The organism is Streptomyces sp. NPDC098781, assembly GCF_044759995.1.
In the GTDB taxonomy this organism is placed as follows: domain Bacteria; phylum Actinomycetota; class Actinomycetes; order Streptomycetales; family Streptomycetaceae; genus Streptomyces.
This window is the reverse complement of sequence record NZ_JBIWAK010000004.1, coordinates 169981-398848: the sequence shown is the minus strand read 5'-3', so window position 1 is coordinate 398848 and position 228868 is coordinate 169981. Positions and strand designations below refer to the sequence as shown.

Genomic DNA, 228868 nt, shown 5'->3' with positions numbered 1-228868 from the left:
CTGAGCCGTGCCGGTGTGATGTCCGTCGGACGAGACGTGACTCGCGTTACTAACCGGTCACACAGTGCCCCGTGCCCGCTAAGGTCCGCCGAAGAGCAACGTAAACAGGGTGTAAGGCGTTTCAAAGGGGAGTCGCAACAGTGGCACGGAAGCTTGCCGTCATCGGCGCCGGCTTGATGGGTTCCGGGATCGCCCAGGTCTCCGCTCAGGCGGGCTGGGACGTCGTCCTGCGGGATGTCACGGACGAGGCGCTCAAGCGGGGCACCGACGGCATCAAGGCGTCGTACGACAAGTTCGTCAGCAAGGGGAAGCTGGAGGCGCACGACGCCGACGCGGCCCTCGCCCGGATCACCGCGACCACCGACCTGGACGCCGCCGCCGACGCGGACGTCGTCGTCGAGGCCGTCTTCGAGAAGCTGGAGGTCAAGCACGAGATCTTCCGCGCGCTCGACAAGATCGTGCGCCCGGACACCGTGCTCGCCTCCAACACCTCCGCCATCCCGATCACCAAGATCGCGGCGGCCACCGAGCGTCCGGAGCGGGTCGTCGGTGTGCACTTCTTCTCGCCGGTGCCGATGATGCAGCTCGTCGAGCTCGTCCGCGGCTACAAGACGAGCGACGAAACCCTCGCCACCGCGCGGGAGTTCGCCGAGTCCGTCGGCAAGACCTGCATCGTCGTGAACCGGGACGTCGCCGGCTTCGTCACCACCCGGCTGATCTCGGCGCTCGTCGTCGAGGCCACCAAGCTCTACGAGTCGGGCGTCGCCTCCGCCGAGGACATCGACCTCGCCTGCAAGCTGGGCTTCGGTCACGCCATGGGCCCGCTCGCCACGGCCGACCTCACCGGCGTCGACATCCTGCTGCACGCCACCGGCAACATCTACACCGAGTCCCAGGACGAGAAGTTCGCCCCGCCGGAGCTGATGCGCCGGATGGTGGACGCGGGTGACATCGGCCGCAAGAGCGGGCAAGGCTTTTACAGCTACTGAGGTTTCGTAGACCACCGCACAGCCCCTGGACCTGTCACGCGATGGGGTGAATTCGGTATCGGTTCGCTTACAGACGGCAACCTCTGACCGCTCAACGCAGTCAGAGGTTGCATCACCGGCCACATCGAAGACTCATAGCGAAGACAGGCACAGCGAGCACAGACACCGGCACGTACACAGACACCACACCGCGGAGCACGAACGCACGCTTGGGGAGCGCATATGTACATCAGGGGCGACCACGCCGAGCTGGTCGTCGGGGGCCGCCTCGACGTCCGCAGCGCGGCGGACGCCCGTACGGTCCTGCACTCGGCCGTCGACGACGGAGTCGGCGATCTGCTGCTCGACCTGTCCGAGCTTGAGTTCTGGGACGCCACCGGACTCGGGGTGATCATGGGAGCCCATCGGCGGGCCGGCCGCTGCGGCCGGCGTCTGGTGCTGCGCGGCGTGCCGCCGCAGATGCAGCGCCTGCTGGTGGCCACCCGACTGCACCGGATCCTGGCGATCGAGGGCGGCATCGGGGTGGAGTCCCTGCCTCGGGTGTGACACCCGGCACGGGTGGGGCGGGACAGTCGGGCGTTCCGGTTGCGAATCGTACGTCGCGCACAATTCTCACGAGACTGTGATGTCTCGGACGGCGCGGTACCCCGGCCTGTCGTAGATACTGTGCGAAGGTTTAGGGTTCGGCTGCCCGCTGTCCCGACATCCCCGTCGAGCGGGCCCGGACCAGAAGCGACAGCGCGGTGTGCAGCAAGGCCGGGAGGGGCTTCGCACAGGCACACGACGCTTTTGGGGGGCTTGACCTATGGACCCGAACAACCGGGGACCCGAGGAGTACGGCCTTGACGCTGACGGCCAGTCGTCGCGCCAGCGCCCGCCCAGGGATCCTCTGACACCCGATTTCGGACAGCACACACCCGCACTCGCCCGCACGGTGCAGTTGGTCTCGGGCGACTTCCTGCTCACCGTCAATCCCGTCGACGGCAGCGAGATCGAGGTCTGCCCGCCCGCGGAGCGGCCCGGACGGCCCGAGAAGCCGACCCCGGCCGAACGCGCCGAGGCCGACCGCGCCGCCAAGCCGCCGGTCCCGCCCGGACCGAGCCGTCCCGCACAGCCGCTGCTGGCCCGCCAGGACGAGCGCGAACAGCTGGTACGGATGCTCGCCCGCGGCCGTTCCGTACGCCTGGTCGGCCCCCGGGGCGCCGGCCGCACCAGCCTGCTCGACCTCGTGGCCGACGACTGCGGGGACCTCGCGCCCGACGGCGTGGTCCGCCTCACGGGCTTCCACCGCACGCCCGCCGATCTGCTGTACGACCTCTTCCAGGCCGTCTACAGCGCACCCCTGTACCGCCCGGACCCGGACGAACTGCTCTCCTGCGTGCGGGAGATCGGCGCGGTCGTCGTGCTGGACGACATCGAGTTCGGCGGCGCCGCGCTCGACGAGCTGCTCGACGCGACGCCCGAGTGCGCCTTCCTGATCGGTGCCACGCCCGACGTGCCCGCGCCGACCGCCGAGTCCGGCATCGAGGAGGTGACCCTCGGCGGACTCGACCGCGCCGACAGCGTGGAGCTCCTGGAGCGACAGATCGGCCGGGTCCTCACCGAGGACGAGGCGAACTGGGCGGGCGACCTGTGGTTCGAGTCCGAGGGCCTGCCGCTCAGGTTCGTCCAGGCCGGGGCGCTGCTGCGGCAGCGGGACCTGTTGCGGGCCGGGGCGGACGCCGTCGACGAGTACGGCGTCTTCGAGGACGCCCCGCCGGCCGACGTCCCCTTCGACACGACGTACGAGACCGAGGGCGGCGTGCAGACCCCGCTGCCGTCGCTCGGTGAGGCGGCCGGCCCGGCGCCGCTGCTCGCCTCGCGGCTCAGCCCGTCGGCCCGCGCCACCCTCAGGTTCGCCGTCGCCCTGGGCGGCGAGGTGCCGCACCAGGCGCATCTGCCCGCCCTCGTCGGGGACACCCACGCCGACGCCGCGCTGGGCGAGCTGGCCGACTGCGGGCTGGTCTCGCCGGTCGGCTCCCGCTACCGGCTCGCCGCCGGGGTGCAGGCCCAGCTGGAGGCCGCCGGATACGCCGAGGACGCGCAGGAGGGCGCCCTCACCGCCGTACGGCACTACGCCTGGTGGGCCGGGCATCCCTCGGTCACGCCGGAGCGCGTGTCCGCCGAGGCCGACGCCGTGCTCGCCGCCCTGGGCGTGCTGGTGCCCGCCACCACGCCGCCCGCGGAGGGCGAGGAGAGCCCGACCGTGCAGCTGGCCCGCACGGCGGCCCCCGCGTTCGCGGCGGGGCTGCACTGGGGCGCCTGGGAGCGCGCGCTGCGCGCGGGTGCCGAGGCGGCCCGCCTCGCCGGTGACGTATCCGAACAAGCCTATTTCCACCACGAGTTGGGCGTCCTCGCGCTCTGCCTGGACCAGCTCGACCGGGCCCGCGCCGAGTTGGAGACCTCCACCGGGCTGCGCGGCGCCCTCGCCGACAAGCGCGGCACCGTCGCCGGCCGCCGTGCCCTCGCGCTGGTTTCGGACCGCTCCGGCACCACGCCGGGGGTGGCCGCCTTCGCCCCGACGGCGGGGGAGGAGGTGCCGGACGCACGGTACGAGGAGTCGCAGTCGCCGCCGGGTGGTGTGCCGGCCGCGTTCCCGCCGGTCGGGGAGACCACCACGCTCGTCACCCACCGGTCGTCCGCCCCGTCGTCCCCGGGTGCCACGCACAAGGGCCGCGGCGGCGTCCGTAGCTTCGCCCGGCGCAACCTCGTCGCGGCCGGCGCGGGCGCGCTGCTGGTGGCGGTGCTCGGCACAGTGGTGACGCTCGGCGCCACCTCCGACAACGACCCGAACACCCCGGCCGACCAGGTCGGCGTCAACCCGTCCGCCAGTCAGGGCATCGGCGACGACAGCCTCGGCGCCGACAAGGCGGGCAACGACGACAACGCGAGCTCCGGCGACACCGGCTCGGCGACCAGCCGGCCGACGGATCCGGGCCCCGACGGGACGTACGGCACCTCGGACGACCCGACGCCCACGGACGATCCGACGGACCCGTCGGACGACCCGAGCGGTACACAGGGCGGTTCGAGCGGGGGTTCCACCCACTCGCCCACGAAGCCGCCGTCGTCACCCACGAAGCCGCCCACCTCGCCGACGAAGCCGCCGACCGAGGACCCGACGACTCAGGAACCGACGCCGACCGAGGACCCGACCACGGAGGATCCGACGCCGACCGAGGAGCCGACCACTCCGACGCAGAGCCCGTCCACCTCGACCTCGGCGAGCGGCCCGGCCTCCTCCAGCCCGGCGGAGACCACCTCGGCGAGCGCTCCGACGGCCACCGACGCGGACACCCCGAGCACCGGCACGGATGCGGTGATCTGACCCGCCGACCACGACAAGAGGGCCGGGTCCGTCCAGCGGACCCGGCCCTCGTCGTCGTCAGGCCGCGGACGACCGTCGGTCAGAACAACCGCAACTTGTCGTCCTCGATCCCCCGCATCGCGTCATAGTCCAGCACCTGGCAGCCGATCCCCCGGTCCGTCGCGAGGACCCGGGCCTGCGGCTTGATCTCCTGGGCCGCGAAGATGCCGCGCACCGGCGCGAGATGGGGATCGCGGTTCAACAGCTCCAGATACCGCGTGAGTTGCTCGACGCCGTCGATCTCACCGCGCCGCTTGATCTCGACCGCGATCGTCCGGCCCTCGGCGTCGCGGCACAGGATGTCGACCGGCCCGATGGCCGTCATGTACTCGCGGCGGATGAGCGTGTAGCCGTCGCCCAGGGTCTCGATGCGGTCGGCGAGGAGCTCCTGGAGGTGCGCTTCCACGCCGTCCTTGATCAGACCGGGGTCCACGCCCAGTTCGTGCGAGGAGTCGTGGAGGATCTCCTCCATCGTGATGATCAGCTTCTCGCCCGCTTTGTTGGTGACCGTCCAGACGTCCTGCTGCTCGCCGTCCCCCTCCTTCAGTGTGCAGGGCGGCGACATCCAGTTGAGGGGCTTGTAGGCCCGGTCGTCGGCGTGGATCGAGACGCTGCCGTCCGCCTTGACCAGGATCAGACGGGGCGCCGTGGGCAGATGGGCGGTGAGCCGGCCCGCGTAGTCGACGGAGCATCGGGCAATGACGAGACGCATGGTCCGCAACGCTACTCGACGGGCCCTTGTCGACGCGATCCGCCCTGGGGGAGTCCGTAACACCCCGGACTGCCCCTGTTCATTTCTGGCCGATTGTGCGCCTAACGAGGTCCGCCCATGTACGCATTCTCCTGGTGCCGTCACCGTCTGTTGCCTACCGTATTAAACGGGAGGTCGCGAGGCGTGTACACAGCGTGTCCGGCGTCACGAGCTCCCGCATCTGTCCGGCAACCCCCGCTGTTGCGGGGGTGCGAGAGGAGAACCCATGTCGCTCGACGTCTCACCGGCCCTACTCGAACAGGCCGAGCGAGGCGAGGTCGACGAAGCCGCCTTCGTCGACTGCGTCCGGACCTCCCTGCCCTACGCATGGGAGATGATCAGCTCCCTGGTGGCCCAGCTGAAGGTCGACGGCGGTTCGTTCGCCGACAACCAGACGCCCCCGCCGGACGAGCAGGCACGTGGCCAGCTGCTGCGTGCGCTTGCGAGTGACGCGATACGCGGCGCGCTTCAGCGGCACTTCGGGGTGCGACTGGCCTTCCAGAACTGCCACCGGGTGGCGGTGTTCCCGCTTGACTCCTCGGTCGACGAGACGCTGGCTCGCTTCACCTCGGTGCGCAATCAGCTGCTGAACCAGTCCCCGGAGCTCAGGGACTGCTGACGCGGTCAGCCGCTTGCTTGCCGCTCCGTACGCGGGAGGTGCATTCAGTACTGGGGCGGCAAGCCCCCTGGCGGACCGGGCCGTTCCGTACGCACGGGGCGATTCAGCCGAGGTGCGGCAGCACTTCGGCGCCCAGTCGCCGTACGTTCTCCTCGGTCGCCGCCAGGTCGCCCGAGCCCTCGACGAGCAGGGCGAAGCGGGAGATGCCGGTCCGCTCGCTGGTCGCCGCCAGGCGGTCGGCGCACAGCCGCGGCGTGCCCACCGGGTGCAGCCCGCAGAGCAGTTCGGTGTACGCCAGCGGGTCACGCATCGCGCGATGGCGGCCGTCCACCGTCACATGCGCCTCCAGGCCCTGCCGGAGCCAACCCGGCATCGCCTTCGTGAGGGTCTCGACCGCGTCCGTGCGGCGGTCCGCGATCTGGCAGACGCCGGCCGACACATGGGCCGCGCCGAGGATCTCCTCCGCCGGACGCCCGGCCGTGCGCGCGTGCTCCCGCCACAGGGCGACCATCTCGGCCTTCTCCTCGTCGCCCACATGCATCCCGAGCAGCATCGGCAGCCCGCGCTCGGCCGCGAGGCGCACACTGCCGGGGGAGGTGCACGCGACGACGACCTCGGGTCCGGCCACGTCCGTCAGGCACTCCGACGGCCTCGGTACGACGGGGACTTCGCGGAAGCCGAACCGCTCGCCGCCGGCCGCGACCGACGGTTCGCGCAGCCAGCGCAACAGCAGATCGAGTGATTCCGGGAACCCTTCCTCGTACGCCTCGAGGCCCTGGCCGAACACCTCCAGATCGACCCACGGTCCGCCGCGGCCCACACCCAGCGAGAACCGCCCGCCGGAGGTGATGTGCAGCAGCGCGGCCTGCTCGCCGAGGGCCACCGGGTGGGCGGTGGGCAGCACGCTGACCGCGGTGCCGACCCGCAGCCGGCGGGTGCGGCCGAGCAGCAACGCGGCCAGGGTGATCGCGGACGGGCAGGTGCCGTACGGCACGAAGTGGTGCTCGGCCAGCCAGACTGTGTCGAGCCCCGATTCCTCGGCGACCTCGGCGGAGCGGACCGCGCGGTGCAGCGCCTCCCCGTCGCCCTGCCCGGGAAACCGGGCCGCCAACACGAAACTTCCTACGCGCATTGCTCTTTTCCTGCTTCCTTGGCTCCGACGCGGAGCTCCCCCACCGGGCATAACCGTGTGACACGTGCCGAGGACACGGCTTGACGAAGAGATTTGCGGATTGTCGGGAGAATGGATCGCCGACCCGGGGGACTTGTGGGGGTTGGTGCCGTACGCCTACCCCTGTCCGCGCCGCGTAGGCTGGACATGACCCGTGCATCCTGTATAGCCCCGTGAGGTGTTCCGTGTCCCCGCGTCGCAACCGACCGAAGGACTCCGGCTCGTCCGGACCCGCCGCCGAGGACGACCGGTCCGGCCGTTACGGCGGCTGGCAGTCCTCGGAGAGCTGGCAGGGCGAGGACTGGAACGTACGGCATGTGGCGGGCGCGAGCGCTCAGGGCAAGGCGTACCGCTGTCCGGGCTGCGACCAGATGATCCCGGACGGCGTCCCGCACGTCGTCGCCTGGCCGGACCACTCGGGCGTCGACGACCGCCGCCACTGGCACCGGGCGTGCTGGAACGCGAAGGACCGCCGCACCACACGGGTGCAGCGGTCCCGGAACGCGCCGAAGTTCTGAGCGGACCTACACGTCCCGCTTCTCCAGCAGCGCGTAGGCGCCGGCGAACGCGGCGGCCGTCACGCCGAGCATGATCCACAGGGGGTCCCAGCCGGCGGGGCCGGAATCCTGGGTGAGGGACTGGGCGTAGAAGACGCTGAGCTGGTTCGGGATGGAGTACTCGAACAGGGCCTGCTGGAGGTCCTGGAGCGACTCCGAGAACATGAACAGAGCGATGACCAGCGGGGCCAGCACGAGGCCGATCATGACCGTGATCGCGCCGGCCGAGTGCCGGATGATCGAGCCGACGAGCAGCGAGAGCAGACCGAGCAGCGCGATGTAGAACGAGATGCCGACCGTGCCCTTCAGCCACTCGGAGGCGGTGGGCTCGCGGGAGCCCTCCAGCAGGGCCACGTCCATGAGGGCCACGAGGACGGCGGACACCAGCGTCACCACGAACGCGACCACGAAGAACACGATCGCCTTCGCCGTCAGCACCCGTCCCCGGGTCGGGCACGCCGTCATCGTGGTGCGGATCATGCCGGTGCCGTACTCGGATGCCGTGGTCAGCACGCCGAGCGTGATGATGCACATGGTGCCGAGCAGCAGCCCGAAGAAGCCGAACGACAGCGGGCTCTCGCCGGCCAGGGCCTCATCCGAGGAGTTGGCGGCGACCAGCGCGGCGGCCGCGAAGCCGATGCCGACGACGAGCAGCACGAACACGCCGAGCGTCCACATCGTGGAGCGCACCGAGCGGATCTTCGTCCACTCCGAGGCGAGCGCGTGCCCGAGGTGCGTGCGCACCACCGGGATCGGCGAGGTGTAGGTGGGGTACGACGAGCCGGGCGTCGCCTGCCAGTTCGGTGCGGCGGCGTGCGGCATCGGGGGCTGGGGCGTGCTCATCGGGCGTCCTCGGGCTTGGTCGGGGCGGCGGGTGCGGGGGTCGCCGGGGCGGCGGCGGGCGGCGCGGGCGGCTGCGCGGGGCTCTGCGGGGCCGGCGGCGCGGGCGGAACCACGGGAGCCGCCGGAGCCTGGGCCGGGGCGGCCTGAGGCGGCTGCGGGGCCGCCTGGGCGTACGGGTTGGGCGTGCCCGCGCCGGGCGCGACCGGGGCGCCGTACGGGCCCGGCTGTCCCTGCTGGGGCGGCGGCGGGGCGTACCAGCCCGGCTGGCCCTGACCCGGAACGGGCATCGGCGGCTGCGCGCCCGGCGGCAGCTGCTGCATCAGCCCTTCCTTCTGGTCGATCGTCGAGCGGTAGTCGACCGCGCCCTGCGTCATCCGCATGTAGGCCTCCTCCAGCGAGGCCTGGTGCGGCGACAGCTCCCACAGCCGTACGTCGGTGTCGTGCGCGATGTCGCTGATGCGGGGGAGTGCCAGCCCGGTCACCCGCAGCGCGCCGTCCTGCTCGGGCAGCACATGGCCGCCCGCCTCGGTGAGCGCGCCGGCCAGCTTCTCCCGCAGCTGCGGCTCGGTGTCGGGGGTGCGGACCCGGGCGAAGCCGGCCGAGTTCGCCGCGATGAAGTCCTTGACGCTCATGTCGGCGAGCAGCTGACCGCGGCCGATCACGATGAGGTGGTCGGCGGTCAGCGCCATCTCGCTCATCAGGTGGGAGGAGACGAAGACGGTACGGCCCTCGGCGGCCAGCGACTTCATCAGGTTCCGCACCCAGAGGATGCCCTCGGGGTCGAGGCCGTTGACCGGCTCGTCGAACAGCAGCACCTGGGGGTCGCCGAGCAGGGCGGCGGCGATGCCGAGCCGCTGGCCCATACCGAGCGAGAAGCCCTTGGAGCGCCGCCTGGCCACGTCCTGGAGGCCGACCACGCCCAGCACCTCGTCCACCCGGCGGGCCGGGATGCCGGACAGCTGGGCGAGGCTCAGCAGATGGTTGCGGGCCGCGCGGCCGCCGTGCACCGCCTTGGCGTCCAGCAGGGCGCCGACCTGGCGGGGGGCGTTGGGCAGCCTGCGGTACGGGAAGCCGCCGATCGTGACATGACCCGCGGTCGGGTTGTCCAGGCCGAGGATCATCCGCATCGTCGTCGACTTGCCCGAGCCGTTGGGGCCGAGGAAGCCGGTGACGGAACCGGGCCGCACCTGGAAGGACAAGTTGTACACAGCGGTCTTGTCGCCGTACCGCTTGGTCAGGCCGACTGCCTCGATCATGCTCCGCACCCATCGAAAGGTTCAGGACAGCGGGGCACACGCCCCCCGTAAGGGTTAGGAGGATACCGAGGCGCTGACGGTTCCGCCCAAGGCCAGGTAAAACCTTTCAGCGCCGTCACCTCGCTAGGCGTCCCGCTTCTTCAGGGTGAGGTAGCCCCCGGCCAGCGCCGCGATCACCCACAGCACCATGATCCCGAGTCCGCCCCAGGGGCCGTACGGCTTGTCGTCGTCGATCGGGGTGACCACCTGCAAGATCCGGCTGCCGGCCTGGTCCGGCAGATAGCGGCCGATCTTCTCGGTGGCCGAGACGTTGCCGAGGATGTTGGAGACCAGGAAGAAGAAGGGCATCAGGATGCCCAGCGACAGCATCGGCGAGCGCAGCATCGCCGCGACGCCCATCGAGAACATCGCGATGAGGGTCATGTAGAGCCCGCCGCCGAACACCGCCCGCAGCACACCCGGGTCGCCGATGTGCGCCCGGTGCTCGCCGAGCATCGCCTGTCCGAGGAAGAAGGCGATGAAGCTGGTGGCCAGTCCGACCGCGAGGGACAGCCCGGTCGCCACCGCGATCTTGCCGAACAGGAAGGTGCCGCGCTGTGGCACGGCGGCCAGCGAGGTGCGGATCATGCCGGTGCTGTACTCGTTCGAGACCACGAGCACCCCGAACACGATCATCGCGAGCTGCCCGAGGCCCATGCCGGCAAAGCTGATGAAGGTCGGGTCGAAGGACAGCTGGTCCTGCCGGCTCATGTCGTCGAACTCGTTCTTCGACAGGGCCGAGATCAGCATGCCGAGCGCGACCGTGACGACCAGGGCCAGCGACAGCGTCCACACGGTGGACGCGACGGACCGGACCTTGGTCCATTCGGAGCGGATGACCTGGGTGGTGACCGCCATGCTCAGCTCCTCTTCCAGTCCTCGCCCCACTGCCGCTGCTGCGGCGGTGGCGGCGCGTCGGAGTGCGCGTGGTACTCCACCGACTCCGCGGTCAGCTGCATGAACGCTTCCTCCAGGGAGGCCTGCTGCGGACTCAGCTCGTGCAGCACGACCTGGTGGCGTGCCGCCAGCTCCCCGATCTGCTCGGCCTTGCCGCCGTCCACCTCCAGCAGGCCGCTGCCCGTCTGCACGGCGGTGATTCCGGCCTGTTGAAGCACGTCGAGCAGCCGCTCGCGCTGCGGGGTGCGAATCCGGACGAACGACCGTGAGTTGCGCGCGATGAACTCGGGCATCGAGGTGTCGGCGAGCAGCCGCCCCTGTCCGATGACGACGAGATGGTCGGCCGTGAGGGCCATCTCGCTCATCAGGTGGGAGGAGACGAACACCGTCCGGCCCTGCGCGGCAAGGGACTTCATCAGGTTCCGGATCCAGTGGATGCCCTCGGGGTCGAGCCCGTTGACCGGCTCGTCGAACATCAGGATCCGTGGATCGCCGAGCAGCGCGCCCGCGATGCCGAGCCGCTGGCCCATGCCCATCGAGAAGCCCTTGGTCTTCTTCTTGGCGACGGCGGTCAGTCCGACCGTCTCCAGCACCTCCCGCACCCGGGCGCTCGGAATGCCGTTGCTCTGCGCGAGGCACAGCAGATGGTTGTAGGCGCTGCGCCCGCCGTGCCAGGCCTTGGCCTCCAGCAGCGCGCCGATGTAGGTCAGCGGGTCCGTGAGCCGGTCGTAGTGCCGGCCGTCGATACGGACGTCGCCCGCGGTGGGCCGGTCGAGGCCCAGGATCATCCGCATGGTCGTCGACTTGCCGGCGCCGTTCGGGCCGAGGAAGCCCGTCACGATGCCCGGTCTGACGGTGAACGTCAGGTTGTTGACCGCCACCTTCTCGCCGTACCGCTTCGTCAGCCCCTCGAGCTCGATCATGCCGCCCACGCTAAAACGGGACAAAGCCCTCTGCCACCCCAGTGGCAGAGGGCTTTGCCAAAATTCAGCAGACGTGCGCCGGATCGTTACCGGGACTGCTGGGCCGGAACCCCACGGGAGATCGGCTCGTCCTCGGCGGCGGGCGCACCGGTCGCGGCGACCGCGGCACCGGTGAGGGTCGCCAGCATCTCGCGGACGTTCGTCAGCTGAGCGTTGATGCTGTCGCGGCGGTTGGTGAGCGCCGCGAGCTCGCGCTCGGATTCCGAACGGATGCGGTCGGCCTTGGCGTTGGCGTCGGCCACGATGTCCTCGGCCTGGCGCTGGGCCGTCTCCACCGTCTGGCGGGCGCGGCGCTCGGCGTCCGTGCGCAGCTTCTCGGCCTCCAGGCGCAGCTGCTCGGCGCGGTGCTCGATCTCGGCGAGGCGCTTCTCGGCCTTGGCCTGACGGGACGCCAGGTCGCGCTCGGACTGCTCGCGGCGCTTGGCGAGGTTCGTCTCGAAGTCGGCGGCGGCCTGCGCGGCCTTGGCGCGGGTCTCCTCGAAGAGAGCGTCGGCCTCCTCGCGCTTGGACTGCGCGTCCTTCTGCGCCTCGGCACGCAGCTGGGAGGCGTCGCTCTTGGCCTTCTCGACGATCCGGACGCCTTCGTCCTCGGCCTTGGACTTGCGCTCCGCAGCGAACGATTCTGCGTCGTTACGCACCTGCTGGGCCGCCGACTCGGCGAGCTCGCGGTGCTGCTCGGCGGCGCGGCGGGCCTCCTCGCGCAGATCCTTGGCCTCCTCCTCGGCGAGGCGGAGGATCTTCTCGACACGCGCGCCGAGACCGGCGTACGACGGCTCTGCGTCGGTCACCTGGGCCTGGGCGTTCTGCGTCTCGAGGTGAAGCTCCTCGATGCGCTTTTCCAGAGCGGTGATGCGAGTGAGAGCGCTGTCACGGTCGGAGACGAGCTTGGAGATCCGTTCGTCCACCTGAGCGCGGTCGTACCCACGCCGCACAAGCTCGAAGCCGTAGGGGGAAGTGTCGCTCATGGGGTTCCTGTCGAAAGAGACCGGTGAGGTGATAAGTGGAATCCTAGGGGCCGAAGCGGTGTGTCATCGAGCGGATACGTGTTTGATCTGGAGAATGAGACCCCTTTTGAGTGGCTAACCGTCGGACGGCTTGCCAAAAACCGGGTCAAAGGCCCCCAGGAGACACCGGAACCCGCCCGACCCGCTAGCCGTCTGACGACTTGCCACCCGATCGGGGTGCTCCGACCGTCGCACCCGCCTTGACCCCGCCGTCCTTGCCGCCGCCCGGAGCCTCGAAGGACTCCAGCGCCTCCAGGACGTCCTGCACACGCGAGATCTCGGCGTTGATGTCCTCGCGCCGACGCACCAGGACCTCCAGCTCGCGCTTGCCCTCCTCGACCGTGCGCTTGGCCTCGCGGATCGCCTCGGCCTTGAGCTCCTCGGCCTCCTTGATGAGGGTGGAGCGCTTCTGCTCGGCCTCCTTCAGCAGGCCCTCGGCCTTCTTGACGGCGGCGATCCGGACCTTGCCGGCCTCGGAGTTGGCCTCCGACACCAGCTCCTTGGCCTTCGCCTGGGCCTTGGCGAGCTGCTCCTCGGCGGCCTTGATCAGCGCGTCGCAGCGGTCGCCGGTGGACTTCATCGTCTCGGCGGACTCGCGGCGGGCGCGCTCGTGCAGCTCCTCGATCTCGCCGGTGATGCGGTCGCGCAGCTCCTGCGCGCGCTCCCGGATCGCGGTGGCGTCCCGGCGGGCGCCGACCAGCAGCTCGTCCGCGTCCGTACGGGACTTCTCCACCAGCGAGTTGCCCTCGACCGTCGCCTCGGAGACCAGCCGGTCGGCCTCCTTGCGGGCGGCGCCCACCATCGTGTCGGCCTGCGCCTCGGCGTCCGCGGTCGTCTTGTGGGCCTGCGTCTGCGCCTCGGTGAGCAGCTTGTCCGCCTCGGCCGTGGTCTCCGTGATGAGCTTGTCGACCTGCTCGGCGACGTCCTGGCGGCGTTTGCCCGCGTCCTTGCGGGCCTCGTCGAGGGTGCGCTCGGCCTCCTCGCGCGCGGCCGTCACCAGCCGCTCGGCCTCCTGCGCCGCCTCGGCCTTGACGCGCTGGGACTCGCCGCGGACCCGCTCGGCGTGCTGCTGGGCCGACCCGACCGTCTCGGCGGCCTCGGCGCGCAGCCGCTCCGCCTCCGACGAGGCGTCCCCGACCAGCTTCTCCGCCTTGGCGAGCGCCTCGGCGCGCACCCGGTCGGCCTCGGTGATCGTCTCCGACTGGAGCCGCTCCGCCTCGGAACGGGCCTCGGTGATGAGGGTGTCGGCCTGGGTCGCCGCGTCCGAACGGATCCGGTTGGCGTCCTCGCGGGCGTCCCCCCGGGTACGGGACGCCGCCTGCTCGGCCTCGGCGATCTTGTCGGAGGCCTCGGTGCGGATCCGCTGCGCGTGCTCGGTGGCCTCCGACCGCAGCCGGTCCGCCTCGGCGATGGCCTCCCCGACGGTGCGCTCGGCGAGCGACTTGGCGGCGGCCGACTCCTCGTTCGCCTCGCGCCGGACGCGGCCCGCGTCCTCGCTGGCCCGCTCCCGCTCGGAGTAGGCGTCGGCGCGGACCCGGTCCGCCTCCTCCTCGGCCTCCCGGCGGGTACGGTCCGCCGCGTGCTCGGCGGCGCTGCGCAGCCCGGAGATCTCCTCCTGGGCCTGCTCGTGCAGCCCGGTCACCGAGTCGCGGACCTGCTGGGCGTGCTGCTCGGCGGCGGAGACCATCTCGCCCGCCCGCCGGTCCGCCTCCTCGACCAGCCGTACCGCCTCGGCCTGCGCCTCCTCCACGCGGTTGCGCGCGGAGGCCAGTAGTTCCTCGCTCTGCTCGCGGGCCCGCTCGCGCTCCTGGTCGGCCTCCTGGCGGGCGGAGCCGAGGAGTTCCTCGGCCTCGCGGCGGCGCCGGGCGGCCTCCTCCTGGGCGGCGGCCAGCGTCTCGGACGCCTCGGTGGCCAGCCGCTCGGCGGCGGCCTGCGCCTCCGCGCGGACCCGGTCCGCGGTGTCCTGCGCCTCCGACTTCAGCCGCTCGGCCTCGGCCGCGGCCTCCGAGCGGAGGCGTACGGCGATGGCCTCGCCCTCGGCCCGGGACGCGGACGCGTCCGACGCGGCCTCGGTGCGCAGCCGGTCGGCCTCCGCCTCGGCCTGCTGCTGGAGGGTGCGGATCCGCTCGGCGGACTCGGTGCGCAGCCGGTCGGTCTCCTCGGCGGCCTCGCGCCGGATGCGGGCGGCCTCCTCGCGGGCGTCGGTGAGCGCCTGCTCCGCCGCCGCGAGCCGCTGCTCGGCGTCGGTGTGAAGGCGCGTCAGCTCCTCGGCCGCCTCCGCCCGGCGGGCCTCGACGCCGCGCTCGGTCTCCTCGCGCAGCTCGCGGGCCTCGCGCTCGGCGTCGGCCTTGATGCCCTCGGCCTGCTCGACGACCTCGTCGCGGTGCCGTTCGGCCTCCTGACGGGTGCGCTGGAGGGTCTCCTCGGCCTGCCGGCGCAGCGTCGTGGCGCGCTCGATGGCCTCGGTGCGGACCTTCTCGCTGTCCGTGGTGGCCTTCTGACGCAGGTCGTCCGCGTCCTGCCTGGCCTTGCCCAGCAGTTCCTCGGCGGTCTTGGCCGCCTCCTCGATCTGCTGGACGGCCTCCTTGCGGGCCTCCGCGCGGATCTTCTCGCCCTCGGCGACCGCCTCGGAGCGCAGCTGCTCGGCCTCGCCGCGCAGCCTGCGGGCCTCCTCCTGGAGCTCGACCGTCTTGGCGCGGTACTCCTTGGTGTCGTCCTTCGCCGAGCCCTTGAGCTGCTCGGCGATGTCGTGCGCCTCGGAGCGCAGCCGGTCCGCCTCGGCCTCGGCCTCGGTGCGGATCCGCTCGGCCTCCTCGGCCGCGGCCCTGGTGGTCCTCTGCGCGTCCTCCTGCGCCTTGTTCAGGACGTCCTCGGCGGTCTTGGCCGCCTTCGAGAGCTGGGTCGCGCTCTCCTCCGCGGTGATCGTGCGGGCCTTCTCGGCGGCCTCCGCGACGATCTTCTCGGCCTCGGCCCGCGCGTCGGCGACGACCTGCTCGGCGTCCGACTTGGTGGACTCGGCCTCCTTGGTGGCCTCGCTGACCAGCCGGGCGACCTGCTCCTTGGCCGTACGCATGCGCTGCTCGTTGGCCGACTCGGCGTTCGTCAGCGCCTTCTCGGCGGCCGTCGTGGCCTCCGTGACCAGCTTCTCGGCCTCGGACTGCGCCTTGCGCAGGGCCTCCTCGGCCTCCGCCATGCGCTGCTCGGCGGCCCGGCTGAGCTCGGTGGCCTGGCGGCGGGCGGCGTCCGACTCGGTGGCGGTGGAGCTGCGCAGCTGCTCGGCGTGGTCGGTGGCCTCCTGGGCCTGCGTCGAGGCGGCGTTCAGCAGCCGCTCGGCGTCCGTGCGGGCCCGGAGCAGGATCTGCTCGGCCTCGGCACGGGCCTCCTCGGCCGCGCCCGTGAGGCGCTGGCGGGCCTCGGTGGTGAGCCGCTCGGCCTCGGCACGCGCGGCGGCCATGGCCTGGTCGGCCTCGGCACGCGACTCGTCGAGCAGCCGACGGGCCTGCGACTCGCTGCGGGCGCGCAGCTGCTCGGCCCACGCCACGTTCTCGTTGACGTGCGACTCGACGGTCTGGCGGCGCTCGGCGAGCTCCTGGTCCAGCTGCTGGCGGCGGGTGACCGCCTCCTGGTGCAGCTCGGCCTGGAGCCGGGCCGCTTGCTCGGCGTGCTCCTGGAGCATGCGCTGCGTCTGCGCCCGGACCTGGCTGAGCTCGCGCTCGGCGTCCTGGCGCAGCTGGTCCGCCTGCACCTGGGCGTTGCGCAGCAACTGCTCGGCCTGATAGCCGATGTCCCCGCCGTCGAAGGCGGGCCGGGACATGATGGTCCGCCGCGCCTCGTGCAGCTTGGCGCGCAGCACCTCGACCTGGTAGCCGAGGTCCTCGGCGTGCTGGATCGCCTTCTCCCGCTCGGTCTTCAGCCGATCCATCTCGGCCTCGAACCGAGAGAGGTGATCGACGTCAGCCGCCGGCTCTCGCTCCTGGCGTTCGTAGCCCCGCACTGCGCGGTCCCATCCGTCCCCTGGTCGCAAGTCTGGCCAAACGGGTTCCGTCCATACGCCGAACGGAGCCCCCGGGGAATGGTGTCAGATCAACGGCAGAGCCTGGGCTGCTGCCCCGACGCTCGCCCCCCGAAATCCGGACCCCGGCATGCGGCCACCCCGGTTCCGGGAGCGACCGCCCCCAACCCTACCGGCCCATATGTACGAGGGTCAGTGCTCAGGTGACTCAACAGGTGCCGAAGTGACCAGTTCTGTCAGTACTCCGTGGCAATCCTTTGGGTGCAGGAAGGTGATTCGTGACCCCATGGAGCCGCGCCGGGGCTCTTCGTACAGAACGCGTACGCCCTTGTCCTTGATGTCGGCGGCCTCGCCGTCCACATCCGCCGTACCGAAAGCGATGTGATGGACACCCTCGCCGTTCTTGTCGAGCCACTTGGCGACCGTGGAGTCCGGGCGGGTGGGTTCGAGAAGTTGCAGGTAGGAGGCCCCGCCGTCGGAGGTTTCGTTGATCTTGAGCATGGCCTCGCGGACGCCCTGCTCCTCGTTGACCTCGGAGTGGAAGACCTCGAAGCCGTACGTGGCCCGGTAGAACTCGACGGTTCGGTCGAGATCGAAACAGGCGATTCCGATGTGGTCGATTCGCGTCAGCATGTTGTTCAGTGGAGCGCCAGGGCCGTGGTTACGCAACGTGCGCGCGATCACACTGACGGCCCGGTGACGGCACGGAGTGCCACTCAGTACATTCGAAGTAAACCCTCGTTCACTCCTCGGCTGTCCAAGCTGGAAGGGGATCGCACCTCATGTCTTCTGGAAACGGCACGACCTCCGTGATCGTCGCGGGTGCTCGCACCCCGATGGGACGGTTGCTCGGCTCGCTCAAGTCCTTCTCGGGAGCCGACCTCGGTGGCTTCGCGATCAAGGCCGCCCTCGACCGTGCGGGGATCGGTGGCGACCAGGTGCAGTACGTGATCATGGGCCAGGTGCTCCAGGCCGGGGCGGGGCAGATCCCGGCGCGCCAGGCAGCGGTCAAGGCCGGCATCCCCATGAACGTCCCGGCGCTCACCGTCAACAAGGTGTGTCTGTCCGGCCTCGACGCCATCGCCCTCGCGGACCAGCTCATCCGTGCGGGTGAGTTCGACGTGATCGTCGCGGGCGGCCAGGAGTCGATGACGAACGCCCCGCACCTGCTGCCCAAGTCCCGTGAGGGCTTCAAGTACGGCGCGGTGCAGATGCTCGACGCGATGGCGTACGACGGTCTGACCGACCCGTGGGAGTCCATCCCGATGGGCGAGTCCACGGAGAAGCACAACACCCGCCTCGGCATCGTGCGCCCCGACCAGGACGAGATCGCCGCCCTGTCCCACCAGCGCGCGGCCGCCGCCCAGAAGAACGGTCTCTTCGAGGCCGAGATCACCCCCATCGAGATCCCGCAGCGCAAGGGCGACCCGGTCCTGTTCAGCAAGGACGAGGGCATCCGCGGCGACACCACCGCGGAGTCGCTGGGCAAGCTGCGCCCGGCGTTCTCGAAGGACGGCACGATCACGGCGGGTTCGAGCTCCCAGATCTCGGACGGCGCCGCCGCGGTCGTCGTCATGAGCAAGGCCAAGGCGCAGGAGCTCGGCCTGGACTGGATCGCCGAGATCGGCGCCCACGGCAATGTGGCCGGCCCGGACAACAGCCTCCAGTCCCAGCCGTCCAACGCCATCCGGCACGCCCTGAAGAAGGAGGGCCTGGAGGTCTCCGACCTCGACCTGATCGAGATCAACGAGGCCTTCGCCGCGGTGGCGGTGCAGTCAATGAAGGACCTCGGCGTGTCCACGGAAAGGGTGAACGTCAACGGCGGAGCCATCGCCCTGGGTCACCCGATCGGCATGTCGGGCGCCCGCCTCGTCCTGCACCTCGCCCTGGAGCTCAAGCGGCGGGGCGGCGGCGTGGGCGCGGCCGCGCTGTGCGGTGGCGGCGGCCAGGGTGACGCGCTGATCGTGCGGGTACCCAAGGCCTGAGCCTCAGGTATTTCGGTACGTCCTTACTCGGAACGGAGCTGTGATGCAGGACGTCTCCACACTGGTGGCCCAGGCCAGGGAGGGCCGGCCGAGGGCGGTCGCCCGGCTGATCTCGCTGGTGGAGGGGGCGTCCCCGCAGCTGCGGGAGGTCATGGCGGCGCTGGCCCCGCTGTCGGGCAACGCCTACGTCGTCGGCCTCACCGGCTCACCGGGCGTCGGCAAGTCGACGTCCACCTCCGCCCTGGTGACCGCGTACCGCAAGCAGGGCAAGCGGGTCGGCGTCCTGGCCGTCGACCCGTCCTCGCCCTTCTCGGGCGGCGCCCTGCTCGGCGACCGGGTCCGGATGTCGGACCACGCCTCCGACCCGGGCGTCTACATCCGCTCGATGGCGACCCGGGGCCACCTGGGCGGCCTCGCCTGGGCCGCCCCGCAGGCGATCCGCGTCCTGGACGCGGCGGGCTGCGACGTGATCCTGGTCGAGACCGTCGGCGTCGGCCAGTCGGAGGTGGAGATCGCCTCCCAGGCCGACACGTCCGTGGTGCTCCTCGCGCCGGGCATGGGCGACGGCATCCAGGCGGCCAAGGCGGGCATCCTGGAGATCGGCGACGTGTACGTCGTCAACAAGGCCGACCGCGACGGCGCCGACGCCACGGCCCGCGAACTGAACCACATGCTGGGCCTCGGCGAATCCCGCGGCCCCGGCGACTGGCGCCCCCCGATCGTCAAGACGGTCGCGGCCCGCGCCGAGGGCGTCGACGAGGTCGTGGAGGCTCTGGAGAAGCACCGCGCCTGGATGGAGGAGCGCGGCGTCCTGGCCGAACGCCGCCGAGCCCGCGCCGCCCGCGAGGTGGAGACCATCGCCGTCACGGCCCTGCGCGAACGCATCGCCGACCTCCACGGCGACCGCCGCCTCGGGGCACTGGCGGAGAAGATCGTCGCCGGCGAGCTGGACCCGTACCGGGCGGCGGATGAGCTGGTGGCGGGACTGACGAAGGGCTGAGCGGCGCGGCAAGAGCATGGTCAACTCCCGGCCCAGGCTGCTACGTTGATCCACATGTACCTCCTCCTGGCATAGGGCACGCCCCGCGCGCGCACGGTGTACGGCCCCTCGGCCGTGACCGGTGCGGCGCTCAGGCGTCCCCTTTTCCGCCTCGAGTCGAGGAACTCCCGTGTCTGCCACGTCTGTCGTGCGGCCTTCGTACGCCGCCGTTCTCCGGATCCCCCATGCGCGCCGCACCTTCGCCGCCGCCCTGCTCGGCAGGCTGTCGTACGGTGTCGCCCCGCTGTCCGTGATGCTCGCCGTGACCCGGGCCTCCGGGTCTTACGCGGTGGCCGGCGTCGTCATGGCGCTGTTCTCCGGCACCAGTGTCTTTCTGTCGCCCGCTCGGGCGGCCCTCATCGACCGCTACGGGCCGAGCAGGGCGCTCGTGCCGATGGCGGCGGCCCACACCTCGCTGCTGGCGCTGCTCGCGGTGCTCGTCTGGCGGCCGGGTGCCGCCTCGGTGTTCGTCCTCGGTGCCGTGGCAGCCGCCGCGGGCACCTGTACTCCGCCGCTCGGGCCCACCATGCGGGCCGTGTGGGGTCGGCTGGCGCCGGACCGGGCGCTGACACAGCGGGCCTTCAGCCTCGACGCCGTCGCTGAGGAACTGCTCTTCGTCTCGGGGCCGTTGCTGGTGGGCGTGCTCGTCGGGTTGGCTCCGCCGGCGGTCGGGGTGCTCGTCGGTGCGGCGCTGATGGTGGTGGGGACGGCCGGATTCGTGTCGTCGCCCGTGGTGCGCGCGGTGCCGGCCGGCCGCCGCGACAAGGGATCGCCCTCGGTCCGGCGGCGGGTGCTTCCAGGATTGCGGCGGCCGGTGATCGCCGCCGCCGCGGTCGGCCTGGGGCTGGGCGTGTCCGAACTCCTGGTGGTGGCCTTCGCGGAGGGAAACGGCCACGGCGGTGGCGGCGCGGCCTGGGTGCTGGCCGCGCTGTCCGCGGGAAGCGCCGTCGGTGGGCTGCTCAACGGGGCCGTCGCATGGCGCGTGTCCGCCGGGCGACGGCTGGCGGCGCAGGCAGCCGGACTTGGGCTGGCGCTCTGCGCGGCCGGTCTGGCCCAGGGGCTTGCCACCCTCGCCGTGGCGGTCGCGGTCGCGGGTGTCTTCGTGTCCCCGTTGATCACCACCGCGTATCTCATCGCCGACGAGACCGTCGCGCCCGAGGCCCGCGTCCAGGCCGGCGCCTGGGTCAACACGGCCGTCAACGCGGGCGGTACGGCGGGTGCGGCGGCGGCCGGCGTGCTGGTCGGGTGGCTGCCGGCGAATGCCTGCTTCGCGGTGACCGGCGCGGTCCTGCTGCTGACGGCGGTGGCGGTGGCGCGGGGTGCGGGTGGGGCGCGCGAGAGGGGTACGGGAGATCCCGTACCCCTCGTGTGACGGAGTCGCGTCAGTCGTCCTTACCGTCGTCCTGACCGTCCCGGTCCTCGTGGTCCTGGGTGACCTTGCCCGTCTTCAGGTCGACCTTCCACTCGCCCTTCGTGGTCTCCACGCTCCAGGCGGCGGGGCCGTCGTCGTCCAGGTCGATGTCGGTGACGGTGCCCTTCGTCGCGGCTGCCTCGGCGGCCTTGCGGGCGTCGACGTCGGCGCCCTTCAGTGCGGCGAGGTCGGCGCGGGCGTCGTCGTCATCGTCGTCGTCGCGCTGGTCGCCGAGCACCTTGCCGTCGTTCGCGGAGACCCGGACGTCGTGGCCGGTGCCGTCGCCCTTGACGACGCCCACCTCCCAGACGTTCGAGCCGTCGTCGTCCAGGTCGGCGGAGACGGCGGTGCCCGGCGTGTGCTTCAGCGCGGACGCGATGGCGTCGGCGGCGGTGACCTCGGCGGCGCCGGCCTCCGAACGGATCTCGGTGGCGTCGTCGTCCCGGTCGTCGGCGTCGTCCGCGCGGTCCTGCGCGGTGTCGTCCCGGTCGTCGGCGACCTTGACGCTCGACTGCCGCTGCGTGGGCGCGCTGTCGTCGCCACCGGCCGCGTAGGCCGCGACGCTACCGCCCCCGATCAGGGCCGCTGCGGCGACGGTGGCGATGACGATGTTGCGCTTCATCCCGGTTCCTCCAGAGTCGTCTCGGTATCGAGCCGTTTCATCTCGACGCCGACCAATCTGCCGAACCGACGCTGAGAGGAACCTGAAGGACCCTGAAGGGATCTTCAGCTTCACTTTGCGAACCTTTACCCATGAGCGTGTTGATCGTGGAAGACGAGAAGCGGCTGGCCCTGTCGCTCGCCAGGGGGCTGACGGCCGAGGGATACGCCGTGGACGTCGTCCATGACGGGCGGGAGGGACTGCACCGGGCCTCGGAGGGCTCGTACGACCTCGTGATCCTCGACATCATGCTGCCCGGCATGAACGGCTACCGCGTCTGCTCCGCCCTGCGGGCCGCCGGTCACGACGTGCCGATCCTGATGCTCACCGCCAAGGACGGCGAGTACGACGAGGCGGAGGGGCTGGACACCGGCGCCGACGACTACCTCACCAAGCCGTTCTCCTACGTCGTCCTGGTCGCCAGGGTCAAGGCGCTGCTGCGGCGCGGGCGACAGGGCGCCGGAGCCTCGCCGGTGCATGTCCTCGGCGACCTCAAGGTCGACACCGCGGCCCGCCGGGTGTTCCTCGGGGACGACGAAGTGACGTTCACCACCAAGGAGTTCGCCGTCCTGGAGCAGCTCGTGACGCGGGCCGGCGAGGTGGTGTCCAAGGCCGAGATCCTGGAGCACGTCTGGGACTTCGCGTACGAGGGCGACCCCAACATCGTCGAGGTGTACGTCAGCACCCTGCGGCGCAAGCTGCGTGCCGGGCTCATCCGGACGGTGCGCGGCGCCGGGTACCGGCTGGAGGCGGAGCGATGAGAAGGCTGTTCGGCTCGGTCCGGTCCCGGGCCACGCTGGGCGCCACCCTCGTCGTCGCCGTGGCGCTGGTCGCGGCGGGCGCGGCGGTGCTGCTGTCGTTGCGGTCCAACCTGATCGACCAGGCCGGCAACGAGGCGGAGCGCACGGCGCAGAACGTCGTCGCCCAGCTCGCCGCCGGGACGGCCTACGACCAGCTGGACCTGGACGACGACAGCCCCGTCCAGGTCGTCGACGCCGGCGGCACACTGGTCGCGGCCAACGACGACCTGGAGCGGATCAGCGGCACCGCCACCGACGCCGTGCGGCCGAGGCCGGCGACGGGCGGCGAGGACACCGACGACGACACCGGCCAGGAGGAACGGGACGATCCCGGCGAGATCGGCGACGGCACCGAGTTCACCGACGGCTCCGCGACGATCGACGGCGACACCGCCGACTACCGTTTCGCCGCCGTCCCCGTGGAGGCCGGCGACCGGGGGACCCTGACCGTCTACGCCGGGGGTTCGCTGGACGCCGAGCAGAGCGCCGTGGGGACCGCCCTCACCGTCATGCTCATCGGCTTCCCGGTGCTGCTCGCCGTGGTGGCCGGCGTCACCTGGCTGGTCACCCAGCGCGCCCTGCGCCCGGTCGAGGGCATCCGCGGCGAGATGGCCGCGATCACCGCGTCCGAGGACCTCGCGCGCCGGGTGCCGGTGCCGGGCACACACGACGAGGTGGCCCGCCTCGCGCTGACCACGAACGAGACGCTGGCCGCCCTCCAGACCTCGGTGGAACGCCAGCGCCGTTTCGTCGCCGACGCCTCGCACGAGCTGCGCAGCCCGATCGCGTCCCTGCGCACCCAGCTGGAAGTCGGCACCGCGCACCCCGAGCTGCTCGACCTCGACGGCGCGGTGGAGGACACCGTACGACTCCAGGACCTCGCGTCCGACCTGCTGCTGCTCGCCCGGCTGGACGCGGGGGAGCGGCCCGGCGACACCCGGTTCGACCTCGGTGCGCTGGCCCGGAAGCAGGCCGAGGGGCGGGCGAACGTGACGGTCGACGCGCCGGCCGTGCCGGTGACCGGGTCGCGGGGGCAGATCGGGCGGGTGCTCACCAACCTGCTGGACAACGCCCGGCGGCACGCCCGCTCGGCGGTCACCGTGACCGTCCGGGAGGAGGGGGCCTGGGCCGTCGTGGCCGTCGCCGACGACGGGGACGGGGTGGCCGAGGCGGACCGGGAGCGGATCTTCGAGCGGTTCGTACGGCTCGACGAGGCCCGCAGCCGCGACGACGGTGGCGCGGGGCTGGGTCTTGCCATCGCCCGGGACGTGGCCGTCCGGCACGGTGGCACGCTCACCGTGGGCCGGGCACCGGCGGGCGGAGCCCTGTTCGAGCTCCGCCTGCCGCGGGCTCGCTAGGCTGCCGGGTTCGCCGGGCTCACAGACGGCCGCGCTGACCGCGCAGATGCTCCGCGATCGGCTTGAGAGCCTTGTCCAGCTCGGTCAGGGCCTCGGGGGAGAGCAGATCGATGAAGTGTCTGCGCACGGACGCCACATGGTGGGGCGCGACCTTCTGCATCGTCTCCATACCGTGGTCGGTGAGCACCGCGAACAGTCCGCGACGGTCGGACTCGCAGTTCTCACGCCGGACCAGGTTCGCGTTCTCCATCCGGGTGATCTGATGGGAGAGGCGGCTCTTGGACTGGAGGGTGGCGGCCGCGAGGTCGCTCATCCGCATCCTTACGTCCTCCGACTCGGAGAGGTTCACCAGGATCTCGTAGTCGTTCATCGTCAGGCCGAAAGGCTGCAAGTCCTTCTCGAGCTGGTACGTCAACAGCCTGTTGACCTCCAAGTGGGTGCGCCAGGCGCACTGCTCCGCATCGGTCAGCCAGCTTGTGGCCGTCTCGGTCTCCATGAATGAAGTCTACCTAAGAAGTTGAAAGGCGAACTAGTGAGGGATTATGTGACACGCCCGTGTGAATCCTGTGTGCTCACACGTTCGATGTCACACTCCGCAGACTACCGCTCACAGCCCGAAGCGACGCTGGAGGTCTCCCAGCTGTCCGGGAAGGCGCGGTACCCCGGCTTGTTGTGAAGGCCCTGTGTGTGACCCCCCGGAACCAGGCACTCCGGCGTCCGGCGGAACCGCCCCCGTGACCTGCTCGGCCATGAGGGTCTCGGTCGACTGGAGCAGGACGGTACCGGCTCCGACGAACTCGAACTGGTGCTCCTCTCCGGAGGCCCCGCCGAGGCCCGTCAGTGCACGTAGACCGCCCATCACGCCGGTCATGTAGCCATGGTCGTAGTGGTGGCACGGGGAGGGGCAGTCGGCCCAGCCGACGAGTGCCTGCGGGTCCACCCGGATCGGGGGTTCCATGAACACCACCGGACCGTTAGATGCGGCCACGAACTTTCCGGTTCCGATCAGGGTCAGAAAACCCGGCACGATCGACTGCTTGAGGGCAAGACTTGGCTGAAAAGCGAGCAGGTTGCCGGAGCGAATGGTCAGGTTGCCGTTTTCCAGGTCGTACGAGTTCACGTCGAATGCCCGGTCTGCCAGCAGCATCTTGCCCGAGCCCTCCGCGACGACCCAGTCGCTCGCGTGCAGAGGCGAATGGAAGGACGTACGGACAAGTCGGTCGAGTCGCCCGTGCCCGATGCCGTTGAAGTCCATCTGGCCGTAGTAGGCGATCATCTTCCCCTTCTGGAGGAACCACTGGCTCCCCTTGAGCTCCACGCAGAAGGTGTAGGCGTTCACGTTGTCGTCGGAGGGCAGCGTCATGGGGTCGTACACGGCGGGACCCGCGCCCGGGTAGTGGCTCACAGCTTCTCCTCCGACGCCTGGACGTAGACGGCACCGCTGCCGCTGAGCTCCAGCTGGAAGGCCTCGCCGGAGCCGCGGCCCACCATGTCGCGCCAGCCGAGCGCGGTGGACAGCTTGTTGCGTACGTCACCGTGGTGGGCGACGTAGGCCTGGGGGTCGACATGGACGGGGCGCTGCGGGGTGATCGGGATCTCGAAGACGCCGCCGTGGGCCATGACCGCCACGGCCCCGTGCCCCTTGAGGGTGGTCGTGAACAGCCCCTGGCCGCTGATCTGGCCACGGACCATGCCCATGACCCCGCCCTGCGAACCGAGGAACATCGTGCCCTGCTGGAGGGTGCCCTCGAAGGCGAGCAGGCGGTCGGCCTCGACGCACAGGGTGTCGCCGGTGAGGCGGATCACCTGGATGTGGTGGCCGCCGTGCCCGAAGAGCACGGTGCCGCTGCCCTCGACCGTCATCAGCGGGGTGTCCTCGTTCGCCACCCGGCGCCCGATCATCGACATGATCCCGCCCTGGCCGCCGGCCATGTTCGGAGTGAAGGACACCTCGCCCTGGTAGGCCAGCATGGCCCCGCGCTGACTGAACAGCTTGGCGCCGGGCGTGACGGTCGCCTCGACCATCTTGGAGTTGATCTCGCGGAAGGTCATGTCACACGTCCCCCGCGATCGTGTTCCGCTCGCTCGGCTGTACGTACACCAGGCCGTCCCCCTCGAACCGGATCTGGAAGGCCTCGCCGCCGCCCTCGCCCATGAGAGTGCGGAACGTCACACCGGACTGGAAGGACTGCCGCAGGTTCCCCTGGTGCGCCACATACGCCCCCGGGTCGACCGTCAGCGGATACTGCGCGCTGACCCGCAGCACCACGGCCGGCCCGTCCGACATGATCGCCGCCTGGCCGTGCCCCTCGACGGTCGTCGTGAACAGGCCGTTGCCCTGCGAGGCGCCGCGCAGGCCCGTGAAGGACGTGCCGGTCCGCAGCCCCGCGTCGGTCGCGAGCAGATTGCTCGACTCGACGTAGAGCTTGTCGCCCTGGAGGTTCACGAGGTTGATCTCGGAGGCGCGGTCGGCGAACCAGCACGTCCCGTGCCCCTTCACCTCCATCACCGTCATCTGCTCGCCGGTCAGGCGCCGGGTCACCATCCCCCGGATGCCCTCACCGCCGCCGCTCATCTTCTTGAAGGCCATCTGCCCGTCGTACGCGACCATCGAGCCGTTCTTCGCCTTCACGGCGTCTCCGGTCATGTCGACGGCGAGCACCTTGCTGCCCTGAAGTCGGAACATCGCCACGCAGCGAAGGTAGCCGCCGGGGCCTGCCGCCGACAGATCCCGTAGGTGGACTTCACCCCTGACGACACCCTTAGGGCAACCACGCCGACCCCGGGCCCCGACCACCCCCCGGCGTTTGCCACAATGGGCGAGGCGTTTGTGCTTGTGTTCACAAGCTGATCCGGGCCGGCCGCCGTCTCTCCCCCCGAACCCACCGAAGGTGACCCGTGGACATCAAGACCGCCACCGCCCTCCGCCGCCTCCGTCTCGTCTCGGCCCCCGAGGCGGCGTCGTTCCTGATCCTGCTGCTCTGCTCGGTGCTGAGCCGGACCACGGACTTCAACGGGGTGCCCGTGATGGGCATGGTCCACGGCGTGCTCTTCATCCTGTACGTGATCTTCTGGGCGGACGCCTGGAACCGCGCCAAGTGGCCGCTGAAGACCGCCGCGCTCTACTTCGTCCTCTCCGTCCTGCCCACCGGCGGCTTCTTCGCCGAGCGCAAGCTCAAGCGTGAGGCGGAGGACGCGGTCATCGCCTCCCGCGCCCGCAAGGAAGGAATCGTGGGCGCATGATCGTCGCGTTTTCCGTGACGCCGCTCGGCGTGGGCGAGGACGTGGGGGAGTACGTCGCCGACGCCGTCCGCGTGGTCCGCGAATCGGGTCTGCCCCACCGCACCGACGCCATGTTCACCTCGATCGAGGGCGAGTGGGACGAGGTCATGGACGTCGTCCGGCGCGCCGTCGCCGCCGTGGAGGCACGGGCACCGCGGGTGTCGCTGGTGCTCAAGGCGGACATCCGTCCCGGAGTGACGGACGGCCTGACCTCCAAGGTGGAGACGGTGGAGCGGCATCTGGCCGACTAGGGCCTGTCGTTTGGATCATGCCGGCGTCGCGGGGTCTGGCACGCACATCTGCCGCGTTGTCGTCACTCGCCGACGCTCCGCGTCGACTCCCTCCTCCGCCTTGCAGCTGCACGCACCAGACCCCGCTCGGCTCGGCCGACAGGCGCAGTCCCTCTCAGCCGGCCTGATCCAAACGACAGGCCCTAGGCCTACGTGCAAGTCCCCGTGCGGAGCGGGTAGTTCGAAGGCGCCCTCGAATGCGAGGGCGCCTTTCGCGTCCTCGGGCTGTGCTGACGCGAACGCATTCCGGCGTGCCCGGCGGGCAGTTCCCTCAATTGGCCCGCGTGGCTCGCGGAGCCCAGGGCCCTGACCCACGATGAAGGCTCAGGGCCGAAACCCGCGTTCGCGCTGGTGGACAGGGACGGCCGCCGCTTGCTCCCGCGAAGGAAGGGTCCGAAGGATGACCACTTCGCCCTACACGTCGCAGTCGGCGTTCGACGGCTCCAGGATGCGCGTCCTCCTGCTCGTCGACCTACATGAAGGCGCGCAGCAACAGTTCCTGGACGCCTACGAGCAGATGCGCGACCGAGTCGCCTCGGTCCCCGGTCACCTCGGTGACCAGTTGTGCCAGTCCGTGGAGAACCCCTCCCAGTGGGTCATCACGAGCGAATGGGCCACCGCCCCGCCGTACCTCGCCTGGGTGAACAGCGAGGATCATCTGGAGACGGTCCGGCCGTTGCAGAACTGCGTCCGTGAGCTGCGTTCGATGCGGTACGGCATCGTCCGCGAGACCGGCGGCGAGGGCCCCAGGACCGGCGCGCTCCAGTCGGCGGCACGGGTGGGCGACGGCGTGATCCGCCACGCCCTGACCTTCACCGTGAAGCCCGGCTCCGAGTCCAAGGTCGCCGAGATCCTGGCCGGCTACGCCCCGCCCGAGGCCCGCGTCGACGACACCACGCGGCTGCGCCGCACCACCCTGTTCATGCACGGCAACCGGGTCGTGCGCACCGTCGAGGTGGAGGGCGACCTGATGGCGGCCCTGCGCCACGTCTCCCGCCAGCCCGAGGTGCGGGCCGTCGAGGAGGCCATCAACCCGTACCTGGAGCAGGACCGCGACCTCGCCGACCCCGAGTCCGCGCGGACCTTCTTCATCCGTGCCGCCATGCCGCCCGTCCACCACGTGGCGCGCGGCGGCCCGGAGCCGTCGGACATCAGGCGGCACGCCCTCCACTACCCGGCCAAGGAGGGCTGCGGGATGGCACTGGCCCGGTATCTCGCCCGACAGGACGAGGCCGCCGCGGCCGACCCCGCGTCCCCGGTGCACCGCAGCACCGTCTTCCAGCGCGAGGACATCGTCGTCCGCCTCATCGACGTGCAGGGCGATCCGGAGACCGACCCGGTCATGGCGCTCGGCATCCACGGCCCGCGGAAGGCCGGCGTCCTGGCCCGGCTGCTCGACGGAGCCGCGCTCGGCGTCATGGGCCGGCTCGCCGGCGAACGGGACGCCCACCGCCTCCTGGCGCACGCCGGCATGACGCTGATCACCGACCGCAGGGCTGCGCAGTCCTGACGGCGCAGGCACCACCTCACCGACCGACCTGGAGACAGAACCATGGACAAGATGCGCCCGCGCGTCGTGGACGTCAACGAGATCGAGCCCAACCGCAAGCGCGGCGGCGACCTGCGCACCCTGCTCACCCCTGTCACGGTGGGCGCGACCAGCGGCTTCATGGGCCTGGCCATCATGCGGCCCGGCGAACGCATCAGCGAGCACTACCACCCGTACTCCGAGGAGTTCATCTACGTCGTCGAGGGCCGGCTGGAGGTCGACCTGGATGGCGAAACGTTTCCTCTCCGCGCTGACCAGGGCCTCATGATCCCCATCGACATGCGGCACCGCTTCCGCAACGTCGGTGACGAGGAGGCCCGGATGATCTTCCACCTGAGCCCGCTGGCGCCCAAGCCGAGCCTCGGCCACGTCGACACCGAGGCCCCGGAGATCAGCGACGACGTCAAGCCGTACCCGCTGGTCCAGGAGGAGGGCGCGCGACCGGAACGTCCAGGGGTGCTCTCATGACCCGGCGCGTGGCGGTCACCGGCATAGGCGTGGTCGCCCCGGGCGGGATCGGGGTCCCGGCGTTCTGGGACCTGCTGTCCAACGGCCGTACGGCGACCCGCGGCATCACCCTGTTCGACCCCGAGGGCCTGCGCTCCCGGATAGCCGCCGAGTGCGACTTCGAACCCCTCGCGCACGGCCTGGACATCGAGGTCGTCGAACGCGCCGACCGGTACATACAGTTCGCCCTGGTCGCCGCCGAGGAGGCGGTGACCGACAGCGGTGTCGACTTCGCCGCCGAGGACCCCTGGCGGGTCGCCGTGTCCCTGGGCAGCGCGGTGGGCGGCACGACCCGGCTGGAGCAGGACTACGTCCTCGTCAGCGAACGCGGCAGTCGCTGGGACGTCGACCCGCACGCCGCCGAGCCCCAGCTGCACCGGGCGTTCTCGCCCAGCACGCTCGCGGCCGACGTGGCCGAACGCTTCGGCGCCCAGGGCCCGGTGCAGACCGTCTCCACCGGCTGCACCTCCGGCCTCGACGCAGTGGGCTACGCCTTCCACACCATCGAGGAGGGCCGCGCCGACGTCTGTCTCGCCGGGGCCTCGGACTCCCCGATCTCCCCGATCACCATGGCCTGCTTCGACGCCATCAAGGCCACGTCGCCCAACAACGACGACCCGGAGCACGCCTCCCGCCCCTTCGACGCCCGACGGGACGGCTTCGTGATGGGCGAGGGCGCCGCCGTCCTCGTCCTGGAGGAGCTGGAGCACGCCCGCGCGCGCGGCGCGCACATCTACTGCGAGATCAGCGGCTACGCCACCTTCGGCAACGCCTACCACATGACCGGTCTGACCAGTGAGGGCCTGGAGATGGCACGCGCCATCGACGACGCCCTCTCTCACGCGCGCGTGGACCCCACCGAGATCGACTACGTCAACGCGCACGGCTCGGGCACCCGGCAGAACGACCGGCACGAGACCGCCGCCGTCAAGAAGTCGCTGGGCTCGCACGCCTACGACACCCCCATGAGCTCCATCAAATCCATGGTGGGCCACTCGCTCGGGGCGATCGGCGCCATCGAGGTGGTCGCCTGTGTGCTCGCGCTGGCCCGGCAGGTGGTGCCGCCGACGGCGAACTACGAGACCCCGGACCCCGAGTGCGACCTGGACTACGTCCCGCGCACCGCACGCACCCGCCGGCTCGACAACGTGCTCTCCGTGGGCAGCGGCTTCGGCGGGTTCCAGTCCGCGGTGCTCCTGACAGGACCCGGTGGGAGGAGACGACGATGAGTGGTCCACGATCCCGGCAGACCGCCGTCACAGGCATCGGTGTGGTCGCCCCCAACGGCCTGGACGCCGACACCTATTGGAAGAACGTGAGGGAGGGCGCGAGCGTCCTCGACCGGGTCACCCGCGAGGGCTGCGAACACCTGCCGCTCCGCGTCGCGGGCGAGGTCCGCGGCTTCGACCCGTCGGCGCTGATCGAGGAGACCTTCCTCGTCCAGACCGACAAGTTCACCCACTTCGCGCTGGCGGCCGCCGACGCCGCCCTGGCGGACGCGGGGCTGAGCAGGTCCGCCTGGGCCGAGGCGCCGTACTCCGTCGGAGTCGTCACCGCGGCCGGGTCCGGCGGCGGTGAGTTCGGCCAGCGCGAGCTCCAGAAGCTGTGGGGTCAGGGCTCCCGGTTCGTCGGGCCCTACCAGTCCATCGCCTGGTTCTACGCGGCCAGCACCGGCCAGATCTCCATACGCAAGGGCTTCAAGGGCCCCTGCGGGGTGGTGGCCAGCGACGAGGCGGGCGGCCTGGACGCCGTCGCGCACGCCGCCCGCGCCGTGCACCGAGGGACCGACGTGGTCGTGGTCGGCGCGGCCGAGGCACCGCTCGCCCCGTACTCGGGCGTCTGCCAGCTCGGCTACCCCGAACTCAGCACCGAGGCGGACCCGGCCCGCGCCTACCGCCCGTTCACCTCGGCGGCCTGCGGCTTCGTGCCCGCCGAGGGCGGTGCCGTGCTGATCGTGGAGGACCTGGACCGGGCCCGGCGCCGGGACACGGCCATCCGCGCCACGGTCGCCGGACACGCGGCCACCTTCACCGGCGCCTCGCGCTGGGACCGCTCGCGGGAGGGGCTCGCGCAGGCCGTGCGCGGCGCCCTCGACGAGGCCGGATGCGCACCGGAGGAGATCGACGTGGTCTTCGCCGACGCGATGGGCGTCCCCGAGGCGGACCGCGCCGAGGCACTCGCCCTCGCCGACGCCCTCGGCCGGCACGGCACCCGGGTGCCGGTCACCGCGCCGAAGGCCGGCATCGGGCGGTCGTACTGCGGGGCGCCCCTGCTGGACATCGTGGCCGCGGTGCAGGCCATGGAGCACGGGCAGATCCCGCCGACGCCGGGCGTCTTCGACATCTGCCACGACATCGACCTGGTGACCGCCACGGCGCGCCCGGCCGAGCTGCGCACGGCCCTGGTCCTCAGCCGGGGACTCATGGGCTCCAACGCGGCGCTGGTCCTGCGTCGAGGCCCCGCGACCGCCGCCTAGAAAGACAAGGAGAACCTCATGACCACCGAAGTGACCCAACTGACCTTCGAGGAACTGGCCGCGCTGATGAAGAAGGCCGCCGGCGTGACCGTCGACCCGCGGGAGCTCGAAGACCGTGCGGACGCCCCCTTCGCCGAGTTCGGACTGGACTCGCTCGGCCTCCTCGGCATCGTCGGTGAGCTGGAGAACCGGCACAGTCTGGCGCTGCCCACCGACGCGGAGCGCTGCAAGAGCCCCCGCGCCTTCCTCGACCTGGTCAACGGCGCATTCATGACGGGAGCCTGACATGGCCGGACACACCGAGAACGAGATCACCATCGCCGCCCCCGTCGACCTCGTCTGGGACATGACGAACGACCTGGAGCGCTGGCCCCAGCTGTTCAGCGAGTACGCCTCCTGCGACGTGCTCTCCCGCGAGGGCGACACGGTCACCTTCCGGCTGACCATGCACCCCGACGAGAACGGCAAGGTGTGGAGCTGGGTCTCGGAACGGGTCGCCGACCGCGAGAAGCTGATCGTGCGCGCCCGCCGGGTCGAGACCGGCCCCTTCGAGTACATGAACATCGTCTGGGAGTACGAGGAGACCCCGGCCGGCACCCGGATGCACTGGACGCAGGACTTCGCCATGAAGCCCGACGCCCCGGTCGACGACGCGGGGATGACCGACATCATCAACCGCAACTCACCCATCCAGATGGCCCTCATCCGCGACCGTGTGGAGGCGGCATGCACCACGCGCTGATCGTCGCCAGGATGGCCCCGCAGTCCGCCAAGGACATCGCCGGCGTCTTCGCGGACTCGGACCGCGGCGAACTCCCGCACCTCGTCGGGGTGACCCAGCGCTCCCTGTTCCAGTTCGGCGATGTGTACATGCACTTCATCGAGGCCGAGCAGGACCCGGGACCCGCCATCGCCAAGGTGGCCGGGCACCCCGAGTTCGTCGACATCAGCCGGAGGCTGGAGACGTTCGTCAGCCCCTACGACCCGCAGACCTGGCGGAGTCCCAAGGACGCGATGGCCCACTGCTTCTACCGCTGGGAGCGGGACTGACCGCTGGCAGCGGGACTCACCGAAGAAGGCCGCCGCCCGCGCTGACCGAGCGCGGGCGGCGGCCTTCTGGTGCGGGCGAGCGCTACGAACGCGCGAGCCCCGGCATCAGCCGCAGCGCGTTCTCCCGGTTGATGCCCTGGAGTTGCTCCTCGGAGAGGAACGGGTCGCTGTCCAGGGCCGGCGTCACGCTGTCGGCGATGACATGCGCGGGCGTGGGCGGCCAGTCGGTGCCGAAGAGGATGCGGTCGGGGTCCACCGTGGCCAGCAGGGTCGGCGTGGCCGAGGGGGACATGGGGCCGGCCGTGTCGAAGTAGAAGCGGTGCAGATAGTCACGGACCCGGCCGGGCTCGATCGGCGGCTCGATCCGTCCGCCGAAGAGTTCGAGCCGGGTGGCCATGTAGGGGAGGAAGCCCCCGCCGTGCGGCAGGACGAAGCTGAGGTTCGGATAGCGGTCCAGGACGCCGTTCCTGATCAGGTTGACGGCGGCCCGGGTGGTGTCCAGCAGGAAGTCGCACACGAAGGGCGGCATCCCCGGCAGGCCCGGGGCACCGTCCTTGCCGGCCGGTACGTCCATGGGGTGCGTGCTGATCACCGCGGACCGCTCGTTCAGCTCCTGGAGCAGACGGTCGTGCGACTCGTCGCCGAGGAAGATCCCGTCCATGCTCGTGCGGGTGCTCACCCCGACGGCACCGAGCTCGTCGAGGCCGTACCCGATGCTCCACGACGACAGCTCCAGGTCGTCGAGGAAGATCGGGGTGAAGAACGCGAACCGCGCGGGGTCGGACGCCACGACGTCGGCCGCCGCCCGCAGGGCCACGCGCGCGCTCTCCTGACGCTCGGCGCGCTCCCGCAGCCGCCCGAGCATGGCGACGGTCATCACGGAGGTGGCGATGCCGTTCTTGTCCATGACCTCCAGCGCCGCGGCCCGGTCCCAGCGCGTCCACCAGGGCAGCTTCTCGCGGTTGACGACACCTCGTTCCTCGGCCCAGTCCAGCCAGGCCGGGGCGGTGAAGTGGTGATGGACGTCGATGCGTCCGGCAAGGGTCATGTGCGTCCTCGTCGTTCGGGTGGGGGCCGGCGGGGTTTCAGTCGCGGCAGAGCAAGCTCTGCAACACGTTCGTCAGGACACGGTCGGCGTCCGGCATCGCGGCGTCCGCCCGCCAGGCGACGAAACCGTCGGGGCGCACCAGCACGGCACCGTCCTCGGCCGTGCCGTGCAGCTCCGCCCAGTCGGCGTCCTGGTCGGGGGCGAGGTCGTGATCGGGGCCCGTGCCCACGAGGTACGCCTCGACGGGGACGCCCAGGTTGCCGCCGGCCTTCTCCACCGCGGCCCGCCACTTCTGCCCTCCGGACCCGGCCAGCAGCACGAAGGAGCGCTCGTAGAGGTCGAGCGTGGAGATCCGGCTGTCCCCGCGCACGACCCACATGTGCGGCGCCCGGCTGCCCGGCTCGCCGCCGAGCTGGAAGGCGTCGGGGACGATCGGCTGTTCGGGAGCGGCACCCACCACGGCGTTGGAGGCGTACCGGTAGCAGAGGGCCACGGTCATCAGGTCGGCCGGGTCGTTGTTGCGTCCGGCGGCCGGGCTGAATCCGGGGTGCTGTTCGTCGGCCGCCTGCACGCAGGCGCGGGTGCCGGTGGCCAGGGCGACGGGCCGGCGTTCGAGCTCGTAGCTGTCCAGCAGCGACGGACAGGCCCAGCCGCGCAGCACCGCCGCCAGCTTCCAGGCGAGGTTGTGGGCGTCCTGGATCCCGGTGTTGGACCCGAACGCCCCGGTGGGCGGCATCTCGTGGGCCGAGTCGCCGGCCAGGAAGACCCGGCCCTCGTGGTAGCTGTCGGCGACCCGCTTGGAGGCGTGCCAGGGCGCCTTGCCGGTGATCTCGACGTCGATGTCCGCCACGCCGACGGCGGCGCGGATGTGGGCGGTCAGCCGCTGGTCGGTGAAGTCGTCCAACTCCTCACCGCGGTCGGGATACCAGGGAACGTGGATCACCCAGCGCTCCTCGTTGTCCACCGGCAGCAGGGCGCCCTCGCCCCGGGGGTCGGTGACATAGCAGACGACGAATCGTTTCTCTCCGACGTGGTTCTTCAACGCCCTGCTGCGGAACGTGACGCTGACGTTGTGGAACAGCTCGCCCGGCCCCGACTGGCCGATCCCCAGGTGATGGCGGATGGGGCTGCGGGGGCCGTCGGCGGCCACCAGGTACTCGGCGTTCACGCTGTAGGTCTCACCGGTGTCCCGGTTCCTGACCCGGGCCGTCACCCCGTCCGCGTGCTCGGTGAAGGAGAGCATCTCCGTGCTGAAGCGGATGTCGGCACCCTGCTCACGGGCGTAGTCCAGCAGGACCGGTTCGAGGTCGTTCTGGCTGCACAGGCACCAGTCGGAGGAGCTCACCCGGGAGATGTCCATGCCGCCGGAGATGTCCCCGATGATCCAGCGCCGCTGCTCCCCGATCAGGGTGTCCACCTGGAGGATGCCGTCGTTCCCGGACAGCACGCGTGCCGCGTCCCGGATGCGCCCCTCGAGTCCGGCGGTCCGGTAGATCTCCATCGTCCGCACGTTGTTGCCCCGGCCACGCGGGTGCGTCGATGTCGCGGCATGCCGTTCCACGAGCATGTGCTCGATTCCGAGGCGCCCCAGGAAAACCGACGTGGAAAGACCCACCAGGGATCCGCCGACGATGAGGACTGGTACAGATTCGGCTTCGTGTCCGCTCACGTCGTCGATGTTTACCAAGTCGGACTGCCACACACACGTCGTCCGGCGACCCGACCCATATGGCGCAGCGCCGTTTGCGGCGCCCCACGGCCCGGGAAACGGTGGCTCTGATCACGGAAATTCACGCCGACCCGGGGACCAGCCATGACGCAAGCGTTCGCATCCGAGGAATCCGAGGCAATGTCGCCCGAGGAGGCCGCGGCCGCCGCGTCCTCGTGCAGCCGGGAGTTCCGCGCCAACCCGCATCCCGTGTACGCCGCGCTCCGGGAGTCGGCGCCGGTGTGCCCGATGTCGCCGCCCCACGGTGTGCAGACGTACCTGATCACGCGTTATGACGACGCCCGTGCCGCGCTGGCCGACCCCCGTCTCAGCAAGGACATGTACGGCGCCATCGACGCCTACCACCGCATCTTCGGCGACTCGTCGATCGCGCTGGACGACAACATGCTCTTCTCGGACCCGCCGAAGCACACCCGGCTCCGCCGGATCGTCGGCAGCACCTTCACCCCGAAAAGGGTGGAATCCCTGCGGCCGCGCATTCAGCAGATCACCGACGAACTCCTGGACCGGTGCCCGACATCCGGGCCGGTGAATCTCCTCCCGGAGTTCTGCTTCCCGCTGCCGCTCCAGGTGATCTGCGAACTTCTCGGCGTTCCGGAGAACGAGCGCAAACAGGCCCAGGAATGGTCCGCCACCGTCGCCCAGACCGGATTCGGGCCGGAGGCGCGAAAGAAGCTGGAGATCGCCGAGGGCAATCTGCGTGAATACCTCGTGGACCTGTGCGCGCGAAAGCGCACGGAGCCGGACTCGGGTCTGCTCAGCGCCCTCGTGACGGCCAAGGACCAGGAGGGCTCGCTCACCGACGGCGAACTCGTCTCGACGGCCTGGGTGCTGCTGTTCGCGGGCCACAAGTCGACGGCGTACCAGATCGGCAACGCCGTCTACCACCTGCTCAGCCGGCCGGACCAGAAGGCGCTGGCCCTGCGGGACACGGCTTCGATGACCGCGGCCATCGAGGAGGTCTTGCGCTTCGAGAGCTCGGTGGAGAACTCCACCTTCCGCTACGCCAAGGAAGACATCGTGCTCCGGGACACGCTCATCCCCAAGGGCGCGCTCGTGCAGATCTCGATCACCGGCGCCAACCGCGACCCGGAGATGTTCGACGCACCCGCCGAGCTGGACATCCGGCGCCCGAACGTCCAGGCGACGCATCTCTCCTTCGGCTACGGACCGCACTACTGCGTCGGCGCCCCGCTGGCCCGGCTGGAGATGCAGACCGCGCTCAACTCGCTCTTCGGACGCTTCCCCCAGGTGACCCTCGCCGAGCCGCCCGAGGACGCGCGCTGGATGACCGTACCGTTCCCCGCCTTCCGAGGACTGGCCGAGCTTCCCGTCGTCCTCGACCCGTCGTGACCGCCCCCGCCTCCGCCCCGGCGCGGGTACGGGTGGTCCGGCTGCTGCGGGTGCGTGAGGGGATGGAGGCGGAGTTCGTACGGTCGTACGGGGACGTCCGTGCGGGAGCGGCCCGGTTCCCCGGGCACCTCGGCGAACAACTGTGCCGCTCCCTGGACGATCCCGCACAGTGGCTGCTCACCAGCGAATGGGCGGACCTGGAGGCGATCGAGCGCTGGCGCAGCGACTCCGCCCACCGGGTTCTGGTCGGGCCGATGAACGCCTGTCTGCACGACGACCGGTGGACCGGGGTCTTCCACATCAGGGAGGCGGGGCAGGGCGAGTAGCGCGAGCGGACCGATGGGCGAGACGGGGCTGACCAGCATATGACCGGCCGGTAAGGTCGGCTCCGTGCCGAAGCCGCTCAGTCTTCCCTTCGATCCCATCGCGCGCGCCGACGAGCTCTGGAAGCAGCGCTGGGGAAACGTGCCGTCCATGGCGGCCATCACCTCGATCATGCGCGCACACCAGATCCTGCTCGCCGAGGTCGACTCGGTGGTCAAGCCGTACGGCCTGACGTTCGCGCGGTACGAGGCGCTGGTGCTGCTCAACTTCTCCAAGGACGGCGAGCTGCCGATGTCCAAGATCGGCGAGCGGTTGATGGTGCACCCCACCTCGGTGACCAACACCGTCGACCGGCTGGTCAGGTCCGGACTGGTGGCCAAGCGCCCCAACCCCAACGACGGACGCGGCACCCTCGCCTCCATCACCGCCAAGGGCCGCGAGGTCGTCGAGGCGGCCACCCGCGATCTGATGGCCATGGACTTCGGGCTCGGGGTGTACGACGCCGACGAGTGCGGGGAGATCTTCGCGATGCTGCGCCCGCTGCGGGTGGCCGCGCAGGACTTCGAGGAGAGCTGAGCCCCCGGCCGGGGGCGGGGGGCCCGGGGCAAGATCTGCCGGAACGGGTGGTTACGCTCGTACGCATGAAGAAGAGCGTGCTGACGCGCTACCGCGTCATGGCCTACGTGACCGGTGTCCTCCTCGTCCTGCTCACGCTGGGCGTCATCGCCAAGTACCTGCTGAAGATGGACGGCGCCGACAGCTTCACGAGCGTGGTCGGCATCGCGCACGGCTGGCTGTACGTCCTGTACCTGGTCTTCGCCTTCGACCTGGGCTCCAAGGCGAAGTGGCCGGTGAAGCGCCAGCTGTGGGTGCTGCTGGCCGGGACGATCCCGACGGCCGCCTTCTTCGTGGAGCGCAAGATCACGCACGAGCTGGAGGCGCAGGTCGAGCAGGACGCGGCCGCGGTCGCGAAGGCCTGACGGAAGGCCCCTTCCAGGGCTGGACCGGAGCCGCCGCGGAGTACCTTCGCGGCGGTTGTTCCCGTCCTTACCGGCACGGCATTAGTAGGACGTCCAAGTAAATCTTCGCCAGCCGTCGACAATTACTAGGACGTCAAAGTAAATTTGTCGGTATGGACGCTGACGCCATCGAGGAGGGCCGCCGCCGCTGGCAGGCCCGGTACGACGCCGCGCGCAAGCGTGACGGTGACTTCACCACGCTCTCCGGGGACCCCGTGGAGCCGGTGTACGGGCCCCGGCCGGGCGACGGCTACGAGGGCTTCGAGCGGATCGGATGGCCCGGGGAGTACCCCTTCACACGTGGGCTGTATCCGACCGGCTACCGAGGGCGGACGTGGACCATCCGGCAGTTCGCCGGGTTCGGGAACGCCGAGCAGACCAACGAGCGCTACAAGATGATCCTCGGCAACGGCGGAGGCGGTCTCTCCGTCGCCTTCGACATGCCGACCCTGATGGGCCGCGACTCCGACGACCCCCGCTCGCTGGGCGAGGTCGGGCACTGCGGGGTCGCCATCGACTCGGCCGCCGACATGGAGGTCCTGTTCAAGGACATCCCGCTGGGCGATGTGACGACGTCCATGACCATCAGCGGGCCGGCCGTTCCCGTCTTCTGCATGTACCTGGTGGCGGCCGAGCGCCAGGGCGTCGACCCGGGCGTCCTCAACGGCACGCTCCAGACCGACATCTTCAAGGAGTACATCGCCCAGAAGGAGTGGCTCTTCCAGCCCGAGCCGCACCTGCGCCTCATCGGCGACCTCATGGAGTACTGCGCGGCCGGCATCCCCGCCTACAAGCCGCTGTCCGTCTCCGGCTACCACATCCGCGAGGCCGGGGCGACGGCCGCGCAGGAGCTGGCGTACACGCTCGCGGACGGCTTCGGGTACGTCGAGCTGGGCCTCTCGCGCGGCCTCGACGTGGACGTCTTCGCCCCCGGTCTGTCCTTCTTCTTCGACGCGCACCTCGACTTCTTCGAGGAGATCGCCAAGTTCCGCGCCGCCCGCCGGATCTGGGCCCGCTGGATGCGGGACGTCTACGGCGCGAAGACCGACAAGGCGCAGTGGCTGCGCTTCCACACCCAGACCGCCGGGGTCTCGCTGACCGCCCAGCAGCCGTACAACAACGTGGTGCGTACGGCCGTGGAGGCGCTGGCGGCCGTGCTCGGCGGGACGAACTCGCTGCACACCAACGCCCTGGACGAGACCCTCGCGCTGCCCTCCGAGCAGGCCGCGGAGATCGCCCTGCGCACCCAGCAGGTCCTCATGGAGGAGACCGGGGTCGCCAATGTGGCCGATCCGCTGGGCGGTTCGTGGTTCGTCGAGCAGCTGACCGACCGGATCGAGGCCGACGCCGAGAAGATCTTCGAGCAGATCAAGGAGCGCGGGCTGCGCGCGCACCCGGACGGGCAGCACCCGATCGGGCCGATCACCTCCGGGATCCTGCGCGGGATCGAGGACGGCTGGTTCACCGGTGAGATTGCCGAGTCGGCGTTCCGGTACCAGCGGTCCCTGGAGAAGGGCGAGAAGCGGGTCGTCGGCGTCAACGTGCACACCGGCTCCGTCACCGGCGACCTGGAGATCCTCCGGGTCAGCCATGAGGTGGAGCGGGAGCAGGTGCGGGTGCTCGGCGCGCGCAGGACGGGGCGCGACGATGCCGCGGTGCGCTCCGCGCTGGACGCCATGCTGAGCGCCGCCCGCGGCGGCACCAACATGATCGAGCCGATGCTGGACGCCGTACGGGCCGAGGCGACCCTGGGCGAGATCTGCGACGTGCTGCGTGAGGAGTGGGGGGTGTACACGGAGCCGGCGGGCTTCTGAGCCACCTGGGACGGCTGGCCCGGGTCCGGGGCCGGGGCTGGGGAGTTCTTCTGCTCCCCGGGCCCGGCCTTCACATTTCGCGCACGGACCACACCTTAATTCCTTGTCCTGCACCCGACACATATGCATATGGTGATCTCCGCGCCGGGCGGGGCCGACCACCCCGTCATCTGGAGCGCGTCGATCGGCGACCGGGGGAACACCGTCGCCGCGGGGAGGACGGATCACCATGCCGAGACATCGGCTCTTCACGCATGCTCGTTTCAGACCAGGACCCCTCGCGTCCCTGCTCACCTCCGGCGTCGCCGTGGCCCTGCTCGGCGGGCTCGCCGTTCAGCCGGATCTGCTGAGCCGCTACGCCCGGGACGACGCCGCGCCCGTGGCGGACAGCTATGACGGGTTCGACGCCAAGGCCGCCGAGCAGGTCCGGAAAGATCAGTGCCTGCTGGGCGAGATGCTGCGGATGGGCGGACCCGCGACGTCCGCCGTCGCGCAGGACGGGCTCAACCAGCCGTCGGACAAGTTGCACGAGGCGGCGAACCCGGAGTACTGGGAGCAGACACCGCTGGCGGTCGCGTTCGAGAAGGACAGGGACGCCGCCGACAAGGAGGGGACGGCTCTTCACGACCACCTCCGGGACTTCCAGATCAGTGGTCTGCCCACACCCAGTGGCTTCCAGTCGAAGGCCGACTTCGAGTGGCCGCCGGGGACCAGCGCGGACGCCCGTCCGACCTTCTTCCAGCAGACCGGCCTGTCCAACTGGATCGGGGAGCAGTTCTGGAAGAACGAGGGTGACCTCTACAAGGACCCGACTCCGAGAGCCGACGACGCCACGGTCAAGGCGGTCAAGGACCTCGGTACCCCGCTGTACGGCGCCGACCCCGACGCGACGCAGCCCAACTGGAACCAGGCGTACGAGGAACACCGGGCGTGGGACGACCTGGTGAACTGGTCCCCGGAACCGACGGGCGCCGACAACGCCCGCCTCTTCCTGTCCTCCGGAGGCTTCCCCCGTAACGCGCCCGAACCGGGCAGCGTCGAGTACCGCATCGCGGTGGAGGACCTGAAGGCCCGGTTCGCCTCCTGCGCCTGGCGCACGCCCATCGACCCGAACAAGGTCCTCGGCACGGAGGTCGCCACCGCGACCGCCGAGTGGCAGCAGGAGATCGCGGCGCAGGCCACTCAGCGCAACCAGATCCTGACCGCGAACCGCTCCGCCACCAAGGCCCTCGCCGCCGGCTCCAAGGCGCTCAGCGAGATGCTGGGCTACTCCTGGCGGGCCGACCACCTGGTCCGCTGGCAGGACTACTGGTCGGCGGGCGGCCCCGGCTGGATCGGTGACAGCCCGTTCGTCGTGCATGCCAATGGCGCCTCCGACAAGTGCCTCGACGTGGCCGGCGGCAAGAAGGACAACGGCACACCCGTGCAGATCTACACCTGCAACGGCGGCGCGGCGCAGAAGTGGCAGATCAGCGGCGACACCCTGGTCAACCCCAATTCGGGCAAGTGCCTGACCGTCAAGGGCGGCGCGAACACCAACGGGACCGCCGTGGTGATCATGCCCTGCACCAACGGTGTCTCCCAGAAGTGGGAGTACGGCACGCACGGCACCACCCGCCTGTACAACCCGGCGACCAAGAACTGCCTCGACCTGGCGACGTACACCAACAGCCAGGACGGCCGGATGTGGGACTGCACCGGCAAGACCCCGCAGAAGTTCGACATCGTCCCTTCCGGTCACAACGGCACCGACGACCTCGACTACCCGACCAAGGCCCAGTTCGACCGCGTGAAGTCGGACATCGCCAAGGCCCAGGCCGAGTCGAAGAAGCAGCTCGACCTGATCAAGGCCCAGCTCACGGCGGCAAAGACGGCCGCCACGACGACGGACACCGCCACGCAGGCCGCGTACTCCATCGCCGACAAGGCCGGTGCCCCCAGGGGCCGTGGGCTCCTCGTCGGCCAGCAGAAGGCCCAGGTCACCAAGGCGTCGGCAGCCGCGTTGGAGGCGCTGTCCAAGGCCGGTGACACGGCGTACGCCGCCACCCGCGCCTCCGCCAGTGACAGCGAGACCATCGCGGCCCGCGCGCTGACGCAGGCAGCCCAGGCGAAGGCGGCGTTCCGTACGGCCGCCGCGAACGAGGCCCGCGCGCAGGCGAAGGCCGCCGCCGAGGCAGCCGCCCTCCAGGCGAACAACGCCAAGGCCGCCCGTGACCTCGCCAAGACCAAGCTGGCCGAGACGCAGAAGGCGGAGGCGGACGCGAAGGCCGCGGCCGCCACCGCGCACGCCAAGCGGCTCGCGGCGGAGGCGGAGGAGGCCACCGCCAAGAAGGAGAAGGAGACCGCCGCCGCGAAGCAGGCCGAGGCCGCCCAGCACAAGCAGAACGCGCAGGGCTACGCGAAGACGGCGGGCGAGGCCAAGGGCCGCGCCGAGACGGCCGAGTCCACCGCCCGGCAGAAGCGACAGGACGCCGAGGCCGCCCGGGACCGGGCGAAGGGCAAGCGGGACGACGCGTGGGACGCCGAGAGCAAGGCGAACGCGGCGCGCGCCAAGGCCGACGCCAAGGACGCCTACGCCGAGGCCCACGAGTCGGCTTCCGACGCCAAGGAATCCCGGGCCGCCGCCGACGAGGCGGACAAGGCCGCCGACGACGCCGAGTCGGCCGCCGCGTCGGCTCGCTCCGAGGCGAACGCGGCGACCAAGGCCGCGGCCGACGCGGACGCCGCCGCCACGCGCGCGGAGGCCGCCGCCAAGCGGGCCCGGTCCGACGCGGACGACGCCCAGGCCGCCAAGCTGAAGGCGGACGCCGCCGTGAAGACGGCGACGAGCGCCGCCGCGGACGCCATCAAGGCCTCCCAGGCAGCCGCCTCCGCCGCCCGCGCCGCGGTCAAGCTGGCCGACGACGCGGAGAAGGAAGCCGCCAAGGCCAAGGCAGAGGCCGCCGCAGCGAAGGCCGAAGCCGTGAAGGCGGTCGCGGGAGCGGCCGAAGCGGCCGGTCACGCCTACACCACCGCCCAGGCGGCGGAGGACGCCGGCAACGCCGCGCAGCAGGTGGCGGCGCCGGCCAACGACGCGATCCAGCTCGGTTCGCAGTACATCACCACCGACTCGGCCGCGGGCCTGGTCGTCCTGGCGGGCCAGTCGTCGAAGACGATCGCCGAGCAGCAGCAGGCGGTGGCCGAGGCGCACGCCGCCAACGCCAAGAAGAACGCGGCGCAGGCGCAGAGCCTCGCGAACGCGGCGACCGGTGACGCCAAGGCCGCGTACACGCTGGCCGCGGAGGCAGCCGGCTTCGCGGCGGACGCACGTAAGTCGGCGAAGGAGGCACTGGGTTACGCCGCCGAAGCGGCCAAGTACGCGGCGGACGCGCAGGCTTCACTGGCCCGCACCATCGAGTACGACCGTCAGGCCACGGTGGACGCCGACGCCGCGGACAAGGCAGCTGGCCGCGCCGAGGGCTACGCCACTGCCGCCCGGTCCTCCGCCGACCAGGCCGCTCTGGACGCGGAAGCCGCCCGTACGGCCGCCTCCGAGGCCGAGCAGGCGGCGAAGGACGCCCGAGCGGCAGCGACCCGCGCCGACGCCGAGGCCGACGCGGCCGAGGAAGCGGCCAAGGACGCCCAGAAGTACGCGGAGTCGGCCCAGGAGGCGGCCGAGTCGGCCGCGCGCAAGGAGGCCAACCAGGTCGTCCAGGACGGCGCCGGGACCGGTGTCGGCGGGGTCTTCTACATCATCGACAAGATGACCGAGGCGGGGCCGACCAAGCAGCTCAACAAGTGCGCCGACTACGTGCCGGGCGGCTGCACGGTGACGTACGAGCTGCACGTGGACATCACGGTCAGCTACTACTTCTGCGCCAACCCCGAGGTCCCCGCCACCGAGAGCGGCTGCCCGAAGGCGGACACCGTCTTCCTCAAGACGGAGACCCTCCGCGACCAGAAGCGGGAGTGGACCCACCACTTCAGCCTGGGCGAGATCACCCGGATCGGCTGGCAGACCCTCTTCGGCGACACGCTCGGCGCGGTCCTGTACGAGATCGTCCTGGGCGACGCCGTCCGCTGCTACCACGGCGACAAGTCGAGCTGCGCCTGGTTCGCGTCCAACTTCATCCCGGGCAAGGTGTTCACGAAGGTCGCCGACGCGATCCGCGCGCTCGACGCCGCCTTGAAGACCGGGGTCGGAGTCGCCGACGCGTTCAAGGCGCTGAAGGCCCTGGACGTGAGTCCTCAGACGCTGGCCGGCCTCGAACAGAGCGTCAACATAGTCGAGGACGCTCTGACAAGCTGCCGCGTCAACAGCTTCCTGGCGGACACGCCGGTGCTGATGGCGGACGGCACGCGCCGGCCGATCGGCTCGGTCCGCGAGGGGGACATGGTCCTCGCGACGGATCCCGACACCGGTGCCCACGCGGCCCGGCCGGTCACGGACACGTTCCGGCACGGCACACGGCGGCTTGTCGACATATCCTTCGCCGACGGGAATGTCCTGACCAGCACGGCCGGGCACCGGGTGTACCTGGCAGGGCGCGGCTGGACGTTCGTGGCCGACTTGCGGACCGGCGACCGGCTGCGCGGGCCGGACGGCGCGTCCCGCGTCGTCAGCGCATTGCGCGACCGGTCAGGTCTGGCACCGACCACGGTGTACGACCTGACGGTCGACGGGCTGCACACCTTCTACGTGGGCACGGCAGGCGCCCCGGCGAGGGACGTCCTCGTCCACAACTGCATGAACCTGCGCCTGCACGAGAATGACCGCGGCGCCCACACGATTGACGACCACGTCGACACCACTCCGCAGCAGGCGCGCGACAAGGCCCAGCGCGACTGGGAGAAGAACCCGGACACCCACCCCGGTGTGACCGGTGTCTGGAAGGATCTGGATACGGCCCAGGCCGCCGTGGACGACGCGATGAAGAAGTGGCTGACGGGCATGTCCCCGACTCAGAACAAGAAGAACCGGGACCGGCTGGAGAAGTGGATGCGGGAGACGCCGAAGGACTCCGAAAGCGCGAAGGACCTCCTCTCGTTCGAGGTGAAGCTGGACGACTCGGCATCCCTCGGCACCGTCCACCACCGCAACGGTGACAGCTGGCCCTCCGAGAACATCGTGTCCATCACGCTGAAGAGGTCCAAGCACAAGCCGGGCTACATGGTCTATACCGCGTACCCCAAGGGTAAGAAGCCGTGAGGTGACGGTGCGACGACAAGACATCTGGGTCGACTTCGGGCTCAGCGGGCTCACCAAGTGGTTCGCCGGCCCTTGGGCCGGTGAGGCCACGTCGGAGGAGATCGTCGCCGGCGCGGCCGACTGGGGGGACGGGAGGGCCTATGCGGCCACGCTCCTGGAGGACGCCCTGCGTCTGCTGGGGTCGCCGGTGCCCACCCGGGTGATCGAACTCCTGCGGCGGGCAGCGGTCGGCCTCCCGTACAACCCGGACGACGTGCGGCAGGACGGGCGCGCCTGGCTGGGCGACATCGCCCGGATCTGCACCGAACGGATACGCCGCGACGAGCCGTCCTTCACTCCCGTGCCGCCGGGACCTCCGGTGGACGGGCCGCTGAAGGAGGCGGTCCTGGAGGAGATCCGCGCGGCCGCGCCGGCCGTGGAGGCCGCTGTCCTGGCCGGCGGGGCCGAGGTGGTGGCCGCGCTGGAGCAGGTGGTCGTGAAGGTCGATCCCGACCTCGGGTTCCGGCTCTTCCTGCGGGTCCTGAAGGCGTACCTGGTGCCGGTCACGGAGTCGCGGTACCAGCGGTACCACGAGCTCGGTGAGCGCTTCGGCTACCACGAGCTCGTCGTCGACGACGGGACGCTGCAGTCAATTCCGGACACGGACTGACGGACGGGGCGCGCCGCTCGGACGGGCGTCAAGCTGTCGTGGATCCTGTCAGGCCGTTGAGCAGGATCGCGGTGAAGCTCTGCGCCCAGGTGGCGTCGATCGGCTCGGCGCTCACCAGGGTGCGGTGGACCACCGCACCGGCCACCACGTCGAAGATCAGATCCACGGTGCGTGCGGCTTCCTCCGGACCCGTTTCCGGAGGAAGCTCGCCGCGCTTCTGCGCCCGGATGCGGCCCTGAACGACGAGGTGCTTCTGGCGGTCGACGATCGAGGCGCGGATGCGCTCCCTCAGGGCATCGTCCCGGGTCGACTCCGCCACCACCGCCATCAGCCCGTTCCTTGCCTCCGGGCGGGCCAGGATCGCTGCGAACTGCAGTACCACGCCCTCGATGTCGGCAGCGAGACAGCCGCAGTCGGGGAGTTCCAGCTCATCGAAGAGCTCCGCCACCGCGTCCACGACCAGTTCGTTCTTCCCGGGCCAGCGGCGGTACAAGGTCGTCTTCGCAACCCCTGCACGCGTGGCCACGTCTCCCAGGGTGAGCTTGGACCACCCCAGTTCGACCAGCGCCTCCCGCGTCGCCGCCAGGATCGCGGCGTCAGCGGCGGCGCTGCGCGGGCGTCCGGGACGGGTGGCGGCGGTGCGGCTCTGCATCCCCTGACCATATCCGGGCGGTTCCTGTGCGGTCGTGAGGGAGATCACGGGAGGGTGGTGTCGGTGAGGGGCGTCTTGCCATTACGCTACGACTCGTAGCGAAAGCGACGACCACAGGCGTGGGGTGGGGACCCGGCGCCGAACACCATCGAGCGGGACCGGCTTTCAGACCACTTTTCACACGCGCGCGCCGAACGGGGGAGGATAGACGCATGCAGCCACGGAACATGTCCATGAGCGGAGTCGTCGACCTCGCCGCGGTGAAGGCGGCCCAGGAGGCCAAGGCGAAGGCGGAGCAGGCGCGTGCCGAATCCGCGCGACAGGGCGGAACAGGCGCCGTGTCGCCCGCCGACCTCGTCATCGATGTGGATGAGGCGGGCTTCGAGCGGGACGTCCTTCAGCGGTCCGCCGAGGTGCCCGTCGTCATCGACTTCTGGGCCGAGTGGTGCGAGCCCTGCAAGCAGCTCAGCCCGGTGCTGGAGCGGCTCGCCGTCGAGTACAACGGCCGCTTCCTCCTCGCCAAGATCGACGTCGACGCCAACCAGATGCTGATGCAGCAGTTCGGCGTGCAGGGGATCCCGGCCGTGTTCGCCGTGGTCGCCGGACAGGCGCTGCCGCTCTTCCAGGGGGCGGCCGGCGAGGCCCAGATCCGCGAGACGCTGGAGCAGCTCGTCGCGGTGGCCGAGCAGCGGTTCGGCCTGACCGGTCTGACGGTCGACCCGGACGCCGAGCCGGGCGGTGTGCCGGCGGCTCCCACCGTGCCGGCCGGTCCGTACGACGCCCTGCTCGAAGCCGCGGTACAGGCCCTGGACGCGGGCGACTTCGCCGGTGCCGTGCGGGCGTACCAGAACGTGCTCAGCGAGGACCCGGCGAACTCCGAGGCCAAACTGGGTCTCGCCCAGGCCGAGTTGCTCCAGCGGGTGCAGGGTGCCGATCCGCAGCAGGTGCGCAAGGAGGCAGCCGAGAAGCCGGCCGACGCGCAGGCGCAGATCGCCGCCGCCGACCTGGATCTGGTGGGCGGGCATGTGGAGGACGCCTTCGGCCGGCTCATCGACACCGTGCGGCGCACGGCGGGTGACGACCGGGACACCGTACGGCTTCGGCTGCTGGAGCTCTTCGAGGTCGTGGGGGCCGAGGATCCGCGGGTCGCGGCGGCGCGCAGGGCGCTGGCGCGTGCCTTGTTCTGACCGAGTTTGCGAGCGGGGCGGTGGCCCTGTTCTGACCAGTCGTTAAACGCTCGGGGCTGTGTTGCCCGAGTGAAAGATCTGCCGACACAGGACCAATGCGGCCGCGCTTTACCAAATCTTGGTAATCGCGGCCGCAGTTACTGCGGGTAAGTCGCGGGCGTCGTTCTGTCGGCTTCTGTCTGGCGATTCCTGGATTTGTCCGGTCGTCAGGAGCCACCCTCAGTCGCTGTCCGAGACCTACGGGTCGTTGTTCGGTTATCCGGCCGTTACTACCGAGTAACGAAGCCCCTTGTGCGGGCGGCCAGAATGCACCACGATCGGCCACGCTCGGTCCGTTTCCGTACCCCGACAGCCGGTCGGGTCGCGGGAGTTCCTGGGTCCCCACCGAGCAGAGCCGGCGGCAGTGGCGCCGGCTCTTGGACAGGGGGGTCTTCGCCCACCCGGCGAAGCCTGTCCAGCAGGGTTGTGCGTGATGCGTGTCAGGCGCGACCAGTGGTTGTCGCTCGGGGGTGATCGCCGGTGATTCGGGCGCGATTCGCGCCTGCGAGTACGGGCGCTCTCCTTCCCGAGGACGTAGCACTTCTCCCATCCCTGCCCGGTTGAGCCGACAGCGGCAGCCAGGGTCAGGAGATGTACGTCCGAGAAGGAGGAAATATGGAGTCCCAGGTGCGTGGCGGGACCAGATGGAAGCGGTTCGCTGTGGTCATGGTGCCCAGCGTCGCCGCCACGGCTGCGATAGGTGTCGCCCTCGCGCAGGGCGCTCTCGCCGCGTCGTTCAGTGTCTCCGGCCAGTCGTTCAAGGTCACCACCGACAAGCTCGTCGGTAACGGTTTCTCGCAGTACGGCGCTCTTGACGAGGGCTACACGCTCTCCGGCAAGAAGACGGTTCACCCCGTCGCCGTCTCCGGGTTCCAGACCGCGACGATCAACAACCTGTGCCAGTCCGTGGTCACTCCCGACATCCCGATCCTCGGGAGTGTCAGCCTGATCCTGCGGGCAGGCGAGGACCCCAAGAAGCCGGTTGAGGCCAAGAACCTGTACATCGACGTGGCCGACCTCAAGGCCGACGCCACGTTCGAGAACATCGACATCGGTGTGGCCGCCAAGGACGCCAACAAGGGTCCGGGCATGAAGGGTGGCGGCGAGCAGGCCAACCCCTTCGGGTTCGCCCAGCAGGCCGACGTGGCCACGCTGGTCGGCGTGAAGCAGACGGCGTGGGCGACCACCGCCGGAACCTTCAAGCTCAGCGGTCTGAAGATGTCGCTGTCGACGGGTGTCAAGGAGTGCTACTAAGCACTCTCTGACGGGCGGGGGAGCCGATGGCGCCCCCGCCCGTCCACACTCCGCCCGCTTTCTTCACATGTGGTCACACGGCCGCGACACATCACCGCATCAACTTCGCACCACCACCACAGCAAAGCCGTACCAGGGAGCTGTTTTCGATGAGCGCCGAGACTCCTGCCGCGCCCGGCCATGACGAGCACTACCTCCGGGTCTTTCGGCGGAACTTCCGCGCCTGGCGCGGTACGCGGCCGTTCTGGGCCGGCCTGTTCGTCATGCTCGGCGGATTCCCCATCGCCTACTTCCCTTACGCGAACCTTCAGATCGGCCACCTGACGCTGGCGATGCAGACCGCGGGGGGCTCCAGCTCCCTGATCATCGGTGTGCTGCTCGTCGTCCTCGGCTTCACTCTCTGGTTCCAGAAGCATGTCCGCACCTTTGCGGGCATCGCGGCGATCCTGCTGGCACTTGTTTCCATCCCGCTCTCCAACCTCGGCGGCTTCCTCATCGGCTTCCTCTTCGCCCTCGTGGGCGGGGCCATGGCCGTGGCATGGGTGCCCGGCGGGGACGCCGACGCACAGCCGGCGAAGACGGAGACGACGGGCGGGGGGAGCGCACCCGAGGGTGCCGCGGACCCCGACACCACGATCCTGAAGCCCGTGGTGGGCGAGCCGAACGATCTGTCAGGAACGAGCCCGGCGAACGGGGCGAACGGGAGGCACAGTGCCGGCTGACGAGGTGACCCACGGGACTGAGGTGGACAAGTCCCGTGTGAGAACCGGGCCGCGTCACGCGGCGCCCAAGAAGCCGCTGTTCACCAGATTCCAGATGCCGGCCGGCAAGGCGATAGCCCTGGCGGCGATGCCGACCGCCGTCCTCATGGGCATGGGCTTCACGCCCACGCTGGCGCAGGCCGACAGCGACAACGCCACCAAGCCGACGTCCAACAGCCTGACCGCGGACGAGTACAAGGCCTGTGTGGCGGCGCTGACGGACGACGCGTCCCCGTCGCCGAGCGCCGACGAGTCCACGGACGAGGACGAGACGGCGGAGCCCACGCCGTCGGCCTCCGACGGCCAGGATTCCGCGGACGACTCCGACTCCTCGGACACGTCGGGTTCGGACTCCTCGGACTCGTCCGGCTCGGCGGGTGACTCCTCTTCGTCGGATTCAGGTTCCGACGACGCGGCCGAGCCCACCCCGTCGCCCTCGGCGAGCAAGTCGAGCGAGGCCCAGTCCGGCGACTCGGCCACGGCGTCCCCCTCGCCGTCCGAGAGCGGCGGCGGCCTGCTGGAGGGCATCGGCGACGCCATCGAGGGCATCTTCACCGGCGGTTCGACGGCCGAGGAGAGCGCGAGCCCGACGCCGTCGGCGAGCGCGAGCGAGGAGGCGTCCTCCGGCACGTCCGGCTCGTCCGGCTCCTCCGACGCGTCGGGCACGGACACCGCCGAGGCGTCCGACCCCGTGAAGGAGACCACCGACAAGGTCACCGACAAGGTCGAGGACACCGTCGGGGACGTCACCGACAAGGCGTCCGAGGCGGCGGACGACGCCACCGAGGCCGCAGAGGAGGCTGCCGACGAGGCCACCGCCACGCCGAGCCCCTCCGCGAGCTCCACCACGGACCCGGACGACTGCCCGGCCGCCACGGACGAGGAGGGCGGCGTCGACAACACCCTGCCGCTGCCCGACGACCCGTGGTACCTGAACGCCAGCTCGCTGCTGTTGAAGGGCGCCGACTACCAGGGCATCGTCGAGGTGAAGACGGCCAACGGCACCAAGAAGAAGGTGCTGAAGTACGTCATCTCCGACGGCACCGACATCGGCGACCTGCACCAGACGGTGGCGGACAAGCAGTCCGGCAAGACCTACCACGTGCAGGCGGCCGAGGGTTCGACCTCGACCATCCGCAACGGCAAGACCGTGATGTACACGGAGAGCATCTCCGGGAACCTGCTCGGTCTGATCCCGGTCACGTTCGACCCGGAGAACCCGCCGCCGCTGAACATCCCGCTGATCTACTTCACGAAGGTGAAGGTCACCCAGGCCGGCCAGTTCGGCGGCACCCTGCACGTGCCGGGGCTGCACAACTTCGTGACCGACTGACCCGGACGTCCAACCGGACGCCCGCACAAGCCCGTTCGGGAGCCGCACAAGCGTTGAGGGCGCCCCCTTTCACAGGGGGCGCCCTCAACGTCGTACGAGAGCCTTACGAGGCCGTCCGCGGTCAGTCCCGCCCGCGGCCCCCAAGGTGATGCACCCGCACCATGTTGGTCGTCCCCGGCACGCCGGGCGGGGAGCCGGCCGTGATGACCACGATGTCGCCCTCGTTGAACAGGCCGAGCTTGACGATCTCCTGGTCCACCAGGTCGACCATCTCGTCGGTGCTGTTGACGAAGGGCACCACGTGCGGCTCCACGCCCCAGCTCAGCGTCATCTGGTTGCGGGTGGACTCGTCCGTGGTGAACGCGATGATCTGCTGGGCCGCGCGGTAGCGGCTCAGGCGGCGGGCGGTGTCGCCGGACTGGGTGAAGGCGACCAGGCCCTTGCCGCCGAGGAAGTCGGCGATCTCGCAGGCCGCGCGGGCGACCGAACCGCCCTGGGTGCGCGGCTTCTTGCCGGGGACCAGGGGCTGGAGGCCCTTGGAGAGGAGTTCCTGCTCGGCCGCGGTGACGATCTTCGACATCGTCCGCACGGTTTCGATCGGGTACGCGCCCACGCTCGACTCCGCCGACAGCATGACCGCGTCGGCGCCGTCCAGGATCGCGTTGGCCACGTCGGAGGCCTCGGCGCGGGTCGGGCGGGAGTTGGTGATCATCGACTCCATCATCTGGGTCGCCACGATCACCGGCTTGGCGTTGCGACGGCACAGCTCGATGAGCCGCTTCTGCACCATCGGGACCTTCTCCAGCGGGTACTCGACGGCCAGGTCGCCACGGGCGACCATCACGCCGTCGAACGCCATCACGACGTCCTCCATGTTCGCCACCGCCTGCGGCTTCTCCACCTTGGCGATGACCGGGACGCGGCGGCCGACCTCGTCCATGACCTTGTGCACGTCCCGCACGTCGCCCGCGTCCCGCACGAAGGACAGCGCGACCAGGTCGCAGCCCATGCGCAGCGCGAAGCGGAGGTCCTCGACGTCCTTCTCGCTCAGCGCCGGCACGTTCACGGCCGCGCCGGGCAGGTTGATGCCCTTGTGGTCGGAGACGACGCCGCCCTCGATGACGATCGTCGTCACCCGGGGACCCTCGACGCCGGTGACCTTCAGCTCGACGTTGCCGTCGTTGATGAGGATCTGGTCGCCCTTGGCGACGTCGCCCGGCAGGCCCTTGTAGGTCGTGCCGCAGATGTGCTTGTCGCCGGGGACGTCCTCGGTCGTGATGACGAACTCGTCACCGCGCTCCAGCTCGACCGGGCCCTCGGCGAAGGTCTCCAGACGGATCTTCGGGCCCTGGAGGTCGGCGAGCACACCGATGGCCCGGCCGGTCTCCTCGGCGGCGGCGCGCAGGCGCTCGTACCGCCCCTGGTGGTCTTCGTGCGTGCCGTGGCTGAAGTTGAAGCGGGCCACATTCATGCCCGCCTCGATCAGCGCGACAAGCTGTTCGTGGGAGTCGACCGCGGGGCCGAGAGTACAGACGATTTTCGAACGGCGCATGGGGCGATCCTATCGGTTTGTTTCGCTACGGAATATTCCGTCTGGCGGAAGATACAAATGAGCCGCGTATTGCTCAGTCGTGTTACTCAGTCGTTGCTCTTCCTCACCAGTGCGTAGGTCTGCGTCGCGATCTCCAGTTCTTCATCCGTCGGCACCACCGCTACCGCCACCCGCGCGTCCGAGGGCGAGATCAGTCGCGGCTCGTCACCGCGTGCGGCGTTCCGCTCCGGGTCCACCGCGAGGCCCAGTTGTTCCAGGCCCGCCACCGCGGCCTCCCGCACCGGCGCCGCGTTCTCGCCTACGCCGGCCGTGAACGCGATGGCGTCCACCCGGCCGAGCACGGCGTAATAGGCGCCGATGTACTTCTTCAGACGGTGAATGTAGATGTCGAAGGCCAATTGGGCCCGCTCGTCACCTTCATCGATCCGTCGGCGGATCTCCCGCATGTCGTTGTCGCCGCACAGGCCGATCAATCCGCTCCGCTTGTTGAGAAGAGTGTCGATTTCCGCAATGGACATTTCGCCAACACGCGCCAAATGGAAGATGACGGCGGGATCCAGGTCACCCGATCGCGTACCCATCACCAGCCCCTCCAAGGGCGTCAGCCCCATGGAGGTGTCGACGCACTTCCCGGCGCGCACGGCGGACGCCGACGCGCCGTTGCCGAGGTGCAGCACGATGACGTTCACCTCCTCGGGCGTCTTGCCCAGGAGCTTCGCGGTGGCCCGGGAGACGTACGCGTGCGAGGTGCCGTGGAAGCCGTACCGGCGGATCCGGTGCCGGTCCGCGGTCTCGACGTCGATCGCGTAGCGGGCGGCCGACTCCGGCATCGTGGTGTGGAACGCGGTGTCGAAGACGGCGACCTGGGGCAGGTCCGGGCGCAGCGCCTGGGCGGTGCGGATGCCGCTGAGGTTGGCCGGGTTGTGCAGCGGGGCCACCGGGATGAGCCGCTCGATCTCGGCGAGCACGGCGTCGTCGACGACGGTCGGCTCGGTGAAGTGCCTGCCGCCGTGCACCACGCGGTGGCCGACCGCGGCCAGCTCGGGGGAGTCGATCCCGAGGCCGTCCTTGGCGAGCTCCGTGGCCACGGCCTTCAGAGCGGCCTCGTGGTCGGCGATCTGCCCGGTCCACTCACGGCTCTCGCCGTCGCCCGCCAGCGGGGTGTGCTTCAGCCGGGAGACGTCCTCGCCGATGCGCTCGACGAGGCCCGCGGCCAGCCGGCTGTTGTCGCGCATGTCGAGCAGCTGGTACTTCACCGACGAGGAGCCGGAGTTCAGGACGAGGACGCGGGTCGCGGTCACTGGAGGGGAGCCTTCTCGGTGGTCGGGGCGGGGGACTGGGACTGGATCGCGGTGATGGCGACGGTGTTGACGATGTCCGAGACGAGCGCGCCCCGGGACAGGTCGTTCACCGGCTTGCGCAGGCCCTGGAGCACCGGGCCGACCGCGATGGCGCCGGCCGAGCGCTGCACGGCCTTGTAGGTGTTGTTACCCGTATTGAGGTCCGGGAAGATCAGAACCGTTGCCTGTCCGGCCACTTCGGATTCCGGCAGCTTGGTCGCGGCGACCGACGGCTCCACGGCGGCGTCGTACTGGATCGGCCCCTCGATCTTCAGATCGGGCCGCCGCTGCCGCACCAGCTCGGTCGCCTCGCGCACCTTGTCGACGTCGGCGCCGGAACCGGACGTACCCGTGGAGTACGACAGCATCGCGATCCGCGGCTCCACGCCGAACTGCTCGGCGGTGGCGGCCGACTGGATGGCGATGTCGGCCAGCTGCTCGGCGTTCGGGTCCGGGTTCACCGCGCAGTCGCCGTAGACGAGGACCCGGTCGGCGAGGCACATGAAGAACACGGACGAGACGATGTCGGCGTCCGGCTTGGTCTTGATGATCTCGAAGGCGGGCCGGATGGTCGCCGCCGTCGAGTGGACGGCGCCCGAGACCATGCCGTCGGCGAGGCCCTCCTGCACCATCAGCGTGCCGAAGTAGTTCGCGTCGGAGACGACGTCGTAGGCCAACTCGACCGTGACCCCCTTGTGGGCGCGGAACTCGGCGTAGCGCTCGGCGAACCGGTCGCGCAGCTCGCTGGAGGCCGGGTCGATCAGCTGGGTGTCGCCCAGGTCGATGCCGAGGTCGGCGGCCCTCTTGCGGATCTGGTCCACCGGGCCGAGCAGGGTCAGGTCGCACACCCCGCGCCGCAGCAGCACCTCGGCGGCGTGCAGGACGCGCGGCTCGGTGCCCTCGGGCAGCACGATGCGGCGCATGTTCGAGCGGGCCTGCTCCAGCAGCTTGTGCTCGAACATCATCGGGGTGACCCGGTCGGTGCTGGGCGCCGAGACCCGCTTCAGCAGGTCGCCGGTGTCGACATATCGCTCGAACAGGCCGAGCGCGGTCTCCGCCTTGCGCGGGGTGCCCGCGTTCAACTTCCCCTCCAGGGAGAAGAGCTGCTCGGCGGTGGGGAAGCTGTAGCCGGGCACCGACAGCACCGGGGTGCCGGGGGCGAGGCGGGCGGCGAGGGTGAGGACCTCGTCGCCGGGCCGCTCGTCCAGGGTGAGCAGCACACCGGCGATCGGCGGGGTGCCGGCGCTGTGCGCGGCCAGCGAGCCGACGACCAGGTCCGCGCGGTCGCCCGGGGTGACGACCAGACAGCCGGGGGTCAGGGCGGTCAGGAAGTTCGGCAGCATCGCGCCGCCGAATACGAAGCCGAGGGCGTCGCGCGCGAGCCCCGAGTCGTCGCCGAGCAGGACCTTCGCGTCCAGCGACTGGGCGATCTGCCAGACCGTCGGCGCGGACAGGGCGGGCTCGTCCGGGACGACGTAACAGGGCACCGGCAGCCGTGAGTCGAGCCGCTCGGCGATCTCGTCCCGGTCGTCCCGGGCGACCCGGTTGGTGACCATGGCCAGCACGTCACAGCCCAGGTTCTCGTACGCCCGGTAGGCGTTGCGGGTCTCGGCGAGCACCGACTCGGTGGTCTGCCCCCGTCCGCCCACGACGGGTATCACCGACGCGGCGAACTCGTTGGCCAGCCGGGCGTTGAGCGACAGCTCGTCCGGGAGCTGGGTGTCGGCGAAGTCGGTGCCGAGGACGAGGACGACGTCGTAGTCGCGGGCGACGGCGTGGAACCGGTCGACGAGCGTGGACACCAGCTCGTCCGTCCCGCGCTCGGCCTGGAGGGCGGACGCCTCGTGGTAGTCCATGCCGTAGACCGTCGCCGGGTCCTGCGAGAGGCGGTAGCGGGCCCGCAGCAGCTCGAAGAGGCGGTCGGGGGAGTGATGCACCAGCGGCCGGAACACCCCCACCCGGTCGACCTGGCGGGTCAGGAGCTCCATGACCCCCAGTTCGACAACCTGGCGGCCGTCGCCGCGGGTGATGCCCGTCACGTACACGCTGCGCGTCACGCGTCGTCTCCGTTTCGTCTGATCGTTTCGACTGGCGTCCATCGGCGGGTCGCAAAATCGCCCAGTGGGGTGAGCGAAACCCTCTTGACAATACCCTTGGCTGTGGATAAGGCGCCCGTCAGTAGGGGAGCGACATCGCCCTCGGCGACGTGAAACAATCGGACTGGCTCACCGGTATCAACAGCGAGCAGGAGACACAGCACGATGCGTATCGGAGTTCTCACCGCAGGCGGCGACTGCCCCGGCCTGAACGCCGTGATCCGGTCGGTCGTGCACCGAGCCGTCGCCCAGTACGGCGACGAGGTGATCGGCTTCGAGGACGGTTACGCGGGCCTGCTGGACGGCCACTACCGCAGCCTCGACCTGGAGGCGGTCAGCGGCATCCTGGCCCGCGGCGGCACCATCCTGGGCTCGTCCCGGCTGGAGCGCGACCGGCTGCGCGAGGCGTGCGAGAGCGCGGTGGACATCGCCCGCGACTTCGGCATCGACGCGCTGATCCCGATCGGCGGCGAGGGCACGCTGACGGCGGCGCGGATGCTGTCCGACGCCGGTCTGCCGGTGGTCGGCGTCCCGAAGACCATCGACAACGACATCTCCTCCACCGACCGCACGTTCGGCTTCGACACGGCGGTCGGTGTCGCCACCGAGGCCATGGACCGGCTGAAGACCACCGCGGAGTCCCACCAGCGGGTGATGGTGGTCGAGGTCATGGGCCGCCACGCGGGCTGGATCGCGCTGGAGTCCGGCATGGCGGCCGGCGCGCACGGCATCTGCCTCCCGGAGCGCCCGTTCGACCCCGCCGACCTCGTCAAGATGGTCGAGGAGCGCTTCTCGCGCGGCAAGAAGTTCGCCGTGATCTGCGTCGCCGAGGGCGCCCACCCCGCCGACGGCACCATGGACTACGGCAAGGGCGAGATCGACCAGTTCGGGCACGAGCGCTTCCAGGGCATCGGCACCGCACTCGCCTTCGAGCTGGAGCGGCGCCTCGGCAAGGAGGCCAAGCCGGTCATTCTCGGCCACGTCCAGCGCGGCGGCACGCCGACCGCGTACGACCGCGTCCTCGCCACCCGCTTCGGCTGGCACGCGGTGGAGGCCGCGCACCAGGGCGAGTTCGGCAGGATGACCGCGCTGCGCGGCACCGACATCGTGATGGTGCCGCTGGCCGAGGCGGTGACTGAGCTCAAGACGGTGCCGAAGGACCGGATGGACGAGGCGGAGTCGGTGTTCTAGCACCGGGTCCGGTACGGGATCGCCGTACCGACTCACAGACTTCACCCAGCGCCGCTTCAGGTCCGCCCTGGACCTTGGTGTCCATGCACGGACACGGACATCACCACAGACCACGCACCCCCGGCGCGGAGCGCACCCGCCGCTGGTTCATGAACAGGTCGCTGCTGCTCGGCGGTGCCGCCGCGGTGGCGACCATGACCGGCGTGACCGGGTGCTCCGACGGGTCCTCCTCGACGGCGGCCTCGTCGCCGAGCGCCGCGCCCTCCGGAATGCCCGGCGGGGGCGGGGGCATGGGCCCCGGCGCCACCGAGGTCAAGTACGCCGACTTCGTGGGCGTCACCACGGACGGCAAGGTCCAGGACGACCTGTACTCGATCCACTCCACCGGCGTCTCCACCGACGCCACGGTCAGGGCCGCGCAGGCGTTCCTGGACGGCCTCTCCAGCTCCGAGAGGCGCTCCGCACGGTACGACGTCCAGGACGACGAGTGGCTGGCCTGGAGCAATGTCGACGGCTACGCGCGCAAGGGCGTCCGCATGGGCGACCTCACCGAGAAGCAGCGCGACCTCGGCTTCGCCCTGCTCGGCGCGGCCCTGTCCGCCGACGGCCTCACCCAGTCCCGCAACATCATGAAGCTCAACGCCTACCTGGGCGAGTACAACGGCGGCGGCCGGGAGACCCTCACCGAGGGCCACTACTACTTCACCTTCATGGGCACGCCCTCGACCACGAAGCCCTGGGGCTTCCAGTACGAGGGCCACCACCTGGCGATCAACTGCTTCGTGCTGGGCGACCAGGTCGTCATGACCCCGACCTTCATGGGCTCCGAGCCCACCTCGGCGACGTACCAGGGCGAGAAGATCGTCACATTCAGGACGGAGACCGAGGCGGGCCTGGCGATGCTGCGCTCCCTGACCGGGGCACAGCAGGCGAAGGCGATCTCCACCACGGCCCAGAAGTCCGGCGCCGACATGAAGGCCGGCGCGGGCGCCGACAACCTCGAACTCGCCTACGAGGGCCTGAACTGCTCCGAACTCACCGCCGCCCAGCGGCAGAAGCTGCTCGACCTGGTCGGCGTCTACGTCGGCTACATGAACGAGGGGCACGCGAAGGTCAGGCTGGCGGAGGTCGAGAAGCACCTCGACGACACGTACTTCTACTGGATCGGCGAGACGAAGGACAGCTCCGCCTTCTACTACCGGGTGCACAGCCCGGTCGTACTGATCGAGTACGACGCGCAGTCCCCGCTGGCGTACGGCACCAAGTCGAGCGGGGGCGGCATGGGCGGTCCCGGCGGGACGCCGACCCAGCAGCACATCCACACGATCATCCGGACGCCGAACGGCAACGACTACGGCGTGGACCTGCTCGCGCTGCATCTGGCGAACGACCACTGAGCGCTCAGGCGGTGTTCCCCTGGACGGTCTGCCAGAACCGCTCCACGATCCGGTCCAGGAACTCGCGGCCGGCCGCGCTGGAGTCACCGCTGCCGCCGCCCCAGCTCAGCGTGGCGGTCATCTGCCCCTGGTAGCTGCGGTGCAGCTCCTGGAGGGTGGTCTCCAGCAGGCGCCGGTCCAGGGGCGCGATCCTGCCGACCGGGCGGACGTACGCCTGCCAGCGCGTCGTCACCGCGCTGCGCAGCAGATCCGCGAGCCGGGTCTCGCGGCCCGTGACGGTGATGAAGTCGGGGAGGGTCAGGCCGAGTACGTCGGCGAGGGCGGCGGACTGACGGTCGTTGCCGCGCCAGTCGTCGTTCTCCTCCATGCGCAGGTACCCGGGGACGTCGTGTCCGACGGCACGGGCCACGTCCTCGGGTGCCAGTCCGCGGGCGATGCGGTGCTCGCGCAGGGTCCGCGGCTTGCCGAGCAGTTCACCCGGCGAGCACCACAGGACGCCGGCCAGCGCGGTGAGTTCGCCGCTGTCGGGGGCGGTGAGCTCGCGCTCCCAGGCGATGACGAGGTCCTCGGTGACGTAGGGGAGTCCGTACGAGGTGCGCAGGCCGTGGGCGACGTGCTCGGGCCCCATGTTGAGGGCGGCGCGCAGTCTGCGGGCGGCGGGGGCGTTGAACGGGGGAGTGGGCGGGTTGCGGCGCCCGGAGCGGTTGGGCGGCTGGTTCGGCTGAGCTGGGGGTCGGTGCACGCGCCACAACGTAGGGCGGGCGGAGTGCGGTGACTACGGTCTGTTCGGCCAGGATCACGGATTGTAGGAAGCTACGGCTACTGGCGGGTTCGCCGGTGGCCGAAGATCGTCTGTCGAGCTGTGCGGGCTGCCGGTCAGGATGGCGGCGGGGCGTCACGGTGGCGGCCCGGAAGGTGGTGACCGACGGTGAACGGCAAGCTCAGCGGGCATATTCGCGAGCGTCTTCTCGCGCCGAACTTCTGGCATCTGGCGACGATCGGCCCGGACGGGATGCCGCAGGTGTCGCCCATGTGGGCGGACATCGAAGACGAGTACGTCATGGTCAACACGTCCATGGGGCGGGTGAAGGTGGACAACCTGCGGCTCAATCCCAACGTTTCGCTGTCCCACCACGACCCGGAGAACCCCTACGACCGTGCCGAGATCCGGGGCCGGGTCGTCCGGTTCGTGGAGGGCGAGACGGCGGAGCGGGCGATGGACCGGCTCGCGCAGAAGTACATCGGTGAGGAGCGCTATCCGTGGCTGCTGCCCGGAGAGCGTCGGGTGATGCTCTTGATCGAGCCGGTGCGGGTGCGCCGGGTCGTGGGGGTGGAGGCGTTCCGGGCGGGCGTGCTGCCCGACGACGTCACCCCTTGACCGCCCCGCCCAGCGCGAACCCTCCCCCCAGCCGCCGGGCGATCAGCACGTACAGCAGGATCACCGGCGTCGAGTAGACGATCGAGAACGCCGCCAGCTGGCCGTACGCCACCATCCCCCGGTTGCCGAAGAACTCGTTGATGCTGACGGAGGCCGGCATCTGGTCGGGGGTGAGCAGCAGCATGAACGGCACGAAGAAGTTGCCCCACATCATCACGAACGAGAAGACCGTGACGACGGCGACTCCAGGGCCCATCAGCGGCAGCACGATCCGTACCAGCGACTGGAGGGAGGACGCCCCGTCGGTCCAGGCGGCCTCCTCCAGCTCCTTCGGCACCCCGTCCATGAAGTTCTTCATCAGCCAGATGGCGAACGGCAGTTGGGAGGCGGCGAAGAAGAAGATCGTGCCCTGCATGGTGTCGATCAGGTTCACCCGCACGAACAGGGCGTAGACCGGCACCATGATCGCGGTGATCGGCAGGCTCGTCGCGAACAGGACCGTGAGCAGGAACGGGCGGTTGAAGCGCGAGCGGAAGCGGGACAGGGGGTAGGCGGCGAGCGCCGCGCACGCGACCGTCAGAGCCGTTCCGCCGCCGCACAGGAGCAGGCTGTTGAGCAGCGGGGTGAAGGTGATCTCCGGGGTCAGGACCGCGTCGAAGTTGTCCAGGGTCAGGCCGTCCGGGAGCTTCACCTGGAGGTTGGCCCTCGGGTCGAGCGCGGAGAGGACCACCCAGGCGAGCGGCAGCACGAACGCGGCGGCCAGCACCAGTAGGCCGGCGTCGGCGGCCAGCCGGTGCGTGGTCCCGCGTTTCGTCAGGGTCCGGGACATGCGCGTCAGACCTCCGTTCGCAGCAGACGCAGATAGACCACCGAGAACAGCGACCCCACCACCAGGAGCAGCAGGGCGACCGCCGTGCCGTAGCCGATCATGCTCTTCTGGAACGCCTCCTCGTACATGAACAGCGGCAGCGTCTGGCTCTTGCCGCCCGGACCGCCCCTCGTCATCACCCAGATGAGCCCGAAGACGGACAGCGTCTGAAGGGTGATCAGCATCAGATTGGTGCCGATGGAGCGGCGGATCATCGGGAGCGTGATGTGCCACGTGCGGCGCCAGCCGCCGGCGCCGTCGACCTGGGCCGCCTCGGTGACCTCCTTGGGGATCTCGGCCAGCGCCGCCGTGTAGACCAGCATCGAGAAGGCCGTGCCGCGCCACACGTTCGCGAACGACACCGCCAGGATCGGCAGCGTGAACAGCCAGTTCTGGCTGGGCAGATGGAGCCAGTCCAGGATGGCGTTCAGGGTGCCCTCGCGCCGGAAGAAGGCGTACAGCAGAAAGCCGGCGACGACCTCCGGCAGGACCCACGCCGTGATGACGATGCCGCCGGTGAGGGTGCGGACCGGCTTCGAGGCGCGTTGCATGAGCAGGGCCAGGCCCAGGCCCAGGGTGTTCTGGCCGACCAGGGCCGAGACGACGGTGAAGACCAGGGTGAGCCAGACCGCGTTGAGGAATGCCTCGTCACCGAACGCCGTACGGAAGTTGTCGAAGCCGACGAACGACTCCTCGGCCTGGCCGGTGAGCTGGAGGTCGGTGAAGGCGATGTAGGCGCAGTAGGCGATGGGCCCGGCGAGGAAGAGCAGCAGCAGGACGACGGCGGGGGAGACGGGCAGGGCTCGGGTGAGCGTACGCAGCCACGGAGCCGGCCTGCGGCCCGCGGGGCGGGAAGCCGGCGGGCCCGCAGGGGATTTGAGGTTCCCCGGGCCCGCCGCCGCGTGCGGTGCCTCGGCGGTCATGTGCACGCGCCCCGGTCCGCGCTGAAGCCGTCGGTCACTTCTCGATCACCTGGTCGTCCGTCGCGGACTTCAGCTCCTCGTCGTACCCCTTCGCCGCTTCCTCGACCGACATGTCACCCGTCGTCACGCCTTCCATCGCCTCCTGTACGGCCGTCGAGACCTTCGGGTACGCCGGGAAGGCGGGACGGTAGTGCGTGCTCGCGACGAGATCGGTGAAGAACTTGATGCCGGGCTGCGCCTCGACGTAGGCGGGGTCGCTCGCGACGTCCTTGCGCACGGCGATGCCGGAGTTGGCGACGTACCACTTCTGGGCGTTCGCCTTCGTCTGCATCGTCTTGATGAACTCGAAGGCCAGGTCCGGGTTGCCCGCCTTGGCCGGGATGGACCAGGTCCAGCCGCCGGACATGCTCACCTTGCCGGGGGCCTGGCCGTTCTGGGTGGGCATGGCGGCGAGACCGAGTTCGTCGGACCACTCGGGCCATTCGTGGCCGCTGCCGGCCAGCCAGTCCTGCGGGAGCCAGGAGCCGTCGAGGGCGATGGCGAGCTTGCCCTGCGGGAGCCACTCGCCGCGGACACGGGTCATGACGTTGGGGTCGAGGGCGTCGGAGACGTCCGGGCCGAGCTTCTCCTTGTAGACGGTCTCGACGAAGGCGAGGGAGTCCTTGAACCCCTTGCTGCCGGCGACCCACTTCTTCGTGCCCTTGTCGTACAGCGGGTCGCTGGTGCCGTCGTTCGTGCCGTACAGCAGCATCTCGAAGGTCTGCATGGTGGCGGCCTCGCCGACGGGCTTGCCCGTGTAGACGTTCAGGGGGATGACGTCCGGGACCTTGTCCCTGATGGTGCGGGCGGCGTCGAGGACGTCGTTCCAGGTCTTCGGCTGCCAGTCGGCGGGCAGGCCGGCCTTCTCGAAGATGTCCTTGCTGAACCACAGCCCCCGGGTGTCCGTCCCGTCCGGGACGCCGTACGTCTTGCCGTCCTCGCCCTTGGCCGCGGCCTGTGCCGTGTCGATGAACCGGTCCCAGTCCTGCCACTTGGCGAGGTACGGGTCGAGGGGCTTCAAGTACCCGCTGGTGATGTCCGAGTTGATGAGGAAGGTGTCCTCGTAGACCAGGTCCGGGGCGGTCTTGGGGGAGCGGAGCATCTGCTGGAGCTTGGTGTAGTACTCCGAGTCCGGGGCCTTGATCGGGACGAACTCGACCTTCTTGCCGGGGTTCGCCTTCTCGAACTGCTTCTTGATGTCCGCGAGATAGGTGTCCATCACCTTGATGGAGTTGTCCGTGGACTGCTTGAAGGAGACCTTGAGGGTGTCCGGATCACTGCCGGAACCGCCGCCACAGGCGGTGAGCGTGGCTGCGGCGGCGAGGGCGAGGACTGCGGGGAGGACGGCGGTGGGGCGCACGGGCATGACCTCCTGGGGCCTACGGCGTTGTGGCCTGGGGTTGTCTGCCCGGTGAACCTAAGAGGAGTGGTCTAGTCAGGTCAATGCGTGTGCGCCGGATTGAGGCCGGGCGGATCGACGGGCGGATCGCCGGCCGGTGTTCCGGACGATGCCCAGGTGGTGGAGCGTTCGGCCGTTCCTACCGGCCCATACCTGCCCCCGGCACCCACCGATACACCAACTCCGGCCTCCCGACCTGGCCGTAGACCGGTGCGCGCTCGGCCCTGCCCGCCTCCACCAGATGCTCCAGATAACGCCGGGCGGTGATCCGCGAGATCCCCACGGCCTCGGCGACTCCGGCGGCCGTGAGCCCCTCCTCGACGTCCCGCACCGCGCCGGTCACCCGCTCCAGCGTCGGCGCGCTCAGGCCCTTCGGCAGCGCCGCCGGGCCCGGTGCGCGCAGCGCGGCGAGGGCCCGGTCCACCTCGTCCTGTCCGCTCGCCTCACCGACCGCCGCGTGGAACTCGGCGTATCGCACGAGCCGGTCCCGCAGGGTCGCGAAGGTGAACGGCTTCAGCACGTACTGCACGACGCCGAGCGACACGCCCTCGCGTACGACGGCCAGATCCCGGGCCGACGTCACCGCGATCACATCGGCGTGATGTCCCGCCGCCCGCAACGACCGGGCCAGCTGGAGCCCGTGCACATCCGGCAGATGCAGGTCGAGCAGCAAGAGATCCACCGGCGTTCGGTCGAGCGCCCGCCGCGCCTCCGCCCCGGTGTGCGCCTTGCCGACCGCGACGAACCCGGGCACCCGCCCGACGTACATCACATGCGCGTCCGCGGCGACCGGATCGTCCTCCACGACCAGCACCCGAATCTGCTGCCCCTCGCCGGTCGTCATACGTCACCTCTCGAAATGACGGCCCGCTCGGCGGGAGTGGCTGACGCCGGGGACGCGGATCGGGAGGGGGGTACGGATCCGTTCGCCGGCGCGGCTGCGAGAGCGCCGCCGCCCGCGGATCCGGCTTCGCGTGCCGGTGCGGCCCCGCCCTCCGGAACCGCCCCCAACGGCAACCGCACCTCGAAAACCGCTCCACCCCCGTCGGCCTCCGTCACCGACAGCGTCCCGTGGTGGCGGATCGCCGCCTGGCGTACGAGGGCCAGGCCGAGCCCCCGGCCCCCCGGTCCGGCCGGCTTGGTGGTGAAGCCGCGTTGGAAGACCGTCTCGGCGAGGGCGGGGTCCACGCCGGCGCCGGTGTCGGAGACCCGTAGCACCAGCTCACCGCCCTCGGCGTACGCCGTCACCGTCACCCGTGCCCCCACGCTTCCCTGCGCCGCGTCCACGGCGTTGTCGATGAGGTTGCCCAGTATCGTCACCAGGTCCCGGGCGGGCAGCGGGTCCGGCAGCAGGCCGTCGTCCAGCCGGCTGTCCTCCGACACGACCAGCTCCACGCCCCGCTCGTTGGCCTGGGCCGTCTTGCCCAGCAGCAGGGCCGCGAGCACCGGCTCGCTCACCGCCGCGACGACCTGGTCGGTCAGGGCCTGGGCCAGTTCCAGCTCGGCGGTCGCGAACTCGACGGCTTCCTCGGCCCTCCCCAGCTCGATCAGCGAGACCACGGTGTGCAGGCGGTTCGCCGCCTCGTGCGCCTGCGAGCGGAGGGCTTGGGTGAAGCCTCGCTCGGAGTCCAACTCGCCCATCAGGGACTGGAGTTCGGTCACGTCCCGAAGGGTCACCACCGTGCCGCGCCGCTCACCGCCCGACACCGGGGACGTGTTCACCGCCAGTACGCGTTCCGCCGTGAGATGCACCTCGTCGACCCTCGGCTCCGACGCCAGCAGTGCCCCCGTCAGCGGCGCCGGCAGGCCCAGCTCCGCGACCGACCGGCCCACCACGTCCCCGTCCACCCCGAGCAGCTCCCGGCCGCCGTCGTTGATCAGCGCCACCCGGAACTGCCCGTCCAGCATCAGCAGCCCCTCACGCACCGCGTGCAACGCCGCCTGGTGATAGTCGTGCATCCGGCTCAGCTCGGCCGCGTTCATCCCGTGGGTGTGCCGGCGCAGGCGCGCGTTGATGACGTAGGTCCCGATCGCGCCCAGCGTCAGCGCGCCCGCCGCCACCCCGATCAGAGCGGTCAGCTGTTCCTGGACCCGCTTGCTGATCTCCTCCACCCGGATGCCCGCGCTGACCAGCCCCACGATGTGCGCCCGGTCCGTGCCACCGGCGTAGATCGGCACGACCGCCCGGACGGACGGACCGAGCGTGCCGGTGTACGTCTCGGTGAACGGCTCCCCGCGCAGCGCGCGCTCGGTGTGGCCGCGGAAGTGCTGGCCGATCTGCTGCTCGTCGGGGTGCGTCCAGCGGATCCCCTTCGGATTCATGATCGTGACGAAGTCGACCTCGGCGTCACGCTGCACCCGCAGCGCGTACGGCTGGAGCTCGGCCGTGGGGTCGGCGCCGCGGATCGCCTCCGGCACCGACGGCGCGTCGGCGATCGACTGCGCCACCGCCTTGGCCTGCCGCCCGGCGGCGTCCTCGGCCTGGCCGCGGTCGCTGACGTAGGTGAACACCGCGTACCCGGCCACGAGCACCGCGATCAGCACGGCCTGCATCGCGAAGAGCTGGGCGGCCAGGCTGCGGGGTCTCGGGACGGGGATGCGCATGCCGTCAGTCTGCCTCGCCGGCTGATGGTGAACTAAATGAACGGAAGGGTGACCGCCCTCACATGGCGGGAGATAGTCACCGCATCGCTGAATACGATCCCCGCCCCCCGGGGCTCGGCAGCCGATCAGCGAACCCCCCACCCCGGACGTGAGCCGCACGCCGGTGAGTCAACCGACGAAGACGTCAAGGAGGGCAGCCGTGGCCGCCGCCAGTTCCCCCGATACGGCACCTGCCGCACCGGTCGCCAAACGGGACCGCACGCACTACCTCTACATCGCGGTGATCATCGCGGTTGCCCTCGGTATCGCCGTGGGTCTGGCCGCTCCCGACTTCGCGGTCGAGCTGAAGCCCATCGGTACGGGCTTCGTGAACCTGATCAAGATGATGATCTCGCCGATCATCTTCTGCACGATCGTCCTGGGCATCGGCTCGGTGCGCAAGGCCGCGAAGGTCGGTGCGGTCGGCGGTATCGCGCTGGTCTACTTCCTCGCGATGTCCCTGGTCGCCCTCGCCATCGGTCTCGTCGTCGGCAACATCCTGGAGCCGGGCACCGGCCTCGCGCTCACCGACGCCGTCAAGGACGCAGGACACGCCCAGGTCGACGCCGAGGCCAAGGACACCACCGAGTTCCTGCTCGGCGTCATCCCCACCACGATCGTCTCCGCCTTCACCGAGGGCGAGGTCCTCCAGACGCTGCTGATCGCCCTGCTCGCCGGCTTCGCGTTGCAGGCCATGGGCCCGGCCGGACAGCCGATCCTGCGTGGCGTGGAGCACATCCAGCGACTGGTCTTCCGCATCCTCGCCATGGTGATGTGGGCCGCCCCCATCGGTGCCTTCGGCGCCATCGCCGCCGTCACCGGCTCCGCCGGTCTGGACGCGCTGAAGAGCCTCGCCGTGCTGATGCTCGGCTTCTACGTCACCTGCTTCCTGTTCGTCTTCCTCGTGCTCGGCGTGCTGCTGAGGGTCGTCGCCGGCCTCAACGTCCTCACCCTCTTCAAGTACCTGGGCCGTGAGTTCCTGCTGATCCTGTCGACCTCCTCCTCCGAGTCGGCGCTGCCGCGCCTCATCGCGAAGATGGAGCACCTCGGCGTCAGCAAGCCGGTGGTCGGCATCACCGTCCCGACCGGCTACTCCTTCAACCTCGACGGCACCATGATCTACATGACCATGGCGTCCCTGTTCATCGCCGACGCCATGGGTACGCCGATGTCGATCGGCGAGCAGATCCCGCTGCTGCTGTTCCTGCTGGTCGCCTCCAAGGGCGCGGCGGGTGTGACGGGCGCCGGCCTGGCCACGCTCGCGGGCGGCCTCCAGTCGCACAAGCCGGCCCTGGTGGACGGCATCGGCCTCATCGTCGGCATCGACCGCTTCATGAGCGAGGCCCGCGCCCTGACGAACTTCGCGGGCAACGCCGTCGCCACGGTCCTGATCGGCACGTGGACGAAGGAGATCGACCGCGAGCGCGTCGACCAGGTGCTCGCCGGGCAGCTGCCGTTCGACGAGAAGACGCTGCTGGACGACCACGGCGACGCCCCGGCCGAGGTGCCGGAGCAGGGCGGGGAGAAGGAACTCGCCAAGGCGTAGACGTTGCGCGCTCCGGACGCCCGGCCCCGCCTGAACCGGGGCCGGGCGTCCGGCTGTCGTCATTCCGAACGCCGCTTGCCCTGACGTCGGCGTCAAGGCTTACGTTCGTAGGCATGCGAATCGGCGAGCTGGCCGCGCGGGCCGGGACCACGACGCGCACCTTGCGCTACTACGAGTCGCGCGGGCTGCTGCCCGCGCGGCGCAGCGGCAACGGGTACCGGACGTACGACGAGGACGACCTGAAGCTGCTGCGGCAGATCAGGACGTTGCAGGACTTCGGGTTCGACCTGGAGGAGACCCGGCCCTTCGTGGAGTGTCTGCGGGCCGGGCACCCGGAGGGCGACACCTGTCCCGCCTCGCTCGCGGTCTACCGGCGCAAGCTGGACGAGCTCGACGTGCTGATCGGCGAGCTGGAGGCCGTGCGGGCCGAGATCGGCGTACGGCTGGCGACGGCCGGAGGGGAGCCACCGTTGTGCGAACTGGGAGGGCAGAAGCTGTGATCAAGGCGTCGGGCGTGGCCGAGGTGACGGACGCGGACTTCGAGGCGGAGGTGATCGGGGCGGAGCTGCCGGTGCTGGTGGAGTTCACCGCCGACTGGTGCCCGCCGTGCCGGCAGATGGGGCCGGTGCTCAGCGCCCTCGCGGCGGAGGAGGGGGAACGGCTGAAGGTGGTGCAGCTGGACGTGGACAGCAACCCGCTAACCACGAACGCCTACAAGGTGCTGTCGATGCCGACCTTCATGGTCTTCCGGGACGGTGAGCCCGTCAGGTCGATGGTGGGGGCGCGGGCCAAGCGGCGGCTGCTGGCGGAGCTGGCCGACGTGCTCTGAGCCGGCTCCCGATCTCACCGGAATACAGAAAAATCCCTCGAGCAATTGCGCTCGGGGGATTTCTTTGCGTATATTCAATGGTTCGCGACTTCAAGTGGATTGAGCCGCGAAGAAGTTCAGTGAGCACAGTATATCCGGGCGGGAGCGGAATTGTCAAACACCGAATTTCAAGACGATGAATTGCGTCGCGAACAGGAATTCATCGACGGTCTGTACGCGCGCGTGGACGCGCTGCGCGGCGACACCGAGGACTCCGTCACGGACGCGCTCGCCCAAGGCAACACGCCCATGCAGGCACGGCTGGAGCGGGACATCCTCGTCGTCGAGCGCTCGGGGCTGCTCGCCGCGCTGAACGCCGTCGACGGCTCGCTCTGCTTCGGCCGCATCGACCTCGCCTCCGGCGTCACCCACCACATCGGCCGGATCGGGCTGCGCACCGAGGACGCCGAGCGCACCCCGATCCTGATCGACTGGCGCGCCGACGTCGCCCGCCCCTTCTACCTGGCCACCGGCCACACCCCGATGGGCCTCAGGCGCAGGCGGCACATCACCACCAGCGGCCGTGCGGTCACCGCCCTGCACGACGAGATCCTGGACCTCGGCGACCAGGAGCGGACCGGCCACGAGGACCCGACCGGTGACGCCGTGCTGCTCGCCGCGCTGAACTCCGCGCGCACGGGCCGGATGAGCGACATCGTGCAGACCATCCAGGCCGAGCAGGACGAGATCATCCGGGCACCGCACCGCGGGGTGCTGGTGGTGGAAGGCGGTCCGGGCACCGGCAAGACCGCGGTCGCCCTGCACCGAGCCGCCTATCTCCTCTACGAGCACCGCGAACTGCTCGCCCGGCGCGCGGTCCTGATCGTCGGCCCCAACCCCGCCTTCCTCGGCTACATCGGCGAGGTGCTGCCCTCGCTGGGCGAGACGGGCGTGCTGCTCGCCACGGTCGGCGAACTGTTCCCCGGCGTGCGGGCGACGGCCACCGACTCGCGCGCGGCGGCCGCGGTGAAGGGCCGGGCCGACATGGCCGACGTGCTCGCCGAAGTCGTACGCGACTGGCAGGCGCTGCCCGATCCGGTGATCGCGATCCAGCACGACCGCGAGGTACTGATGCTCGACGACGACCTGGTACGGGTCGCCCGTGAGCGCACCCGGGCCGCGAAGCTCCAGCACAACGCGGCCCGCGAACACTTCGAGGGGCACATCCTCAACACGCTCACCGAGCTGTACGCCGAGCGGGTCGGCACCGACCCCTACGACGGCAGCAGCCTCCTCGACCCCAGCGACATCACCCAGATCCGCGACGAGATCGCCGACAACCCCGAAGTGTGGGCGGCCATCGACCAGTTGTGGCCGCGGCTGACCCCGCAGCGCCTGGTCGCCGACTTCCTCGCCGACCCGGTCGGCTACCTCCCCGACGAGGACGCCGCCGCCGTCCGCCGGCCCGTGACCCGGGAGTGGACCGTCGCGGACGTACCGCTGCTGGACGAGGCGGCGGAACTGCTCGGCGAGGACGACCGGCTGGTCCGGGCGCGGGCGGAACGCGAACGGGAGACGCAGGTCGCGTACGCGCAGGGCGTGCTGGACGTGTCGTACGCCTCGCGCACCTACGAGTTCGACGACAAGGAGGACGAGGACAGCGAGATCCTCTCCGCGCACGACATCATCGACGCCGAGCGCTTCGCGGAACGCCAGGAGGAGGACGACCACCGCAGCGCGGCCGAGCGGGCGGCGGCGGACCGCACCTGGGCGTTCGGGCACATCATCGTCGACGAGGCGCAGGAACTGTCGCCGATGGCCTGGCGGCTGCTGATGCGGCGCAGCCCCACCCGCTCGATGACGCTGGTGGGCGACCCGGCCCAGACCGCGGAGGCGGCGGGCGTCGGCTCCTGGCGGCAGATCCTCCAGCCGTACGTCGAGGACCGCTGGGAGCACACTCGCCTCGGAGTCAACTACCGCACACCGGTCGAGATCATGGACCTGGCGGCGGCGGTCGTGCGGGCGGAGCACCCGGACTTCGAACCGCCGAGTTCGGTTCGCTCGACCGGGGTACGGCCCTGGGTGCGCGCCACCGACGACCTGCCGGACGCCGTCGCCAAGGCCGTCGGTGAGCTCACCCCCACCGAGGGCCGGCTCGCGGTGATCGCACCCCGCCATCTGCACCGCAGGCTGGCCGCACGTCTCGACGACGTCACGGCCGACACGGAACCCGACCTCACGAAGAGCGTCGTCCTCCTCGACCCGCGTCAGTCGAAGGGCCTGGAGTTCGACTCGGTTCTGGTGGTGGAGCCGGGCCTGTACGGCACGAGCGACCTGTATGTGGCGCTGACCCGGGCGACACAGCGGCTCGGCGTGCTGCACACGGGCCGACTGCCGCGTGGCCTGGGGTGACGCTCCGAAGCGCCGGACGGGTGACCGGTTCAGCCCGTCCGGCGCTTGAGGCGGCGCCCTCCTAGGCCGGACGCAGCCACACCGTCGCCAGCGGCGGCAGGGTCAGCCGGATGCTCGCAGGGCGGCCGTGCCAGGGCTGGGGCTCGGGCTTGAGGGGGTCGGGGTTGACGACGTCGCCGCCGCCGTACCGCGCCGCGTCGGTGTTCAGCGTCTCGTGCCAGGCCGGGATGTCGTCGGGGACACCGAGGCGGTAGTCGTCGCGCACGACCGGCGACAGATTCGACACCGCCAGCAGCGGCGCCCGCTCCGCGTCGAAGCGCAGGAACGCGAAGACGTTGTCGTCGGCCGCGTCACCCACCACCCACTGGAACCCGGACGGATCGGTGTCCCGCTGCCACAGCGCCGGCGTATGCCGGTAGACCGTGTTCAGGTCGCGGACCAGGTCCCGCACCCCTCGGTGGTCCGGCTCCGCCCCGTACGCCGGGTCCAGCAGCCACCAGTCCGGCCCGTGCGCCTCCGACCACTCGGCGCCCTGCGCGAACTCCTGCCCCATGAAGAGCAGTTGCTTGCCCGGGTGGGCCCACATGAAGGCCAGGTACGCGCGGAGGTTGGCGCGCTGCTGCCACCAGTCGCCCGGCATCTTCGACACCAGCGACCGCTTGCCGTGCACCACCTCGTCGTGGGAGATGGGCAGGACGTAGTTCTCGCTGTACGCGTACACCATCGAGAACGTCATCTCGTTATGGTGGTACTTGCGGTGCACCGGCTCCTTCGCCATGTACTCCAGCGAGTCGTGCATCCAGCCCATGTTCCACTTCAGCCCGAAGCCCAGCCCGCCGAAGCCCCCCGGGCCCGCCACATGCGTCGGGCGGGTCACGCCGTCCCAGGCCGTGGACTCCTCCGCGATCGTCACGACCCCCGGCACCCGGCGGTACACGGTCGCGTTCATCTCCTGGAGGAACGCCACCGCGTCGAGGTTCTCCCGCCCGCCGTGCTCGTTCGGCACCCACTGCCCCGGCTCACGCGAGTAGTCGAGGTAGAGCATCGAGGCGACGGCGTCCACCCGCAGCCCGTCGATGTGGAACTCCTCGCACCAGTACAGCGCGTTGGCGACCAGGAAGTTGCGCACCTCGCGCCGGCCGAAGTCGAACTCCAGCGTGCCCCAGTCGGGATGCGCGGACTTCAGCGGATCCTCGTGCTCGTACAGCGGACGCCCGTCGAACTCGGCCAGCGCCCAGTCGTCCCGCGGGAAGTGCGCCGGCACCCAGTCCATGAGCACGCCGATCCCGGCCTGGTGCAGGGCGTCGACGAGGTACTTGAAGTCGTCCGGCGTGCCGAGCCGGGCCGTGGGCGCGTAGAAGCCGGTGACCTGGTAGCCCCAGGAGCCGCCGAAGGGGTGCTCGGCGGCCGGCATCAGCTCGACATGGGTGAAGCCCAGGTCCTTGACGTACGCGGGGAGCTGCTCGGCCAGTTGGCGGTACGTCAGCCCGGGACGCCACGACGCCAGGTGGACCTCGTACACCGAGAACGGCGCCGCGTGCGTCGGCACCGAGCCGCGCCGCGCCAGCCACTGGGCGTCGCCCCACTCGTGCCGCGAGGCGTACACCACGGACGAGGTGTTGGGCGGGGCCTCGGTCCGGCGGGCCATCGGATCCGCGCGCAGCGTCTTCGTGCCGTCCGGCCGGGTGATCTCGAACTTGTACAGCTCGCCCTCACCGATGCCGGGCACGAACAGCTCCCAGACGCCGGTGCCGCCGAGCGAGCGCATCGGATACCCGGTGCCGTCCCAGAAGTTGAAGGTGCCGGCCAGGGACACACCCCGCGCGTTCGGCGCCCACACCGTGAACCGGGTGCCGGTCACGCCCTGGTGGGTCATCGGCTCGGCGCCGAGCGCCCGCCACAGCTCCTCGTGCCGGCCCTCGCCGATCAGATGCAGATCGAGCTCACCCAGCGCGGGCAGCAGGCGGTAGGCGTCCTCGGTCTCCTGGACCGTGCCCTCGTACTCCACGAGGAGCCGGTAACCCGCCGGCACCTCCCGCAGCGGCAGCAGCCCCGAGAAGAACCCCTCGCCGTCGTCGTGCAGTTCGGCCCGCAGGCTCCCCGCGACCACGGTCACCGACAGGGCGTACGGCCGGAAGGCCCGGAAGGCGACACCGCCGGGGACCGGATGCGCGCCGAGGACGGCGTGCGGGTCGTGGTGGGTGCCGGCCAGCAGCCGGTCGCGGTCGCCGGCGTCCAGGGCCGGGGAGACGGCCACCTCCACCGGCTCCGCCGGCCTCGGCACCGCCTTCTGCGCCGGGATCTTCTTCTGCGCCGCCTTCTGCGCGGGAATCCTCTTGGCGGCCTTCTTGGTCGTGGTGTCCTTCGCCCCTGAATCCTTCGACCCGGTGGCCTTGCCGGCCGCGCTCTTCGAGGCCGTCGCCTTGGCCGCCGCCTTGGACGTTGCCGCCTTGGATGCCGTCGCCTTGGACACGGCGGTCTTCGCGGTGGCCTTCTTCGTCACCGCCTTCTTCGCGACGGTCTTCTCGGCGGCCGCCTTCTTCGCCGGAGCCTTCGTGGCGGCCGTCTTCTTCGCGGCCGTCTTCTTCTGCCCGGCCTTCTTCGCCGTCGCCTTCTTCGCCGTCCCCTTCTGCACGGCCTCCGCGGCCTCCGCGGCCTTGGTCGTCGCCCTCTTGGCGACGCTCGTCTTCTCGGCCGACTGCTCGGCCGTGTTCTCGGGTTCCGAACCGCTGGAGGGAGTGGTGCGGGGGGTCACGGGCGGGGCCTCCTAGGCGCAGGTGGGGTCGGGGGAGTCGAGGGAGAGGGGGTGCCGGCGTCCGCGGCGAGGCGGTGTATCGCGGCCATCGGCACCGGGAGCCAGTCCGGGCGGTGCCGGGCCTCGTAGACGACCTCGTAGATCGCTTTGTCGGTCTCGTACGCGCGCAACAGCACCGGATCGGTCCGTGGATCGGCGCCGCTGACCTGCGCGTACCCGGAGCAGTACGCGGCCCGGCAGGCCTCGGCCCAGCCCGGCAGGGGCAGTTCGGCGGAGTGCGCGGCGTAGTCGAAGGAGCGCAGCATCCCGGCGACGTCCCGCACCGGCGGCTGCGGCATCCGCCGCTCGGCCAGCGGCTTCGACGGCTCGCCCTCGAAGTCGATCAGCCACCACCGGCCGCCGGGAGAGCGCAGGCACTGCCCGAGATGCAGATCGCCGTGGATGCGCTGGGCGGTCCAGGTGCAGCCCTCGGCGGCGAGTTCGGCCAGCGCCTCGAAGGCGGAACGCAGACCCGGCGCGTACGGCCGCAGCGCGGGCACCGCCTGGGCGGCCGAGTCGAGCCGCTCGACCATGCCGTCGACCAGCTGCTGCACCTGTGTGTGGCCCAGGGTCACGGTCGGCAGCGTACGCGCCAGCGCCGTGTGCACCTCGGCGGTCGCGCGCCCCAGTGCCCGCGCCTCGGCGGCGAAGTCCTCGCCCTTGGCCAGCTCGCGCAGCGCCAGCTCCCAGCCGTCCGCCGCGCCCTGCACGAAAGGCTGGAGCACACCGAGGACGTACGACTCGCCGGCCAGCTCGGCGTGGAACCACGCGGTCGGCGCGGGCACCCGGTCGCAGTCCTCCCCGGCCAGGGCGAGCGGCAGCTCCAGGTCGGGGTTGACGCCGGGCACGACCCGGCGCAACAGCTTCAGGATGAACGTATCGCCGTAGATCACCGACGAGTTCGACTGCTCGGAGGTGACCAGGCGCGGGACCAGGGCGGACCGGATCTCCTGGTCGCCGTCCCGTTCGAAGCGCAGCGCGCCGATGCGGGCCCCGGTGCGCAGGGCTTCGAGGAGCAGGTCGGCGGGGCGGGGGTCGTGGAGGGCGTCGTACACCGTGCGTCCGGTGAGCGGGCCCTCGGTCACGTGTCCGATCAGCGCGGGCGCCAGCCGGGGCGGCAGCGCCTCGCGCTCGCCTATGACCAACTGGTAGCAGTCGGCGGGCTGCTCGGGTGCGCCCGGCACCGGCGCGACGGGCTGATGGGCGCGCACCAGCAGGTGGTACAGGCCCAGCTTGCCGCCGGGCGGCAGTAGTTCGGTGGCCGCGACCAGCGTGAATCCGGTGACCGGACGCCCCTTGCCCGCGAACCAGCGCTGCCGTGGCAGCCACTCCCGCAGCAGTGGATCCAGTGACGCAAGGAGGCCGGGCGGGGCGGTGACGGTACGGGTGACGGCTTCCGACATGGCGTCGCGTCCTTTCCCCGGGGGGTCGGGGTGTTACTTCTGCGTGCCCCGGGCGGGGCGGTGGAAACCGCCCCGCCGGGCTGTCAGGCGGCGTCCTTGCGCAGCCGGAACCAGTAGAAGCCGTGGCCCCCGAGCGTCAGCAAGTACGGGAGCTCACCGATGGCCGGGAATCGCACCCCGCCGAACAGCTCGACGGGATGTCGGCCGTTGAACCTGCGCAGATCGAGTTCCGTGGGCTGCGCGAACCGCGAGAAGTTGTTCACGCACAGGACGAGATCGTCCTCGTATTCGCGCAGGAACGCGATCACGGCCGGATTCGACGACTGGAGCTCGGTGTAGGAGCCGAGTCCGAACGCCGGGTTCTGCTTGCGGATCTCGATCATGCGCCGGGTCCAGTGCAGGAGAGAGGACGGCGAGGACATCGACGCCTCGACATTCGTCACCTGGTAGCCGTAGACCGGGTCCATGATGGTCGGCAGATACAGCCGTCCCGGGTCGCTCGAAGAGAATCCCGCGTTCCGGTCCGGGGTCCACTGCATGGGCGTGCGCACCGCGTCGCGGTCGCCGAGCCAGATGTTGTCGCCCATGCCGATCTCGTCGCCGTAGTAGAGGATCGGCGAGCCGGGAAGCGACAGCAGCAGGGCGGTGAACAGCTCGATCTGGTTGCGGTCGTTGTCGAGGAGGGGCGCGAGACGTCGGCGGATGCCGATGTTGGCGCGCATGCGGGGGTCCTTGGCGTATTCCGCCCACATGTAGTCGCGTTCCTCGTCGGTGACCATCTCCAGGGTCAGCTCGTCGTGGTTGCGCAGGAAGATGCCCCACTGGCAGCCCGAGGGAATGGCCGGGGTCTTCGCGAGGATTTCCGAGACCGGGTACCTCGACTCCCTCCGCACCGCCATGAAGATGCGCGGCATGACGGGGAAGTGGAACGCCATATGGCATTCGTCGCCACCGCTGGCGTAGTCACCGAAGTAGTCGACCACGTCCTCCGGCCACTGGTTGGCCTCCGCAAGCAGAACCGTGTCCGGGTAGTGGGCGTCGATCTCCTTCCGCACCCGCTTGAGAAACTCGTGCGTCGCCGGAAGGTTTTCGCAGTTCGTGCCGTCCTCCGCGTACAGATACGGCACCGCGTCCAGCCGGAATCCGTCGATCCCCAGGTCCAGCCAGAACTTCAGCGCCGAGAGGATCTCCTCCTGCACGGTCGGGTTCTCGTAGTTCAGGTCCGGCTGGTGGGAGAAGAAGCGGTGGAAGAAGTACTGCCCCCGGACCGGGTCGTAGGTCCAGTTGGAGGGTTCGGTGTCGACGAAGATGATGCGGGCGTCGGCGTACTGCTTGTCGTCGTCGGCCCAGACGTAGTAGTCGCCGTAGGGGCCGTCGGGGTCCTTTCTGGACTCCTGGAACCACGGGTGCTGGTCGCTGGTGTGGTTCATGACGAAGTCGATGATGACCCGCATGCCGCGCTGGTGGGCGGAGTCGACGAATTCGACGAAGTCGGCGAGGTCTCCGAATTCCGGCAGGACGGAGGTGTAGTCGGAGACGTCGTAGCCGCCGTCGCGCAGCGGGGATTTGAAGAAGGGCGGCAGCCACAGGCAGTCGACGCCGAGCCATTGCAGGTAGTCGAGTTTGGCGGTCAGGCCCTTGAGGTCGCCGACGCCGTCGCCGTTGCTGTCCTGGAAGGAGCGGACCAGGACCTCGTAGAAGACGGCACGCTTGAACCAGTCGGGGTCACGATCCTTGGCAGGGGTGTCCTCGAAGGTGTCCAGCACGGGCTCGTTGACGGTCATGACGCTCAAGACCCTCCGATCTGCGGGGTGGACGGTCGCAGAACACGGCTGTGCCCATCCGGGGGATAACCCCCGGACCCCCAGCCGACGACAAGCACATGCGCGCCGCCAGGCAGAAGGCGCACATAGTTGGCCCTGCCCCAGTGATAGGTCTCGCCGGTGAGCTCGTCGCGCACCGGTACCGACTCGTGCCAGTCCAGGCCGAGTTGCGGCATGTCCAACGAGACCGTGGCCTCCTGGGTGTGGTGAGGGTCGAGGTTGGCGACCACCAGAACCGTGTTCGAGCCCTCCCGCTTCGAGTACGCGATCACCGCTTCCTGGTCCGCGTCGTGGAAGTGGAGGTCGCGGAGCTGCCGCAGGGCCGGATTCTCCCGGCGGATGCTGTTGAGCCGGGTGATCAGCGGGGCGATCGTGTCGGTGGTTTCCCAGTCGCGGGGGCGGATCTGGTACTTCTCCGAGTCGAGGTATTCCTCGCTGCCCTGGCGCAGGGGGGTGTTCTCGCACAGTTCGTAGCCGCTGTAGAGGCCCCAGGTCGGGGAGAGGGTGGCGGCGAGCACGGCGCGGACCTCGAAGGCGGGGCGGCCGCCCTGCTGGAGGTAGGCGTGCAGGATGTCGGGGGTGTTGGCGAAGAAGTTGGGCCGCATGTAGGAGGCGGCCTCGCCGGAGAGTTCGGTGAGGTACTCGGTCAGTTCCTGCTTGGTGTTGCGCCAGGTGAAGTACGTGTAGGACTGCTGGAAGCCGATCTGGGCGAGGGTGTGCATCATGGCCGGGCGGGTGAAGGCCTCGGCCAGGAAGATGACGTCCGGGTCGGTGCGGTTGATGTCGGCGATCACCCGCTGCCAGAAGACGACCGGTTTGGTGTGCGGGTTGTCGACGCGGAAGATCCGCACGCCGTGGGACATCCAGTGCCGCAGGACGCGCAGGGTCTCGGTGATCAGGCCGTCCATGTCGGCGTCGAAGGCGATGGGGTAGATGTCCTGGTACTTCTTCGGCGGGTTCTCGGCGTAGGCGATGGTGCCGTCGGGCCGGTGGTGGAACCACTCGGGGTGTTTGTCGACCCAGGGGTGGTCCGGGGAGCACTGGAGGGCGAAGTCCAGGGCGATCTCCAGGCCCAGCTCGCCCGCCCTGGCGACGAAGCGGTCGAAGTCGTCGAGGGTGCCCAGGTCGGGGTGGACGGCGTCGTGGCCGCCCTCGGGGGAGCCGATGGCCCAGGGCACGCCGACGTCGTCGGGGCCGGCGGAGAGGGTGTTGTTGGGGCCCTTGCGGAAGGTGGTGCCGATCGGGTGGATCGGCGGGAGGTAGACGACGTCGAAGCCCATCGCGGCGATCGCCGGGAGCCGGCGCGCGGCGGTCTCGAAGGTGCCGTGCGGCTGGGCGGCCGTCCCCTCGGAGCGGGGGAAGAACTCGTACCAGGAGCCGTACAGGGCGCGTTCACGCTCCACCAGCAGCGGCAACGGATCCGACGCGGAGACCGGATCGCGCAGCGGATACCGGCCCAATACGGCGTCGACCTTGGGCGTCAGCGCCGCCGCCAACCGCCAGGCGGCCGGGCGGCTTTCGTCCCGCAGCGCCTCCACCGCGGCGGCGATCACCTGCCGCCCCTCGCTCTCGGGTACTCCGGCGGCGGCGCGTTCGTACAGCCGCGCGCCCTCCTCCAGCACCAGGTCGGTGTCCATCCCGGCCGGGATCTTGATCTGGGCGTGGTGCCGCCAGGTGCTGACGGGGTCGCCCCACGCCTCCACCCGGTAGGTCCAGTGACCCGGCGCACCGGCGGTGACGTCGGCGCCCCAGCGGTCGGTGCCGGGGGCGAGTTCACGCATCGGGGTCCAGGGGCCCGGACGGCCGTCCGGGTCGGTCAGTACGACATCGGCGGCCACGGCGTCGTGTCCTTCGCGGAACACGGTCGCCGAGATCTCGAAGGTCTCACCGGTCACCGCCTTCGCGGGCCTGCGCCCGTGCTGGACGATCGGGCGGACGTCGAGAACCGGTATGCGCCCGACACCTCCGGCCGCGTCGGTCGCGGAGGGTCGCTCCGGAGCGGGCGGTCCGTGGTCGGCGGCGGTGGCGCGCGGGGCCGGGGTTGCGTCGGTGCGGGGCGTCGGGGGTGAGGACGACTGGTGGTGCATGGCGGGCATGACCGCTCCTGTCCGCGTCATCTTGGGTGGGCGGATGGCTGTGGGGAGGTTGGTCCTGCGTGGTGCTGGGTCGAACTGCGGCTCCGCCGCGTGGTGTGCGCCCGGGGGCGCACGGGTGGGGTGTACCGGGGAGGAGCCTTCCCACCCTATTCGGGTGGGCAATCCGGCACTTTGTTAACTACTCACGCGTATGTCTACGCACAAGACCGGCCCCGTTCCTCGGGAACGGGGCCGGTGTCCGCAACTGGCCGTGAAGAGGACGCTACGGGCCCGGAACCCGCAAGAGTTTGTCCGGTGAGCCGAGCCCGCGGCCGGAGACCTTTCCGGACCCGGCCTGTGCCACGAGCGCCTTGGACACCTGTGCGGGCGACGCCTTGCGACGGTCGGCCAGATAGAGCGCGGCCACGCCCGCGACGTGCGGTGACGCCATCGACGTACCGGAGTAGGTCGCCTTGCCGGTGTCGCTCGCGTACGACGCCGAGGTGATCCCTACGCCCGGGGCGAACAGGTCCAGCGCCGGGCCGAAGTTGGAGAAGCCGGCCCTCGCGTCCCGCTGGTCGGTGGCGCCGACGGTGATGGCCTCCTTCACCGCCGCGGGGGAGTACAGGCCCGCGGGGAGCCCGTCGTTGCCTGCGGCCACCGTGTAGGTGACTCCGGACGCTATGGAGTTGCGTACGGCGGCGTCCAACTGGGTGTTGCGGTACCCCCCGAGACTGACGTTCGCGACCGCCGGCTTCTTCGCGTGCCGGGTCACCCAGTCGATGCCCGCGATGACGTCTGCGGTGCTGCCGGCGCCGGAGTTGTCGAGCACCCGCACGGCCACGACCTTGGCTTTCTTGGCCACGCCGTACTGCCGGCCCGCGATGGTGGCGGCGACGTGGGTGCCGTGGCCGTTGCCGTCGCTCGCCGTTCTGTCGTCGCCCACGAAGTCCCAGCCGTAGCTCGCCCGGCCGCCGAAGTCCTTGTGCGAGACACGGATGCCGGTGTCGATGACGTACACCGTCACCCCGGCGCCCGCGGACTCGGGCCAGGTGTAGCTCTTGCTCAGTGGAAGATTGGCCTGATCGATGCGGTCCAGGCCCCAGGACGGCGGGTTCTTCTGGGTGTGCTCCAGGGCCACGCGGGTGTCCTGGACGACCGAGGCGACTCTGGGGTCGGCCGCGAGCCGTTTCGCCTGTCTCGCGTCGGCCCGGATGGCGTAGCCGTTGAGAACCGTGCCGTAGGTGTGGCTTATTTTCGCCCCGTACTTCTCGGCCAGGCCTTTTCCGGCCGCCGACGGAGCCTTCGTTCCCCCCTTGAGTGTCACGAGGTAACTGCCGCTGACGGAGCCGGGTTCTCCGGCGCCGAGTATCCGCCCCTCCGGTGCGGCGTGCGCGGGCAAGGTCGTGGCCGAGAGCGCGGCGACGCAGGTCACCGCGGTCAGCCCGGCTGCCCGGCGCAGACGCCGTGTGCGCGTCCGTGCCATGGTGTGAGTTCCCCTCCTCAACTCGGCGCACGGCGGCCGTCGTTCGCCGGGTGCACCCGGCGTGGCCGGTACGCCATCTGTCACCCTCTCGTGACGTGAGAAGTCGCCACAAGAAGGCCTACGGGGGCGGAATCAGCCATATCCGCCATGGGAGATCCGCAAGGGTTGCGGCGTTTTTCGGACGTACGTGCTCCGCTCCTAGCTGCTTGACAGCCAGTCACCGCCAGTGATGACCGAAAAGACGCACTGTGGTTACGAAGCCCCGCATACCGATACCGTCGGGGGCGATGACGGGACCCACACCGGCGTGGGCCCCCTGCCACGCGCTGCCCGAGGTGAACCGTGAAGGCGATCCGTCGATTCACCGTCCGACCTGTCCTCCCCGAACCCCTCCGGCCCCTGAGCGACCTGGCGCGCAACCTGCGCTGGTCGTGGCATACGGAGACCCGTGACCTCTTCCAGTCCGTGGACCCCGAGCGCTGGGCCGCCTCGGGCAACGACCCCGTACGGCTGCTGGGCAGCGTCTCGCCCGGACGGCTCGCGGAGCTGGCCGAGGACCGCCGCTTCCTGCGCCGGCTGACGGCCGTCGCCGGCGACCTCAACGACTACGTCACCGGCGACCGCTGGTACCAGGGCCAGTCGGCCGAGCTCCCGGCCGCCGTCGCCTACTTCTCACCCGAGTTCGGCATCACGGCCGCCCTGCCGCAGTACTCCGGCGGCCTCGGCATCCTGGCCGGCGACCACCTCAAGGCGGCCAGCGACCTCGGCGTACCGCTGATCGGCGTGGGGCTGCTCTACCGCCACGGCTACTTCCGCCAGACCCTGTCCCGGGACGGCTGGCAGCAGGAGCACTACCCGGTCCTGGACCCCAACGAGTTGCCGCTGGCCCTGCTGAAGGAGCCCGATGGCACCCCCGCGCAGGTCTCCCTCGCCCTGCCCAACGGCAAATCGCTGCACGCGCGCGTGTGGCTCGCCCAGGTCGGCCGGGTCCCACTGCTGATGCTGGACTCGGACGTCGAGGAGAACGACCTCGGCGAACGCGGGGTCACCGACCGGCTCTACGGCGGTGGCAGCGAGCACCGGCTGCTCCAGGAGATGCTGCTCGGCATAGGAGGGGTGCGGGCGGTCCGGACGTACTGCCGGCTCACCGGCCACCCGGCCCCCGAGGTCTTCCACACCAACGAGGGCCACGCCGGCTTCCTCGGTCTGGAGCGCATCGCCGAGCTCTGCGAGGAGGTCGGCCTGGACTTCGACGCGGCCCTGGAAGCCGTCCGCGCCGGCACGGTCTTCACCACCCACACACCCGTCCCGGCCGGCATCGACCGCTTCGACCGCGAGCTGGTCGCCCACCACTTCGGTCCCGCCGCGGAACTCCCCGGCATCGACGTCGAACGTGTCCTCCAGCTCGGCATGGAGACCTACCCCGGCGGCGAACCGAACCTCTTCAACATGGCGGTGATGGGCCTGCGCCTCGGCCAGCGCGCCAACGGCGTCTCACTGCTGCACGGGAACGTCAGCCGCGAGATGTTCTCGGGCCTGTGGCCGGGCTTCGACCCCGACGAGGTCCCGATCACCTCGGTGACCAACGGTGTGCACGCCCCGACCTGGGTGGCCCCCGAGGTGTTCCGCCTCGGCGCCCGCCAGATCGGCGCCCAGCGCACCGAGGACGCGATGACCGTCGGCGGCTCGGACCGCTGGGACGCGGTCGGTGAGATCCCGGACCAGGACGTCTGGGAGCTGCGGCGGGCGCTGCGCGAGCAGCTGGTGCTGGAGGTGCGCGAGCGGCTGCGCGCGTCGTGGCGGCAACGCGGCGCCGGGACGGCTGAGCTGGGCTGGATCGACGGGGTCCTGGACCCCGACGTCCTGACGATCGGCTTCGCCCGCCGGGTCCCGTCGTACAAGCGCCTGACGCTGATGCTCCGGGACCGCGACCGCCTGATGGACCTGCTTCTGCACCCGGAGCGGCCCATCCAGATCGTGGTGGCCGGCAAGGCGCACCCGGCGGACGACGGCGGAAAGCGCCTGGTCCAGGAGCTGGTGCGGTTCGCCGACGATCCGCGCGTCCGCCACCGGATCGTCTTCCTGCCCGACTACGGCATGGCGATGGCGCAGAAGCTCTACCCCGGCTGCGACATCTGGCTGAACAACCCGCTCAGGCCGCTGGAGGCGTGCGGCACCTCGGGCATGAAGGCGGCCCTGAACGGCTGCCTCAACCTCTCGGTCCTGGACGGCTGGTGGGACGAGTGGTTCCAGCCCGACTTCGGCTGGGCGATCCCGACCGCCGACGGCACCGGCACGGACCCGGACCGCAGGGACGACATAGAGGCGGCGGCGCTGTACGACCTGCTGGAGCAGCGGGTGGCCCCTCGCTTCTACGAGCGCGGCCAGGCCGGCCTGCCGGACCGCTGGATCGAGATGGTCCGCCAGACCCTGACCCTGCTGGGCCCGAAGGTGCTGGCGGGCAGGATGGTCCGCGAGTACGTGGAGCGCCTCTACACCCCGGCCGCGCACGCCCACCGCGCGATGACGCCGGACGCGGCGCGCGAACTGGCTCTCTGGAAGTCCCGGGTCCGCTCGGCGTGGCACGACGTGAGCGTCGACCACGTGGAGACGTCGGTGGCGACGGCCACGGCGGAGCTGGGCACCACCCTCACCCTGCACGTCCGCGTCGGCCTCGGCGAGCTGGTCCCGGACGACGTGGAGGTCCAGGCCGTGTCGGGCCGCGTCGACCCGGAGGACCGCATCGCGGACGCGTCGACGGTCCCGCTGAAGCCGACGGGAGGCCCGGACACGGAGGGCCGCTGGACGTACGAGGGCCCCCTGTCCCTGGACCGGACGGGTCCGTACGGCTACACGGTCCGGATCCTGCCGGCGCACCGACTGCTCGCGTCGAGCGCGGAGCTGGGGCTGGTGGCGGTGCCTTCGGAGGACTTGGGGGAGGGGGCCGGGCTGTTGATGCGGTAGGGGGAACGCCGCGGGGCTCGGGGTGCTTCAAGGAGGAAGCCGCCGTTCAGTACTCCTCCTTGAACTCCCGCTCGCAGATCTGCCGCAGCACCGTCCCGCACCGCCGCGCGTAGGCGTGCTGCAAGCCCCGCGTGGCCGCCCCGCCCGCTCGGGAGTACCACTTGGCCGCGCGGCTGAAGGCGCGGACCGTGAGCCAGACCGTGCCGTCGCCGGTGCGTTCGACCAGGAAGGCCTCCTCGCCGCACTCGGGGTGCCCGGGGAGGGTGCCGTAGGCCCAGCCGATGCGGCGGTACTCGTCGACCGTCCAGACGATCCGGCAGGGTGCCTTGATGACGCCCGCCAGGGTGACGGTGACGTCCACGTCGGGGGCCGCGCGGTCGGCCGACACTTCGATGCCGACGCCCATCGCGCGGTGCATCTCCCAGGTCATGACCGCCTCGGCGGCCCGGCGGAAGACGTCCTCGCCCTCGCCGATACGGGTGCGTACGTGCATGGGGTGGAAGCCGGGCGGGCAGAAGCCGTTCTCCCGGGTCGCGCCGACGTCGTCGTACGTGAAGGACATGGGTCCCAAGAGTAGGGCGGCACCCGGGGCCGCCTTCGTCCCGGGTGCCGCCCTGGCGCTACGTTCGCGTCAGCTGACGTTGATGGCCGACCACGCGGCCGCCACCGTCTTGTACTCGGTGCTGGTGGAGCCGTACAGGGCGGACGCCGCGCTCAGGGTCGCCGTGCGGGCGGCCTTGTACTTCGTCGTCGACGTCATGTACTCGGTCAGCGCCTTGTACCAGATCGCGGCGGCCTTGGCGCGGCCGATCCCGGTGACCGTCGAGCCGTTGGACGTCGGGGAGTTGTAGCTCACCCCGTTGATCGTCTTCGCTCCGCTGCCCTCCGACAGGAGGTAGAAGAAGTGGTTGGCCGGGCCCGAGGAGTAGTGGACGTCCAGGCCGCCCAGCGAGGACGACCAGCTGTCCTTGGACGCGCCGTCCTTGCTCGGCTTGTCCATGTAGCGCAGCGGGGTGCCGTCGCCGTTGATGTCGATCTCCTCCCCGATGAGGTAGTCACCGACGTCGGAGGAGTTGTTGGCGAAGAACTCCACCGACGTGCCGAAGATGTCGGAGGTGGCCTCGTTCAGGCCGCCGGACTCACCGGTGTAGTTCAGGCCCGCGGTGTTGGAGGTGACGCCGTGGGTCATCTCGTGGCCGGCCACGTCCAGCGAGGTCAGCGGGTTGGTGTTGCCCTCGCCGTCGCCGTACGTCATGCAGAAGCAGCTGTCGTCCCAGAACGCGTTGACGTACGCGTTGCCGTAGTGGACCCGCGAGTAGGCGGCCTTGCCGTCGTTCTTGATGCCGCTGCGGCCGAAGGTCTCCTTGTAGAAGTCCCAGGTCTCCTGCGCGCCGTAGGCCGCGTCGACGGCGGCGGTCTGGTCGGCGGAGGAGCTGGAGGCCGTGCCGGTGCCCCAGGTGTCGTCCGCGTCCGTGAACAGCGTTCCGGTGCCGGAGGTACCGCGGGCCAGGTTGTACGTCTTGTGGCCGCCGCGAGTGGTGTCGTAGAGCTGGTACGTCGAACCCGACTTGGTGGTCCCGAGGGTGACCGTGCCCGAGTACAGGCTCTTGCCGGTGCCGGTCTCGATGCCCTGGTACTCGTACAGCTTCTTGCCGGTGGCGGCGTCGGTGATGACGTGCAACTCGTTCGGGGTGCCGTCGTCCTGGAGGCCGCCGACGACCGTCTCGTAGGCGAGGGTCGGCTTGCCGTTCGCCGCCCAGATCACCTTGCGGGGCGCCTTGTCCGCCTCGGTCTTCTCCGAGCCGGCCGCCTCGGCACGCGAGACCGCCTGGCTCTCGGCCTTGGCCGCGGTGATGGCCGGCTTCAGCGAGGCGACCTTGATGGTGGCCGACGTCGCCTTCGTCACGCCCTTTCTCGCGCCGCTCGCCGACTCGTGGACGACCAGGTCGCCGCCGAGGACCGGCAGGCCCGCGTAGGTGCGCTCGTAGCGGGTGTGGACGCTGCCGTCGGCGTCCTTGACGACGTCCTTGACGACCAGCTTCTCCTGGGCGCCGAGGCCTATCCCGTCGGCGGTCTCGGCGGCCTTCGCCTGCTGGTCCTTGATCAGGGTGGTGCGGGCCGCGGGGGCGAGCGCGACCGGTACGGCGAGCGGGGCGGCCTTGGTGCCGGCGTCCGCGGGGGCCGCGGCGGCCGAACCACCGGTGGTCAGGGCGGTGGTGAGGAGGGCCCCGGCGGCCACGGCGGTGGCGATGGCCAGGGTGGTGCGCTTGCGACGCGCGTAGAGGGGGGTCACACGAGCTCCTTTTGTGGGGGAGGTGCATCGGTGCTGTGCGGCGGGTGAGGGAAGAGTGACATCCCAGGCGCGTACATGTCAGGACTGCGCAAGTGATGTTGGCCAAGATTTGACCGTCGGGTGAACGTTGCGGAAATGTGAACGGGCGCCGTCCCGGCGGGAGTTGAACCCACCGAGACGACGCCCTGTCAGAGACGGACCGTCAACGGGCCTTCAACGGGCCTACGGGAAGGTGAGCTTCCAGCTGTTGATGTAGCCCGTGTCGATGGCCGCGTTGTCCTGGACCCGGAGCGTCCAGACGCCGTTGGCGACCTCGGAGGAGGCGTTCACCGTGTAGGTGGTGTTGAGGTTGTCCGAGCTGCCGCCGGTGCCGTACCCCTTCAGCGTGTACACCGTGCCGTCGGGGGCGAGCAGGTCCACCTTGAGGTCACCGACGTACGTGTGGACGATGTCCACGGCGACCTGGAGGTTGGCCGGCGCGTTGCCGGTCCGTCCGGAGACGGTGATCGGCGAGGTGACCGCCGCGCCCCGGTCCGGGATCGCCACGTCGGCGGTGTTCTCGAAGGAGGTGCCGCCACCGCCGCCGGGACGCGAGCCCACCGCGATGCCGGCCCAGGCGTGCTGTACCGCCGCGTACTCGGCGCTGGTGGTGCCGTACAGCTCACCGGCCGCCGCGAGGGTGCCGGTGCGGGCGCCCGCGTAGTTGGTGTTGGAGGTGAACTTGGTGGTCAGCGCGCGGAACCAGATCTTCTCCGCCTTGTCACGACCGATGCCGGTGACCGGAAGGCCGTCCGAGGTGGGCGAGTCGTACGTGACACCGTTGATGGTCTTGGTGCCGCTGCCCTCGCTCAGCAGGTAGAAGAAGTGGTTCGCCGGGCCCGACGAGTAGTGCACGTCGATCGAGCCGATGCCCGAGTACCAGGCGTCCTTGGACGCGCCGTCCTTGCTCGGCTTGTCCATGTAGCGCAGCGGGGTGCCGTCGCCGTTGATGTCGATCTTCTCGCCGACGAGGTAGTCACCGACGTCGTTGGAGTTGTTCGCGTAGAACTCGACCGTCGCGGCGAAGATGTCGGAGGTGGCCTCGTTCAGACCGCCGGACTCGCCGCTGTAGATGAGGCCCGCGGTGTTGGAGGTGACGCCGTGCGTCATCTCGTGCGCGGCCACGTCGATGGACGTCAGCGGGTGGGTGTTGCCCGACCCGTCGCCGTACGTCATGCAGAAGCAGCTGTCGGACCAGAACGCGTTGACGTAGTTGTTGCCGTAGTGGACCCGGGAGTAGGCGCCGACGCCGTCGCCCCGGATGCCGCTGCGCCCGTGCACGTTCTTGTAGTAGTCCCACGTCAGCGCGGCACCGTAGTGCGCGTCGGCGCCCGCGGTCTCCAGGTTGGACGGGTTGCCGTTGCCCCACACGTCGTCGGGACCGGAGAAGAGCGTGCCGGTGCCCGAGGTGCCGCGGTTGAGGTTGTACGTCTTGTGGCCGCCGCGCGCGCCGTCGGTCAGGTTGTACGTCGACCCGGACTGCGTGGTGCCGAGGGTGACAGAGCCGCTGTACATCGTGTTGCCGGTGCCGTTCTCGATGGCCTGGTACTCGTACAGCTTGGCCCCGGTGGCGGCGTCGGTGATGACGTGCAGCTCGTTCGGGGTGCCGTCGTGCTGGAGGCCGCCGACGACCGTCTCGTAGGCGAGGGTCGGCTTGCCGTTCGCCGCCCAGATCACCTTGCGGGGCGCCTTGTTGACGTCCGGGCTCTTGGCGTCCTCGGCCTTCGCGGCGGCCAGCGCCTGCTTCTGGGCCTTGGCCGCGGGGACGGCGGCGGTCGTGGTCGCCGGCTTGATGGCGGCGCGGGTCGCCTTCACGACGTCCTTGGTGGCGCCGGCCTTCGTGGTCTCGACGACCAGGTCGCCACCGAGGACGGGCAGACCGTCGTAGGTCCGCTCGTAGCGGGTGTGGACCGTGCCGTCGGCGTCCTTGACGACGTCACGGACGACCAGCCGCTCCTTGGCGCCCAGGCCCAGGTCCTTGGCGGTGTCCGCCTTGCCGGCGTCGGCCTCGCGGATCAGCTCGGCGCGCTGGGCCGGGGAGAGCTTGACGGACTCGGCGCCCGGTATGACCTTGCCCGCGGCCGACGGTGCCTTCTCCGGGGCTGCGGTGGCGGCGCCCGACTGGACGGCCGCGGCGATCAGGGCGGAGACGCCGACGAGGGCGACGGCGGCGGCCCGACGGGACGCCGTGTGGGGGGTGCGTCTGTGGGAGGAACTGTCTCTCAACACTGACTCCTTCTGCGCGGCCGCGGATCACGCGGCCAGGGGAGACCGGTCGGCGGGTGGGCCGTCCGGGCAGAGCGAAGTGGTACGCAGAACGACGTGCGCGTGCGGGAACTGGACGTGCGCGTGCGAGAGTTCAGCCGCGGGCACCGCCGTGTGACGGTGCTGTGGGGTTGCTGTGTCGCGGCCGTGGGAAGAGTGGCAGGTGACTGCGGTTTCTGTCAGGACCGCGTCAGGAAGTTGGCCGGAAATCGTTCGTTGTCCGGGAGTTCACGTTCGATAAACGGACCGGACGGCTTAGGAGTCGATCCGGGCCAGATCCCGCAGCCACGCGGCGGCGTTCCCGTCGGACGGCGCGCGCCAGTCGCCGCGCGGCGAGAGCGAACCGCCCGCCGAGACCTTCGGGCCGTTCGGCATCGCCGAGCGCTTGAACTGTGCGAACGCGAAGAAGCGACGGCAGAAGACCTCCAGCCAGTGCCGGATCTCGGCCAGGTCGTACGCCACCTGCTTCGCCTCGGGGAAGCCGGGCGGCCAGGCACCGGCCTGCGCGTCCTGCCAGGCGTGCCACGCCAGGAAGGCGATCTTCGACGGGCGGAATCCGTACCGCAGCACCTGGAACAGCGTGAAGTCGTGCAGCGCGTACGGCCCGATCTTCGACTCGGTCGACTGCATCTCCTCGCCGGGCACCAGCTCCGGACTGATCTCCGTGTCGAGGATCGCGGACAGGGTGCGGCCGGTCTCGTCGTCGAACTGCCCGCTGCCGATGACCCAGCGGATCAGATGCTGGATCAGCGTCTTCGGCACACCGGAGTTGACGTTGTAGTGGCTCATCTGGTCGCCCACGCCGTACGTGGACCAGCCCAGCGCCAGCTCCGACAGATCGCCGGTGCCCAGCACGATGCCGCCGCGCTGGTTGGCCAGGCGGAACAGGTAGTCGGTGCGCAGACCGGCCTGCACGTTCTCGAAGGTGACGTCGTACACCGGCTCGCCGGACGCGAACGGGTGGCCCATCTCCTTCAGCATCAGCCGCGCGGTCGGCGTGATGTCCAGCTCGGCCGCGGTGACGCCGAGCGAGTTCATCAGCTTGTGGGCGTTGTCCTTGGTGTGGTCGCTGGTGGCGAAGCCGGGCAGGGTGAAGGCCAGGATGTCGCTGCGCGGGCGCCCGGCGCGGTCCATCGCCCGGGCGGCGACGATCAGCGCGTGCGTGGAGTCCAGACCGCCGGACACCCCGATGACGACCTTCGGGCCGCCGATCGCGCCCAGCCGCTGCTGGAGGCCCGCGACCTGGATGTTGTACGCCTCGTAGCAGTCCTGGGCCAGCCGGTCGGCGTCGGCGGGCACGAACGGGAAGCGCTCCACCCGGCGCCTGAGCCCCAGGTCGGCCGTCGGCGGGTCGAGCCGGAAGTCGATCCTGCGGAAGTCACCGGTCCGCCCGGCGTGCGCGCGCCGGTTGTCGTCGAACGTGCCCATCCGGTGCCGCTCCTGCCGCAGCAGGTCCAGGTCCACGTCGGCCACCGCGTACTGGTCGTCCAGCGGGAAGCGGTCCGTCTCCGCGAGCAGGGCGCCGTTCTCGTAGATCATGGTCTGCCCGTCCCAGGACAGGTCCGTGGTCGACTCGCCCAGACCGGCCGCCGAGTACACGTACGCCGCCAGGCAGCGCGCGGACGCCGCCCGGCACAGCAGCCGGCGGTCGTCGGCCCGGCCGACCGTGATCGGGCTGCCCGAGAGGTTGGCGAGCACGGTCGCGCCGGCCAGCGCCGCCTCCGCGCTCGGCGGCACCGGCACCCACATGTCCTCGCAGATCTCGGCGTGCAGCACCAGACCGGGGACGTCCCGCGCCTCGAAGAGCAGGTCGATCCCGAACGGGACCTCCTCGCCGCCGATCCGGATCGTCCCGCCGCGCTCGTCCTCGCCGGACGCGATCTGCCGCTGCTCGTAGAACTCGCGGTAGTTCGGCGGGTACGACTTGGGCGCCACGCCGAGGATCCGGCCGCGGTGCACGATCACCGCGCAGTTGTAGATCCGGTGGCGATGCCGCAGCGGGGCGCCGACGACCAGCACCGGAAGCAGCTCGGCGGACCCGGCCACCACTGCGCCGAGCGCCTCCTCCACCTCGTCCAGCACCGCGTCCTGGAGTAGCAGGTCCTCGATCGAGTAGCCGGTCAGGCCCAGCTCGGGGAAGACGGCGACCGCGACGCCCTCCTGCGCGCACGCCCGCGCCTGCCGCAGGACCGCCTCCGCGTTGGCGCGCGGGTCGGCGATGACGGTGTGGCCCGTACAGGCGGCGACCCGTGCGAAGCCGTGCTCGTAGATCGACCAGAAGTTCAACGGGACTTCCCCAGGAGAGCCGGACAGTGCTGGCATCGAGCATAGATCGCCTGATCAGGCCCGCGCCGCTCCGGGCGGGGCGGGCCGCTCCCCGTGCCAGGACCGCCACAGCGCGGCGTACGCCCCGTCCGCCGCGACCAGCTCGTCATGGGTGCCCAGCTCGGTGACGCGGCCGTTCTCCATCACCGCGACCCGGTCCGCGTCGTGCGCGGTGTGCAGGCGGTGCGCGATGGCGATGACCGTACGGCCTTCCAGTACGGCGGCGAGGGCATGCTCGGTGTGCCGGGCCGTCGTCGGGTCGAGCAGGGCCGTCGCCTCGTCGAGGATCAGGGTGTGCGGGTCGGCCAGCACCACGCGAGCGAGGGCCAGCTGCTGGGCCTGCGAGCCGTCCGTACGGCGGCCCCCGTCGCCCAGCGCCGTGTCGAGTCCGTCGGGCAGGCGCCGCACCCAGGTGTCCGCGCCGACCGCGGTGAGCGCGGCCCACAGCTCCTCGTCCGTGGCGGACGGCTCGGCGATACGGAGGTTGTCGCGGACCGTGCCGAGGAAGACATGGTGCTCCTGGGTGACCAGCACGACCTGGCGGCGCAACTGCTCCGGGCCGAGCGCGACGACCGGCACATCGCCGACCGTGACCGAGCCGGCGGTCGGCGCGTCCACGCCCGCGAGCAGTCTGCTCAGGGTCGTCTTGCCGGCGCCGGAGGGGCCGACCACCGCGAGGCGCTCGCCCGGCCGGACGGTCAGGTCGACGCCGCCGAGGACCTCGCCGCCCCGGTCGTAGGAGTAGCGCACGCCGGTCACCTCGATCCGGTCGTCGGCGGGCGCCGGCGCGTCGGTCGCCGTGGCCCGCGGGGAGCGCGCCAGGCCCTCCACACGGGCGAACGAGGCGCCGCTGCTCTGGAGTTGCTCGACCCGCATCAGGATCTCGTCCAGCGGCTCGGACAGCCGTTGCAGATACAGGGCCGCCGCCACGACCGAACCCAGGCTCAGCGCGCCCCGCTCCAGCAGGAAACCGCCGAGCAGCAGGACCGTGGCGACGGGGACGATGTACGACACGTCGACCGCCGGGAAGAAGACACTGCGCAGGAACAGCGTGCGGAAGCGCGTGCGGCGGGAGGTCTCCAGGGCGTCGCGGCTGGCCGCGACCCGCCGCGCCTCCAGACGCAGCGCCTCCACCGTGCGGGCGCCGGTCGCGGTCGCCGCGAGGATCTCCGCGACCTCCGAAGTGGCGGCGCCCTCGGCGAGATAGCTGTCCCGTGCCCGGCGCAGATACCAGCGCAGGGCCCACCAGATGCCGCCGAAGCCGAGCACGGCGCAGATCCCGAGGAGGGGGTCCAGGGCGATCACGGCGCCGAGCAGGAACAGCGCCTGCACGGAGCTGATCAGCAGTTCGGGGCCGGCGTCGCGCAGGGTGGTGCCGACCAGGGCGACATCGGCGGTGCCGCGTGCCGTGAGGTCACCGGCGCCGGCTCGCTCCACGACGTTCGCGGGGAGGGCGAGGGCGCGGTCCACGAACTCCTCGCGGACCCGGGCGAGGGTGCGTTCGCCGAACCGGTGGCCGACGTAGCGGGCCCAGCGGGCCAGCAGCAGCTGCGCTGCCGCCGCGACCAGGATGGCCAGGGCCAGCTTGTCGACCGTCGCGACGCCGTGGCCGGCGCGGACCTCGTCGATGATGCGGCCCACCAGCCAGGGGCTCGCCAGGCCGGCGACCGCCGCGAGGGAGTTCAGGGCGAGGACGGTGGTGAACGCCTTGGCGTCGGCTCGGACGAGGCGGGTGGTGGCTCGGCGTACGTCCTCGGGCGCGGCGACGGGGAGGGTGGCGCGGGGGAGCGCTCGGGGCTTCACGTCTCGTGCCGGGTGCGGGTTCCGGGTGGCTCGTCGCGCGGTTCCCCGCTTCCCCGAGCGGCGCTGTTCGTCCGTCACCTGGCAAGCTCCTCGGCGTCCTCGTCCCGCGCCACCAGGGCCCGGTAGCCCGGCTCTGCGTCCAGCAGCTCCCGGTGGGTGCCCGTGGCCGCCACCTTGCCGTCGACCAGGTAGTGCACGACGTCCGCGCGGTCCAGGACCAGCGGGGACGTCGAAGTCACCACGGTCGTACGGCCCTGCCGTGCGGTGCGCAGGCGTTGCGCGACCCGCGCCTCGGTGTGGGCGTCCAGGGCCGACGTCGGCTCGATGGCCAGCAGGACCTCCGGATCCGCCAGTAACGCGCGCACCAGGCGGACGCGTTGGCGTTGGCCGCCGGAGAGGTTGCGGCCCTGGGCGTCGATCGGGGTGTCCAGGCCGTCGGGCAGGCCACGCACGATGTCCTCGGCGACGGCGGCGTGCAGCGCCCGCGCGATCGCCTGATCGTCCCGGTCCGTGTGCCCGGCGACCAGCTCGCGCAGGGTGCCCGCGAACAGGTCCGCCTCGGGGTCCGCGACCAGGACGCGCTGTCTGATCTGCGGTGACGCGATCTCGGTGAGGGGGACATCGCCCCAGGTCGCCGCCGACGGGACATAGCGGCCGAGGCGGTCCACGACGGCCGCCGCGTCCGCCGGCAGCGCGCCGGCCAGCGCCGTCAGCCGGCCCGGCGACACCCGCACCCCCGACTCGGGGTCGTACAGCGCCGCCGGCTCCGCGGGGGCGTCACGCCGGCCGGTGTCGGTCATGGGCTCCAGCCGCAGGAACCGTACGACCCGACGGGCCGCCACCACACCGCGGGCCACCTGGTAGACCATCTCCACGACGAACGCCACCGGGCGGACCAGAACCGCCACATAGCCGTAGACCGAGACCAACTCGCCCACGGTGATGGACCCCTGGGCGGCCATGCGGGCCGCCAGCCAGGTCACCACGGCCAGGAACAGCGTCGGCAGTCCGAGCCCCAGCGCCTGCACCCAGCTGGTCACCGACCCGACCCGGTACCCCTGCGCGCGCAGCCGCTGGGAGTCGCGGTGGAAGGCGTCGGCCACCAGGTCCTTGCCACCGAGGCCGTTGAGGACGCGCAGTCCGCCCGCGAGGTCGGCGATGCGGGCGGTCAGGACGCCCTGCCGCTCCCGGTACTCCGTCTCGGTGCCCTGGAGCCGGCCGAGCAGCGGGCCGACCAGTACGGCGATCGCCGGCATCCCGAGCAGCACGACCACCGCGATCGGAACGGACACGGACACCAGCAGCACGGCCACCACCAGATAGGCGACGACCGCGCCGAAACCGGGTCCGATGACCGTCAGGGAGTTGCTGATCGTCTGGACGTCGCCCACGCCGATCGTGACGACCTCCCCCGCGCCGACCCGGCGCGGCAGCGCGGCGCCCAGCCGGACCGACTGGCCGACCAGGACCTTGGTCGTGCGGAACATCGCGTCCATCCGGACCCGGGTCATCGTGCGGTGCCGCATGATGCTCAGCCAGGCGTTGAACACATGCACCCCGGCCAGCACACCGGTCCACGCCGCCAGCGCCGCCTGGTCACCGGCTGCCAGCCCCTCGTCCACGGCCCGCGAGAGCAGATACGGCGCCGCCGCCAGCAGCACCATCCACACGGCGGAGATGAGCGCGCCGAGCACGGACCGCCCGGCCTGCTGGGTGACCAGCCACCACAAGTAGCGTGCCCCACCGCGACGATCGGGCTCGCCGGGATCCTCGTACGCGTCGATCATCGTTCCCCGTTCCCCCGTCCGCTGTCCTGCCGAGCCGTGCCGTGTCCCTACGCCAGACTGTCCCGCCAGGCCCGGTGCAGATCCGCGAACCTGCCTGTCCCGGCGATCAGTTCGGCCGGGGTGCCGTCCTCCACGATCCGGCCGTGTTCCATGACCAGGACCCGGTCGGCGATCTCCACGGTGGACAGCCGGTGGGCGATGACGACGGCGGTACGGCCGTGCAGGACCGTCGACATCGCGCGCTGCACGGCCCGCTCGCCCGGGATGTCCAGGGAGCTGGTCGCCTCGTCCAGGATCAGCACGGCCGGGTCGGCGAGCAGCGCCCGCGCGAACGCCACGAGCTGGCGCTGACCGGCCGAGATACGGCCGCCCCGCTTGCGTACGTCGGTGTCGTAGCCGTCGGGCAGGGCGCTGATGAAGTCGTGCGCGCCGATGGCCTTCGCGGCCTGCTCGATGTCCTCGCGGGTGGCGTCGGGCCGCCCGATGGCGATGTTCTCGGCGACGGTGCCGGAGAACAGGAACGCCTCCTGCGTCACCATCACCACCCCGCGCCGCAGCTCGGGCACGGCCAGCTCGCGCAGGTCGACGCCGTCCAGCAGGACCCGGCCGTCGGAGGGGTCGTAGAACCGGGCCAGCAGCTTGGCCAGCGTCGACTTGCCGGCGCCGGTGGAGCCGACGACCGCGACGGTCTGCCCGGCCGGGATCGCGAGGTCGAAGCTGGGCAGCACCTCGCCGCCGGTGCGGTAGCCGAACCGGACCTCGTCGAAGACGACCTCGCGGCCGGGGTGCTCCGAGCGGAGGTCCGGGAGCTGCCGGGGCGCCGACGGCTCGGGCACGGAAGGCGTCTGGGCCAGCAGTCCGGCGATCTTCTCCAGGGAGGCCGCCGCCGACTGGTACGAGTTCAGGAACATGCCGAGCCGGTCGATCGGGTCGTACAGCCTCCGCAGATAGAGCACGGCCGCCGCCAGCACACCGAGGGCCAGCGTGCCGCCCGCGACCCGGTAGGCGCCCCACAGCACGATCCCCGCGACGGCCGTGTTGGCGACGATCCGGGAGCCGACGACGTAACGGGCCATCTCCAGCAGCGCGTCGCCGTTCGTCCGCTCGTGCCGGGTGTTGAGGACCCTGAAGTCGGCGTCGTTGGCGGCCTCGCGGCGGAAGGCACGCACCGGGCGGATGCCGTTCATCGTCTCGACGAACTTGACGATCACGGCCGCGATGGCGGTGGAGCGCAGCCGGTACACCCGGCCGGCCCGCCGCTGGTACAGCCGTACCAGCAGATACAGCGGCGCGAACGAGGCCACGGCGACCGCGCCCAGGCCGAGGTCCAGCCACAGCAGCATCACCGAGATGTAGACGAAGGACAGGATGACGGTGATCAGCTCCTGCAACCCCTCGCTGAGGAGCTCGCGCAGGGACTCCACGTCCGTGGTGGAGCGGGAGATCAGCCGCCCCGAGGTGTAGCGCTCGTGGAAGTCCACGCTCAGGGCCTGGGCATGACGGAAGATACGGCCCCGCAGGTCGAGCAGCACGTCCTGGTTGACGCGGGCGGAGGCCAGGATGAACGCGTACTGGAGCGTGCCGGAGACCAGCGCGCACAGCAGATAGCCGACCGCGACCGCGAACAGCGGCCCCAGGTCGTCCCGCCGGAACGCCGGTACGGCCGAGTCGATGGCGTACGCCACCAGCAGCGGGCCCGCCTGCACCGCCGCCTGCTGGAGCAGCAGCAGAAGCGTGGTGACGGCGACGCGCGCCTTCATCGGGGCGAGCAGGGAACGCAGCAGGGCCGCGGTGGCGCCCGGGGGAGTGGGCAGGACGTCCCGGTCGAACGGGTCGCCCTCGACCGGTCCCCGGTCCGGCTCCTCCCTCTCCGGCTGTTCCTTGCCCGGTGCGGTGGCGGTGGTCGCCGTCATCGCTCGGCCTCCTCGGTCCCGGCCATCAGATGGGCGTACTCGGCATTGCTGCGCAGCAGTTCGTGATGGGTGCCGACGGCGGTGACGCGGCCGTCGGAGAGCAGCGCGACCCGGTCCGCGAGCAGCACCGTGGACGGGCGGTGGGCGACGATGAGGGCGGTGGTCTCCGCGAGGACGTCCCGCAGGGCGGCCTCGACCGCGGCCTCGGTGTGCACGTCGAGGGCGGACAGCGGGTCGTCCAGGACGAGGAACCGGGGTCTGCCCACGACCGCGCGGGCCAGCGCCAGCCGCTGCCGCTGCCCGCCGGACAGACTCAGCCCCTGCTCGCCGACCTGGGTGCCGGTCCCGCGCGGCAGGTCGTGCGCGAACGCGGCCTGCGCGACGGCGAGCGCCCGCTCCATCTCGGGCTTGCCGGCGCCGGCTGCGGCCCCCATGAGAACGTTGTCCGCCACGCTGGCCGAGAAGAGCGTGGGCTCCTCGAAGGCGACGGCGACCAGTTCGCGCAGCGCCTCCCGGGGCATCGCGGTGATGTCCTGGCCGTCGAGGGTGATGCGGCCGGACGTCACCTCGTGGAGGCGGGGGACGAGGGCGGTGAGGGTCGTCTTGCCACTGCCGGTCGCACCGACCAGGGCCATGGACTCGCCGGGGCGGATGTGGAGGTCGATCCGGTCGAGGACCGGTGGTGAGTCGGCGGGGGCGTCCGGGTAGCGGAACCGCACGCCGTGGAACCGGAGTCCGAGGTCCGTACGGTTCTCCTTCGCCGTCGAGATCTCGTGGCCCTCCGGCTGCGCGTCCATCACCTCGAAGTACCGCTCCGTGGCCGTCGCCGCCTCCTGGCTCATCGCCAGCAGGAACCCGATCGAGTCGACCGGCCATCTGAGCGCGAGCGCCGTCGACAGGAACGCCACCAGCGTGCCCGCCGACAGCTCCCCGTCCGCCACCTGCACCGCGCCCAGCACCAGCGCCGCCCCGATCGCCAGCTCCGGCAGCGTCACGATGACACCCCAGATCGTCGCCAGCAGCCGCGCCTTGCGCAGCTCGGTGCCGCGCAGGGTGCCCGACAGCTCCCGGAACGCCAGCGCCTGACTGCGGTGCCGCCCGAACCCCTTGATGATCCGGATCCCGAGCACGCTCTCCTCGACGACCGTCGTCAGATCGCCGACCTGGTCCTGTGCGCGCCGCGCCACCTCGGCGTACCGCTTCTCGAAGATCACACAGGTCACCATCACCGGCACGGCCGGGACCAGGATCACCAGACCCAGCGTCCAGTCCTGGAGCAGCATGATGACCACACCGACCAGGATCGTCACACCGTTGACCAGCAGGAACGTCAGCGGGAAGGCGAGGAACATGCGCAGCAGCATCAGATCGGTGGTGCCGCGCGACAGCAGCTGTCCCGACGCCCACCGGTCGTGGAAGGCCACCGGCAGCCGCTGAAGACGGCGGTACAGATCCGCCCGCATCCCCGCCTCGACGCCGGCCAGCGGCCGTGCCACCAGCCAGCGCCGCAGTCCGAACAGCAGCGCCTCCGCGAGCCCGAGCAGCAGCAGATACAGCGCGCCGAGCCACACCCCGGCCGGATCCCGGTCGGCGACCGGACCGTCGACCATCCACTTCAGGACCAGCGGAATGACCAGCGAGAGACACGAGGCGACGATCGCCACGCACGCGGCGGTGAAGAGCCGCACGCGCACCGGCCGCACGTACGGCCACAGGCGCAGCAGCGTACGTACGGCGGATCGTTCGGACCTGTCCTCTGCGGTTGCACGTGTCGTCACCATCAGCAGCGAGCCTACGGATCGCCACTGACACTGCCCACCGAGTTTTGGCCGGTCCGCGGTCGGTCGCTGGTCCTACTACCTGCGTGTTCGAGGGGTCGTACACCTCTCCCTCCGCCCGCGAACGGGTTCCTTGCCCTGGGCCGATCAGCCGTCCACCCTCAGCAGCAGCACGGCCCGCGCCGGCACCGTGATCGCCGCTCCCGCCCGGTGCCGCACGCCCGGCGCCGCCTCCTGCTCCTCGTGCGAGGTGTCGACGACGACCTCGTAGCGCTCCGCCCAGGGCGGCCCCGGCAGCACGAAGCTCACCGGCCGGTCCCCGGCGTGCAGCACGGCAAGGAAGCTGTCGTCGACTATCGGCGCCCCGCGCTCGTCCCGCCCCGGGATGTCCCGCCCGGACAGATACATCCCCAGCGTGGCGGCGGGCGCGTACCAGTCCCGCTCCGTCATCTCCGAGCCGCGTGCCGTGAACCAGGCCAGGTCCCGCAGCCCGTCGGCCGAGTGCGCGCGCCCGGAGAAGAACGCCCGCCGACGTAGCACGGGATGCCGGTGCCGCAGCTCGATCAGCCGGGCCGTGAGGTCGAACAGCGCCTTCCAACCCGGCTCCTCCAGCAGCCCCCAGTCCAGCCAGCTGATCTCGTTGTCCTGGCAGTAGGCGTTGTTGTTGCCGCGCTGGGTGCGCCCCAGCTCGTCGCCCGCGACCAGCATCGGCACGCCCGTCGACAGCAGCAGCGTCGTCAGCAGGTTCCGCAGCTGCCGGCGCCTGAGCGCCCGTACCTGCTCGTCGTCCGTCGCGCCCTCGGCGCCGCAGTTCCAGGCCCGGTTGTCGTTCGAACCGTCCCGGTTGCCCTCACCGTTGGCCTCGTTGTGCTTGCGCTCGTAGGACACCAGGTCCCGCAGTGTGAAACCGTCGTGCGCGGTCACGAAGTTCACCGACGCGTACGGCCGCCGCCCGCCCCACGCGTACAGGTCGCTCGACCCCGACAGCCGGTACCCCAGGTCCCGTACGTCCGGGAGCGCGCCCCGCCAGAAGTCCCGCACGGCGTTGCGGTAGCGGTCGTTCCACTCCGTCCACAGCGGGGGGAAGGCGCCCACCTGGTAGCCGCCCGACCCCACGTCCCACGGCTCGGCGATCAGCTTCACCCGGCGCAGCACCGGATCCTGCGCGATGACGGCGAGAAACGGCGAGAGCATGTCGACGTCGTGCATGGAGCGGGCCAGCGCGGCGGCCAGGTCGAAGCGGAAGCCGTCGACGCCCATCTCCGTCACCCAGTACCGCAGCGAGTCGGTGATGAGCCGCAGCACATGCGGCTGGACGACGTGCAGGGTGTTGCCGCAGCCGGTGTAGTCCGCGTACCGGCGCGCGTCCGACTGCAAGCGGTAGTACCCCCGGTTGTCGATGCCCTTCAACGACAGCGTCGGGCCCAGCTCGCCCGCCTCCGCCGTGTGGTTGTAGACGACGTCGAGGATGACCTCGATCCCGGCGGCGTGCAGCGCGCGGACCATCCGTTTGAACTCGCCGACCTGCTGACCCGTCGTACCGGAGGCGGCGTACGCGGCGTGCGGGGCGAAGTAGCCGATGGAGTTGTAGCCCCAGTAGTTGCGCAGCCCCTTGCGCAGCAGATGGTCCTCGTGCGCGAACTGGTGCACCGGCAGCAGCTCCACCGCCGTCACGCCCAGCTTCACCAGGTGCTCGATCGCCGCCGGATGCGCCAGACCGGCGTAGGTGCCCCGCAGTTCCTCCGGAATCCCGGGGTGCAGCTTCGTGAACCCCCGTACATGTACCTCGTAGATCACCGAGTCGGCCCACGGCGTCTTCGGCCGCCGGTCGTCCGCCCAGTCGTCGTCATCGTGGACGACGACGCCCTTCGGGACGTACGGCGCCGAGTCCCGCTCGTCGCGCACGGTGTCCGCCACATGCTGCTGAGGCCAGTCGCGGACGTGCCCGTACACCTCCGGCGGCAGGCTGAAGTCGCCGTCCACCGCGCGGGCGTACGGATCCAGCAGCAGCTTCGCCGGGTTCCAGCGGCCGCCGGTCCACGGGTCCCAGCGGCCGTGCACCCGGTAGCCGTAGCGCTGACCGGGCATCACACCCGGCACGAAGCCGTGCCAGATCTCGTGCGTCAGCTCGGTCAGCCTGGCCCGCGTCTCCTTGCCCTGTTCATCGAAGAGACACAGCTCGACGGCCTCCGCCCCGCCGGCCCACAACGCGAAGTTGGTGCCCGCCACCCCGTCCGGACCGACCCGGAAACGGGCGCCGAGCGGCACGGGCGTGCCCGGCCACACGGGCACGGCAGGGGCCTTGGGCCGCACGCCGTTCACGACGGCGGCCGGGCGCCCCTCCCCAACGACGGCCGCACCGGCCACCGCCTCCTGCTCGGCTGCGCTCGACACCTGTGGCCTCCCACGGCTCACGGACCACACGATATGGAAAGAGAGCCCACGGTCGTCCCAGCCGCGGCTCCCCGTCGCGTCGTCCTCCCCAAGGTTCTTCCCACCGCCGGGCTCGCACTCACGTTTCCCCGGACCCACCCCGGTCGTTGGGGTCTTCGTGAGGCACGTACAAGGGCGCGCGCGGCGCGCGAGGGCCGCGTTGGCCGCCGTAGTGACATGGGCAGGTCTGCTGGCCGGAGCGGTCGGCTGCACCACGGACGGCGGCGCCGGCGAGATGCTGGGCAAGGCGCCGGCGCCCGAGGACGTCATCAGGGTCACACCCGACGACGGCTCCAGGGGCGCACGCCCCGACGACGAACTGCTCGTCCGTGTGCCCAGCGGACGCCTGGAGTCGGTGAAGGTCGTCAAGTCCCAGGACGCCCAGGACACCCCGGTGTCCGGGCACATCTCCGAGGACGGCCTGCGCTGGGAGCCCGAGGACCCCGGGCTCGCGCTGGCCGCCAGATACACGATCGACGCGGTGGCCGTCGACGGCCACGGGCGCCGCAGCGCACGGCACACGACCTTCACCACGTACGTCCCCGACAAGCGGTTCATCGGATACGTCGCCCCCGAGAACCGCTCCACCGTCGGCACCGGAATGATCGTCTCCCTGGAGTTCAACCGGGAGATCGACAACCGCGCCGCCGTCGAACGCGCCGTCCAGGTCACGGCCGAGCCGGCCGTGGAGATCCGCCCGCACTGGTTCGGCAGGAGCCGTCTCGACTTCCGCCCCCGCGACTACTGGAAGCCCGGCACCCAGGTCACCGTCGACCTGCGGCTGCGGGACGTCGAGGGCGCCCGCGGTGTGTACGGACTCCAGCACAAGACCTTCTCCTTCACCGTCGGCCGCCACCAGACCTCCCTGGTCGACGCCGTCGAGCACACCATGGAGGTCCGCCGCGACGGCGAACTGCTCGCCACCGTCCCGATCACGGCCGGCGCCCCGAAGATGACCACCTACAACGGCAAGATGGTGGTCACCGAGATGCTCGAACTGACCCGGATGAACGGCGCCACGGTCGGCTTCAAGAAGAAGAACGGCAAGGGCGAGTACGACATCCCGGACGTCCCGCACGCCATGCGGCTGACCGACTCCGGCACCTTCCTGCACGGCAACTACTGGGCGGACGCCGCGATCTTCGGGCAGAGCAACGTCAGCCACGGCTGCGTCGGCCTCCGGGACGTCAAGGGCGGCGGCTCCGACACGCCCGCGGGCTGGTTCTTCGACCGCAGTCTGATCGGGGACGTCGTCGAGGTCGTCCGCAGCAATGACAAAAAGGTCGCTCCCGACAATGGGCTCGGAGGGTGGAATATGGGCTGGAAGGAGTGGAAGGCAGGCAGCGCGGTGAAGTAATCGGTCAGGGGGGTGAGTTGGGCGAGGCGCACCACCGGCGGACCGCCGGCCGATGTTGGAACGGAACGGTGACAATCGCGCGGCGCCGACGTGCCTGGCCATGTGGTTAATATGCGCCGATGCGCGCGGCGGGCGCGCGGGGGCGCGGGTCGGACCAGGCCCGGGGAGGGGAGTACGACTTTGAACGTGCGGCCGATATCGGGGGCGTCGGTTGGCGGACGTGGACGCGGGCGCGTGGGGTTTTCCGCGGTCGCGGGTGCGCTGCTGCTGACGGTCACCGCGTGCGGTGGGGGCGGCGGAGCGGATTCGGGTGCCGGTGACGGGAAGGGCGGGGACGCCGGCACGGCGGAGGCCAAGAAGTCGCAGGCCGTCGTGACCATAGCCCCGGGGGACGGCGCCAAGTCGGTGGACACCAGCGGTGCGCTGAAGGTGACCGCGGCCAAGGGCAAGCTGACCTCGGTCGAGGTCAAGGACGCCAAGGGCGGCGCGATAGCCGGGAAGATAACCGGCGACGGGGGCACGTGGACGCCGTCCACCCACCTCGCCGCCGCCACGAAGTACACGGTGCACGCGGTCGCCAAGGACGCCGCGGGCCTGGAGTCCGCCAAGGAGGCCGACTTCACCACCCTGACGCCGAAGAACACCTTCCTCGGCCGGTTCACCCCCGAGGACGGCTCCGAGGTCGGCGTCGGAATGCCGTTCTCGATCCGCTTCGACCGGGGCATCACCAGCCCCGAGGACGTCGAGAAGGCCATCACCATCAAGACCGAACCGGCCGTCGAGGTCGAGGGCCACTGGTTCGGCAACGACCGCCTCGACTTCCGGCCCGAGAAGTACTGGAAGGAAGGCACGAAGGTCACCGTCGACCTCAACCTCGACGGCGTCGAGGGCCGTGACGGCGTCTACGGCGAGCAGGACAAGAAGATCTCCTTCACCATCGGCCGCGACCAGGTCTCGGTCGTCGACGCCAAGGCCAAGAAGATGAAGGTCATGCAGGACGGCAAGGTCGTGAAGACCATCCCCGTCACCACCGGCGCGCCCGGGTACGCGACCTGGAACGGCCAGATGGTCATGACCGAGAAGTTCGTGCAGACCCGCATGAACGGCGACACGGTCGGCTACGACGGCGAGTACGACATCAAGGACGTGCCGCACGCCATCCGCCTGACCGACTCCGGCACCTTCATCCACGGCAACTACTGGGCGGGCGGCGCCTTCGGCAACACCAACGCCAGCCACGGCTGCGTCGGCCTGCGCGACGTCAAGGGCGCCTGGAGCAAGGACACCCCGGCGGCGTGGTTCTACAACCACTCGATCATCGGCGACGTGGTGGTCGTGAAGAACTCCGCGGACGGCACGGTGGCTCCGGAGAACGGCCTCAACGGCTGGAACATGTCCTGGGAGAAGTGGAAGGCGTAAGCACGCCTTGTTCCGCGCTGCGGCCCCGGTGTACGGCCTCGTGTGAGGTACGGCACCGGGGCCGCCTCCGTTAGTCGCGGTTAACCTGCTCGCATGACCGTGAATCTCGAAGTCGCCGAAGGTGTCGGTACCCTCCGTCTCGACCGCCCGCCCATGAACGCGCTGGATGTCGCCACCCAGGACCGGCTCAAGGAGCTGGCCGAGGAGGCGACCCGGCGTGACGACGTGCGGGCCGTGGTGATCTACGGCGGGGAGAAGGTGTTCGCGGCGGGCGCGGACATCAAGGAGATGCAGGCCATGGACCACACCGCGATGGTCCTGCGGGCCCGTGGCCTTCAGGAGTCGTTCACCGCGGTGGCCCGCATCCCGAAGCCGGTGGTCGCGGCCGTGACGGGCTACGCGCTCGGCGGCGGCTGCGAGTTGGCGCTGTGCGCGGACTACCGGATCGCCGCGGACAACGCCAAGCTGGGCCAGCCGGAGATCCTGCTCGGCCTGATCCCGGGCGCGGGCGGCACCCAGCGTCTGGCCCGTCTCGTCGGCCCGTCCAAGGCGAAGGACCTGATCTTCACCGGCCGGATGGTGAAGGCCGACGAGGCACGGGAGTTGGGCCTGGTGGACCGGGTCGTGGCGGCGGACCAGGTCTACGCCGAGGCGCACGCCTGGGCGGCGAAGCTGGCGCAGGGCCCGGCGATCGCGCTGCGTGCGGCGAAGGAGTCCATCGACACGGGCCTGGAGACGGACATCGAGACCGGCCTGGCGGTGGAACGGGGCTGGTTCGCGGGTCTGTTCGCCACGGAGGACCGGGACCGGGGGATGCGGAGCTTCGTGGAGGAGGGTCCGGGCAAGGCGAAGTTCCTCTGAGCCTCGCGCAATCTCGTCCGGTCTCACCCCTGAAACTCCGCCGAACCACTTGCAATTGACGTCGTGTCTGATCCGGGTCCCTCGAAGGGGCGGTTTATGGCAGCCTTAAGGCAACCTTAAGCGTGTCTTGTCGAGGGAGCCCGTCGATTGCCTCCAGCAGACCCTTCGCCGCAGGTCAGGCGGGTCGTTGAGGGTCCCGAACTGCCCCTGACATATGCCAACCGAGCCCTGCGGAATGAGAGCTTCCGGGGGATGTATTCCTCCGGAACGGCCCCGACGGGCGCCGCGGGCGGCCATGATGGGGGCATGGCGGGGCTGGAGGGTGTCGAACACCCGCGGGGAAACGGCCGTGCGGCTGCGGCGCGCTGGTCGCCGGCGGTCGAGGACGAAGCTGCCTCGAAGGCGCTGGAACTTTTCGGTAATCCCACGGAGGCGGAGGTTCCGCTCCCCTCTCGCCCGGAGTCGGCCGCGACGGCCCGCCGGCTGACCCAGGTCGTGGTGCTACGGCAGTGGGGCCTGACCCCGAAGATGACAGAGGACGCGGTCCTGCTGGTCTCGGAGTTGGTCGGCAACGCCGTCCGCCACACCGGCGCCCGCGTCTTCGGCCTCCGCATGCGCCGCCGCCGCGGCTGGATCCGCATCGAGGTCCGCGACCCGTCCCGCGGCCTGCCCTGTCTGATGCCGGTCCAGGAGATGGACATCAGCGGCCGGGGCCTGTTCCTGGTCGACAAACTCTCCGACCGCTGGGGCGTGGACCTGCTGCCGCGCGGCAAGACGACGTGGTTCGAGATGAGGGTGGCGGACCGCTAGACATCTCAGCCCGTCCGGCGCCCGGTTGACCCGCGGTCAGCGGACACGCCGCCGAACGAGTGAAGATCCCCGACCCGCCGCCGTAGGCCCGCGATCGTGCTGCCCATGATCACAACTCGCCTGCGGCGGCGGGCCGCTGCCGCCGTCCTGTCCCTCTCGGCCGTCTTCGCCACGACGGCCGCCACGGCTCCCGCGACCGCCCCCGCCTCAGCCGCGGCCGCAGCCGTCAAGGCCGCCCCGGCCCCGGCCGCCTGTCCCGTCCGTTTCGACGACCCGATCAAGGCCGCGGCCGACCGCGGTGTCGACGTCGACCGCATCACCCCCGAACCCGCCTGGCGCACCAGTTGCGGCACGCTCTACCGGGCCGACGGCCGCGGCCCGGAGACCGTCTTCCAGGAGGGCTTCAAGCCCAGGGACGTCGAGACCGGCCAGTACGACCTGGAGAAGTACGTCCTGGTCAACCAGCCCTCCCCGTACGTCTCCACGACGTACGACCACGACCTGTACAAGAAGTGGTGGAAGTCCGGCTGGAACTACTACATCGACGCCCCCGGCGGCATCGACGTCAACAAGACCATCGGCGACGCCCACAAATGGGCCGACCAGGTCGAGGTGGCCTTCCCTGGCGGTATCGACCGGAAGTACGTCATCGGCGTCTGCCCGGTGAACAAGACGACCAAGGTCGAGATCATGAGCGGCTGCCAGAGCAACCCGCACTTCGAGGCCTGGCACTGACACCCCGCCGTGCCTACCGGGCGTGCAGCAGCACCTCCGCGCCCACCGGCCGGTAGCCGGCCGCCAGGAACGCCCGCACACTGCGGGCGTTCCCCGGCGCGATCTGCGCCCACAGTGGCTCCGTGACGAGATGCCGGGCGGCCGTCACCAGCAACCGCCCCAGCCCGCGCCGCCGTACCGCCTCGTCCACCTCCACCGACACCTCCAGCCGCCCGGCGACCCCGCGGCCCGTCACCAGGACCCCACCGGGAGCCGCCCACGCGCGCACCTCGTCGCGCCGGGTCCGGGCGTAGCCGATCCGGGGATGGCCGACGTCCTCCATCTCCTTGAGCGGGAGCGGCGGTTCACCCCGCAGCGGGGTTCCGGTCAGCACCGAGTCGACGGTCTCGGTCCGACGTCCCGTCCGCTCCATGAGGGCCGCCAGGAAGCGCGGATTCATCGGCGCGGCCAGCGCGTCGCAGTCCACGCCGCGCAGGGTGTCGTACACCCACGCCGGATCCTCGTCGGTGAAGACGACGGAGTGCGCGGTGAAGGCGAGGACGCCCGCGGTCCGCGGGGACGGCTGGGCAACGACCGTCGTGCGTCCGTCCGGGGGCGGGAAAACGCCGCGCGCCGCCGCGTCGAGAATGTCCCGCAAGGTCTCCGCCACGGCCGCCACCCCTCGCCCTCGCCGCTTGAGTCTCCACCCACTGGAAGGCCCACACTCGCAGACGTGATCGTAGAAGGCAGTTCGTGGACGAGATGTTCCACGGACTGGACACGGCCGACCCGGTGATCCGTGACCGGATGCGGGAGATGGCGGTGGACCTGCCGGACGAGCCGGCGTCCGAACAGGTGGACGCCTGGGTGGAGTTGGCCGAACTGATCCAGGACCCGCGCTTCCGGGCGCGGATGCGCAGGGTGGCCGAGTTCAACGCGGCCGGCCGCGGGGACGGGGTGCCCGCCGGGGCGTCCATGTGGTTCGCCCGCAAGCTGGTGCACCTGGCCGCCGAGGCGCGCGGGCAGGGCATCGCGCCGACGTCGCCCGAGGCCGGGCGGATCCTGCGGGACCTGCTCGGCGACGCCGACCCGGCCGCCGTGCTCGAACGCCTGAAGTCCGGCGTGAACGACGAGGTCGCCCGCTACCGCGAGCTGTTGTGCGCCGTGAAGGGCCGTGGGCCGGAGTCGGCGCACCGCGAGGAGTTCGCCTGGGTGGTCGCCGCACTGGAGGCACGAGTGGCCGGATAATCTGACGTCCGTCAGCAAGGCAATCAAGGCACGACGAAAAGGGGCGGATCGGTGGCGCAGATCGACATCGAGGAAGCACGCAAGCAGTTCGAGCGCATCGATGCGGACGGTGACGGCACCATCACCGCCGCCGAGTTCAAGTCCGCGCTGGCCCAGGGCGGCGACTGGAACGTCACCGAGTCCGTCGCCGAGGCGATCATCAGGAGCCGCGACCTCAACGGCGACAAGCTCCTGTCGTTCGACGAGTTCTGGTCCTACCTGAGCAAGTGACGCCCCCACGAAGGGGCGCCCTCCCCCCGGGGGGAAGGGCGCCCCTTCGTCATGCGCGGCGGCCGCGCGACCGTCAGGCGTTCTCGGCCCACTCCCGCAGCGCGGCCTTGCTGGCGAAGTCCGCCACGTTCTTGTCCAGCGGGTCGTCCGTGTACTGGTGGAAGCGCCACTTGGCCTGGATGCGGGGCTTGCCGGCGGTCACGTAGTCGGCGATCCAGAGGCCGTCCCCGGCGTACGACGTCGTGTCCACGTTCAACCAGTAGTTGCGGTTGCAGTAGAGGACGACCGGGTTGTTGGGCCGCTTCTCCTTCACCTTGCGGATGAACAGGTCCTTCTCCGCGTTGCTCGCATGCGTCCCCTCGCTCGTCGTCTCCCAGTCGACGGCGAGGATGTCGCCCGCCTTCTCGGGGGCCTTGCTCACGAAGTAGTCGGCCTGGGCGGAGAGGTTGCCGGGCCAGAGGAAGTGGTAGAAGCCGACGACCAGGCCGGCGTCTCGGGCGCGTTCGGTCTGGGCGGTGAGCTTGGGGTTGATGTAGGAGCGGCCCTCCGTCGCCTTGATGAAGACGAAGGAGAGGCCGTCGGTGCTGTAGGACGAGGACTGGTACGCGCTGACGTCGATGCCGCGGATCATGGGGGGACTCCCGGAAGTGCCGGTGGGGGGAGAGGAGTTGGACTGGCTGTATGCCCCACCGTGCCACGGCTGACGCGTACCTGACGTGGAATTGTCAACATTCGACGCCGGTCCGGTCGAGGCCGGTCAGCACTCGATGATGTTGACCGCCAGCCCGCCCCGCGCCGTCTCCTTGTACTTGACCGACATGTCCGCGCCCGTGTCCTTCATGGTCTTGATGACCTTGTCCAGGGACACCTTGTGGGAGCCGTCGCCGCGCATGGCCATGCGGGCCGCGGTGACCGCCTTGACCGCGGCCATGCCGTTGCGCTCGATGCAGGGGATCTGGACCAGGCCGCCGACGGGGTCACAGGTGAGACCGAGGTTGTGCTCCATGCCGATCTCAGCGGCGTTCTCGACCTGCTCCGGGGAACCGCCGAGCACCTCGGCCAGGGCACCCGCCGCCATCGAGCAGGCCGAGCCGACCTCGCCCTGGCAGCCGACCTCGGCGCCGGAGATGGACGCGTTCTCCTTGAAGAGCATGCCGATCGCGCCCGCGGCGAGCAGGAAGCGGACCACGCCCTCCTCGTCCGCGCCCGGCACGAAGTTGATGTAGTAGTGCAGCACCGCGGGGATGATGCCGGCCGCGCCGTTGGTGGGGGCCGTCACGACCCTGCCGCCGGCCGCGTTCTCCTCGTTCACGGCCATCGCGTAGAGCGTGATCCACTCCATGGCGAGCGCCTTCGGGTCGCCCTCGGAGCGCAGCTTGCGGGCGGTGTTCGCGGCCCGGCGGCGGACCTTCAGACCGCCCGGCAGGATGCCCTCGCGCGACATGCCCCGGGACACGCACTCCCGCATCACCCGCCAGATCTCCAGCAGGCCCTCGCGGATCTCCTCCTCGGTGCGCCAGGCCCGCTCGTTCTCCAGCATCAGCGCGGAGATCGACAGGCCCGTCTCCTGCGTCAGACGCAGCAGCTCGTCGCCCGTGCGGAACGGGTACTTCAGGACCGTGTCGTCGAGCTTGATGCGGTCCGCGCCGACCGCGTCCTCGTCCACGACGAAGCCGCCGCCCACCGAGTAGTACGTCTTGGACATGAGCTCCGCGCCGGAGGCGTCGTACGCCCACAGCGTCATGCCGTTCGCGTGGTAGGGCAGCGTCTTGCGTCGGTGCAGTACGAGGTGGTTGTCGAAGTCGAAGGGGATCTCGTGCTCGTCGAGGAGCCTGAGGCGGCCCTCCGACTTGATCTTCTCGACCCGGTCGTCCGCCGTCTCCACGTCCACCGAGCGCGGCGAGGCGCCCTCCAGGCCGAGCAGGACGGCCTTCGGGGTGCCGTGGCCGTGGCCGGTCGCGCCGAGCGAGCCGTACAGCTCGGAGCGTATGGACGCCACCGAGGACAGCACGTCCTCGTTGCGCAGGCGGTGCGCGAACATGCGTGCCGCGCGCATCGGGCCGACCGTGTGGGAGCTGGACGGGCCGATGCCGATCGAGAACAGGTCGAAGACCGAGATGGCCACGGGGGACTCCTCAATACGGGGGTGGTGCGAAAGGTTTCCGCGGGGTGTCCCGCCCGCTCACCGACCAGTGTGCGGGACACCCCACAAAAAGGAACTACTTGTTCAGACCGGGGTACAGCGGGTGCTTGTCGGCGAGCGCCTTGACCCGGGCCTTGAGCGCCGTGACGTCGTACGACGGCTTGAGCGTCTCGGCGATGACGTCCGCGACCTCGGCGAAGTCCTCGGCCGTGAAGCCGCGGGTGGCCAGGGCGGGCGTGCCGATGCGCAGACCCGACGTCACCATCGGCGGGCGCGGGTCGTTCGGGACGGCGTTGCGGTTGACCGTGATGCCGACCTCGTGGAGGCGGTCCTCGGCCTGCTGGCCGTCCAGCTCGGACTCGCGCAGGTCGACGAGGATCAGGTGCACGTCCGTGCCACCGGACAGGACGTTCACACCGGCCTCGCGGGCGTCCGGCGCCGTCAGGCGCTCGGCGAGGAGACGCGCGCCGTCCACCGTGCGGCGCTGGCGCTCCTTGAACTCCTCCGAGGCCGCGACCTTGAAGGAGACCGCCTTCGCCGCGATCACGTGCTCCAGGGGGCCGCCCTGGAAGCCCGGGAAGACGGAGGAGTTCAGCTTCTTGGCGAAGTCCTTCTTCGCGAGGATGATGCCGCCGCGCGGGCCGCCCAGCGTCTTGTGGGTGGTGGACGTGACGACGTCCGCGTGCTCCACCGGGTTCGGGTGCAGGCCCGCCGCGACCAGACCGGCGAAGTGGGCCATGTCGACCCACAGGTACGCCTCGACCTCGTCGGCGATCCGGCGGAACTCGGCGAAGTCCAGCTTCCGCGGGTACGCCGACCAGCCGGCGATGATCACCTTGGGCCGGTGCTCCTTGGCGAGCTTCTCGACCTCGGCCATGTCGACCAGGCCGGTCTCGGTGTCCACGTGGTACGGGACGACCTTGAACTGCTTGCCGGAGAAGTTCAGCCGCATCCCGTGCGTGAGGTGGCCGCCGTGCGCCAGGTCCAGGCCGAGGATCGTGTCGCCGGGCTGGGCCAGCGCGAACAGGGCGGCCTGGTTGGCGGAGGCGCCCGAGTGCGGCTGGACGTTGGCGTACTCGGCGCCGAACAGCTCCTTCACCCGGTCGATGGCGATCTGCTCGGCGACGTCGACGTGCTCGCAGCCGCCGTAGTAGCGGCGGCCGGGGTAGCCCTCGGCGTACTTGTTGGTGGCGACCGAGCCCTGCGCCTCCATCACCGCGACCGGCGCGAAGTTCTCGGAGGCGATCATCTCCAGCGTGGACTGCTGGCGCTCCAGCTCGGCGTCGAGCGCGGCGGCGATCGCCGGGTCCAGCTCGTGCAGGGGCGTGTTGAGAAGAGACTTGTCAGACATAAGGGGATGTATCTCCTCAGCCGGCGGTGTGGGTGACGTACTCGTCGGCGGACAGCAGGTCGGCCGGCTCCTCCGTGACCCGGATCTTGAACAGCCAGCCGCCCTCGAAGGGCGCGGAGTTCACCAGCGCCGGGTCGTTCACCACGTCCTCGTTGATCTCGGTGATCTCGCCGGTGACCGGGGAGTACAGGTCGGAGACGGACTTGGTCGACTCCAGCTCACCGCAGGTCTCACCCGCGGTCACCGTCGTGCCGACCTCGGGGAGCTGGGCGTAGACGACGTCGCCGAGCGCGTTGGCCGCGAACTCGGTGATGCCGACCGTCGAGACGCCGTCCTCGGCGGCCGACAGCCACTCGTGCTCCTTGCTGTAGCGCAGCTGCTGGGGGTTGCTCATGGCCTGAATTCTCCTGTACGCGCGGGAGTGGTGATGAATGGGGGACCGATGGAAACGTGCGTGAGCAGCGGAAATGTGCCCAGGGTCACGCGGGCGCCGCTGTCAGTCTCTACTTTCCGGCGCTGTCTTCGCCGCTTCTGCTGCTACTTCTGGCGCTTGTAGAACGGCAGCGCCACGACCTCGTACGGCTCGTGGCTGCCGCGGATGTCCACGCCGACACCGGCCGTGCCGGGCGCCGAGTGCGCGGCGTCGACGTAGGCCATGGCGATGGGCTTGCCCAGGGTGGGGGAGGGCGCGCCGGAGGTGACCTCGCCGATGACCTCGCCGCCGACGACGACCGGGTACCCGGCGCGCGGGACGCGACGCCCCTCGGCGATCAGGCCGACCAGGACCCGCGGCGGGTTCTCGGAGGCACGCTCGGCGGCCTCGGACAGCGCCTCGCGCCCGACGAAGTCGCCCTCCTTCTCGAACTTCACCACCCGGCCGAGCCCGGCGTCGAAGGGGGTGAGGGAGGTCGACAGCTCGTTGCCGTACAGCGGCATGCCCGCCTCCAGCCGGAGCGTGTCCCGGCAGGACAGCCCGCAGGGCACCAGACCGGCGCCCTCGCCCGCCTTGGTCAGCGCCTGCCACAGCTCCACGGCGTGCTCCGGCTTCACGAACAGCTCGAAGCCGTCCTCGCCGGTGTAGCCCGTACGGGCGATCAGCGCGGGGACGCCGGCGACGGTGCCGGGCAGGCCGGCGTAGTACTTCAGGCCGTCGAGGTCGGCGTCGGTCAGCGACTTCAGGATGCCGGGCGACTCGGGGCCCTGGACGGCGAGCAGCGCGTACGCGTCGCGGTCGTCGCGCACCTCGGCGTCGAAGCCGGCGGCGCGCTCGGTGACCGCGTCGAGCACGACCTGGGCGTTGGAGGCATTGGCGACGATCATGTACTCGGTCTCGGCGAGCCGGTAGACGATCAGGTCGTCGAGGATGCCGCCGTCGGCCTGGCAGATCATCGTGTAGCGGGCGCGGCCGACGCCGACGGAGCCGATGTTGCCGACCAGGGCGTGGTTCAGCAGGGCGGCGGCCTGCGGGCCGGTGACGGTGATCTCGCCCATGTGGGAGAGATCGAAGAGCCCGGCCCTGGTCCGCACGGCGTTGTGCTCGTCGCGTTCGGAGCCGTAGCGCAGGGGCATGTCCCAGCCGGCGAAGTCGGTCATCGTCGCGCCGAGCGAGCGATGCAGGGCATCGAGCGCGGTACGACGGGGTGCGGTGCTGCTGCTCATCGGACGGTCGTCTCCCAAGGCAGGACGGGCGAGGTCGTTCCTCCCCATCTGTCATCGGAACCTGAGAGGTTCGCCACGACCGCCACGGGGACGATCACGGCTTGCACCTTGGGTGGAGCCACGCCTGTTCTCGCGAAAAGGGGTGACTCGCTTTTCAGATGTGCCTCGCCCGCGCGGTAACGGGGCCTGAGAGATTCAAGGGAGGGACTTGCTCCTTCGGCGCCCTGGCGATGCACTGCCGGGGACTCTCCCGCGCGGATTCAAACGGCCGGTATGCAGTTGGCGCCGCCATCATTGCATGCCGGGCTCGTCGACGGCAGGGGCGTCTCTGTAACCGGCTTGTGGCAGGAAGCGAACGAAAATACGGGAGATCCTCTATTACCTTCTCTTTACGCTCAGTGGGGATGGGGAATCCTGACCCCGGAGGAGGACGATGACGGTGAACCGCACCACGGCGTACGCGACGAGCTCGGGCCTCGCGCTGCCCAAGCAGCCCGCCGCCCCGGCCGCCGAGGCCCGCGCCACGTGCCCAGCGCCCGTGGTCCGCGATCTGCGCGAGCGCTCCGGTCACAGCCCGCACGCCTTGCTCTTCGGCCCCAGGGACCTCGTCGTCATCACCGGTCTGCCCGGCAGCGGCAAGTCCACGCTGATGAAGCGGACGGTGAAGGGCATCCGTGTCGACTCCCAGGACACCCGGGACCGCTGGGACGCCCGGATGCCGGGCTACCTCCCCTACACCGTCTACCGCCCCCTCGTCCGCCTCGCCCACTACGCCGGTCTGCGCCGTGCCCTGCGCACCGGCGAGGGCGTCGTCGTGCACGACTGCGGTACGCAGGCCTGGGTGCGCGCCTGGCTGGCCCGCGAGGCCCGCCGCCGCGGCGGCACCCTCCACCTGCTCCTGCTGGACGTGGCCCCTCGCACCGCCCTGGAGGGCCAGCGAGAGCGCGGCCGGGGCGTCTCGCGCTACGCCTTCCTGCGTCACCGCCGCGCCGCCGCCCGCCTGCTCCGCTCGGTGACGAAGGGCGATCTGCCGCAGGGGTGCGGCTCGGCCGTGCTGGTGGATCGGGACGCGGTGGATGTGCTGCGGCGGATCGGGTTCGTGGGGTGAGGTGACGGCTCACCCCCGGCCGGGGCGGCGGACGAGCAGCCGCTGCCGGCCGTCGGACGGGGGCTGACCGGCCGTATCTGCCGGATGACCGCCCGTAGAACTGCGCGGGCCGGACACCGGATAGCCTTTTCGCCACAGACGTGGTTCACAGCAGGCGGTCAGACAGATGGACATCCCAGCGGATCTCCCCGCGGACTTCCCGGCACCGGCACACCTCCTTCCGCACGGCGGTTGGCCCGGCAACGAGTTGGAGGAGGTGCTCTCGGCCTCCCTCGGCATGCCCTCGGCGGGCGGGAGGATCGTCGAGGTGCTCGGCCGCAGCTTCGTGTGGGTGCCCCTGCCCAGCGGCGGCGGCCCGCACAGCGGCCCGCTGGACCTGCCCACCGTGGAGATCGACGGCCAGGGATACGTCCCGGTCTTCAGCTCCGAGGAACAGTTCCGCCAGGTCGTCGGCGCGCACATGTCGTACACGGTCGCCCCGGCAGTGGAGTTCGCCCGCGGTCTGCCCCCGCAGGTGGGCATCGCCCTGAACCCGGACGGTGTGGTCGGCCTCCCGCTCCCCCCGGCGGCGGTAGCCGAGCTCTGCCGGGTGAACCGCACCCCGCTGGACGGTCTCACCTCCGGCGGCCGCGTCAAGCTCTACGAGCCCGACTGGCAGGACGACCCGGTCGACTTCCTCGCGGCGGCGTCGGCCGCGTTCGCCGAGACCGGCGTGGTCACCACGGCCCGCCGCTGTCTGGCCGCGATCGAGACGGCCGACCCGGTGATGTTCATAGGCGTGGAACTCGCCCACTGGGAGGGCGACTTGCGCGCCGCCCCCACGGACGCCCTCGCCCGCGCGCTGGGCAGCGCGCCGATCGCCTGGCCGGTCAACCTGGTGCTGCTGGACGTGGCCCAGGACCCGGTGATCGAGTGGATGCGGCAGCGGGTGCGGCCCTTCTACACGCGGGAACCCTGAGAACCCGGGGGGCGCGGGGCACACGGGCCCGCCCCGCGGGTGCGACCGGCCACACCCGCCCCGCGCCCCGCAGCCGACATCAAGTCCCCGGCTCTCCCCGGCTCTCCCTGCGGAGCGCCTAAGCTGGGCACAAAGCCAACTTCCCGAAGAGGCGGTAAGACGTGAGCGCGAGCGGCACCGCTGCGACCGGACAGGTCGAGCACATGCTGCGCCAGGTGACCCCCGGGCGCTACGACGCCTACGAGGCCCTCCTGCGCGCGCTCGCGACCCCGAACACCGGCCAGATCTGGATGCTGCTCTGGCACGGCCAGGCCGGCTCCCCGGACGCCCAGTACGGAAACATGGAGGTCGAGGGCTACGGCTACGCGCCGTGCGTCACCTCCGCCCAGGAGCTGTCGGCCAGCGGCTGGAACCGCAGCTACGAAGTGGTCGACGGCGTGGAGGTGGCCCGCGCCCTCTACCCCGACCACTACGGACTCTGGCTGAACCCGCACGCCCCGGGCGGCGGCGTCGGCATCCCCTGGCTCGACCTGCGCCGCATCGCCACCGGCCTGGACCGCCAGCCCGCCGGACCGCTGCGGCTGACCGAGCCCGGCATCGAGATCCCGCAGTTCTACGCCCTGCTCGCGCAGAACGCCCACCGCACCCCGGCCGTCCGCTCCCTGCGCCGCGCCTGGGTGCAGCCGGCGCTCGGCGCGCCGTATCTCGCGATCGGGCTCGACGTGTACGACACCAGCCCGCCCGCGGTGGACTCGGTGCGCTCGATGATGCTCCAGTCGATCGGCGCGGTCCCGGACGGGCTGCCGGTGTCGACCGTGGCGATGTCCGACGAGGACGACCCGGTCGCGATGTGGATGCGGTCGGGCACCCGTCCGTTCTACGACCGCGAGGCGCACGCCGCTCCCGTGCAGGCACCCGCCGGTGGTTACGGTTACCCTCCGGCACAGGGTCGTTACTGATCATTTGGCGCGCTAACCTACCGTTCAGTCGGCATCCCGACTTCGTAGGTGCACACGGCCGTTGACTGCGGTTTCGTAGGCGCATCTTCGCGCGTAGATGGGATCGGAAGGTCCCGGTCCGCCCTCATACGCCCCAACTGGCTCGCGTCCGCCGATCGTTACCCGCTGTTCGGATAACGGAACCCCCCAGACAGCATCACGGTTGCGCATCCTTTCATCGCCAACTCTGGCAACAAAACGCAGAAGCGTTGAAGACTCCCGCTCCAGGGGAGCTCGCCCCTGTGTACGACGACGAGTACGACGGACTGATCACGCCGCCACAAGCGGCAAGCGCGGGCCGGCTCACGCCGGTTGAGAGGGGTCCCTGCCACATGACGGCACCATTGCACGAGCCGACCGCGGAAGCGGCCCCGAGCGCGGCCGAGGAAGCGGCGGTGGCCACAGGCGCAAAGGCGGTACAGGGGCGTTCCCTTGGCCGGATCGCCTGGGAGCGCCTGAAGCGGGACAAGCTCGCCCTGACGGGCGGCATCGTGGTGCTCGTGCTCATAGCCGTCGCCCTGCTCGCGCCGCTGATCACCAGCCTCGTGGGCCAGGACCCCGAGGCGCACCACGAGGAGCTGATCGACCCGCTGTTCGGTACTCCGACAGGTTCCTTCGGCGGCATCAGCGGCGACCATCTTCTCGGTATCGAGCCGGTGAACGGTCGCGACATCTTCGCCCGCATCGTCTACGGCGCCCGGATCTCACTCCTCGTCGGCTTCCTGTCCGCGCTGGTCGCCGTCGTCATCGGTACCGTCCTGGGCGTGCTGGCCGGGTTCTTCGGCGGCTGGGTCGACGCCGTCATCAGCCGGATCATGGACGGCCTGCTGGCCTTCCCGCAGCTGCTGTTCATCATCGCGCTGGTCTCCGTCATGCCGAACGAGATGCTCGGGCTGAGCGGTACCGGTGTCCGGCTGTTCGTGATGATCCTGGTCATCGGTTTCTTCGGCTGGCCCTATATCGGGCGAGTGGTCCGCGGCCAGACCCTCTCGCTGCGCGAGCGGGAGTACGTCGAGGCGGCCAGATCGCTCGGCGCCGGGCGGCTCTACATCCTGTTCAAGGAACTGCTGCCCAACCTCGTCGCCCCCATCATCGTGTACACGACGATGATGATCCCCACCAACATCCTCACCGAGGCGGCACTCAGCTTCCTGGGCGTGGGCGTCAAGCCGCCCACGGCCTCCTGGGGGCAGATGCTTTCGAGCGCGATCGACTACTACGACTCGGATCCGATGTACATGGTGATCCCGGGCGTGGCGATCTTCATCACCGTTCTTGCCTTCAATCTCTTCGGCGACGGCGTGCGTGACGCGCTCGACCCGAAGGGCTCCCGCTGAACTGCCGTTTCCCAGTGACCCGTGGCACCCACACGGGGTCTCTCTTCAAGACCGGAGGATCCGAGATCGTGACTACCCAACGCACCTCAGGGCGACGCAAGCAGGCCATGGCCGCTGCCGCCGTGGTCGCCGCGCTGCTCACCACGGCGGCGTGCGGCGGCGGCAACGACGACGAGGGGTCTAAGGGCGGGGCGGCCGGTTTCGATGCCGCGAACAACAAGGTCGCCCAAGCCTCGCTCGCCAAGAAGGGCGGCACGCTGAAGTTCGCCGGTGCCCAGGACGCCGACTCGTGGGACACCACGCGCGGCTACTACGGCTTCATGTGGAACTTCTCCCGCTACTACAGCCGTCAGCTCGTCACCAGCAAGACCGAGCCGGGCAAGGCCGGCACCGAGCTGACCCCGGACCTCGCCTCCGGTCTCGCCAAGATCTCGGACGACGGCAAGACGTACACGTACACCCTGCGTGACGGCATAACCTGGGAGGACGGCAAGCCGATCACCTCCAAGGACGTCAAGTACGGCATCGAGCGCGTCTGGGCGCAGGACGTGCTGTCCGGCGGTCCGGTCTACCTGAAGGACGTGCTCGACCCGAAGGGCGAGTACCAGGGCCCGTACAAGGACAAGTCCGCGGACAAGCTGGGTCTGAAGGCCATCGAGACGCCGGACGACAAGACCATCGTCTTCAAGCTGCCGACGGCCAACTCGGACTTCGAGGAGATGCTGGCCCTGACGTCGGCCTCCCCGGTCCGCCAGGACAAGGACACCAAGTCCAAGTACGGCCTGCACCCCTTCTCCTCGGGCCCGTACAAGTTCGAGTCGTACAACCCGGGCAAGGACCTGACGCTGGTCCGGAACACCGAGTGGAAGCAGGCCTCGGACCCGGTCCGCAAGGCGTACCCGGACAAGATCACGATCAAGTTCTTCACGAACGCCAACGACATGGACGCGCGCCTGATCGCGGGCGACTACGACCTGGACATCAACCAGACCGGCATGTCGCCGCAGGGCCGCACCACCGCCCTGAAGCAGCACAAGGACAACCTGGACAACCCGGTCTCCGGCTACATCCGTTACGCGGTCTTCCCGCAGAGCGTGAAGCCCTTCGACAACATCGAGTGCCGCAAGGCCGTCATCTACGGCGCCGATCACGTGTCGCTCCAGAACGCGCGCGGCGGCCCGATCGCCGGTGGTGACATCGGTACCAACATGCTGCCGCCGGCCGTTCCGGGCTCCGAGGGCCAGAAGTACGACCCGTACGAGCTCGCCGGTGCCAACAAGAAGGGCAACGTCGACAAGGCCAAGGAAGCGCTGAAGGCCTGCGGTCAGCCGAACGGCTTCAAGACCACCATCGCCGTCCGCAACAACAAGCCGGCCGAGGTGGCCACCGCCGAGTCCCTCCAGGCGTCGCTGAAGAAGGTCGGCATCACCGCCGACATCGACCAGTACGACGGCTCGCAGACCACCGGCATCATCGGTAGCCCCGAGAACGTGAAGAAGAAGGGCTACGGCATCATCATCATGGGCTGGGGCCCGGACTTCCCGTCCGTCCAGGGCTATGGCATGCCGCTGTGGGACAGCAAGTACATCCTTGAGAGCGGCAACAACAACTTCGCCCTGATCAAGGACAAGACGATCGACGGTCTCTTCGACACCTACGTCACGACGCTGGACGACGCGGGGAAGACCAAGACCGCCACGGAGATCAACCACAAGGTGATGGAGGGCGCGTACTACCTGCCCTTCGTCTTCGAGAAGTTCATCAACTGGCGCGGGAGCAACCTGGCCAACGTCTACACGACGGACGCGTACAGCGGTATGTACGACTTCGTCAACCTCGGCCTGAAGTCCGCGAAGTAAACCCGGCACACCCGCCGTACGGCACGAAAGGCAGGTGAAGGCCGGCGCGGCGTGACCGCGGGCCACCGGAGAACCTCTGGTGGCCCGCGGTCCGCAGCGGGCCGAGATCTGTGCTCGCTTACCTGATCAGGCGGCTGTTCGCCGCCATAGTGATGCTCGTGGTCATCATCATGGTGGTCTTCGGCATCTTCTTCCTCGTCCCCAAGTGGGCGGGTGTCGACATCGCCACCAGCTTCGTGGGCAAGCAGGCCGACCCTGCGGCCGTCGAGGCCGTGCGGCAGAAGCTCGGTCTGAGCGAACCGATCTACGTCCAGGTCTGGGAGTTCTTCAAGGGCATCTTCGTGGGCCGCACCTACTCGGGCGGCGGAGATGTCACGGAGTGCGCCGCGCCCTGCTTCGGCTACTCGTTCCGCAGCGAGCAGGCCATCTGGCCGGTGCTGACGGACCGTTTCCCGGTGACCCTGGGTCTCGCGCTCGGCGCCGCCGTGCTGTGGCTGCTGTTCGGTGTCGCGGCGGGTGTCCTCTCCGCGCTCAAGCGGGGCTCCCTGTGGGACCGCAGCGCGATGGTCGTCGCCCTCGCGGGTGTCTCGCTCCCGATCTACTTCACCGGCCTGCTGAGCCTGGCGATCTTCTCCTACGGCCTCGGCTGGATCAACGCGGAGTACGTGCCGCTCGAGGAGAGCTTCACCGGCTGGCTAGGCGGCATGATCCTGCCCTGGATCACCCTCGCGTTCCTGTACGCGGCGATGTACGCCAGAATCACCCGCGCCACCATGCTGGAGATCCTCGGCGAGGACTACATCCGCACCGCACGGGCCAAGGGCCTGCGCGAAGGCGTCGTCATCCGCAAGCACGCCATGCGCTCGACGATGACGCCCATCATGACCATGCTCGGCATGGACCTCGGCGCCCTCATCGGTGGCGCCATCCTGACCGAGACCACGTTCAGCCTGCCCGGTCTGGGCCAGGCGGTGCTCAACGCGATCAAGAACCAGGACCTGCCCGTCATTCTGGGCGTCACCCTGATCACTTCTGTCGCGGTGCTCATCGCCAACCTCGTGGTGGACGTCCTGTACGCCGTGATCGACCCCCGAGTGAGGCTGGCATGACCGAACTGAGCAAGAGCGGAGCGGCCGTGGGCGAGCCCACGGGCACCTCGCCGGCCCCGACCTCCTTCCTGGAAGTGCGCGATCTGAAGGTGCACTTCCCGACCGACGACGGTCTGGTCAAGTCCGTCGACGGGCTCAGCTTCCAGCTGGAGAAGGGCAAGACTCTCGGCATCGTGGGCGAGTCGGGCTCCGGCAAGTCGGTGACCTCGCTCGGCATCATGGGCCTGCACACGGCTGGCCAGTACGGCAAGCGCAAGGCCCAGATCTCCGGCGAGATCTGGCTGAACGGCACCGAGTTGCTGTCCGCCGACCCGGACCACGTGCGCAAGCTGCGCGGCCGCGAGATGGCGATGATCTTCCAGGACCCGCTGTCCGCGCTGCACCCGTACTACACGATCGGTCACCAGATCGTGGAGGCGTACCGCATCCACCACGACGTCGACAAGAAGACCGCGAAGCGCCGTGCGGTCGAGATGCTCGACCGGGTGGGCATCCCGCAGCCGGACAAGCGGGCCGAGAGCTACCCGCACGAGTTCTCCGGCGGTATGCGCCAGCGCGCCATGATCGCGATGTCGCTGGTGAACAACCCGGAACTGCTCATCGCGGACGAGCCGACCACCGCCCTGGACGTCACCGTCCAGGCGCAGATCCTGGACCTCATCCGGGACCTCCAGAAGGAGTTCGGCTCGGCGGTCATCATCATCACCCACGACCTGGGCGTCGTCGCCGAGTTGGCCGACGACATCCTCGTGATGTACGGCGGCCGCTGTGTCGAGCGCGGACCGGCCGACAAGGTGTTCTACGAGCCCCGTCACCCCTACACCTGGGGTCTGCTCGGCTCGATGCCGCGCCTGGACCGCGAGCAGCAGGACCGTCTCATCCCGGTCAAGGGCTCCCCGCCCTCGCTGATCAACGTCCCGTCGGGTTGTGCCTTCCACCCCCGCTGCCCGTACGCGGACCTCCCGAAGGACAACGTCACCCGCACCGTCCGCCCCGAGTTGACCGAGGCCGGCAGCCGGCACTGGGCCGCCTGCCATCTGACCACGGAGCAGCGGGAGCGTATCTGGACCGAAGAGATTGCGCCGAAGCTGTGAGCGAGGACAAAGCCGTGACCACTCCCGTGCAGAGCGACGGCGCCACCCTGACCAAGGACGCCGCACCCGGCGAGGTCCTGCTCAAGGTGTCCGGGCTCCAGAAGCACTTCCCGATCAAGAAGGGGCTGTTTCAGCGCCAGGTCGGCGCGGTGCACGCCGTCGACGGCATCGACTTCGAGGTCCGGTCCGGTGAAACCCTCGGCGTGGTGGGGGAGTCGGGTTGCGGTAAGTCGACGATGGGCCGGCTGATCACCAGGCTGCTCGAACCCACCGCCGGCACGGTGGAGTTCGAGGGCCGGGACATCACCCACCTCGGCGTCGGCGGGATGCGTCCGCTGCGCCGTGACGTGCAGATGATCTTCCAGGACCCGTACTCCTCGCTCAACCCGCGGCACACCATCGGCACGATCATCGGCGCCCCCTTCCGGCTCCAGGGCGTCACGCCCGAGGGCGGGATCAAGAAGGAGGTCCAGCGGCTGCTGTCGGTGGTGGGCCTCAACCCCGAGCACTACAACCGCTATCCGCACGAGTTCTCCGGCGGTCAGCGCCAGCGCATCGGCATCGCACGCGCGCTCGCCCTCAACCCCAAGCTCGTGGTGGCGGACGAGCCGGTCTCCGCGCTGGACGTGTCCATCCAGGCGCAGGTCGTCAACCTCCTCGACGACCTCCAGGACGAGCTGGGCCTGACGTACGTGATCATCGCCCACGACCTCTCGGTCGTCCGGCACGTCTCGGACCGGATCGCGGTGATGTACCTCGGCAAGATCGTGGAGCTCGCCGACCGCGACCTGCTCTACAAGGCGCCGATGCACCCGTACACCAAGGCGCTGATGTCCGCGGTCCCCATACCGGACCCCAGGCGCAGGAACGCCAAGAGCGAGCGCATCCTGCTCAAGGGCGACGTGCCCTCGCCGATCGCCCCGCCGAGCGGCTGCCGCTTCCACACCCGGTGCTGGAAGGCGACGCAGATCTGCAAGACGACCGAGCCGCCGCTGCTGGAGCTGCGGACCGGCCAGCAGGTCGCCTGCCACCACCCGGAGAACTTCGAGGACCAGGCCCCGCAGGACACGGTGCTGCTCACCGCCGCCAAGGAGGCGGCCGAGCTCGTGGCGGACGAGGTGCTGGCGGAGTCGGCGACGACGTCGGCCGCGGTGGCCGCGGAGATCGTCGGCGAGGGTTCGGTGCCGCAACAGGCTGAGAAGGCGGAGGCGTCCAAGACCGAGGCGTCCAAGACCGAGGCGTCCAAGGCCGAGGCGTCCAAGGCCGAGGCCGAGGGCGACAGCCCGGCCGACGACGAGTAACCCAGCCCGGGCCCCCGCCTTCCTTTGCAAGGCGGGGGCTTTGTGCTGCGCAAGAATGTACGAGTGCTCCAGCAACTGTTCAGCCCGTCCGTCCAGCACACGCTCGACCTGATCGGCATCTTCGTCTTCGCGATCTCCGGCGCCCTGCTGGCCGTCCGCAAGAACTTCGACGTCTTCGGCATCGCCGTCCTCGCCGAGGTCACCGCCCTGGGCGGCGGGCTGTTCCGGGACGTGGTGATCGGTGCCGTACCCCCGGCCGCCTTCACGGACCTGGGCTACTTCCTGACCCCGCTGCTTGCCGCGGGGCTCGTCTTCTTCCTGCATCCGCACGTGGAGCGCATCCAGACCGGCGTGAACGTCTTCGACGCGGCCGGCCTCGGCCTGTTCTGCGTCGCCGGGACCACCAAGGCGTACGACTACGGCCTGAACCTCACCTCATCCGTGGCCCTCGGCCTCGCGACCGCCGTCGGCGGCGGTGTGCTGCGCGACGTGCTCGCCAACGAGGTGCCGTCGCTGCTGCGCTGGGACCGCGATCTGTACGCGGTCCCGGCGATCGTCGGCGCCACGATGACCGTCCTGTGCATCCACTACGACGCGCTGACCCCGCTCACCAGCACGCTCGCGGCCGTCACGGCCTTCGTGCTGCGGCTGCTGGCGATGAGGTTCCACTGGCGAGCTCCGCGTGCCTGGAACCGACGGTCGACGGTGCGAGAGGAGTAGTCCCGGGCGCCGTACGGGTGCCGTGCCCGCTCCCCATCACCTCGGTCAGCCAGCGGAACGCCGGCACGACCTGCGGCTTCCACAGCGCCATGGTGTGGCCGCCGGCGCTGCTCGGGACGAACACCACGTCCACGGTGGTGGGCGCCTTCGCGATCCGCTTGAGCGCCATGGCCGTCTCGTATCCGTCGTTCGGCTGACCGGAGAGGTAGAGCGCGACGCGCGGCGGAACCGGGGAGTTCTTCAGAAGCTCATACGGGTTGTTGGCCGCGCGCAGGGCGGGGGACCCGCCGGCCAGCGACTGCGGTACGGCTGCCGGGTCGTTGTAGCCGGACATGCTGACCGCGGCCCGGTACCGGTCGGGGTGCGCGACCGCCAGCTTCGCCGCGCAGTGCGCGCCCGCCGAGTACCCGGCGACCGCCCAGCCGTCCGGCGCGGCCTGTGCCCGGAAGTTGTCCATGACCATCTTCGGCACGTCGATGCTCAGCCAGCTGTCGGCGTTGACCTTGCCGGCGATGTTCGCGCAGCCGGTGTCCTTGCCGGGCAGCAGCGTGGTGCGCGGCGAGACGATGATGAACGGCTCGATCTGGCCGGCGCGCATCAGCGGGGCCAGCTGCTGGGGCGCGTCCATCGTGCCGTACCAGGCCTTCGACGAGCCCGGGTAGCCCGGCAGCACCTCGACGACCGGGAACCGGTGATTGCGGTACGCGGGCTCGTGGTACTGCGGCGGCAGCCAGACGTTGACCTCGGCGTGCACCCCGGACACCCGGCCCTTGAGGTGGGTGACGAGCACCCCGCCCTCGGCCCGCATGCCGGGGCCCTTGCCCGGCTTGAAGGTCTGCTTGAGCTTGGGCAGCCTCTCCAGCGCGATCCCGCCGGTGCCGCTCGCCCCGAGGTCGGCGGCCTCGTGCACATGGTCGCTGGTGCCGAGCAGGTCGCCCCAGTTGTCGTACAGCTGGTTGGAGTTGTTGACCAGTGCGAAGACCAGGGCGACCGCGGTGCCCTGGGCGAACAGCACCATCAGCACCCGCGCGACGGCCCGCACCGCCCTGGGTCCGCGCACCCGCGACCACAGGGCGAGCGGCAGCACGACGGCGACCAGGCAGAGCGCGACGAGCGTGTAGAGGAACGGGGTCCCGGTGAGACTCATGTCCTGATAGAGGGGGAGATCGGGTCCCGGGTTTCGGGCGAGCAGGGACACTTGACGAGAAGTTGCCCACATCTCGCCGGAATGCCATCGCTTCGTCAGTGAAAAGCTACCGCTTAGTAGTTTGCTGTTGTAGCGTTCAGTCATGCCAGAAGCAGCCTCTGCCCCGACGGCCCCGGTAGCCCCGACGGCCCCGGTAACCCCGAAGGCCCCGCGGGCCACGATCGGCGACAGCGAGTTCGACCGCGACACCGCGGTCATCCGACGCGAGCCCGGCGTCTACGACATCGATCTCTCCGCCGGCTGGACGATCATCAACGCCGTCAACGGCGGCTATCTGCTGGCCGTCCTCGGCCGCGCCCTCGCGGACGCCCTGCCGCACCACGACCCCTTCACGATCTCCGCGCACTACCTGACGGCGTCCCAGCCGGGCCCGGCGATCGTCCGCACCGACGTGGTGCGCACCGGCCGGACGCTCTCGACCGGCCAGGCCTCGCTCCTCCAGTACGACGACGAGGGCCAGGAGGTCGAGCGGATCCGCGTCCTCGCCTCCTACGGCGACCTGGACTCCCTCCCCGACGACGTCCGTACGACGGCCAAGCCGCCGGCGTTCCCGCCCATGGAGCACTGCTTCGGCCCCGAGGACGGCCCGGCCCCGGTCTCCGGCAGCTCGGCCATCACTGACCGGCTGATGCTCAAGCTCGACCCGTCGACCCTGGGCTGGGCGCTCGGGCAGCCCTCGGGCAAGGGCGAGATGCGCGGGTGGTTCGGTCTGGCCGACGGGCGCGACGCCGACCCGCTCTCGCTGCTGCTGGCCGTGGACGCGCTGCCGCCGACCGCGTTCGAGATCGGCATCTCGGGGTGGGTGCCGACGGTGGAGCTGACCGCACATGTGCGGTGCCGCCCGGCGCCGGGGCCGCTACGGGTGTCGGTCACCACCCGCAACCTCGCCGGCGGCTTCCTGGAGGAGGACGCGGAAGTCTGGGACAGCGCGGACCGGTTGGTGGCGCAGTCGAGGCAGCTGGCGCGCGTCAGGCTCGGCTGAGGCGTCCGCCTCTGTCACGGCCCTGTACCAGCCGGTGGCGCACGGCTCCCGGGGAACAGGCAGGTCCACGAGGTGCTTTGAGGCCCGCTTTGCCCGTCGCACAGGTGATCAACAGCGGGGCCTCAAGGAAGCCCTAAGCGGCGTTGGTTGAGTTCCGGCCCAAGGACTTCCTCATCTCCCATGGAGCTGTTTCTCATGAAGCGTGCGCGTCTCCTCCCCGCCGTGGCCCTGCTGGCGCTCTCGCCCCTGGCCCTGGCGGCCTGTGGGTCCGGCGACTCGTCGTCGACCTCGAACAGCGGCAACTCCGGTCAGCAGTCGTCCTCCTGCCGGCAGCCGTCGGGTGCGCCGAGCGGCGCGCCCTCGGGCATGCCGAGCGGGGCGCCTTCGGGGGCGCCCTCGGCGGGGGCGTCCGGGGCGGCCGGCGGTGCGCCCAGTGGTGCCCCCGGTGGGGGGCAGGGCGGCGGCCAGGGCGGCCCCGGCGGGGGACAGGCCGGCGGTTGCGGTGGTCCGGGCGGGGGCCAGGGTGGCGGCACCGCTCCCAGTGGCGCCCCGAGCGGTGCGCCGAGCGGTGCGCCGAGCGCGGCGGCATCCGCGACGAAGAGCTGACACGGACGTCGTACGACGCCCGGCGCCAGGTACGAAAGGGGCGGCACTCCCGATGGCCGGGGGTGCCGCCCCTCATGTCTCGCCGGTGCCCGGTCCGGGTGCCGTCGGCGCTCAGTCCAGCCAGTGCGCGCGGCCGATGCTGATGAGCCGCATCTGCCGGGTGGCGACCTGGGCGACGCGCCCTCGCTCCTCCTCCGGTGCCTCCAGACTGTCCAGGAAGAGCGACGCCGTCATCAGCATCTGGTCGACGTAGAGGTTGGCGAGCATGAGGAGGTCGTCGTCGTTCCAGCCCTCGGAGACGGGGTCCTTGGCGAGTGCGACCTTCACCTCCTCGGCGAACCGGGCCAGTTGGTCCTGGATGGCCTCCCGCACCGACTGCACCCCGCCGTGCCGCTCGCGGGCGATGAAGCGGACGTGGGCCGGGTGCGTCTCGACATGACGGGCGATCAACTCGACCGCGCTCTCTATACGTCGGTCGCTGTCGCCGGCCGAGGAGACGATCGTGCGGATCATCGGGTGCAGGCTGCCGAGTGCCTCCTCCACGAGGGCGACGCCGAGGTCGGCGGTGGAGCGGAAGTGCCGGTAGAAGGCCGTCGGGGCGACGCCGACGGCGCGGGTGACCTCGCGCAGGCCCAGACTGCTCAGGCTCTGCTCCTCCAGCAGTCCCAACGCCGCGTCCAGGAGCGACTGCCGGGTCTTCTGCTTCTGGGCCTGCCGAATGCCGAGGGTGTGACTCATGCCATGCAGTTAACAACTGTTCTCTGGAATTGAAAAGCCGTAGAGCGCGCTAGACTTGAGAGTCAGTGAACAACTGTTACTACAACTGTTCACCCAACTGTAACGAGAGAGATCGAAGCGAGAGATCCCATAGTGCGAGATCTCGAAGGGGGATCCGACCCATGCTGTTCCTCGTCGCCGCGCTCCTGCTGCTGGGCGTGCTGCTGGGCACCGTCGCCCACGCGCCGCTCGCCTTCACGGCCGTCACCGCCGCCGTGATCGCCGTCTGGCTGGGCGTCTTCGCCGCCCGCGAGCGTCACGCCCGCCGCAACTGACACCACCGACCGGTCCGAACCGACCTCTCAGGAGCTGACACCCATGCACCTCACCGCACCGGCCGCGGGTCGCACCGGCACCCGCACCCGCACACGTGCCCGCGACGCCGACGGCATGGCCGTGGCGTCCTTCATCCTCGGCCTGCTCGGCCTGCTGGTCTTCAACGTCTTCCTCGGCCCGACCGCCATCGTGCTCGCGGCGGCGTCCCTCTGGCGCGGCACCCAGCGCAAGGGGCGGGCGTACCTCGGCATGGGGCTGGGGGTCGCCGACCTGGTGGTCCTGCTGGCGTTCATGCAGATGGACAGCACCCTGTCGTGGAGCTTCTAGCGGCGGGCGAGCAGGGCCGCCGCCCCCAGGGGGTGGCGAGCAGGGGCGCATGACCCGGCCGAGGCCGGTAAGGGCTCGCTACCGACCTCGATACGGACTTCCTTGCGGACCTCAATGCGGTCCTCGTTACGGACTTCAATGCGGTCCTCGATACGGAACGAGGTCGGTCACCGGCGCCCTTTAGAATCGTGGCCACCATGGCTTACCTCGACCACGCCGCGACGACCCCCATGCTTCCGGAGGCGGCAGAGGCGCTGACCGCCCAGCTGAGCGTCACCGGCAACGCTTCCTCCCTCCACGCGTCCGGCCGCCGAGCGAGGCGAACCGTCGAGGAGGCCCGCGAGACCCTCGCGGACGCACTCGGCGCCCGCCCCAGCGAGGTGGTCTTCACCGCCGGCGGCACCGAGGCCGACAACCTCGCGGTCAAGGGCCTGTACTGGTCCCGCCGCGACGCCGACCCGGCCCGCACCCGGGTCCTGGCGAGCCCCGTCGAGCACCACGCCGTCCTGGACGCCGTCCACTGGCTCGCCGAGCACGAGGGCGCCGACGTCGAGTACCTTCCCGTCGACTCCCACGGCCGGGTCCACCCGGACACCCTGCGCGCGGCCATCGCCCGCAATCCGCAGGACGTCGCCCTGGCCACCGTGATGTGGGCCAACAACGAGATCGGCACGCTCCTGCCGGTCCGCGAACTCGCCGAGGCGGCAGCGGAGTTCGACGTCCCGCTGCACTCCGACGCGGTCCAGGCCTTCGGTCAGGTCCCCGTCGACTTCGGCTCCTCGGGCCTCGCCGCGATGACCGTGTCCGGCCACAAGATCGGCGGCCCCTACGGCATCGGCGCGCTGATCCTCGGCCGCGATCAGACGCCCGTGCCCGTGCTGCACGGCGGCGGCCAGGAGCGCCATGTGCGCTCCGGCACCCTCGACGTCCCCGCCATCGCGTCCTTCGCCGTCGCCGGCCGGCTCGCCGCCGAACAGCAGGAGTGGTTCGCCCGGGAGATCGGCGCCCTGCGCGACGCCCTCGTCGAAGCGGTCCGTACGGCGGTCCCGGACGCGATCCTCGGCGGCGACCCGGCACCCGAGGGCCGCCTCCCGGCCAACGCCCACTTCACCTTCCCCGGCTGCGAGGGCGACTCCCTGCTCCTGCTGCTGGACGCCCAGGGCATCGAGTGCTCCACCGGCTCCGCCTGCACCGCGGGCGTCGCCCAGCCCAGCCACGTCCTCCTGGCCACCGGCACCGACCCCGACCTGGCCCGCGGCACCCTCCGCTTCTCCCTCGGCCACACCTCCACGGAGGCGGACGTCGAGGCGCTCGCCAAGGCGATCGGACCGGCGGTGGAACGGGCAAGGGCGGCAGGCCTGACGTAGGCGGCTACGCCTTCGCCGTACGCGCCGCCCGCACCAGCTTCATGTACCGGTCCCAGTCCCAGTGCTCCCCGGGATCCGTGTGGTCGGTCCCCGGCACCTCCACGTGCCCGATGATGTGCTCGCGGTCCACGGGGATGTCGTAGCGCGCGCATATGCGGGCCGTGAGCCGTGCCGAGGCCTCGTACATCTCGTCCGTGAGGTCCTCGGGGCGGTCCACGAAACCCTCGTGCTCGATGCCGACACTGCGCTCGTTGTAGTCGCGGTTGCCCGCGTGGTACGCCACGTCCAGCTCGCGGATCATCTGCGTGATGTGGCCGTCCTTGCGGACGATGTAGTGCGCGGCCGCCCCGTGCTCCGGGTCCTGGAAGACCTTCACCGCACTGTCGAAGCTGCCCTGGGTGACATGGATGATCACCATGTCTATGCCGTAGTCGTCGGGCCGGTCGGCCATCCGCCAGTTCGCGTCCGACGCCGCCACCCACCGCGCACCGGCGAAATCGACCTCGCCCTCCTTGCGCGGCTTCTGCACGCCGGGCACCCGCCACCACAGGCGCGCCAGCTCGTCGCGGGCCAGCACGGCCGAGCCCACCGCGGCCGCCGTCCCGCCGATGAGCAACGCACGACGCCCGACCTTCCGGTCGCCGTCCTTCGAAGCCTTCCGCTGTCCCATGTGATCGTCAACGGATACTCGGCAGCCCTGGTTCCCGCGCCCCCGTACCCTGGAAGGGTTATGACTGACACCGCGCAGCCCTCCCGCCCCCTCCGCGTCCTCGCCGCCATGTCCGGCGGGGTCGACTCCGCCGTCGCCGCCGCCCGCGCGGCCGAAGCGGGCCACGACGTCACCGGCGTCCACCTCGCGCTCTCGGCGAACCCTCAATCCTTCCGCACGGGCGCGCGGGGCTGTTGCACCATCGAGGACTCCCGCGACGCCCGCCGCGCCGCCGATGTCATCGGCATCCCGTTCTACGTGTGGGACCTCGCCGACCGCTTCCGCGAGGACGTCGTCGAGGACTTCATCGCCGAGTACGAGGCCGGCCGCACCCCTAACCCCTGTCTGCGCTGCAACGAGAAGATCAAGTTCGCGGCCCTGCTGGACAAGGCGCTGGCCCTCGGCTTCGACGCCGTCTGCACCGGCCACTACGCCAAGGTCGTCCTGCTGGAGGACGGCACGCGCGAGCTGCACCGCGCCTCCGACATGGCCAAGGACCAGTCGTACGTGCTCGGGGTCCTCGACGACCGGCAGCTCGCCCACGCGATGTTCCCGCTGGGCGACACGGTGACCACCAAGGACGAGATCCGCGCGGAGGCCGAGCGCCGGGGCCTCGCGGTCGCCAAGAAGCCGGACTCGCACGACATCTGCTTCATCGCCGACGGCGACACCCAGGGCTTCCTCGCGAACCGCCTCGGCAAGGCGGAGGGCGACATCGTCGACGAGTCGGGCGCCAAGCTCGGCACGCACGAGGGGGCGTACGGCTTCACGATCGGCCAGCGCAAGGGCCTGCGCATCGGCCATCCCGCCGCCGACGGCAAGCCGCGCTACGTCCTGGACATCTCGCCGGTCGACAACACGGTGACGGTCGGCCCCGCGGCGTCCCTGGACGTCGGCGCCCTCAGCGCGGTCAAGCCCCGCTGGTGCGGCGCCGCCCCGACCGGCCCCGGCACCTACACCGCCCAGCTGCGCGCCCACGGCGGCGAGACCGAGGTCACCGCCGAGCTGATCGACGGCTCCCTGGAGGTCACCTTCACCGAGCCGGTCCGCGGCGTCGCCCCCGGCCAGGCCATCGTCCTGTACGACGGCACGCGCGTCGTGGGCTCGGCGACGATCGCGTCCACGGTGCGGGCGACGCCGACGGCCGTCTGAGGTTCCGCGCGCTGCCCTCCGCGGGGCCGCCGCCCTTCGGCGGCCGGCCCCCGGTCACGCCCCGAAGAACTCCACCAGCACCGGCCCCAGGATCTCCGGTTCCACCTTGTGCGTCTGCCCCGGCAGGCTCAGGAACGCCCCCTCGGACACGGTGTCGGCGACCGCGCGTGACGCCTCGTGCATCCACGCGGGGCTCGCGCCGCCCGCGACGGCCAGCACCGGGACCGTGATCGAGGCCAGCCGGTCCCGGGGCACCAGGCCGTCGCCCATCACGGCGTTGTCGTAGGCGAGGCTCGGCGCGATCGTCTCCATGCCGGGCCACATGGGGGACTGGCGGGCGCCCTGGATCATCTGCTCGGCCATCCCCGTCAGGCGCAGGAACAGCGCGACCGCGTCCCCGCGCCGCCCCTCGGCGAGCGCCTCCGTCAGCCGCTCGGTGTACTCCGCGCGCTCCTTCGCGCCGCCCTCGTGGACGGCGAACGGCGTCTCGTACACCGCGACCTGGCGCACCGGCAGCCCGCTCGCCGCCGCTTCGAGCGCGAGCGCGCCGCCCGACGAGGTGCCGAACAGCGCGGCCTGCCCGCCGACCGCCTCGATCAGCGCGGCGAGATCCTCGACCTCGCGCTCCACCGCGTACGGGGCCGTGTCACCGCTCTCACCGCGCCCGCGCCTGTCGTACACGACGACCCTGAACCCCTGCGACAGGGGCACGGCCAGCGGCGCGACCGTGCCCCCCGTGGACATCGCCCCGCTGATCAGGATCACCGCCGGGCCTTCACCGGTGATGTCGTAGGCGATGGAGGTGCCGTCGGCCGAGGTGATGTTCTTGTCCATGTCTGTGGAGATTGCCGCACGGGGCGGAACTAATCACTCACGACACTTCGACTTCGTAGAAGCAGAGGTGGTCCTTGATCTCGGCCACGTCCGGCTTCGGGTCCGGATAGGCCCACACGAGGTCCGCCGCGTCCGGCAGCGACCAGTAGGAGGCGGTTCCCTTGAAGGGGCAGTACGTGTGCGTCTCGGAGGGCTTCAGCAGGTCCAGCCGTACGTCCTCGGGCGGGATGTAGTAGCGCACGGGGCAGCCCGTCTCCCGCAGGAGGAGGGGGCGGTCGCTCTCCGCCAGGACCTGGTCGCCGCGCACCACCCGCACGCGTCGGGTGCCCTGCTCGATCGTGATCGTGTGTCCGTCAGCCATATCGACACAAGCGCTCGCGGGCGCCGGGTTCTTCCCGCGTACGGTGGCCCCATGCGAATCTGCGTCTTCCTCTCCGCCGCCGACCTCGACGACCGTTACACCCGACCCGCGCGCGAGTTCGCGAAACTGCTCGGCAAGGGCGGGCACACGCTCGTGTGGGGCGGCTCCGACGTCGGACTGATGAAGGTGGTCGCCGACGGAGTGCAGGAGGCCGGAGGACGGCTGTGCGGGGTCTCCGTGGACTTCCTGGCGGCCAAGGCCCGGCAGGGCGCGGACGAGATGGTCATCGCCAAGGACCTCGCCGAGCGCAAGAGGCTGCTGCTGGAGAAGGCCGACGCGGTGGTGATCATGGTCGGTGGCACCGGGACCCTCGACGAGGCGACGGAGATCCTGGAGCTGAAGAAGCACGGCCACACGGACAAGCCGGTGGTCCTGCTCAACACCGCGGGCTTCTACGACGGCCTCAAGGAGCAGTTCCGGCGCATGGAGGACGAGGGCTTCCTGCCGCGCGCGCTGACCGACCTGGTGTTCTTCGCGGAGGAGCCGGTCGGGGCGCTGGCGTACCTGGAGGAGAGCCGGGGCGTCGCCTGACGGTGCCTGATGCGAGCATGGCGGGCATGGCTACACATGTGATCACCGGAGCGGGTTCCGGCATCGGCGCGGCCGTCGCCCGCCGTCTGCACGCGCGCGGGGACGAACTCGTCCTCCACGCGCGCGACGCGGGCCGCGCGAAGGAACTGGCGGCGGAGTTCCCCGGCGCGAAGACGCTGGTCGGCGATCTGGCCGACCCGGACAAGCTGTCCTGGGCCTTCTCCCACCAGTCGCTCCCGGACCAGGTGGACTCCCTGCTGCACATCGCCGGCGTCGTGGACCTCGGCCCGGTGGGCGACCTGACCCCGAAGTCCTGGCGCCACCAGCTCAACGTCAACCTCGTCTCGCCGGCCGAGCTGACCCGCCACTTCCTCCCCCAACTCCGCGCCACCCAGGGCCACGTGGTCTTCGTGAACTCCGGCGCCGGCCTGCGGGCGAGCGCCGAGTGGTCCGCGTACGCCGCCTCCAAGCACGGCCTCAAGGCTCTCGCCGACTCCCTGCGCCACGAGGAGCACGGCAACGGCGTCCGGGTGACCTCCGTCTACCCCGGCCGCACCGCCAGCCCCATGCAGGCGAAGGTCCACCAGCAGGAGGGCAAGGCGTACGACGCGTCGCAGTGGATCGACCCCGAGTCGGTGGCCACGACGATCCTGATGGCTCTGGACCTGCCCAGGGACGCGGAGGTGAACGACCTGACGGTGCGGCCGGGCCGCTGACCGGGCTGGATGGGTGCCGACCGGTGCGGAGCGTTGCATAGGCTTCCCGGGTGAGTGAAAACAGCCCGTTCGCCTTCGCCCCCGCCACCGGTATCGGCTCCATGCCGGGCGGCGACGCCCGTGAGGCCGCCAAGACCGTCACCGGGTCCTTCGAGGACTTCCCGTTCCTCGCCGAACTGCCCGCCCGCGGCCCCGGCGCGGACATGATCGGCCGGACCGCCGGGATGCTCGTGGAGCTGTACGCGCGCGTGGAGCCCAGCGGGTGGCGGATCGGGGACCGGCCGGGGCGGGACACCAAGCGGGCCAGGTCCTGGCTGGGGGAGGACCTCGACGCGCTGGAGGAGTTCACCCAGGGGTACGAGGGGCAGCTGAAGGTCCAGGCCGTGGGGCCCTGGACGCTCGCCGGCGCGCTGGAGCTGAGGAACGGCGAGGCCGCCCTCTCCGACGCCGGCGCCTGCCGCGACCTCACCGCCTCGCTCGCCGAAGGGCTTCGGCAGCATCTCGCGGAGGTCCGGCGCCGCGTCCCCGGCGCCCGCATCGTCCTGCAACTCGACGAGCCCTCCCTCGTCGCGGTACTGCGCGGCCAGGTCAGGACGGCCAGCGGATACCGGACCCACCGGGCCGTGGACCGGCAGATCGTCGAGGCCGGCCTCCGCGACGTCGTCGGGGTTCACGGCGACAACCCCGTCGTGGTCCACTCGTGCGCACCGGACGTGCCGTTCGCCCTGCTGCGCCGGACGGGTGCCGCGGCCGTCTCCTTCGACTTCTCACTCCTCACCGAGCGTGACGACGACGCGATCGGCGAGGCGGTGGAAGGCGGCACCCGGCTCTTCGCAGGTGTCGTCCCCGGCACGGACGGCCCATTGTCAGACCCTGCCGGTAGCGTCATGGGTGTCAGGACGTTGTGGCGCAGGCTGGGGCTGTCACCGGCGCTTCTCGCGGAGGCCGTCACGGTCACCCCGTCGTGCGGACTCGCGGGGGCTTCCCCCGAGTACGCACGCCGGGCACTCGCCCACTGCGTCCGGGCGGCGAGATCCCTCGCGGACAACCCAGAGTAACGGGAGGACAACACGGTGGCCGGCGACAAGCAAGCGGAGACGACGGCGGTGCCCGCCGAGGCCCGCGAACAGCACGCGCAGCTGGCGGAGCAGGTCGAGGAGCACCGCTTCCGGTACTACGTGAAGGACGCTCCGGTCGTCAGCGACGCGGACTTCGACAAGTTGCTGAAGACTCTGGAGGCGCTGGAGGAGAAGTACCCGGAGCTGCGCACACCGGACTCGCCGACCCAGAAGGTCTCGGGGTCGTACGAGACGGAGTTCACGGCGGTCGAGCACCGCGAGCGGATGCTGTCGCTCGACAACACCTTCAACGACGACGAGCTCGCCACCTGGTTCGACCGCATCGCGCGCGAACTGGGCGAGCAGACGTACCACTTCCTGTGCGAGCTGAAGGTCGACGGCCTCGCGGTCAACCTCACCTACGAGCGCGGCCGCCTCGTTCGCGCGGCCACCCGCGGCGACGGCCGCACCGGCGAGGACATCACCCCCAACGTCCGCACGATCGCGGAGATCCCGGACCGCCTGCACGGCGACAAGGTCCCCGACCTGGTGGAGATCCGCGGCGAGGTCTACTTCCCGATGGAGAAGTTCCTCGAACTCAACGAGCGCCTCGTCGCGGCGGGCGACAAGCCCTTCGCCAACCCCCGCAACGCCGCCGCGGGTTCGCTGCGCCAGAAGGACCCGCGCGTCACCGCCACCCGCCCGCTGCACATGGTCGTGCACGGCATCGGTGCTTTGGAGGGCTTCTCGGGCATGACCCGTCTCTCCCAGGCCTACGACCTCCTTAAGACCTGGGGCCTGCCCACATCGCCGCACAACCGGGTGGTCGACGACCTCGGCGGTGTGCGGGAGTTCATCGCTCACTACGGCGAGAACCGCCACTCCGTGGAGCACGAGATCGACGGAGTCGTCGTCAAGCTCGACGAGATCCGCCTCCAGGGCCGCCTCGGCTCCACCGCGCGGGCACCGCGCTGGGCGATCGCGTACAAGTACGCGCCGGAAGAGGTCAACACCAAGCTCGTCGACATCAAGGTCGGCGTCGGCCGCACCGGCCGGGTCACACCGTACGCCCAGGTCGAGCCGGTCACCGTCGCGGGCAGCGAGGTCGAGTTCGCGACGCTGCACAACCAGGAGGTCGTCAAGGCCAAGGGCGTGCTGATCGGCGACACCGTGGTCCTCCGCAAGGCCGGGGACGTCATCCCGGAGATCCTGGGCCCGGTCGTCGACCTGCGCGACGGCAGCGAGCGGGAGTTCGTGATGCCGAGCGAGTGCCCCGAGTGCGGTACGGCGCTTCGGCCCATGAAGGAGGGCGACATCGACCTCCGTTGCCCCAATGCCCGCGCCTGCCCGGCGCAGTTGCGCGAGCGGGTGTCCTACCTCGCGGGACGTGAGTGCCTCGACATCGAGCACTTCGGTGGGGTGGCCGCTGCCGCGCTCACCCGTCCGCTGGAGCCGGCCGACCCGCCGCTGGTCGACGAGGGCGACCTGTTCGACCTGACGGTGGAGAAGCTGCTGCCCATCAAGGCCTACGTCCTCGATCCGGACAGCGGCCTGCCCAAGCGGGACCCCAAGACGGGCGAGGAGAAGGTCGTCACGGTCTTCGCCAACCAGAAGGGCGAGCCGAAGAAGAACACCCTCGCGCTGCTGGAGCACATCGAGGCGGCCAAGCAGCGCCCACTCGCCCGGTTCCTCAACGGGCTGTCCATCCGCCATGTCGGGCCGGTGGCGGCGCAGGCCCTCGCGCGCGAGTTCCGTTCGGTCGACCGCATCGATCAGGCCAGTGAGGAGGAGCTCGCGGCGACCGACGGCGTCGGTCCCATCATCGCCGCGGCGCTCAAGGAGTGGTTCGCCGAGGACTGGCACCGCGAGATCGTCCGCAAGTGGAAGGCCGCCGGGGTTCCGTTGGAGGAGCAGTCGACCGGTGAGGACGAGGGCCCGCGCCCGCTGGAGGGGCTCACGGTCGTCGTCACCGGCACACTGGAGCACTTCACGCGCGATGGAGCCAAGGACGCGCTCCAGAGCCGTGGAGCGAAGGTGACCGGTTCCGTTTCGAAGAAGACGTCCTTTGTTGTCGTAGGTGACAGCCCTGGGTCCAAGTACGACAAGGCCATGCAGCTGAAGGTGCCTGTTCTGGACGAGGACGGCTTCAACGTCCTGTTGGAACAGGGGCCCGACGCGGCGGCTGAAGTTGCCCTCTCCGCGGAGGAGTAGCGGTTGAAGGCCACCCGATCGGCGCATACCAGATGCATACGGGTGGCTGGGGCGCATTCGGGCAACCGTCGACGACCGCTGCCCGTGGAAGCCTTCTGCGGCCTACTGTTGAGATGTGCGCCTGCCGTGCCCAGCTGCGGTCGGGGCATCCCTTTGCTCTTGAAGGGCTTCGAAGGGCCGGGGGCAGGGTTTCCGACGCGGTGCCGTTGAAGGTTTTTGTCGGGCATCGGGCCGCGTGGCGTGGGCACCGCCGGGTGTGAGAGGGACGGGAATGGAACCGACCGAGAGCGCCACCCCGCGCTCGCGGCTGCGCCGGATGACCGACGCATGGCGGGGACGGGTGTCGCGGAGCGCGGAGCGTTCGCGCGTGGAAAGAGGCGCGGGGAGCGCCATCGGGCCGCCCACCATGGTGGACGGCCGCGCCGTCCGGCAGTTGGGCCCCGAGCGCACCGCCGGGCTGTCGGACCCCGATCACGACCACCACCTGTCCTGGCCCGCGCTGCCGTCGGCCGTCGTCGCGGCGGCCGGGTTCGTTCTAGGTGCCGGGTTCTACCGGGCGTTCACCGACAACCACGCGCTCTTCCCGTCCGGCACGGTCGGCTGGTCGCTGGCCGTGCTGACCGGCATCATCGTCGGCCACCTGGTCGCGCTCGGCCGCGCCCGCTGGTGGGGCGGCACCGGCTCCGGCGCCGCCCTCACCATCGCCGTACTGATGCTGTACGGCTGGGTGCCCGCCGGGATGGTGAGCCTCACCGTCGTCGTCCTGGTCGGTGTCGCCCGCCGCAACCGGTGGCGGCAGGGTGTGCTGCACGGCGCCGTCGACATCCTCGGGATCGCGGCCGGCGCCCTTGTGCTGGCCGCCTTCGGCCGGGTGCCCACCGTCGAGACCCCCTGGAACCCCGACACCTGGACGCTCTACACCGCCCCCGGCGTGGTGCTCGTCGCGACCGCCTATCTCGCGGTCACCCGGGTCCTGCTGTGGTACCTCCAGTCCCCGCGCGGCGGCCTGCCCACCGTCGAGCGCACCGCGCTGGTGCGTCAGGGCCTGGTCGCGGTCGCGCTGCTCGGCATCGCCCCGCTGGTGTGTGTCGTCGCCATCGCCAAACCCCTGCTGCTGCCGCTGTTCTCGATCCCCCTGGTCGCCCTCGACTCCACGCTGTGGATAGCCAGGGCCCGGGCGGAGGAGCAACTGCGCGACCCGCTGACCGGGCTGCCCAACCGGCAGTGGCTGCTGGAGCGCATCTGGACCGCGCTGGACGACGCCGAACGCATCGGCGCCCGGTCCGCCCTGATGCTGATCGACCTCGACCGGTTCCGGTCGGTCAATGACACGCTGGGTCATCTGGCCGGTGACCGGCTGCTGTTGCAGATAGCGGACAGGCTGCGCCTCGCCCTGCCGCGCGGAGCGGAGGCCGCGCGGCTCGGCGGTGACGAGTTCGCCGTCCTGCTACCCGTCGCCGACTCCACCACGTCCGCGACCCGGGTCGCCCGCAGCCTTGTCACCGCCCTCAGCTCCCCGCTGGACCTGGACGGCCTCACCCTGGTCCTGGAGGCCAGCGCCGGTGTGGCGGTCTTCCCGGACCACGCGCTCGACGCCGAGGGACTGCTGCGGCGCGCGGACGTGGCGATGTACCAGGCGAAGCGGGACCGTACGGGCGTGGAGGTCTACGAGTCGAAGCGCGACTCGAACACCCCCGACCGGCTGGGTCTGCTCGGGGATCTGCGCCGCGCCCTCGACGCGCACGAGGTCGAGCTGCACTACCAGCCGAAGGTCCGCTTCGACGGGCAGGTCGCGGGGCTGGAGGCGCTGGTGCGATGGGTACATCCCGAACGCGGGAAGGTGCCGCCGGACGAGTTCATAGCGATCGCCGAGTCGTCGGGGCTGATGCCGCATCTGACGGAGTACGTGCTGGAGACGGCGCTGGCGCAGGTGGCCCAGTGGCGCGCCCAGGGGCTGTATGTCCCGGTCGCCGTCAACGTCTCGCCGAGGGACGTCCACACACCCGGCTTCGCCGGCTCGGTCGCCGCGCGGCTGGCCCGGCACGGAGTCCCGGCGGGAGCGCTCCAACTGGAGATAACGGAACACGTCCTGCTGGAGGACCCGCAGCGCGCCGCGGACACGCTGGCCGGCCTGACCGGGCACGGCGTGAAGATGTCGCTGGACGACTTCGGCACCGGCTACTCGTCCCTCGTGCACCTCAGGCGGCTGCCGGTGAGCGAGCTGAAGATCGACCGCTCGTTCGTGGCGCGGCTCGCGGTGGACAACGAGGACGCGGAGATCGTGCGCTGCACCGTGGACCTGGCGCATTCGCTGGGGCTGCTCGTGGTCGCCGAGGGCGTCGAGGACGACGAGACGTGGGAACGGCTGCGGGATCTGCGCTGCGACGCGGTGCAGGGGTGGCTGGTGGCCGCGGCGATGCCGCCCGAGGAGACGACGGCGTGGCTGCGGGCTCGCGGGTCCCGGGGCTGGCAGCGCCCCCGCGCGGCCCTGCCGGCCGCGGCGACCGACGAAGTGACCTGACCTGACCTGATCCGACGCGACCTCAGGGCCGGCGGGCGTTTCCCGCGCCGCTCAGTGTTCGGGCCGGCGTGTCGCCTGCCGTCCCGTGTCCGGGCCGGCGCTGTCCGTGCCGTCGGGGCGGTTGGGTGCTCTTGCCCGCCGCCCGGGATGCCGTAGACGCTCTCCCCGCCGTCCCGTGTCCGATCGGCCCTGCTCGTCCAGTGCGCGGCGGGCGCTGGCCCGGGCAGACCAGCGCCCGCCCACCGTCGCCCGCGCGTCCACCGACGGTCGCCGCCGCCCCCGCCGCCCGCGCACCCAGCGCCCCATGCCGCCACCCCCGCCGCCCGGCACCCGCTAGCTCCCCCCCCGACGCGGGGTCGCCCGATCAGGTCGGCCGCAGCGCTGAGTCGGCCGGTCAGGCCCTCCCCGCCGTGACCGGTCAGGCCCTCCCCGCCGTGAAGTGCCCGATCAGCAGCGCCAGTCGCTGTTCGTGTGCCCCTTCCGGCAACCGGCCACTGCGCATAAGCGTCACCAGGCCGTGCAGTCCGGCCCAGAACGTCTCCGTCAGCAGACCCGGGTCCTCGCCCTCCGCAGCGATGGGTTCGACCGCGCTCGCCAGCTCTCCGAAGGCCTCCTTCAGCGGTGCCGGCGCCTCCGGTGTGGCGAACGGGAGCTCCGACGCGTGCGTGAACATCGCGTCGTACAGGGCGGGCCGGCGCCGCCCGAAGGCCGTGTACGTCTCGCCCACCGCGGCCAGGGCCGCGCGCTCGCCCTTCGCCGCCTCACGGGCCGTACGCAACTCGGCGGCCAGGTCCGCGCAGCCCTGCACGGCCACCGCGGCCATGATCGCGCCCTTGCCCTTGAAATGGCTGTAGAGAACGGGCTGGCTGTACTCGATCTCCGCCGCCAGCCGCCGGGTCGTCACCGCGTCCCAGCCTTCCGCTTCCGCGAGTTCCCGCGCGGCCGTGACGATCAGCCGCTCGCGCTCCGCTCGTTCGCGCTCTTTGCGCGTCTGGATCGACATGCCAGAAATTCTAGCAGTGCTAGCGCAACTGTCGACGCTCTGCTAGCTTCGCTCTTGTCCCTAGCAGTGCTAGCGAGGAGTCGAAGTCATGACCGTGACCGCCTACACCCTGGCCGTCGTGCTCAACCTGTTCTGCGTGTTCCTCGGGTACCGGTTCCTGTTCCAGCCCGAGTCCGCCGCCACCGGCTACGGCGTCCCGGCCCGGCCGGACGGTGACGCCGGCGCCTATCTCTCCATCAAGGGCCTGAGGGACGGCACCTTCGGCCTGGCGGGTCTCGCGCTGCTGTTCTTCGCCGGCGCCCGCGCCGAGGCCTGGTTCATGCTCGCCGTGGCGATCGTGCCGCTCTTCGACACACTGATAGTGCTGCGGCACGGCGGAGCGAAGGCGGTGGCCTTCGGGATTCACTTCGCCACGGCGGTCATCGTTCTCATCAGCGCCGTCCTGCTCTTCCTCGTCTGAGGACCTCCGTGGACCTCTGAGGGCTCTTAGGACCTCTGAGGACCTCTGAGGACCTCGACACCGCCGTCATCGATCTCGCACGGGGGGTACCACAGATGTCCCTGTTCGTTCCGAAGTTCGACGAGTCCGTGATCGTCCGCGAGGGCGAGGCGGAGGTCGTCGGCCGCGCGCCGACCACCATGCGGCTGCTGGCCGACAGCAGTCGGACCGGCGGTGCGCTGTCCACCCAGCGCGTCACGCTCGCGAGCGGAGCCGACGGCGCCAAACCGCACTGGCACGACAACTCCGCCGAGATGTTCTTCCTGCTCGACGGCGCCGCCGAGATCCTCTCCGGCGACGACGTCGTCACCGCCGGCCCCGGCGACCTCGTCGTCGTACCGCCCGGCAAACCGCACGCGTTCGCCGCCGTGCCCGGTGCCGACGCCGACCTGCTGATCGTCATCACACCCGGGGTCGAGCGCTTCGAGTACTTCCGCCACCTCCAGCGCATCGCCCTCGGCGAGGCCACCCCGGAGAGCCTGCTGGAGGTGCAGGAGCTGTACGACAACCACTTCATGAGGAGCGAGGCCTGGGACGGCCGGCGGCGCTGACGGGCGCGGGCCGGGGAAACCGTTTCACGGGCACACGCCCCCGACCCATAGGATTGGGCCAAACCACACACACTCACCCCAGAGGATCGCTGCATGCCTGGCATCACGCGCGAGGAGGTCGCCCACCTCGCCCGGCTGGCGCGTCTGGAGCTGAAGCCCGAAGAGCTCGAGCACTTCGCGGGACAGCTGGACGACATCATCGGCGCGGTCGCCCGCGTCAGTGAGGTCGCCGACCAAGACGTACCGCCGACCTCGCACCCGCTCCCGCTGACGAACGTCATGCGGGCGGACGAGGTCCGTCCGTCGCTCACCCCCGAGCAGGCGCTCTCCGGCGCCCCGGCCCAGGAGCAGCAGCGTTTCAAGGTGCCGCAGATCCTGGGGGAGGACTAATCGCCATGACGGACATCATCAAGCTCTCGGCCGCCGAGACGGCCGAGAAGATCGCCTCCGGCGAGCTGACGGCCGTACAGGTCACCGAGGCCCACCTGGCCCGGATCGAGGCCGTCGACGAGAAGGTGCACGCCTTCCTGCACGTCGACCGCGAGGGGGCGCTCGCCCAGGCCCGTGCCGTGGACGAGAAGCGGGCCAAGGGCGAGAAGCTCGGTCCGCTGGCCGGCGTGCCCCTGGCGCTCAAGGACATCTTCACCACCGAGGGCGTTCCGACGACCGTCGGCTCGAAGATCCTGGAAGGGTGGATCCCGCCCTACGACGCCACGCTCACCAAGCGTCTCAAGGCCGCCGACGTCGTCATCCTCGGCAAGACCAACATGGACGAGTTCGCCATGGGGTCCTCCACCGAGAACAGCGCCTACGGCCCGACCGGCAACCCCTGGGACCTCACCAAGATCCCCGGCGGCTCCGGTGGCGGCTCCTCCGCCGCGCTCGCGTCCTTCCAGGCCCCGCTCGCCATCGGCACCGACACCGGCGGCTCCATCCGCCAGCCGGCCTCCGTCACCGGCACGGTCGGGGTGAAGCCGACGTACGGCGCGGTCTCACGGTACGGCATGGTCGCCTTCTCCAGCTCCCTCGACCAGGGCGGGCCCTGTGCCCGTACGGTCCTGGACGCGGCCCTGCTGCACGAGGTCATCGCCGGGCACGACCCGATGGACTCCACCTCCATCGACGCCCCGGTCCCGCCGGTCGTCGAGGCCGCCCGCAACGGCAGTGTCCAGGGCATGCGCGTCGGCGTCGTCAAGCAGTTCCGCGGCGAGGGCTACCAGGCCGGCGTCATCCAGCGCTTCGACGAGTCCGTCGAGCTCCTCAAGGAGCTGGGCGCGGAGATCGTCGAGCTGGACTGCCCGTCCTTCGACCTCGCGCTCTCGGCGTACTACCTGATCGCGCCCTCCGAGTGCTCCTCCAACCTCGCCCGCTTCGACGGCCTGCGCTACGGCCTGCGGACCGGCGACGACGGCACCAACTCCGCCGAGGCGGTCACGTCGATCACCCGTGAGGCGGGCTTCGGCCCCGAGGTGAAGCGCCGCATCATGCTCGGCACGTACGCGCTGAGCTCCGGTTACTACGACGCCTACTACGGCAGCGCCCAGAAGGTCCGCACGCTCATCACGCGGGACTTCGAGAAGGCCTTCGAGCAGGTCGACGTGATCGTCTCCCCGACGACGCCGACCACCGCCTTCGCGATCGGCGAGCGCGCCGACGACCCGATGGCGATGTACCTCGCGGACCTGTGCACCATCCCGACGAACCTCGCCGGCAACGCGGCCATGTCGCTGCCGTGCGGCCTGGCTCCGGAGGACAACCTCCCCGTCGGCCTGCAAATCATCGCCCCGGCGATGCAGGACGACCGTCTGTACAAGGTCGGGGCGGCCGTCGAGGCGGCCTTCGTGGAAAAGTGGGGGCACCCGCTCCTGGAGGAGGCACCGTCGCTGTGAGCAAGTTGTCCAAGGCCAAGGACTTCAAGAAGTCCAAGTCCGGTACGTACCTGTCCATCGCCGGCACCGCGTTCGGCGCCTTCGGTGTCGCCAAGCGCTTCAAGAAGGCCCGCGCCGAGAACGACACGCTGGTCCTGATCGACGCCGCCGTGTCCGCCGCCGCCATCGTCACCGGCCTCGCCATCCTCTACCGCGAGCTGAAGCGGCTGGGCGACGACGACGTCCTGATGGGCTGAGAGGGAAGTTTCACCGTGACCACCACGACCGACCTGGTGTCGTACGAGGACGCGCTGGCGTCGTACGACCCCGTCATGGGCCTTGAGGTCCATGTCGAACTCGGCACCAAGACCAAGATGTTCTGCGGGTGCTCCACCGAGCTGGGCTCCGACCCCAACTCGCAGACCTGCCCGACCTGCCTCGGCATGCCCGGCGCGCTGCCGGTCGTCAACGCGACCGGCGTCGAGTCCGCCATCAAGATCGGTCTCGCGCTGAACTGCGAGATCGCCGAGTGGTGCCGCTTCGCCCGGAAGAACTACTTCTATCCGGACATGCCGAAGAACTTCCAGACCTCCCAGTACGACGAGCCGATCGCCTTCAACGGCTACCTCGACGTGCAACTGGAGGACGGCGAGACCTTCCGCGTGGAGATCGAGCGCGCCCACATGGAGGAGGACACCGGCAAGTCGACGCACGTCGGCGGCGCGACGGGCCGTATCCACGGCGCCTCGCACTCGCTGCTCGACTACAACCGCGCCGGCATCCCGCTCATCGAGATCGTCACCAAGCCGATCGAGGGCGCGGGCGAGCGCGCTCCCGAGGTCGCCAAGGCGTACGTCCGCGAGCTGCGCGAGCTCATCAAGGCGCTCGGCGTGTCGGAAGCCCGCATGGAGATGGGGCAGATGCGCTGCGACGTGAACCTGTCGCTGCGCCCGAACGGCACCGAGAAGTTCGGCACCCGTTCCGAGACGAAGAACGTCAACTCGCTGCGGTCCGTGGAGCGCGCGGCCCGCTACGAGATCCAGCGGCACGCCGCCGTGCTCAGCGGTGGCGGGACGATCATCCAGGAGACGCGGCACTTCCACGAGGACACCGGGTCGACGACCTCGGGCCGCGTGAAGGAAGAGGCCGAGGACTACCGGTACTTCCCCGAGCCGGACCTGGTGCCGGTGGCCCCCTCGCGCGAGTGGGTCGAGGAGATCCGGGCGGGCCTCCCGGAGCTGCCGCTGGTCCGCCGTACCCGGCTCCTGGCGGAGTGGGGCATCTCGGCCGTCGAGATGCAGGCGATCCTCAACGCCGGCGCGCTGGAGCCGATCGTCGCCACGATCGACGCCGGTGCCGACGCCGCCTCCGCCCGCAAGTGGTGGATGGGCGAACTCGCCCGCAGCGCCAACGAGTCCGGCAAGGCGCTCGACGAGCTGGCCATCACGCCGGCGCAGGTGGCCCGCGTCACCGAGCTGGTCTCGAAGGGCGACCTGAACGACAAGCTGGCCCGCCAGGTCATCGAGGGCGTTCTCGCCGGCGAGGGCACCCCGGACGAGGTCGTCGACAAGCGCGGTCTGAAGGTCGTCTCCGACGAGGGCGCCCTCACCACCGCCGTCGAGGAGGCCATCGCCGGCAACCCGGGCATCGCGGACAAGATCCGCGGCGGCAAGGTGGCCGCGGCCGGTGCCCTGGTCGGCGCGGTCATGAAGGCGACCCGGGGTCAGGCCGACGCGGCCCGCGTCAAGGAGCTGATCCTGGAGCAGCTGGGCGTCAGCGAGGGCTGAGCCGAAGCGCGTACGGCCCCGGAGGCAGACCCTCCGGGGCCGTTGTGCTGCTCACGGAGTCAGGTACGGCGTGCCACGAGCCGTACGAACCCCAGCGCGCGCCCCTCGTCCAGCCGCACCATCTCGCCGACCCGGCGGGCCATCGTGCGATGGAACTCGTCCGGGCTCTCCTCGGCGATGACGTCGCACCACAGCAGCCAGTCCCGCCAGCCGTCCGGCTGCCAGTCGGCGGCCTCGACCTCGACGGCGCCGCTGCGGGTCCAGTGGCGCCGCCACCAGTCGGAGGAGTGGAAGCACCAGTAGTCGGGCTCCCAGTGGGGCTTCAGGTGCTCCGGCGGCTCGATGCCGGCCGGCTCCTCGCGCAGCGCGGGTACGACGACGCCGATCCGCCCGCCCGGCTTCAACAGACGGGTGAGCGTGGGCAGATAGAGATCGTCGGTGCCGAAGTACTGGTAGGCGTCGACGCTCACGATCGTGTCGAAGCTGCCCTCGGCGAACGACAGGTCGTGCGCCTCCACGCGCACCGGCAGCACCCGGTCGGCGAAACCGGCCTCGGCGACGCGCCGGGCGTTGTCGTCGGGTTCGATCCACAGGTCGGCGGCGGTGACCTGGGCGTCGTACTCCCTGGCCAGGAAGACGGAGGTCATCGCCCGGCCGCAGCCCAGGTCGAGGACGCGGGCGCAGGGGCGCAGCGTGTCCAGGCCTAGGGCGGGGGCGAGCCACTCCAGCAGCCAGAGGGCGTTCGGGCCCATCTGGTTCTCGACGACCCAGCGCGGGTCGTAGCCGGCGCTGCGCGGGTAGCGGGGGTGGGTCAGCCGCTTGGCTAGGTCCTCATCCGAGGGCCCTGTCGTCGGCGGGATGATGTCTGGCATCGGTGAACGGGCTCCTTGAGTCCGGGGAAGCGGAAAGGGATACGGAGGAGCTCGGTCGGACGCTCAAACAATGCACCTGCCCAGGTCGGCGGCGGTGTGCCGCACTACGGCTGACTTGCGGAAGCTAACAGCCGGCCAGACGCCCCCGCATCCGGATTCTCAGCACGACGCGCTACGCTCGCCCGCCATGAGCGGACGCGGTGATTCCGAGATAGCGGAGGCGGGGGAGGAACGGCCGGCGGAGCCGGAGGGCCTGGCGAAGCCGGATGACCTGTTGGAGCCCGAGGACCAGTTGGAGCCGGACGACGCCGACGACCCGGCACAGGTGGCGCGGCGGGCCCGCTGGACGGCGGCCGTGACCGGGGCGCTGCTCGCCCTCGCCGGGCTGGCCGCGTCGGCGGGACGCGCGACCGGCACGGCCCCGGCCCTCGTCCCGGCCGCCTACGCCGTCGGCGCCGCCGTGTGCGCGCTCGCCGCCTTCCTCGGCTCGCGGGGCCGCACCCGCCGGGCGCTGTGGCTGCTCGTCACCGGCGTCATGGTGATGGCGCTGGGAGATCAGTTCGACTGAGAGGAAAGGCGGATGTGAAGGGCGTCACGCAGGGACGACAGAGTCACCGTTACTGTCCTGTGATCTGCCTCCCACTCCTGTGAATAAACCCACGAACGAGGCAAACGATCTTTTCGGCCTGCGAGAGTTTGCTTCACATCGCTCATGCGTTCTTTGCGGGCTGTTCACTTTCTTGGACGACTGATCCCGGCCAAAGATCCATAAATCCCCTCCGGGAGCACGTTCGTGGCAGCTCTTGCACGCTGGTGTGTCCAACGACGCCTCGTCGCCGTACTGCTCTGGCTGCTCGCCTTCGGCGGGGTCACCGCGGCCGCCGCCGTGACGGGCACCGCGTACTCGAACGACTACCACGTCCCCGGCACCGAATCGGGCCGCGCGACCCAGCTCCTTCAGGACGGCTTCCCCGGCCTCGGCGGCGACAGCGACACCGTTGTCTGGCACACCACGTCCGGCACCGTCCGGGCCGCCGCCGTCGAACAGACCATGACGCGCGCCCTGGACGAGATCGCCGAACTGCCCGGCGTGGCCACGGTCGACAGCCCGTACGGCAAGCAGGGCGCCGACCGGATCAGCGAGGACGGGCACACGGCCTACGCGACCGTCACCTTCGACGACAGCGCCGAGAACCTCGCCGGCGGCGAGGCACAGGCCGTCGTGGACGCGGCCCGGGACGCCGGGAGCGACCAACTCCAGGTGGAGATGGGCGGCAGCGCCGTAGCGCTCACCGAGTCGACCGGCGGGCATCTCGCCGAGGTCGTCGGCGTGGCCGTCGCGGCGCTCGTGCTGTTCCTCGCCTTCGGCTCGCTCGCCGCCTCGCTGCTGCCCATCGCCGCCGCCCTGGTCGGCGTCGGCACCGCGTACGCCGGGATCGCGCTGCTCGGACACACCATGACCGTGGCCGACTTCGCGCCCATGCTCGGCATGCTCATCGGGCTCGGCGTCGGCATCGACTACGCGCTCTTCATCGTCACCAGACACCGGCGCGGCCTGAAACGCGGCCTGCCCGTCACCGAGTCGATCACGAAGGCCGTGGCCACCACCGGACGGGCGGTCGTGTTCGCGGGTGCCACGGTGTGCATCGCCCTGCTGGGCATGCTGATCCTCCGGCTCAGCTTCCTCAACGGAGTCGCGATAGCCGCGTCCTTGACGGTGGTCCTGACGGTCGCCGCCTCCGTGACGCTGCTGCCCGCCCTGCTGTCCTTCATCGGCATGCGCGCCCTCAGCCGCCGCGAGCGACGCCGGCTGGCCGAGCACGGGCCCCAGCCCGAGCTGCCGACCGGTTTCGCGGCCCGCTGGTCGGCGTTCGTGGAGCGCCACCCCAAGGCCCTCGGCGCCCTCGCCCTGGCCGTGATCACGGTCCTCGCCCTGCCCACCCTCGGCCTCCGCCTGGGCACCTCCGACCAGGGCAACGACCCCAAGAGCTCCACCACCCGCCAGGCCTACGACCTCCTCGCCGACGGGTTCGGCCCCGGCGTGAACGGTCCGCTCACCCTGGTCACCGAGGTCGACGGCGGCGACGACAAGCTCGCTCTGGACAACCTCGACGCGCGCCTGCGGGACACCGAGGGCGTCGCGTCGGTGACCCCGGTGACCTACAACACCGGCGGCGACACCGCGTACCTCACCGTCGTACCGGAGTCCTCCCCGCAGTCACGGCAGACCAGCGAACTCGTGGACCGGCTGCGCGACGAGGTGCTGCCGCGCGCCGAGACCGGCACCTCGCTCGATGTGCACGTCGGCGGTATGACCGCCGGATACGACGACTTCGCCGACGTGATCGTCGGCAAGCTGCCGCTGTTCGTCGGTGTCGTCGTGGGCCTGGGCTGTCTGCTGCTCCTGCTCGCCTTCCGGTCCGTCGGCATTCCGCTGAAGGCCGCCGTGATGAACGTGGCCGCGGTCGCCGCCGCCTTCGGCGTGGTCGTCGCGATCTTCCAGTGGGGCTGGGGCAGCGAACTGCTGGGCCTGGGCCGCGCCGGCCCGATAGAGCCGTTCCTGCCGGTCATCATGGTGTCGGTGCTGTTCGGCCTCTCCATGGACTACCAGGTCTTCCTGGTCAGCCGGATGTACGAGGAGTGGCTGGAGACCGGCGACAACCGGCGGGCCGTCCGGGTCGGCCTCGCCGAGACCAGCCGGGTGATCAACTCCGCCGCGGTCATCATGATCTCGGTCTTCCTCGCCTTCGTCCTCAGCGGCGACCGCGTGATCGCCATGTTCGGCATCGCGCTGGCCGCCGCCGTGGCCCTCGACGCCTTCGTGCTGCGCACGCTGTTGGTCCCCGCCCTGATGCACCTGCTCGGCGGCGCCAACTGGTGGCTGCCCCGCTGGCTCGACAAGCGCATGCCCCGGATCAGCATCGAGCCGCCCGAGTGCCGTGCCGCGCATGAGAGGCTCACCGACGTCGTGGCGGAACTGGAGAAGGAGCAGCGGGGCGATGTACGCGATATCCCTGGGTGACGACCGGGCCGAGCTGCGGCCCCTGGAGCCCTGGCACGCCGAGGAGTTCCTCGCCCACCTGGACCGGGGCCGGGAGTTCATCGGGCAGTACATCCCCTTCGGGGCGACGGTCACCGACCCGGCGTCGGCACGGGAGACGCTCCAGCGGTACGCCGACATGCGCGCCGGCGACACGGCGTCGTACCACGGCATCTGGCTGGACGGGAAACTCGTCGGCGGAGTCCTCGCGCTGAACTTCGACGCCGCGAACGGCAACTGCGAGGTCGGGTGCTGGCTGGAGCCCGCCGCGACCGGACGCGGGCTCGTCACCCGGGCCATGCGGGTGCTCATCGACTGGGCGGTCGAGGAGCGCGGCATCCACCGGGTCGAATGGGTCGCCGCCGCCGGAAACACCCCCAGCCTGAACATCGCCCGGCGCCTCGGCATGACCCGCGAGGGCGTACGCCGTCAGGCGCACCCCTATCGTGGGGTGCGGCACGACCTGGAGGTGTGGTCGATCCTCGCCCCGGAGTGGCGTGAAGCACGCGCGTGTGCCGCACACAACGATCATTAAGACACCTCTCAGAGAGCGTCCGTACGGTGCGAGACATGGGAACGAAGACAGTGGACGACACCCTGGCCGAGTCGAAGACCGACGAGGAGAACGTGGACGTCACCAAGACGACCGACACCGAGGCAGAGGCCGAGGCGGAGGCCGTTGACGTGGACGGACCCGACGCCGACGAGGAGGTGGCCGCCGAGGCCACGGAAGACAGCCACTCCGACGTCGGCCAGGGCGCGGGCGCGGTCCTCTCCCTGGCGCTGGGCTTCGTGTCGCTGACCGGCAGCTGGATCGGCACGATCGCCACCGCGCGCGAGAACCTCCTCGGTCAGCTGGAGAACCAGAGCGCGTCCCAGGCGGACGTCGACAAGCTGATCCAGGCGGGCTACGTCGACGGCTGGCACGCCGCCGCCCTGTGGGCCGGTCTGTTCGCGATGGCCGCGCTGATCGTGGGCGTCGTGGTGCTCGTCCGCCCGGCGTTCGGGGCCCCCGGCAAGCCGCAGGCCACCTGGATCAAGTCGGTCGCCTGGGGCGGTGTCGCCGTCGGTGTGGTGGGCCTGCTGCTGGCGGTCCTCAAGTACACCGACGTCCTGCTCAGCGTGCCGTCCGTGGGCTGAACCGCCGCAGGTCACGAGGGGTCTTAGGCGCTCCGTAGCGTACTTACGGAGCGCCTGGGGCCCCTCACGCGCGTCTAAGGCCCCACCCACCGGCAAAGATGCGGAACTCTCCCGATGTGGCGGACCCGCCTGGGAGACGAAGGTGGAGTCATCGCAAAGAGCGATGCGAAACCCGAGTCCCACCAGGAAGAACGAGGCCCTGCCATGCATGATTACGAACTCCACCACGTCCGTTCCGCCGAACTGATCCGCAAGGCCGAGCACGAGCGCCTGGTCCGCGAGGCGGTCCGCGTCCGCCGTGCCGCGCGCCGCGAGGCCGCGAAGCGCACGGCCGAGAGCGCGGCGGAACCGGAGGCGCATACGTCCCGCTTCCGCAGGCATCGGCATGCACGTGCCGCGTGAAGGGGGCGGCGGCCGGGCTTCTCGCGGGCCCGGCCGGCAGCGCCCTCCCGACGTCCGAGGACGCGGCCCGTTCGAAATCCGCTGCCGCACCGGGGACGTCGCGTGACATGCTCACCCTCGTGGAGAGCAGGTCGGTCAGTCCCGTGTTCGTCGGTCGCGCGGTCGAGTTGGAGACACTGAACGACGCCCTCGCCCAGGCCGCCGAGGGCGAACCGCAGGCGTTGGTGATCGGCGGTGAGGCCGGGGTGGGCAAGACCCGCCTCGTCGAGGAGTTCGCGGCCGCCGCGCGCGACAGCGCCGTCGTCGCGCTCGGCGGCTGCGTGGAGATCGGCGCGGACGGGTTGCCGTTCGCGCCGTTCTCCACCGCGCTGAGCGCCCTGCGCCGCGAACTGCCCGACGAACTCGCCGCGGCCGCCACCGGTCAGGAGGAGGAACTGGCCCGGCTGCTGCCCGAGTTGGGCGAGACGGCTCCGCTCCGGGGGGCCGACCGTTCCGACGAGGAGGGCATGGCCCGCCTCTTCGAGCTCACCGCCCGCCTCCTGGAGCGCGTCACGGCCGACCGCACGGTCGTCGTGGTGCTGGAGGACCTGCACTGGTCCGACGCCTCCACCCGCCACCTCCTCGCCTACCTCTTCCGCACCCTGCGCACCGGCCGCCTCGTCGTCCTCGGCACCTACCGCTCCGACGACATCCACCGCCGGCACCCGCTGCGCCCGCTCCTCGCCGAACTGGACCGGCTGCGCACGGTCCGCCGGATCGAACTCGGCCGCTTCACCCGCGCCGAGGTCAGCCGTCAGATCGCCGGGATCCTCGCCCACGAACCCGACCCGGCCCAGGTCGACGCCATCTTCGAACGCTCCGACGGCAACGCCTTCTTCGTCGAGGAACTGGCCGTCGCCGCCCACGAGGGCTGCCGCACCGGCCTCACCGACTCCCTGCGCGATCTGCTGCTGGTCCGGGTCGAGAGCCTGTCCGAGAGCGCCCAGCGGGTCGTGCGGATCGTCGCCGAGGGCGGCTCCGTCGTCGAGTACCGGCTGCTTGCCGCCGTCGCCCGGCTCGCGGAGGACGACCTGATCGAGGCGCTGCGGACCGCCGTCAACGCCAACATCCTCATCGCCGCGCCCGGCGGTGACGGCTACCGCTTCCGGCACTCCCTGGTCCGCGAGGCCGTCGGCGACGACCTGCTGCCCGGTGAGCGCTCCCGCCTCAACCGCCGCTACGCCGAGGCCCTGGAGGCCGATCCGACGCTCGTCCCGGCCGGCGAGCGCGTCACGCGGCTGGCCAGCTACTGGTACCACGCCCACGACCCGGCCAAGGCCCTGCCGGCCGTCCTGGACGCCTCCGTCGCCGCCCGCCGCAGGCACGCCCACGCCGAGCAACTGCGGCTGCTGGAACGCGCGATGGAGCTGTGGGACACCGCCCCCGAGGACATCCGCGCGACCCTGCGCCCCGTCGACTACACCGAGGTCTACCCGCCCTGCGGCTGCGACCCCGAGACCACACCCCTGCGCTACCTCGACCTGATGGCCGAGGCAGCCGTCGCCGGACGGCTCTGCGGGGAACGCGAACGCGCCCTGAAGATCACCAAACAGGCCCTGCATCTGCTGGAGGACGAGGGCGATCCCCTACGCGCCGCCTGGTTCTGGGTCCAGCGCTCCCGGCTGGTCCAGGCCCTGGCCCGCGGCGACGGCTGGAAGCAGCTGGGCACCGCGCAGGAACTGGTGCGCGGACTGCCGCCGTCCGAGGTGCACGCCGAGGTGCTGGCCGCCGCGGCCAACTGGTCGATGCTCCGTGCCCCCGGCCCCGACGCCATGTCCGCCGCCGAGCGGGCCGTCGAGTACGCGCGCATGGTGGGCGCCGAGGACATCGAGCTGAACGCGCGCCTCACCCTCGGCGTGCTCATGGTCGACGCCGGCGACATGGACGCCGGACTGGCCCAGATGTACGAGGTCAAGGCCGAGGTACTGGCCCGTGGCCTCACCGCCGTGGTCGGCCGCAGCCATGTGAACCTCCCCTCCGTCCTCGAAGGCGTCGGCCGTTCCGAGGACTCCGTCGGCATCCTGCGCGAGGGCCTGCGACTCACCCAGCAATGGGGCCTGCGCGACTCGGAGGCCTGGATATGGACGAACCTCGCCGAGTCACTGATCTCCCTGGGCCGCTGGGACGAGGCCGCCCAGGCCGCCCAGAACGCCCAGCGCACGGGACCGTCCGCCAAGCCGCGCGGCGGCGGCTCCAACGCCCTCGCCCACCTGGCGCTGGCCCGCGGCGACATCGCCGACGCCGCCCGGCACCTCGCGGCCGCCCGCGCCCACTACGGCACGCACGACCCCATGCCGCAGAACAACCTCCCGATGTCCTTCCTGGCCCTCGGTATCGCCGCCGCCGAGGGCCGCCTCCTCGACGCCCGCGCGGAGGCCGACCGAGCCCTGAGCGACGGTTTCCCGCCCGGCACCCAGCGCTACGCCTGGCCGCTGCTGCTGGCCGCCTCCGTCGCCGAGTCCGACACCCGCGCACTGCCCGCCGTACAGGAGGGCCGCGGCGCCTTCCTGGAACGGCTCTTCGAAGCCGCTCGCAAGCTCACCACGGGCGCGCCGGTCTGGCTGGCGTACGAGGCGTGGACCCGAGCCGAACTCGACCGGGCCGCGGGCCGGAGCGACCCCGACCCCTGGTCGGACGTGGTCACCGCTTTCGAAGCCCTGGAACGCCCCTACGAACTGGCCCGGGTCCGCCACCGCCTGGCCGAGGCACTGCTCACCCTCGGCGGCGACGACGAGCGCGCCCGTGCCACGGAACTGCTCCGCCTCAGCCGAGCCACCGCCACGCATCTGGGCGCCCGCCCCCTCGTCGACGCCACCACACACCTGGCCCAGCGAGCCCGCCTGAGTCTCACGACGGCGCCGCCCCCGGCCGACCCGGCCGGCTCCCTCGGACTCACCACCCGCGAACGGGACGTCCTGCGCCTGGTCTCCGCCGGCCGCACCAACCGTCAGATCGCCGAGGAGCTCTTCATCTCCCCGAAGACGGCCAGCGTCCATGTCTCGAACATCCTGGGCAAGCTCGGCGTCTCCGGAAGGGGCGAGGCGGCGGCGGTGGCGCACCGGCTGGGTCTGTTCCCCGCCGAAACGCTCACGTCGGGGGCGGGGAGCTGAGGCTTACGCTGTAAGGGACATCGGCTCAGGGAGGTTCCGTGTTCAACGCGTTCGAGGAACTCTTCTCCCCTGGTCGCAAGCACACCACCGACGAACAGAACCGCCTGGAACTGACCCGTGAGGACGTCGGGGACAACGACCCCGGGCGGGGACCGATAGACCTGGCGTCCGGGAAGGTCGTCGTGCGCCCGCCCGAGGCACGGGCCGAGGAGGACGCCGGGGACGAGGGAGGCGGCGGGGACGACGGGGCAAGGGAAAGCGGTAAGGGGTAAGGGGTAAGCGCCGCTCAGGTCACCTGCACCTCCAGAATCCGGTCGTCCCCGTCCTTGGGGTCGCCCCGCCCGTCCGTGTTGCTGGTGACCAGCCACAGCTTGTCGCCGCCCGCCGAGACCACCGTCCGCAGCCGGCCGTACTCGCCCTCCAGGAAGGCCTGCGGGTCCGCCGATGCCTCCGTGCCGTCCAGCGGGATCCGCCACAGGCGCTGGCCCTTCAGACCGGCCATCCAGATGGAGCCCTCGGCGTAGGCGACGCCGCTGGGGGAGGCGTCGTCGGTGCCCCACTGGGCCAGGGGGTTGTGGTATGCGGAGTCGTCCGACTTGCCCTCGACCTCGGGCCATCCGTAGTTGTCGCCCGGCTTGATCGCGTTCAGCTCGTCCCAGGTGTCCTGGCCGAACTCCGCCGCGAACAGGCGCTGTTGGGAGTCCCAGGCGAGACCCTGGACGTTTCGGTGGCCGTACGAGTACACGGCGGAGTCGGGGAACGGGTTGCCCGGGGCCGGCTCGCCCTCCGGTGTCAGGCGGAGGATCTTCCCGCCCAGGGACTCCTTGTTCTGGGACAGGCCCGTGTCACCGCTCTCCCCGGTGCCCGCGTACAGCATCTTGTCCGGGCCGAAGGCGATCCGGCCGCCGTTGTGGATGTAGCCCTTGGGGATGCCCTTGAAGATCGTGTCGGGCGCACCGAGCTGGTCGCCGGCCGGCTTCTGCTCGTCGTACAGCATGCGGACGATGCGGTTGTCCGAGGCCGAGGTGAAGTACGCGTAGATCATGTGGTCGGAGGCGTAGTCGGGGGAGAGTGCCAGGCCCATGAGGCCGCCCTCGCCGGCCGGTGACACTCCCGGCACCTCGCCCAGCTCGGTCTTCTTGCCGGTCTCCGAGTCGACCCGGGTGATCGTGGCCTCGTCGCGGGAGGAGACGAGCAGGTCGCCGTCGGGCAGCGGGGCCAGACCCCACGGGGAGGCCAGGCCCTCGGCGACCGTGCGCACCACCTTGACCGAGCCCTGGGCCGGTGGGGTCTCGGCCGCCTGCCGGGTCGGTGCGGCCGTGGCGCTGCTGCTCGGCGCCTTGTTGTCGCCCTCGGCAGGCGATCCCCCGTCGTCGGAGGAACAGCCGGCCGTCAGCAGGAGCGCGGCCGCGGCCAATACGGCCGACACAGCTCGACGTTGCACGATCAAGGTCCCTTCGATGCGGCGGTCCCGTCGCGGGTTCTACTTGTCATACACCGCTCGCGCCGCACAGGTTCCCGATCCATGAATCCCGAATCCGTGCCGCCCGGCCCCCGGCGAACGTCAGTCCCAGGATCCCCGGGCCCCCGGCAGCTCCGCCACCTCGGCCAGGTCATCCGTGGTCAGCCGCACCCCGGCGGCCCCCGCGTTCTCGGTCACCCAGCGTTCCTGCTTGGTGCCGGGCAGTGCCACCACATGCCGACCCTGCGCCAGCACCCACGCCAGCGCCACCTGGGCCGGGGTGACCCCGTCCCCGTGCCGGGCGGCGACGCGTCGCAGGCCGGCCACTATCGGCTGGTTCGCCGCCATCATCTCCGCCGTGAAGCGGGGATGCCGGGCGCGCACGTCGTCGGGTTCGAAGCCCTGGCCGGGGGTCAGCGTGCCGCTGAGGAAGCCGTTGCCGAGCGGCATCCCCGCCAGGAAGCCGATGCCGCGCGCCTCGCACCAGGGCAGCAGCGCCTCCAGCGCCTCGGGCGACCACACCGACAGCTCGGCCTGCACCGCGCTCACCGGGAAGACCTGCTGCACCCGCTGCAACTGCCGGATCGTCGCGTCGTGCAGGCGGGTGCCGAAACGGCGGCCACCGCGCGCACCCATCGCGCACAGCCCCAACGCCCGTACCTTTCCGGCCCGGACGAGCTCCGCCATCGCGCCCCACGTCTCCTCGACGGGGATCTCGGGGTCGGCGCGGTGCAGTTGGTACAGGTCGATGACGTCGGTCTGTAGGCGGCGCAGCGAGGCGTCGCAGGCGCGCTTCACATAGCCGGGGCGGCCGTTGGCCACGATGTGCTGCTCGCCGACCAGCAGTCCGACCTTGGTCGAGACGAACGCGTCCTGGCGGCGCTCCTTCAACACCCGCCCCACCAGCAGCTCGTTGGTGAACGGGCCGTACATGTCGGCCGTGTCCAGCAGCGTCGAGCCCAGATCCAGCGCCCGGTGCACCGCCCTGACCGACTCCTCGCCCCGCTGCCGGGACGAGCTGTACGCCCAGCTCATCGGCATGCACCCGAGCCCGACGGCTCCCACCGTGAGCGCCGCCGCGCCGATCGTCCTGCGCTCCACCTGGCCGTGACCCTCCCTCTTCCGGCACCCCAACCTAACCTCTGCACTCCAGTTCGCCTGACATAGCCTCCTGACCATGACTGCTGACGTGTGGCTCCCCATCCCGCCGGAAGACATCGAGGGCCTCCCCGAGGGCCTCGACTACCGCTTCTGGAACGGTGCCGAGGACTTCCCCGCGGACCCGGCACAGTGCGCCTTCTACGTCGTCCCGTACATGAAGCCGCCCGGTCTCGGGCAGCGTCCGCTGCCGGAGATGGCCAATGTGGAGGTCGTGCAGACGCTGTCCGCCGGCACCGACCACGTGGAGCCGGGACTGCGGCATCTGCGGTCCGGCGTGCGGCTGTGCAACGCCCGCGGGGTGCACGAGGCGAGCACCGGTGAGCTCACGCTCACCCTGATCCTCGCCTCACTGCGCGGGATCCCCGACTTCGTGCGGGCCCAGGACCGCGGCGAGTGGCTCGGCGGCTTCCGGCCCGCGCTCGCGGACAAGAACGTCCTCATCGTGGGATACGGCTCGATCGGGGCCGCCATCGAGGACCGGCTCGCGCCTTTTGAACTCGCGCGGGTGGCGCGCGTCGCGCGCTCTGAGCGCACCACGGCGCGCGGACCAGTGCATCCGCTCACCGAACTGCCCGCCCTGCTCCCGGAAGCGGACGTGGTCATCCTCTCCACGCCGCTGACGGACGCCACCCGTCACCTGGTCGACTCCGACTTCCTGGCCCGGATGAAGGACGGCGCGCTGCTGGTCAACGTCGCCCGCGGCGGCGTCGTGGACACCAAGGCGCTGCTGGCCGAGCTGGAGACCCGGCGCATCACCGCCGCGCTGGACGTCACCGATCCCGAACCGCTGCCCCGGGAGCACCCCCTGTGGCGCGCGCCGGGCGTGCTGATCAGCCCGCACGTGGGCGGCCCGACGTCCGCGTTCCTGCCGCGCGCCAAGCGGTTGCTGGTGGACCAGTTGACTCGTTACGTGAACCGGGAGCCCTTGCGCAACGTGATCCTTACGACGGGCTCGACGCCCGCGTGACGCCGATCGGCTGAGCATCGCGCGGGTGCCGCGCGTGTCGCGTGCAACCGGCCCATAATCCGTTTCGAGTACCGTCCGCAACCCCTCGGAAGCGGTCCGTACTCGCATATGCGCTGGTCGTCACGGAGCGTAGAGGTGCTATGTCCCTGAGTGACGAGACTGGTGTATCGTCCGGACAGGGGCAGCGCCGCGCACTGTCGGCGCCGGGGATGGACATGTCAGATTTGTGAGGGGGGCGACGGGCGATGCACGGCCTATGGACGAGCGATCCGACGCGACGGGGCTGCCGGCGCCGACCCTGGCGAGCGGCCACGCGCAGACGCGGCCGGCACGGCACCCACGGCTGCCGTCACAACCATCACCACCGCGGACACAGCAACCGCAGGCGGCATGCCCACCCAGCGCGGCGGGACCCTCGGGACCCGCGAGCGGCGCGGACCGGGAGGGACCGGTGAGCTCGCCACCGCCCCCCACGACCACGCTCGACGCAGCGCTGCCGGCGCGGCGTCCGTCGCCGATGAGGCTTCCTCGCCCCTCGTCGAGGGGCAACGGCCCGGGACTCTATCCCCAACTGGTACTGGCCCTGGTGTGCGCGGGATACGCCGTCGGTTCCGCGCTCGGCTGGGGTTCGAGCCAAGTGGCGCTGATCATGGGCGACTTCGGGCTGGCGGCCGCGGCCGGCGCCGCCGCCGTGTCCTGCTTCCGCTACGCCCGTAGCCGCCGTATCCGCTTTCGACCCGCCTGGCTGCTGTTCGCGCTCTCGTCGGCCATGGCGGCCCTCGGCAACCTGGTCTGGGGGTGGTACGAGGTCGTCCTTGAGCTGCCCGTGCCCAGCCCTTCCTACGCCGACGGGTTCTTCCTCTGCTTCGCGCCGCCCGCCATCGTGGGACTCCTGGTGCTGGCCAAGCGCCCGGTGACCAAGGCCGGCTGGGTCTGTCTCGGGCTGGACGCCTGGCTGATCGGCGGCTCCCTGCTGACGCTGGCCTGGAGCCTCGCGCTCGCCCAGGCGGCCAAGATCGACTCCGGCGGCGGGACGAGCGTGGCGCACACCGCGCTCTCGCTGGCGTACCCGCTGCTCGACATCGCCCTGGTCAGCATGGTGCTCGCACTGCACTTCCGGCGCTCCTCGGCCAACCGCACCGCCGTCAACACGGCGATCGGCGCGCTCGCCCTCACCGTGATGTGCGACGCCCTGTTCACCTCGCCGCTGCTGCACAACAGCTATCGCTCCGGCCAGCTGCTCGACGCGGGCTGGTTCGCCGGCTCGCTGCTCCTGGCGTACGCCCCCTGGGCCGCGCCCCGGCACGGGCAGGAGGACGGCGACCGGCACGACCGGGCGGGGCACACGCGCGTGGTGCACGAGCACGTGCCCGGCCAGCGCGGCGCGAGCCACCACCACACACCCGCACAGACAGCCGAGCACACCCGGTACCCGGCCACCCGGCCGATCGCCGGCTCCCTGGCCGCGCTCACCCCGTACCTCGCGGCAGCCGTCTGCACCCTGGGGATCCTCTACAACGTCCTCAACGGCCGCAGCGTCGACCGCGTGGTGCTGATCACCGGCGGCACCGTGGTGCTGGCGCTCGTGGTGCGCCAGGGCATCATGCTGCTCGACAACATCACCCTCACCCAGGAACTGGCCCAGAAGGAGAACCACTTCCGCTCCCTGGTGCAGGGCTCCAGCGACGTCATCATGATCGCCGCGCCCAACGGCATCCTCCGCTACGTCTCCCCGGCCGCCGCCGGGGTCTACGGCCGCTCCGCGGAGGACCTGGTGGGTACGGAACTGGCCAACCTCATCCACCCGGAGGACCTGGGCTGCGTGGTGCACGAGGTGCGCCGCTTCCTCGCCGCCAGCCCACTCGAGGAACCCACTACGCGCATCGAGTGCCGCTTCAGGTCCGGGGAGGACGCGTGGCTCAACGTCGAGTCGACCGTCAACCGGCACCACGGCGGCCTCATCTTCAACAGCCGGGACGTCACCGAAAGAGTGCGCCTCCAGGCACAGCTCCAGCACAACGCCGAGCACGACCCGCTCACCGACCTGCCCAACCGCGCGCTGTTCACCCAGCGCGTCCAGCAGGCCCTCTCCGGCCGCCGCGCCTCCGACCGGGGCGTCGCCCTGCGCAACACGGCCGTCCTCTTCATCGACCTCGACGGCTTCAAGGGCGTCAACGACACGATCGGGCACCAGGCCGGGGACGAACTGCTCGTCCAGGCCGCCCGCAGACTCCAGGAGGCCGTCCGGGGCGGGGACACCGCCTCCCGGCTGGGCGGCGACGAGTTCGCGGCCCTGATCGCCGGGGACAACACCCGTGACCGCACCGCCCGCGAACGGCACATCCTGGAGCTCGCCGACCGCCTCAGGATGACGCTGTCCCAGCCGTACCTCATCGACGGCAACGATGTCCGGGTCAACGCCTCCATCGGCGTCGCCTTCGCCGAAACGGGCCTGGGCGCGGGCGAGTTGCTGCGCAACGCCGACCTCGCCATGTACCGCGCGAAGGCGGGCGGCAAGGGCCGCGTCGAGCTGTACAAGCCGCAGATGCAGCAGGACGTCGTACGCAAGGCGGAGCTGGCCACGCGGCTGCGTGCCGCGCTGCACGACGGTGAGTTCGCGCTGCTGCACCAGCCGGTGGTGTGCCTGGAGGACGGCCGGATCACCTCGGTCGCCGCCCAGGCGCGCTGGCGGTCCTCGCAAGGGGTGCTGTTCACGCCCGCCGAATTCCTGCGGGTCGCCGAGGACAGCGACAAGACCGCCGAGCTGGGCCGCTGGATGCTTCAGGAGGCCGTGGAGCAGGCCGCCGAACGCACCGCGACCGGGCTCGCCGTACCCGTCGCGGTACGGATGAGCGCGCGCCGGCTGCTGGACCGGTCGATGCCGCTCGGCTCGATCGAGGCGCTGCTGACCCGGCACGGACTGCCCTCCGGCTCGCTGATCATCGAGCTGTCCGACCTCGACCCGCGCATCTCGCTGGACGATCTGGAGCGCCGTCTGAGCGGTCTGCACCGACTCGGTGTCCGGATCGCCCTGGACGGTTTCGGCACCGGCTACGCGGCGATCACCGCGCTGCGCAGGCTCCCCGTCGACGTGCTCAAGCTGGACCGTGGTCTGGTCGAGGGAGTCGTCGAGTCCGCGCGGCTGCACAAGATCACCAGCGGGTTGCTGAGGATCGCCGGCGACCTGGGACTCCAGTCCGTGGCCGACGGCGTGGATCTGCCGGAGCAGGTCGTGGCGCTGCGCGCGATGGGGTGTACGCACGGGCAGGGCATGGCGTTCTCCGGACCGCTGGACGAGTACCGGCTGCGCCGGGCGATCGGTTCCGGCCACTATCCGGTTCCGCACGGACCGGCCGAACCGGCGTTCGCCGGCGGGGGAGCGGGGGTGTACACCAACGGTGTGCCCGCCGTTCTCGGTGGCGGCAGCACCCTCCGCTCACATAATGAGACTCCCGTCCCACCCACTTGACAGTGGGTGTGTGCCGGGGGGAGGGTCTGTGCCATGCGCACCCGAATTCTCGTACTTGGAAAGCGCGTCGGCTGAAGCTGGTGACGTCCGGACAGATCCGGAACTCCCAGCGTCCACACCCGGCGCGCTCCCCTCGCTTGCCTTATGGCACGAGGGGTTTTTTGTTGCACAGGCGCCAGTCGTGCAGCACCGTAACTCCGCTCAAATCTCGCAAAAACCCTCAGCATCGAGAAGAGAATGCCGATGACCGAGCAGGCCACCGGGGCCCATAATCCGCAGCCGCGGCCCCGATCCGGAGGACAGCAGTCCGCCCCCGAGCACGTCACGGGTGCGCAGTCCCTGATCCGTTCGCTCGAGGAGGTCGGCGCCGACACCGTATTCGGCATTCCCGGTGGTGCGATCCTCCCGGCGTACGACCCGCTGATGGACTCCACCCGGGTGCGCCACGTCCTGGTCCGGCACGAGCAGGGCGCGGGCCACGCCGCGACCGGCTACGCGCAGGCCACCGGCAAGGTCGGGGTCTGCATGGCGACCTCGGGACCGGGCGCCACCAACCTGGTCACGCCGATCGCCGACGCGCACATGGACTCGGTGCCGATGGTCGCCATCACCGGGCAGGTCGCCTCCAAGGCGATCGGCACCGACGCCTTCCAGGAGGCGGACATCGTCGGCATCACCATGCCGATCACCAAGCACAACTTCCTGGTCACCAAGGCCGAGGACATCCCGCGGGTGATCGCGCAGGCGTTCCACATCGCCTCCACCGGCCGCCCCGGCCCGGTCCTGGTCGACATCGCCAAGGACGCCCTCCAGGCGAAGACGACCTTCTCCTGGCCGCCCACCATGGACCTGCCCGGCTACCGGCCCGTCACCAAGCCGCACGCCAAGCAGATCCGCGAGGCCGCCAAGCTGATCACCGCCGCCAAGCGGCCGGTGCTGTACGTCGGCGGCGGTGTCATCAAGGCCGGCGCCACCGCCGAGCTGAAGGTCCTCGCCGAACTCACCGGAGCGCCCGTCACCACCACCCTGATGGCGCTCGGCGCGTTCCCCGACAGCCACCCGCTGCACGTGGGAATGCCGGGCATGCACGGTGCGGTCACCGCCGTCACCGCGCTTCAGAAGGCCGACCTGATCGTCGCCCTCGGAGCCCGCTTCGACGACCGCGTCACCGGCAAGCTGGACAGCTTCGCCCCGTACGCCAAGATCGTCCACGCCGACATCGACCCGGCCGAGATCGGCAAGAACCGCGACGCCGACGTGCCGATCGTCGGGGACGCCCGCGAGGTCATCGCCGACCTCGTCCAGGCCGTCCAGAAGGAGCACGCCGAGGGCCACCAGGGCGACTACAGCGCCTGGTGGAAGGACCTCAGCCGCTGGCGCGACACCTACCCGCTCGGCTACGACCAGCCCGACGACGGCTCGCTCTCCCCGCAGCAGGTCATCGAGCGGATCGGTCAACTCGCCCCCGAGGGCACGGTCTTCGCGGCCGGCGTCGGCCAGCACCAGATGTGGGCCGCGCACTTCATCGGGTACGAGAAGCCCGCCACCTGGCTGAACTCCGGCGGCGCCGGAACGATGGGCTACGCGGTCCCGGCCGCGATGGGCGCCAAGGCCGGCGTGCCGGACCGGGCGGTCTGGGCGATCGACGGCGACGGCTGCTTCCAGATGACCAACCAGGAGCTCACCACCTGCGCCCTGAACAACATCCCGATCAAGGTCGCCATCATCAACAACGGCGCCCTCGGGATGGTCCGCCAGTGGCAGACCCTGTTCTACAACCAGCGCTACTCCAACACCGTGCTGCACAGCGGCCCCGAGGACATCAACCCGGAGGCCAAGGGCACGCGCGTGCCGGACTTCGTGAAGCTGTCCGAGGCGATGGGGTGCGTGGGCCTGCGCTGCGAGTCCCCCGAGGACCTCGACAAGGTCATCGCGGAGGCCAACGCCATCAACGACCGTCCCGTCGTCGTCGACTTCATCGTCCACGAGGACGCGATGGTGTGGCCGATGGTCGCCGCCGGCACCTCCAACGACGAGATCATGGCCGCCCGGGACGTGCGCCCCGACTTCGGCGACAACGAAGACGACTGAGCGAGAGAGACGTAAAAGACCATGTCCAAGCACACGCTCTCCGTCCTGGTGGAGAACACGCCCGGCATCCTCGCCCGGATCGCCGCCCTGTTCTCCCGCCGCGGCTTCAACATCGACTCGCTCGCGGTGGGCGTCACCGAGCACCCCGACATCTCCCGCATCACCATCGTGGTGAGCGTCGCCGACCTCCCGCTGGAGCAGGTGACGAAGCAGCTCAACAAGCTCGTCAACGTGCTGAAGATCGTGGAGCTGGAGCCGGGTTCGGCCGTTCAGCGCGAACTCGTGCTGGTGAAGGTGCGCGCCGACAACGAGACCCGCTCCCAGATCGTCGAGATCGTCCAGCTGTTCCGCGCCAAGACCGTCGACGTCTCCCCGGAGGCCGTCACCATCGAGGCCACCGGCTCCAGCGACAAGCTGGAGGCGATGCTGAAGATGCTGGAGCCGTTCGGCATCAAGGAGCTCGTCCAGTCCGGCACCATCGCGATCGGCCGCGGCGCGCGGTCGATCACGGACCGCTCGCTGCGCGCGCTCGACCGCTCGGCATAGGGACGCGTTCGGACGGTCGGGTGACTCCGGCCGTCCGGATCCCGCCCGTATGGCGAGACCCTGAAACTTCCCTTCCCCCCACCGTCATACGGTGGGACGCACCATCTGCACTCAAGGAGAGAACCCAAAGTGGCCGAGCTGTTCTACGACGCCGACGCCGACCTGTCCATCATCCAGGGCCGCAAGGTCGCGGTCATCGGTTACGGCAGCCAGGGCCACGCCCACGCGCTGTCGCTCCGTGACTCGGGTGTCGACGTGCGTGTCGGTCTGCACGAGGGCTCCAAGTCCAAGGCGAAGGCCGAGGAGCAGGGCCTGCGCGTGGTGACCCCGTCGGAGGCCGCCGCCGAGGCCGACGTCATCATGATCCTCGTCCCGGACCCGATCCAGGCCCAGGTCTACGAGGAGCACATCGCGCCGAACCTGAACGACGGCGACGCCCTGTTCTTCGGCCACGGCTTCAACATCCGCTTCGGCTTCATCAAGCCCCCGGCCGGCGTGGACGTCTGCATGGTCGCCCCGAAGGGCCCGGGCCACCTGGTCCGCCGCCAGTACGAGGAGGGCCGCGGCGTTCCGTGTATCGCCGCCGTCGAGCAGGACGCCTCCGGCGACGCCTTCGCGCTCGCCCTGTCGTACGCCAAGGGCATCGGCGGCACCCGCGCCGGCGTCATCAAGACGACGTTCACCGAGGAGACCGAGACCGACCTGTTCGGTGAGCAGGCCGTCCTCTGCGGTGGCACCGCCGCCCTGGTCAAGGCCGGTTTCGAGACGCTGACCGAGGCCGGCTACCAGCCGGAGATCGCGTACTTCGAGTGCCTCCACGAGCTGAAGCTGATCGTGGACCTCATGTACGAGGGCGGCCTGGAGAAGATGCGCTGGTCGATCTCCGAGACCGCCGAGTGGGGCGACTACGTCACCGGCCCGCGGATCATCACCGACGCCACCAAGGCCGAGATGAAGCAGGTCCTCGCCGAGATCCAGGACGGCACCTTCGCCCAGGCCTGGATGGACGAGTACCACGGCGGTCTGAAGAAGTACAACGAGTACAAGCAGCAGGACTCCGAGCACCTGCTGGAGACCACCGGCAAGGAGCTGCGCAAGCTCATGAGCTGGGTGAACGAGGAGGCGTAAGCCTCAGGCCACGGGGCCGGAGCAGCTCGCTCCGGCCCCGTTGTCCATCCCGTCGCATCACGGACGGGTGATCCTTCCGCAGAGGCACAGAACGGCCCCTGCCACGGCACTACACTGCCGTACTACATACGCGTCAGGCCCACAGCGTCGTGCGTCTTCCACGCGGACCACCCCTCCACCGCCTGCGGCCGTCGGGACGGCCGTCCGCAATGGACATGTGAGGACTCACGTGAGCTCGAAACCCGTCGTACTCATCGCTGAAGAGCTTTCGCCGGCGACCGTGGACGCGCTCGGTCCGGACTTCGAGATCCGGAACTGCAACGGCGCCGACCGGGCGGAGCTGCTGCCCGCCATCGCCGACGTGGACGCGATCCTGATCCGTTCCGCGACCAAGGTCGATGCCGAGGCCGTCGCCGCCGCGAAGAAGCTCAAGGTCGTCGCACGAGCCGGCGTCGGCCTGGACAACGTCGACGTCTCCGCCGCCACCAAGGCCGGCGTGATGGTCGTCAACGCCCCCACCTCGAACATCGTGACCGCCGCCGAGCTCGCCTGCGGTCTGCTGCTCGCCACCGCCCGCAACATCCCGCAGGCCAACGCCGCGCTGAAGAACGGCGAGTGGAAGCGCAGCAAGTACACCGGTGTCGAGCTCGCCGAGAAGACCCTCGGTGTCGTGGGGCTGGGCCGCATCGGCGCCCTCGTCGCGCAGCGTATGTCCGCCTTCGGCATGAAGGTCGTCGCCTACGACCCCTACGTGCAGCCCGCGCGAGCCGCGCAGATGGGCGTGAAGGTGCTGTCGCTGGACGAGCTGCTCGAGGTCTCCGACTTCATCACCGTCCACCTGCCGAAGACCCCCGAGACCCTCGGTCTCATCGGCGACGAGGCGCTGCGCAAGGTCAAGCCGAGCGTGCGCATCGTCAACGCCGCCCGCGGTGGGATCGTCGACGAGGAGGCGCTGTACTCGGCGCTGAAGGAGGGCCGGGTCGCCGGCGCCGGTCTCGACGTGTACGCGAAGGAGCCCTGCACGGACTCCCCGCTGTTCGAGTTCGACCAGGTCGTGTGCACCCCGCACCTCGGTGCCTCCACGGACGAGGCGCAGGAGAAGGCGGGCATCGCCGTCGCCAAGTCGGTGCGCCTCGCCCTCGCCGGTGAGCTCGTGCCCGACGCGGTGAACGTCCAGGGCGGTGTCATCGCCGAGGACGTCAAGCCGGGTCTGCCGCTCGCCGAGCGCCTCGGCCGGATCTTCACCGCGCTCGCCGGTGAGGTCGCGGTCCGCCTCGACGTCGAGGTGTACGGCGAGATCACCCAGCACGATGTGAAGGTGCTGGAGCTGTCCGCCCTCAAGGGTGTCTTCGAGGACGTCGTCGACGAGACGGTGTCCTACGTCAACGCCCCGCTGTTCGCCCAGGAGCGCGGTGTCGAGGTGCGGCTGACGACCAGCTCGGAGGCGACCGAGCACCGCAACGTCGTCACCGTGCGCGGCACCCTCGCGGGCGGCGAGGAGGTGTCGGTGTCCGGCACGCTGGCCGGCCCCAAGCACCTCCAGAAGATCGTCGCGGTCGGCGAGTACGACGTGGACCTCGCCCTCGCCGACCACATGGCGGTGCTGCGGTACGAGGACCGGCCGGGTGTCGTCGGCACCGTCGGCCGCATCCTCGGTGAGGCCGGGATCAACATCGCCGGCATGCAGGTCTCGCGTGCCGTCGCCGGCGGTGAGGCCCTGGCGGTTCTCACGGTGGACGACACGGTGACGCAGGCGGTGCTGACGGAGTTGGCCGAGGAGATCGGCGCGACCTCGGCCCGCTCGGTCAACCTGGTCTGATCTCACCTAGACGCCGGACGGGCTGAGTCGCTCAGCCTGTCCGGCGTCTTCGTGTGTCCGCACCTCGACCCGCCGCAGCGTCACGGACGCCAGCACAGCCGCTCCCGCCAGTACGGCGGCTCCCGCGATCGCCGCCCCGTGCATCCCACTGGTGAACGCCTGTCGGGCGACCGTGGCCAGGCCCGGCACCTGATCGGCGACCGCCAGCGCTCCGCCCAGCGTCTCGCGCGCCCCGTCCGGGACCGACTCCGGGATCTCGTGGCGGTAGATCGCCGTACCGATGGAGCCGAGGAAGGCCATGCTCAGCGCGCCGCCGAACTCGGTGCCCGTCTCCAGCAGGGACGAGGCGGCGCCCGCCTTCTCCACCGGGGCCGTGCTCAGGGCCAGGTCGGCCAGCAGGGACATGGCGACGACGACCCCGCAGGCCAGGACGGCGCACGCGGCCAGCAGCAGCCACAAGGAGTCGGTGCCGGTCAGCGTCAGCAACACGTAGCCGCAGGCGGTGCACGCGAAGCCCGCGGCGACCACATAGGCCCGGGGGACGCCCCGCTGCACGAGCTGGGCGCCGACCGGGGCCGCCAGCCCGATGGGCACGGACGGCAACAGGCTCCACAGCGCGGCCTCCAGGGGGCTCATGCCCAGGACCGACTGGATGTACTGCGTGGTGAAGAAGGCCGAGCCCATCATGCCGAAGGCGGCGACGAGGTTCAGGACGACGGCCGGGCTGAAGCCGCGGCCGCGGAACAGCTCCGGCGAGATCAGCGGTGACGCCGTGGTGCGCTGGCGGTGGACGAACAGCGCGGCGAAGAGCAGGCCGACGGTCACCGACACCACGTACCGCACGTTCCAGCCCTCCGCCGCGATCTCCTTCAGGCCGTAGATCACGGGGAGTACGGCCGCCATCGACACGGGGACGCTCAGCCAGTCGAAGCGGCCGGGCCCGGGGTTCCTCGACTCGGGCAGCAGCAGCGGGCCGAGGACCATCAGCAGCAGCATCGCGGGCAGGTTGACCAGGAAGACCGAGCCCCACCAGAAGTGCTCGACGAGCAGTCCGCTCATCACGGAGCCGAGCGCGATGCCGGCCGTCATCACCCCGGACCACAGGCCGATCGCCTTCGCGCGCTGGGCGGGGTCGCTGAACATCGTGCGGACCAGCGCCATCGTCGAGGGCATCAGGGTCGCGCCGCCGATGCCGAGGACCGCGCGGGCCGCGATGAGGGTCTCGGCGCTGTTCGCGTAGGCCGCCACCAGCGAGGCGGCTCCGAAGGCCGCGGCGCCGATCAGCAGAAGCCTGCGGCGGCCGATGCGGTCGCCCAGTGAGCCCATCGTCATCAGCAGGCCGGCCAGGACGAATCCGTAGATGTCGAAGATCCACAGCTGCTGGGTGCCGCTCGGCTCCAGGTCGGCGCTGATCGCCGGGATCGCGAAGTAGAGGACGGAGACGTCCATGGAGACCAGCAGCAGCGGCAGCATCAGCACGCCGAGCGCGGTCCATTCGCGCCGGCCGGCGCGGGGCGGCGGGGTGGTGGTGCTCGTCGGGTTCGTCGTCATGCCGGTGAATGTACGCGCGTCTTAAACACTTGTCTAGAACGGTTGTTTAAGACGTCCGTATGAGACGCTCGTATGGGACGTATGTATGGACCGGCGGTACGGTGGGCGCATGGGACACCGTGAGGATCTGCTCGAGGGCGCCAAGCGCTGCCTCCTCGAGAAGGGGTTCGTGCGCACGACCGCGCGGGACATCGTCAAGGAGTCGGGGACCAATCTGGCCTCGATCGGCTACCACTACGGCTCGAAGGACGCGCTGCTGGCGCAGGCGTACGTGTCGCTGGTCGAGGGGATGGGTGACGCCTTCGAGGGCGACGGGGCCGCCGGGCTCACCACCGAGCCCGGCTCCCTCGAGCGGTTCCAGGAGGTGTGGTCGAACATCATCGGCACCATGCGCGAGCCCGGTTCGATCTGGCGGCTCAGCATGGAGGTCGTCGTCATGGGCGACCAACTGCCGGAAGTCCGCGACCATCTGGCGACGGCTCAGCGGGAGGCCGGGCGCGGTCTGATTCCGCTCCTCATGGGCGGGCGCGAGGAGGACGTCCCGGACGAGACGACGCACACGCTCGGGTGGTTCTACGTGACGCTGATGACCGGTCTCATCGCGCAGTGGAACTTCGACCCGAAGACCGCGCCCGACGCGGAGCAGCTCACCGAGGGGCTGCGTCAGGTGATCGAGGCGGCCACGCGCCAGGCCCGCTGAAGCGTCGGCCGTCGCCTGTCGTTGCGGTGCTCCGCAGGGCGCGGATGATGGATCTCATGCAGCCCGAGATGGCCGTGGCGGACGCCGAGGCGGAGGTTCTGATCGTCGGTGGCGGGCCCGTCGGGCTCACCGCCCGAGCACTGCTGGAACGCTGGGGCGTGCGGACCTTGCTGGTCGAACGACGCCGTGAGCTGTCGCCGTTTCCGCGGTCCCGGCTGGTCAACGTGCGCTCGATGGAGATCTTCCGGCAGCTCGAACTCGCCGAGCGGATCAGGGCGGTGGCCTTCGCGCCGGAGTACGGCCGTATCCGCTTCCGCGACACGCTGCACGCCGCCGACTTCGCCTCGGCGGCGATGATCGGGGTCGACGGGCCGGTGCCCGAGAGCCCCGTGACGGGAGTCGTCACCTCGCAGGACCGGCTGGAACCGATGTTGCTCGGCGCGGCCGGATCGGAGGTGCGGTTCGGGGCCGAACTCGTCGATCTGGCCGAGGAGGAGGACGCGGGCGTCGTCGCGCTGCTCGCCGACCGCGGCAGCGGTGCGCGGTCCCGTGTCCGGGCCCGTTGTGTGCTCGGCGCCGACGGTGCGAACTCCACCGTCCGGGAACGGCTGGGCATCGGCACCGAGGGCCCCGGCGCGGTCGGCCGGGTCACCACCGTGGTGTTCGACGCCGACCTCGGCCAGTGGTCGGCCCGGCAGCCCGCCGGCGTCTACCTCACCTCACAGGGGTCGTTCCTGCCGCTGTACCCCGAGGGCGGCTGGGCCTGGTTCACGCCCACGCCGGAGGACACCGAGGGCGCCGACTGGTACGGCCTCGTCGCGCGCTCCGTCGGTACCGACGTGCCCGTCGACGTGCTGCGGGTGCAGCACTGGGTGGTGAACGCCTTCGTCGCCGAGCGTTTCCGGCACGGCCGGGTCCTGCTGGCCGGCGACGCCGCACACGCGATCCCGCCCGCCGGCGGCCTGGGCATGAACGTCGGCGTGGCCGATGTGCACAACCTCTGCTGGAAACTGGCCGGTGTGCTGCACGGGTGGGCGGGGCCGGAACTGCTGGACACCTACGAGACGGAACGGCGGCCCGTCGCCCACCGGACCCTCGGCCAGGCGGTGGAGAACTCCCGGCTCATGTTCCAAGTGGCGGCGGACCGTGTCGAACCGCCCTGGTCGGAGCAGTACTTCGCGCAACTCGGGCTCGTGCTCGGCGTCGCCTACCGGTCGGCCGCCGTGCTGACCGACGGTGGCGCAGCGCCGGACGGGGGGACGACCTACGTGCCCACCGCGCGACCGGGCCACCGCATGCCCCACCTCTGGCTCGCGGAGAGCCGCTCCACGCTCGACGCGTTCGGCGAGTGGTTCACGCTGCTGACCACCGCCCGCTGGGAGCCGTCCGCCCGCTCGCCCTGGCCGCTGCGCGTCGAGCGCCTTCCCGTCGCCGACCTCTGGGGACCGCGGGGCACCCTGCTCGTCCGCCCCGACGGCCACATCGCCGCCCACTGGAACGACGGCCCGCCGAGCGAGGCCGCGCTGCACGACGCCCTCGCGGCGGTCACCGCCCGCTGACCCGGCGCCACACCTACAGGCGCGCCCCCTTCAACGCCATGTGCAGCAGCAGTCGGTCCTCGCCGTCGTCCAGGTCGAGGCCGGTGAGCTGTTCCACGCGGGACAGGCGGTAGTAGAGGGTCTGGCGGTGGATGCCGAGTTCGGCGGCGGTGCGGCCGGCTTGGCCCGCGCAGTCGAGGTAGGTCTCGGCGGTGCGGGCGAGTTCGTGGTGGGCGGGGGAGAGGAGGGGGGCCACCGCGGGGTCGTGGACCGGCTGCGGGGAGAGGGAGGTCAGCAGGCGGTACGGCCCGATGTGCGACCACTCGGCCACCGGGCCCAGCCGGGGCTCCGCCAGGGCCGCGCGGGCCGCCGCCGACGCCTCCTGCCAGACGGTGCCGAGGTCGGCGAGGCCGGTGCGGGGTTCGCCCAGGCCGGCCGCCGCCCGCCCTGGGTCCCGGCCGGCCGGGCCCTCCTTCAGCAGCCGGGACGCCGCGGTCTGTGCCGCCGTACGCACTTCGGGTGAGCGCAGCCGGACCAGTACCGCCAGGCTCTGCCCGGCCGCACCCCACGGCAGGGTGCACAGCGCGGTCGCGTGCGGCACCGTGCGCACCGACGGGGCGTCGTCGGGGTCGGCCGAGGGCCAGGGGGCCACACAGACCACCGTATGGACGCCGTCCGCGCGCGAGCCCAGGGCGGTGCGCAGCTCCGCGACCGCCATGTCCCCCTGCCAGCCGCGCTCGGCGGTCAGCACCGCCCGCAGCTCCCGGCTGAGGTCGGCCCCGTGCTGCGCCTCGTCCGCGAGCAGCGCGCCGATCCGGGCGGTCACCTGCATCGCGGCCGTCAGCTGCTGGTCCGTGGGGCCCGGATCGTCGTCGAGGAGCCAGACGTAGCCCAGCACGACTCCCCGGTGGCGTACCGGGAGGCAGATCCGTCCGCGGTACACCCCCGCCTCCGGGGTGCGCGGGATGCGTACCGGGGCGGTCGCGCGGGTGATGCCGAAGCCCTCGAACCAGGTCCGTACGGCCGCGGTGGAGCGGCGCGTCAGGATCGACCGGGTGCGCACGGGGTCCAGGGCCGACGCGTCGAGTTCGTCCTCGCTGTCGTAGGCACCGAAGGCGATCAGCTCGAAGTCCCGGTTCTCCAGTGTCGCGGGGGCGCCCAGGAGCTCCGAGATCTCGTCGACCAGCTCCTGGTAGTCACCCTTGGATTCGGACGTCACTCGGGCATTCTCCCGCATTCCCCGGCGGGCTTCATACATCTGTCTGAGATCCGTGGCTCGGATGCGTGACAGCTGTCGATGGCCGACGATCGGAGGAATCCTTAGGTTTCACGGTGGTTCTCCGTGCCGTACCCGCGTGGTCGGGATTCGGCCGCCTTGTTGCTGTTTGTGGAGGTGCCCCGTGCTGGGTCCCGTGATTCTTGCCGCGTCGCGCAGCGACCGGATGCGACGCCTGATCTCGGCGGCCCCGGTGACCAAGCAGGTCGTCGACCGCTTCATCCCGGGCGAGACGGTCGACGAGATCGTGCCGATCATCCGGGAGCTCAGCGACCGGGGCCTGGAGCTGACGATGGACGTCGTCGGCGAGGACATCACCCGCCCGGAGCAGGCGGAGGCCGCCCGGGACGCCTACCTGGCGCTCATCGACCGGCTGGGGGAGCTGGAGCTGGGCACCCGGGCCGAGATGTCGGTGAAGCTGTCGATGTTCGGACAGGCGCTGGAGGGCGGCCACGAGCTGGCCCTCGCCAACGTCCGCCCGGTCGTCGAGGCCGCCGCCGCGATCGGCACCACCGTCACCCTCGACGCCGAGGACCACACCACCCTCGACTCGATGTTCGCCATCCACGAGGAACTGCGGAAGGACTTCCCGCAGACCGGCTGCGTCATCCAGGCCTACCTCTTCCGCACCGAGGCCGACGCCCGCCGCCTCGCGGAGAGCGGCAGCCGCGTCCGGCTCGTCAAGGGTGCCTACAAGGAGCCCGCCGAGGTCGCCTACCAGCAGAAACACGAGATCGACAAGGCGTACGTCCGGATCCTCAAGGTTCTGATGGAGGGCGCCGGGTACCCGATGATCGGCTCCCACGACCCGCGTCTGATCTCCATCGCCCAGGAGCTCGCGCGGCGCGCCGGGCGAAAGCTCGACGAGTACGAGTTCCAGATGCTGTACGGCATCCGCGGCGACGAGCACCTGCGCCTCGCCGCCGAGGGCCACCGCATGCGCGTCTACACCGCGTACGGCACCGACTGGTACGGCTACTTCATGCGCAGGCTCGCGGAGAAGCCGGCCAACCTGACCTTCTTCGTCCGTTCGATGGTCAGCAAGGGCTGAGCCCAACACACCCGCTCAGTAAGGAGTTACGGAACAAATGGACGCTGTGACCCAGGTCCCCACGCCCGTCAACGAGCCGGTGCACGGCTACGCCCCCGGCTCGCCCGAGCGCGTCCGGCTGGAGGCCAAGCTCAAGGAGCTGTCCGAGAACCCGATCGACCTGCCGATGACCATCGGCGGCGAGAAGCGGCTCGGCGGCGGTGAGCGCTTCGACGTCGTGCAGCCGCACAACCACAAGGCTCGCCTCGGCACCTACGGCAACGCCACCCAGCAGGACGCCCAGGACGCCATCGACGCGGCCCTCGCCGCCGCGCCGGCCTGGCGCGCGATGTCCTTCGACGACCGCGCGGCGATCATCCTGCGCGCCGCCGAGCTGCTCGCCGGCCCCTGGCGCGAGACGCTGGCCGCCTCCACCATGCTCGGCCAGTCCAAGACCGCCCAGCAGGCCGAGATCGACACTCCCTGCGAGCTCGTCGACTTCTGGCGCTTCAACGTCAAGTACGCCCGTGACCTGCTCGCCGAGCAGCCCCCGGCGAACTCCCCGGGCGTCTGGAACCGCCTCGACCACCGCCCGCTCGAGGGCTTCGTCTACGCGATCACGCCGTTCAACTTCACGGCCATCGCGGGCAACCTGCCCACCGCGCCCGCCCTCATGGGCAACGTGGTGGTCTGGAAGCCGTCCCCGACCCAGACCCACGCCGCCGTGCTGCTGATGCAGCTCCTGGAGGAGGCCGGTCTGCCCAAGGGCGTCATCAACCTCGTCACCGGCGACGGCATCGAGGTCTCCAAGGTCGCCCTGGAGCACCGCGACCTCGCCGGCATCCACTTCACCGGCTCGACCAAGACCTTCCAGTACCTGTGGAAGACGGTCGGCAACAACATCGAGAAGTACCGCTCCTACCCGCGCATCGTCGGCGAGACCGGCGGCAAGGACTTCGTCGTCGCCCACCCGAGCGCCGACAAGGCCGTGCTGAAGACCGCGCTGACCCGTGGTGCCTTCGAGTACCAGGGCCAGAAGTGCTCGGCGACCTCCCGGGCGTACATCCCGGCGTCGATCTGGAACTCCGGCTTCAAGGAGGAGTTCGCGGCTGAGGTCGACTACCTCACCATGGGTGACGTCACCGACCTGTCCAACTTCATCGGCGCCGTCATCGACGAGCGTGCCTTCGCCAAGAACAAGGCCGCGATCGACCGCGCGAAGTCCGACTCGACCTGCACGATCGTCGCGGGCGGCTCCTACGACGACTCGGTCGGCTACTTCGTCCGTCCGACCGTCGTGGAGTGCACCGACCCGGAGAACGAGGTCTTCACCACCGAGTACTTCGGTCCGTTCCTCGCCGTGCACGTCTACGAGGACGACCAGTACGACGAGATGCTGGAGCAGATGGAGTCGGTGTCCGCGTACGCGCTGACCGGCTCGGTCGTCTCCGCCGACCGCGCGGCGGCGGCGTACACGATGGAGAAGCTGCGCTACGCGGCCGGCAACTTCTACATCAACGACAAGTCGACCGGCGCCGTCGTCGGCCAGCAGCCCTTCGGCGGCGGCCGTGCCTCCGGCACCAACGACAAGGCCGGCGCCCCGCAGAACCTGATGCGCTGGACGCTGACCCGCGCCATCAAGGAGACGCTGGTCGCGCCGACCGACTACACGTACCCGCACATGGGCTGACACACCAACCCAACGCGAAGGGCCGGGTCCTGACGGACCCGGCCCTTCGCCGTGCGCGGAGCGTGCGCTACTCGGCGATCTCCGTCCGCTCCCACCACTCGTAGACCGGCAGCGCGCCCTGAGGGGTGTTCTCCTGGCGCGAGGTCGGCCTGAAGTGCTCGTATCCGCCGCGGAGCTTGATCTTCACATCAGGACCGGGGGACGGGGTCCCGACGATCCGCTCGGGCAGGTCCTCGGGGCCGCCCTGGAGGAACACTTTCGACGTGTCGTTCATGACCTCACCGTTCCCCTCGACGTGACCCCGTCTCCCGGGCGGCGCGGAGGATCAGCCGAGTGGGCGATACCGATACTGGTGCGATGACCATCGACGCACCGGCGGGCACGCCGCGCACCGCGCACACCGCCGACCTCACCCCCGCCGAACTGAGCGCGATCCGCGCCCTGTTGGACGACGCCTTCGACGGGGACTTCTCCGACGAGGACTTCGAGCACGGGCTCGGCGGTGTGCATGCCCTCGTCCAGGACGACGCCGGACGGTTCGTCGCGCACGGTTCGGTGATCATGCGTCGGGTGCGGTACCGGGACCGGTGGCTGCGGGTCGGGTACGTCGAGGCGGTCGCGGTGCGGGCCGACGCGCGGCGGGCGGGGCTCGGGGGCCGGGTGATGGCGGAGCTGGAGCGGGTGACCGACCGGGCGTACGACGCGGGGATGCTGTCCGCGAGCGACGAGGGGGCCGCGCTGTACGCCGCACGCGGCTGGGAGGTGTGGCGCGGGCGGGTCTGCGCGCTGGGGCCCGAGGGCGTCGTGCATCTGCCGGACGAGGAAGGCGCGACCTTTGTGCGGCCCGGGCTCGCCGGTGCGCTCGACCTCGCGTCGGAGCTGGTTTTCGACTGGCGGGACGGCGACGTGCTCTGACGGGGCGACGACGGAAAGACCAGGTCAGTGAGGTGTGACCCAGTCCGCCGTCTCAGATAGTAGGAAGTCCGAGTAATTGTGGAGACAGATGCGCCGTCCTCCCTTAGTTTTGTAGAAGCCGAACGTCTCGCTCGATCAAGCGAATGGCGGTCGTGAGCCGGGCCCCGTGCAGGCAACCCCTGCGGCACCGCTCCCCGCCCCATCCGGCGTCTCGTATTCCCTGTCTGCACTCCCGGAATGTCGAAGGAGTCGATTTCCCATGGCCGAGACGACCGCCCGCCGCCGAGTCCGTCACCTCTCCCGTACGACCGAGTCGGACCGCAAGAACGCCGCGGCCGCCCTCCAGCGCGCGCTTGACCGCAGGGACAACGGCGGAGCCACCGGCCACCAGGCGGCCTGAGCCCGCGCCGTACCCCAGTCGGTCAGCCGCCGCGCCGCACCTCGAAGTGGTCGATGCGCTCACCGTTCTGGGCCAGTGCCGACACCTTCAGCCGGGGCTTCGCGCCGCCCTCCGCCTCCACGCTGAGGAAGGAGAAGCCCCGGTAGCGCACCCGCGACCACTGCACGCTCTCCGCCTTGGTGTTGCGTGACTTGGTCCACTTGAAGGTGTCGACCGACTCCCGGTCGGTCACATGCCCCTCGTAGCTCTCCTCGACGCCCGCGGGGAAGCCGTACAGCTCCTTGCCGCCCCCGCCCGCGGTGACGTACACGATGCCGTCCCGCGTGGGGTCCGTGCCGGCGCCGATGGGCACCTGCCGGCCGACCTCGCCGTTCTTGACGGCGTCCGTCCGCTCGTAGACGTGATTGTGGCCATTGATCACCAGGTCCACCTGGTGCCGGGCGAACAGCGGCACCCACTCGGCCCGCACGCCCCCGTCGGACCCGTGCGAGGACGTCGAGTAGGCGCAGTGGTGGAAGAAGACGACGATGAGGTCGACGCCCTTCGCCGCCCGCAGCTCACCGAGCCGCTGGTCCAGCCACTTGGTCTGACGGCCGTCCGTGTGGCCCCGGTTGGCGGGAATCTCGTACGACACGTCGTTCGCGTCCAGCGCCACGAAGCCGACGTTGCCGTAGGTGAAGGAGTACACGCCCGGGGCGGTCCGGGCGTCGAAGCCGCTGTCCGGCAGGGACCAGCGGGCCAGCTGGCCGCCGTAGCCGTCCGGCGAGTACCAGGCCTCCATGTCGTGGTTGCCGGTCGTCACCATCCACGGCACCGACCTGGCCACCGACTCGGTCTGCTTGAGGTAGCCGTCCCAGAAACCGGGGTCGTAGGCGTCCGACTCCTTGCCCAGTCCCTTGACGTTCGCGTAGCAGATGTCACCGGCGTGCAGGTGGAAGGCCGGCTTCTGGCTCAGCATGAGCTTTTCGTTGGTGGCGGCCGCCTCGCTGACGCCCTGGTCGCCGAAGGCCGTGAAGGTGAAGGTCTCCGGGCTCGCGGGAGCCGTGCGGAAGGAGGCGATCGTCGCGCGGTTCCTCGGAGCCGCCGGGTCGAAGCCGTCATGGCCCACGCCGTAGTAGTACGTCGTGCCGGGGCGCAGCGAGTCCAGCGCCGCGTGGACGTAGTACTGCTCCAACGCCGCGCGGATGCCCTGGAGTTCGGGGGTGTACAGATCGCGGATCTCGGCGTCGATCCGGCGGTCCAGGTCGTCGGGCCGCAGCCCGACGCGGACGTACGGCTTCTTCACCGCGGCCGGCACCTGCCAGGAGATCCGCATCTGCGTCTTCGCGTCGGCGCCGAAGGCGAGATGGCGGCCGAACGGCGCGACGGCCGAGCCCGGCACCTTCGTGGCGGGGGACGCGGAGGACCGCGTACCGGACGCACCCGGCCCCGACTCCGGACCCGCGCAGCCCGCCAGCAGCCCGCCCGCCACCGCGCCCGCCGTCACCAGCGTGCGACGCCGGGTCAGTTTCGTGCGCAGGTACTCGTGCTGTTCCGCCATGCTCATACGGCGGGCGAGCTGGGGCGGGATACCGAAGTCGGGGAGGTCCATGTCGGAGAAGTTCCCAGCGGCGGCCAACACCCGCCGGGCATCCGGGTGAACGCGAGTCGAAGCGCACGTGCCGTCCCCGACCCGGCTGTCCGTATCGCGGACACCGCATGTCATCCCATGGGACGAGGAGTAGGGTGCCGACATGTCTCGCAGCCTCAATCTCGCAGTGATTCCCGGTGACGGCATCGGCCAGGAGGTCGTGGCCGAAGGCCTGAAGGTCCTCTCCGCCGTCCTCCCGCAGGATGTGAAGCTGGAGACCAAGGAGTACGACTTCGGCGCCCGCCGCTACCAGGCCACCGGTGAGACCCTCACCGAGGCCGACCTGGACGCGCTGCGCAAGCACGACGCCATCCTGCTGGGCGCGATCGGCGACCCGAGCGTCCCCTCCGGCGTCCTGGAGCGCGGCTTCCTGCTGAAGCTCCGCTTCGCCTTCGACCACCACGTCAACCTGCGTCCGTCGAAGCTCCTCCCGGGTGTCGCCACCCCGCTCGCCGGTGAGCCGAGCATCGACTTCGTCGTCGTCCGCGAGGGCACCGAGGGCCCGTACACGGGCAACGGCGGCACCATCCGCAAGGGCACCGAGCACGAGGTCGCCACCGAGGTCTCCGTGAACACGGCCTTCGGTGTCGAGCGCGTGGTCCGCGACGCCTTCGCCCGTGCGCAGGCCCGCCCGCGCAAGAAGCTGGCGCTGATCCACAAGAACAACGTGCTGACCTTCGCGGGTCACCTGTGGACGAACGTCTTCGACAAGGTGGCCGAGGAGTACCCGGAGGTCACCACCGAGTACATGCACGTCGACGCGGCGACCATCTACCTGGTCACCCAGCCCGAGCGCTTCGACGTCATCGTCACCGACAACCTGTTCGGCGACATCATCACCGACCTCGCCGCGGCCGTCTCCGGCGGCATCGGTGTGGCGGCCTCCGGCAACATCAACCCGAGCGGCGAGTTCCCGTCCATGTTCGAGCCGGTGCACGGCTCGGCCCCGGACATCGCCGGCCAGGGCAAGGCCGACCCCACCGCCACCGTCCTGTCCGTCGCCCTGCTCCTGCGCCACCTCGGCTACGACGCCGAGGCCGCCCGCATCGACGAGGCGGTCTCCACCGACCTCGCGGAGCGCACCGGCAAGCCCGCCCGAAGCACGTCGGAGATCGGCGACGCGCTGGCCGTACGAGTAGCCGGCTGACGCCCGTCGCGCCACTCGAACACCTTTCGAAGCCGTCGGGTTACTTCAGACCCGGCGGCTTCCCCATGTCCGCCGCCGGGTGACACCATCGACCCCTGGGTCGCGATTCACGCCGATCACGTCGAACAGGCCGATTTCGTCCACGGCAGCCGCTTGCGATAATCGAACGCGGAGCCGCGATACGAAGGAATGCTCGGACGTCCTAGCACTGGCAACAGGCAGTACTGGCGTGATCGCGGCCCGCCACAATCAAAACCGGTGAAGGACATCCACTCATGACGACGCCCACGATCGAGCTCAAGCCCTCCGCCAGCCCGCTCGCCGCCGCCGAGCGCGAGGCGATACTGGCCAACCCGGGTTTCGGCCGCCACTTCACCGACCACATGGTGACGATCAAGTGGACCGAGGGACGGGGCTGGCACGACGGCGAGCTCGTGCCGTACGCGCCGCTCTCCCTCGACCCGGCCACCATGGTCCTGCACTACGCGCAGGAGATCTTCGAGGGCCTCAAGGCGTACCGCCGGCCCGACGGGACCGTCGCGACCTTCCGCCCGGAGAAGAACGCCCGGCGCTTCCAGTCCTCCGCCCGCCGGCTCGGCATGCCGGAGCTGCCGGTCGAGACGTTCATCGAGGCGTGCGACGCGCTGGTGCGGCAGGACGAGGGCTGGGTCCCGGCGCACGGCGGCGAGGAGTCCCTCTACCTGCGTCCGTTCATGTTCGCGACCGAGGTCGGTCTGGGCGTGAAGCCCGCCAGTGAGTACCTGTTCATCGTCATCGCCTCCCCGGCCGGCGCCTACTTCCCGGGCGGCGTGAAGCCGGTCTCCATCTGGGTCTCCGAGGAGCACGTCCGCGCCGTGCCCGGCGGCATGGGCGACGCCAAGACCGGCGGCAACTACGCCGCGTCCCTGCTGGCCCAGGCCGAGGCCGCCGCCGAGGGCTGCGCGCAGGTCTGCTACCTCGACGCGGTCGAGCGCAAGTGGGTCGAGGAGCTCGGCGGGATGAACCTGTACTTCGTGTACGGCGACAAGATCATCACCCCCGCCCTCACCGGCTCCATCCTGGAGGGCGTCACCCGCGACTCCCTCCTCCAGGTCGCCCGCGACCTCGGCTACCAGGCCGAGGAGGGCCGCGTCTCCGTCGAGCAGTGGCAGCGCGACTCGGAGAACGGCACGCTGACCGAGGTCTTCGCCTGCGGTACGGCCGCCGTCATCACGCCGGTCGGCACGGTCAAGCGCACGGGCGCCCAGTGGCAGCAGGGCGACGGAGAGCCCGGCGAGGTCACGCTCCGCCTCCGCCAGGCACTCCTGGACATCCAGCGGGGCAAGGCGGAGGACCGGCACGGCTGGATGCACCAGCTGGGCTAGTTCTCGGCCGGCACCGTGAGGGCCGTCTCGGACGTGGTGTCCGAGGCGGCCCTGTCCCGCACCGGGGCGAGGTCGCCGACCGTCAGCAACAGGTACGCCACACCCCCCACCAGCCCGGACACCAGGAAGCTACAGTCCACCCCGCCCGTCAGTCCCAGCAGCGGTCCCTCGTAGGACGGCAGGGAGACCGCCAGCAGGCCGGTCGTCGCGCCCAGGGTCCAGGAGATGGTCGCCGGGATGTTCCAGCCGGACCGGTACCAGTAGATCCCGCCCCGCGCGCGGCGGTTGAAGACCTGGAGGGCCTCCGCGTCGTACACGCCACGGCAGCGGGCGAAGCCGATCAGGGTGATCACCGCCCAGGGGGTGCCGATCGCCGTCAGCAGCAGGACGAAGGAGGTCATCGCGTCCTGTGCGGTCGAGTAGTAGTGGCCGACGAAGACACAGGCGGTGGCGACCACGGCCACCGTGTACGTGGCCGTCGCCCGGGACGCGCGCGGCAGGATGGCGTCCAGGTCGAGGCCCATGGAATAGAGCATCAGGCCGGCGTTGCCGACCGAACCCGCCGAGGCGGCCAGCAGGAGCGGGACCAGGTACCAGGCGGGGGACGCGGAGACGAGCGGTCCGGCGTAGTCGAGGGCCGCGCGGGCCGCGTACGACGTGAAGGTGCCGAAGAGCTGCGGGACCAGCAGCCCCAGGGTCAGGCCGAGCCAGGTCGCGTGCAGCACCCGGCGTGAGGTGTGCCGGGTCGGGGAGATGTAGCGGGTGTAGTCGCCGAGCAGGGTGATGAAGGCGATCGGCCCGGACAGGCCCGCCGCCACCGCCGCCAGCAGCCACGTCGGCCAGAAACCGTCCAGCAGATAGCCGCCCGCCTCCGGCATCGCGCCGGTGGTGAAGTGCGGGGCGTAGGCGATGACTCCGAGCGCCAGCAGGGCCGTCATGCCGACCGCCAGGACGCGGGACATGGCGAGCAGCACGCGGTAGCCGTACACCGCGCCCGCGACGGTCGCCGCGGCCAGCAGCCCGTACACCACGCCGTACGACACCCCGCTCGCCGGCAGTCCGACGAGCCGGCCGAGCACGCCCACCATCACATCGCCGCCGATCCACACGGTCAGGGCCGTGTAGCCGAGGGCGAGCAGCAGCCCGACCACCGAGCCGACCAGCCGGCCGCGCACCCCGAACTGGGCGCCGGAGGAGGTGGACAGGTTGGTCGCGGTGCGCAGGGAGATCAGGGCCAGCGGGGCGGTGAGGGCGGTGCCGACCAGCGTGCCGACCGCGATCGAGCTCACCGAGGCCCACCAGTCCAGGCCGAAGGACGGGGGGAGCCAGCCGAAGACGATCACTCCGAGGCAGAGGTTCGACCCCAGCAGGATCGACACGAGATCGCGTGGGCCGCTGGTGCGTTCCTCCTCGGGGATGGTGTCGACTCCGCGCTGTTCCATGGGCATGGGTGCTCTCCATCGGTTTGAGTGACGTTCAATCTGGATCGCTCGTTGTTTGCTGTCAACCTTTCCGCCAATGGAATTTCGTGTTTAGAGTGATGCTCTAAAGTCGAGCAAGGCAAGGAGGTGCCGCGTAGTGAGACTGACCCCCACGGAACGTGACCGGCTGCTGCTCTTCGGAGCCGCCGAACTGGCCCGGGCGCGACGGGCCCGAGGGCTGCGGCTGAACGTCCCGGAGGCGACCGCGCTCATCGCGGACACCGTGTGCGAGGCCGCCCGCGACGGCGCCCGCCTCGCCGAGGCGATCGAACTGGCCCGGTCCGTGCTCGGACCGGACGACGTGCTGCCGGGCGTGGCGGACGTCGTCACCGAGGTGCATGTCGAGGCGGTCTTCGACGACGGCTCGCGGCTCGCGGTGGTCAGCGATCCGATCGGCGGGGGTCTGGGCGACCGCGCGCCGGGGGCGCTGCTGCCGGCGCCGCAGCACGCCGAGCCCGAGGCGGCCGTCCGGCTGACGGTCACCAACACCGCCACCGTGCCCGTCTCCGTCACCTCCCACTTCCACTTCTTCGAGGCCAACCCGCGCCTCGACTTCGCCCGGGAGACGGCCTACGGGATGCGGCTGGCCGTACCCGCCGGGTCCTCCGTGCGCTTCGGGCCGGGGGACAGCGTCGAGGTCGGCCTGGTGCCGATCGGGGGCGCCCGGATCGCGATCGGGTTCGCCGGGCTCGTCGACGGGCCCCTGGACGCACCCGGCGTCCGCGCCGAGGCCCTGCGCCGCGCCGCCGCCTGCGGCTACCTCGGCGTATCGGAAACACCTGTTCAGGAGGTCGAGCGATGAGCCGCCCAGGAGGCCACCCCGCCGAGGCCCGACGCCTCAGCGCCCACGAGTACGCCGCGACCCACGGCCCGCGCGCCGGCGACCGGATCCGGCTCGGCGACTCGGGCCTGACGATCCGCGTCGAGTCCGACTCACAGCGCCCCGGCGACGAGTTCCTCGCCGGCTTCGGCAAGACCGCCCGCGACGGGCTGCACCTCAAGGCCGCCGCCGTGCGGGAGACCTGTGACGTGGTCGTCAGCAACGTCGTCGTGATCGACGCGGCGCTGGGCATCCGCAAGGTGTCCATCGGCATCCGGGAAGGGCGGATCTACTCGATCGGACGGGCCGGGAACCCCGACACCCTGGACGGCGTCGACGTCGTGGTCGGCACGGGCACGTCCATCGTGTCCGGCGAGGGGCTCATCGCCACCGCCGGGGCCGTCGACACCCACGTCCATCTGCTGTCGCCGCGCATCATGGAGGCCTCGCTCGCCTCCGGCGTGACCACACTCATCGGCCAGGAGTTCGGGCCCGTGTGGGGCGTCGGCGTCAACTCGCCGTGGGCGCTCAAGCACGCGTTCAACGCCTTCGACGCCTGGCCGGTCAACATCGGCTTCCTCGGCCGTGGTTCGTCCTCCCACGACGCGCCCCTCGTCGAGGCCCTCGCCGAGGGCGGGGCCAGCGGCTTCAAGGTGCACGAGGACATGGGCGCCCACACCCGGGCGCTGGACACGGCACTTCGCGTCGCCGAGGAGCACGACGTCCAGGTCGCCCTGCACAGCGACGGGCTGAACGAGTGCCTGTCGGTCGAGGACACCCTCAGGGTGCTGGAAGGCCGCACCATCCACGCCTTCCACATCGAGGGCTGCGGCGGCGGCCATGTGCCGAACGTGCTGAAGATGGCCGGCGTCCCGAACGTCATCGGGTCCTCCACCAACCCGACCCTGCCCTTCGGCCGGGACGCCGTCGCCGAGCACTACGGCATGATCGTCTCCGTCCACGACCTCAAGACCGACCTGCCCGGCGACGCCGCCATGGCCCGCGACCGCATCCGCGCCGGGACGATGGGCGCCGAGGACGTGCTGCACGACCTCGGCGCGATCGGCATCACCTCGTCCGACGCGCAGGGCATGGGCCGGGCCGGCGAGACGGTCCGCCGTACCTTCGCGATGGCCGGGAAGATGAAGGCCGAGTTCGGCGCCCCGGACGACGACAACGACAACGAGCGCGTCCTGCGCTACATGGCCAAGCTGACCATCAACCCCGCCATCGCCCACGGGCTTTCGCACGAGGTCGGCTCGCTGGAGGTCGGCAAGCTCGCCGACCTCGTGCTGTGGCGGCCCGAGTTCTTCGGCGCCAAGCCGCAGCTGGTGCTCAAGGCCGGGTTCCCGGCGTACGGCGTGACCGGCGACCCCAACGCCGCCACCGACACCTGCGAACCCCTGGTCCTGGGGCCGCAGTTCGGGTCCTACGGCGCCACCCCCGCCGACATCTCCGTCGCGTTCGTCGCCCGGGCCGCCCTGGACCAGGGGGGCGACACCATGCCGACCCGGCGCCGCAGGGTCGCCGTGCGCGGCACGCGCGGGATCGGGCCGGCCGATCTGCGCCTGAACTCCCGTACCGGACAGGTCGACGTCGACCAGCGCACCGGCCTGGTCACCCTCGACGGCGACCCGCTGCGCTCGGAAGCGGCCGACTCCGTCGCCCTCAACCGCCTCTACTTCCTCTAAGGACCCCCATGTCTGCTGCCTCCGATGGCTTCCGCATGCCCGCCGAGTGGACCCCGCACGAACGCACCTGGATGGCCTGGCCGGGGCCGAACGTGACCTTCGAGGACCCCGAGGAACTCGTGGCCGCCCGTATCGCCTGGGCGTCGGTGGCCCGTGCCGTCCGCCGTTTCGAACCGGTGACCGTGGTGTGCGGCCCGGGGCAGTCCGAGGAGGCGCGGACGCTGCTCGGGGCGGATGTGGAGACCGTCGAACGAGAGCTCGACGACGCCTGGATGCGCGACATCGGCCCGACCTTTCTGACGGACGGACGTGAACTCGCCGCCGTCGACTGGACGTTCAACGGCTGGGGCGCGCAGGACTGGGCCAGCTGGGAGCACGACGCGAAGATCGCCGCCTATGTCTCCGACCTGGCGGGCTCGACACGGACGTACGCCTCGCGGCTGGTCAACGAGGGCGGTGCGATCCATGTCGACGGCGAGGGGACGGTCCTGCTCACCGAGACCGTCCAGCTCGGACCCGAGCGCAACCCGCACTGGACCCGGGAGGAGGTGGAGGCCGAGATCCACGGCATGCTCGGCACCCGCAAGGCGATCTGGCTGCCGCGCGGCCTCACCGGTGACTATCCGCCCTACGGCTTCGGCACGCTCGGGCACGTCGACATCGTCGCCGCCTTCGCCCGACCCGGCGTCGTCGTCGCACACCACCAGCCGGACCCGGCGCACCCCGACCACGAGGTGACGAAGGAGATCATCGGCATCCTGAAGGCGCAGACGGATGCGCGCGGCCGCCGCCTGGAGGTCGTCGAGATTCCCGCGCCGACCGTCCTGGAGGCCGACGGCCACTGGGCCGACTACTCCTACATCAACCACTACCTCTGCAACGGCGGCGTCGTCCTGTGCGCCTTCGACGACCCGCGCGACGAGATCGCGGCCGGAATCTTCCGCCGCCTCTTCCCGGAGCGGACGGTGACGCTGGTGGACGCCCGGACGATCTTCGCGGGAGGTGGGGGCATCCACTGCATCACCCAGCAGCAGCCGAAGCTCCGGTGACGGCCGGCGTCAGGTAGAACAGTCGGGTGAATGTGCTGATCTGTGCGGTCTGCGGGCACCGTCTGAGCCCGCCGCTGCGCCCGCTGTCGGAGCTGCCTGCACGCCACGGGCACGACGGGCGGACGAATCCAGACGGTTCACGGCACGCCCCGTCGACCGTGCCGCGGGGCACGTACGCGGTGGACCCCAAGCCGTCCGGCGCGCCGTTCGTCCCGCATCCGGACCCGGAGTGGATGGGGGAGGCCGTTCCCGGCGCCGTCATGCTCGACCCGGACGGACCGGGATGCCTGATGTCGGCCGGCCCCCGCGGCACCTTGGTCGTCCACCCCGACGACACCAGGGGCTTGCTGGACGACAACCCCGACGTCCGGGAGATCGGGTGCTGCGGCGTACCCGGGCGGGAGGGGCCGAACGAGCTGTGCCCCGGGTGCCGGGCGCGGGTGGCGACGCTGACCGCCGAGTGCACCGGCCCCTACGAGACCTCCTTCCTGCCCGACGCGGTCCGGGTGGTGACGGCATGAGCGTGCCCCCGTCCCCCCGCCGCCGTACCCCGGCCCCGCCCCGCGAGGACGTGCTGGCCGCCGCCATGGAGATGATCGCCGAGCGCGGTCTGGAGAAGCTCACCATGGCGGCGCTCGGCCGTGAGGTCGGCATGAGCAGCGGCCATCTCCTCTACTACTTCCACTCCAAGGACGAGCTGCTGCTGCGGACCCTGGAGTGGAGCGAGGGCCGGCTGGGCGCCGAGCGCGGCCGGCTGCTGACGCGCGCCGCACCCGCCCGTGAACGGCTCGACGCGTACGTCGATCTGTACGTCCCCGACGGCCATCGCGACCCGCACTGGACGCTCTGGCTGGAGGTCTGGAACCGCTCGCAGAACGCCGACGGCGACGCCCGCGACCGCCAGGCCGCGATCGAGGGCGCCTGGCACCGCGACCTCGTGGCCCTGCTGGCGGAGGGGGTGTCGCGAGGCGAGTTCCGGGCCGTCGACCCGGACCGGTTCGCGGCCCGGCTGCGGGCGCTGCTCGACGGGTTCTCCATCCATGTGGCGATCGGGCTACGCGGCACGGACCGGGCTCAAATCCTGCGCCACGTAAGGGAGTTCCTGGACGACAGCCTTCTCGCGGACTCCTGAGGCCGCGCCCTGGTTGTACGCAATACTGCGGATTGACCCTGTAGCGCGTGATGCGTTTGCCTCGAAGCGAGCCCTCGGCGCGGGGCCGGGGGTGAAGCGTCCACGGGGACAACAGGGGGAAGCATGCACACAGTCGCACGGGTGTCCGGGATCGACCTCCACGACCGGCTCACCGGCACCCTCTCGGTGTGGAGGGTGCGCTGATGTCGCGCTTCCCGAGAGTCCTGCTGGGCACGGCCGTCGTCCTCAGCCTCACCTGGACGTACGCGACCACGGCACAGGCCGCGCGTCAGCAGCCGCGCACCGACCGCGTCAGCACGGCCGCCGACGGCAGCCAGGGCGACGGACCGTCGAGCGATGCCGCGATCAGCGCCGACGGCCGCCACGTCGCGTTCACCTCCGGCGCGCCGGGCTTCGGCTGTGCGCAGTTCTTCCCCTGCCTGCTGCTGAAGGACGTGGCAGGCGGCGGGGTCACCAGGATCGACCTCGGCGGCGGCTACACCTACGGCTCGCCGGTGCTGAGCGCCGACGGCAGCCGGGTCGGCTTCTCCGCGGGCACCCGGTTCACGGCGCCGTACCTGTACGACCGGGCCACCGGCCGTGCGGAGCGGCTGTGGCCGCAGAACCCGCCCGGCTCCAACGAGTTGGGCCGACTGGAGTCCTTGAGCCCGGACGGCACGCACGCCGCCTACACCCTCGGGAACCGCAGCGGCCCGCAGGCCACCCGGCTGCTCTACGTCCGCGACACGGCCACCGGCACCGACGAGCTGATCTCGCCGGCCGAAGAGGGCCCCAAGAACGGCGCCTCGGTGAGCGGCGACGGCGAGCGGATCGCGTACGGCATCCGCGCCGACAGCGAGACGGACCCGGCCGACGTCTTCGTCAAGGACCGGGCGACGGGCGAGCGGACCCAGGCCGACGTGGGCCTCGGCGCCGCGTTCCTGGTCCGCCTCACCACCGACGGCCGCCGAGTCCTCCTCGACGCCGAGAGCGGCCTGTACGTCCACGACCTGCGCACCGGTGAGTCCCGGCGGGTGGCGGAAGGACGTCCCCTCGCGGCCACGGGGGACGGGCGGTACGCCGTCGTCGCGGGCGAGGACGGGGTGCGAGTACGGGACCTTCGGACGGGGCGGCGGGGAGCCGCGCTGCCGGCGGACGCCCAGCTGGGTGCGGACGCCCTGGCCGCCGACGGGCGTGCGGTGGCGTTCGGTTCGAGCGCCTCCCACCTCGTGCCGGGCGACACCAACAGGGAGTCGGACGTGTTCGTCTTCGCCGGCGAGCTGCGGGCGAACCCCACGGCGATGCCGTCCGTCACCGAGCGGATCAGCCTGACGCCCGACGGACAGCAGCGGACCCTGGCATCGAACGACCCGGTGATGGGACAGGACAAGGTCGTCGCCTTCGCGTCGGCGGGCGATGTGTTCGTCGACACGGGCGGTGGGGCCTCCCAGGTCAACTCCACGGACCAGCGCCCGTCGAGCGATGTGACCCCCTGCGAGAGCGGACGCATGGTGGGCTACGCGGCTCCGTCCGAGGGGGACGGCGGCGCGGGCGTCCACATCCGCAACCGCTCCGTCGGCAAGGTCACCAGCCTGGGCTCCTACGACGGCGTCCGCTTCACGTGGATGGGGCAGCCCGTCGTGGACCCCGGCTGCCAGTGGGTCACCTATGCGGCCACCCTTCCCGCCACCGACGCCGACCCGCACCCGCGCCCCCGCGTCTACCGCTTCGGGTTCGACGGCGGCACCACCGACGTCGTCAGCGCGCCGACGGGCGAGGCGGCCGGCCACCCGTCGATCAGCCGTGACGGCCGGTACATCGCCTTCGAGCAGGGCGGCGACCTCTACGTCCGTGACCTGGACACCGGCGTCCTGCGCAAGGTGGCGGAGCGCGCCACGGCACCCTCCCTCACCGCCGACGGGCGCAAGGTCGCCTTCCAGCAGGGCCGGGACGTCCTCGTTCGTGACCTGGACAGCGGGGCCACGACCCGGGTCAGGGGCGGCGAGCCCTCGCTCTCCGGGGACGGCACCGCTCTCGCGTACACCTCCGGTCCCTCCGTCCACCTCCTCGAACTCGCCACCGGCACACGGAAGTTGGTCAGTGTCGACCGCTGGGGCGGCCGCAACGACCTTCCGGCCAGGCACCCCGCCGTCAACGCGGACGGCACCGTCGTCGCGTTCGAGTCGGCATCACCCGATCTGGTGGAGGGGGACACCAACGGGGTGTCGGACGTCTTCCTGCGGACAGTTCAATGACAACGACCATCTACGGGGGAACAACCATGCACAGCACCACGCGAGTTGTCGCGCTCGCCATCGCCCTGGCCGCCGCGACGGCGACCGTGTCGGGGGCGTCGGCGGGCGCCGCGCCCAGGGCGCCGCACACCGAGAAGGCGAGCGTGGCGCCGGACGGCACGGACGGCAACCGTGGCTCCCACGGGCAGAGCCTGAGCGCCGACGGCCGCTATCTGGCCTTCGTCTCCGACGCCGACAACCTCGTCGCGGGCGACTCCAACGGCGTCGCCGACGCGTTCGTGCGCGACCTGCGGACCGGCGTCACCCGCCTGGCGAGCACCGCGGCGGAAGGCAGCCCGGGGAACGCCAACGTCCTGGACGTCTCGCTGAGCGCCGACGGCCGGTACCTGGCGTTCACCTCCAACCCCACCTACAACACCGCCGACAACCACATCTTCGTCAAGGACCTGCGCACCGGCGCCCTCCAGCGGATCGACGACGCCGTCGACACGGGCTACAGCGCGGGCAGCATGCCCGCCCTCAGCGCCGACGGCCGCCACCTCGCCTTCGTGGCCCTGCGCACCGGCGACACGGGGCAGGCGGGCGACAGCTCGAACCGGGTCTACCGCGTCGACCGCGTCACCGGCGAGCGGGTCCGCGTCAGCCAGGTCCCCGGCGAGGGCGCCTGGAAGTCCGCCGCCACCCAGCCGACCATCAGCGCGGACGGCGACAAGGTCGGCTACCAGTTCTTCGTGCCGTACCCCACCCGGGGCGACTGGAGCGACGCCTACGTCCGTGACGTGCGCAGCGGCGAGCTGACCCAGGTCGACCAGGCGCCGGACGGCACGGTGTCCGACGGGCACAGCGAGTACCCGCAGGTCAGCGCCGACGGCCGGTACGCGGTCTTCAACTCGCTGGACTCGAAGCTGACGCCGGGTGACACCAACGGCACGCACAACGTCTTCGTCCGCGACCTGAAGTCGGGGGACCTGCGCCGCATCGACGCCGCCGACCCGGCCGCCTACACCGGCTTCGCCCGGCTCAGCGCCGACGGCAGGTATCTGGCGTTCGGCTCCGCCGCCCCGGCCGACCCGAACGCCGCACGCCAGGTCTACGTGCGCGACCTGCGCACCGGACGCACGGAGCTCGTCAGCGCCGCGGCGCAGGGCGGCCCGAGCGCCGACTACGCGGAGTACTCGGTGATCGACCGGCACGGCCGCACGGTCGCCTTCAGCAGCCGGGGCGCCGACCTCGTGCCGGACGACACCCAGGACACCACCCACGTCTACGTCCGCCACCTGCGGTGATCAGCACAGTGCTCGCATCCTGAGACGGACGGTGAGCACGGGGGCGACTTGTGCCAGACTGCCCCCGTGCTCTCGTTCGCCATGATTATTGGCAGCAGGCGCGCCGGTCCGCAGTGACCGCCACGTACGACCAAGTACGGGCGGACACCGTCGTCCTCGACCCGCGCGCAGACCTCTCGCACCCGCGAGAGGTTTTTCTGTTTCCGGCCCACCCGAAGCCGGGCGGAGTGCGTGAGGGACCATAGGTGGGGCGGTGGAGCCGGTCATTCCGGTAGACCGAGATCCAATACAGGAGCCTTACGACCATGACCGCAACCAGCGAGCTCGACGACTCGTTCCACGTCTTCGACACGACCCTGCGCGACGGCGCACAGCGTGAGGGCATCAACCTCACCGTCGCCGACAAGCTGGCCATCGCCCGTCACCTGGACGAGTTCGGCGTGGGCTTCATCGAGGGCGGCTGGCCCGGCGCCAACCCGAGGGACACCGAGTTCTTCGCGCGCGCCCGGCAGGAGATCGACTTCCGGAACGCCCAGCTCGTCGCCTTCGGCGCCACCCGCCGCGCGGGCGCCAAGGCGTCCGAGGACCCGCAGGTCAAGGCGCTCCTGGAGTCCGGCGCCCCGGTCGTCACGCTGGTCGCGAAGTCCCACGACCGCCATGTCGAGCTGGCCCTGCGCACGACGCTGGACGAGAACCTGGCCATGGTCCGCGACACGGTCTCGTACCTCCGCGACCAGGGCCGCCGCGTCTTCGTCGACTGCGAGCACTTCTTCGACGGCTACCGCGCCAACGCCGAGTACGCGAAAGCCGTCGTGCGCGCCGCCGCCGAGGCCGGCGCCGACGTCGTGATCCTCTGCGACACCAACGGCGGCATGCTCCCCGCCCAGGTCCAGGCGGTCGTCTCCACGGTCCTCGCCGACACCGGCGCCCGGCTCGGCATCCACGCCCAGGACGACACCGGCTGCGCGGTCGCCAACACCCTCGCGGCGGTCGACGCGGGCGCCACCCACGTCCAGTGCACGGCCAACGGCTACGGCGAGCGCGTCGGCAACGCCAACCTCTTCCCGGTGGTGGCGGCCCTGGAGCTGAAGTACGGCAAGAAGGTCCTCCCCGAGGGCCGGCTGAGGGAGATGACGAGGATCTCCCACGCGATCGCCGAGGTCGTCAACCTCACCCCGTCCACGCACCAGCCGTACGTCGGTGTCTCCGCCTTCGCGCACAAGGCCGGCCTGCACGCCTCCGCGATCAAGGTCGACCCGGACCTGTACCAGCACATCGACCCCGAGCGGGTCGGCAACACCATGCGGATGCTGGTCTCCGACATGGCCGGCCGGGCCTCCGTCGAGCTCAAGGGCAAGGAGCTCGGGATCGACCTCGGCGGCGACCGGGAGCTGGTCGGCCGGGTGGTCGAGCGGGTGAAGGAGCGCGAGCTCGCGGGCTACACCTACGAGGCGGCCGACGCGAGCTTCGAACTCCTCCTGCGGGCCGAGGTCGAGGGCAGGCCGCTGAAGTACTTCGAGGTCGAGTCCTGGCGCGCGATCGTCGAGGACCGCCCCGACGGCACCCACGCCAACGAGGCCACGGTCAAGCTCTACGCCAAGGGCGAGCGCATCGTCGCCACCGCGGAGGGCAACGGCCCGGTCAACGCCCTCGACCGCGCGCTCCGCGTCGCCCTGGAGAAGATCTACCCCCAGCTCGCCAAGCTGGACCTCGTCGACTACAAGGTCCGCATCCTGGAGGGCGTCCACGGCACCCAGTCCACGACCCGCGTCCTGATCGCCACGTCCGACGGCACGGGGGAGTGGTCCACGGTGGGAGTGGCGGACAACGTCATCGCCGCGTCCTGGCAGGCCCTGGAGGACGCCTACACCTACGGGCTGCTGCGGGCCGGGGTGACGCCGGCCGAGTAGGCCGAACGGACCTCGCCGCCCGCCCCCGGGCGCGCGTTCACGGCACAGTGGAGCCATGGACACGGACAGGGTGCGGAACTTGTTGTCCCGGGGGCAGGTAGCGACCCGCCTGCCCGCCCAGGACCTGGAGCGGGCGCGGCGCTTCTACGCCGAGAAGCTCGGGCTGGAGCCCGTCGACGAGCGGCCGGGCGGGCTGCTGTACCGCTGCGGCGGCACGGAGTTCGCCGTGTACCAGTCGACGGGGGCGTCCCCCGGCACCTTCACCCAGATGGGCTGGCAGGTCGAGGACGTCGAGGCGCTCGTGGCGGAACTCAGGCGGCGCGGCGTCGAGTTCGAGGAGGTCGACGTGCCCGGCTTGCGCACGACGAACGGCATCGCCGACATCGAGGGGCACTACCCCAGCAAAGGCTTCCGCGGGGAGCGCGCCGCCTGGTTCCACGACAGCGAGGGCAACCTGCTGGGTGTCGGCGAGCCGTTCGCCTGAGCCGCTAGGCCCGCAGATGCCACTTCTGGTTGCCCGCGCCCGTGCAACTCCAGATCTGCGCCCGGGACCCGTTCGCGGAGGAGTTGCCCGTCACGTCGAGGCACCTGTTCGCCGCGCGGTTGACCATGTCGCCCGTCGACGCGCTGTACGACCACTGCTGGGCACCCGTGCCGTTGCAGTCGTACAGCTGCACCTTCGCCCCGTCGGAGGTCGAGCCGGAGGTGACGTCCAGGCACTTGCCGAGCGCCCGCACCGACCCGTCGGACTGCACCGTCCACCGCTGGGCGGAGGAGCCGTTGCAGTCGTAGAGCTGCACCGCCGTGCCGTTGGCCGACGAACCGCCCGCGACATCCAGGCACTTGTCCGCGAGGCCCACGAACGCCCCCGACTGCGACGGGCCCTCGGTCTGCGCGCCCGACCAGGTGAAGGTCGCCGAGGTCTTGCCCGGAAGTGAGTAAGTGGCGTGCTGCGAACCCCAGTTGATCGTCACCGTCTTCGCGGTGGACGCGTCGTTGTAGGCGATCAGCGCCTTGGACCCGTCCGGGTTCCGCCACGCCACGTTCGGCACCGACGACGACGCCGTGGACGCGATCCGGTGCGCCCCCGGCTTCACGAACTTCGTCAGATGGCCCATCGTGTAGTACTCGACGGTGTAGTCGACCTGACCGTGCCGGGAGTCCCCGTTGTGCACGGTGATGAAACCGTCGCAGGTCCCGCAGCCGCCGTTGTGCGGCCCCCGGTTCTGGTCCACCGCCAGCGACCACTTCGTCACCGACTTCGCCCAGTTCCGGGTGTAGTCGATGATGTTCATCATGTCCTCGCGCTGCTGGTTGGCGATCCAGGTGCCGCCCGAGTGCTCGGTGCCGAAGGCGTCCAGCTGCGGGTACTCGTTGTGCACCGAGGTCTGCTTGGCCACGTCACCGCCGTAGCCGTGCCAGGCGATCCCGCCGAAGTTCGGGTGGGTGCGGACCGCCGCGTCGTCGACCGTCTGGGCGGCGTACGCGTCGTAGGTGTCCCAGTTCCAGTCGTGCGCCAGCACCTTGGTGGACAGCCCGGCCGCCTGGAGCTTCGGCAGCAGTTCGTTCTTGGTGAAGTACGCCAGCCCGCTCGCGTTCCAGCTCATCGACGGATAGCCCGAGCAGCAGGTCGGCTCGTTCTGGGCGGTGACGTAGGAGATCGGGATGCCCTGGGCCTGGTAGGCCTGCACGTACTTCACGAAGTAGGAGGCGTACGCCCCGTAGTGCTCCGCTTTCAGCCAGCCGCCGTTGAGCTGGCCGTTGTCCTTCATCCAGGCGGGCGCCGTCCACGGCGACGCCATCACGGTGAGCCCCGGGTTGAGCTGCCGGGCCTGCTTCGTCAGCGGTACGACGTCCTGGAGGTCGTGCGCGATCGAGAACTCGGACAGATCCGGATCGGTCTGCCCGGCCGGCAGGTCGTCGTAGGTGTAGCCGAAGCGGGCGAGGTCCGAACCGCCCATGGGGTTGCGCAGGAACGACAGCCCGATGCCCTCCGTCGGGGAGAACAGCTTGCGCATGGTGTCGTCCTTCGTGGCCTGCGACAGCGCGCCGCTGCCGTCCATCAGCCAGGCCGCGGTGTCCGTGAAGGAGGCGCCGCCGCCGGTGAAGGTCTGGTAGCGGGTGTTCTCGTCGACGGTGATGTTCTCGCCACCGCCGCCGGAGCCGGACTGGAAGGCGAACGGCGACTGCGGCTGGAGCCCGCGCACCACATGGCGTCCGCCGCCGTCGTCCGTCGTGGTGAGCCAGGCGGTGACCTGTTCGCCGACGGCCTGCGCGGGAGTGGCCGCGGAGAAACCGGCCGAGGTGAGGAGCCCGGCGAGGAGCAGACCGAGCGTCCGAGTGGATCTCCTCATGAAGCACAGCCCTTCTGGGGGGTGGGGGATGGGGGCGTGCGAGGCGTGAGTAAATGACGGCTTCGTGGGCGCGTCAAGGGGTCGCGCGTTCATGAGATGAAGAGAGAACACCGCTGATCCGGCCAGGACTTGAGTGCGCAACGGTTCTGACGTGAAGTCTTGACGCCAAAGATGGCCACCAGTTAACTCACGCCTTGAGGTAAGTCATCAGTGGATCCTGAGAGTCGAGGGACGTTCCATGCGAAGAACCGCCCTGCTCGTCTCCGCCGCCCTCTGCACCACCCTGCTCCCGCTCACCGCCGCCGGCCCCGCGTCCGGCGCCGACGACCCCGCGCCGGTCCCGGTCGACCGCTTCGAGGGCGAGGTCCCCTTCGCGCGCCCGCCCGCCGAGGGCATCTTCACCTGGGGCAGCGACAACGACGACCCGCCCACGCTGCGGCTGACCGCCCGCGCCGACGCCCCCGAGGGCGAGAAGGTCCTCACCGGCACCTACGACATCAGCGGCTACGGCGGCTTCGCCCACGACTTCGCCTTCGCCGAGCCCGCCCACGACTGGTCCGCCCACAAGGGGGTCCGGTTCTGGTGGGAGGGTCAGGACAACGGCAAGAAGATCCCCTTCGAGCTCAAGGACGGCGGCGCCAACGGCGAGGCCTCCGAGCTCTGGACGACGTCCTTCACCGACGACTTCAGCGGCTGGAAACAGATCGAGCTGCCCTTCGCCGACTTCACCTACCGTACGGACTACCAGCCCGTCGGCGGCATCGACCACGTCCTCGGCCTCACCGAGAGCTGGGGCTACTCCGTCACCCTCCCCGCCGGCGCCCAGGGCGAGTTCGCCATGGACGGCGTCGAGCTGTACGGCAGGGCGGACCAGTCGCTGCGCGCCTCCGTCACCACCGACGCCGCCGTCTACCCGGTGCGCGAGGGCGGCACGGCAGCCGTGCGGATCACCGTCGCCACCACCGGGTCGGCCCCGTTGGATGAGCCGGTGACCGTCACGTACGGGACCACGGGCGGCAGCGCGGACGCCGGCAAGGACTACACACCGGTCAGCGGCACGGTCACCTTCCCCGCCGGAACCGTCTCCGGCACGGCGCGCACCGTCCGCGTCCCCACCCTCAAGGACAGGTCCGCCGAGCCCGCCGAGACCGTCCCGCTGAGGCTGACGGTCACCGGCGCCAAGGCCCCGGCCGAGACCCCGCAGGTCGTCGTCGACGCGCACGGACTGCCGTATCTGAACCGCGAGTTGCCGGTGAAGAAGCGGGTGGCCGACCTCCTGTCGCGGATGTCCCTGGCCGAGAAGGCCGGCCAGATGACCCAGGCCGAGCGCGGCGCCGTCGGGAACGGCGGCGACGTCGCCGCCCACGCCCTCGGCTCGCTGCTCTCCGGCGGCGGTTCGACACCGACGCCCAACACCCCCGAGGCCTGGGCCAGGATGATCGACGGCTTCCAGCTCCGGGCGCAGGCGACCCGTTTCCAGATCCCGCTGATCTACGGCGTCGACGCCGTGCACGGCCACAACAACCTGGTCGGCGCGACGATCATGCCGCACAACATCGGACTCGGCGCGACCCGGAACCCGCAGACGGCCTACCGGGCGGGCGCGGTGACGGCCGCCGAGACCCGGGCCACCGGCATCCCCTGGGACTTCGCGCCCTGTCTCTGCGTGACGCGGGACGACCGATGGGGGCGGGCCTACGAGTCGTTCGGTGAGGACCCGGCCCTCGTGGAGTCGATGGAGACGATCATCCAGGGCCTCCAGGGCGCCGCGAACGGCAAGGACCTGAAGGACGACGACAAGGTCCTCGCCACCGCCAAGCACTTCGTGGGCGACGGCGGCACCGGCTACGGCACCTCCACCAACGGCACCTACACCATCGACCAGGGCGTCACCGAGGTCACCCGGCAGCAGCTGGAGGCCGTCCACCTGGCGCCGTACGCCGGCGCGGTCGACCGCGGTGTCGGCACGGTCATGCCGTCGTACTCCTCGCTCGACCTCGTCGGCGACGGTCGGGGCCCGGTCAAGATGCACGCCCGCGCCGACATGATCAACGGTGTGCTCAAGGACCGCATGGGCTTCGACGGCTTCGTCATCAGCGACTGGAACGGCATCGACCAGATCCCCGGCGACTACGTCAGCGATGTGCGCACGTCGGTCAACGCCGGTGTCGACATGGTGATGGCGCCGTACTCCTACAAGGACTTCCACTCCGCGCTCGTCGCCGAGGTGGAGGCCGGGCGGGTCGGCGAGCGGCGGATCGATGACGCCGTCTCCCGCATCCTCACCCAGAAGTTCCGCCTCGGGCTCTTCGAGAAGCCGTACGCCGACACCAGCGGCGCGGCGAGGATCGGTTCCGCCGGACACCGGGCCGTCGCGCGGCAGGCGGTGGCCGAGTCGCAGGTGCTGCTGAAGAACACCGGCGGGCTGCTGCCGCTGCGCAAGTCGCAGAAGGTGTACGTCGCCGGGTCCAACGCCGACGACATCGGCAACCAGAGCGGCGGCTGGACGATCACCTGGCAGGGCGCGTCCGGGGACATCACACCCGGCACGACGGTCCTGGAGGCGATGCGGAAGAGCTCCGCGCGGCTGACGTACTCCAAGGACGCGACGGCACCGACGGCCGGCCATGACGTGGGTGTCGTGGTGGTCGGCGAGACCCCGTACGCCGAGGGCGTCGGCGATGTCGGCAACGGGCACGACCTGCGGCTGAGCGCGGCCGACCAGGCGGCCGTCGACAAGGTGTGCGCGGCGATGAAGTGCGCGGTGCTGATCGTCTCCGGACGCCCGCAGCTCATCGACGACGACCGGCTGTCCGGGATCGACGCCCTGGTCGCCTCCTGGCTGCCGGGCACCGAGGGCGACGGCGTGGCGGACGTGCTCTACGGGAAGCGGCCCTTCACGGGGCAGCTGCCCGTGACCTGGCCCCGGTCGGAGGCCCAGCTGCCGATCAACGTCGGTGACGCGTCGTACGACCCGCGGTACCCGTACGGCTGGGGCCTGACCACCCTGACCAAGGTGCCCGGGGGCGGCACCGCGACCCTGACGGCGCTCGCCCTCGCGGCGAGGGCCGCGGAGAAGGCCGGGGCCGAGGACGCCGGGCGCGCGCTCGTCACCAAGGCCCGGCTGATCGTCCAGCAGCGGGCCGCCGGAGCGGGGATCACCGAGGCGGTGGCCAAGCCCTTCGCCGAGGCGGACCATCTGCTGCTGATCGGCCGGTACGGGGCGGCGGTGGAGAGGCTGATCGCGGCGTACCGCGCGGCCTGAGCCGCCGTACGGCACGCGGTGGGATGCCGCGCGGTCGCCGGTCCCGGTGCGAATCCAGCCACCGGGACCGGCGCCTTTGCCCGTCCCATCAGGTAGCGTCGAAGTATGAGGACTCCTCTCTTCAGGGGCCTCATGCGCTTGCTGATCGTGCCGGTCGCCGCGGGAGCCGCGGTGTTCACGGCGGGCACGCCCGGCGCACATGCGGCCACGGACCTTTCGAAGGTCGGCGAGGCGCTGCGGGACGGCCCCGTGTACGTGGACCCTGCCGCCTCGGACCAGCTCTCGTCGGCGGACGCCGAAGCGCTCGCCGACAAGATCGAGGACGCCGACAAGCCGGTCTTCATCGCGGTCCTGCCGGCCGACCAGCCGACCCGGAACCTCCTGCTGAACCTCCGTACGGAGACCGGCATCACCGGCCTGTACGGCGTCCACGTCGGCGATCGCTTCGACGCGGCGGCCGACGCCTCGGTGATGTCCCGGCAGGCGGTGGACAACCTGGTCACCTCGGTGCAGACCGCCGGTGATCCCAAGGCCCAGCTCAACGACTTCGTCGACTCGGCGCTGCGCAACGTGGGCGGCACCGCACCGGCCAGTTGGAGCGACGGCGGCGGCTCCGGCGTGGACGCCGGCGGTCTGATCGCCTTCGGCGCGGTGGTGGCGGCGGGCGGCGCGGGCGCGTACGCGCTCATCCGGCGCAACCGGCGGCGCCACGAGCGGGAGCAGCGGGCGGCGCTGGAGAAGCTGCGGGTGGTGGTCGACGAGGACATCACCGCCTTCGGCGAGGAACTGGACCGCCTGGACTTCCACCCGGCCGAGCCCGGCGCCGACGACGCGATGCGCGGGGACTACGAGCGTGCCCTGGACGCCTACGAGCAGGCGAAACGGCTGATGGACTCGGCCCGCAAACCGGAGGACGTCAAGGCGGTCAGCCAGGCCCTGGAGGACGGCCGGTTCTCGCTCACCCAGCTCGCCGCGCGACGGGAGCACCGGCCGCTACCGGAGCGCCGGCCACCGTGCTTCTTCGACCCCCGGCACGGCCCGTCGGTGGCGGACGAGACCTGGACGCCGCCCGGCGGCAGCGCGCGCGAGGTCCCGGTCTGCGCGGCGGACCGCGGTCGCCTTGCCGACGGCCGTGACCCCGTCATCCGCGAGGTCGACACCGAGCAGGGCCGCCGTCCGTACTGGGACGCGGGCCCCGCCTACGGCCCCTGGGCGGGCGGCTACTTCGGCGGCGGCATCCTTCCCGGCCTTCTCATCGGCACCCTGCTCGGCAGCGCGATGGCCACCCCGGCCTACGCGGCCGACTACGGCGCGGGATACGGCTACGGCGGCGGGTACGAGGGCGGCGACATGTCCGGAGCGGACTTCGACGCCGGGGACTTCGGGGGCGGGTTCGACGGCGGCGGGTTCGGGGGCGGGGACTTCGGCGGCGGAGGATTCTGACTGGTCCGGGGCGCGCCCGATCAGCCGCGCAGACGGGCGTTGAGCCGGGCGGCCTGACGGGTCAGATGGTCGCGTTCGGCGAGGTCGGGAGCCTTCCGGGCGGCCTCGACGTACAGCCGCGCCGCGGTCGGCAGATCGCCCTCGCGTTCATGGAGGTAGGCCGCCACCGCGGTGTGGCGGGGCAGCGATTCGTCCAGCGCCGCGAGGGCCGCGAGACCGGCCCGCGGACCGTCGGCCTCGCCCACGGCGACGGCGCGGTTGAGCCGGACGACCGGGCTGTCGGTCAGGCGCGCGAGTTCGTCGTACCACTCGACGATCTGCACCCAGTCCGTCTCCTCGGCCTCGGGCGCGTCGGCGTGCAAGGCCGCGATGGCGGCCTGGGCCTGGAACTCGCCCAGCCGGTCGCGGGCGAGGGCCGCCTGGAGGATCCCGACGCCCTCGGCGATCGCCGCGGTGTCCCACCGGCCCCGGTCCTGCTCGGCGAGCGGCACCAGGCTCCCGTCGGGGGCCGTCCTCGCCGCGCGCCGGGCGTGGTGGAGCAGCATCAGGGCCAGCAGCCCGCGCACCTCGGGGTGGTCGACCGCCGCCGAGAGCTGCCGGGTGAGCCGGATGGCCTCGGCGGCGAGGTCGACGTCGCCGGAGTAGCCCTCGTTGAAGACCAGGTACAGCACCCGTAGCACGGTGGCGACGTCGCCGGGCTGGTCGAACCGGACGCCGGACACGGTGCGCTTGGCGCGGCTGATGCGCTGCGCCATCGTCGCCTCGGGCACCAGGTAGGCCTGGGCGATCTGCCGGGTGGTCAGGCCGCCGACGGCGCGCAGTGTGAGCGCGACCGCCGACGACGGGGTCAGCGACGGGTGGGCGCACAGGAAGTAGAGCTGGAGGGTGTCGTCCACCGCGGGCGCCGGGCCGGGCGCCGGCTCCTCCTCGACACGGTCCTCACGCCGACGGCGGGCGGCGTCCGCCCGGGTCGCGTCGAGGAACTTGCGCCAGGCCACGGTGACCAGCCAGCCCTTCGCGTCCCGTGGCGGATCCGCCGGCCAGACGCGGACCGCCTCGACCAGCGCGTCCTGCACGGCGTCCTCGGCCGCCGCGAAGTCGGCTCCGCGGCGGACGAGGATCGTGAGCACGCCCGGGGTGAGACTCCTGAGCAGGGTCTCGTCCATCGACACGGTCACTCCGTGATGGTGGGTGACACGCCGTAGAACGGACGCAGCTCCAGCCACTCGTGGATCGGCTTCCCGCCCGCCCCGGGGGCCGCCGAGAGTTCCCCGGCCAGCTCGACCGCGCGCTCGTAGGTGTCGACGTCGATCACCATCCAGCCGGCGATCAGGTCCTTGGTCTCGGCGAACGGGCCGTCGGTGACCGGCGGGCGCCCCTCACCGTCGTACCGGACCCATGCGCCCTCCTGGGCCAGCGCCTGGCCGTCGACGAACTCGCCGGTCTTCTCCAGCCGGGACGCGAAGTCGTTCATGTACTGCACGTGGGCCGAGATCTCCTCCGGCGTCCACTGGTCCATCGGGACGTCGTTCACCGCCGCCGGGGCGCCGCGGTAGTGCTTGAGCAGCAGGTACTTCGCCATGGTGGTCTCCTCGGTGCTGTGCGACCCATTGTGGTCGCGTTCACCCCTGGGACGGAGCCGGGCACGCGTTCTCGACATCGCCGTACGAAAATTCTGGACGGGTCTTTCGGACCGGCCCCGGAGGGGACGGCCGGCGCACGGACGGGCCCGGCGTCCGAGGACACCGGGCCCGTGATCACGGCGGGTCGAAGCCGCCGGGAAGGTCAGAGCGAGGACGCCGCCGAGGCGATCGCGGAGGCGAAGGTGGAGACCTCGGTGTAGACACCGGGGGCGTTCGGGCGGGCGCAGCCTATGCCCCAGCTGACGATGCCGACCTGGATCCAGGCGTTGCTCGCGTCACGGCGGAACATCGGGCCGCCGGAGTCGCCCTGGCAGGTGTCGACGCCACCGGACGGGAAGCCGGCGCAGATCTCCTCGTTGGCGATGAGGCCGCTGTAGCCGCTGTAGGAACGGCACTGGGCGTCGCTGACGAACGGCACGTTGGCCTTGAGCATGTAGCGCTGCTGGGCACCGCCCTCACGGGCCGCGCCCCAGCCGGCCACGGTGAAGGTGCCGGTGTTGTACTGCGTGGTCGTGGCGATCTTCAGCGTCGGGAGGTTGATCGGCTGGGCGAGCTTGATGAGCGCCCAGTCCTTGCCGTCGCCGTTGTAGCCGGGGGCCCGGTACACGTACGTGGAACGGACCTGGACGCGGCCGCTGGTGGACTGGAGGTCCACGACGCCGGCGGTGGCGGTGATGGAGGTGTTGGGGCCGGTCGAGCCCACGCAGTGCGCGGCGGTGAGCACGATCTGCTGGGTGTACAGCGCGCCGCCACAGCCCATGGAGAGCCGGACCATGAACGGGAACTCGCCCTGCGTGGCGCGGGTTCCGCCGACGACGCGCGAGTCGGCCTGCGCGGCCGACACGGGCTGAAGGCTGACGATCGCGAGAGCGGCGGCGCCGAGGACCGCGCATCTCTTGAGGGCGGTGATGAGCTTCTTCAACGTGATGCCTTCCGTGGGGGGTTGGACATACGAACGTGGAGAAAGCGCTGAAATGTCGGGGGGCATGTCACGCAGGGGGAGTGAGCTTCTGCTGACATGCGCCGGTCAATTCTGTTGCTGGATTATGGGAATCCTGTGACCGCCACCACAAGGGGCCGATTCCGGCCACGGCCGTTCGGCCATCAGTCCGTCCGGCCGCGCTTGTTCAGCCCCCCGGTCCGTCCGGCCACACCCGTTCAACCACTGGCCCGTCCGGACCGCCCCCGGCGCACCGGAGCGGCCCCGGCGTACCGAACCGCCTCCGGCGCACCGAACCGGCCCTCGTCGATGCGGGCGGGACCGGTACGGCACGGAGCCGCGGTGGCGTCCGGTGTCCGTGTCCCGCCCGCATCGCCGTACTGCCCAGGGGAGTTCTAGCTCCGCGCCCGCGATGCCCGGAGGGAACGCCCGGCCGTCCGTCCCCTCCGCCGCGTGGCCAGAGCCCGTGCCGTTCCCGCCGCCGTCAGAGCCAGCGCCACCAGCACCGCACTCACCCAGAGCGGCGACCGGTACCCGCCCCCGGCTCCGATCGCCGTACCGCCGAGCCAAGGCCCCAGCGCCGCGCCCACGTTGAACGCGGCCGTCGCGAAGGCGCCGGCCAGGGTGGGGGCGCTCGGCGCGGCGTAGAGGGCCCGTGAGATGAGGGTGGACCCGATCCCGAAGGACAGGGCGCCCTGCACCAGGACGAGCCCGAGTGTCACGGGCGCCGACCCGGCGCCGAGCGCCAGCGCGCACCAGCCGAGGCACAGGACGCCGCCGCCCCACACCGGCACGGCACCGGCCCGGCGATCGGCGAGCCGCCCCCCGACCGTGACGCCCACGAACGACCCCGCCCCGAACAGTGCGAGCACGACGGGCACCCAGCCGCTCTCCAGCCCCGTCACCCTCGTGACCAGGGGCGCGAGATAGGTGAAGGAGCAGAACGTGGCGCCGTTCACGAGGGCGCCCAGCAGGAGGGTCACCCGGAGCCGGGGGCTGCGCAGCGACCGCAGTTCACTCCGCAGGGCCGGCCGCTCCGAGTCGGCCCTGCCGCCGGGTACGGACCACGCCACGGCCACGACAGCGGGCAGGGAGATCAGCGCCACGGCCCAGAACGCCGCGCGCCAGCCCCAGAGTTGGCCGAGCAGCGCGCCCGCCGGCACTCCGGCCACACAGGCCAGCGTGACCCCGCCGAGCAGCACGGAAGTGGCCCGCCCCTTGGCCTGCGGCGCGACCATCTGCGCGGCCGTGACGAGGGCGACGGCCAGGAACCCGGCGTTGGCGAGCGCCCCGACGACCCGGGTGGCCACCAGCACACCGAAGCTGTCGGTCACCGCGCCCACGACATGGACGGCGAGAAACACCCCCAGGAACCCCAGCAGCGCCCCGCGCCGCGACCACCGCCGCGCGAGCCCGGCCATGAGCGGCGCGCCGGCCACCATGCCCACCGCGAAGGCCGAGGTGAGCGCACCGGCCGAGGGCACGGAGACCCCCAGATCCCGGGCGATGTCCGGAACCAGTCCGGACAGCATGAACTCGGACGTCCCCTGTGCGAACACGGCGACGCCCAGCAGAAGAAGAGCGAACGGCATGAAGAAACTCCGCAACCCGAAGTCGAAGTCGAAAACGGCACGTCGAACGGCCGTCCGGCAGCGGAGTGAGTCCGGAAGCGGAAGCGTTGGCTGATCAGCCCGACATCACCTGCGGCCACCGGAGAGCCGGTGGCCGACGTCTGGAGGCTTCGGGGCTCGACATGGCGGCAGGTTATGCGGGGACCGGAGCGGGGAGCCAGCGGTTTCCCGCCGGGGCGGGCCGCTGTCGCGGTGCACCACGGCCACCGCCACCAGCCCGACGACCAGGCCGAGGGCGGTCTGGACACCGAACGGCTCACCGAACATCAGCGCTCCCCAGACCGCCGTGACCGGGGCCATCAGGAACATCAGCGTGTTGACCGCGGTGACCCCGGAGCGCCGCAGGATGATCCAGTACAGCCCGTAGCCGCCGAAGGTGGACAGGACGACGAGCCAGCCGATCGCGGCCCAGAACGCGCCCTCGGCGGGCGGCGCGGCGGCTCCGGTGCTCAGGGCGAGCACCGTGAACAGCACGGCGCTGGTGGCGCAGTGGACGGTCAGTGCCACGCGGGGCGGGACCGGCGCGGGGGAGCGGCTCTCCAGGAACGTGGCCGCCACCAGCGACAGCATGCCGAGGAACGGCACGAGATAGGCCCACGGCGCGACACCCGACGCGGCCCCGGCGTCGGCCGCGGTGACGATGACGACGCCGCTCACCCCCAGGCACAGACCGAGCCACTGCCGGCGCGAGACGTACTGCCGCAGCAGTGGACCGGCCAGCGCCCCCGCGACGAGCGGCTGGACACCGTCGATCAGGGCCGTGGTGCCGCTGGAGACGCCGAGCTGGATGGCGTAGTAGACGGTGAGCAGATAGCCGCTCTGCGACAGCACGCCGATCACGGCCTGGCGTCCGACGTCCCGCGCGGTCAGGCCGCGCCACGCCGCGCGCCCCGCCAGGACGGCGACGACGGTCAGGATCACGGCCAGCGGCAGGAACCGCCACATCAGGATCGTGGTCGCGGGCGCGCTCCCCGCGCCCAGTTTCGCCCCGATGAACCCGGAGCTCCAGCACAGCACGAAGGCGAGGGACAGGAGGGCGTGCACGTCAGGCACCTCCACTAGACCGATCGGTATACCTTCTCGGAGCTAAAAGTATACAGATCGGTATAGTCTTGAGCCATGGGCACCCCAGCGATCCCCCACCCCGTCCACGGCGTCCGACGCGTCACGATGACCCGTGGCGCACGGCGCGTCCTGGAGGCCGCCGAGCGGCTGTTCTACGAGCGCGGCATCCACGCGGTCGGCGTGGATCTCATCGCCGCGGAGGCGGGGGTGACCAAGAAGACCCTCTACGACCGCTTCGGCTCCAAGGAGCAGGTCGTCGTGGAGTACCTGGCCGGCCGCGACGAGCGCTGGCGGGCCTTCCTCGCGCGGTACCTCGACGACCACCTCGACCCGGCGCGCACGACGTCGCGGGACCGCGTCCTGGCCGTGTTCGACGCCTCCCGCGCATGGTCGGCGGAGTACGGCTCCAAGGGGTGCAGCATGGTCAACGCCCACGCCGAGATCAGCGACCCCGCCCACCCCGCCTTCCCGGTCATCGCCGGACAGAAGGAGTGGATGCTCGCCCTGTTCACCCGCCTCGCCGGGGACGTCGACCCGGACGGCGCGGACCGTCTGGGCCGGACGCTGATGCTGCTGCACGAGGGGGCCCTCGTCGCCCACGGTCTGAAGGTCTTCCCGGACCCGTTCGCGCACGCCCGTGACCAGGCGGACGAGCTCCTTCCAGCCTCGTAGGGGCGAATGCGAACCCCTCGCCGCGGGTCCGCCGCGCAGGTGAGGGATCAAGGTCCGCGACCTAGACTGAAGCCGGCGCGGGGGAGGGATGGACGCCTGCCCAGGAGGACGCGATGTTCCGTCACACCCGACTGCCCGGGGAATCCGCCGAATACCTCTCCGCCCGCGAAGAACTGCGTCTCGCCGAGATCGAGTTGATGCGTCACCGCGAGGAGGTCGCCGCCCGGCGACGCGCGCTGCCGCGGGGGCCCGCGGTGGAGGACTACGTCTTCCTGGAGGGCCCGGCGGACCTCGGCTCCGGCGACGAACCGGTCCGTGAGGTGCGGCTGAGCGAGCTGTTCACCGCCCCCGAACGGCCGCTCATCATCTACCAGTTCATGTACGGGAAGGCGCAGACCGACCCCTGCCCGATGTGCACCATGTGGATCGACGGCTTCAGCAATATCGCCCACCACGTCACCCGCAACGCCGACTTCGTCGTGGCGGCCGCCGCCGACCCGCCCGTCCTGCGGCAGCACGCCCGCAACCGTGGCTGGCCCCGGCTGCGGCTGCTGAGCTGCGGCGACAGCACCTTCAAGTACGACACGGGCAGCGAGGACAAGGACGGCGAGCAGGACTCCACCGTCTCCGTGTTCACCCGCGACGGCGACGGCACGATCCGCCACTTCTACTCCGCGCACCCCCGCATGTCCCCCGACATCGGCGAGCGGGGCATCGACCTGCTGGCCCCGGTCTGGCACCTCCTCGACCTCACCCCACAGGGACGCGGCGACTGGTACCCGAGCGTCGATTACCGGCCCTGATCCCTGTCCTCGACCTGGCCGACAGCGGACGGCGCCTGACCTACCCGGCCCCTACGTTTTCCTCATGACCCCGCATCCCGACCCGGAACCCCACGCCTTCCCCTCCGCCACCGCCCTCGACACCTGGCTGACGGAGCACCCGGCCCCGCATCCGGGCCTGTGGATCAAGGTCGCCAAGAAGGACTCCGGCATCCCCTCGGTCAGCGCCGCCGACGTGAATGACGTCGCCCTGTGCCACGGCTGGATCACCGGGCAGCGCAAAAGGATCGACGGGTCGTACTACGCCCAGCGCATCACCCCGCGCCGGCCCGGCAGCCTCTGGTCCATGGTCAATGTGCGGCGGGTGGCGGAACTGACCGCCGAGGGACGGATGCGCCCCGCGGGCCTCGCCGAAGTGGACGCCGCCAGGGCGGACGGGCGGTGGGAGGCGGCGTACGAGTCGCAGAGCAGGGCGGAGGTCCCGGACGAGCTGACCGTGGCGCTGGAGGGAGACCCCCGGGCGAGGGCGGCGTTCGAGAAGCTCGGCAGGGGCGAGCGCTACCAGCTCATGCTCGGCCTGCTGCGCTCCAGAACCCCGCAGGGCCGGGCCACCCGGGTCGCCGCGATCCTGCGGGAACTGACGAGGCGCCGGTGAGCGACGTGCTCACCGGCGCCCATCAGCGCACAACGTCAGGCGTTCTTGATCGCCGAGATGTCGAAGTTCAGCTTGATCTTGTCGGAGACCAGCACGCCGCCCGTCTCCAGCGCGGCGTTCCAGGTCAGGCCCCACTCGGAGCGCAGGATCTCCGCCTTGCCCTCGAAACCGACGCGCTCGTTGCCGAACGGGTCCTTCGCGGCACCGTTGAACTCCAGGTCGATGGTGATCGGCCGGGTGGTGCCGAGGATCTCCAGGTCGCCGGTGATGCGGTAGTCGTCACCACCGAGGGCCTCCGCCTTGGTGGAGCGGAAGGTCATCGTCGGGAACTCCTCGGTCTTGAAGAAGTCCGCGCTCTTGAGGTGCCCGTCGCGGTCCGCGGAGCCGGTGTCGATGCTGTCCATCTTGATGTCGAGGGACGCCGTCGACGCAGCCGGGTCGCTGCCGTCCAGGTGCAGCGTGCCGCTGAAGTCGAGGAACTTGCCCTTGACGTTGGTGACCATGGCGTGCCGCGCGACGAAGCCGAGCGTGGTGTGGGCCGAGTCGATCGTGTAGTCGCCGGTCAGCGCGGCCAGGTCCGGGTTGACGGCGGCAGCGGCCTGGGTGGTGGTCTCGGCGCTGTCCTTGCGGTTGAAGATGCCCATGGTGTGCTCCCCGGGAGAGTATGTTGAATCTTGAACTACCTAACGCGGCCCACCGTAGTCCTATTCCGTTCAGGCTTCAACGTCTTCCGTGCGTGTCTGTGGAACTACCCGCCGTCACGTGGTAGGGCATGGACATGACCCCTTCGCGCCGCGTCTTCCTGTCCGCCGCCGCCCTCGCCGCGACCCTCGCCCACGGCACCGGCACCCCGGCCAAGGCGGCGGGCGCCGACCCGTACGACGCCCTGCGCCGCCGTTGGCTCGACATCGCCCTCGGCACCGGCTACGACCCGGCCGCCCAGCCGTACGCCGCCCGCCTCGCCGAGACCGGCACCCTCGCCCGCTCCTTCCGGGCCACCATGACCCCCACCGCCACCTCCCTCTGGCCCGGCCACCCCTTCGACCCGCCCGCCGGCATCACCCAGAGCTACAGCCGGCTGTGGACGATGACGCAGGCCTACGTCCAGCCCGGGACCGGAGCCACCGCCGACCCGGCCCTCCTCGCCGACGTCCTGCGCGGCCTCGACCACCTCTCCGCCACCGTCTACAACCCCTCCACCACCCGCTACGGCAACTGGTGGGAATGGCAGATCGGCAGCCCCCGCCTGCTGACGGACATCACGGCCGCCCTCCACGACCACCTCACCGACGCCCGGATCGAGGCGGCCTGCGCGGCCGTCGACCACTTCGTCCCGGACGCGATGCTCACCGACTACTCCGGCACCTCCACCGGGGCCAACCGCGTCGACCTGTGCCGCAGCGTCGCCCTGCGCGGCATCCTCGGCCGGGCGCCGGCGAAGATCGCCCTCGCGCGCGACGCGCTCTCGCCGGTCTTCCCGTACGTCACGAAGGGCGACGGCCTCTACGCCGACGGCTCCTTCGTCCAGCACACCTGGGTCGCCTACTCCGGCACCTACGGCCAGGTGCTCCTGGACGGCCTCGGCCGCCTCTTCGCGCTGCTCGCCGGCTCCGAGTGGGAGGTGACCGACCCGAACCGGCAGATCGTCCTCGACAGCGTCGAGCGCGCCTACGCGCCCCTCATCCACGACGGATTGGTGATGGACAGCGTCAACGGCCGTGCCATCAGCCGCGGTTACCTCAAGAGCGACGACCGTCAGGTCATGCGCAGCGACCACTACCACGGGCAGGGCATCATCGCCGCGATCGCGCTCCTCGCGGGCGGCGCGAGCGAGGCGGAACGCGAGCGCTGGTACGCCCGGATCAAGGGGTGGATCCAACGCGACACCGTCACACCGATCCTGACAGCACGTCAGCTCGATGTCGCCGACCTCGCCCGACTGCACGATGTAGCCGCGGCACCGGTCCCCGCAGCACCCGAGCCCACCGGCCACCACCTCTTCGCCGCCATGGACCGGGCGGTGCACCGGCGCCCGCGCTTCGTCGCGAACATCGCCATGGCCGGCGACCGCATCGCCCACTACGAGTGCGGCAACGGCGAGAACCCGCGCGGCTGGCACACCGGCGCCGGAATGCTCTCCTGGTGGGCGGACGGCCTCGGCGACCAGTACACGGACTGGTACTGGCCCACCGTCGACTGGTACCGCCTCCCCGGTACGACCGTCTCCACGCTCCGCCTCCCCGACCGGGCCGGCGGCGAGTGGGGCGTGCCCAAGCCCGACGTGCGGTGGGTCGGCGGCACGACGGACGGCGAGTACGCGGCCGTCGGACAGCATCTGAAGGGCCTCGCATCGAGCCTCGAAGCCCGCAAGTCGTGGTTCTGCGTCGACGACGCCGTCATCAGCCTCGGCGCCGGGATCACCTGCGCCGACGGCGTCCCCGTCGAGACCGTCGTCGACAACCGCAACCTGGGGGAGGACGGCACCCGCACCCTCGTACGCGGCCCCGGCTGGGCCCATCTGGACGGCCACGGCGGCTGGGTGCTGCCGTACGGCGAACTGCGCACCCTGCGCGAGGACCGGACCGGTGCCTGGGCCGACATCAACACCACCAGCACGACCGAGCGCCGCACCCGCCGCTGGCAGACCCTCTGGCTGGACCACGGCACGGACCCGACCGACGAGACGTACGTCTATCTGCTCATGCCCGGCGCCCGCCGCGCGGAGGTGGCCGCCCGGGCCGCCGACCGGAGGTGGCTGTCGGTCCTCGCCAACGACAGCCGGTGCCAGGCGGTCGACGTGCCGTCCCTGGGCCTGACGGCCGCCAACTTCTGGCAGCCGGGCAAGGTCGGGCCGCTCACCGCGTCCGCCGGCGCGAGTGTGCTGCTCCGCCGCCGCAGGCGTACCGCTACGCTCTGTGTGAGCGAGCCGCCGCGCACGGGCGAGCCCCTGGAGATCGTCTGGGACCGTCCGGTACGACGGGTCCTGCGGGCGGACGACTCGGTCGAGGTGCTCGCGACCGGACGCCGACTGCGTGTCCGTGTCACTCCGGGGATGGTATGTGCCACCCATCGATGTGAGGTGTCTCTCGCCTGATGGCTTTGTGCGACCTCCACAACCGGAACGGCCTCTGAGCAGTCGGAAAGGCTGCATGCGCCCATGGTTCTGTTCAGTGGTACCAGGAAATGGGTCCGGAGACTGTACGGAGTCAACGGCTCGCTTTCGCGCGCGTCCTTCGTAAGGTCGCTACATGACCGTTTTGGATGAGGCACCGGGTGAGCCGACCGACGCTCGCGGGCGGACGGCCGAGCTGCACGAGATCCGTGCGCAGGCGCTGGCCGGCCCGAGTGAGAAGGCGACCAAGGCTCAGCACGCCAAGGGCAAGCTGACCGCCCGGGAGCGCATCGAGCTGCTCCTGGACCCCGGCTCCTTCCGGGAGGTCGAGCAGCTGCGCCGGCACCGGGCGGTCGGGTTCGGCCTGGAGGCCAAGAAGCCGTTCACCGACGGTGTGATCACCGGCTGGGGCACGGTCGAGGGCCGCACGGTCTTCGTGTACGCGCACGACTTCCGCATCTTCGGCGGCGCGCTGGGCGAGGCCCACGCCACGAAGATCCACAAGATCATGGACATGGCCATCGCGGCCGGTGCTCCGCTGGTCTCCCTGAACGACGGCGCCGGCGCCCGTATCCAGGAGGGCGTCTCCGCGCTCGCCGGCTACGGCGGCATCTTCCAGCGCAACACCAAGGCGTCCGGCGTCATCCCGCAGATCTCCGTCATGCTCGGCCCGTGCGCGGGCGGCGCGGCGTACTCGCCCGCCCTGACCGACTTCGTCTTCATGGTCCGCGAGACCTCCCAGATGTTCATCACCGGCCCGGACGTGGTCAAGGCGGTGACGGGCGAGGAGATCACCCAGAACGGCCTGGGCGGCGCGGACGTGCACGCCGAGACCTCCGGCGTCTGCCACTTCGCGTACGACGACGAGGAGACGTGCATCGCCGAGGTGCGCTACCTCCTGTCGCTGCTGCCGCAGAACAACCGCGAGAACCCGCCCCGGGCGGAGTCCTCGGACGCCCCGGACCGCCGCAGCGACGCGCTCCTCGACCTGGTCCCGGCGGACGGCAACCGGCCGTACGACATGACCAAGGTCATCGAGGAGATCGTCGACGACGGCGAGTACCTGGAGGTCCACGAGCGCTGGGCGCGGAACATCATCTGCGCGCTGGCCCGTCTCGACGGCCAGGTGGTCGGCATCATCGCCAACCAGCCGCAGGTGCTCGCCGGTGTCCTGGACATCGAGGCGTCGGAAAAAGCTGCGCGCTTTGTCCAGATGTGTGACGCTTTTAACATCCCGATCGTCACTTTCCTGGACGTCCCCGGGTTCCTTCCGGGTGTCGACCAGGAGCACGGCGGCATCATCCGGCACGGCGCGAAGCTGCTGTACGCCTACTGCAACGCGACCGTGCCGCGGATCTCGCTGATCCTGCGCAAGGCCTACGGAGGTGCCTACATCGTCATGGACAGCCAGTCCATCGGTGCGGACCTCACCTACGCCTGGCCGACGAACGAGATCGCCGTGATGGGCGCGGAGGGCGCTGCCAACGTCATCTTCCGCCGCCAGATCGCCGACGCGGAGGACCCCGAGGCCATGCGGGCCCGCATGGTCAAGGAGTACAAGTCCGAGCTCATGCACCCGTACTACGCGGCGGAGCGCGGCCTGGTCGACGACGTGATCGACCCCGCCGAGACCCGCGAAGTACTCGTCAAGTCCCTGGCGATGCTGCACACCAAGCACGCCGACCTGCCGTCCCGCAAGCACGGCAACCCCCCGCAGTAACCCACCGGTACCGCTGCGGAAACCTCTTCCCCGGAGACTGACACCCATGAACCTCCCTGACATCCGCGTCGAGAAGGGCCACGCCGAGCCCGAGGAAGTCGCCGCCATCACGGCGATCCTCCTGGCTCGCGCCGCCGCCCAGCCGTCCACGCCGCCGGTCCACCGAGGCCGCGCCAAGGCCGGCTGGCGCCGCCTGGAGCGCGAGCCGGGCTTCCGCGCCCCGCACAGCTGGCGCTGAGCACAAGGCACAAGGAAGGGCCCCTCTCTCAGAGAGGGGCCCTTTCCACGTCCTGGGGGCGCGGGGCGGTATCGATATGCGGCTTCGCCGCGTGGGCGCGACCAGCCACTGAGCACCCGCGGACGGCCTACGACCGTGAGGGGCAGCCCAGTGGCCGCACAAGCCCTACCGCAGGCGCGCCATCAGCGCATGCTCGACCAGCGTGATCAGCGCGGACTTCGCATCGGCCCGGTGCCGCGCATCCGTCGTGATGATCGGGGTGTCCGGACCGATCTGGAGCGCCTCACGGACCTCGTCCGGGTTGTACGGCTGGTTCCCGTCGAACCCGTTGAGGGCGATCACAAAGGGAAGCCCCGAGTTCTCGAAGTAGTCGACCGCCGGGAAGCAGTCGGCAAGGCGCCTCGTGTCGACTAGGACGATCGCGCCGATGGCACCGCGCACCAGGTCGTCCCACATGAACCAGAAGCGGTCCTGGCCGGGCGTACCGAAGAGGTACAGGATCAGGTCCTGGTCCAGGGTGATACGGCCGAAGTCCATGGCGACCGTCGTGGTCGTCTTGTCTCCGGTGTGGGTGAGATCGTCGATGCCCGCGCTCGCGGACGTCATGACGGCCTCGGTGCGCAGCGGGTTGATCTCCGAGACGGCGCCGACGAACGTGGTCTTGCCCACGCCGAAGCCGCCCGCCACCACGATCTTCGCGGACGTGGTGGAGCGGGAAGGACCGCCGCTAGAGCTTGCGAAGTCCACTGAGCACCCTTTCGAGCAGTGTCACGTCTGGCTGGCCGCCGGCGTTCTCGTCGCCGCCGGGTTGATGAATGGCGACCAGGCCCGCCTCCGCCAAGTCGGCGACGAGGATCCTGGCCACGCCGAGCGGGATCGTGAGGAGGGCCGAGACCTCGGCCACCGACTTGATCTCTCGGCAGAGGTTGCAGATCCGCTGATGCTCGGGCAGTTGGCCCTGCATCTGGTGCGGCTGCGCGGTGGTGTGCACCAGTGCCTCGATGGCGAGCTGGTAGCGCGGGCGCGTCCGGCCGCCGGTCATGGCGTACGGGCGCACCAGGGGGTTGTTCGACGCCCCGGCGGGCGCCGGCTCAGGGGCGCGTCGCTGCGGCTGCACCGGCTGGATGCGCGGCGCCGGCGGCTGGTCGTACGGCGAGGGTCCGGGACCCTGGGGCGCGTACGGCTGCCGCTGGCTCGGCGTGGAGGGGAAGTTGTAACGGTTCGGGTTCTGGGAACCGTCGTTCTGACCCTGGCCAGGGCCGTACGACCAATTACCCGACGATGAACCGCCTGGGGGTGTTGCCACTTTCTCTCCTCCTCCGACTGTGCCTGGCACCCATCATGTGGAGCCGCGTCCCGAAACCTTACGGCCACGGGACGCCAAAACGCACCGACTGTCTGTTAGTTGAGCAGGCTGCCTTGGAGTTCCGCCCGCAGATCCGGCGTCAGGACCGTACCGGCACGATCGACCAGAAGCGCCATCTCGTACCCAATGAGGCCGATGTCCGCCTCCGGGTGTGCGAGAACCGCGAGGGAGGAACCGTCGGAGATGGACATGATGAACAGGAATCCCCGCTCCATCTCCACAACCGTCTGATTCACGCTGCCTCCCTCGAAGATGCGGGAGGCGCCTGCCGTCAGAGACGTCAGACCGGAGGCGACGGCCGCGAGCTGGTCGGCGCGGTCGCGGGGGAAGCCTTCGGACATCGCCAGAAGGAGTCCGTCGGCGGAGACCACCACCGTGTGCGACACCCCGGGGGTGTTGTCCACGAAATTGGTGATCAACCAGTTCAGGTTCTGTGCCGCCTGGCTCATCGGGCTCACACTAACGCTCCTGGTTGTAGGTGCTGTCAGGACCGAAGCCCTGGCCGTTCGTTTCACTTCCCGCGCTGCGGCCCCGCTGGACACCGCGGCGCAGGTTGCTCAGCCTGCCCCGGACGTCCTCGGGAGCGCGGGAGACCTGTGGGCCGCCCTGGGGGGTGGCTTCGGCGGCTCCCTGGACCAGGTTGGCCTTGGGGACCCGTCGCGGCAGGCCGGAGGAGGTGACCCCGCCCGCCTTGGGCTTGCGGAGCGCCGAGGCCTGCTGCCAGCGTTCGTCGTTCTGCGAACGCCAGCTGTCGCCGTTGCCCTCCGCGGGCGCCGGCGCCTCCTGCGGCGCGGGCCGCGCGCCGTTGGTGCCGCTCGCCATGGCACCTCGGCGGGGCAGCCCGGCGTCGGTCATCGAGTGACCTGCGGCGGGAGCCGGTCCCGGTCGCTCGAAGCCTACGCGGTCACGCTCGTGCGCGTCATCGGCCTGCGCGGATTCCGCTTGCGGAGCGTACTGGTCCGGGTAGCCGTTGCGGTAGCCGTCCTGCTGCGGCCAGTCGTCCTGGTGGCGCCGCTGCTCGAAGGCCGGGAAGCTCTCCGAGGCGGAGGAACTCGCGCTGGCGGGCTCCTCGTGTGCGGATTCCGGATAGGACGGCTCGGGGTAGCCGCCGCCCGACGAGAAGGTGTCGTCGCGGGACAGGCCGCCGTTCGGCGCGTAGTACGTGTCGTCGTACGCCGGGCGCTGTTCCTCGTACGACGGCATCTGCGGCTCGTCGTACGCCGTCTGCTGCTGCTCCTCGTACGACGGCTGCCGGTCATAGCCCCCGGGCTGCTCGCCGAAGGCGTTCGGGCCGTTGTCGTAGGAGGGCTGGGCGGGGAAGTCGTCGGCGTAGGCCGACAGCTCAGGGGCGTCCTGGCCGGGGCCGTGCGCCTCGGCCTCCAGGGCCGCGCGGCGCTCCTCACGCATCAGGGACCGGCCGACGGGGTCCAGCTCACGGATGTCGTCCGGGACCTGGGTGTAGCGGCTGTCGTCGAAGCCGAGCTCCGCCGCCGTACGCATCTGCGGCTGGTTGAAGTTCTCACCCTGGAAGTTCTGCTCCGGGATGATCTGCGAGACGGTGAACTCGTCCTGGGAGGGCGCCTGCTCGCCACCGCCACCATGGGTGATGGCGTCGGGCAGCATGACCAGGGAGGTGGTGCCGGCCTGCTCGCCGGAGGGGCGCAGCTGGACCCGGATGCCGTGCCGGTCGGACAGCCGGCCGACCACGAACAGGCCCATGCGCTGGGATATCGCGGCGTCGACGGTCGGCGGGTTGGCCAGCTTGTGGTTGATGTCCGCGAAGTCCTCGGCGGTCAGGCCGATGCCCTTGTCGTGGATCTCGATCATGACCCGACCGTCGGGGAGACGGGTGGCGGTCACGCGAACCTTGGTCTGCGGGGAGGAGAACGTCGTCGCGTTCTCCAGCAGCTCGGCGAGCAGGTGCACGAGGTCGGTCACGGCGCGGCCGTGGATCTCGGCCTCCGGGACGCCGGAGAGCTCGATGCGCTCGTACTGCTCCACCTCGGAGGAGGCGGCGCGCAGCACGTCGACCAGCGGAACCGGCTGGTCCCAGCGGCGGCCGGGCTCCTCGCCGGCGAGGACCAGGAGGTTCTCGCCGTTGCGGCGCATACGGGTCGCGAGGTGGTCCAGGCGGAAGAGGTTCTCCAGCTGGTCCGGGTCGGCCTCGTTGTTCTCCAGGTCGGTGATCAGGGTCAGCTGGCCCTCGATCAGCGACTGGTTGCGGCGCGACAGGTTGGTGAAGATCGCGTTGATGTTGCCCCGCAGCAGGGCCTGCTCGGCGGCGAGCCGGACGGCCTCGCGGTGGACCTGGTCGAAGGCGCGGGCGACTTCGCCGATCTCGTCGCGGGTGTTGATCGGGATGGGCGCGACACGGGTGTCGACGCGGCCGGGGTCGGTACGCGAGAGCTGGTCGACCAGCATCGGCAGGCGCTGCTCGGCGATGCCGAAGGCGGCGTTGCGCAGCTGGCGCATCGAGCGGGACATCTGGCGGGCGACCATGCCGGCCAGGATGAACGCGGCGAGCAGGGCGACCACGACGACGGCACCGGTGATCAGCGCGTCGCGCTTGGCGTCGTCGGCGATGGCGGACGCCTCGTTCACCGCGGTGTCGGCCAGGTCGGACTCGATCTGCTGGTACGCGTTGTACTTGAGGGTGTTCACCGCCCACCAGTTCTCGGCGGTGATGCCCTTCTCGGCCAGCGCGGCACGCTCGCTCGCGTCCGTGGACTGAAGGCCGCCGATGCCCTTCACCATGTCGGTGGGCTTGGCCGGCGGGGGAACGTAGTCCGGGTTCTTGGCCGCGGCCTCCTTGGCCATGGCGGCACCCTCGGCCCGGACGCCCGCCTCGGCGTCCTTGAGCTTCTGCGCGTCGGCCTCGGTGCCACCGCCCTTGTACTCCTCGATGGCGATGCCCTCGAGGTAGGCGTACGAGGAGAGGGCGACCCGCTGGCTGGCGAAGCTGGTCGGCGTCGGGCCGGGCTTGACCAGCAGGTGCATGCCGATGGAGCGCTGGAGCGACAGGGCGGCCTTGGTCAGCTCGATCGCGTAGACGGTACGGCCGTAGGAGGTGATGTTTCCGGTGCCCAGACCGAGCTCGTTGGCGAACTCCGTCAGGGGGTGCGCGACCTGGGTGTAGCCCTCTTCGGTCTGCACGCCGGTGAGCTTGCTGGTGTAGGCGGCCGCGCGCAGGTCCGCGAGCCCGGGCTCGGTGTCGCGGAACAGCCGCAGGCGGCGCTCCAGGCCCGGCTTCGCCGGCATGCTCTGCGCGGCCTCGTCGAACGCGTCGGCCGCCTTGTCGGAGGCGGCGCGGGCCTTGGTGACCGTCTCGTCGTCCGCGCCCTTGCCCTGCAACAGCGGGGCGGCGGTGATGTCACGCTCGTTGTAGAGGGCGTCGGCGTAGTTCAGGGAGGCCCGCACCAGACGCGCGGTGGCCTCCGCGTCCTCGGCCTCCTGCCAGGTGTCGATCGAGCTCTTCACCTGGAAGCCGCCCATGACGAGGCCGACCAGCACGGGTATGAGCAGGATCGCGTTCAGCCGGGTCGGCACGCGCCAGTTGCGCGGGGAGAGACGGCCGCCGCTCGGTGCGGGCGCCGCCGTCGGTTCCGATCCGGGCACAGGGGTGGGCGCCGCTCCGCGCGGCGGCGGGGTGAAGTTGCCCCGGGCCGACGGCTCGGGACTGTTATTGCTTCGCCTCACTCGACCAACAACCTTCCGGCGGGGTCGGCACCTACGTTGTGCCGCTGTGTCTCAGAGCCCAGTTCGTCAGGGAGTAGTACGCAGTACGGCTGAGTACGTCTTTGACTATTGGGCAGTTCTCGCATTCCAGCACGTCGGCCTGCGCTCTTCCAAACAGTGGAAGAGGAGGATTCCGCGTGATGTAAGCCCTAGATAAAACGGTCATAAAGAGCGAGCCCCGTCAAAAGACGGGGCGTTCGTGCGCGCAGCGACACCGCTTGACCGCGACGAGTGGCCGTACCACCCGATTCCTCTGCCGAAACGTTATGAACAACGAAGCCGACCGTGTCAAAGGCCACAGCCGGCTCCGGCACATCTACGACAACTGCCGTATGGCGCTCCCGACTTGCGTTACCGCAGCCGGGCCATCAGCGCGTGCTCGACCAGCGTGATCAGCGCACTCTTGGCGTCGGCCCGATGACGGGCGTCGGTGGTGATGATCGGCGCGTCCGGACCGATCTGGAGCGCCTCGCGCACCTCGTCGGGAGTGTAGGGCTGGTGCCCGTCGAAGCCGTTGAGGGCGATGACGAAGGGCAGCCCGCTGTTCTCGAAGTAGTCGACCGCGGGGAAGCAGTCGGCGAGACGGCGGGTGTCCACCAGGACCACGGCGCCGATGGCACCGCGCACCAGGTCGTCCCACATGAACCAGAAGCGGTCCTGGCCGGGCGTACCGAAGAGGTACAGGATCAGGTCCTGGTCCAGGGTGATACGGCCGAAGTCCATCGCCACCGTGGTGGTGGTCTTGTCGCCGGTGTGCGTGAGGTCGTCGATGCCCGCGCTCGCGGACGTCATGACGGCCTCGGTGCGCAGCGGGTTGATCTCCGAGACGGCGCCGACGAACGTGGTCTTGCCCACGCCGAAGCCACCCGCCACCACGATCTTGGCGGATGTGGTCGCCCGGCCCGGTTCAGAGCTTGCGAAGTCCACTGAGCACCCTTTCGAGCAGCGTCACGTCCGGAGCGCCACCGTTGTTCTCGTCGCCACCCGGCTGGTGAATGGCCACCAGGCCGGCCTCGGCGAGGTCCGCGACGAGGATCCTGGCCACGCCCAGCGGCATGGACAGCAGCGCGGAGACCTCGGCGACCGACTTCACCTCACGGCACAGGTGGCAGATGCGCTGGTGCTCGGGAAGGAGCCCCATGAGCGCTGCCGGGTCGGCCGTGGTGCTGATCAGGGCCTCGATGGCCAGCTGGTAGCGCGGCCGGGTCCGGCCGCCGGTCATCGCGTACGGACGTACCAGCGGCTGGTCGCCCTCATCCTCGTACGGCTCCGCGTACGGATCATGAGAGGCGGTGGGCGGGGTCATGAATCCTCCGGGCTGGGACAGCAAGTCGGTCAGTCAAGCCGTCTGGGTGAGGGCCAGTGGGGGGATTGTGGCGGCCGGACGGTGATTTGGTGAGACGGGTTATATCCGGGGCGTTCAGTGGAGCAGACTGCCTTGCAGTTCGGCGCGCAGGTCGGGCGTGAGCACCGCGCCCGCGCGGTCGACCAGCAGCGCCATCTCGTAGCCGACGAGGCCGATGTCGCACTCGGGGTGTGCCAGGACGGCGAGGGACGAGCCGTCCGAGACCGACATGAGGAAGAGGAACCCCCGTTCCATCTCCACGACGGTCTGGGCCACGCTGCCGCCGTCGAAGATCCGGGACGCTCCGGCCGTCAGCGAGGTCAGACCCGACGCGACGGCCGCCAGCTGATCGGCACGGTCGCGGGGGAACCCCTCCGACATCGCCAGCAGCAGTCCGTCGGCGGACACGACGACGGTGTGGGACACCCCTGGGGTGTTGTCCACGAAGTTGGTGATCAACCAGTTGAGGTTCTGTGCCGCCTGGCTCATCTGGCTCAACTAACGCTCCTGCTGGTGAGTGGGGTTCGGGAAGCTGCCGGTCTGGCCGTTGCCGACCTGACGACCTTGCGCGATACCCCGACGGAGATTGGTCAGCCGGCCACGTACGTCGTCAGGCGCACGCGAGACAGCCGGACCGGATTGGTGCTGTTGCTGCTGAGCCGTACCCGCGACGAGGTTCGCCCTGGGCACCCGGCGCGGCAGGCCGGAGGTGGTGACGCCGCCCGCGGCCGGCTGCCGTACGCGCTCCGCCTGCCGGACGAGATCGTCGTTCGGCGAGCTGCGCCAGGCGGTCGACCCGGGACGCTGAGGGGGAGCGGCGGGAGCCTGGGGCTCCTGCCGCGGGGCGGGCGCGGGCGCCGAGCCGTTGGCGCCGGGCTGACGCCCCTGCTGGCCCTGCTGACTGCCGTGGAACCAGTTGGTCTCCAGCGTGTCGTACAGCGGGGTACGCCCGTCGCCGGGACCGGTCGCCGGCGGCAGGGCCTCGGGCTCCTGCCGGGCGGGCCGTCCCTGCGGACGCGGCGGGACCGGGGGCTGCGCCGGGCCGACGAGGCCGGGGTCGCCGCCGTAGGTCCCGTTGACCTGGGGCCGCTCGAACTGGCCGGTCGACTCCGGGTTCTGGCGGCCGGGCAGGGCGTGCTGCCCCGTCGAGCTGCCGTCGTACGTCTGCGGTACGGAGAACTGGCCGGTCGCCGACGGGCTGGTCTGGCCGCCCTGGGTGCCGAAGACGTCGGGGCGGACGTACTGGCCCGTGTTCTGCTGGGCGTCGTTCGCGCCGGGACGGGCGTACTGACCCGTGTTCTGCGGGTTGTAGCCCGGGGCCGGGGCGTCGAAGTCCGGGCGGGCGAACCCGGAGGTCGAGCCCGCGCCCTGGCGGTCGTCGACGCGCGGCATACGGGAGGTCTGCGAGGGGTCCTCGTCGTGACCGCGCGGGGTGTCGAGCGAGGCGCGCGGCACGGGCGGCTGCGCGTTCTCGTCGCTCCAGCTGGGACGGGAGGGCTGGTTGCCGCCCGGCAGCTCGGCACGCGGGCCACCGCGCGGCGGCAGCTGCGGCTGGCGGCCACGACGGCCCCGCTCGCCACCGGAGGGCGGCGACTGCGGCGCCGAGGGCCCGCCCGGCCGGGACTGCTCGCGGCCGGGGCCACGGGAGCCGAAGGCGTCCTGACCCTGACCGAAGCCGTCGGCGCCCATGCCGGCGGCCTGCATGCCCTGGGGAGCACCCGGGGCCTGGCCACCGAACCCGGCGCCCGCACCGGCCGGAGCCGGCCGGCCCTGCGACGGGGCGCCCGAACCCTGGGGTCCACGCGGCGCGCCCGGTCCACCCTGCATTCCGCCACCGTCACGTCCGGGCAGCGCGGCCCGCGGTCCCTGACCGGCACCGAGCCGGCCTCCGCCGGAGGCACCGGCACCGAGCGCGCCGCCCGGCGTACCCGTGCCGAGGGAGCCGCCGGACTGGGCCTGGCGACGAGCGGCGGCCGCACCCGCGGCGGCCTGCGCGGCGGCGGGACCGCCGGAGGCACCCGGGCCACCCGGGCCGGGCTTGCCCGGAGCGGGCTTCTTGCCGCCCTGGGCGACGTCCACGGGCAGCATGACCAGCGCGGTCGTACCACCGGAGTCGGACGGGCGCAGCTGTATGCGGATGCCGTGGCGCTGCGACAGACGGCCGACCACGAACAGACCCATGCGGCGGGACACCGAGACGTCCACGGTGGGCGGCGAGGCGAGCCGCTCGTTGATCGCCGCGAGGTCCTCGGGGGATAGGCCGATACCGGTGTCGTGGATCTCGATCAGCACGCGGCCGTCGGGCAGCGCGTGACCGGTGACCTTGACCTTGGTCTGGGGCGAGGAGAACGAGGTGGCGTTCTCCAGCAGCTCGGCGAGCAGGTGCACGAGGTCGTTGACCACGCGGCCGGCGACCTCGGTCGTCGGCACGGAGGCCAGCTCGATGCGCTCGTACTGCTCCACCTCGGACGCGGCGGCGCGGAGCACGTCGACCAGCGGGACCGGGCGGGTCCAGCGGCGGCCGGGCTCCTCACCGGCGAGGACGAGGAGGTTCTCACCGTTACGGCGCATACGCGTCGCGAGGTGGTCGAGCTTGAACAGCGAGGAGAGCTGGTCCGGGTCGGCCTCGCGGGACTCCAGTTCGGAGATGAGCGACAGCTGACGCTGGATGAGGCCCTGGGAGCGGCGCGAGAGGTTGGTGAACATCGCGTTGACGTTGCCCCGCAGCAGGGCCTGCTCGGCGGCGAGTCGGACCGCCTCGCGGTGCACGTCGTCGAAGGCCGCGGCCACCTGGCCGATCTCGTCCCGGGAGTGCACACCGACGGACTCGACGGAGGTGTCGACGTCCTGCGGGTCGGACTCGGAGAGCTGCTTGACCAGCTCGGGCAGACGGTCCTGAGCGACCCTGGTGGCGGTCTCCTCCAGCCGGCGCAGCGAGCGGATCATGGAGCGGGCGACCACGAAGGCGCCGACCAGCGAGACACCGAGCACGATCAGGATCAGCGCACCGGAGATGATCGCCTCGCGCTCCGACTCGTTGCGCAGCTCGCGGGCCTTCTGCTCCATCTCCTCCAGCAGCGTGGTCTCGATGGCGCGCATGCCCTGGAGCTTGGTGGTGCTGGTGTCGACCCAGTCCCGGTACGAGCGCTTGTCCAGCGACTGAAGACCCGTCGCGGAGGTCAGGGCGCGGTTGGCGTAGGTGTCGCTCGCCTTGATCGTGGGGTTGCCCTCCTCGATCGACTTCAGCAGGTCGGCGGCGGACTGGGTGCCGTAGATGCTCCGGAAGCTCTTCAGCTCGGAGCGCTGGCTGGTCAGCGCCGACTCGGCGTACAGCCGGTCGTTGTCGGACAGGTCGCCGAAGGTCTTGTTGTCCGCGGGCAGCGCGGCGGCGAGGACCGCGCGCTGGATGGACGCGTACTCCTTGGCGGTGGAGAAGGCGGCCAGGGCACGGGTGCTCTGGATCATCTCCGGGTTGCTGGTCGCCTCCGCCATGTCCTGCGAGAGACCGAGCAGGTTGGTGATCAAACGGTGGTAGGCCTCCACGGTCTGCGTGGAGTTGTCCTTGGCCTCGTAGGCGGTGTTGCGGATCTTCGCGATGTCGCTCAGATCGCCGACGAGCTGGACCAGGTTGTCACGGACACCCTTGAGGTTTCCGTCCTTGCTGGTGTCGTCGATCTCCTCGGAGGCCTCGATGAAGCTGGTCATGGCCCGGTCCGACTTGTCCCGGACGCCCTTGACCGTGTAGTCGGTCGCCTTGGCGCCGTGCGCCAGCGGACCGGCCGACTGGTCGCGCTCCTCCTGGAGCGCGGCGGCGAGCTCGGTGGCCCGCTTGGTCATGTCCGTCAGCAGCCGCATGTTGTCGAGCTGCTGGATGTCGTCCATGTTGTCGCTGATGCGCAGGGCACCGAGCGAGGTGGCCGCGACCACCGGGAGCGTCAGCAGCGCCACGAGGCGTGTGGAGATACGCCAGTTGCGCAGGGCTATTCGCGAGCCGGGGCCTACCGGGCTCTTCGACGGCTTCGGCGGCGGTGGAGTGGGGTTCGCGGCGCCCGGGGACGCCGACACGGCGGGGCGCCCGGAGCGCTCACCGCTGTCGACGGACACGGCCGGGCCCGGGTTCTGGGCGTGCTGGGGCGAGGGACCTCGGTCGGTCCCGCCGTGCTCCGGCTCCGCCGAAGCGCTGCCATCCCTCTTGAAACGTCCCTGCACTAGCGTCGCAACCTCTGGACCAGGCGCCCCTCCGCGCGAGCGGACGGACACGGTGTCGGCGTAGAAGGGAGCGTCCTGAACACGCTCCCCGATGGTCGTGAGTGACCGGCGCTGGCTCCCCCTTCTCGCCGCCGCTCGGCGCTCGAAGCGCCCCCTGCGCGCCGGCTCGATCCCGCGGCGGTCCGTGGAATTCCAGCACAGTGCAGGATCTCCAACAAGGCCCGTAGGTCGAGCCGTGACATACGTGACACCACGTGAGGGCGAGGTTACCTGCCGTAGAAACTATTCTCATCCATAACGGACTTATGCCCGCGAGCCGTTCGTGCGCGAGGGGTGTCCCAGTCGCGATGATCAGGAGCGGAATGATGGCTTCAGGGGGCCAATGTCCGTTTCGTAGGGGTGAATTGCGGGCCTGAATTGACCGGTTTGCCCGCGGCTCAGTGAGCAAACTCACATACCGATCAAGGGGTCCGCGCGAGTTCCGGCGGGAATCGCATGTTTAGCCTGACGCTTTACAAGACGGATGATTCCGCCAACCCGCTACGACAGGACTCAGCACAGCCGTGAAGACGACGATGATCCGCACGATAGCCAACCCGCGGCGCACGACTCTGGCCCACCTCGCCGACGCCGAGGAGCTGCACATCCCGCAGCAGCCGGAGCACTCCGTCGATCTTCCCACGCAGACCGCGAACCCCAAGCGCACCATCCTCCAGGAGAACCCCGTCGCCGTCGCCCCGTAGTACGCGAGGCGATGGTCGCTCGTTCAATCACTTCCTGCGACCGGTCGTGTGACGGCTTCCGTACGACGGTCGGGGCGCCCGCGGTAATGGGCGAGGCGCCCCCGCCCCGCCGCGCTAGCCTGGAGCGTCAGACTCCAGCCGGCTCAAGTGAGGGGCGCAGCATCCCGTGCGCATCGCCAGATTCTCCATCGACGGGAACGTCGCCTTCGGCGCGGTCGAGGGCGACAGGCCGGACGAGCTCGTCCTCGACATCATCAAGGGCATCCCGTTCGCGGACTTCGAGCTCTCCGGCACCAAGGTCCCGTTGAGCAAGGTCAGGCTGCTGCCGCCGGTGCTCCCCAACAAGGTCGTGGCCTTCGGCCGCAACTACGCCGAGCACGCCCGCGAACTCGGCAACGAGGTGCCGGACGCCCCCTTCGCCTTCTTCAAGCCGTCCACCGCGGTGATCGGCCCCGGCGACGAGATCCAGTACCCGTCCTTCACCGAGGACCTCCACCACGAGGCCGAGCTGGCCGTCGTCATCGGCCGCATGTGCCGCGAGGTCCCGCGTGAGCGCGTCAAGGACGTGATCTTCGGCTTCACCTGCGCCAACGACATCACCGCCCGGGACGTCCAGAAGCGCGAGAAGCAGTGGGCACGGGCCAAGGGCTTCGACAGCTCCTGCCCGCTGGGCCCCTGGGTGGAGACGGACCTGGACCTGGAGAAGGCGTCCGACCTGACCATCCAGCTCACCGTCAACGGCGAGCAGCGCCAGCTCGGCCGCACCAGCGAGATGATCCACTCCATCGAGGACCTGATCGTCAACATCTCCGAGGCCATGACGCTGCTCCCCGGCGACGTGATCCTCACGGGCACCCCGGCAGGGGTCGGCCCGCTCAACGTCGGCGACGAGGTCGCCGTCACCATCGAAGGCATCGGCACTCTCACCAACAAGGTTGTCAAGCGTGGCTAGCGCACCCGTCCGCGTACGTTTCTGCCCCTCGCCCACCGGTAACCCCCACGTGGGCCTGGTCCGCACCGCCCTGTTCAACTGGGCGTTCGCCAAGCACCACCAGGGCACCCTCGTCTTCCGCATCGAGGACACCGACGCGGCCCGCGACTCCGAGGAGTCCTACACCCAGCTGCTCGACGCGATGCGCTGGCTGGGCTTCGACTGGGACGAGGGCCCCGAGGTCGGCGGCCCGCACGCGCCCTACCGCCAGTCGCAGCGCATGGACCTCTACAAGGACGTCGCGGCCAAGCTGCTGGAGGCCGGCCACGCCTACCGCTGCTACTGCTCCCAGGAGGAGCTGGACAGCCGTCGCGAGGCGGCCCGTGCGGCCGGCCGGCCGTCGGGCTACGACGGCCACTGCCGCGACCTCACGGCCGAGCAGGTCGAGGAGTACAAGGCGCAGGGCCGCGAGCCGATCGTCCGCTTCCGCATGCCCGACGAGACGATCACCTTCACGGACCTGGTCCGCGGCGAGCTGACCTTCACCCCGGAGAACGTCCCGGACTACGGGATCGTACGAGCCAACGGGGCGCCCCTCTACACGCTCGTGAACCCGGTCGACGACGCCCTGATGGAGATCACCCACGTCCTGCGCGGCGAGGACCTGCTCTCCTCGACGCCCCGGCAGATCGCCCTGTACAAGGCGCTGACCGAGCTCGGCATCGCCAAGCAGATCCCGGCCTTCGGGCATCTGCCGTACGTGATGGGCGAGGGCAACAAGAAGCTCTCCAAGCGCGATCCCGAGTCCTCGCTGAACCTCTACCGCGAGCGTGGCTTCCTGCCGGAGGGGCTGCTCAACTACCTCTCCCTGCTGGGCTGGTCGCTCTCCGCGGACCAGGACATCTTCACGATGGACGAGATGGTCGCGGCCTTCGACGTCTCGGACGTGCAGCCCAACCCGGCCCGCTTCGACCTCAAGAAGTGCGAGTCGATCAACGGCGACCACATCCGGATGCTCGACGCGAAGGACTTCACCGAGCGCTGCCGCCCGTGGCTCCAGGCCCCGTTCGCCCCCTGGGCCCCGGAGGCCTTCGACGAGGTCAAGTGGCAGGCCATCGCGCCGCACGCGCAGACCCGGCTGAGGGTCCTGTCGGAGATCACGGACAACGTCGACTTCCTCTTCCTCACGGAGCCGGTGTCGGACGAGGCCTCCTGGACGAAGGCGATGAAGGAGGGCAGTGACGCCCTGCTGACGACCGCCCGCGAGAAGCTGGAGGCGGCCGACTGGTCCTCGCCGGACTCCCTCAAGGACGCCGTCCTGGCCGCCGGCGAGGCGCACGGCCTCAAGCTCGGCAAGGCCCAGGCCCCGGTCCGCGTCGCCGTCACCGGCCGCACCGTCGGGCTGCCCCTGTTCGAGTCCCTGGAGGTGCTGGGCAAGGAGAAGACCCTGGCCCGGATCGACGCGGCGCTGGCGAAGCTGGCCGCATAGCGCGTTCACAGGGGGGCGGCGTCCGGTTCGGACGCCGCCCTTCGCATGTCCGCTCAGCCGTCACCCGGAGTTAACCCCTCCGGCCAACCGCCGCTTCCTGTGCGGACGTTGGATCCTCCCTGTGCGCATGACGCGCGTGTGCACCCAGTAGTACGGGAGGGGAACGTGATGCGTTCACGAAGACTTGCCTCGGTCGCGATCGGCGGGGCGTTGGCACTGACCTGTGCCCTGCCGATCACGCCGGCACAGGCCGCGGACGCCCCGGTGGGCACGGTACGGCTCACCTCGGAGAAGCGGCAGGAGATCCGGTACCTCTGGGCGGGCGCCTCCGGGTTCCGGTACAGCCCGGTCAGCGGCGGGAACAGCACCTGGGTCGACTACCCGGGCTTCGTGCCGCCCGCGAACCCCGGGCCGGGGGACCTGGCCACCGGCACCGACGTCATCACCACGGTCAGCGGCACCACCGCGACCCAGAAGCACCGCTCCACGGGCGCGAGCGTCACCCTCGCGATCCCGTCCGGCCAGGCCTACCAGGGCGCCGTCGGCTGGAGCGTGTGGACCCGGGACACGGCCGGCGCCGTGCACGTGCTGCGCGCGGCCGCCGACGGCACCACGACGGACCTGCCGGTCACCGGCCTCCCGGAGGGCGCTGAGCCCACCGGTTACGTCATCGGCGGCTCGGTCCGCAGGATCGCGGTCGTCTACCGGCTGGACGGCGCGTACTCCGTCGGCCTCCTCGATCTCGCGGACGGTGCCTTCCGCTCGTACGTCACCGGTGTGCAGCAGAACCCGGAGGTCGTCTTCAACGACCGCTGGCTCGTTGCCGACTGGAGGTCGATCCGGGTCGACGCGGAGCCCGGCACCCAGCCGACGGCCATTCCCAGTTGGGCCGTCCGGCTCGAAGCCGTGGTCGGCGACCAACTCCTGCTCGGGAACCCCGACTTCGTGCTGGGCGGCACCGAGGCCGCGCTGACCGCCCGGTCCCTGGTGACCGGCGCCGATACCACCGTCCTGAGCTCGTCCTTCGGCGGGATCGGCCCGACCCTGGACGGCGGCGCACTCGCCACCGCCGGACCGAGCAGCCTCGACTGGAACGTCCACCGCATCACGCCCACCGAGGGCGGCGGTACCGCCACCGAGAAGGTCGCCCAGGTCCCCGCCACGGCGACCGGCGTCCACGGACTCGCCCTCGCCGGCGGCGAGTTGTTCCTGTACGGCAGCACGACCGTCGGAAGCTCCGTGCGGTACAACAGCTTCCAGCTGGACGCGACGGGCAGGCCCACCGGTCAGCAGACCCCGCGCAGCCCAGCACTGAGCACAAGCACCTGCCTCACCGGCGACGCCGCCTGCCCCCAGCTGGAGGCGACGGGCGACGGCCGGGTCTCCTACCTCTGGACCGGCGCCACCGGCCAGGAGTCCGTCCTGAACGTCGGCCTCGACACCACGACCATCCGCAACGAGCCCACGGAGGGTGACGCGGGCGGCCGTATCCCCGGCGGCACCGGCCGTTACGTCCTCTACAACGGCGGCTCCGGCACCCAGCGGGTCGTCGACTTCCCGAACGGCACGCCGGACGGCGAGACGGTCCTCACCCGCGCCCGCACCGCCGCCGCCGTCTGGGGCCAGGTGATGTGGACCCCGGGCACCGCCCAGGGATCCGTCGTCGGCACCCACCTCAAGACCGGGCAGACGGTCGCCACCATCGCCACCGGCGCCCCCTGCACCCCCACCGACGTCCAGGCCGTCAACACCTGGCTGTACTGGGCCTGCGGCGGCACCGCCGGTGTCTACGACCGGGCGACGGGCCGGAAGATCACGGTCCCGGCCGACCACGGCCCGGCCCGCCTCGCCGACGGCTTCCTGCTCCGCGAGAACCGCACCACCCACGAACTGCTGCTCACCGACTTCCACACCGGCACGGCCGCCACCCGCGCCCTGGTCAAGCTGCCCACCACGGACTGGAACACCGGAGGCAGCAACGGCCGCTGGGCCGTCGACCGCTTCGGCGGCCATGTCGCCTACCTCAACGGCACGCTCGGCGAGGTGTCGATCGTCGGCAGCGGGGTCCCCGCCTCGCCGCTCGCGCAGATGGAGGCCCAGACGGACGCCGTGCCGTTCGGCCCGACCAAGAGCAGCCCCTGGCAGCCCGTCTGGCAGCTCAACAAGCCGGCCGACTGGACGCTCACCCTGAGTAACAGCGGCGGCACGACGGTCCGCACCCTGACCGGCGGCACCAAGGGCGCCGCCGCCCGGCCCTCCTGGGACGGCTACGGGGAGGACGGCCGTCGCATCAGCGGCACCTACAGCTGGAAACTGACCGCCCAGCCCCGCGACGACGAGGGACCGGCCCTCACCGTGACCGGGACGACGACGGTCAACTGACGGACAGCCGCCCGGCGTCCGGGTTACCGTCGGATCATGAGTATCAGGGCCGTGGTCTGGGACGTGGACGACACCATCTTCGACTACACCACCGCGGACCGCACCGGAATGCGCGCGCATCTGACGACCGAGGGCCTGCTCGACGCCTACGAGGGCGTCGAGCAGGCCCTGGCCCGTTGGCGGCAGGTCACGGATGCCCAGTGGGCCCGCTTCTCCGCGGGGGAGGGCACCTTCCAGGGACAGCGGCGTGATCGCGTACGGGCCTTCCTGGGCGCGGAGCTGACCGACGCCGAGGCCGACGCGTGGTTCGAGCGCTACGTCGGACACTACGAGGCCGCCTGGGCGCTCTTCCCGGACGTCCTGCCCGTCCTGGACGTCCTCGCCGCGAGCCACCGGCACGCGGTGCTGTCGAACTCCAGCCTCACCGTCCAGGACCGCAAGCTGCGGGTGCTGGGCGTCCACGACCGTTTCGAGGCGATCCTGTGCGCCGCGGAGCTCGGCGTCTCCAAGCCGGAGGCCGGCGCCTTCCACGCCGCCTGCGCCGCCCTCGACCTCGCCCCGGAGCAGGTGGCGTATGTCGGGGATCACCCCGACATCGACGGACGCGGTGCAGCGGCCGCCGGGCTGCTGTCGGTGTGGATCGACCGGGACGGGGCGTACACCAGCGACGACGGTCCCGGCGGACCGCACCGGATCGCCTCCCTCGCCGAACTCCCCGCGCTCCTCGGCGCGGATACCCGTTTTGGAGCCCCGTCCACCTTCAGGTAATGTTCTTCCTGCGCCGCCGGGGAGCGGGCCGAAAGGCCGGAACCGACGGAGCAAACTAGAACAAGATCCCCGCAGGGGCTTGCGTTCCAGTGGCCTATGGTGTAATTGGCAGCACGACTGATTCTGGTTCAGTTAGTCTTGGTTCGAGTCCAGGTAGGCCAGCTCGCAGACGCTTTGGTTTAACACAGCATCTGCAAAGCCCCCGTTGTGTAGCGGCCTAGCACGCTGCCCTCTCAAGGCAGTAGCGCCGGTTCGAATCCGGTCGGGGGTACTGGTTCCGATCTTTTCGGAACTGCTAGGGCCCCCGTTGTGTAGCGGCCTAGCACGCCGCCCTCTCAAGGCGGTAGCGCCGGTTCGAATCCGGTCGGGGGTACTGACTGGTCTAAACCACTTTGGTCTATGGTGTAATTGGCAGCACGACTGATTCTGGTTCAGTTAGTCTTGGTTCGAGTCCAGGTAGACCAGCTCGGGCCTGCGGAAACGCAGCGTCCACGCCCCCGTTGTGTAGCGGCCTAGCACGCCGCCCTCTCAAGGCGGTAGCGCCGGTTCGAATCCGGTCGGGGGTACAGAGAGTGAAGGCCCTCCACTTCGGTGGGGGGCCTTCGTCGTTCCCGTTCATCGTGGCCCTCGCCTCAACCGCGCCCAGGGCGGCTTTAGTTGGGGAGGGCCTTCACCGGTGGGTGAGGCTGCTGGGGTCTGTGCGACTGGCGGGGCCGCAGTGGTCGGCGCGGACCTCTCCGTCGGTCCGGGACCGGCCGCGGCGTTGAGGCCGGTCCGGGGCCGACGGGAATACGGCGATGCCGGCCCGCTCAGCCCGTGCGGCGCAGGGCCTCGGAGAGGCGGGCCGCCGCGTCGATGACCGCCTGGGCGTGCATCCGGCCGGGGTGCCGGGTCAGCCGCTCGATGGGGCCGGAGACCGAGACGGCGGCCACCACCCGGTTCGACGGGCCGCGGACGGGCGCGGAGACGGACGCGACGCCCGGCTCGCGCTCGCCGATCGACTGGGCCCAGCCGCGGCGTCGTACGCCGGAGAGCGCGGTCGCGGTGAAGCGGGCGCCCTGGAGGCCCCGGTGCAGGCGCTCCGGCTCCTCCCAGGCCATGAGGATCTGCGCGGACGAGCCGGCCTTCATCGTGAGGGTCGAGCCGACCGGGACCGTGTCCCGAAGGCCGGACAGGCGTTCCGCCGCGGCGACGCAGATGCGCATGTCGCCCTGGCGGCGGTAGAGCTGTGCGCTCTCGCCGGTGACGTCACGGAGGTGGGTGAGGACCGGGCCCGCCGTGGCGAGGAGACGGTCCTCACCGGCCGCCGCGGCCAGTTCCGCGAGCCGGGGGCCGAGAATGAAACGGCCCTGCATGTCACGCGCCACCATGCGGTGGTGTTCCAGAGCCACGGCCAGCCGATGGGCCGTGGGTCGTGCCAATCCGGTGGCCGAGACGAGCCCTGCGAGGGTGGCCGGACCGGACTCCAGGGCGCTCAGGACAAGGGCTGCCTTGTCCAGAACGCCGACGCCGCTACTGTTGTCCATGAAACGATACTCGCGTCTCACTCTGTGAAACGCAAGTTCAATTTTCCGTGGAACACGCCACTCTGGAAGAACGAAGGCAGAGCGGCCCGTAAACCGAAACGGGCCTGGCGGCGGACGCCCGGAAACAGGGGCGCGGGCGCAGGTCGCCTTCTCAAGATCTCTAGTTGGGCCGGCGGACCGTATACCGGCCGAAGGGAAAGCGATGGGTAGGACACTCGCGGAGAAGGTCTGGGACGACCACGTCGTCCGGCGCGCCGAGGGCGAGCCCGACCTCCTCTTCATCGATCTGCACCTGCTGCACGAGGTGACCAGCCCGCAGGCCTTCGACGGCCTCCGCAAGAGCGGCCGCCAGGTGCGCAGGCTCGACCTGACCATCGCCACCGAGGACCACAACACCCCGACCCTCGACATCGACAAGCCCATCGCCGACCCGGTCTCCCGGGTCCAGCTGGAGACGCTGCGCAAGAACGCCGCCGACTTCGGGGTGCGCCTGCACCCGCTGGGCGACGTCGAGCAGGGCGTCGTGCACGTCGTCGGCCCGCAGCTGGGCCTGACCCAGCCCGGCATGACCGTGGTCTGCGGTGACTCCCACACCTCCACGCACGGCGCCTTCGGCGGTCTGGCGTTCGGCATCGGCACCTCCCAGGTCGAGCATGTGCTGGCCACCCAGACGCTGCCCATGACCCGCCCGAAGACCATGGCCATCACGGTCGACGGCGAGCTGCCCGAGGGCGTCACCGCCAAGGACCTGATCCTGGCGATCATCGCCCGGATCGGCACCGGCGGCGGCCAGGGCTACGTCCTGGAGTACCGCGGCTCCGCCATCGAGAAGCTCTCGATGGAGGCCCGGATGACCATCTGCAACATGTCGATCGAGGCCGGTGCCCGCGCGGGCATGATCGCCCCCGACCAGACCACCTTCGACTACCTCGAAGGCCGCCCGCACGCCCCCAAGGGCGAGGACTG

192 protein-coding genes, 5 tRNA genes, 1 pseudogene and 1 riboswitch (2 of these 199 running past the window's edge) are annotated in these 228868 nt (G+C 70.7%); of the genes and pseudogenes, 121 read left to right on the top strand and 77 right to left on the bottom strand.

What is annotated here, in order from left to right; translation table 11 throughout:
• The 4 genes from ACIQWG_RS18675 to ACIQWG_RS18660 form a co-directional block, all read left to right on the top strand.
• Positions 1–4 carry the 3' end of a TetR/AcrR family transcriptional regulator gene (locus ACIQWG_RS18675; protein ID WP_404096657.1) on the top strand. 638 nt of this gene lie to the left of the window's left edge, so 4 of the gene's 642 nt are visible here — the last part of the coding sequence; its start codon lies off the left edge, out of view; the stop codon is at positions 2–4.
• A gap of 136 nt (positions 5–140) precedes the next feature.
• Entirely contained in the window at positions 141–989 is an 849-nt protein-coding gene (locus ACIQWG_RS18670; protein WP_404096655.1) for a 3-hydroxyacyl-CoA dehydrogenase family protein, read from the top strand.
• A 222-nt stretch (positions 990–1211) separates the two neighbouring features.
• Positions 1212–1535 (top strand): STAS domain-containing protein, encoded by a 324-nt coding sequence (locus ACIQWG_RS18665; RefSeq protein ID WP_404096652.1) that lies wholly within the window; start codon positions 1212–1214, stop codon positions 1533–1535.
• Between the two features lie 259 nt (positions 1536–1794).
• Positions 1795–4356 carry an ATP-binding protein gene (locus tag ACIQWG_RS18660; RefSeq protein ID WP_404096649.1) on the top strand — a complete coding sequence of 854 codons (2562 nt, stop codon included), beginning with the start codon at positions 1795–1797 and terminating at the stop codon, positions 4354–4356.
• A 79-nt stretch (positions 4357–4435) separates the two neighbouring features.
• On the opposite strand, the gene nucS is transcribed toward ACIQWG_RS18660, so the two are convergent.
• Positions 4436–5107 (bottom strand): endonuclease NucS, encoded by a 672-nt coding sequence (gene nucS, locus ACIQWG_RS18655; RefSeq protein ID WP_404096646.1) that lies wholly within the window; start codon positions 5105–5107, stop codon positions 4436–4438.
• A gap of 265 nt (positions 5108–5372) precedes the next feature.
• On the opposite strand from nucS, the gene ACIQWG_RS18650 reads away from it, so the two are divergent.
• Entirely contained in the window at positions 5373–5765 is a 393-nt protein-coding gene (locus tag ACIQWG_RS18650) for an SCO5389 family protein (protein WP_383414831.1), read from the top strand.
• Between the two features lie 103 nt (positions 5766–5868).
• Here ACIQWG_RS18650 and ACIQWG_RS18645 read toward each other — a convergent pair whose 3' ends face one another.
• Complete coding sequence (locus tag ACIQWG_RS18645; protein ID WP_404096645.1) at positions 5869–6897, bottom strand: LLM class flavin-dependent oxidoreductase; 1029 nt, start codon at positions 6895–6897, stop codon at positions 5869–5871.
• Between the two features lie 224 nt (positions 6898–7121).
• Here ACIQWG_RS18645 and ACIQWG_RS18640 point away from each other — a divergent pair, with 224 nt between their 5' ends.
• On the top strand, positions 7122–7454 hold the full coding sequence (locus ACIQWG_RS18640; RefSeq protein WP_404096643.1) for an ATP/GTP-binding protein: 333 nt from the start codon (positions 7122–7124) through the stop codon (positions 7452–7454).
• A 6-nt stretch (positions 7455–7460) separates the two neighbouring features.
• Here ACIQWG_RS18640 and ACIQWG_RS18635 read toward each other — a convergent pair whose 3' ends face one another.
• The 7 genes from ACIQWG_RS18635 to mce all read right to left on the bottom strand — a co-directional run bounded on the left by ACIQWG_RS18635 (position 7461) and on the right by mce (position 17160).
• Positions 7461–8336 carry an ABC transporter permease subunit gene (locus tag ACIQWG_RS18635; RefSeq protein WP_404096640.1) on the bottom strand — a complete coding sequence of 292 codons (876 nt, stop codon included), beginning with the start codon at positions 8334–8336 and terminating at the stop codon, positions 7461–7463.
• Entirely contained in the window at positions 8333–9592 is a 1260-nt protein-coding gene (locus ACIQWG_RS18630; protein ID WP_404096637.1) for an ABC transporter ATP-binding protein, read from the bottom strand. Before ACIQWG_RS18630 ends, ACIQWG_RS18635 begins: the two co-directional genes overlap by 4 nt.
• 123 nt (positions 9593–9715) lie before the next feature.
• Complete coding sequence (locus ACIQWG_RS18625) at positions 9716–10489, bottom strand: ABC transporter permease (protein WP_404096635.1); 774 nt, start codon at positions 10487–10489, stop codon at positions 9716–9718.
• A gap of 2 nt (positions 10490–10491) precedes the next feature.
• Positions 10492–11451 carry an ABC transporter ATP-binding protein gene (locus ACIQWG_RS18620; protein WP_404096632.1) on the bottom strand — a complete coding sequence of 320 codons (960 nt, stop codon included), beginning with the start codon at positions 11449–11451 and terminating at the stop codon, positions 10492–10494.
• 86 nt (positions 11452–11537) lie between these two features.
• Complete coding sequence (locus tag ACIQWG_RS18615; RefSeq protein WP_404096629.1) at positions 11538–12476, bottom strand: cellulose-binding protein; 939 nt, start codon at positions 12474–12476, stop codon at positions 11538–11540.
• Between the two features lie 184 nt (positions 12477–12660).
• Entirely contained in the window at positions 12661–16509 is a 3849-nt protein-coding gene (gene scy, locus ACIQWG_RS18610) for a polarized growth protein Scy (RefSeq protein ID WP_404096627.1), read from the bottom strand.
• Positions 16510–16719: 210 nt separating this feature from the next.
• Positions 16720–17160, bottom strand: a complete 441-nt coding sequence (mce, locus tag ACIQWG_RS18605) for a methylmalonyl-CoA epimerase (protein ID WP_404096625.1) — start codon at positions 17158–17160, stop codon at positions 16720–16722.
• A gap of 149 nt (positions 17161–17309) precedes the next feature.
• Between mce and ACIQWG_RS18600 the strand changes: the two genes are divergently transcribed.
• From ACIQWG_RS18600 to ACIQWG_RS18590, 3 genes are all read left to right on the top strand, one after another.
• Positions 17310–18512, top strand: a complete 1203-nt coding sequence (locus tag ACIQWG_RS18600; RefSeq protein WP_404096623.1) for an acetyl-CoA C-acetyltransferase — start codon at positions 17310–17312, stop codon at positions 18510–18512.
• A gap of 43 nt (positions 18513–18555) precedes the next feature.
• Positions 18556–19512, top strand: a complete 957-nt coding sequence (meaB, locus tag ACIQWG_RS18595; RefSeq protein ID WP_404096621.1) for a methylmalonyl Co-A mutase-associated GTPase MeaB — start codon at positions 18556–18558, stop codon at positions 19510–19512.
• A 169-nt stretch (positions 19513–19681) separates the two neighbouring features.
• Complete coding sequence (locus ACIQWG_RS18590; protein ID WP_404096620.1) at positions 19682–20923, top strand: MFS transporter; 1242 nt, start codon at positions 19682–19684, stop codon at positions 20921–20923.
• Positions 20924–20933: 10 nt separating this feature from the next.
• On the opposite strand, the gene ACIQWG_RS18585 is transcribed toward ACIQWG_RS18590, so the two are convergent.
• On the bottom strand, positions 20934–21584 hold the full coding sequence (locus ACIQWG_RS18585; RefSeq protein WP_404096618.1) for a PepSY domain-containing protein: 651 nt from the start codon (positions 21582–21584) through the stop codon (positions 20934–20936).
• A 131-nt stretch (positions 21585–21715) separates the two neighbouring features.
• Between ACIQWG_RS18585 and ACIQWG_RS18580 the strand changes: the two genes are divergently transcribed.
• Positions 21716–22384 (top strand): response regulator transcription factor, encoded by a 669-nt coding sequence (locus tag ACIQWG_RS18580; protein WP_404096615.1) that lies wholly within the window; start codon positions 21716–21718, stop codon positions 22382–22384.
• Positions 22381–23781, top strand: a complete 1401-nt coding sequence (locus ACIQWG_RS18575; protein ID WP_404096613.1) for an ATP-binding protein — start codon at positions 22381–22383, stop codon at positions 23779–23781. The genes ACIQWG_RS18580 and ACIQWG_RS18575 overlap by 4 nt, the downstream gene beginning before the upstream one ends.
• Positions 23782–23800: 19 nt before the next feature.
• Here the strand turns inward: ACIQWG_RS18575 and ACIQWG_RS18570 are convergent, their stop codons facing one another.
• The 4 genes from ACIQWG_RS18570 to ACIQWG_RS18555 form a co-directional block, all read right to left on the bottom strand.
• Positions 23801–24277 carry a MarR family winged helix-turn-helix transcriptional regulator gene (locus ACIQWG_RS18570; protein ID WP_404096610.1) on the bottom strand — a complete coding sequence of 159 codons (477 nt, stop codon included), beginning with the start codon at positions 24275–24277 and terminating at the stop codon, positions 23801–23803.
• A gap of 111 nt (positions 24278–24388) precedes the next feature.
• Positions 24389–25186, bottom strand: coding sequence for an AIM24 family protein (locus ACIQWG_RS18565; protein ID WP_404096608.1), 798 nt, complete (start codon positions 25184–25186; stop codon positions 24389–24391).
• Positions 25183–25833, bottom strand: a complete 651-nt coding sequence (locus ACIQWG_RS18560) for an AIM24 family protein (protein ID WP_404096605.1) — start codon at positions 25831–25833, stop codon at positions 25183–25185. The genes ACIQWG_RS18565 and ACIQWG_RS18560 overlap by 4 nt, the downstream gene beginning before the upstream one ends.
• 1 nt (position 25834) lies before the next feature.
• Positions 25835–26467, bottom strand: a complete 633-nt coding sequence (locus ACIQWG_RS18555; protein ID WP_380845175.1) for an AIM24 family protein — start codon at positions 26465–26467, stop codon at positions 25835–25837.
• A 212-nt stretch (positions 26468–26679) separates the two neighbouring features.
• Between ACIQWG_RS18555 and ACIQWG_RS18550 the strand changes: the two genes are divergently transcribed.
• The 9 genes from ACIQWG_RS18550 to ACIQWG_RS18510 all read left to right on the top strand — a co-directional run bounded on the left by ACIQWG_RS18550 (position 26680) and on the right by ACIQWG_RS18510 (position 32935).
• On the top strand, positions 26680–27024 hold the full coding sequence (locus tag ACIQWG_RS18550) for a DUF3817 domain-containing protein (RefSeq protein ID WP_404096602.1): 345 nt from the start codon (positions 26680–26682) through the stop codon (positions 27022–27024).
• On the top strand, positions 27021–27314 hold the full coding sequence (locus tag ACIQWG_RS18545; protein ID WP_037771364.1) for an MTH1187 family thiamine-binding protein: 294 nt from the start codon (positions 27021–27023) through the stop codon (positions 27312–27314). Before ACIQWG_RS18550 ends, ACIQWG_RS18545 begins: the two co-directional genes overlap by 4 nt.
• A 439-nt stretch (positions 27315–27753) precedes the next feature.
• Positions 27754–28863 carry a SchA/CurD-like domain-containing protein gene (locus ACIQWG_RS18540; RefSeq protein WP_404096599.1) on the top strand — a complete coding sequence of 370 codons (1110 nt, stop codon included), beginning with the start codon at positions 27754–27756 and terminating at the stop codon, positions 28861–28863.
• Between the two features lie 42 nt (positions 28864–28905).
• Positions 28906–29370 (top strand): cupin domain-containing protein, encoded by a 465-nt coding sequence (locus ACIQWG_RS18535; protein ID WP_404096597.1) that lies wholly within the window; start codon positions 28906–28908, stop codon positions 29368–29370.
• Positions 29367–30638 carry a beta-ketoacyl-[acyl-carrier-protein] synthase family protein gene (locus ACIQWG_RS18530; protein ID WP_404096594.1) on the top strand — a complete coding sequence of 424 codons (1272 nt, stop codon included), beginning with the start codon at positions 29367–29369 and terminating at the stop codon, positions 30636–30638. Before ACIQWG_RS18535 ends, ACIQWG_RS18530 begins: the two co-directional genes overlap by 4 nt.
• A complete protein-coding gene (locus ACIQWG_RS18525; RefSeq protein WP_404096591.1) occupies positions 30635–31885 on the top strand; it encodes a beta-ketoacyl synthase N-terminal-like domain-containing protein in 1251 nt (416 codons plus the stop codon). The genes ACIQWG_RS18530 and ACIQWG_RS18525 overlap by 4 nt, the downstream gene beginning before the upstream one ends.
• An 18-nt stretch (positions 31886–31903) precedes the next feature.
• The gene (locus ACIQWG_RS18520) at positions 31904–32170 is read left to right on the top strand and encodes an acyl carrier protein (RefSeq protein ID WP_404096589.1); all 267 of its coding nucleotides are present in this window, start codon (positions 31904–31906) and stop codon (positions 32168–32170) included.
• Position 32171: 1 nt separating this feature from the next.
• Complete coding sequence (locus ACIQWG_RS18515; protein WP_404096586.1) at positions 32172–32627, top strand: SRPBCC family protein; 456 nt, start codon at positions 32172–32174, stop codon at positions 32625–32627.
• Positions 32612–32935 carry a TcmI family type II polyketide cyclase gene (locus ACIQWG_RS18510; protein WP_404096584.1) on the top strand — a complete coding sequence of 108 codons (324 nt, stop codon included), beginning with the start codon at positions 32612–32614 and terminating at the stop codon, positions 32933–32935. The genes ACIQWG_RS18515 and ACIQWG_RS18510 overlap by 16 nt, the downstream gene beginning before the upstream one ends.
• Positions 32936–33017: 82 nt before the next feature.
• Here the strand turns inward: ACIQWG_RS18510 and ACIQWG_RS18505 are convergent, their stop codons facing one another.
• On the bottom strand, positions 33018–33983 hold the full coding sequence (locus ACIQWG_RS18505; RefSeq protein WP_404096582.1) for an amidohydrolase family protein: 966 nt from the start codon (positions 33981–33983) through the stop codon (positions 33018–33020).
• 37 nt (positions 33984–34020) lie between these two features.
• On the bottom strand, positions 34021–35652 hold the full coding sequence (locus ACIQWG_RS18500; RefSeq protein ID WP_404096579.1) for an FAD-dependent oxidoreductase: 1632 nt from the start codon (positions 35650–35652) through the stop codon (positions 34021–34023).
• Positions 35653–35796: 144 nt separating this feature from the next.
• Here ACIQWG_RS18500 and ACIQWG_RS18495 point away from each other — a divergent pair, with 144 nt between their 5' ends.
• The 7 genes from ACIQWG_RS18495 (at position 35797) to ACIQWG_RS18465 (ending at position 46059) form a co-directional block, all read left to right on the top strand.
• Positions 35797–37065, top strand: a complete 1269-nt coding sequence (locus tag ACIQWG_RS18495) for a cytochrome P450 (RefSeq protein ID WP_404096578.1) — start codon at positions 35797–35799, stop codon at positions 37063–37065.
• Positions 37062–37391 carry an antibiotic biosynthesis monooxygenase family protein gene (locus ACIQWG_RS18490; protein ID WP_404096575.1) on the top strand — a complete coding sequence of 110 codons (330 nt, stop codon included), beginning with the start codon at positions 37062–37064 and terminating at the stop codon, positions 37389–37391. Before ACIQWG_RS18495 ends, ACIQWG_RS18490 begins: the two co-directional genes overlap by 4 nt.
• A gap of 64 nt (positions 37392–37455) precedes the next feature.
• A complete protein-coding gene (locus ACIQWG_RS18485; protein ID WP_404096572.1) occupies positions 37456–37965 on the top strand; it encodes a MarR family winged helix-turn-helix transcriptional regulator in 510 nt (169 codons plus the stop codon).
• Between the two features lie 65 nt (positions 37966–38030).
• A complete protein-coding gene (locus ACIQWG_RS18480) occupies positions 38031–38369 on the top strand; it encodes a DUF3817 domain-containing protein (protein ID WP_404096569.1) in 339 nt (112 codons plus the stop codon).
• A gap of 152 nt (positions 38370–38521) precedes the next feature.
• Positions 38522–40222: a methylmalonyl-CoA mutase gene (locus tag ACIQWG_RS18475; protein WP_404096567.1), complete on the top strand. Its 1701-nt coding sequence runs from the start codon at positions 38522–38524 to the stop codon at positions 40220–40222.
• Between the two features lie 229 nt (positions 40223–40451).
• Positions 40452–45410 (top strand): ricin-type beta-trefoil lectin domain protein, encoded by a 4959-nt coding sequence (locus ACIQWG_RS18470; RefSeq protein ID WP_404096564.1) that lies wholly within the window; start codon positions 40452–40454, stop codon positions 45408–45410.
• A gap of 1 nt (position 45411) precedes the next feature.
• Positions 45412–46059, top strand: a complete 648-nt coding sequence (locus ACIQWG_RS18465) for a hypothetical protein (protein ID WP_404096563.1) — start codon at positions 45412–45414, stop codon at positions 46057–46059.
• 28 nt (positions 46060–46087) lie between these two features.
• Here ACIQWG_RS18465 and ACIQWG_RS18460 read toward each other — a convergent pair whose 3' ends face one another.
• Positions 46088–46711: a TetR/AcrR family transcriptional regulator gene (locus tag ACIQWG_RS18460; protein WP_404096560.1), complete on the bottom strand. Its 624-nt coding sequence runs from the start codon at positions 46709–46711 to the stop codon at positions 46088–46090.
• A 212-nt stretch (positions 46712–46923) separates the two neighbouring features.
• On the opposite strand from ACIQWG_RS18460, the gene ACIQWG_RS18455 reads away from it, so the two are divergent.
• The 4 genes from ACIQWG_RS18455 to ACIQWG_RS18440 all read left to right on the top strand — a co-directional run bounded on the left by ACIQWG_RS18455 (position 46924) and on the right by ACIQWG_RS18440 (position 51285).
• Positions 46924–47898 (top strand): tetratricopeptide repeat protein, encoded by a 975-nt coding sequence (locus ACIQWG_RS18455; RefSeq protein WP_404096557.1) that lies wholly within the window; start codon positions 46924–46926, stop codon positions 47896–47898.
• Between the two features lie 654 nt (positions 47899–48552).
• Positions 48553–49191: a DUF6230 family protein gene (locus ACIQWG_RS18450; protein ID WP_404096555.1), complete on the top strand. Its 639-nt coding sequence runs from the start codon at positions 48553–48555 to the stop codon at positions 49189–49191.
• A gap of 149 nt (positions 49192–49340) precedes the next feature.
• Positions 49341–49913: a DUF6114 domain-containing protein gene (locus tag ACIQWG_RS18445; protein ID WP_404096553.1), complete on the top strand. Its 573-nt coding sequence runs from the start codon at positions 49341–49343 to the stop codon at positions 49911–49913.
• Positions 49903–51285: a hypothetical protein gene (locus ACIQWG_RS18440; protein WP_404096551.1), complete on the top strand. Its 1383-nt coding sequence runs from the start codon at positions 49903–49905 to the stop codon at positions 51283–51285. Before ACIQWG_RS18445 ends, ACIQWG_RS18440 begins: the two co-directional genes overlap by 11 nt.
• Positions 51286–51406: 121 nt before the next feature.
• On the opposite strand, the gene pyk is transcribed toward ACIQWG_RS18440, so the two are convergent.
• The 3 genes from pyk to pta form a co-directional block, all read right to left on the bottom strand.
• Positions 51407–52837 (bottom strand): pyruvate kinase, encoded by a 1431-nt coding sequence (gene pyk, locus ACIQWG_RS18435; RefSeq protein WP_404096550.1) that lies wholly within the window; start codon positions 52835–52837, stop codon positions 51407–51409.
• A gap of 86 nt (positions 52838–52923) precedes the next feature.
• Complete coding sequence (locus ACIQWG_RS18430; RefSeq protein ID WP_404096547.1) at positions 52924–54138, bottom strand: acetate kinase; 1215 nt, start codon at positions 54136–54138, stop codon at positions 52924–52926.
• Positions 54135–56234: a phosphate acetyltransferase gene (pta, locus tag ACIQWG_RS18425; protein ID WP_404096545.1), complete on the bottom strand. Its 2100-nt coding sequence runs from the start codon at positions 56232–56234 to the stop codon at positions 54135–54137. Before pta ends, ACIQWG_RS18430 begins: the two co-directional genes overlap by 4 nt.
• A 204-nt stretch (positions 56235–56438) precedes the next feature.
• Here pta and ACIQWG_RS18420 point away from each other — a divergent pair, with 204 nt between their 5' ends.
• On the top strand, positions 56439–57464 hold the full coding sequence (locus ACIQWG_RS18420; RefSeq protein WP_404096543.1) for an ATP-dependent 6-phosphofructokinase: 1026 nt from the start codon (positions 56439–56441) through the stop codon (positions 57462–57464).
• Positions 57465–57564: 100 nt separating this feature from the next.
• Here ACIQWG_RS18420 and ACIQWG_RS18415 read toward each other — a convergent pair whose 3' ends face one another.
• Positions 57565–57756, bottom strand: coding sequence for a hypothetical protein (locus ACIQWG_RS18415; RefSeq protein ID WP_404096540.1), 192 nt, complete (start codon positions 57754–57756; stop codon positions 57565–57567).
• Between ACIQWG_RS18415 and ACIQWG_RS18410 the strand changes: the two genes are divergently transcribed.
• Entirely contained in the window at positions 57755–58861 is a 1107-nt protein-coding gene (locus ACIQWG_RS18410) for a DUF3500 domain-containing protein (RefSeq protein ID WP_404096538.1), read from the top strand. The genes ACIQWG_RS18415 and ACIQWG_RS18410 overlap by 2 nt on opposite strands.
• A gap of 4 nt (positions 58862–58865) precedes the next feature.
• Here ACIQWG_RS18410 and ACIQWG_RS18405 read toward each other — a convergent pair whose 3' ends face one another.
• Positions 58866–59612: a helix-turn-helix domain-containing protein gene (locus tag ACIQWG_RS18405; protein WP_404096535.1), complete on the bottom strand. Its 747-nt coding sequence runs from the start codon at positions 59610–59612 to the stop codon at positions 58866–58868.
• Positions 59613–59789: 177 nt separating this feature from the next.
• Between ACIQWG_RS18405 and ACIQWG_RS18400 the strand changes: the two genes are divergently transcribed.
• Positions 59790–60239 (top strand): PPOX class F420-dependent oxidoreductase, encoded by a 450-nt coding sequence (locus tag ACIQWG_RS18400; protein ID WP_404096533.1) that lies wholly within the window; start codon positions 59790–59792, stop codon positions 60237–60239.
• Here the strand turns inward: ACIQWG_RS18400 and ACIQWG_RS18395 are convergent.
• From ACIQWG_RS18395 to ACIQWG_RS18375, 5 genes are all read right to left on the bottom strand, one after another.
• Positions 60229–61068, bottom strand: coding sequence for a carbohydrate ABC transporter permease (locus ACIQWG_RS18395; RefSeq protein WP_404096531.1), 840 nt, complete (start codon positions 61066–61068; stop codon positions 60229–60231). The genes ACIQWG_RS18400 and ACIQWG_RS18395 overlap by 11 nt on opposite strands.
• 5 nt (positions 61069–61073) lie before the next feature.
• Complete coding sequence (locus tag ACIQWG_RS18390; RefSeq protein WP_404096528.1) at positions 61074–62030, bottom strand: carbohydrate ABC transporter permease; 957 nt, start codon at positions 62028–62030, stop codon at positions 61074–61076.
• A 34-nt stretch (positions 62031–62064) separates the two neighbouring features.
• Positions 62065–63435 (bottom strand): extracellular solute-binding protein, encoded by a 1371-nt coding sequence (locus tag ACIQWG_RS18385; RefSeq protein ID WP_404096526.1) that lies wholly within the window; start codon positions 63433–63435, stop codon positions 62065–62067.
• A gap of 172 nt (positions 63436–63607) precedes the next feature.
• Positions 63608–64312, bottom strand: coding sequence for a response regulator (locus ACIQWG_RS18380; RefSeq protein WP_404096523.1), 705 nt, complete (start codon positions 64310–64312; stop codon positions 63608–63610).
• On the bottom strand, positions 64309–66072 hold the full coding sequence (locus ACIQWG_RS18375) for an ATP-binding protein (RefSeq protein ID WP_404096520.1): 1764 nt from the start codon (positions 66070–66072) through the stop codon (positions 64309–64311). The genes ACIQWG_RS18380 and ACIQWG_RS18375 overlap by 4 nt, the downstream gene beginning before the upstream one ends.
• 199 nt (positions 66073–66271) lie before the next feature.
• Between ACIQWG_RS18375 and ACIQWG_RS18370 the strand changes: the two genes are divergently transcribed.
• From ACIQWG_RS18370 to ACIQWG_RS18355, 4 genes are all read left to right on the top strand, one after another.
• Complete coding sequence (locus ACIQWG_RS18370; protein WP_404096518.1) at positions 66272–67657, top strand: cation:dicarboxylate symporter family transporter; 1386 nt, start codon at positions 66272–66274, stop codon at positions 67655–67657.
• A 113-nt stretch (positions 67658–67770) separates the two neighbouring features.
• Positions 67771–68157, top strand: a complete 387-nt coding sequence (locus tag ACIQWG_RS18365) for a MerR family transcriptional regulator (protein WP_404096515.1) — start codon at positions 67771–67773, stop codon at positions 68155–68157.
• The gene (locus tag ACIQWG_RS18360) at positions 68154–68486 is read left to right on the top strand and encodes a thioredoxin family protein (RefSeq protein ID WP_404096514.1); all 333 of its coding nucleotides are present in this window, start codon (positions 68154–68156) and stop codon (positions 68484–68486) included. Before ACIQWG_RS18365 ends, ACIQWG_RS18360 begins: the two co-directional genes overlap by 4 nt.
• Positions 68487–68666: 180 nt before the next feature.
• A complete protein-coding gene (locus ACIQWG_RS18355; protein WP_404096512.1) occupies positions 68667–70877 on the top strand; it encodes a HelD family protein in 2211 nt (736 codons plus the stop codon).
• A 61-nt stretch (positions 70878–70938) separates the two neighbouring features.
• Here ACIQWG_RS18355 and glgB read toward each other — a convergent pair whose 3' ends face one another.
• The 5 genes from glgB to ACIQWG_RS18330 form a co-directional block, all read right to left on the bottom strand.
• Complete coding sequence (gene glgB / locus ACIQWG_RS18350; RefSeq protein ID WP_404096510.1) at positions 70939–73632, bottom strand: 1,4-alpha-glucan branching enzyme; 2694 nt, start codon at positions 73630–73632, stop codon at positions 70939–70941.
• Entirely contained in the window at positions 73629–75074 is a 1446-nt protein-coding gene (locus ACIQWG_RS18345; protein ID WP_404096508.1) for a maltokinase, read from the bottom strand. Before ACIQWG_RS18345 ends, glgB begins: the two co-directional genes overlap by 4 nt.
• Before the next feature lie 83 nt (positions 75075–75157).
• Positions 75158–76858 (bottom strand): maltose alpha-D-glucosyltransferase, encoded by a 1701-nt coding sequence (gene treS / locus ACIQWG_RS18340; RefSeq protein ID WP_404096506.1) that lies wholly within the window; start codon positions 76856–76858, stop codon positions 75158–75160.
• Positions 76859–76863: 5 nt separating this feature from the next.
• Entirely contained in the window at positions 76864–78993 is a 2130-nt protein-coding gene (locus tag ACIQWG_RS18335) for an alpha-1,4-glucan--maltose-1-phosphate maltosyltransferase (RefSeq protein WP_404096504.1), read from the bottom strand.
• A gap of 262 nt (positions 78994–79255) precedes the next feature.
• Positions 79256–80458, bottom strand: a complete 1203-nt coding sequence (locus ACIQWG_RS18330) for a S8 family peptidase (RefSeq protein ID WP_404096502.1) — start codon at positions 80456–80458, stop codon at positions 79256–79258.
• A gap of 342 nt (positions 80459–80800) precedes the next feature.
• Here ACIQWG_RS18330 and ACIQWG_RS18325 point away from each other — a divergent pair, with 342 nt between their 5' ends.
• Entirely contained in the window at positions 80801–83422 is a 2622-nt protein-coding gene (locus ACIQWG_RS18325; protein ID WP_404096500.1) for a glycosyltransferase family 1 protein, read from the top strand.
• Positions 83423–83468: 46 nt separating this feature from the next.
• Here the strand turns inward: ACIQWG_RS18325 and ACIQWG_RS18320 are convergent, their stop codons facing one another.
• From ACIQWG_RS18320 to glgX, 9 genes are all read right to left on the bottom strand, one after another.
• Positions 83469–83984, bottom strand: a complete 516-nt coding sequence (locus ACIQWG_RS18320) for a DUF1990 domain-containing protein (RefSeq protein ID WP_404096498.1) — start codon at positions 83982–83984, stop codon at positions 83469–83471.
• Positions 83985–84053: 69 nt separating this feature from the next.
• The gene (locus tag ACIQWG_RS18315; protein WP_404096495.1) at positions 84054–85715 is read right to left on the bottom strand and encodes a M4 family metallopeptidase; all 1662 of its coding nucleotides are present in this window, start codon (positions 85713–85715) and stop codon (positions 84054–84056) included.
• A gap of 222 nt (positions 85716–85937) precedes the next feature.
• A complete protein-coding gene (locus ACIQWG_RS18310) occupies positions 85938–87980 on the bottom strand; it encodes a M4 family metallopeptidase (protein WP_404096493.1) in 2043 nt (680 codons plus the stop codon).
• Positions 87981–88274: 294 nt separating this feature from the next.
• Positions 88275–90305 carry an NAD(+) synthase gene (locus ACIQWG_RS18305; RefSeq protein WP_404096490.1) on the bottom strand — a complete coding sequence of 677 codons (2031 nt, stop codon included), beginning with the start codon at positions 90303–90305 and terminating at the stop codon, positions 88275–88277.
• 54 nt (positions 90306–90359) lie between these two features.
• Complete coding sequence (locus tag ACIQWG_RS18300) at positions 90360–92147, bottom strand: ABC transporter ATP-binding protein (protein WP_404097706.1); 1788 nt, start codon at positions 92145–92147, stop codon at positions 90360–90362.
• Between the two features lie 74 nt (positions 92148–92221).
• Positions 92222–93934, bottom strand: a complete 1713-nt coding sequence (locus ACIQWG_RS18295; protein WP_404096488.1) for an ABC transporter transmembrane domain-containing protein — start codon at positions 93932–93934, stop codon at positions 92222–92224.
• A gap of 47 nt (positions 93935–93981) precedes the next feature.
• Positions 93982–95847 (bottom strand): ABC transporter ATP-binding protein, encoded by a 1866-nt coding sequence (locus tag ACIQWG_RS18290; protein WP_404096486.1) that lies wholly within the window; start codon positions 95845–95847, stop codon positions 93982–93984.
• Positions 95844–97628 (bottom strand): ABC transporter ATP-binding protein, encoded by a 1785-nt coding sequence (locus ACIQWG_RS18285; RefSeq protein WP_404096483.1) that lies wholly within the window; start codon positions 97626–97628, stop codon positions 95844–95846. The genes ACIQWG_RS18290 and ACIQWG_RS18285 overlap by 4 nt, the downstream gene beginning before the upstream one ends.
• Positions 97629–97772: 144 nt before the next feature.
• Positions 97773–100019, bottom strand: coding sequence for a glycogen debranching protein GlgX (gene glgX / locus ACIQWG_RS18280; protein WP_404096481.1), 2247 nt, complete (start codon positions 100017–100019; stop codon positions 97773–97775).
• Between the two features lie 157 nt (positions 100020–100176).
• On the opposite strand from glgX, the gene ACIQWG_RS18275 reads away from it, so the two are divergent.
• The 5 genes from ACIQWG_RS18275 (at position 100177) to ACIQWG_RS18255 (ending at position 105240) form a co-directional block, all read left to right on the top strand.
• A complete protein-coding gene (locus tag ACIQWG_RS18275) occupies positions 100177–101415 on the top strand; it encodes an Ig-like domain-containing protein (protein ID WP_404096478.1) in 1239 nt (412 codons plus the stop codon).
• Between the two features lie 180 nt (positions 101416–101595).
• Positions 101596–102834: an Ig-like domain-containing protein gene (locus tag ACIQWG_RS18270; protein ID WP_404096477.1), complete on the top strand. Its 1239-nt coding sequence runs from the start codon at positions 101596–101598 to the stop codon at positions 102832–102834.
• 93 nt (positions 102835–102927) lie between these two features.
• Complete coding sequence (locus tag ACIQWG_RS18265) at positions 102928–103695, top strand: enoyl-CoA hydratase/isomerase family protein (protein WP_404096474.1); 768 nt, start codon at positions 102928–102930, stop codon at positions 103693–103695.
• Between the two features lie 306 nt (positions 103696–104001).
• Positions 104002–104505 carry an ATP-binding protein gene (locus ACIQWG_RS18260; RefSeq protein ID WP_383415040.1) on the top strand — a complete coding sequence of 168 codons (504 nt, stop codon included), beginning with the start codon at positions 104002–104004 and terminating at the stop codon, positions 104503–104505.
• A 105-nt stretch (positions 104506–104610) separates the two neighbouring features.
• Positions 104611–105240 (top strand): ADP-ribosyltransferase, encoded by a 630-nt coding sequence (locus tag ACIQWG_RS18255; RefSeq protein WP_404096471.1) that lies wholly within the window; start codon positions 104611–104613, stop codon positions 105238–105240.
• 13 nt (positions 105241–105253) lie between these two features.
• Here ACIQWG_RS18255 and ACIQWG_RS18250 read toward each other — a convergent pair whose 3' ends face one another.
• Positions 105254–105889, bottom strand: a complete 636-nt coding sequence (locus ACIQWG_RS18250) for a GNAT family N-acetyltransferase (RefSeq protein WP_404096468.1) — start codon at positions 105887–105889, stop codon at positions 105254–105256.
• Between the two features lie 59 nt (positions 105890–105948).
• On the opposite strand from ACIQWG_RS18250, the pseudogene ACIQWG_RS18245 reads away from it, so the two are divergent.
• Positions 105949–106467: pseudogene (locus ACIQWG_RS18245) on the top strand (MerR family transcriptional regulator); the annotation flags it as partial.
• Between the two features lie 51 nt (positions 106468–106518).
• The gene (locus ACIQWG_RS18240) at positions 106519–106737 is read left to right on the top strand and encodes an EF-hand domain-containing protein (protein WP_404096465.1); all 219 of its coding nucleotides are present in this window, start codon (positions 106519–106521) and stop codon (positions 106735–106737) included.
• 73 nt (positions 106738–106810) lie between these two features.
• Here ACIQWG_RS18240 and ACIQWG_RS18235 read toward each other — a convergent pair whose 3' ends face one another.
• From ACIQWG_RS18235 to gcvT, 5 genes are all read right to left on the bottom strand, one after another.
• Positions 106811–107368 carry a glycoside hydrolase family 25 protein gene (locus ACIQWG_RS18235; protein ID WP_404096463.1) on the bottom strand — a complete coding sequence of 186 codons (558 nt, stop codon included), beginning with the start codon at positions 107366–107368 and terminating at the stop codon, positions 106811–106813.
• Between the two features lie 126 nt (positions 107369–107494).
• A complete protein-coding gene (locus ACIQWG_RS18230; protein WP_404096460.1) occupies positions 107495–108862 on the bottom strand; it encodes an L-serine ammonia-lyase in 1368 nt (455 codons plus the stop codon).
• Between the two features lie 94 nt (positions 108863–108956).
• Positions 108957–110231, bottom strand: coding sequence for a serine hydroxymethyltransferase (gene glyA / locus ACIQWG_RS18225; protein ID WP_404096457.1), 1275 nt, complete (start codon positions 110229–110231; stop codon positions 108957–108959).
• A gap of 16 nt (positions 110232–110247) precedes the next feature.
• Positions 110248–110625, bottom strand: a complete 378-nt coding sequence (gcvH, locus tag ACIQWG_RS18220) for a glycine cleavage system protein GcvH (RefSeq protein WP_404096454.1) — start codon at positions 110623–110625, stop codon at positions 110248–110250.
• Between the two features lie 143 nt (positions 110626–110768).
• Complete coding sequence (gcvT, locus tag ACIQWG_RS18215) at positions 110769–111890, bottom strand: glycine cleavage system aminomethyltransferase GcvT (RefSeq protein WP_404096452.1); 1122 nt, start codon at positions 111888–111890, stop codon at positions 110769–110771.
• A gap of 164 nt (positions 111891–112054) precedes the next feature.
• Positions 112055–112153: riboswitch (glycine riboswitch) on the bottom strand.
• A 170-nt stretch (positions 112154–112323) separates the two neighbouring features.
• On the opposite strand from gcvT, the gene ACIQWG_RS18210 reads away from it, so the two are divergent.
• The 9 genes from ACIQWG_RS18210 to ACIQWG_RS18170 all read left to right on the top strand — a co-directional run bounded on the left by ACIQWG_RS18210 (position 112324) and on the right by ACIQWG_RS18170 (position 122374).
• Positions 112324–112998, top strand: coding sequence for an AAA family ATPase (locus ACIQWG_RS18210; RefSeq protein WP_404096449.1), 675 nt, complete (start codon positions 112324–112326; stop codon positions 112996–112998).
• Between the two features lie 166 nt (positions 112999–113164).
• Entirely contained in the window at positions 113165–113956 is a 792-nt protein-coding gene (locus tag ACIQWG_RS18205) for an enhanced serine sensitivity protein SseB (protein ID WP_404096446.1), read from the top strand.
• Positions 113957–114117: 161 nt separating this feature from the next.
• On the top strand, positions 114118–114915 hold the full coding sequence (locus tag ACIQWG_RS18200; RefSeq protein ID WP_404096443.1) for an enhanced serine sensitivity protein SseB C-terminal domain-containing protein: 798 nt from the start codon (positions 114118–114120) through the stop codon (positions 114913–114915).
• Positions 114916–115286: 371 nt separating this feature from the next.
• Complete coding sequence (locus tag ACIQWG_RS18195; protein WP_404096441.1) at positions 115287–116291, top strand: ABC transporter permease; 1005 nt, start codon at positions 115287–115289, stop codon at positions 116289–116291.
• A 68-nt stretch (positions 116292–116359) separates the two neighbouring features.
• The gene (locus ACIQWG_RS18190) at positions 116360–118150 is read left to right on the top strand and encodes an ABC transporter substrate-binding protein (protein WP_404096439.1); all 1791 of its coding nucleotides are present in this window, start codon (positions 116360–116362) and stop codon (positions 118148–118150) included.
• Positions 118151–118260: 110 nt separating this feature from the next.
• Positions 118261–119259, top strand: a complete 999-nt coding sequence (locus ACIQWG_RS18185; protein ID WP_404096437.1) for an ABC transporter permease — start codon at positions 118261–118263, stop codon at positions 119257–119259.
• The gene (locus tag ACIQWG_RS18180; protein ID WP_404096434.1) at positions 119256–120353 is read left to right on the top strand and encodes an ABC transporter ATP-binding protein; all 1098 of its coding nucleotides are present in this window, start codon (positions 119256–119258) and stop codon (positions 120351–120353) included. Before ACIQWG_RS18185 ends, ACIQWG_RS18180 begins: the two co-directional genes overlap by 4 nt.
• A 14-nt stretch (positions 120354–120367) precedes the next feature.
• Positions 120368–121654, top strand: coding sequence for a dipeptide ABC transporter ATP-binding protein (locus ACIQWG_RS18175; protein ID WP_404096432.1), 1287 nt, complete (start codon positions 120368–120370; stop codon positions 121652–121654).
• Between the two features lie 63 nt (positions 121655–121717).
• Positions 121718–122374, top strand: a complete 657-nt coding sequence (locus ACIQWG_RS18170) for a trimeric intracellular cation channel family protein (protein WP_404097703.1) — start codon at positions 121718–121720, stop codon at positions 122372–122374.
• Here ACIQWG_RS18170 and ACIQWG_RS18165 read toward each other — a convergent pair.
• Positions 122283–123521 (bottom strand): alpha/beta hydrolase, encoded by a 1239-nt coding sequence (locus ACIQWG_RS18165; RefSeq protein ID WP_404096429.1) that lies wholly within the window; start codon positions 123519–123521, stop codon positions 122283–122285. The two genes, ACIQWG_RS18170 and ACIQWG_RS18165, sit on opposite strands and share 92 nt — an antisense overlap.
• Before the next feature lie 142 nt (positions 123522–123663).
• On the opposite strand from ACIQWG_RS18165, the gene ACIQWG_RS18160 reads away from it, so the two are divergent.
• Positions 123664–124563 carry a thioesterase family protein gene (locus ACIQWG_RS18160; protein ID WP_404096426.1) on the top strand — a complete coding sequence of 300 codons (900 nt, stop codon included), beginning with the start codon at positions 123664–123666 and terminating at the stop codon, positions 124561–124563.
• 195 nt (positions 124564–124758) lie between these two features.
• Entirely contained in the window at positions 124759–125169 is a 411-nt protein-coding gene (locus tag ACIQWG_RS18155; protein WP_404096424.1) for a hypothetical protein, read from the top strand.
• 111 nt (positions 125170–125280) lie between these two features.
• Here ACIQWG_RS18155 and ACIQWG_RS18150 read toward each other — a convergent pair whose 3' ends face one another.
• A complete protein-coding gene (locus ACIQWG_RS18150) occupies positions 125281–125907 on the bottom strand; it encodes a TetR family transcriptional regulator (RefSeq protein WP_404096421.1) in 627 nt (208 codons plus the stop codon).
• A gap of 161 nt (positions 125908–126068) precedes the next feature.
• Between ACIQWG_RS18150 and ACIQWG_RS18145 the strand changes: the two genes are divergently transcribed.
• The 3 genes from ACIQWG_RS18145 (at position 126069) to ACIQWG_RS18135 (ending at position 127916) form a co-directional block, all read left to right on the top strand.
• A complete protein-coding gene (locus ACIQWG_RS18145) occupies positions 126069–126221 on the top strand; it encodes a hypothetical protein (protein ID WP_383415097.1) in 153 nt (50 codons plus the stop codon).
• Between the two features lie 43 nt (positions 126222–126264).
• Positions 126265–126549 carry a DUF4190 domain-containing protein gene (locus ACIQWG_RS18140; protein ID WP_404096418.1) on the top strand — a complete coding sequence of 95 codons (285 nt, stop codon included), beginning with the start codon at positions 126265–126267 and terminating at the stop codon, positions 126547–126549.
• Positions 126550–126746: 197 nt separating this feature from the next.
• Positions 126747–127916, top strand: coding sequence for a cysteine desulfurase family protein (locus ACIQWG_RS18135; protein ID WP_404096416.1), 1170 nt, complete (start codon positions 126747–126749; stop codon positions 127914–127916).
• Between the two features lie 4 nt (positions 127917–127920).
• Here the strand turns inward: ACIQWG_RS18135 and ACIQWG_RS18130 are convergent, their stop codons facing one another.
• A complete protein-coding gene (locus tag ACIQWG_RS18130; protein WP_404096414.1) occupies positions 127921–128586 on the bottom strand; it encodes an N-acetylmuramoyl-L-alanine amidase in 666 nt (221 codons plus the stop codon).
• Positions 128587–128646: 60 nt separating this feature from the next.
• Here ACIQWG_RS18130 and mnmA point away from each other — a divergent pair, with 60 nt between their 5' ends.
• Entirely contained in the window at positions 128647–129777 is a 1131-nt protein-coding gene (gene mnmA / locus ACIQWG_RS18125) for a tRNA 2-thiouridine(34) synthase MnmA (RefSeq protein WP_404096411.1), read from the top strand.
• Positions 129778–129831: 54 nt separating this feature from the next.
• Here the strand turns inward: mnmA and ACIQWG_RS18120 are convergent, their stop codons facing one another.
• On the bottom strand, positions 129832–130611 hold the full coding sequence (locus tag ACIQWG_RS18120) for an alpha/beta fold hydrolase (protein WP_404096408.1): 780 nt from the start codon (positions 130609–130611) through the stop codon (positions 129832–129834).
• 37 nt (positions 130612–130648) lie between these two features.
• Positions 130649–130972 (bottom strand): DUF427 domain-containing protein, encoded by a 324-nt coding sequence (locus ACIQWG_RS18115; protein ID WP_404096405.1) that lies wholly within the window; start codon positions 130970–130972, stop codon positions 130649–130651.
• A gap of 51 nt (positions 130973–131023) precedes the next feature.
• Here ACIQWG_RS18115 and ACIQWG_RS18110 point away from each other — a divergent pair, with 51 nt between their 5' ends.
• The 5 genes from ACIQWG_RS18110 to ACIQWG_RS18090 all read left to right on the top strand — a co-directional run bounded on the left by ACIQWG_RS18110 (position 131024) and on the right by ACIQWG_RS18090 (position 138069).
• Entirely contained in the window at positions 131024–131563 is a 540-nt protein-coding gene (locus ACIQWG_RS18110; RefSeq protein ID WP_404096403.1) for a TIGR00730 family Rossman fold protein, read from the top strand.
• A 17-nt stretch (positions 131564–131580) separates the two neighbouring features.
• Entirely contained in the window at positions 131581–132279 is a 699-nt protein-coding gene (locus ACIQWG_RS18105) for an SDR family oxidoreductase (protein WP_404096400.1), read from the top strand.
• A gap of 50 nt (positions 132280–132329) precedes the next feature.
• Positions 132330–133337, top strand: a complete 1008-nt coding sequence (locus tag ACIQWG_RS18100) for a methionine synthase (RefSeq protein ID WP_404096397.1) — start codon at positions 132330–132332, stop codon at positions 133335–133337.
• A 15-nt stretch (positions 133338–133352) separates the two neighbouring features.
• Positions 133353–135548, top strand: a complete 2196-nt coding sequence (gene ligA, locus ACIQWG_RS18095; protein ID WP_404096395.1) for an NAD-dependent DNA ligase LigA — start codon at positions 133353–133355, stop codon at positions 135546–135548.
• 271 nt (positions 135549–135819) lie between these two features.
• Positions 135820–138069 (top strand): putative bifunctional diguanylate cyclase/phosphodiesterase, encoded by a 2250-nt coding sequence (locus ACIQWG_RS18090; protein WP_404096392.1) that lies wholly within the window; start codon positions 135820–135822, stop codon positions 138067–138069.
• Between the two features lie 418 nt (positions 138070–138487).
• On the opposite strand, the gene ACIQWG_RS18085 is transcribed toward ACIQWG_RS18090, so the two are convergent.
• The gene (locus tag ACIQWG_RS18085; RefSeq protein ID WP_404096389.1) at positions 138488–139072 is read right to left on the bottom strand and encodes a TetR/AcrR family transcriptional regulator; all 585 of its coding nucleotides are present in this window, start codon (positions 139070–139072) and stop codon (positions 138488–138490) included.
• Positions 139073–139160: 88 nt separating this feature from the next.
• On the opposite strand from ACIQWG_RS18085, the gene ACIQWG_RS18080 reads away from it, so the two are divergent.
• The 6 genes from ACIQWG_RS18080 to gatB all read left to right on the top strand — a co-directional run bounded on the left by ACIQWG_RS18080 (position 139161) and on the right by gatB (position 143777).
• Positions 139161–139532, top strand: coding sequence for a DUF4267 domain-containing protein (locus tag ACIQWG_RS18080; RefSeq protein ID WP_404096387.1), 372 nt, complete (start codon positions 139161–139163; stop codon positions 139530–139532).
• 95 nt (positions 139533–139627) lie between these two features.
• On the top strand, positions 139628–140122 hold the full coding sequence (locus ACIQWG_RS18075) for a cupin domain-containing protein (RefSeq protein WP_404096385.1): 495 nt from the start codon (positions 139628–139630) through the stop codon (positions 140120–140122).
• A gap of 93 nt (positions 140123–140215) precedes the next feature.
• Complete coding sequence (gatC, locus tag ACIQWG_RS18070) at positions 140216–140512, top strand: Asp-tRNA(Asn)/Glu-tRNA(Gln) amidotransferase subunit GatC (protein WP_007384860.1); 297 nt, start codon at positions 140216–140218, stop codon at positions 140510–140512.
• Positions 140513–140517: 5 nt separating this feature from the next.
• The gene (gatA, locus tag ACIQWG_RS18065) at positions 140518–142011 is read left to right on the top strand and encodes an Asp-tRNA(Asn)/Glu-tRNA(Gln) amidotransferase subunit GatA (RefSeq protein WP_404096382.1); all 1494 of its coding nucleotides are present in this window, start codon (positions 140518–140520) and stop codon (positions 142009–142011) included.
• The gene (locus ACIQWG_RS18060; RefSeq protein ID WP_404096380.1) at positions 142008–142247 is read left to right on the top strand and encodes a hypothetical protein; all 240 of its coding nucleotides are present in this window, start codon (positions 142008–142010) and stop codon (positions 142245–142247) included. The genes gatA and ACIQWG_RS18060 overlap by 4 nt, the downstream gene beginning before the upstream one ends.
• 15 nt (positions 142248–142262) lie before the next feature.
• A complete protein-coding gene (gene gatB / locus ACIQWG_RS18055; RefSeq protein WP_404096378.1) occupies positions 142263–143777 on the top strand; it encodes an Asp-tRNA(Asn)/Glu-tRNA(Gln) amidotransferase subunit GatB in 1515 nt (504 codons plus the stop codon).
• A gap of 59 nt (positions 143778–143836) precedes the next feature.
• On the opposite strand, the gene ACIQWG_RS18050 is transcribed toward gatB, so the two are convergent.
• Entirely contained in the window at positions 143837–144649 is an 813-nt protein-coding gene (locus tag ACIQWG_RS18050; RefSeq protein WP_404096376.1) for an SAM-dependent methyltransferase, read from the bottom strand.
• A gap of 187 nt (positions 144650–144836) precedes the next feature.
• Here ACIQWG_RS18050 and ACIQWG_RS18045 point away from each other — a divergent pair, with 187 nt between their 5' ends.
• The 7 genes from ACIQWG_RS18045 (at position 144837) to ACIQWG_RS18015 (ending at position 152652) form a co-directional block, all read left to right on the top strand.
• Positions 144837–145217 carry a hypothetical protein gene (locus ACIQWG_RS18045; RefSeq protein ID WP_404096373.1) on the top strand — a complete coding sequence of 127 codons (381 nt, stop codon included), beginning with the start codon at positions 144837–144839 and terminating at the stop codon, positions 145215–145217.
• A gap of 225 nt (positions 145218–145442) precedes the next feature.
• Positions 145443–147671: an MMPL family transporter gene (locus tag ACIQWG_RS18040; RefSeq protein WP_404096371.1), complete on the top strand. Its 2229-nt coding sequence runs from the start codon at positions 145443–145445 to the stop codon at positions 147669–147671.
• Positions 147649–148224 (top strand): GNAT family N-acetyltransferase, encoded by a 576-nt coding sequence (locus ACIQWG_RS18035; protein ID WP_404096369.1) that lies wholly within the window; start codon positions 147649–147651, stop codon positions 148222–148224. The genes ACIQWG_RS18040 and ACIQWG_RS18035 overlap by 23 nt, the downstream gene beginning before the upstream one ends.
• 35 nt (positions 148225–148259) lie before the next feature.
• Positions 148260–148829, top strand: a complete 570-nt coding sequence (locus ACIQWG_RS18030; RefSeq protein WP_404096367.1) for a hypothetical protein — start codon at positions 148260–148262, stop codon at positions 148827–148829.
• 204 nt (positions 148830–149033) lie between these two features.
• Positions 149034–149231 carry a hypothetical protein gene (locus tag ACIQWG_RS18025; RefSeq protein ID WP_404096364.1) on the top strand — a complete coding sequence of 66 codons (198 nt, stop codon included), beginning with the start codon at positions 149034–149036 and terminating at the stop codon, positions 149229–149231.
• A gap of 107 nt (positions 149232–149338) precedes the next feature.
• Entirely contained in the window at positions 149339–152380 is a 3042-nt protein-coding gene (locus ACIQWG_RS18020; protein ID WP_404096362.1) for an AAA family ATPase, read from the top strand.
• Positions 152381–152418: 38 nt separating this feature from the next.
• A complete protein-coding gene (locus tag ACIQWG_RS18015) occupies positions 152419–152652 on the top strand; it encodes a DUF6191 domain-containing protein (RefSeq protein WP_404096360.1) in 234 nt (77 codons plus the stop codon).
• Between the two features lie 14 nt (positions 152653–152666).
• Here ACIQWG_RS18015 and ACIQWG_RS18010 read toward each other — a convergent pair whose 3' ends face one another.
• Positions 152667–153809 (bottom strand): PQQ-dependent sugar dehydrogenase, encoded by a 1143-nt coding sequence (locus ACIQWG_RS18010; RefSeq protein ID WP_404096358.1) that lies wholly within the window; start codon positions 153807–153809, stop codon positions 152667–152669.
• 135 nt (positions 153810–153944) lie between these two features.
• Complete coding sequence (locus ACIQWG_RS18005; RefSeq protein ID WP_404096355.1) at positions 153945–154943, bottom strand: aldo/keto reductase; 999 nt, start codon at positions 154941–154943, stop codon at positions 153945–153947.
• Positions 154944–155019: 76 nt separating this feature from the next.
• Between ACIQWG_RS18005 and ACIQWG_RS18000 the strand changes: the two genes are divergently transcribed.
• The 6 genes from ACIQWG_RS18000 (at position 155020) to serA (ending at position 165023) form a co-directional block, all read left to right on the top strand.
• On the top strand, positions 155020–155970 hold the full coding sequence (locus tag ACIQWG_RS18000; protein WP_404096353.1) for a 2-hydroxyacid dehydrogenase: 951 nt from the start codon (positions 155020–155022) through the stop codon (positions 155968–155970).
• A 451-nt stretch (positions 155971–156421) separates the two neighbouring features.
• Positions 156422–159439, top strand: a complete 3018-nt coding sequence (locus tag ACIQWG_RS17995) for a putative bifunctional diguanylate cyclase/phosphodiesterase (RefSeq protein ID WP_404096351.1) — start codon at positions 156422–156424, stop codon at positions 159437–159439.
• Between the two features lie 243 nt (positions 159440–159682).
• Entirely contained in the window at positions 159683–161530 is a 1848-nt protein-coding gene (locus ACIQWG_RS17990; RefSeq protein WP_404096349.1) for an acetolactate synthase large subunit, read from the top strand.
• Between the two features lie 21 nt (positions 161531–161551).
• Positions 161552–162076, top strand: a complete 525-nt coding sequence (gene ilvN / locus ACIQWG_RS17985) for an acetolactate synthase small subunit (protein ID WP_007496172.1) — start codon at positions 161552–161554, stop codon at positions 162074–162076.
• Positions 162077–162205: 129 nt separating this feature from the next.
• Positions 162206–163204 (top strand): ketol-acid reductoisomerase, encoded by a 999-nt coding sequence (ilvC, locus tag ACIQWG_RS17980; RefSeq protein WP_404096346.1) that lies wholly within the window; start codon positions 162206–162208, stop codon positions 163202–163204.
• A gap of 229 nt (positions 163205–163433) precedes the next feature.
• Positions 163434–165023 carry a phosphoglycerate dehydrogenase gene (serA, locus tag ACIQWG_RS17975; protein WP_404096343.1) on the top strand — a complete coding sequence of 530 codons (1590 nt, stop codon included), beginning with the start codon at positions 163434–163436 and terminating at the stop codon, positions 165021–165023.
• Positions 165024–165029: 6 nt separating this feature from the next.
• Here serA and ACIQWG_RS17970 read toward each other — a convergent pair whose 3' ends face one another.
• On the bottom strand, positions 165030–166574 hold the full coding sequence (locus tag ACIQWG_RS17970; RefSeq protein ID WP_404096340.1) for an MFS transporter: 1545 nt from the start codon (positions 166572–166574) through the stop codon (positions 165030–165032).
• A gap of 109 nt (positions 166575–166683) precedes the next feature.
• Here ACIQWG_RS17970 and ACIQWG_RS17965 point away from each other — a divergent pair, with 109 nt between their 5' ends.
• Both ACIQWG_RS17965 and ACIQWG_RS17960 read left to right on the top strand, forming a co-directional pair.
• Positions 166684–167274 (top strand): TetR/AcrR family transcriptional regulator, encoded by a 591-nt coding sequence (locus ACIQWG_RS17965; protein WP_404096338.1) that lies wholly within the window; start codon positions 166684–166686, stop codon positions 167272–167274.
• 56 nt (positions 167275–167330) lie between these two features.
• Entirely contained in the window at positions 167331–168833 is a 1503-nt protein-coding gene (locus tag ACIQWG_RS17960; RefSeq protein WP_404096335.1) for an FAD-dependent monooxygenase, read from the top strand.
• Between the two features lie 13 nt (positions 168834–168846).
• Here ACIQWG_RS17960 and ACIQWG_RS17955 read toward each other — a convergent pair whose 3' ends face one another.
• A complete protein-coding gene (locus ACIQWG_RS17955; protein WP_404096333.1) occupies positions 168847–170031 on the bottom strand; it encodes a PucR family transcriptional regulator in 1185 nt (394 codons plus the stop codon).
• Positions 170032–170212: 181 nt separating this feature from the next.
• Here ACIQWG_RS17955 and ACIQWG_RS17950 point away from each other — a divergent pair, with 181 nt between their 5' ends.
• Both ACIQWG_RS17950 and pruA read left to right on the top strand, forming a co-directional pair.
• Entirely contained in the window at positions 170213–171139 is a 927-nt protein-coding gene (locus ACIQWG_RS17950; RefSeq protein ID WP_404096331.1) for a proline dehydrogenase family protein, read from the top strand.
• Between the two features lie 37 nt (positions 171140–171176).
• Entirely contained in the window at positions 171177–172808 is a 1632-nt protein-coding gene (pruA, locus tag ACIQWG_RS17945) for an L-glutamate gamma-semialdehyde dehydrogenase (protein WP_404096328.1), read from the top strand.
• 67 nt (positions 172809–172875) lie between these two features.
• On the opposite strand, the gene ACIQWG_RS17940 is transcribed toward pruA, so the two are convergent.
• Entirely contained in the window at positions 172876–173082 is a 207-nt protein-coding gene (locus ACIQWG_RS17940; protein WP_393510280.1) for a DUF5988 family protein, read from the bottom strand.
• A gap of 83 nt (positions 173083–173165) precedes the next feature.
• Here ACIQWG_RS17940 and ACIQWG_RS17935 point away from each other — a divergent pair, with 83 nt between their 5' ends.
• A complete protein-coding gene (locus ACIQWG_RS17935; protein ID WP_404096325.1) occupies positions 173166–173723 on the top strand; it encodes a GNAT family N-acetyltransferase in 558 nt (185 codons plus the stop codon).
• A gap of 259 nt (positions 173724–173982) precedes the next feature.
• Positions 173983–174123 carry a hypothetical protein gene (locus tag ACIQWG_RS17930; RefSeq protein ID WP_383827991.1) on the top strand — a complete coding sequence of 47 codons (141 nt, stop codon included), beginning with the start codon at positions 173983–173985 and terminating at the stop codon, positions 174121–174123.
• Between the two features lie 22 nt (positions 174124–174145).
• Here the strand turns inward: ACIQWG_RS17930 and ACIQWG_RS17925 are convergent, their stop codons facing one another.
• A complete protein-coding gene (locus ACIQWG_RS17925; RefSeq protein ID WP_404096321.1) occupies positions 174146–175714 on the bottom strand; it encodes a purple acid phosphatase family protein in 1569 nt (522 codons plus the stop codon).
• A gap of 142 nt (positions 175715–175856) precedes the next feature.
• Here ACIQWG_RS17925 and ACIQWG_RS17920 point away from each other — a divergent pair, with 142 nt between their 5' ends.
• Both ACIQWG_RS17920 and ACIQWG_RS17915 read left to right on the top strand, forming a co-directional pair.
• Positions 175857–176900 carry a 3-isopropylmalate dehydrogenase gene (locus ACIQWG_RS17920; protein WP_404096319.1) on the top strand — a complete coding sequence of 348 codons (1044 nt, stop codon included), beginning with the start codon at positions 175857–175859 and terminating at the stop codon, positions 176898–176900.
• Between the two features lie 275 nt (positions 176901–177175).
• Entirely contained in the window at positions 177176–178264 is a 1089-nt protein-coding gene (locus tag ACIQWG_RS17915) for a branched-chain amino acid aminotransferase (RefSeq protein ID WP_404096316.1), read from the top strand.
• On the opposite strand, the gene ACIQWG_RS17910 is transcribed toward ACIQWG_RS17915, so the two are convergent.
• Positions 178261–179712, bottom strand: a complete 1452-nt coding sequence (locus ACIQWG_RS17910; protein WP_404096314.1) for a cytosine permease — start codon at positions 179710–179712, stop codon at positions 178261–178263. The two genes, ACIQWG_RS17915 and ACIQWG_RS17910, sit on opposite strands and share 4 nt — an antisense overlap.
• A 130-nt stretch (positions 179713–179842) precedes the next feature.
• Here ACIQWG_RS17910 and ureA point away from each other — a divergent pair, with 130 nt between their 5' ends.
• The 9 genes from ureA (at position 179843) to ACIQWG_RS17865 (ending at position 190372) form a co-directional block, all read left to right on the top strand.
• A complete protein-coding gene (gene ureA / locus ACIQWG_RS17905) occupies positions 179843–180547 on the top strand; it encodes an urease subunit gamma (RefSeq protein ID WP_404096312.1) in 705 nt (234 codons plus the stop codon).
• Complete coding sequence (locus ACIQWG_RS17900; RefSeq protein WP_404096309.1) at positions 180544–182256, top strand: urease subunit alpha; 1713 nt, start codon at positions 180544–180546, stop codon at positions 182254–182256. Before ureA ends, ACIQWG_RS17900 begins: the two co-directional genes overlap by 4 nt.
• Before the next feature lie 8 nt (positions 182257–182264).
• Positions 182265–183305 (top strand): agmatine/peptidylarginine deiminase, encoded by a 1041-nt coding sequence (locus ACIQWG_RS17895; protein WP_404096306.1) that lies wholly within the window; start codon positions 182265–182267, stop codon positions 183303–183305.
• Between the two features lie 26 nt (positions 183306–183331).
• Positions 183332–183826, top strand: a complete 495-nt coding sequence (locus ACIQWG_RS17890; RefSeq protein ID WP_404096303.1) for a hypothetical protein — start codon at positions 183332–183334, stop codon at positions 183824–183826.
• Entirely contained in the window at positions 183823–184437 is a 615-nt protein-coding gene (locus ACIQWG_RS17885) for a TetR/AcrR family transcriptional regulator (RefSeq protein ID WP_404096300.1), read from the top strand. The genes ACIQWG_RS17890 and ACIQWG_RS17885 overlap by 4 nt, the downstream gene beginning before the upstream one ends.
• 203 nt (positions 184438–184640) lie before the next feature.
• Positions 184641–186692: a TolB family protein gene (locus tag ACIQWG_RS17880; protein WP_404096297.1), complete on the top strand. Its 2052-nt coding sequence runs from the start codon at positions 184641–184643 to the stop codon at positions 186690–186692.
• Positions 186693–186718: 26 nt separating this feature from the next.
• Entirely contained in the window at positions 186719–187978 is a 1260-nt protein-coding gene (locus tag ACIQWG_RS17875; protein WP_404096294.1) for a hypothetical protein, read from the top strand.
• A 305-nt stretch (positions 187979–188283) separates the two neighbouring features.
• Positions 188284–189888 carry a citramalate synthase gene (cimA, locus tag ACIQWG_RS17870; protein ID WP_404096292.1) on the top strand — a complete coding sequence of 535 codons (1605 nt, stop codon included), beginning with the start codon at positions 188284–188286 and terminating at the stop codon, positions 189886–189888.
• A 55-nt stretch (positions 189889–189943) separates the two neighbouring features.
• Positions 189944–190372, top strand: coding sequence for a VOC family protein (locus ACIQWG_RS17865; RefSeq protein ID WP_404096291.1), 429 nt, complete (start codon positions 189944–189946; stop codon positions 190370–190372).
• A 4-nt stretch (positions 190373–190376) separates the two neighbouring features.
• Here ACIQWG_RS17865 and ACIQWG_RS17860 read toward each other — a convergent pair whose 3' ends face one another.
• Entirely contained in the window at positions 190377–192242 is a 1866-nt protein-coding gene (locus ACIQWG_RS17860) for a lectin (RefSeq protein ID WP_404096290.1), read from the bottom strand.
• Positions 192243–192480: 238 nt separating this feature from the next.
• Here ACIQWG_RS17860 and ACIQWG_RS17855 point away from each other — a divergent pair, with 238 nt between their 5' ends.
• Together ACIQWG_RS17855 and ACIQWG_RS17850 are read left to right on the top strand one after the other, a co-directional pair.
• Positions 192481–195507: a glycoside hydrolase family 3 protein gene (locus ACIQWG_RS17855; protein ID WP_404096287.1), complete on the top strand. Its 3027-nt coding sequence runs from the start codon at positions 192481–192483 to the stop codon at positions 195505–195507.
• A 132-nt stretch (positions 195508–195639) separates the two neighbouring features.
• Complete coding sequence (locus tag ACIQWG_RS17850) at positions 195640–196950, top strand: hypothetical protein (protein ID WP_404096285.1); 1311 nt, start codon at positions 195640–195642, stop codon at positions 196948–196950.
• A gap of 20 nt (positions 196951–196970) precedes the next feature.
• Here the strand turns inward: ACIQWG_RS17850 and ACIQWG_RS17845 are convergent, their stop codons facing one another.
• The 5 genes from ACIQWG_RS17845 to ACIQWG_RS17825 all read right to left on the bottom strand — a co-directional run bounded on the left by ACIQWG_RS17845 (position 196971) and on the right by ACIQWG_RS17825 (position 202208).
• Positions 196971–198116, bottom strand: coding sequence for an RNA polymerase sigma factor (locus tag ACIQWG_RS17845; RefSeq protein ID WP_404097701.1), 1146 nt, complete (start codon positions 198114–198116; stop codon positions 196971–196973).
• An 8-nt stretch (positions 198117–198124) separates the two neighbouring features.
• A complete protein-coding gene (locus ACIQWG_RS17840) occupies positions 198125–198532 on the bottom strand; it encodes a YciI family protein (RefSeq protein WP_404096282.1) in 408 nt (135 codons plus the stop codon).
• A 203-nt stretch (positions 198533–198735) separates the two neighbouring features.
• On the bottom strand, positions 198736–199515 hold the full coding sequence (locus tag ACIQWG_RS17835; RefSeq protein ID WP_404096279.1) for a S1 family peptidase: 780 nt from the start codon (positions 199513–199515) through the stop codon (positions 198736–198738).
• A 413-nt stretch (positions 199516–199928) separates the two neighbouring features.
• The gene (locus ACIQWG_RS17830; RefSeq protein WP_404096276.1) at positions 199929–201125 is read right to left on the bottom strand and encodes a Cmx/CmrA family chloramphenicol efflux MFS transporter; all 1197 of its coding nucleotides are present in this window, start codon (positions 201123–201125) and stop codon (positions 199929–199931) included.
• Positions 201126–201230: 105 nt separating this feature from the next.
• The gene (locus ACIQWG_RS17825; protein WP_404096274.1) at positions 201231–202208 is read right to left on the bottom strand and encodes a DMT family transporter; all 978 of its coding nucleotides are present in this window, start codon (positions 202206–202208) and stop codon (positions 201231–201233) included.
• A 75-nt stretch (positions 202209–202283) separates the two neighbouring features.
• Between ACIQWG_RS17825 and ACIQWG_RS17820 the strand changes: the two genes are divergently transcribed.
• The 3 genes from ACIQWG_RS17820 (at position 202284) to ACIQWG_RS17810 (ending at position 204338) form a co-directional block, all read left to right on the top strand.
• On the top strand, positions 202284–202901 hold the full coding sequence (locus ACIQWG_RS17820; RefSeq protein ID WP_404096271.1) for a TetR/AcrR family transcriptional regulator: 618 nt from the start codon (positions 202284–202286) through the stop codon (positions 202899–202901).
• Between the two features lie 113 nt (positions 202902–203014).
• Entirely contained in the window at positions 203015–203704 is a 690-nt protein-coding gene (locus ACIQWG_RS17815; protein ID WP_404096269.1) for a DUF899 family protein, read from the top strand.
• Between the two features lie 64 nt (positions 203705–203768).
• Positions 203769–204338: a YdeI family protein gene (locus ACIQWG_RS17810; protein WP_404096267.1), complete on the top strand. Its 570-nt coding sequence runs from the start codon at positions 203769–203771 to the stop codon at positions 204336–204338.
• Between the two features lie 35 nt (positions 204339–204373).
• Here ACIQWG_RS17810 and ACIQWG_RS17805 read toward each other — a convergent pair whose 3' ends face one another.
• Positions 204374–204982, bottom strand: coding sequence for a YceI family protein (locus tag ACIQWG_RS17805; protein ID WP_404096265.1), 609 nt, complete (start codon positions 204980–204982; stop codon positions 204374–204376).
• 134 nt (positions 204983–205116) lie between these two features.
• Here ACIQWG_RS17805 and ACIQWG_RS17800 point away from each other — a divergent pair, with 134 nt between their 5' ends.
• The 3 genes from ACIQWG_RS17800 (at position 205117) to ACIQWG_RS17790 (ending at position 209408) form a co-directional block, all read left to right on the top strand.
• Complete coding sequence (locus ACIQWG_RS17800) at positions 205117–207432, top strand: polysaccharide lyase 8 family protein (RefSeq protein WP_404096263.1); 2316 nt, start codon at positions 205117–205119, stop codon at positions 207430–207432.
• 154 nt (positions 207433–207586) lie between these two features.
• Complete coding sequence (locus ACIQWG_RS17795; RefSeq protein WP_404096262.1) at positions 207587–209170, top strand: acyl-CoA carboxylase subunit beta; 1584 nt, start codon at positions 207587–207589, stop codon at positions 209168–209170.
• Between the two features lie 46 nt (positions 209171–209216).
• A complete protein-coding gene (locus tag ACIQWG_RS17790) occupies positions 209217–209408 on the top strand; it encodes an acyl-CoA carboxylase subunit epsilon (protein ID WP_404096260.1) in 192 nt (63 codons plus the stop codon).
• 165 nt (positions 209409–209573) lie between these two features.
• Here the strand turns inward: ACIQWG_RS17790 and ACIQWG_RS17785 are convergent, their stop codons facing one another.
• The 8 genes from ACIQWG_RS17785 to ACIQWG_RS17750 all read right to left on the bottom strand — a co-directional run bounded on the left by ACIQWG_RS17785 (position 209574) and on the right by ACIQWG_RS17750 (position 220063).
• Positions 209574–210155, bottom strand: a complete 582-nt coding sequence (locus ACIQWG_RS17785; protein WP_026248371.1) for an ATP/GTP-binding protein — start codon at positions 210153–210155, stop codon at positions 209574–209576.
• A complete protein-coding gene (locus tag ACIQWG_RS17780; protein WP_234765771.1) occupies positions 210136–210714 on the bottom strand; it encodes a DUF742 domain-containing protein in 579 nt (192 codons plus the stop codon). The genes ACIQWG_RS17785 and ACIQWG_RS17780 overlap by 20 nt, the downstream gene beginning before the upstream one ends.
• A 95-nt stretch (positions 210715–210809) precedes the next feature.
• Positions 210810–211223, bottom strand: coding sequence for a roadblock/LC7 domain-containing protein (locus ACIQWG_RS17775; protein ID WP_004983065.1), 414 nt, complete (start codon positions 211221–211223; stop codon positions 210810–210812).
• Between the two features lie 10 nt (positions 211224–211233).
• Positions 211234–214470, bottom strand: a complete 3237-nt coding sequence (locus ACIQWG_RS17770; protein ID WP_404096257.1) for a nitrate- and nitrite sensing domain-containing protein — start codon at positions 214468–214470, stop codon at positions 211234–211236.
• Between the two features lie 390 nt (positions 214471–214860).
• Positions 214861–215436, bottom strand: coding sequence for an ATP/GTP-binding protein (locus ACIQWG_RS17765; RefSeq protein WP_030051303.1), 576 nt, complete (start codon positions 215434–215436; stop codon positions 214861–214863).
• Positions 215417–215815: a DUF742 domain-containing protein gene (locus ACIQWG_RS17760; protein WP_003997626.1), complete on the bottom strand. Its 399-nt coding sequence runs from the start codon at positions 215813–215815 to the stop codon at positions 215417–215419. The genes ACIQWG_RS17765 and ACIQWG_RS17760 overlap by 20 nt, the downstream gene beginning before the upstream one ends.
• Positions 215816–215929: 114 nt before the next feature.
• The gene (locus ACIQWG_RS17755) at positions 215930–216343 is read right to left on the bottom strand and encodes a roadblock/LC7 domain-containing protein (protein WP_093910158.1); all 414 of its coding nucleotides are present in this window, start codon (positions 216341–216343) and stop codon (positions 215930–215932) included.
• 9 nt (positions 216344–216352) lie between these two features.
• Entirely contained in the window at positions 216353–220063 is a 3711-nt protein-coding gene (locus ACIQWG_RS17750) for a nitrate- and nitrite sensing domain-containing protein (protein ID WP_404096254.1), read from the bottom strand.
• A 563-nt stretch (positions 220064–220626) separates the two neighbouring features.
• Between ACIQWG_RS17750 and ACIQWG_RS17745 the strand changes: the two genes are divergently transcribed.
• The 10 genes from ACIQWG_RS17745 to ACIQWG_RS17700 all read left to right on the top strand — a co-directional run bounded on the left by ACIQWG_RS17745 (position 220627) and on the right by ACIQWG_RS17700 (position 226942).
• Entirely contained in the window at positions 220627–220806 is a 180-nt protein-coding gene (locus ACIQWG_RS17745; RefSeq protein ID WP_404096252.1) for a hypothetical protein, read from the top strand.
• Positions 220807–220972: 166 nt separating this feature from the next.
• Positions 220973–221758, top strand: a complete 786-nt coding sequence (locus ACIQWG_RS17740; RefSeq protein ID WP_404096251.1) for a fumarylacetoacetate hydrolase family protein — start codon at positions 220973–220975, stop codon at positions 221756–221758.
• The gene (gltX, locus tag ACIQWG_RS17735; protein ID WP_404096248.1) at positions 221742–223226 is read left to right on the top strand and encodes a glutamate--tRNA ligase; all 1485 of its coding nucleotides are present in this window, start codon (positions 221742–221744) and stop codon (positions 223224–223226) included. The genes ACIQWG_RS17740 and gltX overlap by 17 nt, the downstream gene beginning before the upstream one ends.
• Positions 223227–223394: 168 nt before the next feature.
• Positions 223395–225608: a hypothetical protein gene (locus ACIQWG_RS17730; RefSeq protein WP_404096247.1), complete on the top strand. Its 2214-nt coding sequence runs from the start codon at positions 223395–223397 to the stop codon at positions 225606–225608.
• Positions 225609–225644: 36 nt separating this feature from the next.
• The gene (locus tag ACIQWG_RS17725; protein WP_404096244.1) at positions 225645–226376 is read left to right on the top strand and encodes an HAD family hydrolase; all 732 of its coding nucleotides are present in this window, start codon (positions 225645–225647) and stop codon (positions 226374–226376) included.
• A 90-nt stretch (positions 226377–226466) separates the two neighbouring features.
• Positions 226467–226538 (top strand) — tRNA-Gln (locus ACIQWG_RS17720).
• Positions 226539–226574: 36 nt separating this feature from the next.
• A tRNA-Glu gene (locus tag ACIQWG_RS17715) sits at positions 226575–226647 on the top strand.
• Positions 226648–226676: 29 nt separating this feature from the next.
• Positions 226677–226749: transfer RNA gene (locus ACIQWG_RS17710), tRNA-Glu, on the top strand.
• A gap of 20 nt (positions 226750–226769) precedes the next feature.
• A tRNA-Gln gene (locus ACIQWG_RS17705) sits at positions 226770–226841 on the top strand.
• Between the two features lie 28 nt (positions 226842–226869).
• Positions 226870–226942: transfer RNA gene (locus tag ACIQWG_RS17700), tRNA-Glu, on the top strand.
• Positions 226943–227185: 243 nt separating this feature from the next.
• Here the strand turns inward: ACIQWG_RS17700 and ndgR are convergent.
• Positions 227186–227902, bottom strand: a complete 717-nt coding sequence (gene ndgR / locus ACIQWG_RS17695) for an IclR family transcriptional regulator NdgR (protein ID WP_031485194.1) — start codon at positions 227900–227902, stop codon at positions 227186–227188.
• Between the two features lie 202 nt (positions 227903–228104).
• On the opposite strand from ndgR, the gene leuC reads away from it, so the two are divergent.
• A protein-coding gene (gene leuC / locus ACIQWG_RS17690) for a 3-isopropylmalate dehydratase large subunit (RefSeq protein ID WP_404096241.1) crosses the window boundary here: on the top strand, positions 228105–228868 show its 5' portion. 667 nt of this gene lie beyond the right edge of the window; the window shows 764 of its 1431 coding nt (coding positions 1–764); it begins with the start codon at positions 228105–228107; its stop codon lies off the right edge, out of view.

What these genes read in the sequence shown, in the direction of transcription:
- ACIQWG_RS17880 (WP_404096297.1), top strand. Translation starts at nt 184,641, where the DNA reads ATGTCGCGCTTCCCGAGAGTCCTGCTGGGCACGGCCGTCGTCCTCAGC.
- ACIQWG_RS18625 (WP_404096635.1), bottom strand. Translation starts at nt 10,489, where the DNA reads ATGGCGGTCACCACCCAGGTCATCCGCTCCGAATGGACCAAGGTCCGG.
- ACIQWG_RS18660 (WP_404096649.1), top strand. Translation starts at nt 1,795, where the DNA reads ATGGACCCGAACAACCGGGGACCCGAGGAGTACGGCCTTGACGCTGAC.
- ACIQWG_RS18635 (WP_404096640.1), bottom strand. Translation starts at nt 8,336, where the DNA reads ATGAGCACGCCCCAGCCCCCGATGCCGCACGCCGCCGCACCGAACTGG.
- gcvH (WP_404096454.1), bottom strand. Translation starts at nt 110,625, where the DNA reads ATGAGCAACCCCCAGCAGCTGCGCTACAGCAAGGAGCACGAGTGGCTG.
- ACIQWG_RS18030 (WP_404096367.1), top strand. Translation starts at nt 148,260, where the DNA reads ATGGGAACGAAGACAGTGGACGACACCCTGGCCGAGTCGAAGACCGAC.
- nucS (WP_404096646.1), bottom strand. Translation starts at nt 5,107, where the DNA reads ATGCGTCTCGTCATTGCCCGATGCTCCGTCGACTACGCGGGCCGGCTC.
- ACIQWG_RS17970 (WP_404096340.1), bottom strand. Translation starts at nt 166,574, where the DNA reads ATGACGACGAACCCGACGAGCACCACCACCCCGCCGCCCCGCGCCGGC.
- ACIQWG_RS18140 (WP_404096418.1), top strand. Translation starts at nt 126,265, where the DNA reads ATGCACCTCACCGCACCGGCCGCGGGTCGCACCGGCACCCGCACCCGC.
- ACIQWG_RS18195 (WP_404096441.1), top strand. Translation starts at nt 115,287, where the DNA reads ATGACGGCACCATTGCACGAGCCGACCGCGGAAGCGGCCCCGAGCGCG.
- ACIQWG_RS17845 (WP_404097701.1), bottom strand. Translation starts at nt 198,116, where the DNA reads ATGGACGAGACCCTGCTCAGGAGTCTCACCCCGGGCGTGCTCACGATC.
- ACIQWG_RS18165 (WP_404096429.1), bottom strand. Translation starts at nt 123,521, where the DNA reads ATGAGTCTCACCGGGACCCCGTTCCTCTACACGCTCGTCGCGCTCTGC.
- ACIQWG_RS17800 (WP_404096263.1), top strand. Translation starts at nt 205,117, where the DNA reads ATGACCCCTTCGCGCCGCGTCTTCCTGTCCGCCGCCGCCCTCGCCGCG.
- ACIQWG_RS17840 (WP_404096282.1), bottom strand. Translation starts at nt 198,532, where the DNA reads ATGGCGAAGTACCTGCTGCTCAAGCACTACCGCGGCGCCCCGGCGGCG.
- ACIQWG_RS18255 (WP_404096471.1), top strand. Translation starts at nt 104,611, where the DNA reads ATGATCACAACTCGCCTGCGGCGGCGGGCCGCTGCCGCCGTCCTGTCC.
- ACIQWG_RS18390 (WP_404096528.1), bottom strand. Translation starts at nt 62,030, where the DNA reads ATGACCGCCGAGGCACCGCACGCGGCGGCGGGCCCGGGGAACCTCAAA.
- ACIQWG_RS18145 (WP_383415097.1), top strand. Translation starts at nt 126,069, where the DNA reads ATGCTGTTCCTCGTCGCCGCGCTCCTGCTGCTGGGCGTGCTGCTGGGC.
- ACIQWG_RS17790 (WP_404096260.1), top strand. Translation starts at nt 209,217, where the DNA reads ATGAACCTCCCTGACATCCGCGTCGAGAAGGGCCACGCCGAGCCCGAG.
- ACIQWG_RS18035 (WP_404096369.1), top strand. Translation starts at nt 147,649, where the DNA reads ATGTACGCGATATCCCTGGGTGACGACCGGGCCGAGCTGCGGCCCCTG.
- ACIQWG_RS18380 (WP_404096523.1), bottom strand. Translation starts at nt 64,312, where the DNA reads ATGACGACCGGCGAGGGGCAGCAGATTCGGGTGCTGGTCGTGGAGGAC.
- ACIQWG_RS18205 (WP_404096446.1), top strand. Translation starts at nt 113,165, where the DNA reads ATGGACATCCCAGCGGATCTCCCCGCGGACTTCCCGGCACCGGCACAC.
- ACIQWG_RS18105 (WP_404096400.1), top strand. Translation starts at nt 131,581, where the DNA reads ATGGCGGGCATGGCTACACATGTGATCACCGGAGCGGGTTCCGGCATC.
- ACIQWG_RS17850 (WP_404096285.1), top strand. Translation starts at nt 195,640, where the DNA reads ATGCGCTTGCTGATCGTGCCGGTCGCCGCGGGAGCCGCGGTGTTCACG.
- ACIQWG_RS17885 (WP_404096300.1), top strand. Translation starts at nt 183,823, where the DNA reads ATGAGCGTGCCCCCGTCCCCCCGCCGCCGTACCCCGGCCCCGCCCCGC.
- ACIQWG_RS17795 (WP_404096262.1), top strand. Translation starts at nt 207,587, where the DNA reads ATGACCGTTTTGGATGAGGCACCGGGTGAGCCGACCGACGCTCGCGGG.
- ACIQWG_RS17960 (WP_404096335.1), top strand. Translation starts at nt 167,331, where the DNA reads ATGCAGCCCGAGATGGCCGTGGCGGACGCCGAGGCGGAGGTTCTGATC.
- ACIQWG_RS18420 (WP_404096543.1), top strand. Translation starts at nt 56,439, where the DNA reads ATGCGTATCGGAGTTCTCACCGCAGGCGGCGACTGCCCCGGCCTGAAC.
- ACIQWG_RS18115 (WP_404096405.1), bottom strand. Translation starts at nt 130,972, where the DNA reads ATGGCTGACGGACACACGATCACGATCGAGCAGGGCACCCGACGCGTG.
- ACIQWG_RS18585 (WP_404096618.1), bottom strand. Translation starts at nt 21,584, where the DNA reads ATGAAGCGCAACATCGTCATCGCCACCGTCGCCGCAGCGGCCCTGATC.
- ACIQWG_RS18410 (WP_404096538.1), top strand. Translation starts at nt 57,755, where the DNA reads ATGGGCCCCGGCGCCACCGAGGTCAAGTACGCCGACTTCGTGGGCGTC.
- gatA (WP_404096382.1), top strand. Translation starts at nt 140,518, where the DNA reads ATGACGGACATCATCAAGCTCTCGGCCGCCGAGACGGCCGAGAAGATC.
- ACIQWG_RS18025 (WP_404096364.1), top strand. Translation starts at nt 149,034, where the DNA reads ATGCATGATTACGAACTCCACCACGTCCGTTCCGCCGAACTGATCCGC.
- ACIQWG_RS18045 (WP_404096373.1), top strand. Translation starts at nt 144,837, where the DNA reads ATGAGCGGACGCGGTGATTCCGAGATAGCGGAGGCGGGGGAGGAACGG.
- ACIQWG_RS18510 (WP_404096584.1), top strand. Translation starts at nt 32,612, where the DNA reads ATGCACCACGCGCTGATCGTCGCCAGGATGGCCCCGCAGTCCGCCAAG.
- ACIQWG_RS17940 (WP_393510280.1), bottom strand. Translation starts at nt 173,082, where the DNA reads ATGAACGACACGTCGAAAGTGTTCCTCCAGGGCGGCCCCGAGGACCTG.
- ACIQWG_RS17760 (WP_003997626.1), bottom strand. Translation starts at nt 215,815, where the DNA reads ATGACCCCGCCCACCGCCTCTCATGATCCGTACGCGGAGCCGTACGAG.
- mnmA (WP_404096411.1), top strand. Translation starts at nt 128,647, where the DNA reads ATGACTGACACCGCGCAGCCCTCCCGCCCCCTCCGCGTCCTCGCCGCC.
- ndgR (WP_031485194.1), bottom strand. Translation starts at nt 227,902, where the DNA reads ATGGACAACAGTAGCGGCGTCGGCGTTCTGGACAAGGCAGCCCTTGTC.
- ACIQWG_RS18475 (WP_404096567.1), top strand. Translation starts at nt 38,522, where the DNA reads ATGGACGCTGACGCCATCGAGGAGGGCCGCCGCCGCTGGCAGGCCCGG.
- ACIQWG_RS18620 (WP_404096632.1), bottom strand. Translation starts at nt 11,451, where the DNA reads ATGATCGAGCTCGAGGGGCTGACGAAGCGGTACGGCGAGAAGGTGGCG.
- ACIQWG_RS18580 (WP_404096615.1), top strand. Translation starts at nt 21,716, where the DNA reads ATGAGCGTGTTGATCGTGGAAGACGAGAAGCGGCTGGCCCTGTCGCTC.
- ACIQWG_RS18615 (WP_404096629.1), bottom strand. Translation starts at nt 12,476, where the DNA reads ATGAGCGACACTTCCCCCTACGGCTTCGAGCTTGTGCGGCGTGGGTAC.
- gatC (WP_007384860.1), top strand. Translation starts at nt 140,216, where the DNA reads ATGCCTGGCATCACGCGCGAGGAGGTCGCCCACCTCGCCCGGCTGGCG.
- ACIQWG_RS18000 (WP_404096353.1), top strand. Translation starts at nt 155,020, where the DNA reads ATGACTGCTGACGTGTGGCTCCCCATCCCGCCGGAAGACATCGAGGGC.
- ACIQWG_RS17910 (WP_404096314.1), bottom strand. Translation starts at nt 179,712, where the DNA reads ATGCCCATGGAACAGCGCGGAGTCGACACCATCCCCGAGGAGGAACGC.
- ACIQWG_RS18085 (WP_404096389.1), bottom strand. Translation starts at nt 139,072, where the DNA reads ATGTCGATCCAGACGCGCAAAGAGCGCGAACGAGCGGAGCGCGAGCGG.
- pyk (WP_404096550.1), bottom strand. Translation starts at nt 52,837, where the DNA reads ATGCGCCGTTCGAAAATCGTCTGTACTCTCGGCCCCGCGGTCGACTCC.
- ACIQWG_RS17965 (WP_404096338.1), top strand. Translation starts at nt 166,684, where the DNA reads ATGGGACACCGTGAGGATCTGCTCGAGGGCGCCAAGCGCTGCCTCCTC.
- ACIQWG_RS18525 (WP_404096591.1), top strand. Translation starts at nt 30,635, where the DNA reads ATGAGTGGTCCACGATCCCGGCAGACCGCCGTCACAGGCATCGGTGTG.
- glyA (WP_404096457.1), bottom strand. Translation starts at nt 110,231, where the DNA reads ATGTCTGACAAGTCTCTTCTCAACACGCCCCTGCACGAGCTGGACCCG.
- ACIQWG_RS18470 (WP_404096564.1), top strand. Translation starts at nt 40,452, where the DNA reads ATGCCGAGACATCGGCTCTTCACGCATGCTCGTTTCAGACCAGGACCC.
- ACIQWG_RS18110 (WP_404096403.1), top strand. Translation starts at nt 131,024, where the DNA reads ATGCGAATCTGCGTCTTCCTCTCCGCCGCCGACCTCGACGACCGTTAC.
- ACIQWG_RS18560 (WP_404096605.1), bottom strand. Translation starts at nt 25,833, where the DNA reads ATGACCTTCCGCGAGATCAACTCCAAGATGGTCGAGGCGACCGTCACG.
- ACIQWG_RS17930 (WP_383827991.1), top strand. Translation starts at nt 173,983, where the DNA reads ATGGCCGAGACGACCGCCCGCCGCCGAGTCCGTCACCTCTCCCGTACG.
- cimA (WP_404096292.1), top strand. Translation starts at nt 188,284, where the DNA reads ATGACCGCAACCAGCGAGCTCGACGACTCGTTCCACGTCTTCGACACG.
- ACIQWG_RS18160 (WP_404096426.1), top strand. Translation starts at nt 123,664, where the DNA reads ATGCCAGAAGCAGCCTCTGCCCCGACGGCCCCGGTAGCCCCGACGGCC.
- ACIQWG_RS18375 (WP_404096520.1), bottom strand. Translation starts at nt 66,072, where the DNA reads ATGCGCATCCCCGTCCCGAGACCCCGCAGCCTGGCCGCCCAGCTCTTC.
- treS (WP_404096506.1), bottom strand. Translation starts at nt 76,858, where the DNA reads ATGACCGTCAACGAGCCCGTGCTGGACACCTTCGAGGACACCCCTGCC.
- ACIQWG_RS18575 (WP_404096613.1), top strand. Translation starts at nt 22,381, where the DNA reads ATGAGAAGGCTGTTCGGCTCGGTCCGGTCCCGGGCCACGCTGGGCGCC.
- ACIQWG_RS18285 (WP_404096483.1), bottom strand. Translation starts at nt 97,628, where the DNA reads ATGGTGACGACACGTGCAACCGCAGAGGACAGGTCCGAACGATCCGCC.
- ACIQWG_RS18090 (WP_404096392.1), top strand. Translation starts at nt 135,820, where the DNA reads ATGGAACCGACCGAGAGCGCCACCCCGCGCTCGCGGCTGCGCCGGATG.
- ACIQWG_RS17935 (WP_404096325.1), top strand. Translation starts at nt 173,166, where the DNA reads ATGACCATCGACGCACCGGCGGGCACGCCGCGCACCGCGCACACCGCC.
- ACIQWG_RS17730 (WP_404096247.1), top strand. Translation starts at nt 223,395, where the DNA reads ATGCGTTCACGAAGACTTGCCTCGGTCGCGATCGGCGGGGCGTTGGCA.
- ACIQWG_RS18480 (WP_404096569.1), top strand. Translation starts at nt 38,031, where the DNA reads ATGAAGAAGAGCGTGCTGACGCGCTACCGCGTCATGGCCTACGTGACC.
- ACIQWG_RS18545 (WP_037771364.1), top strand. Translation starts at nt 27,021, where the DNA reads ATGATCGTCGCGTTTTCCGTGACGCCGCTCGGCGTGGGCGAGGACGTG.
- ACIQWG_RS18210 (WP_404096449.1), top strand. Translation starts at nt 112,324, where the DNA reads ATGACGGTGAACCGCACCACGGCGTACGCGACGAGCTCGGGCCTCGCG.
- ACIQWG_RS18265 (WP_404096474.1), top strand. Translation starts at nt 102,928, where the DNA reads ATGACCGTGAATCTCGAAGTCGCCGAAGGTGTCGGTACCCTCCGTCTC.
- ACIQWG_RS17990 (WP_404096349.1), top strand. Translation starts at nt 159,683, where the DNA reads ATGACCGAGCAGGCCACCGGGGCCCATAATCCGCAGCCGCGGCCCCGA.
- ACIQWG_RS17805 (WP_404096265.1), bottom strand. Translation starts at nt 204,982, where the DNA reads ATGGGCATCTTCAACCGCAAGGACAGCGCCGAGACCACCACCCAGGCC.
- mce (WP_404096625.1), bottom strand. Translation starts at nt 17,160, where the DNA reads ATGCTGACGCGAATCGACCACATCGGAATCGCCTGTTTCGATCTCGAC.
- ACIQWG_RS18450 (WP_404096555.1), top strand. Translation starts at nt 48,553, where the DNA reads ATGGAGTCCCAGGTGCGTGGCGGGACCAGATGGAAGCGGTTCGCTGTG.
- ACIQWG_RS17925 (WP_404096321.1), bottom strand. Translation starts at nt 175,714, where the DNA reads ATGGACCTCCCCGACTTCGGTATCCCGCCCCAGCTCGCCCGCCGTATG.
- ACIQWG_RS18460 (WP_404096560.1), bottom strand. Translation starts at nt 46,711, where the DNA reads ATGCAGAGCCGCACCGCCGCCACCCGTCCCGGACGCCCGCGCAGCGCC.
- ACIQWG_RS18180 (WP_404096434.1), top strand. Translation starts at nt 119,256, where the DNA reads ATGACCGAACTGAGCAAGAGCGGAGCGGCCGTGGGCGAGCCCACGGGC.
- ACIQWG_RS17815 (WP_404096269.1), top strand. Translation starts at nt 203,015, where the DNA reads ATGTTCCGTCACACCCGACTGCCCGGGGAATCCGCCGAATACCTCTCC.
- ACIQWG_RS18365 (WP_404096515.1), top strand. Translation starts at nt 67,771, where the DNA reads ATGCGAATCGGCGAGCTGGCCGCGCGGGCCGGGACCACGACGCGCACC.
- ACIQWG_RS17895 (WP_404096306.1), top strand. Translation starts at nt 182,265, where the DNA reads ATGTCTGCTGCCTCCGATGGCTTCCGCATGCCCGCCGAGTGGACCCCG.
- ACIQWG_RS18415 (WP_404096540.1), bottom strand. Translation starts at nt 57,756, where the DNA reads ATGCCCCCGCCCCCGCCGGGCATTCCGGAGGGCGCGGCGCTCGGCGAC.
- ACIQWG_RS18320 (WP_404096498.1), bottom strand. Translation starts at nt 83,984, where the DNA reads ATGTCCTTCACGTACGACGACGTCGGCGCGACCCGGGAGAACGGCTTC.
- ACIQWG_RS18260 (WP_383415040.1), top strand. Translation starts at nt 104,002, where the DNA reads ATGGCGGGGCTGGAGGGTGTCGAACACCCGCGGGGAAACGGCCGTGCG.
- ACIQWG_RS18295 (WP_404096488.1), bottom strand. Translation starts at nt 93,934, where the DNA reads ATGATCGACGCGTACGAGGATCCCGGCGAGCCCGATCGTCGCGGTGGG.
- ACIQWG_RS18150 (WP_404096421.1), bottom strand. Translation starts at nt 125,907, where the DNA reads ATGAGTCACACCCTCGGCATTCGGCAGGCCCAGAAGCAGAAGACCCGG.
- ACIQWG_RS18135 (WP_404096416.1), top strand. Translation starts at nt 126,747, where the DNA reads ATGGCTTACCTCGACCACGCCGCGACGACCCCCATGCTTCCGGAGGCG.
- ACIQWG_RS17855 (WP_404096287.1), top strand. Translation starts at nt 192,481, where the DNA reads ATGCGAAGAACCGCCCTGCTCGTCTCCGCCGCCCTCTGCACCACCCTG.
- pruA (WP_404096328.1), top strand. Translation starts at nt 171,177, where the DNA reads ATGGACGCTGTGACCCAGGTCCCCACGCCCGTCAACGAGCCGGTGCAC.
- ACIQWG_RS18120 (WP_404096408.1), bottom strand. Translation starts at nt 130,611, where the DNA reads ATGGACAAGAACATCACCTCGGCCGACGGCACCTCCATCGCCTACGAC.
- ACIQWG_RS18600 (WP_404096623.1), top strand. Translation starts at nt 17,310, where the DNA reads ATGTCTTCTGGAAACGGCACGACCTCCGTGATCGTCGCGGGTGCTCGC.
- ACIQWG_RS17915 (WP_404096316.1), top strand. Translation starts at nt 177,176, where the DNA reads ATGACGACGCCCACGATCGAGCTCAAGCCCTCCGCCAGCCCGCTCGCC.
- ACIQWG_RS18385 (WP_404096526.1), bottom strand. Translation starts at nt 63,435, where the DNA reads ATGCCCGTGCGCCCCACCGCCGTCCTCCCCGCAGTCCTCGCCCTCGCC.
- ACIQWG_RS17725 (WP_404096244.1), top strand. Translation starts at nt 225,645, where the DNA reads ATGAGTATCAGGGCCGTGGTCTGGGACGTGGACGACACCATCTTCGAC.
- ACIQWG_RS18155 (WP_404096424.1), top strand. Translation starts at nt 124,759, where the DNA reads ATGAAGCGTGCGCGTCTCCTCCCCGCCGTGGCCCTGCTGGCGCTCTCG.
- ACIQWG_RS18630 (WP_404096637.1), bottom strand. Translation starts at nt 9,592, where the DNA reads ATGATCGAGGCAGTCGGCCTGACCAAGCGGTACGGCGACAAGACCGCT.
- ACIQWG_RS18540 (WP_404096599.1), top strand. Translation starts at nt 27,754, where the DNA reads ATGACCACTTCGCCCTACACGTCGCAGTCGGCGTTCGACGGCTCCAGG.
- ACIQWG_RS18445 (WP_404096553.1), top strand. Translation starts at nt 49,341, where the DNA reads ATGAGCGCCGAGACTCCTGCCGCGCCCGGCCATGACGAGCACTACCTC.
- ACIQWG_RS18290 (WP_404096486.1), bottom strand. Translation starts at nt 95,847, where the DNA reads ATGACGGCGACCACCGCCACCGCACCGGGCAAGGAACAGCCGGAGAGG.
- meaB (WP_404096621.1), top strand. Translation starts at nt 18,556, where the DNA reads ATGCAGGACGTCTCCACACTGGTGGCCCAGGCCAGGGAGGGCCGGCCG.
- ACIQWG_RS18645 (WP_404096645.1), bottom strand. Translation starts at nt 6,897, where the DNA reads ATGCGCGTAGGAAGTTTCGTGTTGGCGGCCCGGTTTCCCGGGCAGGGC.
- ACIQWG_RS18535 (WP_404096597.1), top strand. Translation starts at nt 28,906, where the DNA reads ATGGACAAGATGCGCCCGCGCGTCGTGGACGTCAACGAGATCGAGCCC.
- ACIQWG_RS18570 (WP_404096610.1), bottom strand. Translation starts at nt 24,277, where the DNA reads ATGGAGACCGAGACGGCCACAAGCTGGCTGACCGATGCGGAGCAGTGC.
- ACIQWG_RS18650 (WP_383414831.1), top strand. Translation starts at nt 5,373, where the DNA reads ATGTCGCTCGACGTCTCACCGGCCCTACTCGAACAGGCCGAGCGAGGC.
- ACIQWG_RS17860 (WP_404096290.1), bottom strand. Translation starts at nt 192,242, where the DNA reads ATGAGGAGATCCACTCGGACGCTCGGTCTGCTCCTCGCCGGGCTCCTC.
- ACIQWG_RS18080 (WP_404096387.1), top strand. Translation starts at nt 139,161, where the DNA reads ATGACCGTGACCGCCTACACCCTGGCCGTCGTGCTCAACCTGTTCTGC.
- ACIQWG_RS18520 (WP_404096589.1), top strand. Translation starts at nt 31,904, where the DNA reads ATGACCACCGAAGTGACCCAACTGACCTTCGAGGAACTGGCCGCGCTG.
- ACIQWG_RS17900 (WP_404096309.1), top strand. Translation starts at nt 180,544, where the DNA reads ATGAGCCGCCCAGGAGGCCACCCCGCCGAGGCCCGACGCCTCAGCGCC.
- ACIQWG_RS18555 (WP_380845175.1), bottom strand. Translation starts at nt 26,467, where the DNA reads ATGTTCCGACTTCAGGGCAGCAAGGTGCTCGCCGTCGACATGACCGGA.
- ACIQWG_RS18515 (WP_404096586.1), top strand. Translation starts at nt 32,172, where the DNA reads ATGGCCGGACACACCGAGAACGAGATCACCATCGCCGCCCCCGTCGAC.
- ACIQWG_RS18495 (WP_404096578.1), top strand. Translation starts at nt 35,797, where the DNA reads ATGACGCAAGCGTTCGCATCCGAGGAATCCGAGGCAATGTCGCCCGAG.
- ACIQWG_RS17865 (WP_404096291.1), top strand. Translation starts at nt 189,944, where the DNA reads ATGGACACGGACAGGGTGCGGAACTTGTTGTCCCGGGGGCAGGTAGCG.
- ACIQWG_RS18395 (WP_404096531.1), bottom strand. Translation starts at nt 61,068, where the DNA reads ATGTCCCGGACCCTGACGAAACGCGGGACCACGCACCGGCTGGCCGCC.
- ACIQWG_RS18020 (WP_404096362.1), top strand. Translation starts at nt 149,339, where the DNA reads ATGCTCACCCTCGTGGAGAGCAGGTCGGTCAGTCCCGTGTTCGTCGGT.
- ACIQWG_RS17875 (WP_404096294.1), top strand. Translation starts at nt 186,719, where the DNA reads ATGCACAGCACCACGCGAGTTGTCGCGCTCGCCATCGCCCTGGCCGCC.
- ACIQWG_RS17920 (WP_404096319.1), top strand. Translation starts at nt 175,857, where the DNA reads ATGTCTCGCAGCCTCAATCTCGCAGTGATTCCCGGTGACGGCATCGGC.
- ACIQWG_RS18505 (WP_404096582.1), bottom strand. Translation starts at nt 33,983, where the DNA reads ATGACCCTTGCCGGACGCATCGACGTCCATCACCACTTCACCGCCCCG.
- ACIQWG_RS17830 (WP_404096276.1), bottom strand. Translation starts at nt 201,125, where the DNA reads ATGCCGTTCGCTCTTCTTCTGCTGGGCGTCGCCGTGTTCGCACAGGGG.
- ACIQWG_RS18335 (WP_404096504.1), bottom strand. Translation starts at nt 78,993, where the DNA reads ATGCCCGCCATGCACCACCAGTCGTCCTCACCCCCGACGCCCCGCACC.
- ACIQWG_RS18665 (WP_404096652.1), top strand. Translation starts at nt 1,212, where the DNA reads ATGTACATCAGGGGCGACCACGCCGAGCTGGTCGTCGGGGGCCGCCTC.
- ACIQWG_RS17755 (WP_093910158.1), bottom strand. Translation starts at nt 216,343, where the DNA reads ATGAGCCAGGCGGCACAGAACCTCAACTGGTTGATCACCAACTTCGTG.
- ACIQWG_RS18455 (WP_404096557.1), top strand. Translation starts at nt 46,924, where the DNA reads ATGCAGCCACGGAACATGTCCATGAGCGGAGTCGTCGACCTCGCCGCG.
- gcvT (WP_404096452.1), bottom strand. Translation starts at nt 111,890, where the DNA reads ATGAGCAGCAGCACCGCACCCCGTCGTACCGCGCTCGATGCCCTGCAT.
- ACIQWG_RS17820 (WP_404096271.1), top strand. Translation starts at nt 202,284, where the DNA reads ATGGGCACCCCAGCGATCCCCCACCCCGTCCACGGCGTCCGACGCGTC.
- ACIQWG_RS18075 (WP_404096385.1), top strand. Translation starts at nt 139,628, where the DNA reads ATGTCCCTGTTCGTTCCGAAGTTCGACGAGTCCGTGATCGTCCGCGAG.
- ACIQWG_RS18130 (WP_404096414.1), bottom strand. Translation starts at nt 128,586, where the DNA reads ATGGGACAGCGGAAGGCTTCGAAGGACGGCGACCGGAAGGTCGGGCGT.
- ACIQWG_RS18345 (WP_404096508.1), bottom strand. Translation starts at nt 75,074, where the DNA reads ATGTCGGAAGCCGTCACCCGTACCGTCACCGCCCCGCCCGGCCTCCTT.
- ACIQWG_RS17775 (WP_004983065.1), bottom strand. Translation starts at nt 211,223, where the DNA reads ATGAGCCAGGCGGCACAGAACCTGAACTGGTTGATCACCAATTTCGTG.
- ACIQWG_RS18235 (WP_404096463.1), bottom strand. Translation starts at nt 107,368, where the DNA reads ATGATCCGCGGCATCGACGTCAGCGCGTACCAGTCCTCGTCCTACAGC.
- ACIQWG_RS17810 (WP_404096267.1), top strand. Translation starts at nt 203,769, where the DNA reads ATGACCCCGCATCCCGACCCGGAACCCCACGCCTTCCCCTCCGCCACC.
- ACIQWG_RS18050 (WP_404096376.1), bottom strand. Translation starts at nt 144,649, where the DNA reads ATGCCAGACATCATCCCGCCGACGACAGGGCCCTCGGATGAGGACCTA.
- ilvN (WP_007496172.1), top strand. Translation starts at nt 161,552, where the DNA reads ATGTCCAAGCACACGCTCTCCGTCCTGGTGGAGAACACGCCCGGCATC.
- ACIQWG_RS18330 (WP_404096502.1), bottom strand. Translation starts at nt 80,458, where the DNA reads ATGGCACGGACGCGCACACGGCGTCTGCGCCGGGCAGCCGGGCTGACC.
- ACIQWG_RS18530 (WP_404096594.1), top strand. Translation starts at nt 29,367, where the DNA reads ATGACCCGGCGCGTGGCGGTCACCGGCATAGGCGTGGTCGCCCCGGGC.